The 230,686-nt window shown below is 50.4% G+C and carries 177 protein-coding genes (2 of these 177 only partly in view); 76 read left to right on the plus strand and 101 right to left on the minus strand.

The genetic code is table 11. From position 1 onward, the window contains the following. The 7 genes from pdxA to ACTJJJ_RS08350 all read left to right on the plus strand — a co-directional run. On the plus strand, positions 1-70 hold the 3' end of the coding sequence (pdxA, locus tag ACTJJJ_RS08320; RefSeq protein ID WP_188928683.1) for a 4-hydroxythreonine-4-phosphate dehydrogenase PdxA. 1,037 nt of this gene lie to the left of the window's left edge; the window shows 70 of its 1,107 coding nt (coding positions 1,038-1,107); its start codon lies off the left edge, out of view; the stop codon is at positions 68-70. 196 nt (positions 71-266) lie between these two features. Beyond that, positions 267-1,154, plus strand: a complete 888-nt coding sequence (locus ACTJJJ_RS08325; RefSeq protein WP_188928682.1) for a YicC/YloC family endoribonuclease — start codon at positions 267-269, stop codon at positions 1,152-1,154. Continuing rightward, positions 1,154-1,777 carry a DNA-3-methyladenine glycosylase gene (locus ACTJJJ_RS08330; RefSeq protein ID WP_426294140.1) on the plus strand — a complete coding sequence of 208 codons (624 nt, stop codon included), beginning with the start codon at positions 1,154-1,156 and terminating at the stop codon, positions 1,775-1,777. Before ACTJJJ_RS08325 ends, ACTJJJ_RS08330 begins: the two co-directional genes overlap by 1 nt. A gap of 69 nt (positions 1,778-1,846) precedes the next feature. After that, entirely contained in the window at positions 1,847-3,649 is a 1,803-nt protein-coding gene (locus ACTJJJ_RS08335; protein WP_426294139.1) for a tetratricopeptide repeat-containing sensor histidine kinase, read from the plus strand. Between the two features lie 71 nt (positions 3,650-3,720). Further along, complete coding sequence (locus tag ACTJJJ_RS08340; protein WP_426294138.1) at positions 3,721-4,905, plus strand: class I SAM-dependent methyltransferase; 1,185 nt, start codon at positions 3,721-3,723, stop codon at positions 4,903-4,905. A gap of 71 nt (positions 4,906-4,976) precedes the next feature. Then, positions 4,977-7,298, plus strand: a complete 2,322-nt coding sequence (locus ACTJJJ_RS08345) for an efflux RND transporter permease subunit (RefSeq protein WP_188928676.1) — start codon at positions 4,977-4,979, stop codon at positions 7,296-7,298. A gap of 37 nt (positions 7,299-7,335) precedes the next feature. Then, positions 7,336-8,718 carry a M28 family peptidase gene (locus ACTJJJ_RS08350; RefSeq protein WP_426294137.1) on the plus strand — a complete coding sequence of 461 codons (1,383 nt, stop codon included), beginning with the start codon at positions 7,336-7,338 and terminating at the stop codon, positions 8,716-8,718. Between the two features lie 81 nt (positions 8,719-8,799). Here the strand turns inward: ACTJJJ_RS08350 and ACTJJJ_RS08355 are convergent, their stop codons facing one another. After that, positions 8,800-9,528, minus strand: coding sequence for a peptidase (locus ACTJJJ_RS08355; RefSeq protein ID WP_188928672.1), 729 nt, complete (start codon positions 9,526-9,528; stop codon positions 8,800-8,802). 159 nt (positions 9,529-9,687) lie between these two features. Between ACTJJJ_RS08355 and ACTJJJ_RS08360 the strand changes: the two genes are divergently transcribed. Together ACTJJJ_RS08360 and ACTJJJ_RS08365 are read left to right on the plus strand one after the other, a co-directional pair. After that, positions 9,688-10,521: a maleylpyruvate isomerase N-terminal domain-containing protein gene (locus ACTJJJ_RS08360; protein WP_426294136.1), complete on the plus strand. Its 834-nt coding sequence runs from the start codon at positions 9,688-9,690 to the stop codon at positions 10,519-10,521. A 92-nt stretch (positions 10,522-10,613) separates the two neighbouring features. Beyond that, the gene (locus ACTJJJ_RS08365) at positions 10,614-11,306 is read left to right on the plus strand and encodes an SGNH/GDSL hydrolase family protein (protein WP_426294135.1); all 693 of its coding nucleotides are present in this window, start codon (positions 10,614-10,616) and stop codon (positions 11,304-11,306) included. Between the two features lie 73 nt (positions 11,307-11,379). Here ACTJJJ_RS08365 and ACTJJJ_RS08370 read toward each other — a convergent pair whose 3' ends face one another. The 3 genes from ACTJJJ_RS08370 to ACTJJJ_RS08380 all read right to left on the minus strand — a co-directional run bounded on the left by ACTJJJ_RS08370 (position 11,380) and on the right by ACTJJJ_RS08380 (position 13,723). Continuing rightward, entirely contained in the window at positions 11,380-11,703 is a 324-nt protein-coding gene (locus tag ACTJJJ_RS08370) for a 2Fe-2S iron-sulfur cluster-binding protein (RefSeq protein WP_188928666.1), read from the minus strand. A gap of 2 nt (positions 11,704-11,705) precedes the next feature. Beyond that, the gene (locus ACTJJJ_RS08375) at positions 11,706-12,710 is read right to left on the minus strand and encodes an NAD(P)/FAD-dependent oxidoreductase (RefSeq protein WP_426294134.1); all 1,005 of its coding nucleotides are present in this window, start codon (positions 12,708-12,710) and stop codon (positions 11,706-11,708) included. Between the two features lie 110 nt (positions 12,711-12,820). Beyond that, positions 12,821-13,723 (minus strand): diacylglycerol/lipid kinase family protein, encoded by a 903-nt coding sequence (locus tag ACTJJJ_RS08380; RefSeq protein WP_188928662.1) that lies wholly within the window; start codon positions 13,721-13,723, stop codon positions 12,821-12,823. 84 nt (positions 13,724-13,807) lie between these two features. Between ACTJJJ_RS08380 and surE the strand changes: the two genes are divergently transcribed. From surE to ACTJJJ_RS08420, 8 genes are all read left to right on the plus strand, one after another. Further along, positions 13,808-14,542, plus strand: a complete 735-nt coding sequence (gene surE / locus ACTJJJ_RS08385) for a 5'/3'-nucleotidase SurE (protein WP_188928660.1) — start codon at positions 13,808-13,810, stop codon at positions 14,540-14,542. 228 nt (positions 14,543-14,770) lie between these two features. Further along, positions 14,771-16,069 (plus strand): MFS transporter, encoded by a 1,299-nt coding sequence (locus ACTJJJ_RS08390; protein ID WP_188928654.1) that lies wholly within the window; start codon positions 14,771-14,773, stop codon positions 16,067-16,069. Between the two features lie 50 nt (positions 16,070-16,119). Further along, positions 16,120-18,441: a DUF7133 domain-containing protein gene (locus tag ACTJJJ_RS08395; protein ID WP_426294133.1), complete on the plus strand. Its 2,322-nt coding sequence runs from the start codon at positions 16,120-16,122 to the stop codon at positions 18,439-18,441. A 119-nt stretch (positions 18,442-18,560) separates the two neighbouring features. Then, positions 18,561-19,115, plus strand: coding sequence for a TetR/AcrR family transcriptional regulator (locus ACTJJJ_RS08400; protein WP_188928651.1), 555 nt, complete (start codon positions 18,561-18,563; stop codon positions 19,113-19,115). A 50-nt stretch (positions 19,116-19,165) separates the two neighbouring features. Continuing rightward, positions 19,166-20,074, plus strand: a complete 909-nt coding sequence (locus tag ACTJJJ_RS08405; protein ID WP_426294132.1) for an NAD(P)/FAD-dependent oxidoreductase — start codon at positions 19,166-19,168, stop codon at positions 20,072-20,074. A gap of 130 nt (positions 20,075-20,204) precedes the next feature. Continuing rightward, a complete protein-coding gene (locus tag ACTJJJ_RS08410; RefSeq protein WP_188928649.1) occupies positions 20,205-21,368 on the plus strand; it encodes a THUMP domain-containing class I SAM-dependent RNA methyltransferase in 1,164 nt (387 codons plus the stop codon). A gap of 100 nt (positions 21,369-21,468) precedes the next feature. After that, on the plus strand, positions 21,469-21,636 hold the full coding sequence (locus ACTJJJ_RS08415) for a hypothetical protein (protein ID WP_188932351.1): 168 nt from the start codon (positions 21,469-21,471) through the stop codon (positions 21,634-21,636). A gap of 236 nt (positions 21,637-21,872) precedes the next feature. Further along, the gene (locus ACTJJJ_RS08420; protein ID WP_188928648.1) at positions 21,873-22,445 is read left to right on the plus strand and encodes a hypothetical protein; all 573 of its coding nucleotides are present in this window, start codon (positions 21,873-21,875) and stop codon (positions 22,443-22,445) included. Here ACTJJJ_RS08420 and treZ read toward each other — a convergent pair. Then, a complete protein-coding gene (gene treZ / locus ACTJJJ_RS08425) occupies positions 22,432-24,279 on the minus strand; it encodes a malto-oligosyltrehalose trehalohydrolase (protein WP_426294131.1) in 1,848 nt (615 codons plus the stop codon). The two genes, ACTJJJ_RS08420 and treZ, sit on opposite strands and share 14 nt — an antisense overlap. Then, positions 24,276-26,456: a glycogen debranching protein GlgX gene (glgX, locus tag ACTJJJ_RS08430; protein ID WP_426294130.1), complete on the minus strand. Its 2,181-nt coding sequence runs from the start codon at positions 26,454-26,456 to the stop codon at positions 24,276-24,278. The genes treZ and glgX overlap by 4 nt, the downstream gene beginning before the upstream one ends. 444 nt (positions 26,457-26,900) lie before the next feature. On the opposite strand from glgX, the gene ACTJJJ_RS08435 reads away from it, so the two are divergent. From ACTJJJ_RS08435 to ACTJJJ_RS08460, 6 genes are all read left to right on the plus strand, one after another. Next, positions 26,901-28,496: a hybrid sensor histidine kinase/response regulator gene (locus ACTJJJ_RS08435; protein ID WP_426294129.1), complete on the plus strand. Its 1,596-nt coding sequence runs from the start codon at positions 26,901-26,903 to the stop codon at positions 28,494-28,496. A 12-nt stretch (positions 28,497-28,508) separates the two neighbouring features. Continuing rightward, positions 28,509-32,111, plus strand: a complete 3,603-nt coding sequence (locus ACTJJJ_RS08440) for a response regulator (RefSeq protein ID WP_426294128.1) — start codon at positions 28,509-28,511, stop codon at positions 32,109-32,111. Between the two features lie 8 nt (positions 32,112-32,119). After that, the gene (locus ACTJJJ_RS08445) at positions 32,120-32,479 is read left to right on the plus strand and encodes a response regulator (protein WP_188928640.1); all 360 of its coding nucleotides are present in this window, start codon (positions 32,120-32,122) and stop codon (positions 32,477-32,479) included. A gap of 4 nt (positions 32,480-32,483) precedes the next feature. Next, positions 32,484-33,293: a CheR family methyltransferase gene (locus ACTJJJ_RS08450; protein ID WP_188928638.1), complete on the plus strand. Its 810-nt coding sequence runs from the start codon at positions 32,484-32,486 to the stop codon at positions 33,291-33,293. After that, positions 33,275-33,856, plus strand: a complete 582-nt coding sequence (locus tag ACTJJJ_RS08455; RefSeq protein WP_188928635.1) for a chemotaxis protein CheB — start codon at positions 33,275-33,277, stop codon at positions 33,854-33,856. Before ACTJJJ_RS08450 ends, ACTJJJ_RS08455 begins: the two co-directional genes overlap by 19 nt. Before the next feature lie 102 nt (positions 33,857-33,958). Next, entirely contained in the window at positions 33,959-34,339 is a 381-nt protein-coding gene (locus ACTJJJ_RS08460; RefSeq protein WP_426294127.1) for a DUF983 domain-containing protein, read from the plus strand. A gap of 5 nt (positions 34,340-34,344) precedes the next feature. Here ACTJJJ_RS08460 and ACTJJJ_RS08465 read toward each other — a convergent pair whose 3' ends face one another. Beyond that, positions 34,345-35,217 carry an AraC family transcriptional regulator gene (locus ACTJJJ_RS08465; protein WP_426294126.1) on the minus strand — a complete coding sequence of 291 codons (873 nt, stop codon included), beginning with the start codon at positions 35,215-35,217 and terminating at the stop codon, positions 34,345-34,347. Between the two features lie 101 nt (positions 35,218-35,318). Between ACTJJJ_RS08465 and ACTJJJ_RS08470 the strand changes: the two genes are divergently transcribed. Both ACTJJJ_RS08470 and ACTJJJ_RS08475 read left to right on the plus strand, forming a co-directional pair. Then, positions 35,319-37,103: a cytochrome-c peroxidase gene (locus ACTJJJ_RS08470; protein ID WP_426294125.1), complete on the plus strand. Its 1,785-nt coding sequence runs from the start codon at positions 35,319-35,321 to the stop codon at positions 37,101-37,103. Next, positions 37,100-39,205: a metallophosphoesterase gene (locus ACTJJJ_RS08475; RefSeq protein WP_426294124.1), complete on the plus strand. Its 2,106-nt coding sequence runs from the start codon at positions 37,100-37,102 to the stop codon at positions 39,203-39,205. The genes ACTJJJ_RS08470 and ACTJJJ_RS08475 overlap by 4 nt, the downstream gene beginning before the upstream one ends. 4 nt (positions 39,206-39,209) lie before the next feature. Here ACTJJJ_RS08475 and ACTJJJ_RS08480 read toward each other — a convergent pair whose 3' ends face one another. From ACTJJJ_RS08480 to ACTJJJ_RS08495, 4 genes are all read right to left on the minus strand, one after another. After that, on the minus strand, positions 39,210-41,573 hold the full coding sequence (locus ACTJJJ_RS08480) for a T9SS type A sorting domain-containing protein (protein ID WP_426294123.1): 2,364 nt from the start codon (positions 41,571-41,573) through the stop codon (positions 39,210-39,212). A 95-nt stretch (positions 41,574-41,668) separates the two neighbouring features. Further along, positions 41,669-42,202 carry a DUF4199 domain-containing protein gene (locus ACTJJJ_RS08485; RefSeq protein WP_426294122.1) on the minus strand — a complete coding sequence of 178 codons (534 nt, stop codon included), beginning with the start codon at positions 42,200-42,202 and terminating at the stop codon, positions 41,669-41,671. A gap of 171 nt (positions 42,203-42,373) precedes the next feature. Continuing rightward, a complete protein-coding gene (locus ACTJJJ_RS08490) occupies positions 42,374-42,859 on the minus strand; it encodes a response regulator transcription factor (protein WP_426294121.1) in 486 nt (161 codons plus the stop codon). Positions 42,860-42,936: 77 nt separating this feature from the next. After that, on the minus strand, positions 42,937-43,308 hold the full coding sequence (locus ACTJJJ_RS08495) for a hypothetical protein (RefSeq protein ID WP_426294120.1): 372 nt from the start codon (positions 43,306-43,308) through the stop codon (positions 42,937-42,939). Positions 43,309-43,480: 172 nt separating this feature from the next. Here ACTJJJ_RS08495 and ACTJJJ_RS08500 point away from each other — a divergent pair, with 172 nt between their 5' ends. Further along, complete coding sequence (locus ACTJJJ_RS08500; protein WP_426294119.1) at positions 43,481-45,409, plus strand: CocE/NonD family hydrolase; 1,929 nt, start codon at positions 43,481-43,483, stop codon at positions 45,407-45,409. A gap of 6 nt (positions 45,410-45,415) precedes the next feature. Here the strand turns inward: ACTJJJ_RS08500 and ACTJJJ_RS08505 are convergent, their stop codons facing one another. From ACTJJJ_RS08505 to ACTJJJ_RS08540, 8 genes are all read right to left on the minus strand, one after another. Continuing rightward, the gene (locus ACTJJJ_RS08505; protein WP_426294118.1) at positions 45,416-47,149 is read right to left on the minus strand and encodes an ATP-binding protein; all 1,734 of its coding nucleotides are present in this window, start codon (positions 47,147-47,149) and stop codon (positions 45,416-45,418) included. A 1-nt stretch (position 47,150) separates the two neighbouring features. After that, positions 47,151-48,266 carry a universal stress protein gene (locus ACTJJJ_RS08510; protein WP_426294117.1) on the minus strand — a complete coding sequence of 372 codons (1,116 nt, stop codon included), beginning with the start codon at positions 48,264-48,266 and terminating at the stop codon, positions 47,151-47,153. 50 nt (positions 48,267-48,316) lie between these two features. Continuing rightward, entirely contained in the window at positions 48,317-49,417 is a 1,101-nt protein-coding gene (locus ACTJJJ_RS08515; protein WP_426294116.1) for a porin, read from the minus strand. A gap of 99 nt (positions 49,418-49,516) precedes the next feature. Further along, positions 49,517-50,077 carry a K(+)-transporting ATPase subunit C gene (locus ACTJJJ_RS08520; RefSeq protein ID WP_426294115.1) on the minus strand — a complete coding sequence of 187 codons (561 nt, stop codon included), beginning with the start codon at positions 50,075-50,077 and terminating at the stop codon, positions 49,517-49,519. Positions 50,078-50,114: 37 nt separating this feature from the next. Beyond that, on the minus strand, positions 50,115-52,154 hold the full coding sequence (kdpB, locus tag ACTJJJ_RS08525) for a potassium-transporting ATPase subunit KdpB (protein WP_426294114.1): 2,040 nt from the start codon (positions 52,152-52,154) through the stop codon (positions 50,115-50,117). Positions 52,155-52,171: 17 nt separating this feature from the next. Beyond that, positions 52,172-53,860 (minus strand): potassium-transporting ATPase subunit KdpA, encoded by a 1,689-nt coding sequence (kdpA, locus tag ACTJJJ_RS08530; protein WP_426294113.1) that lies wholly within the window; start codon positions 53,858-53,860, stop codon positions 52,172-52,174. 414 nt (positions 53,861-54,274) lie between these two features. After that, positions 54,275-55,612, minus strand: coding sequence for a sigma-54-dependent transcriptional regulator (locus ACTJJJ_RS08535; protein WP_426294112.1), 1,338 nt, complete (start codon positions 55,610-55,612; stop codon positions 54,275-54,277). Between the two features lie 29 nt (positions 55,613-55,641). Next, positions 55,642-56,067 carry a response regulator gene (locus ACTJJJ_RS08540; RefSeq protein ID WP_188928600.1) on the minus strand — a complete coding sequence of 142 codons (426 nt, stop codon included), beginning with the start codon at positions 56,065-56,067 and terminating at the stop codon, positions 55,642-55,644. 187 nt (positions 56,068-56,254) lie between these two features. On the opposite strand from ACTJJJ_RS08540, the gene ACTJJJ_RS08545 reads away from it, so the two are divergent. Then, positions 56,255-56,878: a YceI family protein gene (locus ACTJJJ_RS08545; RefSeq protein WP_229221274.1), complete on the plus strand. Its 624-nt coding sequence runs from the start codon at positions 56,255-56,257 to the stop codon at positions 56,876-56,878. 58 nt (positions 56,879-56,936) lie between these two features. On the opposite strand, the gene ACTJJJ_RS08550 is transcribed toward ACTJJJ_RS08545, so the two are convergent. From ACTJJJ_RS08550 to ACTJJJ_RS08575, 6 genes are all read right to left on the minus strand, one after another. Beyond that, positions 56,937-57,701, minus strand: a complete 765-nt coding sequence (locus ACTJJJ_RS08550) for an SDR family NAD(P)-dependent oxidoreductase (RefSeq protein ID WP_426294111.1) — start codon at positions 57,699-57,701, stop codon at positions 56,937-56,939. A gap of 92 nt (positions 57,702-57,793) precedes the next feature. After that, on the minus strand, positions 57,794-58,702 hold the full coding sequence (locus ACTJJJ_RS08555; protein WP_188928593.1) for a helix-turn-helix domain-containing protein: 909 nt from the start codon (positions 58,700-58,702) through the stop codon (positions 57,794-57,796). Positions 58,703-58,768: 66 nt separating this feature from the next. Next, the gene (locus ACTJJJ_RS08560) at positions 58,769-59,038 is read right to left on the minus strand and encodes a UBP-type zinc finger domain-containing protein (RefSeq protein ID WP_188928591.1); all 270 of its coding nucleotides are present in this window, start codon (positions 59,036-59,038) and stop codon (positions 58,769-58,771) included. Next, complete coding sequence (locus ACTJJJ_RS08565; protein ID WP_426294110.1) at positions 59,038-60,699, minus strand: FAD-dependent oxidoreductase; 1,662 nt, start codon at positions 60,697-60,699, stop codon at positions 59,038-59,040. The genes ACTJJJ_RS08560 and ACTJJJ_RS08565 overlap by 1 nt, the downstream gene beginning before the upstream one ends. Positions 60,700-60,734: 35 nt before the next feature. Then, complete coding sequence (locus tag ACTJJJ_RS08570; protein WP_188928587.1) at positions 60,735-62,135, minus strand: ATP-binding protein; 1,401 nt, start codon at positions 62,133-62,135, stop codon at positions 60,735-60,737. A 96-nt stretch (positions 62,136-62,231) separates the two neighbouring features. Next, positions 62,232-62,606: a hypothetical protein gene (locus tag ACTJJJ_RS08575; RefSeq protein WP_188928585.1), complete on the minus strand. Its 375-nt coding sequence runs from the start codon at positions 62,604-62,606 to the stop codon at positions 62,232-62,234. A 117-nt stretch (positions 62,607-62,723) separates the two neighbouring features. Here ACTJJJ_RS08575 and ACTJJJ_RS08580 point away from each other — a divergent pair, with 117 nt between their 5' ends. From ACTJJJ_RS08580 to ACTJJJ_RS08595, 4 genes are all read left to right on the plus strand, one after another. Continuing rightward, entirely contained in the window at positions 62,724-63,485 is a 762-nt protein-coding gene (locus ACTJJJ_RS08580; RefSeq protein WP_426294109.1) for a DUF72 domain-containing protein, read from the plus strand. A gap of 132 nt (positions 63,486-63,617) precedes the next feature. Further along, positions 63,618-66,350, plus strand: a complete 2,733-nt coding sequence (gene ligD / locus ACTJJJ_RS08585; protein WP_426294108.1) for a DNA ligase D — start codon at positions 63,618-63,620, stop codon at positions 66,348-66,350. A gap of 247 nt (positions 66,351-66,597) precedes the next feature. Then, positions 66,598-69,708: a SusC/RagA family TonB-linked outer membrane protein gene (locus ACTJJJ_RS08590; RefSeq protein WP_426294107.1), complete on the plus strand. Its 3,111-nt coding sequence runs from the start codon at positions 66,598-66,600 to the stop codon at positions 69,706-69,708. 18 nt (positions 69,709-69,726) lie between these two features. Then, positions 69,727-71,256, plus strand: a complete 1,530-nt coding sequence (locus tag ACTJJJ_RS08595) for a RagB/SusD family nutrient uptake outer membrane protein (protein ID WP_426294106.1) — start codon at positions 69,727-69,729, stop codon at positions 71,254-71,256. A 39-nt stretch (positions 71,257-71,295) separates the two neighbouring features. Here the strand turns inward: ACTJJJ_RS08595 and ACTJJJ_RS08600 are convergent, their stop codons facing one another. Further along, on the minus strand, positions 71,296-74,223 hold the full coding sequence (locus tag ACTJJJ_RS08600; RefSeq protein ID WP_426294105.1) for a triple tyrosine motif-containing protein: 2,928 nt from the start codon (positions 74,221-74,223) through the stop codon (positions 71,296-71,298). Positions 74,224-74,447: 224 nt separating this feature from the next. Here ACTJJJ_RS08600 and ACTJJJ_RS08605 point away from each other — a divergent pair, with 224 nt between their 5' ends. Then, positions 74,448-75,896 (plus strand): glycoside hydrolase family 30 protein, encoded by a 1,449-nt coding sequence (locus ACTJJJ_RS08605; RefSeq protein ID WP_426294104.1) that lies wholly within the window; start codon positions 74,448-74,450, stop codon positions 75,894-75,896. 83 nt (positions 75,897-75,979) lie between these two features. Here the strand turns inward: ACTJJJ_RS08605 and ACTJJJ_RS08610 are convergent, their stop codons facing one another. The 8 genes from ACTJJJ_RS08610 to ACTJJJ_RS08645 all read right to left on the minus strand — a co-directional run bounded on the left by ACTJJJ_RS08610 (position 75,980) and on the right by ACTJJJ_RS08645 (position 88,291). Beyond that, positions 75,980-79,525 (minus strand): VCBS repeat-containing protein, encoded by a 3,546-nt coding sequence (locus tag ACTJJJ_RS08610; protein WP_426294103.1) that lies wholly within the window; start codon positions 79,523-79,525, stop codon positions 75,980-75,982. Between the two features lie 12 nt (positions 79,526-79,537). After that, positions 79,538-79,984 (minus strand): hypothetical protein, encoded by a 447-nt coding sequence (locus ACTJJJ_RS08615; protein WP_188928570.1) that lies wholly within the window; start codon positions 79,982-79,984, stop codon positions 79,538-79,540. A 125-nt stretch (positions 79,985-80,109) separates the two neighbouring features. Next, positions 80,110-81,552, minus strand: coding sequence for a RagB/SusD family nutrient uptake outer membrane protein (locus tag ACTJJJ_RS08620; RefSeq protein WP_188928568.1), 1,443 nt, complete (start codon positions 81,550-81,552; stop codon positions 80,110-80,112). A 43-nt stretch (positions 81,553-81,595) separates the two neighbouring features. Beyond that, positions 81,596-85,042: a TonB-dependent receptor gene (locus tag ACTJJJ_RS08625; RefSeq protein WP_426294102.1), complete on the minus strand. Its 3,447-nt coding sequence runs from the start codon at positions 85,040-85,042 to the stop codon at positions 81,596-81,598. Between the two features lie 131 nt (positions 85,043-85,173). Continuing rightward, complete coding sequence (locus ACTJJJ_RS08630; RefSeq protein ID WP_426294101.1) at positions 85,174-86,163, minus strand: FecR family protein; 990 nt, start codon at positions 86,161-86,163, stop codon at positions 85,174-85,176. A gap of 21 nt (positions 86,164-86,184) precedes the next feature. Next, positions 86,185-86,739: an RNA polymerase sigma factor gene (locus ACTJJJ_RS08635; protein ID WP_188928562.1), complete on the minus strand. Its 555-nt coding sequence runs from the start codon at positions 86,737-86,739 to the stop codon at positions 86,185-86,187. An 86-nt stretch (positions 86,740-86,825) separates the two neighbouring features. Next, a complete protein-coding gene (locus ACTJJJ_RS08640; protein ID WP_426294100.1) occupies positions 86,826-87,626 on the minus strand; it encodes a glycerophosphodiester phosphodiesterase in 801 nt (266 codons plus the stop codon). A gap of 293 nt (positions 87,627-87,919) precedes the next feature. Then, complete coding sequence (locus ACTJJJ_RS08645) at positions 87,920-88,291, minus strand: hypothetical protein (RefSeq protein ID WP_188928560.1); 372 nt, start codon at positions 88,289-88,291, stop codon at positions 87,920-87,922. Between the two features lie 299 nt (positions 88,292-88,590). Between ACTJJJ_RS08645 and ACTJJJ_RS08650 the strand changes: the two genes are divergently transcribed. Both ACTJJJ_RS08650 and ACTJJJ_RS08655 read left to right on the plus strand, forming a co-directional pair. After that, the gene (locus ACTJJJ_RS08650; protein WP_188928558.1) at positions 88,591-88,983 is read left to right on the plus strand and encodes a hypothetical protein; all 393 of its coding nucleotides are present in this window, start codon (positions 88,591-88,593) and stop codon (positions 88,981-88,983) included. 56 nt (positions 88,984-89,039) lie between these two features. Continuing rightward, on the plus strand, positions 89,040-89,534 hold the full coding sequence (locus ACTJJJ_RS08655; protein ID WP_426294099.1) for a CinA family protein: 495 nt from the start codon (positions 89,040-89,042) through the stop codon (positions 89,532-89,534). 159 nt (positions 89,535-89,693) lie between these two features. On the opposite strand, the gene ACTJJJ_RS08660 is transcribed toward ACTJJJ_RS08655, so the two are convergent. The 7 genes from ACTJJJ_RS08660 to ACTJJJ_RS08690 all read right to left on the minus strand — a co-directional run bounded on the left by ACTJJJ_RS08660 (position 89,694) and on the right by ACTJJJ_RS08690 (position 94,190). Next, complete coding sequence (locus ACTJJJ_RS08660; protein ID WP_188928554.1) at positions 89,694-90,158, minus strand: PA2169 family four-helix-bundle protein; 465 nt, start codon at positions 90,156-90,158, stop codon at positions 89,694-89,696. A gap of 146 nt (positions 90,159-90,304) precedes the next feature. Beyond that, positions 90,305-90,883 carry a Crp/Fnr family transcriptional regulator gene (locus ACTJJJ_RS08665; protein ID WP_426294098.1) on the minus strand — a complete coding sequence of 193 codons (579 nt, stop codon included), beginning with the start codon at positions 90,881-90,883 and terminating at the stop codon, positions 90,305-90,307. 28 nt (positions 90,884-90,911) lie between these two features. Beyond that, positions 90,912-91,217, minus strand: a complete 306-nt coding sequence (locus tag ACTJJJ_RS08670; RefSeq protein WP_426294097.1) for a response regulator receiver protein — start codon at positions 91,215-91,217, stop codon at positions 90,912-90,914. Between the two features lie 37 nt (positions 91,218-91,254). Next, positions 91,255-91,971 carry a pirin family protein gene (locus ACTJJJ_RS08675; RefSeq protein ID WP_426294096.1) on the minus strand — a complete coding sequence of 239 codons (717 nt, stop codon included), beginning with the start codon at positions 91,969-91,971 and terminating at the stop codon, positions 91,255-91,257. Further along, a complete protein-coding gene (locus ACTJJJ_RS08680) occupies positions 91,968-92,597 on the minus strand; it encodes an alpha/beta hydrolase (protein ID WP_426294094.1) in 630 nt (209 codons plus the stop codon). Before ACTJJJ_RS08680 ends, ACTJJJ_RS08675 begins: the two co-directional genes overlap by 4 nt. Before the next feature lie 160 nt (positions 92,598-92,757). Then, positions 92,758-93,699, minus strand: coding sequence for a ring-cleaving dioxygenase (locus ACTJJJ_RS08685; RefSeq protein ID WP_188928544.1), 942 nt, complete (start codon positions 93,697-93,699; stop codon positions 92,758-92,760). 104 nt (positions 93,700-93,803) lie between these two features. Further along, positions 93,804-94,190: a DUF2958 domain-containing protein gene (locus ACTJJJ_RS08690; RefSeq protein ID WP_188928542.1), complete on the minus strand. Its 387-nt coding sequence runs from the start codon at positions 94,188-94,190 to the stop codon at positions 93,804-93,806. A gap of 231 nt (positions 94,191-94,421) precedes the next feature. On the opposite strand from ACTJJJ_RS08690, the gene ACTJJJ_RS08695 reads away from it, so the two are divergent. Then, positions 94,422-96,419, plus strand: coding sequence for a T9SS type A sorting domain-containing protein (locus tag ACTJJJ_RS08695; RefSeq protein WP_426294091.1), 1,998 nt, complete (start codon positions 94,422-94,424; stop codon positions 96,417-96,419). Here the strand turns inward: ACTJJJ_RS08695 and ACTJJJ_RS08700 are convergent, their stop codons facing one another. Next, positions 96,420-97,286 (minus strand): AraC family transcriptional regulator, encoded by an 867-nt coding sequence (locus tag ACTJJJ_RS08700; protein ID WP_188928538.1) that lies wholly within the window; start codon positions 97,284-97,286, stop codon positions 96,420-96,422. A gap of 96 nt (positions 97,287-97,382) precedes the next feature. Here ACTJJJ_RS08700 and ACTJJJ_RS08705 point away from each other — a divergent pair, with 96 nt between their 5' ends. From ACTJJJ_RS08705 to ACTJJJ_RS08720, 4 genes are all read left to right on the plus strand, one after another. Further along, positions 97,383-98,339 (plus strand): NADP-dependent oxidoreductase, encoded by a 957-nt coding sequence (locus ACTJJJ_RS08705; protein ID WP_426294088.1) that lies wholly within the window; start codon positions 97,383-97,385, stop codon positions 98,337-98,339. Positions 98,340-98,449: 110 nt separating this feature from the next. Beyond that, the gene (locus ACTJJJ_RS08710; RefSeq protein WP_229221268.1) at positions 98,450-99,376 is read left to right on the plus strand and encodes a S1C family serine protease; all 927 of its coding nucleotides are present in this window, start codon (positions 98,450-98,452) and stop codon (positions 99,374-99,376) included. Between the two features lie 211 nt (positions 99,377-99,587). Continuing rightward, positions 99,588-99,920: a bacillithiol system redox-active protein YtxJ gene (gene ytxJ, locus ACTJJJ_RS08715; protein ID WP_188928532.1), complete on the plus strand. Its 333-nt coding sequence runs from the start codon at positions 99,588-99,590 to the stop codon at positions 99,918-99,920. Positions 99,921-100,039: 119 nt separating this feature from the next. Then, on the plus strand, positions 100,040-100,237 hold the full coding sequence (locus ACTJJJ_RS08720) for a hypothetical protein (RefSeq protein ID WP_188928530.1): 198 nt from the start codon (positions 100,040-100,042) through the stop codon (positions 100,235-100,237). A gap of 113 nt (positions 100,238-100,350) precedes the next feature. On the opposite strand, the gene ACTJJJ_RS08725 is transcribed toward ACTJJJ_RS08720, so the two are convergent. Then, positions 100,351-104,103 (minus strand): two-component regulator propeller domain-containing protein, encoded by a 3,753-nt coding sequence (locus ACTJJJ_RS08725; protein WP_426294085.1) that lies wholly within the window; start codon positions 104,101-104,103, stop codon positions 100,351-100,353. A gap of 121 nt (positions 104,104-104,224) precedes the next feature. Between ACTJJJ_RS08725 and ACTJJJ_RS08730 the strand changes: the two genes are divergently transcribed. Beyond that, positions 104,225-106,642: a TonB-dependent receptor domain-containing protein gene (locus tag ACTJJJ_RS08730; protein WP_426294083.1), complete on the plus strand. Its 2,418-nt coding sequence runs from the start codon at positions 104,225-104,227 to the stop codon at positions 106,640-106,642. Positions 106,643-106,730: 88 nt separating this feature from the next. Further along, the gene (locus ACTJJJ_RS08735; protein ID WP_188928524.1) at positions 106,731-108,095 is read left to right on the plus strand and encodes a sensor histidine kinase; all 1,365 of its coding nucleotides are present in this window, start codon (positions 106,731-106,733) and stop codon (positions 108,093-108,095) included. On the opposite strand, the gene ACTJJJ_RS08740 is transcribed toward ACTJJJ_RS08735, so the two are convergent. After that, entirely contained in the window at positions 108,096-108,461 is a 366-nt protein-coding gene (locus tag ACTJJJ_RS08740) for a DUF4406 domain-containing protein (RefSeq protein WP_426294079.1), read from the minus strand. It abuts the gene before it with no gap. A 142-nt stretch (positions 108,462-108,603) separates the two neighbouring features. Here ACTJJJ_RS08740 and ACTJJJ_RS08745 point away from each other — a divergent pair, with 142 nt between their 5' ends. Next, entirely contained in the window at positions 108,604-109,362 is a 759-nt protein-coding gene (locus tag ACTJJJ_RS08745) for a DeoR/GlpR family DNA-binding transcription regulator (RefSeq protein ID WP_426294077.1), read from the plus strand. Here the strand turns inward: ACTJJJ_RS08745 and ACTJJJ_RS08750 are convergent, their stop codons facing one another. From ACTJJJ_RS08750 to ACTJJJ_RS08775, 6 genes are all read right to left on the minus strand, one after another. Then, positions 109,363-110,097 carry an SDR family oxidoreductase gene (locus tag ACTJJJ_RS08750; protein ID WP_426294075.1) on the minus strand — a complete coding sequence of 245 codons (735 nt, stop codon included), beginning with the start codon at positions 110,095-110,097 and terminating at the stop codon, positions 109,363-109,365. A 76-nt stretch (positions 110,098-110,173) separates the two neighbouring features. Continuing rightward, positions 110,174-110,746, minus strand: coding sequence for a Crp/Fnr family transcriptional regulator (locus ACTJJJ_RS08755; protein ID WP_188928518.1), 573 nt, complete (start codon positions 110,744-110,746; stop codon positions 110,174-110,176). 94 nt (positions 110,747-110,840) lie between these two features. Beyond that, positions 110,841-112,382, minus strand: coding sequence for a RagB/SusD family nutrient uptake outer membrane protein (locus ACTJJJ_RS08760; protein WP_440701698.1), 1,542 nt, complete (start codon positions 112,380-112,382; stop codon positions 110,841-110,843). 12 nt (positions 112,383-112,394) lie between these two features. Continuing rightward, positions 112,395-115,727: a SusC/RagA family TonB-linked outer membrane protein gene (locus ACTJJJ_RS08765; RefSeq protein ID WP_426294070.1), complete on the minus strand. Its 3,333-nt coding sequence runs from the start codon at positions 115,725-115,727 to the stop codon at positions 112,395-112,397. 297 nt (positions 115,728-116,024) lie between these two features. After that, positions 116,025-117,320, minus strand: a complete 1,296-nt coding sequence (locus tag ACTJJJ_RS08770) for an esterase-like activity of phytase family protein (protein ID WP_188928512.1) — start codon at positions 117,318-117,320, stop codon at positions 116,025-116,027. A 90-nt stretch (positions 117,321-117,410) separates the two neighbouring features. Beyond that, positions 117,411-118,247, minus strand: coding sequence for a hypothetical protein (locus tag ACTJJJ_RS08775; protein ID WP_426294067.1), 837 nt, complete (start codon positions 118,245-118,247; stop codon positions 117,411-117,413). Positions 118,248-118,693: 446 nt separating this feature from the next. Between ACTJJJ_RS08775 and ACTJJJ_RS08780 the strand changes: the two genes are divergently transcribed. Beyond that, a complete protein-coding gene (locus ACTJJJ_RS08780) occupies positions 118,694-119,734 on the plus strand; it encodes an NAD(P)-dependent alcohol dehydrogenase (RefSeq protein ID WP_426294065.1) in 1,041 nt (346 codons plus the stop codon). 150 nt (positions 119,735-119,884) lie between these two features. On the opposite strand, the gene ACTJJJ_RS08785 is transcribed toward ACTJJJ_RS08780, so the two are convergent. The 5 genes from ACTJJJ_RS08785 to ACTJJJ_RS08805 all read right to left on the minus strand — a co-directional run bounded on the left by ACTJJJ_RS08785 (position 119,885) and on the right by ACTJJJ_RS08805 (position 126,770). After that, positions 119,885-121,144, minus strand: coding sequence for a ComEC/Rec2 family competence protein (locus ACTJJJ_RS08785; protein ID WP_426294063.1), 1,260 nt, complete (start codon positions 121,142-121,144; stop codon positions 119,885-119,887). Positions 121,145-121,162: 18 nt separating this feature from the next. Further along, positions 121,163-121,465, minus strand: coding sequence for a hypothetical protein (locus ACTJJJ_RS08790; protein WP_188928506.1), 303 nt, complete (start codon positions 121,463-121,465; stop codon positions 121,163-121,165). A gap of 78 nt (positions 121,466-121,543) precedes the next feature. Then, entirely contained in the window at positions 121,544-122,986 is a 1,443-nt protein-coding gene (locus ACTJJJ_RS08795) for a SusD/RagB family nutrient-binding outer membrane lipoprotein (protein WP_426294061.1), read from the minus strand. Between the two features lie 21 nt (positions 122,987-123,007). Continuing rightward, on the minus strand, positions 123,008-126,271 hold the full coding sequence (locus ACTJJJ_RS08800; protein ID WP_188928501.1) for a SusC/RagA family TonB-linked outer membrane protein: 3,264 nt from the start codon (positions 126,269-126,271) through the stop codon (positions 123,008-123,010). A 118-nt stretch (positions 126,272-126,389) separates the two neighbouring features. Further along, positions 126,390-126,770 (minus strand): response regulator, encoded by a 381-nt coding sequence (locus tag ACTJJJ_RS08805; RefSeq protein WP_188928499.1) that lies wholly within the window; start codon positions 126,768-126,770, stop codon positions 126,390-126,392. 131 nt (positions 126,771-126,901) lie between these two features. Between ACTJJJ_RS08805 and ACTJJJ_RS08810 the strand changes: the two genes are divergently transcribed. Further along, the gene (locus ACTJJJ_RS08810) at positions 126,902-127,132 is read left to right on the plus strand and encodes a DUF4287 domain-containing protein (RefSeq protein ID WP_188928497.1); all 231 of its coding nucleotides are present in this window, start codon (positions 126,902-126,904) and stop codon (positions 127,130-127,132) included. Positions 127,133-127,148: 16 nt separating this feature from the next. Here the strand turns inward: ACTJJJ_RS08810 and ypfJ are convergent, their stop codons facing one another. Then, positions 127,149-127,994, minus strand: coding sequence for a KPN_02809 family neutral zinc metallopeptidase (ypfJ, locus tag ACTJJJ_RS08815; protein WP_188928495.1), 846 nt, complete (start codon positions 127,992-127,994; stop codon positions 127,149-127,151). A 309-nt stretch (positions 127,995-128,303) separates the two neighbouring features. On the opposite strand from ypfJ, the gene ACTJJJ_RS08820 reads away from it, so the two are divergent. The 5 genes from ACTJJJ_RS08820 (at position 128,304) to ACTJJJ_RS08840 (ending at position 136,846) form a co-directional block, all read left to right on the plus strand. Next, positions 128,304-128,531 (plus strand): hypothetical protein, encoded by a 228-nt coding sequence (locus ACTJJJ_RS08820; protein WP_188928493.1) that lies wholly within the window; start codon positions 128,304-128,306, stop codon positions 128,529-128,531. Positions 128,532-129,014: 483 nt separating this feature from the next. Then, positions 129,015-132,239 carry a DUF1553 domain-containing protein gene (locus ACTJJJ_RS08825; protein WP_188928491.1) on the plus strand — a complete coding sequence of 1,075 codons (3,225 nt, stop codon included), beginning with the start codon at positions 129,015-129,017 and terminating at the stop codon, positions 132,237-132,239. Between the two features lie 2 nt (positions 132,240-132,241). Continuing rightward, positions 132,242-133,777 carry a DUF1501 domain-containing protein gene (locus ACTJJJ_RS08830; protein WP_188928489.1) on the plus strand — a complete coding sequence of 512 codons (1,536 nt, stop codon included), beginning with the start codon at positions 132,242-132,244 and terminating at the stop codon, positions 133,775-133,777. A 158-nt stretch (positions 133,778-133,935) separates the two neighbouring features. Continuing rightward, on the plus strand, positions 133,936-135,111 hold the full coding sequence (locus ACTJJJ_RS08835; protein WP_426294057.1) for an alpha/beta hydrolase-fold protein: 1,176 nt from the start codon (positions 133,936-133,938) through the stop codon (positions 135,109-135,111). A 22-nt stretch (positions 135,112-135,133) separates the two neighbouring features. After that, positions 135,134-136,846: a GMC oxidoreductase gene (locus tag ACTJJJ_RS08840; RefSeq protein ID WP_188928485.1), complete on the plus strand. Its 1,713-nt coding sequence runs from the start codon at positions 135,134-135,136 to the stop codon at positions 136,844-136,846. Positions 136,847-136,881: 35 nt separating this feature from the next. Here ACTJJJ_RS08840 and ACTJJJ_RS08845 read toward each other — a convergent pair whose 3' ends face one another. The 3 genes from ACTJJJ_RS08845 to ACTJJJ_RS08855 form a co-directional block, all read right to left on the minus strand. Then, complete coding sequence (locus ACTJJJ_RS08845; protein WP_440701699.1) at positions 136,882-139,428, minus strand: TonB-dependent receptor; 2,547 nt, start codon at positions 139,426-139,428, stop codon at positions 136,882-136,884. Between the two features lie 106 nt (positions 139,429-139,534). Next, a complete protein-coding gene (locus tag ACTJJJ_RS08850) occupies positions 139,535-139,750 on the minus strand; it encodes a KTSC domain-containing protein (protein ID WP_188928481.1) in 216 nt (71 codons plus the stop codon). 9 nt (positions 139,751-139,759) lie between these two features. Further along, positions 139,760-140,413, minus strand: a complete 654-nt coding sequence (locus ACTJJJ_RS08855; protein ID WP_229221246.1) for a lipid-binding SYLF domain-containing protein — start codon at positions 140,411-140,413, stop codon at positions 139,760-139,762. Between the two features lie 233 nt (positions 140,414-140,646). Between ACTJJJ_RS08855 and ACTJJJ_RS08860 the strand changes: the two genes are divergently transcribed. The 3 genes from ACTJJJ_RS08860 to ACTJJJ_RS08870 all read left to right on the plus strand — a co-directional run bounded on the left by ACTJJJ_RS08860 (position 140,647) and on the right by ACTJJJ_RS08870 (position 144,200). After that, a complete protein-coding gene (locus tag ACTJJJ_RS08860) occupies positions 140,647-141,126 on the plus strand; it encodes a Dps family protein (protein WP_188928477.1) in 480 nt (159 codons plus the stop codon). A gap of 114 nt (positions 141,127-141,240) precedes the next feature. Beyond that, positions 141,241-142,566 (plus strand): cytochrome P450, encoded by a 1,326-nt coding sequence (locus ACTJJJ_RS08865; protein WP_188928475.1) that lies wholly within the window; start codon positions 141,241-141,243, stop codon positions 142,564-142,566. Positions 142,567-142,586: 20 nt separating this feature from the next. Next, positions 142,587-144,200 (plus strand): Na+/H+ antiporter, encoded by a 1,614-nt coding sequence (locus tag ACTJJJ_RS08870; RefSeq protein ID WP_426294053.1) that lies wholly within the window; start codon positions 142,587-142,589, stop codon positions 144,198-144,200. Positions 144,201-144,251: 51 nt separating this feature from the next. Here ACTJJJ_RS08870 and ACTJJJ_RS08875 read toward each other — a convergent pair whose 3' ends face one another. From ACTJJJ_RS08875 to ACTJJJ_RS08890, 4 genes are read right to left on the minus strand one after another with little or no spacing between them, the layout of a single operon-like run. Then, positions 144,252-145,190, minus strand: coding sequence for a metallophosphoesterase (locus tag ACTJJJ_RS08875; protein WP_188928472.1), 939 nt, complete (start codon positions 145,188-145,190; stop codon positions 144,252-144,254). Then, positions 145,165-145,923 (minus strand): 5'-nucleotidase C-terminal domain-containing protein, encoded by a 759-nt coding sequence (locus ACTJJJ_RS08880; RefSeq protein WP_188928470.1) that lies wholly within the window; start codon positions 145,921-145,923, stop codon positions 145,165-145,167. Before ACTJJJ_RS08880 ends, ACTJJJ_RS08875 begins: the two co-directional genes overlap by 26 nt. A gap of 46 nt (positions 145,924-145,969) precedes the next feature. Continuing rightward, positions 145,970-147,559, minus strand: coding sequence for a RagB/SusD family nutrient uptake outer membrane protein (locus ACTJJJ_RS08885; protein ID WP_188928468.1), 1,590 nt, complete (start codon positions 147,557-147,559; stop codon positions 145,970-145,972). A 24-nt stretch (positions 147,560-147,583) separates the two neighbouring features. After that, positions 147,584-151,180 carry a SusC/RagA family TonB-linked outer membrane protein gene (locus tag ACTJJJ_RS08890; RefSeq protein ID WP_188928466.1) on the minus strand — a complete coding sequence of 1,199 codons (3,597 nt, stop codon included), beginning with the start codon at positions 151,178-151,180 and terminating at the stop codon, positions 147,584-147,586. Between the two features lie 364 nt (positions 151,181-151,544). On the opposite strand from ACTJJJ_RS08890, the gene ACTJJJ_RS08895 reads away from it, so the two are divergent. Further along, the gene (locus ACTJJJ_RS08895; protein ID WP_188928462.1) at positions 151,545-151,940 is read left to right on the plus strand and encodes a hypothetical protein; all 396 of its coding nucleotides are present in this window, start codon (positions 151,545-151,547) and stop codon (positions 151,938-151,940) included. A 59-nt stretch (positions 151,941-151,999) separates the two neighbouring features. Here ACTJJJ_RS08895 and ACTJJJ_RS08900 read toward each other — a convergent pair whose 3' ends face one another. Then, entirely contained in the window at positions 152,000-154,093 is a 2,094-nt protein-coding gene (locus ACTJJJ_RS08900) for a M43 family zinc metalloprotease (protein WP_229221245.1), read from the minus strand. Positions 154,094-154,307: 214 nt separating this feature from the next. Here ACTJJJ_RS08900 and dinB point away from each other — a divergent pair, with 214 nt between their 5' ends. Then, positions 154,308-155,426 (plus strand): DNA polymerase IV, encoded by a 1,119-nt coding sequence (dinB, locus tag ACTJJJ_RS08905; RefSeq protein ID WP_188928459.1) that lies wholly within the window; start codon positions 154,308-154,310, stop codon positions 155,424-155,426. Here dinB and ACTJJJ_RS08910 read toward each other — a convergent pair. Continuing rightward, on the minus strand, positions 155,421-156,605 hold the full coding sequence (locus ACTJJJ_RS08910; RefSeq protein ID WP_440701700.1) for a putative sensor domain DACNV-containing protein: 1,185 nt from the start codon (positions 156,603-156,605) through the stop codon (positions 155,421-155,423). The two genes, dinB and ACTJJJ_RS08910, sit on opposite strands and share 6 nt — an antisense overlap. Before the next feature lie 262 nt (positions 156,606-156,867). On the opposite strand from ACTJJJ_RS08910, the gene ACTJJJ_RS08915 reads away from it, so the two are divergent. Genes ACTJJJ_RS08915 through ACTJJJ_RS08925 form a run of 3 tightly spaced genes read left to right on the plus strand, consistent with a single transcriptional unit; the run spans position 156,868 to position 160,670 of the window. After that, complete coding sequence (locus ACTJJJ_RS08915; RefSeq protein WP_188928450.1) at positions 156,868-158,691, plus strand: ABC transporter ATP-binding protein; 1,824 nt, start codon at positions 156,868-156,870, stop codon at positions 158,689-158,691. After that, positions 158,692-159,627 (plus strand): glycosyltransferase family 2 protein, encoded by a 936-nt coding sequence (locus ACTJJJ_RS08920; RefSeq protein WP_426294048.1) that lies wholly within the window; start codon positions 158,692-158,694, stop codon positions 159,625-159,627. After that, positions 159,624-160,670, plus strand: coding sequence for a glycosyltransferase family 2 protein (locus ACTJJJ_RS08925; protein WP_188928446.1), 1,047 nt, complete (start codon positions 159,624-159,626; stop codon positions 160,668-160,670). Before ACTJJJ_RS08920 ends, ACTJJJ_RS08925 begins: the two co-directional genes overlap by 4 nt. Here the strand turns inward: ACTJJJ_RS08925 and ACTJJJ_RS08930 are convergent. Next, entirely contained in the window at positions 160,600-161,514 is a 915-nt protein-coding gene (locus tag ACTJJJ_RS08930; RefSeq protein WP_229221243.1) for a glycosyltransferase, read from the minus strand. The genes ACTJJJ_RS08925 and ACTJJJ_RS08930 overlap by 71 nt on opposite strands. Before the next feature lie 128 nt (positions 161,515-161,642). On the opposite strand from ACTJJJ_RS08930, the gene ACTJJJ_RS08935 reads away from it, so the two are divergent. Together ACTJJJ_RS08935 and ACTJJJ_RS08940 are read left to right on the plus strand one after the other, a co-directional pair. Next, positions 161,643-163,598: a sialate O-acetylesterase gene (locus tag ACTJJJ_RS08935; protein WP_426294046.1), complete on the plus strand. Its 1,956-nt coding sequence runs from the start codon at positions 161,643-161,645 to the stop codon at positions 163,596-163,598. 29 nt (positions 163,599-163,627) lie between these two features. After that, positions 163,628-165,757 carry an outer membrane protein assembly factor BamB family protein gene (locus tag ACTJJJ_RS08940; RefSeq protein WP_426294044.1) on the plus strand — a complete coding sequence of 710 codons (2,130 nt, stop codon included), beginning with the start codon at positions 163,628-163,630 and terminating at the stop codon, positions 165,755-165,757. Here the strand turns inward: ACTJJJ_RS08940 and ACTJJJ_RS08945 are convergent, their stop codons facing one another. Both ACTJJJ_RS08945 and ACTJJJ_RS08950 read right to left on the minus strand, forming a co-directional pair. Continuing rightward, positions 165,758-166,690, minus strand: a complete 933-nt coding sequence (locus ACTJJJ_RS08945) for an aldo/keto reductase (RefSeq protein WP_426294042.1) — start codon at positions 166,688-166,690, stop codon at positions 165,758-165,760. 135 nt (positions 166,691-166,825) lie between these two features. Then, positions 166,826-167,248 carry a hypothetical protein gene (locus ACTJJJ_RS08950; RefSeq protein WP_188928436.1) on the minus strand — a complete coding sequence of 141 codons (423 nt, stop codon included), beginning with the start codon at positions 167,246-167,248 and terminating at the stop codon, positions 166,826-166,828. A gap of 231 nt (positions 167,249-167,479) precedes the next feature. Here ACTJJJ_RS08950 and ACTJJJ_RS08955 point away from each other — a divergent pair, with 231 nt between their 5' ends. Further along, entirely contained in the window at positions 167,480-168,097 is a 618-nt protein-coding gene (locus tag ACTJJJ_RS08955; protein ID WP_188928434.1) for a GDSL-type esterase/lipase family protein, read from the plus strand. A gap of 14 nt (positions 168,098-168,111) precedes the next feature. Beyond that, a complete protein-coding gene (locus ACTJJJ_RS08960) occupies positions 168,112-168,837 on the plus strand; it encodes an esterase family protein (RefSeq protein ID WP_188928432.1) in 726 nt (241 codons plus the stop codon). On the opposite strand, the gene ACTJJJ_RS08965 is transcribed toward ACTJJJ_RS08960, so the two are convergent. The 10 genes from ACTJJJ_RS08965 to ACTJJJ_RS09010 all read right to left on the minus strand — a co-directional run bounded on the left by ACTJJJ_RS08965 (position 168,838) and on the right by ACTJJJ_RS09010 (position 182,185). Beyond that, positions 168,838-169,746, minus strand: a complete 909-nt coding sequence (locus ACTJJJ_RS08965; protein WP_426294039.1) for a hypothetical protein — start codon at positions 169,744-169,746, stop codon at positions 168,838-168,840. It lies immediately after the preceding gene. A gap of 18 nt (positions 169,747-169,764) precedes the next feature. Continuing rightward, positions 169,765-170,469 (minus strand): hypothetical protein, encoded by a 705-nt coding sequence (locus tag ACTJJJ_RS08970; protein ID WP_188928430.1) that lies wholly within the window; start codon positions 170,467-170,469, stop codon positions 169,765-169,767. A 32-nt stretch (positions 170,470-170,501) separates the two neighbouring features. Further along, complete coding sequence (locus tag ACTJJJ_RS08975; RefSeq protein WP_188928429.1) at positions 170,502-170,864, minus strand: hypothetical protein; 363 nt, start codon at positions 170,862-170,864, stop codon at positions 170,502-170,504. Between the two features lie 106 nt (positions 170,865-170,970). Next, complete coding sequence (locus tag ACTJJJ_RS08980) at positions 170,971-172,692, minus strand: PQQ-dependent sugar dehydrogenase (RefSeq protein ID WP_188928427.1); 1,722 nt, start codon at positions 172,690-172,692, stop codon at positions 170,971-170,973. A 108-nt stretch (positions 172,693-172,800) separates the two neighbouring features. Continuing rightward, positions 172,801-173,136 carry a hypothetical protein gene (locus tag ACTJJJ_RS08985; protein WP_188928425.1) on the minus strand — a complete coding sequence of 112 codons (336 nt, stop codon included), beginning with the start codon at positions 173,134-173,136 and terminating at the stop codon, positions 172,801-172,803. 247 nt (positions 173,137-173,383) lie between these two features. Further along, complete coding sequence (locus tag ACTJJJ_RS08990; RefSeq protein WP_426294036.1) at positions 173,384-175,264, minus strand: RagB/SusD family nutrient uptake outer membrane protein; 1,881 nt, start codon at positions 175,262-175,264, stop codon at positions 173,384-173,386. Between the two features lie 10 nt (positions 175,265-175,274). Beyond that, positions 175,275-178,514 carry a SusC/RagA family TonB-linked outer membrane protein gene (locus ACTJJJ_RS08995; RefSeq protein ID WP_426294034.1) on the minus strand — a complete coding sequence of 1,080 codons (3,240 nt, stop codon included), beginning with the start codon at positions 178,512-178,514 and terminating at the stop codon, positions 175,275-175,277. Between the two features lie 563 nt (positions 178,515-179,077). After that, positions 179,078-179,863 (minus strand): SDR family NAD(P)-dependent oxidoreductase, encoded by a 786-nt coding sequence (locus ACTJJJ_RS09000; protein WP_188928421.1) that lies wholly within the window; start codon positions 179,861-179,863, stop codon positions 179,078-179,080. Between the two features lie 5 nt (positions 179,864-179,868). Further along, on the minus strand, positions 179,869-180,729 hold the full coding sequence (locus ACTJJJ_RS09005; protein WP_426294032.1) for an alpha/beta hydrolase: 861 nt from the start codon (positions 180,727-180,729) through the stop codon (positions 179,869-179,871). Positions 180,730-180,805: 76 nt separating this feature from the next. Beyond that, the gene (locus tag ACTJJJ_RS09010; RefSeq protein WP_426294030.1) at positions 180,806-182,185 is read right to left on the minus strand and encodes a Gfo/Idh/MocA family protein; all 1,380 of its coding nucleotides are present in this window, start codon (positions 182,183-182,185) and stop codon (positions 180,806-180,808) included. Positions 182,186-182,314: 129 nt separating this feature from the next. Between ACTJJJ_RS09010 and ACTJJJ_RS09015 the strand changes: the two genes are divergently transcribed. After that, positions 182,315-182,797 (plus strand): DinB family protein, encoded by a 483-nt coding sequence (locus ACTJJJ_RS09015; protein WP_188928415.1) that lies wholly within the window; start codon positions 182,315-182,317, stop codon positions 182,795-182,797. Positions 182,798-182,858: 61 nt separating this feature from the next. Here the strand turns inward: ACTJJJ_RS09015 and ACTJJJ_RS09020 are convergent, their stop codons facing one another. Continuing rightward, on the minus strand, positions 182,859-183,497 hold the full coding sequence (locus tag ACTJJJ_RS09020; protein WP_426294027.1) for a 3-keto-disaccharide hydrolase: 639 nt from the start codon (positions 183,495-183,497) through the stop codon (positions 182,859-182,861). A 180-nt stretch (positions 183,498-183,677) separates the two neighbouring features. On the opposite strand from ACTJJJ_RS09020, the gene ACTJJJ_RS09025 reads away from it, so the two are divergent. Next, positions 183,678-186,080 carry a PAS domain-containing sensor histidine kinase gene (locus tag ACTJJJ_RS09025; protein ID WP_188928410.1) on the plus strand — a complete coding sequence of 801 codons (2,403 nt, stop codon included), beginning with the start codon at positions 183,678-183,680 and terminating at the stop codon, positions 186,078-186,080. 10 nt (positions 186,081-186,090) lie between these two features. Here the strand turns inward: ACTJJJ_RS09025 and ACTJJJ_RS09030 are convergent, their stop codons facing one another. Next, positions 186,091-186,456 carry a GNAT family N-acetyltransferase gene (locus tag ACTJJJ_RS09030; protein ID WP_440701701.1) on the minus strand — a complete coding sequence of 122 codons (366 nt, stop codon included), beginning with the start codon at positions 186,454-186,456 and terminating at the stop codon, positions 186,091-186,093. Here ACTJJJ_RS09030 and ACTJJJ_RS09035 point away from each other — a divergent pair. After that, positions 186,455-187,456, plus strand: coding sequence for a phosphotransferase (locus ACTJJJ_RS09035; RefSeq protein ID WP_188928408.1), 1,002 nt, complete (start codon positions 186,455-186,457; stop codon positions 187,454-187,456). The genes ACTJJJ_RS09030 and ACTJJJ_RS09035 overlap by 2 nt on opposite strands. Positions 187,457-187,489: 33 nt before the next feature. Next, positions 187,490-188,008, plus strand: coding sequence for a hypothetical protein (locus tag ACTJJJ_RS09040; RefSeq protein WP_188928403.1), 519 nt, complete (start codon positions 187,490-187,492; stop codon positions 188,006-188,008). A 33-nt stretch (positions 188,009-188,041) separates the two neighbouring features. On the opposite strand, the gene ACTJJJ_RS09045 is transcribed toward ACTJJJ_RS09040, so the two are convergent. Further along, complete coding sequence (locus tag ACTJJJ_RS09045) at positions 188,042-188,959, minus strand: sugar phosphate isomerase/epimerase family protein (protein ID WP_188928401.1); 918 nt, start codon at positions 188,957-188,959, stop codon at positions 188,042-188,044. Positions 188,960-189,066: 107 nt separating this feature from the next. On the opposite strand from ACTJJJ_RS09045, the gene ACTJJJ_RS09050 reads away from it, so the two are divergent. Beyond that, positions 189,067-189,564, plus strand: a complete 498-nt coding sequence (locus ACTJJJ_RS09050) for a VOC family protein (RefSeq protein WP_188928399.1) — start codon at positions 189,067-189,069, stop codon at positions 189,562-189,564. Between the two features lies 1 nt (position 189,565). Here ACTJJJ_RS09050 and ACTJJJ_RS09055 read toward each other — a convergent pair whose 3' ends face one another. From ACTJJJ_RS09055 to ACTJJJ_RS09075, 5 genes are all read right to left on the minus strand, one after another. After that, positions 189,566-190,717, minus strand: coding sequence for a glycoside hydrolase family 5 protein (locus tag ACTJJJ_RS09055; protein ID WP_188928397.1), 1,152 nt, complete (start codon positions 190,715-190,717; stop codon positions 189,566-189,568). Positions 190,718-190,798: 81 nt separating this feature from the next. Next, positions 190,799-192,826, minus strand: coding sequence for a M56 family metallopeptidase (locus ACTJJJ_RS09060; protein WP_188928395.1), 2,028 nt, complete (start codon positions 192,824-192,826; stop codon positions 190,799-190,801). A gap of 30 nt (positions 192,827-192,856) precedes the next feature. Further along, positions 192,857-193,219 carry a BlaI/MecI/CopY family transcriptional regulator gene (locus ACTJJJ_RS09065; protein WP_188928393.1) on the minus strand — a complete coding sequence of 121 codons (363 nt, stop codon included), beginning with the start codon at positions 193,217-193,219 and terminating at the stop codon, positions 192,857-192,859. Positions 193,220-193,359: 140 nt separating this feature from the next. Next, a complete protein-coding gene (locus ACTJJJ_RS09070; RefSeq protein ID WP_188928391.1) occupies positions 193,360-194,367 on the minus strand; it encodes a sugar phosphate isomerase/epimerase family protein in 1,008 nt (335 codons plus the stop codon). 28 nt (positions 194,368-194,395) lie between these two features. Further along, a complete protein-coding gene (locus ACTJJJ_RS09075) occupies positions 194,396-195,520 on the minus strand; it encodes a redoxin domain-containing protein (RefSeq protein WP_188928389.1) in 1,125 nt (374 codons plus the stop codon). A gap of 234 nt (positions 195,521-195,754) precedes the next feature. Between ACTJJJ_RS09075 and ACTJJJ_RS09080 the strand changes: the two genes are divergently transcribed. The 3 genes from ACTJJJ_RS09080 to ACTJJJ_RS09090 all read left to right on the plus strand — a co-directional run bounded on the left by ACTJJJ_RS09080 (position 195,755) and on the right by ACTJJJ_RS09090 (position 197,125). Then, on the plus strand, positions 195,755-196,162 hold the full coding sequence (locus ACTJJJ_RS09080; RefSeq protein ID WP_188928387.1) for a VOC family protein: 408 nt from the start codon (positions 195,755-195,757) through the stop codon (positions 196,160-196,162). Continuing rightward, entirely contained in the window at positions 196,152-196,736 is a 585-nt protein-coding gene (locus tag ACTJJJ_RS09085; protein ID WP_426294021.1) for a YdeI/OmpD-associated family protein, read from the plus strand. The genes ACTJJJ_RS09080 and ACTJJJ_RS09085 overlap by 11 nt, the downstream gene beginning before the upstream one ends. A gap of 161 nt (positions 196,737-196,897) precedes the next feature. Continuing rightward, positions 196,898-197,125, plus strand: a complete 228-nt coding sequence (locus ACTJJJ_RS09090) for a hypothetical protein (protein ID WP_188928385.1) — start codon at positions 196,898-196,900, stop codon at positions 197,123-197,125. Positions 197,126-197,232: 107 nt separating this feature from the next. On the opposite strand, the gene ACTJJJ_RS09095 is transcribed toward ACTJJJ_RS09090, so the two are convergent. Then, entirely contained in the window at positions 197,233-201,078 is a 3,846-nt protein-coding gene (locus ACTJJJ_RS09095) for a PVC-type heme-binding CxxCH protein (protein WP_426294019.1), read from the minus strand. Positions 201,079-201,259: 181 nt separating this feature from the next. On the opposite strand from ACTJJJ_RS09095, the gene ACTJJJ_RS09100 reads away from it, so the two are divergent. Continuing rightward, positions 201,260-202,147, plus strand: a complete 888-nt coding sequence (locus ACTJJJ_RS09100; protein WP_229221238.1) for a hypothetical protein — start codon at positions 201,260-201,262, stop codon at positions 202,145-202,147. Positions 202,148-202,305: 158 nt separating this feature from the next. Here ACTJJJ_RS09100 and ACTJJJ_RS09105 read toward each other — a convergent pair whose 3' ends face one another. From ACTJJJ_RS09105 to ACTJJJ_RS09120, 4 genes are all read right to left on the minus strand, one after another. Further along, positions 202,306-203,214: a bestrophin family protein gene (locus tag ACTJJJ_RS09105; protein ID WP_188928383.1), complete on the minus strand. Its 909-nt coding sequence runs from the start codon at positions 203,212-203,214 to the stop codon at positions 202,306-202,308. Between the two features lie 50 nt (positions 203,215-203,264). Then, positions 203,265-203,717 (minus strand): hypothetical protein, encoded by a 453-nt coding sequence (locus ACTJJJ_RS09110; protein ID WP_188928381.1) that lies wholly within the window; start codon positions 203,715-203,717, stop codon positions 203,265-203,267. A gap of 153 nt (positions 203,718-203,870) precedes the next feature. Next, positions 203,871-205,232, minus strand: coding sequence for a HAMP domain-containing sensor histidine kinase (locus ACTJJJ_RS09115; RefSeq protein WP_188928379.1), 1,362 nt, complete (start codon positions 205,230-205,232; stop codon positions 203,871-203,873). Next, positions 205,216-205,914 (minus strand): response regulator transcription factor, encoded by a 699-nt coding sequence (locus ACTJJJ_RS09120; protein WP_188932091.1) that lies wholly within the window; start codon positions 205,912-205,914, stop codon positions 205,216-205,218. Before ACTJJJ_RS09120 ends, ACTJJJ_RS09115 begins: the two co-directional genes overlap by 17 nt. A 162-nt stretch (positions 205,915-206,076) precedes the next feature. Here ACTJJJ_RS09120 and ACTJJJ_RS09125 point away from each other — a divergent pair, with 162 nt between their 5' ends. Continuing rightward, positions 206,077-209,760 carry a BamA/TamA family outer membrane protein gene (locus ACTJJJ_RS09125; RefSeq protein WP_229221236.1) on the plus strand — a complete coding sequence of 1,228 codons (3,684 nt, stop codon included), beginning with the start codon at positions 206,077-206,079 and terminating at the stop codon, positions 209,758-209,760. A gap of 284 nt (positions 209,761-210,044) precedes the next feature. On the opposite strand, the gene ACTJJJ_RS09130 is transcribed toward ACTJJJ_RS09125, so the two are convergent. Beyond that, positions 210,045-210,302 carry a hypothetical protein gene (locus tag ACTJJJ_RS09130; protein ID WP_188928377.1) on the minus strand — a complete coding sequence of 86 codons (258 nt, stop codon included), beginning with the start codon at positions 210,300-210,302 and terminating at the stop codon, positions 210,045-210,047. A 590-nt stretch (positions 210,303-210,892) separates the two neighbouring features. Here ACTJJJ_RS09130 and ACTJJJ_RS09135 point away from each other — a divergent pair. Further along, positions 210,893-213,016 carry a type IA DNA topoisomerase gene (locus ACTJJJ_RS09135; RefSeq protein ID WP_188928375.1) on the plus strand — a complete coding sequence of 708 codons (2,124 nt, stop codon included), beginning with the start codon at positions 210,893-210,895 and terminating at the stop codon, positions 213,014-213,016. 3 nt (positions 213,017-213,019) lie between these two features. Here the strand turns inward: ACTJJJ_RS09135 and ACTJJJ_RS09140 are convergent, their stop codons facing one another. Beyond that, a complete protein-coding gene (locus ACTJJJ_RS09140; protein ID WP_188928373.1) occupies positions 213,020-213,262 on the minus strand; it encodes a transcriptional regulator in 243 nt (80 codons plus the stop codon). Between the two features lie 188 nt (positions 213,263-213,450). On the opposite strand from ACTJJJ_RS09140, the gene ACTJJJ_RS09145 reads away from it, so the two are divergent. After that, positions 213,451-214,296: an aldo/keto reductase gene (locus ACTJJJ_RS09145; RefSeq protein ID WP_188928371.1), complete on the plus strand. Its 846-nt coding sequence runs from the start codon at positions 213,451-213,453 to the stop codon at positions 214,294-214,296. Between the two features lie 2 nt (positions 214,297-214,298). Continuing rightward, complete coding sequence (locus tag ACTJJJ_RS09150; RefSeq protein ID WP_188928369.1) at positions 214,299-215,048, plus strand: SDR family NAD(P)-dependent oxidoreductase; 750 nt, start codon at positions 214,299-214,301, stop codon at positions 215,046-215,048. Here ACTJJJ_RS09150 and ACTJJJ_RS09155 read toward each other — a convergent pair whose 3' ends face one another. The 3 genes from ACTJJJ_RS09155 to ACTJJJ_RS09165 form a co-directional block, all read right to left on the minus strand. Beyond that, positions 215,049-216,404, minus strand: coding sequence for an amidohydrolase family protein (locus ACTJJJ_RS09155; protein WP_426294014.1), 1,356 nt, complete (start codon positions 216,402-216,404; stop codon positions 215,049-215,051). Between the two features lie 45 nt (positions 216,405-216,449). After that, positions 216,450-217,613 (minus strand): Gfo/Idh/MocA family protein, encoded by a 1,164-nt coding sequence (locus ACTJJJ_RS09160; protein WP_188928365.1) that lies wholly within the window; start codon positions 217,611-217,613, stop codon positions 216,450-216,452. A gap of 118 nt (positions 217,614-217,731) precedes the next feature. After that, positions 217,732-218,565: a DUF481 domain-containing protein gene (locus tag ACTJJJ_RS09165; RefSeq protein ID WP_188928363.1), complete on the minus strand. Its 834-nt coding sequence runs from the start codon at positions 218,563-218,565 to the stop codon at positions 217,732-217,734. 58 nt (positions 218,566-218,623) lie between these two features. On the opposite strand from ACTJJJ_RS09165, the gene ACTJJJ_RS09170 reads away from it, so the two are divergent. Further along, positions 218,624-222,013 carry a DEAD/DEAH box helicase gene (locus ACTJJJ_RS09170; RefSeq protein WP_426294012.1) on the plus strand — a complete coding sequence of 1,130 codons (3,390 nt, stop codon included), beginning with the start codon at positions 218,624-218,626 and terminating at the stop codon, positions 222,011-222,013. Here the strand turns inward: ACTJJJ_RS09170 and ACTJJJ_RS09175 are convergent. The 4 genes from ACTJJJ_RS09175 to ACTJJJ_RS09190 are packed head-to-tail and all read right to left on the minus strand — an operon-like array spanning position 222,010 to position 226,617. Then, positions 222,010-223,152: a glycoside hydrolase family 18 protein gene (locus tag ACTJJJ_RS09175; RefSeq protein ID WP_440701702.1), complete on the minus strand. Its 1,143-nt coding sequence runs from the start codon at positions 223,150-223,152 to the stop codon at positions 222,010-222,012. The two genes, ACTJJJ_RS09170 and ACTJJJ_RS09175, sit on opposite strands and share 4 nt — an antisense overlap. A gap of 30 nt (positions 223,153-223,182) precedes the next feature. Next, entirely contained in the window at positions 223,183-224,346 is a 1,164-nt protein-coding gene (locus ACTJJJ_RS09180) for a fibronectin type III domain-containing protein (RefSeq protein WP_426294010.1), read from the minus strand. Between the two features lie 56 nt (positions 224,347-224,402). Then, complete coding sequence (locus ACTJJJ_RS09185; protein WP_188928358.1) at positions 224,403-225,305, minus strand: magnesium transporter CorA family protein; 903 nt, start codon at positions 225,303-225,305, stop codon at positions 224,403-224,405. Between the two features lie 40 nt (positions 225,306-225,345). Further along, positions 225,346-226,617, minus strand: coding sequence for an NAD(P)/FAD-dependent oxidoreductase (locus ACTJJJ_RS09190; protein WP_426294009.1), 1,272 nt, complete (start codon positions 226,615-226,617; stop codon positions 225,346-225,348). Positions 226,618-226,851: 234 nt separating this feature from the next. On the opposite strand from ACTJJJ_RS09190, the gene ACTJJJ_RS09195 reads away from it, so the two are divergent. Next, entirely contained in the window at positions 226,852-227,709 is an 858-nt protein-coding gene (locus ACTJJJ_RS09195) for an SDR family oxidoreductase (protein WP_188928354.1), read from the plus strand. A gap of 29 nt (positions 227,710-227,738) precedes the next feature. On the opposite strand, the gene ACTJJJ_RS09200 is transcribed toward ACTJJJ_RS09195, so the two are convergent. Then, positions 227,739-230,686 carry the 3' portion of a PAS domain S-box protein gene (locus ACTJJJ_RS09200; RefSeq protein WP_426294007.1) on the minus strand. 922 nt of this gene lie beyond the right edge of the window, so the window shows 2,948 of its 3,870 coding nt (coding positions 923-3,870); the start codon falls outside the window, past its right edge — the gene reads right to left on this strand; its stop codon occupies positions 227,739-227,741.

Raw genomic sequence — 230,686 nt, forward strand, 5'->3', positions numbered from 1 at the left:
GATCTCCAAACCACAACCATCCGAAAGCCAGCACCCGGCCAAGTCGGGGGGGAAGCAGCGGTTCAATTAAGGCCAGACTTAGACCATGGATCGCCGACCATGGTCCAAGTCTGATACGCATTAACAAATGACAACGAAAACATGGCCTATCGTCCATCGTTCATGGCCAGTTGCCGAAAGGCAACCCAAATCCGCGGTCGGCGGTCGGTGGTCAAAATCAAAAAATTGCAACAACCCGTTCCTAACCAGAACCAAAGCACATCCTTATGTTAAAATCAATGACCGGGTACGGTGTATCCAACATCGAATCCGAATCGATCAATGTCACGGTGGAAATCAAGACATTGAACTCCAAATTCCTGGATATTTATTGCCGCATACCGCGCAACTTCTCCGAAAGGGAAATAGAAATCCGTAACCTCATTACCCAGTCGCTCGAACGCGGCAAGGTTGAATTTACCCTCTCAGTCCAGCCGGTAGGGAAGACGGTAGCATCGACGTCGGTGAACCGCGCACTTGTGAGTGCCTATTACCAGGATTTGACGGATACTGCCACCGGGTTGGGATTTGCACCCGACGGGACCGAACTGCTCCGCATCGCGCTGCAATTGCCCAATGCCTACAACAACGAGACGGTAGACGATACCAGCAAGGAAGACGACTGGTCGCAGATCAAGGTGGCAGTACTGGAAGCGCTCCGCAAATGTTCCGTTTTCCGTGAACAGGAAGGCCGCATGACCGCCGAAAAATTTGTCGAATACATCAATACGATTCAGGATCTGCTCGACCAGGTGGCCGAACAGGACAAAGCCCGGATTCCGGCCGTCCGCGAGCGACTCGAAAAACAGGTCAGGGAACTGCTAACCGACGATAATTTCGATCCTAACCGTTTTGAGCAAGAGCTGATCTACTATGTTGAGAAATTCGACATTTCGGAAGAAAAGATCCGTTTGGCCAACCACCTTACCTATTTTCTCGAAACGATGAAAGACTCGGAAAGCAACGGCAAGAAGCTCAATTTCATCGCTCAGGAAATCGGACGGGAGATCAACACCATCGGCTCGAAGGCCAACGACGCTACGATCCAGCATCTGGTTGTACGCATGAAGGACGAGCTCGAAAAGATTAAGGAGCAAACGATGAACATTATCTGATGCCCGGAGAGAAGCTTCCTCTTTCCTTCTTCTCCGTCTATGATACCCGCACCCTAGCGCAAAAATTGCTGGGCTGCGAATTCGTACACGAAAGCCCCGACGGCCTCACGAGCGGCATTATCGTTGAAACGGAAGCCTATCTACAAGACGACCCCGCCTGCCACGCATTCAACCGGCGTACCGTGCGGACAGAGCCGATGTACGCTATCGCGGGTACGGTGTATGTATACCTCATTTATGGCATGTACCAGTGTTTCAACATCGTCAGCAACGCGGAAGGCATCGGGGAAGCGGTGCTGATCCGCGCGTTGCAACCCACCGCAGGCATCGAATTGATGGAACTGCGACGGAGTGTCCGGCCCGGGAAGACACTGGATACCCTGTCGACGGCTAAAATTAAGCTCAAAGACCTTTGCAGCGGCCCCGGCAAACTCGTGCGTGCAATGGGTATCGAACGGGACTTGCATAATGCTACATTGCTTTCTGGCAACGTCCTATATCTGCGAGCACCAGTATCGGTCCCCGAGACCATTGTCGCCGGTCCGCGTGTGGGGATCAACGTCGGGCGCGAGCTTCCTTACAGATATTACATAAAAGACAATATTTTTGTAAGTAAAGGTTAATGGGGCACGTCTTATTAAACGAACCTTCGACAACCCACTACGCCCTAACTATCGATAGATCAGTACTATATGAATCAATTCTACAAACTAGTTCTTCTCTTTTCGTTAGGGTGTATTCTTTCAGCTACCCAGTGTACTCCGATCGGACAGGACGAGGGTGCCAACCGGAAGGTAGAGGTGGTCGAATCCAAACCGCAGGAAGACTTTGCCGAAGACACACTTCTGATCCTCAAATACCACAAACTTGCTTCCGAATATCTTTTCCAGGATGCGGAGAAGTCGATGTTTTATTCTAAAAATGTATTGAGGCTTTCTCAAAAACATCAGTGGGGAAAGGGTAAGCTGCTCGCTTATAACCTTCTGAGTACGTACTACTTGCTCGATGGCAGCTACGACGTACTGCGAGAGCTTTCGAACGAGACGATCACGCTGTCGAAGCAGCTTAACCTGCCGATGTTCACCGCCCACGGCAAACGTTTTCTGGGAGAAAGCTACTCCGAGTACCGACAATGGGACTCCTCACGGATCAACTACGAACATGCCGTACAGATTTTCACCCGCCTGAAAGCCGATAGTTCGCTGGCATTGAGCATCGAGAACCTGGGCAACTGCTACCGTGAAAAAAACATGAATGATGTAGCTGTTAAGCTCTATAACCAATCGTACAAGATGTTCGATAAAATGAACTCCGACTGGGGCCGGGCTACGGTGCTGCAAAGCAATGGCTATATGCACGTACGCTTGGGCAACTACGCAGAAGCGGAAACCTATTTTCTGAAAAGCATCGCATTGTTTCAGAAAATCGGCAACCGGTACGGAGAGCTCAACTGCCTCAACGATCTGAGCAATATCTACTATTATCAGAAAAAGTACGACGAATCTATTCAGGCAGGATTACGGGCATTAGCTTATGCAAAGATTTACCACTCGACCCAGCAGACCAACTGGGCCCTGGTAACGCTCTCGCGCTCCTACAAGGCGAAAGGAATGCACGATGTTGCACTGGATTACAGCCAGGCGGTCAACTATGTGCGCCGAATGGTTCACGACCAAACGATCAAGCGCCAGTACACCATGTACCAGCTCATGTACGACAACAAGCTGATGGACTCCGAAATCCAGCAAAAAATAATCAGCGAACAGCGCACTGTACAGCGTTTCCTCATCGGCTTTTCCTGCCTGGTCATCCTGTTCGCTATTTTCCTTTGGTTTAATAACAAAAAACTCCGCAGGAAAAACGCAGAGATACAGGCGGCGTTGATCGAGGGACAGACGATTGAAAGGAAGCGCGTTGCAGCCGAACTTCACGACCACCTGGGCGGAACATTGGCATCGCTGAACTGGTACCTGTATGGTATCGATAAGAAAGTGCTATCGGAAGAAGAGCAAAAGATTTACCAAAGCGTACATCAGATGGTGGGCGCCGCATACAAGGAGGTACGGAGCCTCTCGCACAATCTGATGCCCGCCGAACTGGAAGAACACGGCTTGATCACGGCCTTGCAGCGGCTGATCAGCAAGCTGAATGAAAACAAGAATATCGCATTCAATTTCAACCAGAAAGGAATGAATAGCCGGCTTAACAACAAGATCGAATTTGAGCTTTACAGCATTGTCCTGGAATTGACCAATAACATTATCAAACACTCGGGGGCCAACGAAGCATCGATTGACCTGACCGAAAACCTCAAAACGATCGTTCTTACGGTGAGCGACAATGGCACGGGAATGATCGAACCCGACCGTCAGGGCGTGGGGCTAAGAAACATCAAGAGCCGTGTAGAAAGTCTGCACGGTAAAATTCAAATCCACAGCGAGGAACAAAGCGGCACCCGTGTCGCGATTGAGATCCCGAAAGTGATCATCAAGTGATTTTCCCGCTCATCAAGACTGTAACGGCACATTGGCTCGTTACTTCTTATACAAAAGATTGAAGCACCCTCATGAATGTTACCGAAAAAGCTCAGGAATTTATCACCGAGAGCAAAAATAGCCTGCACAATGGCTCATTTGTCAAACTCTCGCTCGGAAACTACCACGGTACGGATGAAAGCCTGAAAAATGTCTACATCAAAAAAGTCCTGATCAGGAAAGAGCCACGACTAAGCCTTACCTACCGGCACAAAACGCGCGATATTACCAAAAACCACACATTTGAAGAGGTTATTGAAATGTTGAAGCAATGGCTCGGGAGCGACTTCCGTGTCGCGACGCTGCAAACGGTCGATTCGGATATTCTTTTTGAAACCCACCAAAGCGGGAAAACGACCCTCAAAAAAAAGACCATCGCCGGCCGGGGCGCGCCCTCTCTGAGCCACGATAAGAACAAAAACCGGCTGATTTCGCCCACAGATAAGGGTTACCTGTTCGACCTGAAAATCACCGATCAGCAAGGCAATGTCTTTCATAATGCGCAGGACAAGTTCCGGCAGATCAACCATTATATCGATATTCTCAGCAGCCTGATCCGAGAAATAGAGCCGGGTAATCGTGTGAAAGTCGCCGATATGGGTTCGGGGAAGGGTTACCTGACATTTGCCTTGTACGATTATCTCAAAAATGTATTAAAACTGGATCCGCAGGTGACAGGCATCGAGTTCCGCGATGATCTGGTCACATTATGCAACCAGATCTCCCAAACTGCGGGCTTCGGCGGCTTGTCGTTTCGCGAAGGCACGATCGACCAGTTCGACGCTTCGGGTACAAATATCCTCATTGCCCTGCACGCCTGCGATACCGCAACCGATGACGCCATTTTCAAAGGTATTGAGGCCGAATCCGACCTGATCGTGGTCGCGCCCTGCTGCCACAAACAAATCCGCCGGCAGATCGAGAAGCATAAGACTGAAAACGACGTCAGCTTCCTGACCCGGCATGGTATTTTCCTGGAAAGACAGGCGGAAATGGTGACCGATGGTATCCGCGCGCTGGTGCTTGAATATTTTGGCTACAAAACGAAGGTATTCGAATTTATTTCCGATGCCCATACCCCAAAAAACGTTCTTATAGTTGGAACCAGGGGCAAAAGGAGCGAAAAATCACAGGCTGCGGCGCTCGAAAAGATCCGGGAAGCGAAGCGGTTCTTTGGCATTGAGTACCATCACCTTGAAAGATTAGCGGGCATTTGAAGCCTCAAAAGTGCCCCTTTTCCCGTCTCCGTAGCTATATTTGCAACTTTTTGTGAACTCAATAACTAATTATGTGGAATAAAATAGCAACTTACATTATCCGCTACCGGCTTTTGTGGGTTGCACTCGTGTTAGTATCGACGGTCTTCATGGCCTACGAAGCAAGCAAAATTGAACTCTCCTACAATTTCGCACGCATCCTTCCCTCCAACGACCCCGTAGAGAAAGAATACCAGGACTTCCGCAAGCTTTTTGGCGAAGACGGGAGCGTAATGGTGATAGGCTGGCAGGACCCGCAGCTTTTTGAAATCAACAAATTCCGCGACTGGTGCAAACTTTCCCAGCAAATCAGGGAAACAGAGGGGATCAAAAATGTCCTTTCCCTTGCCAATGTCTATAAAATAGCACGTAACGACAGCCTCACCCGCTTCGATTTCGCGCCGGTTATCCGCGATATCCCCAATACGCAGGCGGAAGCCGACAGCATCAAAAAGGAGATAGCCAACCTTCCGATTTACGAAGGACTGGTGCTCAACAGCAAAACCAATGCGACGCTCATCGTCATTACCTTCAACGACAAGGAACTCAACTCGAAACGCCGCCTGACGATCGTCGACGACATCGAGAAAATGGCGGACACTTTCGCCGTCAAATACAATACCGATCTGCATTATTCCGGGATGCCATACATCCGGACGGTCAATATGAAGAAAATCTCCGGCGAGATGGAGCTTTTCATGGGACTGGCCGTATTTGTAACACTGCTCATTCTGTGGGCATTTTTCCGGTCATTGCGCCTCACGCTGCTGTCCATCATAGTGGTGTTGATCGGTGTAGTGTTTTCGGTAGGGATATTGCATTTATTCAACTACAAAATCACCGCATTAACCGGCCTGATTCCTCCTCTGCTGATCGTGATCGGGGTTCCCAACTGCGTGTTCCTGATCAACAAATACCAGACGGAGCTCGTATCGCACAGTAACAAGGACGAAGCATTGAGCGAAATGATCCGGCAGATCGGGCTGTCGACCTTCCTTGCAAACATGACCACGGCGATCGGTTTTGGTGTGTTTTACTTCACAAATAGTATCCTACTGGTCGAATTTGGCGTCGTGGCGGCCATTAGTGTAATGGTAACTTACGTGCTTTGTCTGGTATTGCTGCCCATCACGCTGCATTACATGAGCACACCCAAGCCGCGCCATTTGAAACACCTGGAAGGCAAGTGGGCGTACGGCTTTCTCCGGATGGTGAATAACCTGGTGCACAACCGACGGAAAGAGATTTACATTGCGATGGTGGTACTGATTGTCGTTTCGGCATTTGGAATGACTAAAATCCAGACCATCGGCTACGTCGTCGACGACCTGCCTAAAAAAGATGTGGTTTACACCGATCTCCGCTTTTTTGAAAAGAACTTCAATGGCGTGCTGCCGTTCGAGGTGATGATCAACACCCGGCAACCAAACGGGGTTTTCGCCGACCAAGCCAGGACGCTGTACAAGATCAAGGCATTCCAGAACGAGATGGCCAAGTTCCCCGAATTTTCGAAGCCAGTATCCATTGTGGAGGCATCCAAATTCCTCTACCAGGGTTACCGCGGCGGGGATGCCAAATATTACGCATTGCCCGGCGTGCTGGAACTGAACAAAATGGCCCCATACCTGCAAAGCCAGCAGGGCGCCGCAAAACAGCTTACCTCGTTCCTGAATGAGGATAAAAGCATCACCAGGGTTAGTTTCCAGATGGCCGACGTAGGTTCTGAACGCATCAAGGAGCTTACAAACCGCATCAGATCGAAGGTGGATTCGATTTTCAGTCCTGAAAAGTATAAAGTGAGTCTTACCGGCCACAGTCTGGTATTCCTGAAAAGCAACGATTACCTGCTGAGCAATTTGTATGAAAGCCTGCTCATCGCAATTGTGCTGATAGCCATTGTAGGAATGGTGCTTTTCCGCTCGATCCCGATTATCCTGCTATCCAAACTGCCCTGCCTGATCCCGCTTGCATTGACGGCCGGTATCATGGGTTACTTTGATATTTATTTCAAACCGACCACGATCCTGATTTTCAGCATTACGTTCGGTATCGCATCCGACGGGACGGTGTATTTTCTGACGCGCTACCGTGAAGAACTCTATAAGAATGGCCTTACGGCGTCCAAAGCGGTGACAGCCTCTATCTTCGGTACGGGTTTGAGTATGATCTACACGGCCGTGATCCTGTTCTGTGGCTTCTCCATTTTTTCCGCATCCAGCTTCGGCGGCACGGCGGCGATGGGCGTGATGGTGTCGATCACCTTGCTGGTTGCAATGTGTACGAATCTGATTCTGCTACCTGCATTATTGCTCTCGATTGCGAAGCGGCAGGGGAAAAATGTAAAACCGAGCTAGTATATTAGCCGTCGTTACATTTAACTCCTATCATCACATGAAAAAACTTATAACAGCGCTATCCCTTTCAATCACAGGGATAGCGCTGCCTGTTTCGGCCCAAACCGACTTCCAGTCCGATTCCGTCTTCATCCGTAAAATTTACGACACGGCGCTCGCCGAAGGCAAGGCCTATGAATGGCTTAGGCACCTTACCCAGCAGGTGGGCCCGAGGCTGAGCGGCTCGGAAGGGGCAGCCAAGGCTGTCGTTTATACCAAATCGGCGATGGAAGGAGCGCATTTTGACAATGTGTTTCTGCAAAATGTTCTGGTACCGCATTGGGTACGCGGTGCGAAGGAAAAGGCGCAGCTCATCAACGGCAAACAAAAAACAGAGGTACCCATTGCAGCCCTGGGCGGCTCGGTCGCCACACCGAAAGGCGGTGTAAAAGGGAAAATAATAGAAGTCAGGAGCTTCCAGCAGCTTCGTGACCTGGGTAGCGACAAGGTAAAAGGCAAAATCGTATTCTTCAACCGCCCGATGGATCCGACAAAAATCAATACATTCGAAGCCTACGCGGGTGCGGTAGAACAGCGCGCAGCAGGGGCCAGTGAAGCAGCCAAGCTGGGGGCGATTGGTTCTATTACCCGATCCATGACGACCCGCCTCGACGATTTCCCGCACACGGGCAGCATGCGCTATGCGAGCGGCGCGCCCATGATCCCCGCAGCGGCCATCAGTACCAATGGCGCAGAACTGCTTAGCAAAACGATAAAAGAAAATCCCGATACAGAATTCTACTTCGAACAATATTGTGAAACACTTCCCGATGCTGCTTCCCACAATGTAATCGGGGAATTAAAGGGACAAACAAATGCCGACAAATTCATCGCCGTAGGCGGTCACCTCGATTCGTGGGATTTTGCCCAGGGCGCGCACGACGATGGTTCTGGCTGCGTGCAATCCATCGAGGCCGTCCGTATTTTGAAAACATTGGGTTATCAACCCAACAACACGTTACGAGCGGTTATGTTTATGAACGAGGAGAATGGCATGAGAGGTGGTGTCACCTATGCGGATTCGGCTAAATCCAAACGGGAAACGCATATTGCGGCGATCGAGTCTGATCATGGGGGGTTTTCGCCTCGCGGGTTCGGGATCGTGGGTACGCCTGCACAAAAGGCCAAAATACAGCAGTGGACGAGGCTTTTTGCTGCTTATGGCATTCATGAGCTGGGCCCAGGCGGCGGTGGGGCGGATATTGGCCCGCTGGCGCAGCAGGGCACAGTCTTGTTGGGGCTTATGCCCGATACGCAGCGCTATTTTGATTATCACCATGCTGCCAACGACAAGTTTGAGACCGTAAGCAAGCGGGAGCTGGAACTCGGCGCGGCGGCTATGGCTTCAATGCTGTACCTGATCGACAAGTATGGACTCTAGATGATACGTCCCCCAACCCAAGGCTTAAGCCTCGGGTTGGGGGACGCCAGCGCTCCAGCATCTCTGCCCAGAGTCCAAGGCTTAATCCTTGGCCATCTTGCTAAAAGTAGTATCCATCCATTCCTCGGGGATGTCGTCGAGCGCTTGTTTTAGTTTTTCGGCCCAAATCCTCGATATCTCTTCCATATCTTTCTGCTCATAGCGATGTTCGGCGATGGCGAAGCTGTCCTTTTTGTACAATACCACGTCAATCGGGAAATCAACATCATTATTACTTACGCGCGTGGAATCGAATGAAAGGAATCCCGCTTTAAGCGCCTGTTTCATCGTCGAATTTTCATTTAATACCCGGTTCAATATGGCTTTTCCCTGGCCGGAGTTGCCTATGATCACGTAGGGAGAGCCTTCATCGAGCTCCACCCAATTGCCTTCCGAGTAAAGCAGGAATAGCTTATGATCCTTATCGTCTTTGAGCTGGCCGCCCACGATGGTGTTGAGGTTAAATTTGAGGCCAGCCCTTTCAAGGCTTGCCTTGTCTTCCTCGGCTACACGCTTAATCTGCTCGCCAAATGCGTTTACCGCCTTATAAAGCTTATTATAAACGACGCCTTCATTGATCAGTTCTTCAAAGTAATGTACCGCTTTGTCGCGCACAGACCTCAATCCGCTGGTCATAATGAACATCGAATAGTTGTCTTGCTGGGTTACATACATCTTCTTTTTTGTCGTTGTATTGGTGCCTGCCGTAATCCGTGTGTCGGCCAGGGCAACAAGGCCTTCTTTCACTTTTATTCCTAAACAATAAGTCATTTTCTCAATCTTTTTATCAGCCTGGGTACGGCCATTTGGGCGCGCAGGGCTTGACTACAATTACTTAAACAAGCCCCAAAAGTACCAAATCGCAGCCTGAACATCACGATAAATCGCTTTTTCAACGATATTTAGGACAAACAAATCCACGCCGCCGCCATGATTCACACCACTCACCTCTTCCCCGAGCTCGACGAATGCCTCATTACTTTGCTCAAATCACTCGCACCCGAAGAGTGGGAAAAGCCGACGGTAGCACGGCTCTGGAAAGTCCGCGACGTGGCGGCGCATTTGCTGGATGGCAATATCCGCGTCATTTCCATGTATCGTGACGGCTATTTCACTGCACCCGACCGGGAGATAAAGAGTTACGACGATCTGGTAGCGTACTTAAACCAGTTGAACGGAGACTGGGTAAAGGCCTCAAAACGAATGAGTCCCGCCCTGCTTACCGAACTTCTCGAAAGCACGGGCAAGCAATACTCGGAGATAATGCGGCAGCAAGACCTCGAAGCAGATGCCATTTTCTCCGTTTCCTGGGCCGGCGAGGCCACTTCCAAAAACTGGTTTCATATCGCCCGCGAATACACCGAAAAATGGCATCATCAGCAGCAAATCCGCGAAGCCGTGGATAAGCCCGATATTCAACGGGACATTATGACACCCCGGCTATTTCGCCCGCTGATCGAAACCTTTCTTCGCGGGCTCCCACATACGTATAGGCATACCCAGGCGCCCATAGGCACGGCCGTACGCATTGCAATCAAGCTCGACGAAGTTTTTGAATGGTTTCTGGTAAGAGCGGCAGACGGCTGGCTCATCACTGATACGGAAGAAGGCGAAACCGCAGCTTCCGTAGCCCTTGACGCCGATACGGCCTGGAAACTTTTCACCAAAGCCATTAAACCGGATGAAGCACTAGCCATGGCACATTTAACTGGAAATAAAGAACTTGCAGGCGTTACATTAAACTTGATTGCAGTGATGGCATAGGCCCCGAATATGTTTATAGAAAAAATACAGCTTTCCAGGTCCGATATTTTCTTTAGTTCAATCCAAACAGCCAGGAAACAAGTATATGAGGCATGAAACTGTATCAAATTCTGATCATACTATGCACATTGGCGTGCGGCGGCAACGAAAGCCCCGTCCCGTCGGTACCCGCCGGGTCTGAGGAAAGTGTCAGGCCGCAATACCTGGCCCTGGGTGACTCATACACCATCGGGCAGAGCGTCTCTACCGACGAACGCTGGCCTGTAATACTGGCGGAGGAACTGAAAAGAAACGGAAAACCCGTCGCTGCGCCGCAAATTATCGCCAGAACGGGCTGGACGACGCGCAACTTGCTCGATGCGCTCGAAGAAAGCCCGCCAGCGCAAACCTATGACCTGGTGTCGCTCCTGATTGGTGTCAACAACCAGTACCAGGGCAGAAACAAGGAGGAATACCGTATCGAATTTCGCCAGCTGCTTTTGAAATCGATTGTCTATGCTGACAACGACGCGGGAAATGTATTTGTCCTGTCAATCCCCGATTGGGGCGTTACAGCCATGGGCGAAGGCAACCGTGAGCATATTGCCGCAGAAATAAACGATTTCAATGCGATCGCAAAAGACGAATGTAGTAAGCTCAAAATCACTTTTATAGACATTACAGACATCTCACGGAAAGCGTTGAACGACCCCTCGATGATTGCCGGCGACCAGCTGCATTTCTCTGGCAAGATGTACCGTTTGTGGGTCAACGAAGCCCTTCCACAGGTAAAACAGCTTTTTTGATAAACTAAAAACCCCCGCTGTATGATCACCGGGGGTTTATGTACTATTATTCCAAAATTCTAATAACCTTATTTCAAACTTCCTGCAATGCTTTGAGGCGGATCACCAGCCCATCCATTTCATCCGACGGCCGGAGCTGGCAGGATAGCCTGCTGTTACTGTCCGAATTGGGCAATGCGTCGAGCGTGTCGAGTTCCTGATCGTTGGATTCCGGCAGGTTTTCCTTGCCTTCGAGGACTTCAATGTGGCAGGTCGCGCAGAGTGCCATTCCGCCGCAGGTTGCCTGGATATCGTATTCGTATGCTTTGAGGATCTCCATCAGATTGAAGCCCATGTCGGTAGGTACTTCAAGCGCCTGACGTTCACCTAAATCACTCTCTATGAATATATTGATCATGACTAAAATGGATTAACACCGTTAACTGTGGTGTACTTGAAACTTAATTTCTGATCGGGATAAACGTACTTGAATGCGCTCTGCATCATAATGGCCGCCTCGTGAAAACCGCATAAAATCAGTTTCAGCTTACCCGGATAAGTGTTGATGTCGCCGATGGCGTAGATCCGTTCGACGTTGGTAGCGTAATCGAAGGTGTCGACCACGACTGCCGACTTTTCCACGCCCAGCTTCCATTCGGCAATGGGGCCGAGTTTGGGGCTGAGGCCAAAAAGCGGAATAAAATCATCGGTAGGAATGGTGGTGACAGACTTGTCATTTCCCAAAATCGACACTTCTTTAAGTACGCCGTTTCCTCCCAGCTTATTCACTTGCGCTTGCAGAATAAGGTCAATTTTACCCTTTCCAGCCAATTCGTAGACTTTTTCGGCCGAGTCGGGCGCACCTCGGAAAGTATCCCCCCTATGCACGAGCGTAACACGGGAAGCGATATCGGCCAGGAAGATCGTCCAGTCGAGCGCGGAATCGCCACCGCCTGCCAGCACCACATTCCGTCCCCGGAACTGCTCCGGTTTCTTCACCATATAATGCACCCCTTTCCCTTCGAAATATTCCAGCTGCTCCACGGCAGGTTTGCGGGGCTCGAAGCTGCCAAGCCCCGCGGCGATCACCACTACCTGGCAATGCACGTCGGTGCCTTCGTTGGTACGGACGATGTAGCTGCCATCGTCCTGCTTTTCGAGCGCTTCTACTCTTTCACCCAATGTAAAGCCAGGCTTGAACTCCTCGATCTGCTTCATGAGGTTATTCACCAGGTCTTCCGCGATAATGGCCGGCGCACCGGGAATATCGTAAATCGGTTTTTGAGGATAAATTTCGGCAAGCTGCCCGCCTACCACCGGCAGGGCATCGATGAGGTGGCAACGCATTTTTAGCAGTCCTGCCTCGAAAACGGCGAAAAGTCCAACCGGCCCGGCACCGATAATGCAAATGTCTGTGCGAATCATAACGTAATGTGAATGAGAATCTTGGAACATTTTGATAGCTCAAAGGTAGTCGTCATTCACATCAGGTGCCAATCACAATAGGTTATCCGCTATAACTAAAAGTTATCAAGTCAGCGTTCGGTAACCATAAATTGAAGCATATCAGGCAGTATTTCGATCTCTACCTCGACGGGCTTTTCTATTTTCAGCCGCTCGTCGTCAGCGTGGACGTCCTTTCCGTCCCAAAATACCTTCACATTCCTGGCACGGATGGTCGAAAAACTAAATTCCTTGTCTTCATGATTGATGCGGCTGACCAGGAAGGATTCGAATTTGTTGCGGCTTTCTTCCGAGACCATTACCACATCGAGCATGCCGTCGCCGGGGTCGGCTTTACCCGCCAGCACCAGATTAGGGCCTATTGACCGAATATTCATGATCTCGACCATAATATAGTTACCCGAATGCTCCACGCCGTCGGCAACGATGGTGCAGGGCCTGGCTTCATAAGTTTGCACAATTTCGAGCAGCACCGCCCGGGCGGCTTTCAGTTTTTCCTCGGCCGTCTCGCCGATATCGTTCTCGATTTTGCCCATTACCTTCATCAGGCGCGGAAAAATGCCGTAACCGAATGCTTCCAGGAAGAAAAGGTCATCGCTCACACCGTGTACACGGCCGAGATCGAACGGTTGCAGCCGGTAATGGTGCCAATGCGGCGCTATGTCCTTCGGGTGCCCTTCAATCTGCAATGCGGTCGCGATGTTGTTGGCCGTTCCGTGTGGCAGCAAAGCCAGCGGGAATTGCTTATCGAGCCGCTTTCGCCTCATCAGCGCTTTTGCAGCGCGCCGGACGGTGCCGTCACCGCCTGCTATGATCAGGAAATCGGTCTCGTTATCGAAGTTATCCCAGCCTTCCTCCTTCACAGACGCATAGGCGCATTCGAAACCTTCTTTCGTGATGAGTTTGACCAGTTCCTTTTTGGAAAATTCGTTGTCTCCGGCTGTCGGGTTGTGTAAAAGGGTCGTTTTTTTCATATCAGGATGTGTAGCACACTTCGATTTCATAAAAAACATACCAGGCATAATTTTATTAATAATCACCTGAAAACGCTATACGTTATGAAAATCCTGGTAACGAACGACGACGGAATATACAGCCCGGGCCTTGCGGCGCTTGCCAAAATCGCTTCACGGTTCGGAGAAGTAAAAATTGTGGCCCCCGATGTGGAGCAATCCTCTATGGGCCACGCGATTACGGCATCCAGACCACTTTCCTACAAAAAATCTCCTATTGACTTTGCGGGCATCGATGCCTACCGTGTGAATGGCACGCCGGCAGATTGCGTGGCATTGGGGCAACACCTCTGGGATAAACCCGACGTGGTACTTTCGGGGATCAACCTGGGGCCGAACCTGGGGAATGCGATGTGGCATTCGGGCACACTCGCCGCAGCTAAGCAGGCAGTACTGTTCGGAATCAAAGGCATTGCGTTAAGCACGCCCACCGACATCGAACCTGATTTTGACGCGCTCGACCCGTTTGTAGAAAAGGCATTGGACCTTTTATTTAAAAACCCACATTTAAACCTGGTGAATGTCAATTTCCCGCACGACCCCAAAGGCGTGCGCTGGACTCGCCAATCGGTGCGGCTTTATGACAATAACATCGTCCCCGCCCTCGACCCCATGGGCCGCAAGCATTACTGGTTCACCGTCGTGCCGTTGGAACCCGCCGAGGAAGGCACCGACCGCTGGGCCATTGAAAACCATTTCGTTTCCATTACACCGCTTCGCCTTGACCTGACCAACGAAGCTGAGCTGATCAAGGCGCAGCTGGCGTATCCGATTACATAAGTAGGTTCCGCTGCGCCGAGACTTTTTAGCGTGGTTTGTTATGTTAAACTATTTACGAGACGTTCCCTATTATAATGCCCCAATCCCGCGCCATCCTGGTGCGGGATTCTTTTTGTTAAAGTCTTTTGCAAATACATTAAGGGGTAGAATGGCTAAAATGCCGTCTTATCCCCAAGACAGACGTATTTTCATTAATTCCTGAATCCAAGAAATCAGTTATTCCCCACCATGAAACAAACCAATATTGGCAATTATCGCTGGGTTATTTGCGCGTTACTCTTCTTTGCAACTACCATCAACTACATCGACAGACAAATTCTTGGATTACTAAAACCGACCCTCGAAACAGAATTCAACTGGACAGAAACCGACTATGCCAACATCGTCATGGTGTTTGCGGGCTGTTATGCGGCAGGTTATATTGTATTTGGAAACATCATCGATAAGATCGGCTCGAAACTTGGTTATGCCGTCTCTATCATTATATGGAGCGTGGCGGCCGTTGCGCACGCATTTGTAAAAAGCACCTTCGGCTTTGGTGCCGTCCGTGCAATTCTGGGGCTGGGCGAGGCGGGCAACTTCCCTGCGGCGGTAAAAGCAACGGCCGAATGGTTCCCAAAACGCGAACGCGCGCTGGCGACCGGTATCTTCAATTCCGGAACAAGTATCGGTGCCGTGGCTGCACCTATTCTAGTACCCTGGTTGTTAGCCACTTACAGCTGGCAAGGTGCGTTCCTGATCACCGGTGCGCTTGGCTTCATCTGGCTGATATTCTGGTGGTTGATGTACGAAATCCCGTCGCGCCACAAAAAGGTTCAGGCCGAAGAATATGCGTTCATCCACAGCGACAACGAAGCCGGCGACGGCGAGCACCAGCAGCCCATTCACTGGACCAAGCTCGTTACATTGCCTCAGACCTGGGTTTTTATTGTAGGTAAATTTCTGACAGACCCCGTGTGGTGGTTTTTCCTCTTCTGGCTACCCTCCTATTTTGCGACCACATTCGCATTGGATTTGAAGAAACCTAGTCTGCATCTGGCGATCGTTTACACCGCTACGACGTTCGGCAGCATCGGAGGAGGGTATTTGTCATCCTACCTGATCAAGAAAGGCTGGACACCTCTCAGAGCACGTAAAACGACATTGCTGGTGATGGCTTTCGCCGTAATGCCGATCATCCTGGCCCAATTCGCTACGGATATATGGACGGTGGTGGGTATTATCGCCATCGCTACCGCCGCCCACCAGGCATGGAGCGCCAATATTTTCACAATCGTATCCGATATTTTTCCAAAACGGGCAGTAAGCTCCGTCGTAGGCATCGGAGGGATGGCCGGTTCGCTTGGATCCACCTTCTTCCCGCTGCTGGTGGGCGCATTGCTGGACTATTACAAGGGCACGGGAAATATCGGCGCAGGTTACAATATCCTATTCATTATCTGCGGATTAGCCTACATTATTGCCTGGCTGATCATCCATTTCCTCACCAGCCGCATGAAACCGGTGGAAGAATCGTTAAAGAACTGATCTACCAAAAAATTACAAAAGCCGTTAACTATTGCCAGCATAGCATTCTGATGAAGAAGTACCGTTATCCCCTTTTTATCCTGGCGGTTTCGTCCTTATTGGTGTATTGTAAAACCAATAAACAAACCAGCCAGCAAACTGCATCCTCTGCCGCTACAAGCGTGGCCAAAGAAGAGAAGCCCGCCCGAACAACCGGCAAATCGCCATTTATACCGGCGTCTGAAACCATTGGCAAAATGGTTATCGAGGATGGTTTTGAAGTAAAACTAATTGCCGCCGAGCCGCTGGTGAGCGCACCGGTGGCCATGCAGTTCGACGACAAGGCCAGAATGTGGGTCGTGGAAATGGTAGGTTATATGCCCGACACGATCGGTACCGGTGAGGATATCCGCAATGGTAACATTGTGATCCTCGACGATAAAAATAAGGACGGTGTTTACGACGACCGTGAAGTCGTCATTGACTCACTCGTGCTTCCGCGCGCAATCTGTCTGATCGATAACGGTATCCTGGTAGCTGAGCCAACCAACCTTTGGTTTTATGAACTGAAAAATGATCAGGTCGTTAAAAAGACGCTCGTCGATCCTAAATACACCGAGGGCGGCAACGTGGAGCACCAGCCCAACGGCTTACTCCGCGCGATGGATAACTGGATATACAATGCCAAATCCGACAAGCGTTACCGCCGTGTGGGTGGTAAGTGGGTGATCGAGCATACCCATTTCCGCGGACAATGGGGGATTTGCCAGGACAATTATGGCCGCCTTTATTACAACAACAATTCCCAAAACCTGCTAGGCGACTATTTCCCGGCCGGTCTGGGAGCATGGAACAAGAACCAGAGAGGTGTGGCCGGCTACAACGAAAAGTCGGTGGCGAACAACAAGGTATACCCGCTGCACCCTACGCCGGGCGTCAACCGTGGTTATATGAAGAATGTTCTCGACGACAGCCTGCGCCTCAACGAATTTACCGCCGCTGCCGGCCCTGTCGTTTATCGTGGTGATTTGTTTGGCAAGAATTACGATTTCAATGCATTCGTACCGGAGCCTTCGGCGAACCTGATCAAACGCAACTTCCTGAATGAAAAAGGCTACGTTGTAAAAGGCGATATTGCTTATAAGGGTAAAGAGTTTCTGGCCAGCACCGACGAGCGTTTCCGCCCGGTAAGCCTCTACAACGCCCCCGACGGCAGTATGATCGTGCTCGACATGTACCGCGGCATTATCCAGCACAAAACTTATCTGACGCCCTATCTGAAAGACCAGATCGGCAAACGCGACCTTACCCAGCCCCTTTCGGCAGGCCGCATTTACAAGATCGTTCCAAAGGGTTCACAATCCAAACCGGTAACTATTCCGGACGGCCCGCAGGAATTGGTGAAACTGCTAGGCCACCCCAACGGCTGGGTACGCGACCGGGCGCAACAAAAACTGATCGACGGAAAATACAACCAAACCGTACCAGCCCTTAGAGAAGCTGTAAAACAAACAGCCGATCCATTGCTGGCGATCCACGCGTTGTGGACCCTTGAAGGCCTGAATTCCCTAAAACCCGAAGAGGCATTAAGCTGGATCCGGCAATCGGCCTGGACTTTCCGTGCGCAGGGACTTTACGCGTCTGCGGCGGTGATCACGCCTGGCACTTACCAGCAGTTTGCAACTGCATTTGACGGCATCGTCGATTCGGGAGATACGCTCGCTGCGCCTTACGTTGCACTGCTGTGCAAGAGCATCGAAAAATTTGACCAGAATGCATCCCGCGGGCTGCTGAACAAGCTGGCGATCAAATACCCCAACAACCGCTACGTCTCCGATGCGGTGATCAGCAACTTACAGGATCAGGAAGAGCTCTTCCAGGGCGCTATTTCGGCCTCGGTATCCGACCAGAATGCGGTAATCAATAAGCAGCTTAGCCGTGTGGTAACCGCTATCCGCAGCGCTCAGGGCAACCGCAACCCTGAAATGCTGAAAAAAGAGTTTCCCAAAGGCGAAGCACTATTCACTTCCGTATGCCAAACCTGCCATGGTGCCGACGGCGGTGGCGTGAAATCGCTCGCACCGCCATTGAACCAGTCGGAATGGGTAACGGGTAGCAAGGATAAACTCATTTCCATTGTCCTTTTCGGCCTCACTGGCCCGGTGAAGGTAAATGGCCACGTGTACCAGACCCCCGAAGTAAGCGGCGACATGCCCGGGATCGGCTACGACAAGGACATGCCCAACGAAGACATCGCCCAGCTATTAAGCTTCATCCGCCGCTCCTGGCGCAACAATGCCGACAAGGTTACCACCGAAGAAGTAACCAAAGTCCGCACCAAGCTCACCGGCCGCGAGAAGTCATTTACCGAAGCGGAGCTGAACGGCATTTGATGGTATGTTGTTGATTTTGAATGAAAGGCGCCTCGCAAGGGGCGTTTTTTTAGTTTCAAATAAAAATAACTGACCAATTATGTCACAAATCTGAGACACTACACTACCTTTGCAACATCATGAAAGATACCGAGCAAAGCATTATCGAAGCCGCGATCCTGATTTTCAACGAGGATTTGTCTGCCCCGCTGGAAAAAGTGGCGGATCGGGCGCAGGTGACGCGGCGGACTTTGCATAGGTATTTCAAAGACCGTAAGGAGCTGATGGACAAATGTCAGAAAGAGATCCGGAAGGCTTGCGCGATTGCGATGTCGGATGCTTACTATGCCTCGGCAAATCCAAGGGAGAGGCTGGAAACGATGTTTTATGCCGGACTCGATTGCGGTTCGAAAAACACCTTTTTGCATAAACTACACACGCTGCACGACCATAAACACCAGGTAGCCAACGAAGAATGCTCTGAATATGATCACACCTTCGAGCTCTGGAAAGGTAATCTGCAAGTGCTTCTGACAAAAGGCGTTATCAACCAAGGAATGACGGTCGACTGGATCCATAACTTCTTCCAGAGTGTAGTTGTGGTGTTCATTAACTCACAGCAAAATGGGGCGCTCGATCGTGCGGAGGCCCGGCAGCTTGCGTGGTTTTCTTTCAGTAAGGGAATTGGTATTTAAAAAATTTGCCCAATCATGTCTCATTTTTGAGACAAATATGTATTTCAACTATGACTGATCAACAAACCTTCGACGTCGCTATTATCGGCGGAAGCTATGCCGGGCTATCGGCTGCCATGACATTGGGCCGCGCCCGCCGGCATATCGTCGTTATCGACAGCGGCCAGCCCTGCAACCGCCAGACGCCCCATTCGCACAACCTGATCACACACGACGGCAAGACGCCCGCTGAAATCTCCGCCCTCGCGCGCAAGCAGGTGCTCGCCTACCCAACCGTGCATATGCATGAGGGACTCGCCAAGCACATATCGGGAAGCGATGGCGCGTTTACCGTCGCCACCGGTGATGGACAGATATTGCAAGCTAAAAAGCTGATTTTCAGCACTGGTATCCGCGACATTATGCCCGATATATCCGGCTTTGCCGAAAGCTGGGGCATCAGCGCCATCCACTGCCCCTACTGCCACGGCTACGAATACAGCGACGCCCGCACAGGCGTGCTCATGAATGGCGATATGGCATTGGAATACTTGAAAATGATCCGCAACTGGACGGCCGACCTTACCCTCTATACCAACGGCCCTGCGACATTCGACGAGGCGGCGCGGTCAAAAATGCTCGCATTCGGCGCGGAAATCGTGGAAGAGCCCATTGCCTCGCTCGAACATGAAAACGGCTACCTCAAAACGCTCCGCCTGGCTGACGGCATCACCCGTGACATCACGGCGCTCTACCACCGCCCGGCGTTCGTGCAGCATTCGCTACTGCCCGAAGCATTGGGTTGTGAGCTCAATCCGCAGGGTTTTATCAAAGTCGATGACGCCCAAAAAACAACGGTCGCCGGCATCTACGCGGCGGGTGATAACAGCGGCGCATTCAGGGGGTTAACCGGTGCCATGGCCGCTGGCACCATCGCCGGAGCGAGGCTCAATCATGAATTAATCAATGAAGAGTACTGATTGGCGTGTTGCAATATGGTAGCTTTGCAGCTTTCGGCTGGCGGCCATCGGCTGGCGGCTATCGAACTGTTATTCTGTACTATTTAATAAAAGAGCCTACGGCCGAAAGCCGAAAGCCGAAAGCCAGACAATGTCCCTATTCAAAACAACCGCCCCTATTACTATTACCTGCTACAAACGTCTAGTGCCATTTCTTGAAAAGGAAGTGACAGAGCTTGGTTACCAGGTTGAAGAAACTTTTGCGACGGGTGTGCGGCTGAACGGCACGGTGAATGACTGCATTAAATTGAATTTGAACCTGTATTGCGCCAGTCAGGTACTTTACAGCCTCGGCACATTCAGTGCACAGCATCCCGATGATGTTTACAGGTTTTTGTTGAAAATGCAATGGGAGAATATTCTTGCCGACGATGCGTACTTCTCGGTCACCAGCAATGTAATGACGGCGACGGTCAACAATACCATGTTCGCGAACCTGCGCGTGAAAGATGCCATTGTGGACAGGTTGCGTGATAAAAAGGGCGCGAGGCCATCGACCGGTTCGGAGCTGAAAGGCGCGGTAGTGCATTTATTCTGGAAGGACGACCGGGCAGAGATCTTCATCGACACCTCTGGCGAAACAGTGGCCCGCCACGGTTACCGTAAGATTCCCGGCCAGGCTCCCATGCTTGAATCGCTTGCCTCGGCGACGATCCTTGCCAGCCAGTGGAACCGCCACTCGGCATTTGTCAATCCGATGTGTGGCTCAGGCACGCTTGCAATCGAGGCCGCATTGATCGCCACTAACAGCCGCCCAGGGCTTTTCAGGGATAACTATTCGTTCATGCATTTGCTGGGGTACGACGAGGAAGTGTATTTCGGGGCGCAGGAGCAGCTCGAGGCACAGATCATCGAGGCGCCAAAAGCGAGGATTATCGCTACCGACTACGACCAGAATGCCATTACCAATGCTAAAAAGAACGCCATCGCGGCAGGTGTGGCCGACATGATCGAGTTTAGCCTCTGCGATTTTGCGGACACCGAAATACCGGTCGACAACAAGGGTGTCTTCTTCGTAAATCCGGAGTACGGCGAACGGCTCGGGGAAATCAGCCAACTTGAAGAAACATATGGACGGATTGGTGATTTTATGAAACAGAAGTGTGGAGGATATTTCGGATATGTCTTCACCGGAAACCTGGACCTGGCCAAAAAAATAGGCCTCAAAGCAAAGCGCAGAATCGAGTTTTATTCGGGAAGAATCGATTGCAGGCTGCTGGAATATGAACTTTACGAAGGTACGAGAAGGATCTAAAGCTTACTTGACGGGAGAGAACGATAACTTTGGCATTACTTCTCAGTTACTTTGGCATAATATTTAGATAATATAATACATAACCATTTAGAAAATTGTCATGAAACATTCACAAAGTTCAGGAACCATGCCGCAAGGCCAGGACCGGAACCGGCCTGAAAACAAAGACAATCTGGATAGCAGACGTCGTGAAGAAGAAATGGTGAAAGGTAACCATATTACCAGCAACCAAAAAGAACGTCACAGTCTGGGAAAACAGCAAAGGTAGCATTCAAAGCACCTTATTAAATGGCTCCTAAGTTGAGACGAAGTCCGCATGTACGAACATCCGGACTTCGTTTTTTTTGTGCTTAACCCGTCTTGCAACGCCAGCTCTGGCTGCTCTCCAAAGACTCTGTAAAAAAATCCGGGACAAGCCGCATGCATCCAATTTTCAGGAGAATTGAGCGTTCCTATGCTGGGTTCTCGCCTTTCGGCGGGCATTCACATAAAAAAACAGAACCAATGAAGCGATATCTGATAGCGCTCACCCTCCTGATCGGCGCCGTTTCCTGCGAATGGATTGGCAATACGCCCAGTTTTGGCGATGATTTCATTACCTACAATATCAAGGCGGGCAACCACGAGGTGGACCATAACCTGAATACGCCGTTCACTTCATCGTCCATGCGTTTCCAGGCGATGTTTGATAGCAGTTGTGTGTACAAAACTTCGGTACCCGAAAACCAGAACGATATCAACAAACTGTACGGATTTTCAGATTGCAGCTCGCAACACCAGAACAACAGTGCGCGCTTCGGCTGGAACTGGCGCGAAGGCGCGTTGCGCATATACGCGTACATATATGTGAACGGCGTGCGACAGGAGCGCGAGCTAGGCACCGCCGAATTGAACGAAACCACCAGCTTCCGGATCGATATCCGCGACAATTCGTATGTATTTACTTACCGAGGTATCGAAACCGTCATGCCGCGGCATTGCTCCGGCGGTGTAGGCGTGGCCTACAAGCTTCTCCCCTATTTCGGCGGCGACGAAACTGCGCCCCATAATATGCAGATCAAAATCAGGAATTTATAGTATTGGTGTAGACCGTAATCGATTCCGGGGCGACAGTCAGTGCACTTGCACCGGCCTGTTGGGGCATCTCCTGCACCCCACCCCATATTGGATCGGAGGAGGCGATCAGCTTATGCCATGACAAATGCCCCGGCGGCAGAGATACCTCGTGCGGGGATTTCGAAAAGTTGAGAAAACCAACCAAATACTGCCGGCCCCAAACCCGCTGGATACAGATCAGCTCTTTTTCTTCCAAAACCTCTGCCGACAGTCCGTTGCGGTCGCATTCCCGGAATAACGGCAGTTCTTTTCGCAGGGCGATCCATTTCCGGTAGTATTGCAACATCGTCCGGTGCGGTGGGTTGTGGATGAGGTCCCATTGCAATTTTGAGTTCTCGAATGTCGAAACAGCGACGGGATCGGGTGCTTCTCCTTCGAGGTGAAATGCGGCAAATTCGCTCTTTCTACCTTTCCGCACGGCTTCGGCCAGTTCTTCGTCGGTATGGCTCACAAAGTACTGGAAAGGATTCGGCTCAGACCATTCTTCCCCCATGAAAAGCAGGGGCACGAAAGGGCTGACGAATACGGCTCCGGCCAGGAGCTTCTGCATTTCGAAACTCACCAACCGGCTCGTCCGCTCGCCGAGCATGCGATTGCCGACGTGGTCGTGATTTTGTGAAAAGACAATGAATTGCTGCCCCGGAATACCATCGGCTTTCATGCCAAACTTCCGCTTCCGGTGATCTGAATAAACCCCGTCGAACACATAAGCGTCTGCAAAAGACTTCCCAAGCGACACAACGCCTTTAAAATCAGAATAATAACCACTCCGCTCCTGCCCTGAGCTCACACGCAATGCATGGTGAAATTCGTCAACCCATTGCGCATGCATTCCATAACCGCCTGCATCGATAGGTTTGACGAAACGTGTATCATTCAAGTCCATTTCGACGATCAGATAGTGCTGCCGACCAGTGTTCCGCGACAGTTCTTCCACTTTTTGCCTGATTTCCTGCAAAATGTGAACAGGGCCGAAATCTTTGATCGCATGAACCGCATCAAGGCGCAGACCATCGATATGAAAATGCCGGAACCACATCAATGCATTTTGTACAAAGTAATGCCGCACCGCATCTGACCACGCATCGTCAAAGTTGATCGCATCTCCCCAGGGCGTGTGGTATTTTCCGGTAAAATAATGACCAAAATCACCCAGGACATTGCCCTCCGGCCCCAGGTGGTTGTATACCATATCCAGTATCACGGCCATGCCTCTTTCATGGCATGCATTTACCAGATGCTGCAAAGCACCAGGCCCGCCATAAGAATCCTGAACACTGTATGGGAAAACGCCATCGTAACCCCAGTTCCTATCGCCGGCGAACTGCGAAACGGGCATGATCTCGATTGCATTGACGCCCAATTCAACCAGGTGATCGAGCTTCTCCTCCATGGCCGCGAAGGTACCATCGGGCGTAAACGTACCCGTGTGAATCTCATAAATAATGTAATCCTTCATGACAGGATTCTGCCAGTTGCGGTCAGTCCATTCAATTTTTTGAACATCGAAGGTCTCCGACAGCCCGTGCACGCCTTCCGGCTGGTAAAGAGTCGCCGGATCGGGATAGGGGCCTTTGCCATCCAGCAGGAAACCGTAGCGATCGCCAGGCCAAAGCGCCCGGGTCTGCAATGTCCAGAAACCATAGTCCCTTTGTTCCAAATCCAGTATGTTGGTCTCCTCGCCAAACAGCAATTGCACTTGCTCGGCCTTTGGCGCCCACACGAGCACCTGCGCCTCACCCTGTTCGTTAAATGTGACACCCGGCCGAATGGCCATCAAATCTTCATAACTCATATTTTCTGTTCCTTCAATGCATGTCTGAATACTACTATCGAACGGCTCTCCACGGAAAAACTATCGCCGGGTTTCAGCACCTGGCCGTCGCCGGTCACACAGGCCTCGACGGTATCGATCACCTTCCTCCATTCACTGCCGTATTTCCCCGGCGGCAGCGTATATTCGACCGGCTCGTAATGCGCATTGAAAATGATGTAAAAACTGTCGTCGTAAATAGGCTTGCCTTTCGGGTCCATGTGTCTGATCCCCTTTCCGTTTAGAAAAATGCCCAGAGACTTCGCATAATCGTGGTTCCAGTTTTCGTCGGGCATTTCCTCACCGCTAGGCAAAAACCAGGCGATGTCTTCGAGACCAACACCTTTGATGGGCACTCCACGGAACCAGTGCTTGCGGCGGAATGTGGGGTGGGCTTTACAAAATGCAATCAGCTTTTGCGTGAACGTCAGCAATTTCTCGTCCATTTGATCCCAATTCAGCCAGGAAATCTCATTATCCTGACAGTAGGCATTGTTGTTCCCGTTCTGCGAGCGGCCCCATTCGTCGCCGGCTACGAGCATTGGTACGCCCTGGGAGAGAAAAAGGGTGGTCAGAAAATTGCGTTTCTGCTTGTTGCGGACTTCTATCACCTCCTCGTCCTCGGTAGGTCCTTCGGCACCGCAGTTCCAGGAACGGTTATGGCTTTCGCCGTCGCGGTTTTCTTCGCCATTTTCATCATTACGCTTCTCATTATACGAAACCAGATCGTTCAGTGTAAAACCGTCGTGTGCCGTTACAAAATTGATGCTTGCAGTAGGGAACCGTTCTTCGCCCTTGTACAGATCGGAACTGCCCGTGAAGCGCTCGGCGAATTCGGCGAGCATACTGTCGGCACCGCGCCAGTAATCGCGCATGCAATCGCGGTAACGGCCGTTCCATTCGGCCCAGCCAATGGGAAACTTGCCGACCTGGTAGCCATCGTCACCAATGTCCCATGGCTCAGCGATCAGTTTTACCTGCGATATCACAGGGTCCTGATGAATAATATCAAAGAACGCGCTTAGCCTGTCGACCTCATGCAGTTCACGCGCGAGCGTCGAGGCCAGATCGAACCGGAAGCCGTCGACATGCATTTCGGTGATCCAGTATCTCAGGCTGTCCATAATAAGTCGGAGCACGTTCGGGAGCCTGGCATTCAACGTATTGCCTGTACCGGTATAATCCATATAATAGCGACCGTCCATCAGGCGGTAATAGGCCATATTGTCGATTCCGCGGAACGAAAGCGTTGGCCCCAGGTGGCTTCCCTCGCCGGTGTGGTTGTAGACGACGTCCAGAATTACCTCGATGCCGGCTTTGTGCAGTTCTTTCACCATATTTTTGAATTCCTTCACCTGCTCCCCATGCGTTCCAGAGCTGCTATAACGGACGTCCGGTGCAAAAAAACCAATGGAGTTATAGCCCCAGTAATTGGTTAACCCGCGCTCCTGAAGGTGCCTGTCCGAAATAAAATGATGCACAGGCATGAGCTCCACGGCATTGATCCCCAGCTTTTTCAAGTAGGCGATGCTGCTGGGGTGGCCAAGCCCGGCGTAGGTACCGCGAATTTCCTCCGGGATGTCGGGATGCAGGTTGGTAAAACCTTTCACATGCAGTTCGTAGATGATCGTGTCGTGGTAAGGGATTTCCGGCGCCTGCTCACCTTCCCAGTCAAAAAAATGGTCTGCAACTACCGATTTGGGAATGTATGGTGCACTGTCGAGCTCGCTGAAACTCAAATCTTCCTCGGGGTCGCCGATGTTGTAGCCAAACAGCGCGTCGTGCCATTGCACGGTGCCTGAAATGGCTTTGGCGTAGGGGTCGATGAGTAGCTTATTTGGATTGAAGCGTAATCCGACGCTCGGTTCGTAGGGTCCGTGAACCCGGTAACCGTACAGCTGACCGGGTTTCAAGCCGGGAACATAGGCATGCCAAACGTGGTGTGACACTTCCCTTACCTGTATTTTAATATGTTCACTTTTAGCCTCAGGACTATCAAACAGGCACAATTCCACACCTGTGGCATGTTCGGAATACAGCGCAAAATTCACCCCTTCCCCATCCCATGTCGCCCCGAGCGGGTACGGTTCGCCCGGGTAAACGGTCACATTACTTTCAACAGATTGATCTACTAGTGTTTTATTGGCAATCTTCTTCATATCAGTTTGTTTGAGTTCGGATACACCTTTTTCCACAGCGTCTGCACGGGTTTGCCTAAGTAACCTCAGCAGCGTTTTTAATGAAAAAAATGGTGACAGCTCACGTATTAATACAAAATTGTGCCAACAAGCGCTGAACAGTTCCGGCAATAAATTCCCCAACAGCCAGTGCGGTGGCATACCTTTGTGCGACGGGCAGGAAGTCGATCCCGGTATACTTCACGCTTTCACAGAGCCTATTATCAGTTACGGGCCCGCATAAGTAGTCACTGGTACAATTTTTTTACTAAAAAATGCGCCTACACACGCACAGCAGCACTTTTACGCACACTTAAAATTACTGTGTTGAAAGTAATCTAACCGGAAGTCCCTGCCGATCCACCGGTTAGCCGACATCGGAATGATTCGCCGAGTCGAAAAACAGTGCCCATTTTACCCGAAACCATGATCCTTATTGTCGACGACAGGCCGGAAAACATTTTACCGCTTAAAAAAATCCTGGAACTCCACAATTTCAAGACCGATACCGCAGAATCGGGTGAAGAGGCATTGAAAAAAGTGCTTAATACAACTTACTCAGTCATTATCCTCGATGTACAAATGCCGGGGATGGACGGTTTCGAGGTTGCCGAGGCGATAGCGGGTTTTGGAAAAGCGAGAGACACGCCTATTATCTTCCTTTCGGCGGTTAATACAGAGAAAAAGTTTATTACAAAAGGCTATTCGTCAGGCGGTATCGACTATCTTACCAAGCCTGTCGATCCCGATATTCTGCTGCTGAAAGTCAAGACATTCTACCGGCTTTTTGAGCAGCAACAGGAGCTCAAAGCCATTCAGGAGTCACTCCGCCACGAGATCGATATCCGCAAACATGCACAGGAAGAACTCGCCACCCGGATGGACGAGCTTCGCTTTATCCTCGAATCGCTGCCGCAAATCGCATTCACGATCCGGCCCGACGGTAAGATCGAATACGTGAACAAGCATTGGTTCCAGTATTCGACCGACGCCGAGGCTTTTCCGGAGATGCATCCCGAGGACCAAACCTGCAAACGTTGGGAGCAGCATTTCAAAAATGGCCTGGAATTCTCCTGCGAGACGCGCCTAAGGCACCTGACTACCCGCGATTACAAGTATTTTCTGCTCAAAATCATCCCTGTACTTCAAAACGGGACCATTGTGCGCTGGGTAGGCACATTTACCGATATACATCCGCAAAAGATGGCGAACGAACTGCTCGAACACAAAGTGGAATTGCGGACTAAGGAGCTTGTCGATAAAAATTCACAGCTCGAAACGACCAACCACGAGTTACAGCAATTTGCATGGGTAGTTTCGCATGATCTGAAAGAGCCACTTCGCAAAATTCAGACATTCAACCATTTAATTAAAGACAAATACCTCACCGGTAACGACGAGGCAATCTCCTATCTCAACAGATCGATCAGTTCCTCGGCCCGGATGTCGCGGCTTATCAGTGATTTGCTCGATTACTCACGGCTTTCGGTGACTGCCTATTTCCAGCCAACCGACCTGAATGCGCTTGCGGACGAATTGCTCGCCGATTTCGATGAGACGATACGGGAGAAGAAAGCCAGCATTCGGAAAGACCGGCTTCCCGTCCTCGAAACGATTCCAAGCCAGATTCGGCAGGTATTCCAGAACCTGATCAGTAATGCACTGAAATTTTCCAGACCTGATACGGCGCCGGTCATCGATATTCGCTACGAAGTCATCGATAGCAAGGAACTTTCCGGGGCAGTCTCACAGGACGGCCCGTATTGCAGGATCACCATTGCCGACAACGGCATCGGGTTCGACGAGAGGTTCCTCGACCGGATCTTCGTCATTTTTCAGCGGCTCAACAATATCAATGCTTACGAAGGCACGGGCATCGGGCTGGCGATCGCGAAAAAGATTATGGATAAACATAACGGCCTGATCTCAGCCAGGAGCACCGAAAACGAAGGTTCCGAATTCATTTTGATACTTCCGTTTGTTCAGGAACAGACGCTGACAACCATTAAAACCGACCATTAGCAGACGCCCTTTATGAAGAAAGTTTCCAATTCGATCATCCAACAATTACAGATCGTCTTTTCCTTCTCCATCCTGCTCCTTTTTTTCAGCCTTCTGGCGTCCTATTACAGTACGCAGAAACTGATCAATAACTCGGAGCTCGTCAACCACACCAATGCAGTGCTCATTGAGGCGGAGGCTATTATTTCGCATATGAAAGATGCGGAAACCGGCCAGCGCGGGTTTCTGATAACAAGCGAGCCCCAATTCCTGGAACCTTATGAGGGCGCTTACGAAAAAACCACCAACAGCTACAACAACCTGGTGGAGCTAACCGCAGATAACCCGCTACAACAAAAGAACCTGCGGGAGATAAAGGCGCTCTACGAAGCTAAATTCGGCCAGATGCAGAATATCATCGATATGGCCAAAAAGAACTCCAATTTCGTGGACGACACCGATGCACGACTGCGGGAAATGGTGAGGGGCAAAAAAATAATGGACGATCTGCGACTCGCTTCCGAACGGATCAAGGAAGAAGAAAGTAACAAACTGGCCGAACGCCTCGAGCAGCAGCAGGTTTATATTAAGTATACCCCTATTCTGCTGATAGCCGCCGCACTGATATCGATCCTGATCACGATATCCTCCTACTTGCGCATCCGCGCGGATATCGGCAAGCGGATCGCACAACAGAGACTGGACGAAGAAAAGTACGCCGAAACCAGCCGCCGCATCGGCCACATAGAGCAGGTTACACGGCAGGTGTCCGATGGCGACTATTCGGCCCGCAGCACCGACGAAACCGACGATGAACTCGGCCGGATTTCCACGGCGCTGAATATCATGGCCGGCTCGCTCGAACAGACATTCCACGATTTGAGTATTCAGAACTGGTTGCAGGCCGGAGATGTGCAGATCAACGATGCGATCCGAGGTGAGCGCGTGCTCAAAAAGCTCTCCTCAAAGTTGATCAACACCCTCACCGCATACTCCGGCGCACATCTAGGGACGATGTATATTCTCGACACCGACTGGAATTTCCGCCTGACGGGCAGCTTTGCGGCTCAAAATGCACCGGAAACCGTCGTGGCCGGGCAGGGATTGTGCGGTCAGGTGATCAATTCAAAGAAACCCCTGCTCGTCCGTGACGTTCCTGACCATTACCTTAAAATAACATCCAGTCTTGGGGAAACCAGTCCGGTAGCACTGGCGATTCTCCCACTCGTGTACTCCTATGAGTGCATAGGCGTGATTGAACTGGGCTTCCTGAAAACCCCGGAGGAACTTACCATGCGTTTCCTGGAAGAAAACCTGGAAACAATGGCTAGCGGGGTCAATTCAGCATTGGATTATGTCAAACTTCAAAATTTTCTGGAAGAAACCCAGGCACAGGCAGAAGAACTTCAGACGCAGCACAACGAACTGGAAAACCTGAATGCGGAGCTGGAAGCGCAATCGCAGAAATTGCAGGCTTCCGAGGAAGAGCTGAGAGTACAGCAGGAGGAACTGCAACAGACCAACGAGGAGCTCGAAGAGCGGAGCGGGTTACTGGAAGAAAAGAATATTGAAATACAAAAAAAGGCTGAGGAACTGGAACTGACCACCCGGTACAAATCGGAATTCCTGGCCAATATGTCGCATGAATTGCGCACGCCCCTGAACTCTATCCTGCTTTTGAGCCGGCTGCTTGCCGAAAACGACGATAAGAACCTTACCGGCGAACAAATCGAATATGCGACGGTCATTCAATCCTCGGGCAACGGTCTGCTCGGCCTGATCGACGAAATCCTTGACCTCTCCAAGATTGAAGCAGGAAAAATGGAGCTGGATTACGTCAACGTTTCTGTCAGAGAAATTTGTGACGATATGAAGGCCCTGTTTACACCGGTCGCACGGGAAAAAGATCTCGACTTCTCGGTAACTGTCGCGGATGGGGTTCCTCCGGTGATCGAGACAGACAAAATGCGGCTGGAACAAATCCTGAAAAACCTGATATCCAATGCGTTGAAATTCACAGCACAGGGCTCGGTGGACATTGTCGCCAAACCCAATGATGGCAATGATGAAATGTTGTGTTTCGTAGTCCGTGATACCGGCATCGGTGTCGCGCCCGAAAAGCAGCATCATATTTTTGAAGCCTTCCAGCAGGCCGATGGTTCTACCAAACGCAAGTACGGCGGTACCGGGCTGGGGTTATCCATTAGCCGCGAACTGGCCAAGCTGTTGGGCGGGGAAATATCGCTCACCAGCGTTGTCGGCCAGGGAAGTGAATTTACACTCTTCGTTCCGGTCAGGGCTTCGTATGGCAGTCCCGAACCGGAAACGGTCAATTTCTTCGGGAATTATCAGGAGGAAACGGCTCCAAGCGAGGTAGCGGCAACCCAGAACCGCTTCATCAGCACGGTTATCCCCGAAAGCATTCCCGACGACCGCTCGACAGTGGATGAAGCTTCAAAAACGATCCTGATCATCGAGGATGACACCTTTTTTGCCAAATCATTGCTCGATTATACCCGTAAACAGGGGTACAAAGGCATTGTAGCAGTACGGGGAGACGAAGGGCTGGAACTCGCGCGGACATTCAGGCCGATGGGCATCCTGCTCGATATCCAACTGCCGGTCGTCAGTGGGTGGGAAGTAATGGACCAGTTGAAAAACGATCCGGAAACCCGTCCCATTCCGGTACACATTATGTCGTCGCACCGTATGAAAAACGAGAGCCTACAAAAGGGCGCGGTCGACTTTATCGACAAGCCGGTGGCAATCGAGAAAATGGACGAGGTATTCCGCAAAATCGAATATGTGATCAGCAAGAAATCGAAGAAGGTGCTGATCGTCGAGGACAATTCCATGCATGCAAAAGCATTAGCCTACTACCTGGGCACCTTCGACATCCATTCCGAACTGAAAAGCGATATCAACGACGGTATTAAGGCGCTTTCCGGCAATGAGGTCGACTGCGTGATCCTCGACATGGGTATTCCCGACAAAAAGGCTTACGAAATCCTGGAAGAGGCCAAAAAGAATCCTGGTTTGGAGCATCTTCCTATTATTATTTTTACTGGAAAAAGCCTTTCAATGACCGAAGAACTGCGAATCAGGCAGTATGCGGACTCGATCATCGTCAAAACAGCGCATTCCTACCAACGCATGCTCGATGAGGTTTCCCTATTCCTGCATGTGGTGGAAGAAAATAAGAAAAATGCCCGCAAGGGAACCGAAGGTCGAAGGCTGGGCGGACTGAGCGAGATTTTGAACAATAAAACAGTGCTGATCGCAGATGACGACGTCCGGAACATTTTCTCGCTTTCCAAGTCATTGGAAACTTATAAAATGAATGTCCTGACTGCGCTCGACGGCAAAGAAGCACTGCAAAAATTGCAGGAAAACCCGGAGGTGGACGTGGTGTTGCTCGATATGATGATGCCGCAAATGGACGGCTATGAAACAGCCAGGCGCATTCGCGAAAACCCGCAGTGGCGCAACCTGCCCGTGATCGCCGTTACAGCCAAAGCCATGACAGGCGACCGCGAAAAATGCATTAATGCAGGCGCTTCTGACTATATTACAAAGCCTGTGGACATCGACCAGCTGATGTCGTTGCTGCGGGTATGGTTATATGAAAAATCGTGACCCTCATAATGGAAAAGAAAAAGATCATGATCGTCGACGACGATGCACGGAACATCTTCGCACTTAAAGCTACGCTAAAATCAAAGGGATTCGACTGCATTGCCTGCACCGGGGCGACCGAAGCATTGGACATTCTGCGGCGCGAGAATCCTGTGGATGCCGTACTGATTGACATGATGATGCCGGAAATGGACGGCTACGAGGCCATTCCGCTGATGAAAAAACTCGACGGCAGGCTACCGGTAATTGCCGTAACCGCGCAGGCTATGGTGGGCGACCGCGAAAAATGCCTGGCAGCCGGCGCGGACGATTATATTTCCAAACCGATCGATGTCGATAAACTATTGAAAGTACTTAGCAGCATCTGACTCCATGATTGAAGAGGAAGATATCGATCTTTTGCTGAATGACCTGTTCGATCTTTACGGATACGATTTCACGCGGTATTCACGCGCTTCGTTGAAACGCAGAATCATCCGGCTGTGCTCGCTCGATAAGTTCCCCAGTTTTGCAGAACTGCGCTACCGTGTTCGCAGCGACCCTTCGTATCTCAAACGGTTTGTAGAGGAAGTGACGGTGAATGTAACCGAAATGTTCCGGGACCCTGGTTTCTACAAATCACTGCGCGAGGATGTACTTCCCGTGTTGGGTACGAAACCATTTATCAGGATCTGGCACGCGGGTTGTTCTACGGGCGAAGAGGTGTATTCGATGGCGATACTGCTCAAAGAAGCCAACCTGCTGCGGCGCTCGCTACTTTATGCAACCGACCTTAACCCGAGCGTGCTGGAAAAAGTAAGGAAAGGCATATTTCCCCTGGCGCTGATGAAGCAGTATTCCGAAAGCTACATGAACGCGGGAGGTACCAGGGATTTTTCAAGCTATTACACGGCACAATATGGCCAGGCTAAATTTGATAATGAACTTTCGGAAAAGATCATCATTTCGACTCATAACCTGGTCTCGGATAGCTCTTTCAATGAATTTGATCTGATCCTGTGCCGTAACGTGCTCATATACTTTGACAAGGAATTGCAGGACAGGGTGCTCAAACTGTTCGATGCAAGCCTTGGAACGCTCGGTCACCTGGCATTGGGAACGAAAGAGACATTGAAATTCTCGGCTGTACAAAATAAGTTCAAGCAACTGAACCGGGAAAAAATATGGAAGAAGATCATTTGAACCATACTTGTGCGTTCCTTCTGATCGGAGGTTCGGCGGGTAGCCTGGAAGTTCTCTTCAAGCTGCTTCCATTGTTGCGCGCGGACCTGCCGTTTCCTATCGCCCTGGTGTTGCACCGGCGCAGTTCGGCCGACTCTTCGCTGTCGGAGTTATTGGCTTCCAAAACTTTGAACCCTACCCAGGAAGTGGAAGACAAGGAGCCCATTACTTCCGGCACGATCTACCTTGCACCCGCCGATTACCATTTGCTCATCGAACATGACCACACTTTTTCGCTGGATTACTCGGAAAAAATCAACTTCAGCAGGCCCAGTATCGACGTCACCTTCGAATCGGCCGCGGAGGTCTACGGGCCGCGACTCGTGGGCATACTGCTTTCGGGTGCCAATGAAGATGGTACCAGGGGCCTCACAGCCGTGAAACGCGCCGGAGGCATAGCAGCAGTGCAAAATCCTGATACTGCGCAAATGCCTTTCATGCCGCACTATGCCCTTACCCACCTGCCTGTCGACTACGTCTTTGATACCATACAAATGGCCGCATTCATTAACTCACTGGCATAATTTTTATTAGCGACCGTTGATTTCTACCATAAAAGCGAGATTCAGTCTTTCTTTTTAAAAGAGTTAATGAGGAGATTTGTGCAGAGTTAAACCAGTAAGATCATGGCAAAGCCCAGTAAAATATATAGCATCTTATTCAACAAATGCCCGCAATGCGGTGAAGGTGATTTTTTCATAACCAAAAGCGCCTATAACCTCCGGAATTTCGACAAAATGAACCGGCATTGCCCTAACTGCGGCGCCGATTTCGTGCCAGAGCCAGGTTTCTACCAAGGCGCATTATACGTCAGCTACGCGTTGTACGTGGCATTTATGGTGATTTACTTTCTGATATTCGTGAACCTTTTCAGAGAATATCTCGATTATTTCCTGATAAGCATTATACCGATTCTGGTGATCTTGACACCGCTCTTTTACCGCATGGCGCGCCGGACTTGGCTTGCATTGTTCATCAAGCCGGCTTCGTCCAAAGAACGGGCATAATGCATTTACGCTGCCGGACTCTTCCGGAAATCTTCCGGTGTCATGCCGGTTTCTTTCCGGAAGAACTTGGTAAAGTAGGAGTTATCATTGAAATTGAGCTTGTAGGCGATTTCCGATACGGTCAGGTCGAGGTTGATCAGCAGTCTTTTTGCCTCTAAAACGATCCGGTTGCGGATCAGCTCACCCGCCTGTATCCCCAGATGTTCTTTGCACAACGCGTTCAGGTGGTTGGGCGTCACATTCAACATGTCGGCATATTGCCCGGGCAGTCGCACGCGGTCGTAATGTTTATCAATCAGACGGATGAAATTCCGCACCGTCGCATTTTTCCCTTTCCCTCCATTGCTTTTTCTGTCGACCGAATCGCTCTGTTCGATCAGCAGGAAGATTTGCAGCAGTAGCACCCGCACCATATCGTCGCGCCAGGCAATCGCCTGCGTATTTTGACTGAGTAATTCTTCAAATAATTCGCAAATACGCCCCCGGATGCCCTCGGACAGCATCAGGACATTGTTGCTGCTGTCCTGGTCGAGAAATGAAAACGAATCCAGGTATTCCGGTTGCAACAGGAAGGATTGAAAGAAAGAGTCCGAAAAGTTGACGACGTAACCCTCCATTTGTTCATTAAAATCCCACGTATGCACTTGGCCGGGAATCATGAAATAGATCTGAAAAGGTGAAGCCTGAAAATGGTGAAAATCAATAGTGTGCCGGCCACTGCCTTCGGTGAAAAGTACCAAATGATAAAAGCTATGGCGGTGAGGAAAAACAAGGCTCTGATGTTCGTGCACATAATCCGAGAAGCGTGCGATCATGATATGATCTTCGCGGTATTCGGAAAGCGGGCCGATATCGAGCCGGGGAAATGAACCGTGCATGACAAATAGTGAAATTGGGTCAGGGCCGGTAAGTTAACGTTTATTCATGATTTGACACCTGTTCGTTATCTTGCGAATGTTTCCTAAACTTCGTTCCCGCCATGTGGAAGGCCCTTGCACTGTGTTTTGCGCTGGTACTGCTCGTAGCTGCATCGCGGCAGGAGGATATAGGCGTACAAAACTGCACCGAGCTGTTCCGGACCGATGCCAGGGAGTTTGCGGCGCAAGTGAAGGAATTAAGGCTTGCCATTGAAAAAATCGATTCCACGAATGCCCTCAGCTTGGCGAATGCAGAACAGAAACTGAAAGACACCCGATTGTCCTACAAGCGGATCGCATTTTTTTTAGAATACTTCTTTTTCACTTCCTCGCGCATTTACAACCGCCCGCCAAAGACGGAGATCGAAGAGCCACACCTCGAATATTCGGCCCCCTCCGGATTCCAGTACATAGAAGCGCTGCTATTTGACGATCCGGGCGGGCACAAAGCTGAAATGATCCACCAATGCCGGTTTCTTGAAGCGGCAGCGGAAGACTTGCCCGCATTGCTTCACAATTTCAAAGCTACTGATGCCCAGATCCTGGAAAGCGTACGCATTGAACTGATCCGAATTATGAGCCTGAGTATCACCGGCTATGACGCCCCATTACTGAAAAGCGGCTTGGACGAAGCGGTAGTGTCTTTTCAAGTAATGGACAAGGTGCTGGAACCCTACATGAAGCGGTCTAACGACAACAAGGTTTGGAAGTTCATCGTCTCCTGTCAAATCGATCTGGTCAAAACAAAGGATTTCGACAGTTTTGACCGACTTTATTTCCTGACGCATTATGCATTACCGTTGCAGGAACACCTCGGCGGGATGATCAACGGAATGGGTTTAGAGATCAATGAGAAGGGTATTTTAAATTACAATGCCAAAAACATCTTCAGTCCCGATGCTTTTAACCGGCCTGCTTTCGGCGACTCTGCGAACAACCACCCCGCCTTGGTTGAATTAGGTAAAAAATTGTTTTCCGAAACGCGGTTATCCTCCAACGGAACACGCAGCTGCGCCTCCTGCCATAACCCCGCCCTGCATTTTACCGACGGCCTGCCTAAAAGCATCGGCATCCACTCCGGCCAGGCGGTGAGGCGTAATGCGCCTTCGTTATTATACGGCTCATTTCAACACGCGCAATTCTGGGACGGGCGCGCCAGAACGCTCGAAGAACAGATCCGCACCGTAATCCACGATACCCTTGAAATGAACGGCAAGCCTGCCGAAACCATCCGAAAGTTAGCCAGGGAACGACAGTACCGGCGGTTGATCAGAAAAGTGGCCCCCAACCGCAAATCACTGAACGACACGATCATATATAAAGCCATCGCCGCTTTCGTGCGCACATTACAGCCCTTCAATTCAGATTTCGACCACTATATAGCAGGCGACAAAACGGCTTTGACGGATAGCCAGGTCAATGGTTTCAACCTGTTTATGGGCAAAGCGCAATGCGGCACCTGCCATTTTGCGCCGCTTTTCAATGGACTGATTCCGCCTACGTATGCGCTCACGGAGTTCGAAATACTGGGCACTACCGCCTCGGACGATTGGTTGCATGCAAGGGCCGACCCCGATGAGGGCCGTTTCGAAGTCCGCCCTACCCCCTATTTCCGTGGTGCATTCAAAACACCTACTGTCCGCAATGCAGCCGTAACGGCGCCCTATATGCACAACGGAGCATTCGCCACGCTCGAAAAAGTGATGGAGTTTTACGACAAAGGAGGTGGCGCAGGCCTCGGTCTGGAAATACCTGATCAAACGCTTTCCCCAATACCGTTAAATATGACAGACCAGGAGAAATCCGATATTATCGCCTTTTTAAAAGCACTTACCGACCGCATATGAAACAATATTTACTCACCTTCCTGCTATCCATTTTCTTTATCGTCGCCCACGGGCAGGGTACGCTTCTGCGCGGGCCGTACCTGCAGGTAGCGACCCCAACCAGTATGGTGATCCGGTGGCGTACCGATAAGCCGTCCAGTTCGGTGGTAAAAATCGGAGGCGGCCCGCAGTCGCTCGACCTGGCTTTCACCGACAATGCCGAAACGACCGAACATGAAGTGAAGGTCACCGGCCTGCAAGCAGAAACCCGCTACTACTACTCGATCGGCTCGCAAACTACGGTGTTGCAGGTTGGGGACGACAACTATTTCCAGACCACCGCCGTGGCCGGCAAGCCGGGCAAATACCGTTTTGGCGTGCTGGGCGATTGTGGCACCCATTCCATTATACAGGACGAAGTAAGAGCGCGGATAGGCGAATACCTGGGAGCGAATTACATGAATGCGTGGCTTTTGCTGGGCGATAATGCCTATTCATTTGGCCGCGATGCCGAATTCCAATCCAATTTCTTTGCCCATTACAAAGACAATTTCCTCAAAAAGAATCCGCTCTTCCCAAGCCCGGGAAACCACGATTACGACAACGATAATCCGGCCCGGCAAAATGACCACAAGATTCCTTATTACGATATTTTTACGATGCCTACCAAGGGCGAAGCCGGCGGAGAACCATCCGGCACCGAGGCATTTTACTCCTTCGATTATGGCAACGTCCATTTCCTCTCGCTGGATTCCTATGGCCGCGAAGACAATTCCACCCGGCTTTACGACACGCTGGGCAGGCAGGTGCAATGGATCAAAAAGGACCTTGCAGCCAACAAAAACAAAGATTGGGTGGTGGCATACTGGCACCATCCACCCTATTCGAAAGGCTCCCGCGAATCGGATGGCGATCCTGAAATGACGGCCATTCGCCAGAACTTCATACGCATTCTCGAACGGCTCGGCGTGGACCTGATCCTTTGCGGGCATAGCCACGTGTACGAGCGCTCGCGCCTGATGGGCGGACATTACGGATACGCCAACACTTTCGATGCTGCAAAACACGTCATTGACGGCTCCTCTGCACGGTACGACGGATCGGACAATTCGTGCCCGTATATCAAAAACACCCCGCAGAGCCGCGGTACAGTCTACGTAGTGGCGGGTTCAAGCGGTCACCTGGGTAGTCCTAAGCCCGATTTCCCGCATAAAGCCATGTACCACTCCGACGCCCAGCATGGCGGGGGACTCATGCTCGAAGTGGAAGGCAACCGCCTCGATTTGAAATGGATAGGAAACGACGGCGTAATACGCGACCGGTTTACAATGGAAAAAGGTGTAAACAAGGAAACAACCCACGAAATAGCCCGCGATCAATCGGTGGAGCTGAAAGCCTCGTTCGTGGGTGATTATGTGTGGAGCAATGGTTCAAAGACACAGACGATCACGGTGCAGCCCAAGGAGAGTACGGATTATACTGTAAGGGACGAGCAAAACTGCATTCAGGACGTTTTTCACGTAAAAGTCCCTAAGCCTGATCCTGCAAAACTGGTCAGTTTCTCTGCGAAAAAAGACGCCAAAAATGTAGTAACACTCGACTGGGCTTCCGAAACAGAAACCGAATTGGCACATTATGCCGTCCAGCGCTCCGACGACGCGCGGAATTTTACGGAAATAGGCAAAGTCTCAGGCGGGCCGAACTCGCAGCAAAAGCGGGAATATTCGTTTACAGACACACAGGCCCAGACGTTGCCGGTTAATCAGACCTACTATTACCGTCTGGCTATGAATGCGTTGGATGGCCGGATTATCTACTCCCGGATCGTCGCCCAAATGCTGATCGATCCGATCCTCGCCGGAGAACCGGACATTTCGCTTCAGATCGAGATCATTCCAAACCCCTCATCGGCAAGCCAAATGCAGATCCGGACGACCGCGCAAACGACGCAGATAGCTGAACTGATACTCTCCGACGTTTCAGGAAGGACGTTAGATACGCGGAAAATGACGATCAGCCAGACGCCCGTCCCATTTCTGCCGAGCCAGCTCACGACCGGCATTTATTTTCTGAAAGTGAGTATCAATGGTCGGACCGCCGTCAAAAAACTCGCGATCCGGTAACGACTTATTTCTTAACAAACCTTCCGGTATGCACTGCGCCATCGGCGTACGCGACTTTTGCCACGTACATCCCGCCCGGCAAATGACTCGTATCGATCGTCTCCGACTGCGGTAAAGAAATTGTACTCAGCGATTTGACTACGACACATTTGCCGGCTGCATTGTATAATGTTATCTCCCGGATAGTAGCACCATTCACCGGACGAACGATCAGGCTGGCGGCGACGGGATTGGGATAGATTTCAAGCACTGGCAGATCATCGAACCTTACCGCCTGAATGCTGCTGAAAGCGAAATCCGGAGTGCGACCCGAGGCCCGATCAACCATTTTCAGACGATACAGATTGATGTCTGGCAGCGGGTTAGGATGTACAAATTTGTAAGTTGTAATGGCGGCGCTCTCCCCGGCGGCCATTTTTTTACCCACCGCTATCCACGCCTTGCCACTCCCATTGCTTTGTTGTATTTCAAAATAATCACTGTTCGACTCGGCGCTCGTTGACCATTCGAGTACTGCCGTTCGTCCTTCTTTCTTTGCCGTAAAGGTTATTAATGTGACCGGCAACTGTATACAAGCGAGATCCACCATTTCCCGCGTCTCGCAATCTCCCAGGTTATTCTCGATCAGCACCTCATCGACGGATTTGGTTTTCAATATCGCGCAGAATTTCGTTGTAGCGCAAGTTTCGAGCGCGGCATTGTCGGCAATCGTAATCGTACCGCCAATCACATCGAGACTGCTCAAACCGTCCAGGCTCGTCAGCAGCGAGTCTTCGGCTAGCAGGAAGCCGCCGCCGATACTTTGCAATGCCGCCAGGCCATTGAGATTGGCCAGACTATCATTAGAGGTTATTGACAAAGAGTCGGTTATCGAGGTGAGGTTATCCAGACCCGCCAGTGATTTGAGGCTTGGATTCGCCTCGATGAAAACGCGGTCGGCCGTCGTCAGGCTGTTGAGCCCCTGCAAATCTGGTAGTAATAAGTTCGCGGCGACCACCAGGGTTCCGTCCGGTGCGAGTGATTGCAGGCTACTCAGGCCGGCAAGGCTTGTCAGCGAAAAATTATAAATCACTATCAAATCGCCGTCGATGGACGTCAGCGAAGCTAACCCGTCCACATTTTGCAATGCAAAGTTGAGTGCGATTTGTATACCCAAATATCCGACAGAAGTCAGCCCATTCAGCCCGTCCAGGTTTTCCAGCACGGGATTGAGTGTGATTACTATTTCGCTGCCGAAAGACGGCACGTTCTGCAAGCCGTCCAGGGTTTTAAGCGACGAATTTATGAACAAATAAAACCCACCACCCACGAAAGAAAGGTTGGCCAATGCAGAAAGGCTTGTCAGGCTATCGGTGTCGGCGATGGTGAGATGGCTGCCAATGGAGGCTAACTGATTGAGCCCGTCCAGGTTTTGAAGAAACACGTTGTATTCCAGAAAAAGCTCGCCGCCGATCGAGGTCAGTTGGTTAAGGCCTTGCAGATTGAGAAGACTGTCATTAAAATCAATATAAACACTCCCTCCTACCGACGCCAGCCCGTTCAGACCATTCAGATCTTTGATCGAGTAATTATTCGTGATTTCCAGAAGGCCATTGAGTTGCGTAATGCTTTCCAGCCCCGCGAGCGAGGTAAGGTTGGCATTGAAACCAATGCGGAGCGAATTGTCGACGGATGCAATCGTGAGATCATCGAGCGTCGTCAGCGAATCCGTCGTACCGATGATCAGCGACCCGCCTACCGCGCCGATATTCCCGATTCCCACCAGGTTTTTCAACGCGAGGTTGCCGTCGATGATCAGATCGCCGGGCACAATGTTCAGGCCTTCGAGCCCCGCCAGGCTTTCCAATACCGGGTTATCATATATTGCCACCACGGATCCCACCGAAGTAATCGTAAGGTCGCCGATCGATTTCAGGGAATCACTCAGCGCGATCACAAGCGAATCCCCTACCGAAACAATATTTCCGATACCGGCAAGGTCTTTCAGCACGGCGTTGGTATCGATTACCAGGCTGCCGGTCACCGCGGTAAGGCCTTCGAGGCCGTCGAGGCTTTCCAGTGACGGATTACTATATATTTTCACGGAAGAACCGGCCGAAAGGATATTTCCGAGGCCGGTCAGGGTTGTAAGCGCCGGATTGTTCCGGATCGTGATACTACCTCCCACGCTTGCAAGCGTGTTCAGCGCACTAAGATCCACAATATCAGACCCTTCCACGATGAGATTCCCCGGCAGGTTAATGCAACCCGGGTTGTTCGTAACAAAATTATCCAGCGTGGCCTGATCGTTGACGACGAGGTCGGTGGGACATTGTGCCAGTACGGCAAGCGGCAGCAGCACTACCAGCAGGAGGTAGAATTTTTTCACGAAAATGAAGGGTTTGTGTTTACTGAAAGATTTTCAGGCGATTATAGCTAAAAACCTTCGTATCACAAACCCTTTTCGTAGTATTAGTTCCAATATCAGACCGCCCGCACCTCTTTGCCCGGCTTTTTGAGGATTAATGCCGATATGAGCGTGACAATCAGCCCTACTGGCAGAATTTCGGCATACGTCCAAAGGATAACCATGACCGGGTTCTGGTACATTTCCTTGTAGCCAGCGAGCTCGGTTACCTTCGCTTCAAGCTCGGCCGCCGTGGGCCCTTCGGCCTGGAACTGTTTCAGCAAATGCGCCGTGTATTTGTCCATGAAATCGGGGATAAAAAGATAATAGTCGACCAGCCAGACGATCACATATACCGTCGACGCGACCAATGTAATGTAGAGCCCGATTTTAAATGCTTTTCCAAAAGAGACCGAGCCGCTGTTGTACTTGTCGCGGTAGTTTTTAATCCCCACAAAAACCATAGAAAACGACAGCAGCATGGCCGCATAGCCAAGCAGCATATTGCCTTCAAAACTTTCCTTCTGATAGCAAACCGCTATGGAAGAAACCATAAAAGTCGACACCACCACGCCCGAAATCAACCCGCAGATAACGATGATCCTGTTCATATCATTTTGATTTAAGTATCCTGTAATACTGCGAAATTGAAGCGTTATGGCCGTTTTACAGTCATACTTTCAGGTGATTTTTTACCAGTGAGGTGTATTTGTCGTCCATTCTTTGACCACGCCTGATAAACATTGCCACATCTGACCAGGCCAACGCAACAGATACCCGCATCACCCAATAAGCCCGAGCCGCCTTGCGCGCTCCACAGCCTGCGTGCGATTGCGGACTTCCAATTTCTCGAAAATCCGGGAGGAGTGCGTCTTCACCGTGTTCAGCGAAACGAACAATCGCTCGGCGATCTGTTGGTTGCTCAACCCTTCGGCCACCAGCTGCAACACTTCCAGTTCGCGTTGACTGATACCCAGCCGCAGCCGCTCCGGCTCGTTGAGAATGAATTCTTCGCCCGCCGTGACGTACACCTCGCGCTCCACGATCCGCGTCTCGACTCTGGGCGCAGTAAGTTTGTGGGCCAGCCATATGCCCAGCCCGGTAAACATCAGCGCAATGGCCCCTACATAAATTTCAATGAGATGGTCGATGATCAGAAACCGCAATTCGAGCCATCTGAGCACAAAAAGCAACAAGGCAAGCGATACTCCGTAGAGTAGCTCCTGCCTGTGTCTGCGGTAAAAATCGCTAATTGCCTTGGAAGCCATTTGTAACCAGTCCGTTGGTTTACCAAAAATAAAAATTTTCGGTCAGCGGTCTAGTTTGCCCGGCATTTTCCAGACTCCTATTTATTGTGTTTCAGGATCACGTCCTTGACTCCTTCGCAAAGGTTTTTAACGCGGTGGTAGGAATCGCGGCTATTCTCGTCCTTGTCCAGGTAAACCATCAGCTCACCCGGCGACGATTCGACCGTCAGTTTGGTATGATCCGAGAGAACGGTGACGATCTTGGATTCCCGTTCGGGATCGATCCGAATAGGCGAAATGCGGTCACTGAGAAACTCGGCTACCATCGGGGACAGATTGTCATCGAAGTGGGCCTTGAACCGATAGGAATCGTCTTCATCCTTAACGGCAATGCTCACGTCCCCGTTGTTGCATGAGATCAGCATCACAAGCGCCACAATTTGAGAGATCAGTAATGATTTAATTTTCATAGCTAACAATTGTTTACAAGGTACTATGCAATATACAGTACTGGTTTTGAAATTGCAATAGCCATGTGATGAATGGCAATGGTTTGTGGAAGGAGACGGTGCATTAATGCCGTTAACTGCGATTTCAAAAGGTTTTGTATTAAATTGGCTTAAAACTAATCCTGCTACCGACTTGAAAACAGCGTTACTTCACTCCTTGATCCGCAGATTGATAGCCCTGCACGTATTCGTGCTGTTTACACTGGGAACCTCCCAAATCATTCGCGCACAAACCCCGCCCAAAGAAGACTCCCTCTACATCCGCGAGCATTACACCAAAATAGAACGTCAGATCGCAATGCGTGACGGCGTCAAACTCTTCACATCCATTTATTTACCAAAAGACAAAACAAAAACCTACCCTATCCTGCTTAACCGCACGCCTTACAGCGTCGCGCCTTACGGGGAAGATTTGTACAAGACTTCACTCGGGCCGAGCATGCTCTTTGCAAGGGAAGGCTATATCATTGTGTATCAAGACGTAAGAGGCAAACTTATGTCAGAAGGCGATTTCGAAGCTTACCGCCCGTTTATACCGGTTAAAAAAGCAAAAACCGATACTGACGAAAGCTCCGACACTTACGATACGATCGAATGGCTCATTAAGAATATCGAAGGGAATAATGGCAAAGTAGGCACCTGGGGCATTTCGGCACCGGGTTACTACACTACCATGACGGCCGTAGAAGCACATCCGGCATTGAAAATCGCTTCGCCACAGGCACCGGTTACCGACTGGTTCATGGGCGACGACCGGCATCATAACGGAGCGTTTTTTCTGATGGGTACATTTGCGTTCCTGTCGTCGTATGGCGCACCGCGGCCTGTTCCCACCACTAAGCCTTCGCCCCAGTTTTCGGCCTGGGGAACGCCTGATTCCTATGAGTTTTACAAGAAAATGGGGCCATTGAAAAACTTCGACGAGCAGATCTTCAAAGGACAGAACCGCATCTGGAACCAGATGATGGAGAACGAAACCTACAACGATTTCTGGAAAGCCCGCACGCCGGTACCGCATTTGAAGAACGTCAAACCTGCGGTAATGGTAGTAGGCGGCTGGTTCGATCAGGAGGATTTGTACGGGCCATTGAAAACGTATCAGGCTGTTTCCAGTCAAAACCCGCAAACGCCCAACTGGCTCATTATGGGCCCCTGGATACATGGCGGCTGGGCGCGCGGCACAGGAGAATCGCTTGGAAATATCCGGTTTGGTGCTAAAACAAGCTCGTTTTATCAAAAGGAAATCGAATTACCCATTTTTAACCATTACCTGAAAGACCAGCTGGACCCGAAACTGCCCAAAGCCTACATTTTCGAAACCGGATCGAACGAATGGCGCAAATACGACCAATGGCCTCCCAAAAATACAGTCGAGAAAAAGCTCTACCTGCATCCGGACGGCACATTGTCCTTTTCGCCGACTATGACCACCATGCAGGTGGGCGCCAAACCGTCGTTCCACGAATACCTCAGCGACCCCGCCAAGCCGGTGCCATACACTTCCGAAATCCGCATTATCCGCGGCAGTGATTTTATGTATGAAGACCAGCGCTTCGCGGCCAGCCGCCCGGACGTGCTCGTCTATGAGTCCGAAGTTTTGAAAGAAGATGTGACCATTTCAGGGAATGTCTTTGCCGACCTTTTCGTCTCCACCACCGGCACGGACGCGGATTTCGTCGTCAAACTGATCGACATTTACCCCGGCGACGCACCAAATGACAGCCCTATCAACCCCAACATGAAAATGGGTGGATTCCAGTTGCTGGTCCGAGGCGAGGTCATGCGGTCCAAATTCCGCAAAAGCTTTTCCAAACCCGAGCCCATGAGGCCCGGTAAGATCGAAAATGTGAAATTCGATATGCAGGATGCGGCCCATCGCTTTAAAAAGGGCCACAAGATTATGGTGCAGGTGCAAAGTTCGTGGTTTCCGCTCGTGGACCGCAACCCTCAGAAGTTTGTGAACATTTACAAAGCTACCGAGGCGGATTTCCAAAAGGCCACGCACCGCGTCTACCTTTCGGGCGAGGCGTCCTCGTACGTAGGCGTGCGTGTAGTCGAGTAGCGGCGGTCAGGCGGGCTTTTTTAATGCAATGGTGAAAGTACTTCCTGCTCCCAGCTCGCTTTCGACGGTGAGCGTTCCGTCCTGGGCTTCCATAAACTCTCGGCTAATGGCGAGGCCCAGGCCAGTACCTTCTTTGGTAGAACCGGGGACGCGGAAATAACGGTCGAAGATCTTGTCCTTATACTCCTGCGAAATGCCTTGCCCACTGTCTGTTACGGCAATGCGCACCGACTCGCTGTCTTCGTCCAGCTGAATGCGAATGCTGGAATGGTCGTAGGAATAGCGGATCGCATTGGAAACCAGGTTGGTAACCACCCAGGCTGTTTTCTCCGAATCGGCCAAAACACTTGAACGTACACCCCGATCCTCGATTTGAAGGCTGATATCCCGGCTTCCTGCCTGGGTCTCATTGGCTGCAATGGCATACTGAACGATCTCCTGGGGCGATGTCGCTGCGATGCTCAGCTGGATCTTGCCGCTCTCGACCTGCGTGATATTGAGCAGTTCGCCAGTGATCTTCAAAAGCCGGTCGGCATCTTCCCGGATGCTGTCGAGCAGGCTGCGCTGTTCCTCGTTGGTGTCGCCCACGCGTTCGTTTTGAAGCAGGTCGAGGGTTATTTTAATGGATGAAATAGGCGTTTTGAGCTCATGCGAGACGTTGGCGATGAAATTGGTCTTGGCAAAATCCAGCTCTTTGTAAGGCGTCACATTGCGCAGAATGATCACATGGCCAATCGACCGGGGCTGCTGCTCGCCGGTAGGTACGATTGAAATATCGACGTATTCCTTTTCAAAATAGCTCTCTTTGTTGTCGGCGTAGATTTTCATCGCTGTCCCCTGCCCGTTGTCCCTTGCCTGCGGGTCGGAAATATCTTTGACCAGCGAACGGACCAGGTCGTTATGCAACGCAATGTCCGTTGCATTGCGGCCTACTAGCTCGGATACTTGTAAACCGGTCACTTTTCTGGCCACTTCATTGGCAAAAATCACCTTGCGGTTTTCGTCCAGGCCTATTACCGGGTCGTGCATATTGTCGATCAGCGTCTCCACCCGCTTTTTCTCGATCATGAGCCTGGCCAGGTTACTGCTATTGTACTCTTCCAGCTTCTCAGCCATGGTGTTAAACGACTGCGCGAGCTGACCGTATTCGTCACTGCTGCCAAAATGTACACGTTCGGTATAATTCTCGTTAGCGATCTGGCGGATACTTTCAGTGAGCTCGCGGATCGGATTGGCGATGTTACCCGGCAAGTTTACAAACAACGTAAATGCAATAAGGAAGCACAATGTTCCCGTAATCCCGATCCAGACCATCGAGCTTTTAGCCGTCTGGCCGGCAATAAGGCTTTTCCGGTTGATCGCATCCAGGTTAATACTCATGATTTCCAGGGCATCGTTGCGGATCAGTTCCACCGCTTCCTTGTCACGTACGTTCGTTTTCAGCTTTTCAAAATGGCCTGCCAGCTGCTCCGTAAGTTCCTTTTCTCCTATTTCGGTGATGTTCTGCTGCTGGGCTTCGAGGTTCTTTTTAAAAGTATCCAATGCACCTGCGTGCATTTCCAGCTCGTCGAGCGCGCGGAGCATCTGGCGGCTGTACTCGAGGGAATTATGATTGGCAATGAGAATATTGCGCGAGTCGGCCGAAAGCAAGCTCACCTGCCTGATACCCACCACCGCAAGCACGGTGATCATGGCGAAAAGCAGGCCTATACCCAGCCTCAGTTTGGTTTTGATCTTCATTTCAGGAAAGTATTACGAGGTCAATGTCGGAAGAAGACATTTTATTTAAAAGTCCGTTGAAGACATTCGTGGCCAGAATGACCTTGAAAAGGTTCAAATGCGGCTTTCCGATGCATATGGTCGTGATCTTATTCTTTTCGGCCACTTCTACGATCGTTTTGGCGATACTACCGCTCTCGGTTTTGATCACATTCCCGCCCAGTTCGGTGGCCAGTTTAAAGTTGTTGATCAAATGACGCTGTTTCGCCAATCCGATGCGGCTTGCCGATTCGGCGGGTGTTTGCACATACAGCAAAAACCAGCTGCTATGGTAGTAATTGGCCAGCCGGGCGGTTTTACGGATCACATTGCGGGCAGTCTTTTCATTACTGCTAATGCATGCCAGGAAACGCTCGTGTTTGAGCGCCATTCCCGGCTGTATTTCGCTTTCCACCTTCCGCTCCACCTGCGAGGCGACCTCTTTCAAAGCCAGTTCACGCAGTTGAAGAATGTGCTGCGGCTTGAAGAAGTTCTGCAATGCGGCCTGTATCTTCTCCTCTTTATAAATTTTACCTTCTTTCAAACGGGTAATCAGCTCGTCGGCGGTGAGGTCGATATTCACCACTTCATCGGCCAGGCCGAGCACCTTGTCGGGAATACGCTCGGCCACTTCCACGCCCGTAATACTGCGCACTTCCTGATTCAGGCTTTCGATATGCTGGATATTTACGGCGGAGATCACATTGATCCCCGCTTCGAGAATATCCAGCACATCCTGCCAGCGTTTGGCATTTTTGCTGCCCTCGATATTGGAATGCGCCAGCTCATCCACGATCACAACTTCCGGCCGCAGGGTAATTACCGCCTGCACGTCGAACTCTTCCAACTCCTTACCTTTATAAAACAACCTGCGCCGCGGGATTACCGGCAGGCCTTCGAGCAATTCGTGCGTTTCCTTCCGGTTATGCGTCTCGATGTACCCGATCTTCACGTCGATACCCGTTCGCATCAGCGCGTGGGCCTCCTGCAACATCCGGTAGGTCTTACCCACCCCGGCGCTCATTCCGATGTAGATTTTGAATTTGCCTCTTCTCGACTTCTTGATCAGTTCAAGAAAATGTTCGGCGCTGGTTTCCATTGTTTTTCGAAGTTTAGAGCGGTCGGCCGCCACGGTTCAGGGTCTGGGTGTTAGTTGAGCGCGAAAGTGAGTGCAGTGGTGAGATACGTCTTACTCTTGGAAAGTTCGGGACTCCTGTCACTAAATATCGCATCGCGGCTGCTAAGATTACGCGCCTCGATCCGCCAAATTACCTGCGGGGTGATCTGATAGTCGAAATTCAGTGACGTGCCGAAAGTCTGGAAGCCATTATCGGTTCCTGTGGCGATGATCATGCCGTTTTGATCATGATAATATTCCCCTCTGGCTGCGATATTGATTTTGGAAGAAGGTGAAAATCGCAGGATCATGACCGGCACGTAAACGATATTGTAGGCGCTGCTGTGCTTGGCTTTCTGCTCGCTGCCGATATCAAAACCGGTGGTCAGGCCCCATTTGCCGCCCAATTGGAATACACCGTAAATATTGTGGTAATACCGCATTTGTCGCGTGCTGTCGGCCTTGTCGCTGCCGATAAATGTGCTGTAATTCAAAGTTACGGCCGCATTAGGCTTAAAGGTAACCTGTGTCCCGAATGCGGGCGTCGAATTGCCATCCAGCCGTTGAATGCGTTGCCATCCATTGAGGTACATCGCCGAGAGGTACCATTTGGTATCTTGTGTGGTGTATCCCAATTTCAACCCGGTTTCAAAATAGGGCGTGTTCTCTGCCACTAAGCTACGCGTCAAAGCCCAGTTATCTTTCCCGATTGCGCTCTCGAAGCCGATATGCGACGGCATAATGCCAGCGTCGAGCCATAGGTTGTGTTTTTTGGAAATCTTCACCCCGGCATTTGCCTCGAATACATTTTTCAATACGCCCGGCTCGGCGGCATAGTTCGCATTCATGTAAGTACCTGCTGCCAAGGCCAGGTTCGCACGCACGCGGTCGCCGGTGTAACTGCCTTTAAGGAAAGCCAGGTTCAGGTTCACCTCGCCGGTCCTGCTATGGTTGTAAATGAAACCGGGCATGGTATGGCTATCGGTTTTGCGGAAATCCTGCAAGTAATACGACTCCACATAGGCGCTCACTGCGAACGGTGGCGCATTGCCGGCCACAGCGACGGTAGAATCCTGGGCATTCGCTTGTAAAATGCAGGCAATGGCAAGCGCACTTAAAATCAAGGTTTTCATAAAAAAGGTAATCTGTTCAATCATAGCCGCGCGGTAAGACGAAACGCAGCCCGCTGCGACGGCACTGGAAACGGGCTGTGTGCAATGATACTTATCTGGTCAGCGCAGGTTTTCCAGCGCCAGGTTCAGTTTCAAGACATTGATCTTCGTCGGGCCGAACAATCCCAGCAGGGGACCCTCGATATGCTCTTTCACAAGCTGTTGGAGCTTCTGCTCCGGCAGGTTACGAAGCTTTGCAATCCGCTTCAGCTGCACCAACGCCGCTTTTTCGGAAATATCCGGGTCCAATCCGCTGCCGCTCGCCGTCACCAGTTCTACCGGAATATCGGCCTTTTGCACGCCCGGGTTATGCAACAGAAATGTATCGATACGCGCCTGCACAACACCCAAATACTCCTCATTAGAAGGCCCCTTGTTGCTACCACCGCTACCGGCCGCATTATACCCCACCGCCGAAGGCCGTGAATTGAAGTACTTATCATCCGTAAACGATTGCCCGATATTGGTATAATACCGTTTACCATTTTGCTCGACAATCTCTCCTTTGCCGTGGTTAGGAAAGAGCCGGGCAATGCCCAAAATCACCAGCGTATACACGCCTGAGAAGAATATCAGCGTCACGATTGTCAACCGGATCGCTGGGAGAATATGTTGTTTCATGGTTTCTGTATTTTAAATCCTCGAATGTGCATTTACCTTAGAACCAAATACTTACTAGTAAATCAATCGCCTTTATCCCCACAAAAGGCACCAGTACACCCCCTAATCCATAAATCAGCAAATTGCGTCTGAGCAATGCGCTCGCGCCGATTGGCTTATAGGCTACGCCCTTCAAGGCCAGCGGAATCAGCAGCGGGATAATGACCGCATTGAAAATGATCGCCGACAAAATCGCGCTTTCAGGCGTGTGGAGGCGCATAATGTTGAGGCCTTGCAGGGCCGGGATGGATGCGATGAACAATGCGGGCACAATGGCGAAGTATTTGGCGACGTCGTTGGCGATGCTGAATGTCGTGAGCGTACCACGGGTCATGAGCAACTGCTTGCCGATTTCTACGATTTCGATCAGTTTGGTCGGGTCGTTGTCGAGGTCGACCATATTACCGGCTTCCTTGGCGGCCTGGGTACCGCTGTTCATGGCCACGCCTACATCTGCCTGCGCGAGGGCCGGCGCGTCGTTGGTGCCGTCGCCCATCATAGCTACGAGTTTGCCTTTCTGCTGCTCGGCTTTAATGTAATTCATTTTATCCTCGGGCCGGGCTTCGGCGATATAGTCGTCTACCCCGGCTTTCTCGGCGATAAATTTGGCTGTCAGCGGGTTGTCGCCGGTCACCATCACGGTCTTGACGCCCATTTTACGCAACCGCTCGAAACGCTCCTGAATGCCCGGTTTAATAATATCCTGCAACTCGATCACGCCTATGACGGCCTCATTTTCAGCCACTACCAGCGGCGTACCGCCATTGCTGGAAATGTCCCTTACTTTCTCCGCGGTATCGGCCGGAAATGCGTTGCCTGCTTTCTCGGCCAGCTTACGAATGGCATCGGACGCCCCTTTTCGGATGCGGGTGTCCAGGAAATTGACACCCGAGCTTCTTGTTTCAGCGGTGAACTCGATAAAAGTCGGGTTCTCGACGCGCAGCTGATCTGGCTGTAAATCAGCGAGTTCTATAATTGATTTTCCCTCAGGCGTTTCGTCGGCGATGGAGCTCAATGCCGCCACTTTGATGAAATAGCCCTTGTCAACACCTTCGGCTGGCCAAAAATGGGTGGCTTTACGGTTCCCGATGGTGATGGTACCCGTCTTATCGAGCAGTAGTGTGTCGATATCCCCGGCGGTTTCCACGGCTTTACCACTTTTGGTGATCACATTGGCGCGTAATGCGCGGTCCATTCCCGCAATACCGATAGCAGAAAGCAACCCGCCGATCGTGGTAGGGATCAGGCAGACGAACAGCGAAATGAATGCGGCGATGGTAATCGGCGTGTTTGCGAAATCGCCGAATGGCTTCAATGTGATGCACACGATGATAAATACCAATGTAAAACCGGCCAGAAGGATCGTCAATGCGATCTCGTTCGGTGTTTTCTGGCGGCTGGCACCCTCTACGAGTGCAATCATTTTGTCCAGAAAACTTTCCCCCGGCTCGGTAGTGACCCTCACTTTAATACGATCGGAAAGCACTTTGGTACCGCCGGTGACGCTGCTTTTGTCGCCCCCTGCTTCACGGATTACCGGTGCGGACTCTCCGGTGATTGCACTTTCGTCGATAGTAGCCAGCCCTTCGATGATTTCTCCGTCGGTAGGGATAATGTCGCCCGTTTCACAAAGGAAGATGTGCCCTTTGCGCAGCTGGGATGATGGCACCACTTTGATTTCATTCACGTACATATCACCCACAACCTGGATCCATTTGGCGGGCGTCTCTTCGCGGGTTTTGCGCAAGCTGTTGGCCTGGGCTTTACCGCGTGCCTCAGCAATGGCCTCCGCGAAGTTGGCGAACAGCAGCGTAAGAAACAGAATCAGGAAAATGACCAGGTTGTAAACCAGACTCCCCTGCGTTTTTTCACCTGAAATTACCCAGATATTGACGATCAGCATGACAAACGTGCCGATCCAGACGGTGAACATCACCGGGTTACGGAACATAATGCGGGGATTGAGCTTCACAAAGGATTGCGCCAGCGCCTCCCGTACGAGGTCTCCCTGAAAAAGGGATGTATTTTGAGCTTTCATTTCTGCTATTCAGTTGATTATTGCATTGAAAAGTATTCGGCAATAGGCCCGAGGGTCAATGCGGGAAAGAATGATAATGCAGTGATAATGACAATTACCGCAAACACCATGATACCGAAGGTACCTGTGTCTGTTTTAAGCGTTCCTGCACTCTCCGGAACGTGTTTTTTGGATGCGAGAATGCCCGCAATGGCCACCGGACCGATGATCGGGATGAACCGCGAGAGGACGAGTACGATGCCGCAGCTAATGTTCCACCAGAGCGTGTTGTCGCCTAACCCTTCAAAACCGCTGCCATTGTTGGCCGCCGAGGAAGTGTATTCGTAGAGCATTTCACTGAAACCGTGGAAGCCTGGGTTGTTCAATGTGCTGGCTGTCAGTTCGGGCATTGCAACACCTAATGCGGTGGCGGCCAGGATCAGTAGCGGATGCAGCAAAGCAACGATCATGGCGATCTTCATTTCCCTGGCTTCGATCTTTTTACCCATAAACTCCGGCGTACGGCCGACCATCAAACCGCTGATAAACACTGCGAGGATGATAAATATGTAAAAATTAAGAATTCCCGCGCCCGCGCCGCCATAAAATGCATTCGTCATCATCGACAGCATTTGTGTAAGGCCGGAGACCGGCATAAAGCTATCGTGCATGGAATTGATCGAGCCCGTGGAGATAACGGTAGTGGCTATACTCCAAAATGCAGAGGCGGTAGTACCGAACCTTGTCTCCTTCCCTTCCATGGCGCCGGACGACATATCCACATGCATTTGCGCGATCTTCGGGTTGCCGTGCAGCTCGGTGGTAATCGTAGGAATGGTAAGCAGCAGGAAGCCAAGCGTCATGACGCCGAAAATCATCCAGGACAGCCTTTTTCTTTTAACATAATAACCCAGTGCAAAGATCATCGCCAGTGGAATGATCATCTGCGAGAACATTTCGACCATGTTGGTGGCATAGTTCGGGTTTTCGAACGGATGAGCGGAGTTAGCGCCGAAGAACCCGCCTCCGTTGGTACCCACGTGCTTGATAGGCACGAACGCAGCCACCGGACCGGTTGAAACCCGGATCGTATCGCCTTGCATTGAATAAACGGTATCCTTGCCTTCGAAAGTCATTGGCGTTCCGTTGGCAAGCAATATGAGGGCGACCAGAAACGAAACCGGCAGCAATATCCGCGTGCACGATTTCACCATCAGATCATAGAAATTACCCAGTTTCTCGGTCGTACGCTCCTTTAATGCGATGATCACCACGGCTGCCGCGGCCATACCGGTGCCTGCGCTGACAAACTGAAGGAACATCAGGAAAAGTTGTCCGAGGTAACTCATGCCGCTTTCGCCGGAGTAGTGCTGCAGGTTACAGTTGACGACGAACGAAATAGTGGTATTGAATGCCAGGTCAGGCGATTGCGACGGGTTGCCATCGGGGTTAAGCGGAAGCCACCCCTGGTTCATCAATACAAACATGCCCAGGAAAAACCAGACCATATTGATCGTCAGCAATGCAAACAAATGCTGTTTCCAGTTCATTTCCACGTTTGGGCGAATGCCGCTCAAACGATAGAACCCTTTTTCCAAAGGGCCAAAAACAGGGTCGAGAAGTGTTTTTTCTCCTCCATATACTTTCGCAATGTACTTGCCGAACGGTACCGCCAATGCGACCGTAGCGATGAACAATGCGATGATGCCAAATAATTCGGTGTTCATTGGATTGGGTGTTTTAAAATTTTTCAGGCTTCACAAGCACATAGCACATGTACACGAAGACCAGGATCGAGATGATGAATAGCGCAAGCATGATTTCAGATCTTTTCGAAATAGTGAACAGTTTTGTAAAACAGCCCGAAGCTTAAAGCGCCGACTGCCAGGAGAAGGAGTGTTGTCATTGTCTTTTTAAATTTTTTATAACAAAATCATTACAGCATATAGCAACTCTTGTTCCGTCGACTTAAATAGACAACAAGGCATTGATTTACAGCCAGATGATTTAATTATGATTTTTTGGGCATAAAAAAAGCCTATCAAAATGATAAGCTTTTTTATCAGAATGGAAATGCCGGTACTGGTGTGTGGGTTGCTCCCGACGCTGTATTGGCGAGCCCTGTCGGGCGAGCCGCTTTGTTATAGTTTATACTCGTCGATCTTGCGGTAGAGCGTCGCAATACCTATTTCCAGAAGCCTTGCGGCCTCGGCCTTGTTGCCGTTGGTGTAGTTCAGGACTTTTTGCAAATGCAGCTTTTCGGAGCTCGCCAGCGAGAATGCGGACATGTTTTGACCGCCCTCCTGCCGCGGGTGCTGCATTTCGAACGGAAGACTTTCCGTATCCAGCACAGGGCCGTCGGTAAGGATCACGCTGCGTTCGATCACATTTTTAAGCTCGCGGATGTTGCCGTTCCAGGGATTTTTTTTCAATGCATTGATAAAATCCGGTGAAAGCGACGCGATCTTCTTGTTGGTTTTCAATGCAAACTGGGCCGCAAAACTTTCCGCCAGCGCGCCAATGTCGGCCGTGCGTTCACGCAATGCGGGCAGTGTGATCTGGAATACGGAAAGCCTGTAGAACAAGTCGCTGCGGAACTCGCCTGCCGCTATTTGTTTGGGTAAATCCCGGTGCGTGGCGGCGATCACCCGCACATTTACCCTGGTAGGATGCGTTTCCCCAATTTTGATAAACTCCCCGGATTCGAGCACGCGTAATAGCTTCGCCTGCAACTCCGGCGCGAGTTCTCCTATTTCGTCAAGGAAAATAGTACCGTTACTGGCTTCTTCGAAAAGGCCTTTTTTGTCACGTATGGCTCCGGTAAATGCACCGGCTTTGTGCCCGAACATCTCGCTTTCGAGCAAATCTTTGCCAAATGCGGAGCAATTGATAGCCACAAACGATTTCTTGGCCCGGTTGCTCGCCTGGTGGATCGATTGGGCGAAAACCTCCTTTCCCGTGCCGGTCTCACCCAGTAACAGCACCGTCGTGTCCGTAGGCGCTACGCGGCGAGCGAGGTCGATGCAGGCCTGCAAGTTTCTGGACTTACCTATAATCGTGTCAAACGACCGTCTTTCACCGAGTTGTTTTTCCAGGCTAGTCACCCGGCGGTTCAGCTCGGCTTTTTCAATGGCTTTATACAAAAGCGGGATGATCCTGTTGTTATCGTCGCCCTTGGTAATGTAATCGAACGCGCCGTTCTTGATGGCCTGCACGCCATCAGGAATATTGCCGTATGCGGTAAGCAGGATCACTTCCAGCAACGGATACTTCTCCCTCAATGCTTTCGAAAAATCCACGCCGTTGCCATCGGGCAGTTTCACATCGCAAAGCACCACATCGATATCCGACTGGTCCAGCTTTTTCCAGGCGGTTTTAATGTCACCTGCTTCGATCACTTCAAAGCCTTCTAGCCTGATCACACGGCCCATCAGCCCGCGCAGTTTCTCTTCATCATCGACGATCAGTACTTTCTTCATGCGCAATTGCCGGGGGTTTAAACCCCTGGTTATAGATAATGGTTGGGATGCAGGCAGTATGCCCAGTAATCGTAAATGACCCTGATCCTGGTTTTAAGGTCGCCGAAGCTGTTTTCTTTCTTGAAAAAACCCTGAATGGTCGAGTCGTACGCCGCTTCGATTATCAGGGGGTTGTCGGCCGTGCTCAAAAACACAAACGGAATCGATTTTTTCCGCAGATACTCGTTCTTATCGATCCGCTCACGGAGTTCCAGGCCGTTCATAATCGGCATATTAATATCGCAAATGATCAGAAAAGGCTGGTCACGCGTGGTTTCGAGGTAAAGCAGCGCTTCAACGCCGTTATTGAAAAACAAAAGCTCGTTGGGTATGTCAAGCTCCTCCATGACGCTCTTGATTAGAAACTGATCATCGGCGTCGTCCTCGATTGAAATAATGGGTCCTTTAATTGACATTGCCCGGGGATTAATAACTGAAATCTGGTCACAAATAACGCAATTATTGGTCCCAATACCAATCCGCGCCGGAATCTCACAAAATCCGCCGCGCGTAGTTTTCGATCCGTCCCGCGTAGGCTCCGGTAGCAGATACGCCATTAGCTTTGTATCGAAATCACAGTCAGCCATGAAAACAATTCAAACCATGAAAAAGCAATTTCTAACACTGTTAACACTTGCCACACTATTTACAAGCTGCACCGACCACGACGCGCCGATTAGCACATCCAACTACCACCTTGACGAAACATCCGTAGCGGAATGGAAAGGGTATCTCAAAACAGGATACTTTAATGAAGGCGCGATGGATGTCGAGAGCAACAGCCTTGTGATCGAGAACGGGAAAGTGAAGAGCGGATCGTTCTCCCTCCCGCTCTCGTCGATCGTCAATTTCAACCTGCCTACTGACGAGTTGAAACACCAGCTTGTGCACCACCTGCAAAGCGCCGATTTCTTTAATATGGCGCTTCATCCAAACGTAACCTTCGAAATTATGAGCGTAGCGCCATTTTCGGGCACCGGGCCAGGCGTGGTTTCAGGTGCCAATTTTGAGGTGACAGGTCATTTAACACTGTTAGGAAAGAGTAATCCGGTCACTTTCCCTGCCCGGATCGATTTGAACGGCGATTCGTTCAAATTGGAAGCGATTACCCAGTTCGACCGCACATTGTGGGGTATGAACTATGCCACAGAACCCGGTCTGCCGGACGATGCGTCCATTAAGCCGGGTATCGAGGTGCATTTGAAACTTGCGGGGAAGAAAATGTAGCCGAAGGGAGGTCAAAACACAAAGCGGTTGTATTATCAAATACAACCGCTTCATTATTTCAGAGGAACATTCCGCCCGAAACTTCGATCCGCTGACCGGTAATCCACCGCGCATCATCCGAACACAAGAACGCCACTACGCCGCCAATGTCGTTGGGCTCTCCTACGCGCCCCAGGGCGGTAATGCTGCTGATGAAGTCGGTCAGACCTGGGTGGCTGTCGAACGAGTCGCTATTGAAATCGGTGTAGATCGCCCCCGGCGCCAATGCATTCACGGTAATGCCCCTGCTTCCCAGTTCTTTGGCCATATAGCGTGTTAAAGTATCGATCGCCCCTTTCATGGATGCGTACGCCGCATACCCGGGCGAAGAGAAGCGCGCGAGGCCTGTGGACAGGTTCACGATCCGCCCACCGTCCGCAAGCAGCGGCAAGGCCTTTTGCGAAAGGAAATAAACGCCTTTGAAATGCACATTCATCAGGTCGTCGAAATCCTGCTCACTGGTTTCAGAGAATGCCGAAGGACGGCTGATTCCTGCATTATTTACCAGAATATCAAAAGACGTACGGTTCCATTTATCTTTCAAAATACCTGAAAGTCTGGAAAAGAAGCCGTCGAAAGATTTTACTTCCGCGGTATCCAATTGAAGGGCAGCCGCTTTCTGCCCGAGCGCCTCGATGGCCGCAACCACTTCTCCGGCCTCTTGTTCCTTGCTGCGATAAACAACGATTACATCGTTCCCTTTCTCTGCCAGGCGGAGCGCCATGTTTTTTCCTAAACCGCGGCTGCCGCCGGTAACCAATGCTATTTTACTTGCTGATTCCATCTTTTTTGTTGGTAAAAATTGATGGAACAAAGGTACCAGGCGCTACGTAGCCGGATTTGCGAGCTTCAAATCAAAACTTACGAAATTCAAATCTAAGCCCGAAATGTGCGCGGGCTTAGCGCAGTATGCTTCTTGAAGAGGTTGTTGAAATGTGAAGCCTCCTCAAAACCAAGGCTGTATGCGATTTCGGACACATTCCAGTCGGTGTGTTTTAAAAGGATTTTGGATTCCTTGATAATGCGCTCACTAATAAGCTCGGTGGTGGTTTTGCCCGTTATTTCCTTTAATACCTTGTTGAGGTAATTGACGTGGATAGAAAGCTGGTCGGCATAATCCTTGGCCGAACGAAGATTCAGCTTCTGGTGCGGCGGCTCTACCGGGAACTGACGTTCGAGCAACTCAATGAAGAGCGACGAAACGCGCTTGTAAGCGTTGGTTTCTTTAAAAAGCGAGGTCGCCGGCTGCAACTTCTGCCCGAAATGGATCAGTTCGATGACATAATTTCGAAGCAAATCATATTTATAGGCGTAATCCGATTCGATTTCCCGGAACATCTTGCTGAAAATGTACCGGATATCCTCTATTTGCTGGTCGTTCAGAAAGAATATCGGGTTACCGCCCGGCTTAAACACCGGCAGCTCGCGCAGGCGGACGCCGCTATTGTCCTGCGTAAGGAAGTCTTCGGAGAAAATACAGAAAAAGCCCGCCTGGTTCTCGTCCTGCGGCACATAGTGGTAGGGAATCAGGGGCGTAGCAAAAAGCAACGCATTGTGCTCGATATCGATCACCTTATCGGCGTATTCGGCCCTGTTCCGCCCGAGGATCAGGCTTATTTTATAATATGCCCGTCTATTGTACGGCATTACCCTGTTCTTCGCAGCCACGCGATACAACTCGTCCGTCCTGAAAATATTAAAATGCCCCACCTCCTTCTGAACCTGCTCGGGAATCAGCATGGAAGTGTCCCTATAAAACTGTTCGATCGTCGCTGATTTCGTCATGTGGTAAAGTTACGAAATTCAAAACAGGGAAGAAAGCATGACATCTCCCCTTTCCTCCCAAACTAACTACTGATATTCAACAAACACTTCATCTGCGTAGCACCACAACCACTTCTCCCCTGGCTCAGCAGACGAGGCTACGGGGTGTCCGGTGTGATGGAAATGCTTAGTCATGTGCTTGGCGGGCGAGCTGTCGCAGCAAAGGGTGGCGCCGCAGGTCTGGCAGGTACGTAAATGCACCCACCATCCGTCTACTTTTTTACATTCTTCGCAAACCAGCTCGCCGGCGACCTTAATCTGCTGAATATCTTCGATATGCTTACAAATCTGAGCCATTACACTTCGCTTAAATATTGGTGAACAAAACTGATGGACATCGATCCCTCGCCCACTGCCGACGTAACGCGGTTCATCGCGCCTGCACGCACGTCACCCGCAGCAAAAATACCCGGCGAGCTTGTTTCAAGCAGATACGGATCCCGATCGGCCTTCCATACTTCTTTGAAATTCTCGTAATTTTTCATTTCACGCCCCGTCTCGATGAAACCTTTCTTATTCTTAATGATTTCAAGGCCTACCCATTCGGTGTAAGGCTTCGCACCAATGAAAATAAACAGCGCGTCAGCCGGAACGATTCGTTCCTCATTAGTATTCAAATCGACCAATTTTAGGTTTTCAAGATGCCCGTCGCCCTGCGCCTCCACAATCTCTGTACAACCCAAAACGGCTATATTGTCCGTGCCTGCGATCTGATCGATCAGATATGACGACATCGACGACGTGAGATCGTTTCGCCTGACCAAAATGTAGACATTGCGGGCAAATTTAGACAGGTACATTGCCGCCTGCCCGGCGGAATTCCCTCCACCAAGCACATACACATCCTTATTGCCGCATGAACTGGCTTCTGTGCTTGCCGCACCATAGTAGATACCCTTTCCGGTAAAATCCTCTATGCCTTTCGTTTCAAGCTTGCGGTAATCGACGCCCGTCGTAATCACTACTGCCTTAGCATTTATCTCGCTACCATCGCCGAGAACCACCGTTTTATATTTATCCTTTAATTTAATCTCCTTTACAAACTGCGGCGAAAGGAACTCGGTTCCGAAACGCGTCGCCTGCGTGATCGCCCGGCGGGTGAGCTCCGCCCCGCTCAGGCCCGTTGGAAAGCCAAGGTAATTCTCGATCCTCGAACTGGTACCAGCCTGGCCCCCAGGCGCTTTCCGTTCAATTAATAAAGTACTTAAACCTTCCGAAGCGCCATATACCGACGCCGCTAAACCGGCTGGTCCCGCCCCGATGATCACTACATCGTAGATCTGTTGTTTTGTCTTGGGATTCAGGCCTATGCGCCCCGCAATATCAATCAGCGAAGGTGTTTTCAGCAAAGAGCCATCCTCGAAGATTACCACCGGAAAATCCACCGGGCAGAGGCTATTGCTTTTTGAAATCTGCCTGCCGGTCTCATTCGATTCGGCATCGAGCCATAGGTATGGCACCAGATTACCGGCCAGAAAGTCCTTGATTTCGTGCGCTTTGGGCGAGAATTGATAACCTATCACTTTAATACCCTTGAACTCGGGACGGTAATTGCCCTGCCAGTCCCGGAGCAGCTCGTCGATAGCCGGATAAAGCTTTTCTTCCGGCGGGTCCCAGGGTTTCATCAGGTAATAATCGAGCTGCACGTCGTTGATGGCCTTAATAGCCGCCTCGGTATCCGAATAGGCCGTCAGCAGCACCCTCTTGGCAAAAGGAAACATTTTCATGACCTTTTGAAGGAAATCCACACCCTGCATTTCAGGCATACGCTGGTCGGAAATAAACATGGCTACCTCGTCGCCACGATTCTGCAGTTCCAGCAGGCTCTCCATCGCTTCGGCCACGGAAGTTGTGCTCAAAATCTTGTATTTTTCTCGGTAATGGGATTTCAGGTCACGGCTAATTGCACGGAGCACCTGCGGATCATCGTCAATCGAAAATATAATGGGCAAAGCCATAGGAGCTTCTATTAAGAGTTGGTTGAGAATTAAAATTAGCCATTAAACGGGAAACAAACCTCAAACTCGGTACGCCCGGGTTGAGAATGCAACGTCACCGTCCCGCGGTGCTGGCGTACAATCCGGTTCACTACGTCGAGACCAAGGCCCGTGCCTTTTCCAACCGATTTGGTCGTAAAAAACGGGTCGAAAATCTTGGAACGTATCTCTGCCGGTACGCCGGGGCCATTATCGCAAATCGTTACCTTCACAAAGTCCTTGTCACGGCGTGTGATAACGGTCAGCTCCGGATCAGCCTGATTTTCAAGCGCGTCTACGGCATTGTCGATCAGGTTTGTCCATACCTGGTTCAGCTCGCCCACCATCGCTTTGACAGGCGGCAGCGTCAGATCAAAATCCTCTACCACCTTGATATTACCTTTTTTTAACTTGTAATTCAGCATAATGAGCGTGTTGCGAATACCCACATGAATGTCTACGAACTCACGCTCGCCCCCCCGATCCATATGTGTAAAGGTTTTGACAGAACCTACGAGTTCAGCAATGCGTTTGGACGCCTCCTGGATATCCGCTACCATGCGCTCGGTCGTCAGGCTGTTATTGATCCAGGTCAGCACGGGCGAAAGATCGTCGTGATTGATCTTCCCTTTCAGGTCTTCCAGGTCGTCCTCCCCTACTCCGAACTCCACCAGGTTATCGGCGATATCTTCGCAGCCGTCGATATTGTTCTGATCGAGCCAGTCGAGTATTTCATCCTCTTTTTCGGAGCGCTTCATCATCGACAACACCGGGCGCGCGGTGTTGTTCAGCAGGCTTACCATTTTATCATTGAGTAGATCGATCTCCTGGTGCGACAAATGGATCGAAAGCAGCGATTTGAACGAATCGGGCTGCATCAGCAAATGCTCCTTCAACGAAGCCGAACTCCGCACGATAGCCGCTGCGGGGTTGTTCAGCTCATGCGCCAGCCCTGCCGACAGCTTTCCAAGGGCCATCATCTTCTCATTCTGCTGTTCGAGCTCGGTAAACTCCCGCACGCGTGACGTCATCACGATTACCAGCGCCTGTGTAAGTTCATAATGCGACGTCACTAGCTCCCGCAACAACTCTTTGGGAAAGGTCATCAACTGAGCGGTTTCCAAGCAAACCCCGTAAGCAATGGCCATTTTTCCCCGCGAAAACGGCAGAATGCCTGTCACGGTACCTGGCAGCAGTTCGGCGATGATCTGTTTGGTATTGTTTTGAAGCCGGTACAGCTCTATCCGGCCCGAAAAAATGACGTGCGTGCCCACCAGCGGCTCTCCCGGCCTGATCATCATATCGCCCTCCTGCAATTCATAATGCTGGCTGCGATCGATCATCCATTCCAGCTGGCTTTCAGGGACATCCTTGAAAACCTCGATGGCGAGCAAATCCTGAACACTGATATCCTTCATGAGCGAACGCGGTAAGGTGTGAGTTAACAGGCCAATTTCGAAATAAACGCGGACTTTTTCGCGCGAACCTTCCGAATGCACAACGAAATCCCTCCTTTATACGATTCCGCCTGTCACCACCCGCGTGTAAATCTTGTACTCCGGCAGCGCACCGGTGAGCTCCGCCAGGCTTACCTCCACCCAATCGCGGTTGTGCGGATGCACGAATGCACCGTTGCAGGCAGGGAATAACTTCCGCAAGCGGTCGAATGACTCCGCTTCGAGATTGATCTCCTCATGCCCTAGCTCCGACGACAGATAATGCCCTGTACACAGGCCAAGCGAGGTTTCAAATTCGATTTTTACCATGCTGCCTACAATTTCATACTGCATCGTGTCGAGCACTACCTCTTCACGAAGGTCCTCGGCTGTGCCCAGCGTTTCTTCCTGGTCGCCAAGGATATCGATCCCTGGAATATCGCTAACTGCCATTGGTTTCTGTTTTGATTGGGTATCTAAAATTCAAAAACCATTCCCGTTATCATACGGGCGCCACTGTTTATTCTTCGGTACGATTATTGCTCTTTATCGCTCCACAACGAACTGATAATGAAAGTGGAGCAAAAGATACACATCGGCACATCCGGGTGGAGTTACAAACACTGGAAAGGCATTTTCTATCCCGGGAATGTAAAACCTGCGGAATACCTTTCGTTTTATGCCCGACATTTCCCCGTTTCAGAGATCAACAACAGCTTTTATAAGTTGCCAACGAAGGAAATAGTGGCGAAATGGACCGATATGGTGCCGGCAGATTTTGTCTTTTGCCCCAAAATGAGCCGGTATCTCAGCCATTTGAAGAAGCTACGTGACGCGCAGGAACCATTGGAGCGGTTTTTCAATATTTTTAGTCCGTTTAAAGAGCATCTCGGCCCGATCCTCATTCAACTGCCCGCAAACTCCCGGTTTCATACGGAAGTGGCCGAGATGTTTTATGAAGAGACGGACCGGTACGAAGGTTTCCGCTTTGCACTCGAAGTGCGGCATCCGTCTTGGTTTTCCGAAGAAAGTATTAGTTTAATGAAGAAACACGGCATTACCCTTGTTTTCTCACAAGCCGACCAGTTCCCCTACCACGAAGAAATCACCGCCAGGGATATTTACCTGCGCTTCCACGGCCCGGAGTCGTTATACAGCTCATCCTATTCCGACGACGTCCTGGAAGATTACGCCGAAAAGTTTGCCGCTTGGGCTGACAACGGGCATGAAGTCTGGGCATTCTTTAATAACGACGTCGGCGGGCACGCCCTGACTAACGCCAAAAAATTGCAAGGACTGATAGATGCGAAAATCCACGAAATGGCGACTTGAAATGTAATGAATGACCGAATGAATGAATAGTTACGCGGATCTGCTGCGGCCTTGCTCACCCATCCCCGTTCCACGGCAGCTCATTCGGTCATTCAATCATTCACTCATTTACTCACTCACACTTTCAAAATCATGAGCCTTACCAAATACAACGAGAAACGCACCTTCGACAAAACTCCGGAGCCCAAAGGCGGCAAAGCGGACAATAGCGAGCTTATTTTCGTAATCCAGAAACATGATGCGTCCCGTCTGCATTACGATTTCAGACTGGAAATGGGCGGCGTGCTCAAAAGCTGGGCGGTGCCCAAAGGACCTTCTACCGATCCGTCGGTGAAACGGCTGGCGATGATGGTCGAAGATCATCCATATGACTACAAGGATTTTGAAGGCATCATTCCAGAAGGGAATTATGGCGCCGGAACAGTAATGGTCTGGGATTTTGGCACTTATGAGCCGTTGGAAGAAGTAGATGGCAAGCTGAGAGCAGTCGAAGGCAAAAAAGCCAGGGAGAAACTTGCGCTTAAAGAACTGCATTCAGGCTCTCTGAAGGTGCGGCTCAATGGCAAGAAGGTTAAGGGAGAATATGCATTGGTGAAAACCAAAGGCATGGAAGAAAACGCGTGGCTTCTCATTAAGCACCGCGATAAATTCGCCTCCGAAGATGATATTACCCAAAAGGACCGGTCGGCCGTGACGCGAAGGACCTTGCAGGGTATTGAAAAGGATGGCGATGCCGTTTGGGAAAGCAATCACGAAGAGAAGAAATCTGCCGAGACAAAAGGTTCAGCCAAGTCCAAAGCGCCCAAAACCGAGGCCAAAGATCCGGCAGAAGAAGCCGCGGCAGAAAAAAAAAGCCCGGACTTCGACGTAGCGGCGATTCTGAAAAAGGGAAAAAAGCAAAGCTTCCCCGATGACCTGCAACCGATGCTCGCTACACTGGTCGACAGGCCGTTTGATGATCCAGGCTGGGAATATGAGGTGAAATGGGACGGTTACCGCGCCTTGGCTTACCTCAATCAAGGACAGGCCAACTTGCGGTCGCGGAACAAAAAATCCTTTAATGACAAGTTTTACCCCATTTACCAGCAATTGCAGGATTGGAAAATCAATGGCGTGATAGACGGAGAAATTGTCGTGATCAACGAGAAAGGATTATCGGATTTCAATGCATTACAAAACTGGCGGAGCGAGGCCGATGGCGAACTGGTCTACTATGCATTCGATATTCTCTGGCTGGAAGGCAAGAGCCTCATTCATTTGCCGTTAACGGAACGGAAAGCCATTTTGCAAAGCATTGTGGACGAAAATAGCCCGGTACAACTTGGTTACAGCGTGTCGTCAGAGGGTAACGCATTCTTCGAGGCAGCCCAAAAAATGGGCCTGGAAGGCGTTATTGCTAAAAAATCAGACAGCGAATACTACCCTGGCATCCGCACGCGCGACTGGCTGAAAATCAAGATCAACAAGCGGCAGGAGGTCATTATCGCAGGCTATACACTCAACGAAGGCTCCTCCAAGCTTTTCAGCGCCTTGCTGCTAGCGGCTTACGAACACGGCGAGCTGCATTATGTGGGTAAGGTCGGTACCGGGTTCAAAGAGAAGCAGCAAAAGGAGATGATGGCGCTTTTTAAGCCGTTGGTTACCAAGAAGAGCCCGTTTAAAGAAACGCCCGACTATAACAAACCCTCGCGTTTTCGCCCAAACCCGCCGCACGCGAATGCGACCTGGCTTAAACCTGAATTGGTTTGCGAGATCAGCTTTGCCGAAATCACAGCCGACGGAGTGTTCAGGCATCCGTCGTTCGAGGGAATGCGGGAGGACAAGTCGGCGAAAGACGTGGTGCGGGAAGTAGAAAAATCAACCGATGAAGTTGTCGACGAAGCAGATCACGACACGGAGAAAATTATTAAAAAACCCGCCAAAGCGAAAAGAAAGACACTTTTAAACCCGAAAGAAGAAACCCAGGTACGGAAAATTAATGGGCATGAGGTCAAATTTTCAAATTTGAAGAAACTCTACTGGCCCGATGATAAGATTCACAAAAGTGAGCTGATCAACTATTACTACCAGGTCGCACCATTCATTTTGCCCTATCTCGAAAACCGGCCGCTTTCGCTCAACCGTTTTCCCAACGGCATCCAGGGTAAAAGCTTTTACCAGAAAGACTTTACCGGAAAGGTACCCGACTGGATCAAAACCACACCTTACATATCCCAAGGCGAGAACAAGAACTTCATGCTCTGCAACGATGAGGCCACGCTGCTCTACATGGCTAACCTCGGCGCCATAGACGTAAATCCCTGGAACAGCCGCATCGAAACCCCCGACAATCCCGATTGGTGCCTGCTCGACCTCGACCCGGACGCGACCAACACCTTCGAACAGGTGATCGAAACCGCGCAGGCAATCAAAGGCTTGCTGGATTCTTTAAATGTTCCCTCCTACTGCAAAACCTCCGGCTCCACGGGTCTGCATATTTACATTCCACTCGGTGCCCGATACAGCTACGATCAATGCCAGCTCTTCGCCGAATGGGTGGCCGGGCAGATACAGCACCAACTCCCGGATTTCACCAGCGTGGAGCGACTCACAAAAAACCGCAAAGGCAAGCTTTACATCGACTACCTGCAAAACAGGCCCAAAGCGACGCTCGCCGCTCCCTACTCGGTCCGCCCGAAACCCGGCGCGACTGTTTCGATGCCCCTGCATTGGGATGAGGTGAAGAAAGGACTTCAACTGAAAGACTTTACAATTTACAATGCGATAGAGCGGATCCAGCTTGAAGGCGACCTCTTTAAACCCGTTTTGGGCGAGGGAATCGACCTGGAAGAAGTGATTGGAAGAACGGATGGCGACACTGGCTAAATCAAAATCCTCCTACTTCTTGCTAATAAATAACCAGCCAGACCCTCATTGTAGTAGTAATGTAGGGGTGATTTTTCCGTGAATACATTTGACTTGTGCAATATGAGGTAGTAATGTAGTAATGCATTGCTACCCCGCTGCCTCTTTGCGCCTATACCTTTGTCGGCAGTACGCGAGTATTACTTTTTCAATAATTAATTGGGCAAAGTTCATTTGCCAGATCTACTAAATTTTAATACTAATATTTATGAGCAAAAAATTTGTACTATTATGTAGTGTGCTGATGCTATATGGCCTTGTACAGACCGCCGTTGCCCAAAGCCGGGTCGTCAAGGGCAAGGTGTCGGTCAAAACGAAGGGGGAAGAGCTGGTAGGCGCTACGGTGGTAGTAGAAGGCACCAACTATGCGACGATCACCGATGCAACCGGTAATTACTCGATCGAGGTGCAGCCCAACTCCGTCCTTGTAGCGAGTTTCATCGGAATGATCACCCGGAAAGTCACCGTGGGCAACCAATCCGAAATCAATTTCGAACTCGAAGAATCGATCGATAATCTTAACGAAGTCGTGGTAGTGGGTTACGGCGCGCAGAAGAAAAGCGTGGTAACCGGAGCTATTTCGAGCGTAAAAGCTTCCGACTTACAATCAATGCCGATTAACCGACTGGAAGAAGCGTTGCAAGGCCGGACATCCGGCCTTACAATCGCTTCGAACTCCGGACAACCCGGCTCGGCCGCGACCGTGCGCGTGCGGGGCATCACAACGCTCAACAACAACGATCCTCTCTATGTGGTGGATGGGGTTGTAGTCGACAATGGCGGGATTGGTTATTTGAACCAGTCCGACATTGAGTCGATCGAAGTATTGAAAGATGCTGCTTCCCAGGCTATTTACGGTGCACGGGCTGCTGCCGGTGTAATTTTGGTTACCACTAAAAAAGGGAAAGCAGGCGGCATTCGCGTGAATTACAATGGCTTCATCGGTGTACAGGGCCCGGCCCGGAAACTTGACCTGCTGGACGCGACCCAATATGCCACAATCCGCAACGAAGCGGCTGTCAATGCCGGTCAGACGGCGCCATATGCTAATCCGGCGTCGTTCGGCAAGGGCACCGACTGGCAATCTCTGATCTTCAACAAGAGTGCCAAACGCCAGAACCACGAACTGAGCGTCAGTGGCGGATCGGAGAAATCAACCTTCTATCTTTCATTGGGTTACCTCAACCAGGAAGGAATTGTTGCGACCGATATTTCCAAATACAATAGAACGAGCATTCGTCTCAACTCAGAGCATAAACTGGCAAAATGGCTCACATTCGGCCAGAATCTGGGTTACGCACATGATAAATCGGTGGGATTGGGCAATACCAACAGTGAATTCGGTGGCCCGCTGAGCTCTGCCATTAACCTTGACCCTATCACACCGGCTGTGATCACCGATCCGGCGGTAGCTAATGCGGCTCCTTATACCAACAAGGGCATCCGCCGCGATGCGAATGGCAATCCATACGGTATTTCTCAGGCCGTCGGCCAGGAGATGAGCAATCCGCTCGCGTATATACAAACCCGTTTGGGAAATTACAGCTGGTCGGATAATATCGTAGGCAACGCTTACCTGATGGCCGAGCCGGTTAAGGGCCTTCAATTGAAATCGACCCTGGGCAGCAAGCTGGCGTTTTGGGGCAACGAGAGCTTCAACCCAGTTTCGTGGCTCAATGCAGCTTCGGTGACCTCGCAGACGAGCTTCAACCGCACCAACAACCGTCGTTTGGACTACAACCTGGAAAACACGATCTCCTACACCCGCCCGTTCGGCCTGCATAATGTAAATGTGTTACTTGGGCAAGGCGCTTACCTGGACAACAACACCCGCATGACCAGCGTCACGTTTTTCAACGTGCCGGCCGATAACTTCGACGACGCCTCCCTGAACTTTAAAGTACCCGCCGACCAGCGTAATTCCGACGGTTCCGAAGGCGCGAAACACACAGTAAGCTCGCTTTTCGCCCGCGTGAACTATGATTATGACGAGAAATACCTCTTACAGGCCCTGGTACGCCGCGATGGCTCTTCGCGCTTTGGTTCGAACCATAAGTACGGTGTGTTCCCGTCATTTTCGCTGGGCTGGGTGCTTTCGCGCGAGGCTTTCTTCCCGACCAACAATGCGGTCAACTTCCTGAAATTCCGTGGAGGCTACGGCGTGGTGGGTAACGACGGTATCGGCGATTTCGCTTACCTGTCCACCATTGGCAGTGGACGTAACTATACCATTGGTACCTCCGGCAGCTACATTATCGGTTACAGTCCCAATGCACCTGCCAACCCGGATTTGAAATGGGAACAGACCAGCCAGACCAACATCGGTTTCGACGCGACGATCTTCAATAATGTGAGTGTGACCTTTGAATGGTTTAAGAAAGCCACCAAGGATATTTTGCAAAATCCGCGCATTCCGGGCTACGTTGGCGCTATCTCAAACCCGGCAGCCAACATTGCCGACATGGAAAATACGGGTGTAGAATTGGAGCTGGGTTTCCGCAAGCGCCTTGGAGAGGTTGATTTCTCCGTCAACGGAAACGTTTCTTATATCAAGAACCAAGTAACAAACCTAGGTAATGGTGTGCAGTATTTGTCGGGCGGCGCAAGCTTTCAGGGAGCGCCCCCGATTACGCGCACCCAAGTTGGACAGCCGATCGGTTCTTTCTTTGGTTATGTAAATCAGGGCATTTTCCAGACGCAGGAAGAAGTGGATGCACATGTTTCTGCAGAAGGAAAGAAAATCCAGCCCAATGCCAAGCCAGGCGATTTCAAATGGCAGGACTTGAACGGCGACGGTACGATTACTGAAACCGACCGCACATTCATCGGCAATCCTACGCCGAAATGGAATTATGGCTTGACTTTGAATGCTGCCTACAAGGGCTTCGACATTGTGGTATTCGGGCAAGGCGTCGCCGGTAACCAGATTTTCCAGGGCCTACGCCGCCTGGATATCGCCAATGCGAACTGGCAAACCGACGCCCTCGACCGCTGGACAGGCCCGGGTACTTCCACCACTTTTCCCCGCATCGTGAACGGTGATCCGAACAAGAATTTCCAGAACCCGTCAAGTTTCTACCTGGAAAAAGGCGACTTCTTCCGACTGAAGACGCTGCAAATTGGCTACTCGCTGCCGCCAGCGCTGATCAGCAAGGTAGCGATGAAAAAGGCACGTGTGTATATAATGAGCCAGAACCTGTTTACCCTCACCAAATACACCGGCTATGACCCGGAGATCGGCGGAAGTGTACTGAGCATCGACAAGGGCATTTATCCCCAGGCGCGCTCCTTCATGGTAGGTTTGAACATTGGTTTTTAATTGATTAATACGAATAAGATGAAATTGAGATATAACAAATTCGTGACTGCCCTGGCATTTACCGCCGGTTTGCAGCTCATGTCCTGCTCGGACAGCTTCCTCGACGTGAAACCCAAGGGGCTGAACCTCGAGGCGAACTATTACCGCAATCAGGAAGAGGCATTCAATGGCCTTGTGGCAGCGTATGATGTGGTTGGCTGGCAGGGTAACGGCTACGTTTCCACCATCGCTACGATGAATGCGGCTTCCGATGACCATTTCGCAGGCGGCGGCGGCCCGAGCGACATCATGGATTTCCAGGTCATTTCCAACTATACCCTGAACCCAACCACCGGACCACAGGGAGAACTTTGGAGAAAAGGCTTCTCGGGCGTTTTCCGCGCGAATGCCATTCTCGAAAAACTCCCTGGGGTGCCGATGGATGAAACGCTCAAAAAGCGCTACACAGCCGAAGCGAAGTTCCTGCGCGGGTATTTCTATTTTGAGCTGGTGAGGCTGTTCAAAAACGTTCCGCTATTTACGCGCACCATTTCCACGCAGGAGATGTACGAGGTGCTGCAAGCAGCGCCGGCGGAAGTTTACGCGCAGATCGAGAAAGATTTATCGGAGTCAGTCGCTGATCTTCCGGTAACTATCAATGTAGCCACGGAAGCTGGCCGTGCAGGACAAGGAGCGGCGCATGCTATTTTGGGTAAAGTGTATTTGTATCAAAACAAATTCGCCCAGGCAGCGCAGGAACTGGCAAAAGTGAATGGAACACCGGGCGGCAATAACACCTATGGCTACAAGCTGCTAGACAATTTCGACGACCTTTTCAAAACGAAGAACAAGTTCAACAGCGAATCTATTTTTGAACTTTCCTATACCAACACTTCTGCCGGAGGATGGAGCTGCGTATCGTGTACCGAGGGGAATGTGATGAACATCATCACCGGCCCGCGTGGCTATAATCGCAAGTCGGACGCCGCGCCCGACTATGTTTCGGGATGGAGCTTCCTGCCGGTTACGCCCTCGCTGTTCGAAGCGATTCACTTCGATCCGCGTTACAAAGCGACCATAGCTAACCTCGATAGCCTCGAAAAGGCAGGGGCGGTGGCCTATGAGAAAGGTTATATGAACACGGGCTATTTCCTGGAAAAATTCGCAGGTCGCCAGTCCGACCGCTGGACAGGCGCCGGTGCACCTGAGCTGAACTTCCCGCAAAACATGTACGATACGCGCCTGGCCGACACTTATTTGCTGGAAGCCGAAGCCCTCGTACGCGGGTCGGGCGACCTCACCCGCGCAGCAGCGCTCCTGAACGCGGTGCGCGCCCGTGTAGGTCTGAAGCCGGTGGCAGCGACATTTGAAAACATCAAAAAAGAGCGCCGTCTTGAACTCGCAGGCGAAGGCCACCGCTGGATGGACCTCGTACGCTGGGGCGATGCGGCTGCCGTGCTCGGACCGAAAGGGTTCGTAGCGGGCAAGCATGAAATTCTTCCTATTCCTTTGCTGGAACTAGAAAACACGAAAATCGAGCAGAGTAAAGAATGGGGCGGGACAAGGTAGCTGTTCCGTACCCAGATCAGAAAGGCTTGGAGCTTTGCTCTAAGCCTTTTCTTTTGACTCGTCCACATGAAACCCGAGGAAAAAATTGAACATATTCACCTCAGTGGGGAGCTGCAACTTCTTGCGCAGCCGGTAGCGGCTCACCTCCACGCCCCTGAGCGAAATGTTCATAAGCTGCGCTATTTCCTTACTCGACAGGTTCATGCGTAAATAGGCACTCATTTTCAACTCATTGGCTGTAAGGTTGGGGTACTTTTCCTTCAATACGATTAGGAAATTACTGTGTACACTATCGAAATGCTTGGAGAATTGGCCCCAGTCTTTATCGACTTTATTCTCATCGCCCACGACCTTGATCATCTTTTTGAGATCATCGTTAATCTTGTCATCTTCTGCACTTTTGGTGATTTTGACCAGATCCGTTTTGAGCTTGGAAAGTAATTCAGCTTTTTGTACCAAATGCATAGCTGAGGTTGCCAGGTCAGTGTTTTTGTGCAAGATTTCGGCTTCCAGCTTCTCGTTTTTAAGTTTGATGATCTCCTTTTCGCTCTTTTCAAGTTCAAGCTGATGCAGGTATTGCAGTCTTTTTTGTTCTTCCAAATGTTTTTGCTGCTGCTGCAAAAAACGTTTTTCCTGCCACTTGTAGGATAGCCAGACCAATCCGAGAATCAGCAGTCCATAACCCAGGTATGCCCAGATCGTCTGGTACCATGGCGGGAGGATCATGAATGAATAGCCCGCTATTTCCGATTCGCTACCGAAATTATTACGTGCTTTCACTTTGAAGGTGTAATGGCCTGGTGGCAAATGCGTGTATTCTTTCGAGCTTCGTGCCGACCAACTCGACCAGTTACTATCAAAACCTTCCAGAAAGTAGGCGTATTCGATGCTGGATTGCTGGCTGAACAGCGTCGATGAAAACTCAAACCCCACTGAATTCAAGCGGTTTGCAATGCGCGGCACCTGATCGTCGGATTGTTTTTGCAATTCATTGATCTCTCCGAAATACCCGCCGAAAAGCAGCGAATCGGTGCCAAAAGAGCGCATTGCGCTAATCTGCACATTGATATGGCTCTTGTTCTGCTTGTATTTTTTGTAATTGATATGGTAAATGCCCTTTTCGCCGCCTATCAGGATGTTTTCTTCATTTAACGGGTGAATGTATTCAAAGCCCGAGACCATTTTCTGGTTGATTTCAGGAAGGAAAATGATCTTCGGATTACCGCTGCTCATATCCACTACCCCCAGCTCCTTTCCCCGTACAAACCAGACGTTACCTGACTGATCTTCTTTCAGATAGCGCACGCCCGGATTCTTAAATATGGTATTATAATACCCCGATGACAGAAACCGGTCGGCCGCCGCATTGTACTCGTAGATACCTTTTTCGGTGGCTACCAGGATCTTATTTTTAACTTTATATATATAATTGTTATTCAGCGAAAGCGGCAGGCCGTCCTTGTGCGTATACAAACGCGCCCGAGACCTTCCATTATCTGAGATCGTGACCTTGTATACCCCGCGATAAGGATGCGATGTCCAGATCACGTTCTCCTCGCGCACGTCCGCACACAGGAAGCGCGAGGCCACGTCGAATCCCGCAACCGCGCCGGAAGGCCGGAAAGAATGCCCGTCGTATTCCAGGAAATTGACCCCGTTGTAGTTCCCTACTGCGACCTTTTTGACCGGATAGATCCGCGAAAGCGGTAAAAAGCCCCAGAAGCCGTTCCGCTTTTCGATGGGCCGAGCCTGGTTACCCTCCACCTCAAAAATGCCCTCGTGGTGCGCCATCAGCAATTTCCCATTAATTTCGGACAACCCCCACACCTGCCCGCGCGAGTGCTCCACAAAACTGAATGTGCCTTTCACATAACTCAGATCATCAAAATGCTCCACTGCCACCGAATACAGGCCGTTGGAAGTACCCAGATACAGGTGGCCTTTGTGAATCACCGATGCGTAGCCCGCTTCATCTTTGGTTACGGCCGGGTACATGGTTTTGATGGCATTGTCGTAAGCGATAAAGTCGATGCCGTTATCGAGTCCCAACCAAAGATTTTTGTCCTGATCACGGAAAACACTGAGTACGTTGTTGTTCTGCAAACCATCGGCGCGGGCGAAGCGGTGTACGAACTCCCCTTCATTGGTGACGATATAGCATCCTCCAAGGCTCGTTGCCAGGGCGATCAGCTTGTCGTTCACCCGTGTTGCCGCATAGACCCGTTCGCTTTTAACCCGATCGATGAATGCGGATTGCAGGCGTGTAGCACGCTCACCCGAGAGCCGAAAGATTCCCGCGTCCATCGTAACGAGCAGGGAGGTTTCCTTATCCAACGGCAGCAGGCCTGTTGTAAGGTATTCGGCCGGCAGCTCCCCCGCCGTAATCCAGGGAATCCACCGGCCGTTATCGTAACGCAGCAGGCCGCTCGCCGCGTCCTGCGCCACCGCAATGCCATTGCAAACGCCCATAAAGCGCCAATGCGAACCGCCGTTGAACACACTCACAGCATTGTCTTCATACACGAAAATGCGGTTACTGGCCCTGAAAAAGACGCTGCCGTTCAACACGGCCACATTCCAGATATCGGCAAAACCGCGGTCGCGCTCGTGTACGAGATTGCGCAGGGATACATAATGCAAAACCCCGCGCTGGTCGGGCGTGAAATAGCCGAATTCGTTCTCACCTCCAATGTAAATGCGGTTATCCGCCCCTATTTCCAGCGAGCGGACCTTCGTTTTATTGGGTAATGGATAAGTGCGCCAGTAAATGCCGTCGAAAGTGAGCAGCCCCTCATTGTTGGCAAAATACATCATACCATTCCGGCCCTGGCGGATTGCCCAGTTCTGGGTTCCGGCATGGTAGGTTTGCTTGGAATAGTTCACAACCTCGGGCAAACCGATCGTATTCTGGGCACGCAATTGCCGGGCCAACAGGATCAGAAACAGGACAGCGACAATTCGTATCATATTCCAGCATTGCAGTACACCGATGAGAGGATTGACGTAGTTCCGAACTACGCCTGGGCATTTATTTAGCAATTTTTGTCGGGTTGTTGTAGTAATGTAGTAGCCCGGTATGCACATTGTTGTGCAGGTTACCCTACATTTGAACTCGCAATATATTACATTATTATCAGTGTATTTCAATAGAAGTTTAGAAAGCAAACTATGAACTCACGAACTCTGAACTCATGAACATTTTATATCCTAAACCTGCCCTGTTGCTGGGTATTTATCTGTTGACCTGCTCGATGGCGTCGGCCCAGTCGAAGAAAGTCACCGCGGATTTCTGGCTCACCAATTCGGATAAGTCCGTCCTTTTTCAGAGGCAGCCCAAATTGACTTTTTGGAAAACATCGAAAGTTGCACCCCCCGTAGAGCCGCCAGTTATCCATGTTAATACCAAAAGAAGGTATCAGGAAATCGACGGGTTCGGTTTTACGCTCACCGGCGGCAGCGCCTCACACCTGATGGGGATGAGCAAACCTGCCCGCACCGCTTTGCTGAAAGAGCTTTTTTCAACGGCAGGCAATGGAATTGGCATGGCTTACCTGCGCGTAAGCATAGGCGCCTCCGATCTTAATGAAAAAGTATTTTCCTATGACGATATTCCACAAGGCCAGACCGACCCCGAAATGCAGCACTTCGACCTCGGTCCCGACCGCAATGATGTGATCCCGATCCTGAAAGAGATTCTTGCCATCAATCCCAAACTGAAAATCCTGGGCTCGCCCTGGTCCCCGCCGGTGTGGATGAAAGACAATGGCGACACCCGCGGCGGAAGTCTGAAACCGCAGTGGTATGATGCTTACGCCAGCTATTTCGTGCGCTACATTCAGGATATGCAAAAGGAGGGCATCCGCATCGACGCGGTTACGGTTCAGAACGAACCATTGCACCCCGGCAACAACCCGAGTTTGCTGATGCCGGCAAAAGACCAGGCCGTTTTTATCAAAAACCATTTGGGTCCCGCATTTGAAAAGGCTAAAATCGATACCAAAATCATTGTTTACGACCACAATGCCGACAAACCGGAGTACCCGATTTCGGTCCTCGACGACCCGGACGCGAAGAAATATATAGACGGTTCCGCATTTCACCTGTACGGCGGAACAATTGACGCCCTATCGAAAGTCCACGACGCGCATCCCGACAAGAATCTCTATTTCACCGAGCAATGGATGGGCGCACCCGACAATTTTGCCAAAGATTTCCCCGATCATATCAAAAACCTCACCATCGGCGCGACCCGGAACTGGGCCCGTACCGTGCTGGAATGGAACCTGACGAGCAACCCGCAAAACCGCCCCTTCACCGACCGCGGAGGCTGCGACCGCTGTCTGGGCGGCGTCACCATCGACGGCGATAAGGTCACGCGCAATGCAGCGTATTACGTGGTCGCGCACGCGTCGAAGTTCGTGCGGCCGGGTTCGACACGGATCGCATCCGGTAATAATATCACCGTCGGCAGGGCTGCCGACGTAAAAATTCTCGATGTAGCGTTCATCACGCCTGAGGGAAAAAAGGTTTTAATTGTTTTGAATGATTCGGATGCCGAAAGGAAGTTTACGATTCAGGATGAGGGGAATGTTACGGTGGTTAGTCTGAAAGCAGGTTCTGTCGGGACGTTTGTTTGGTGATGGTTGTCCAGCAACGTTCTCACACGTCGTATTTGTTGTTACATGCCCTAGGGCATTTTTGCGATTAGGTATGGCTAAAACAACTAAAACGCAACTTCCCGCGTGCGTCCGCGAAAATCGATTAATACAACTTTCTTTAATCCTTCACGCAGCAAAGCAATATTCCGGCCCGATTGTGATAAGTAGCCGGAGCCATAACCTAATTCAAATCGCTTCGAACGGCCGTTGGCATAGGTTGCTTGCAGCACCGCATCCTGTGGCATGGGTTTGATATAAACCATTTTATCTCCAAGACCACCAGCGAACGCCAGCAACGGGGCATTATTTTGAGCAGCCAAAACCAACGACCGGCCGTTACCTAACCGCAAATGCGCCATTCCCTTGGCGTCGCCGGGCACAAAAATCCCGCTCTGAGCAGAACTGAGCGGCTTGAACCCGCCTTTGCCGTCACCGGACATTAACAATCCATTCAAACCATCCAAGCGACCACTAATTGATTCCGTTGCATAGCTATTGCCGGAAAGTAAGAGATCCAGGTGACCATCCTGGTTGAAATCTTCGGCTAACAAGCCATAAACCGGGCTCATTTGGGCGGCAGAAGGAAGGAATTTTAATGCAAACTTCCCACTACCCTTGTTTTCCAGCAGGACTGATTGCATGGTTTCGCAAATCAGTTTCCTGGCGCCTTCGAGTTCTTCGGGTTTGAAAATGTCAGTGATTTTCGCTTTGGAATAATCGGCGTAATAAATAAATCGTTTTTTGAGAAAATTCATCTGGCTGGTCATTTCGTCGCGCGGGTGTACCGGATAGAGATCCTCTCCGATGTAGCGGGCCATTACCGGGTCCATTGTCCCGCTTTTATCAAAATCCTTGGCGAACAATGTCAGCGGTTTGTCGTTGGAAGGCTTCCCTTCACTATTCAGTCCGACGTTGCCCAACACATAATCGGTATCACCGTCCTCGTCGAAATCTCCGGAAGCAATGCTGTTCCACCAGCCTGTTGTGTTTTTCAAAGTGGTCTGCGCACTCACATTAACCAGCTTTCCCTGCTTATTTTTGTAAAAAACTACGGGCATCCATTCCCCTGCCACGATCAGATCCACCCAGCCATCCTGATCGAAATCAGTCCATAAGGCGGTTGTAACCATACCGATGTTTTTGATTTCAGGACACACCGTTTGCGTTACTTCTACGAACCTGCCGCCTTCATTTCTAAGAACATAACTTTCGCCGGGCATCGGGTAGGCGCCGGGAGCGAGCCGGCCTCCGACGAACAGATCGAGGTCTCCGTCGCGGTCAAAATCGGCGGCGTTTACAGTTGAGCCACTGGCTGCAAGGGACGGTAATGCATTGGTATTCATGCTAAAATTACCTTTTCCGTCATTTGTATAGAGCCTGTCCTGATAATATCTGGAGCCCGTCTCAAATTCATTGCTGCCGCTCACAACGTACAAATCCTGGTCACCATCGCCGTCGGCATCGAAAAACAGCGTGCCCATATCCTCCTCATACTTCTGCCCCGCCACCAGGGCTTTTGAATTGAAGCGCTGCTGGTTGTCCTGCACAAAAACGCGGCCCGACTGGTTAAATGCGCCACCGACGTAAAAATCATCCAGTCCATCGCCATTTACGTCCGCGACGGCAATGCCCGGACCATTTTGGGATAACAAATGCGGTAATAACGGCTGTATTTTGAAATCAATATACAAATCATCTTTGTGCTGAAAATCAATGCCGTCGCTGTTTGATGCTACCAATAAAGGTGCATTAACTGCGTCGTTACCAGTCTTGAGATAGTTTGCGGGCGCATTGCCCGACGCCTTTGCGTGATCCAGTTCGAGCATTTGCCCGGCTTTAATACTCTTCAAAACCTGCATCCGTGAATCGGGCCAGATGATCGTCAGGCTATCGATTTGAGCCGCATTACAAAGCCCGAAATGCTCGCGGTTGGGTTCCGTCGTCGATTGGTAACCGCGATAGGGCGAATGCTCGGCATATTGGTTGCCCTTAGCCGTCCAGAGCCAAATTTTGGCGCCGAAACCGTCGCGGTTCAACGCAGGGCCTTTTAGTTTGACTGTCAGCCAATGCCGGTCCTGTTTACGCTCGGAGTGGTTTTCGTACAAAAATGCCTCGCGATCGATGTTGTTCATCGCCACATCGAGGTCGCCGTCATTGTCAAAGTCGGCGTACACCGCGCCATTGGAAAATGAAGGGATGTCAAAGCCCCATTCGGCGGATTTGTTGGCGAAAGTGAGGTCGTGGTTGTTGGAAAAAAGGTAATTAGGCACGTGGGCTCCTTCTACTTTCTTCAATGCCTCCGCAAGCCTGCGGTTGTCGCCTCCACCCGAGCGCATTTGCATCTCGTATTCGGCCATACGATAAATCACAAAATCCCGGTTGGTAATGTCCTTGGGATAGCCATTGGTGATCATCAGGTCGCGGAAACCGTCGTTGTCGTAGTCGGCAAACAATGCGCCCCAGCTCCAATCCGTGGCTTCCACACCCGAGTAACGTCCAATTTCGCTGAAAACCGGGTGATTACCGCCCGGCATATTTCCTTCATTGTGCTGCAATGTGTTCCGCATGAACTGCGGCTCATAACCCATCCGCAATTCCGACAAATGCCGGTCATAATTCATCAGTCCGAACATATTCTTGCGGCGGACCGGGTCCTGAGGCAGCATATCCACGGTGATGAAGTCAATCAAGCCATCATTATCGATATCGGCGGCGTCATTGCCCATTGCGGAATAGCTTTGATGCTTGAAATAGGAAGCTATTTCATTTTTGAAGGTGCCGTTTTGCTGGTTAATATAAAGCAGGTCATTCGAGACATAATCATTTGAAACATAGACATCCGGCCAGCCGTCATTATTCACATCGGTAACCGCAATACCCAGGCCGTAACCTTCTTCCAGGATGCCGGATTCCTTCGAAACATCGGTGAATGTACCGTTTCCATTGTTGCGGAAAACGCGATCGGCATTGGGCGAAGAGCCATCGCTGATCTTTGGCCGGATATTGTTCGGCCCGCGCATATTCATCACGTTCGTAACGAGATAGGCATCCAGGTCGCCGTCGTGGTCGTAATCGAAGAATGCCGCCTGCGTGGTGTTTCCGCTGTAATCCAGTCCGTAGGCCTTCGCTTCTTCTTTGAATGTGTTGTTTTTCTGATTAATGAAGAGCAGGTTCGGCAGCGTGCCAGCCTGTGCGGGGCCTGCCCGGCAAACATAAATGTCGAGAAAGCCGTCGGCATTGATATCCACCATAGCCACACCCCTTGCCCAGCCTTCGGGTATCTGAATGCCCGATTGGGCGGTTATATCCTCAAACTGAATCCGTTGTTCTTTGCTTTTATTGATATACAACTTACTCTCGGTCATGTTTCCGGTAAAAAACAGGTCCGTGAGGCCATCGTTGTTGATGTCGCCGGCCCCTACCCCGCCGCCATTATAGAAGTACTCATAGGTGAGTATGTTGAGCTGGTCGTCCTCCTGCAACCGGTTATTGAAATCGATGCCCGTTTCATTGGCAGACAGCAGTTCAAACAGCTTTTGATCGTCTTTCTTTGATGTGCATGCTCCGATCAGCGAGGCTATGCAAAGAAACAGGGATAACGGGCGGGTCATCGGCATATGCAATTATTGCGGCCCTGCGGCAGGCGACCCTGCGGCAGGGATTTTGGTAAAAAACCTGACTTCGTACAGTTCCTGGTTCTTCCCGGGAAGGTAAGGCTTCTGGGCCTTTTTCAATATCAGGTGCTCGTCCGAAAGCTTCACGATCTGAAAACCGCTCAGCCGGTGGCCTGTCGAATCGGTATAAACCAGCGAATCGGCGGTTGGAAGCTGGTAACGGTAGGTTTTGAACTTCTCTTTTTTCCGTTCGGTCATCACGCCGTCAGCGCCATACTCGAACGTAGACCAATGCTCGTCGAACGTATTGTTGGTAAAACTAAACCCATTGACAAAGTTGCTGATCGAGTCCGTGCGCCACACGCCTGTAAGCTCCCGCTCACGCGTGTTGCAGGCAGTGAGGTTAGCGAACGCAACGGCGATTATGATAAATGGCAGTTTGGAAAACAGAGTCATTGGGTCAACGAGTCATTTGGGGTAAATCGACAAATGTCACGCTGAGCGCAGTCGAAGCACTCGGGTTATCGCTACTATCCTTCGACTGCGCTCAGGATGACATGAACATCCTTCACAATCCTTTATTAATAATTACTATTCTGCTTCAAAACCCCATTACTCAAATCCACCTCACGTTGCGGAAGCGGGAAGTAGTAATGTTTGGGTTTGATAAAATTGCGGCTAGGCTTGAATGGGCCACGGGCGATTTTGTAATGGGCGGCGATGTCGATCAGCCCGGCTTTGTCCCAACGCATCAGGTCCTGGTGACGTTCGTTTTCGCCGGCCAGCTCCACGCGGCGTTCATGCATAATGTCGGCCATTTTCGCGCCTGTTTTAGCAGCAAGTCCGGCACGTTTCCGTACGGCATTCAGTTCGGTATCACCACTCTGGCTTGAACGGATTTTTGCCTCGGCCACCAGCAGGTACACGTCCGCCGAACGCAGGAAAGGTGCGTTCAGGCTCTGGCTCATATCCCCGGCATCGGTAAAACTGGTGTATTTACGGAACGAGTAGCCGGTCACCCGGGTCATGTTGGCAGCGAACGTAGTGGTGCCCGCAGACCCGCGATTTACCTTGTCACCAGGACTATAAATCGAGTACGAACGGCGCGGATCGCCTTTTTCAAACTCCTGCACCAGGTCTTCGATCGGTTCATGGAAACCCCAGCCTCCAAATACCTGCGGTGTGTGGTAAAAGGTAGGTGAATTGTCGGTAGTCCAGCCGGTTTCGTATTGCAGCGAAAACAGGATTTCAGGATTATTCTCGGTCGTGAGCTGGAAGTTTTCGTCGTAGTTACCAGACAGCTTGTAGGCTGCATTACCGATCACTTTTTGCCCCGCTTCAATTGCCTTTGCCCAATTTTCCTGGTATACATACAATTTAGTCAGAAAGCCGTTCGCAGAACCCTGTGTTACCCTGCCTGCTTCGCCATCGGCGTAGCTCACCGGCAGCAGACTTGCGGCCTTCTGGAAATCCGATTCCGCTTGCGCGCGTACTTCGGCGAGTGTTGCCTTGGGTTTGTTATAATTGTTGTTTAGGGCATCCTCTTCCAGGATAATGGGCACTTCGCCGTAAATCAACGAAAGACGCCAGTAGACAAATCCGCGAAGGAAATATGCCTCACCCATGGTGCGGTTCCTCAATGCGTCGTCCATGGCCACTTTCGGGGCGTTGATCAGCACTGCATTGGCGCGAGAGATTACCTCGTATTTGGTGGACCAGGTAGCCAGAATGTGCGAATTGGCGGCATCGAACGTGAACATTTCGAGCGAAGTTTCATCAGAATGGTCGCCTGCGCGGTTCATGTCGTCGGAACAGTTGTCGAACGTGTATTCGGTATGCGCGAAACCGTCTTCGTTCAGTAGCGGGGCGTAAATGGCATTGGTGGCGGCTACCACGTCATCGCCGTTGCGCCAAAACTGCTGGGAAGTAACCTGCCCGTACGGTGTGCTTTCGAGCAGATCGTCGTTACAACTGGTTGCGGCCATCAGAAAAACCCATCCGGCCAGTACATATATCTTTTTCATGTCGGTTATATCTTGATATCAATTAGGGTTGTTCCCGTCCTGGTTAGAATGACAATGTTGCGCCGATGGTCCATGTCCGTGCTTGCGGGTATTGCGCGTAATCTACATTCAGCTGGCTGTAAAGGCCGGCAGCTTTAGAACTCGCATCATTGCCTACATAACCTAACTCGGGGTTCAAGCCGGTGTATTTCGTGATCGTAAAAATGTTCTGCCCGGTAACGTAAATCCGCACCTGTGACAGTTTTACCTTTTCAATCACCGTTTTTGGAATGCTGTAACCCAAAGTGAAGTTTTTCAGGCGGAAGAAATCCCCTTTCTCTATAAACAGGTCGGAAGGACGGAAGTTGCGGTTCGGGTTGTCGATGCTCAAACGTGGTACGGTATTGCTGGTACCCGCGCCATTCCAGCGTTCGCTTGCTTCTTTATACAAATTAAAAGAATAGCTCGCGTCGAGACCCTGCATACGGTCCGCATTGAAAATAGAAACCCCGCCTACGCCTACGAAGAACAGGTTGAAATCAAATCCTTTGTAGTTCAAGCCTGCATTCAAACCATAATTGATCTTCGGTTGCGGGCTTCCTATGATCGTCCTGTCTTTGTCGTCCACAATGCCGTCGCCGTTCAGATCCATGAAACGAACATCGCCTGGATGGATCTGTCCATTGGTTTTACGTGAATCGTTGGCAATGTTCGGGTCGGAGTCGATTTCCGCCTGACTTTGGTATAGACCATCTGCTTTATACCCGTAGAATGTGCCATAGGGATTGTTCTCATACGTGCGGACGATCTCCTGCTGCCCACGGCCGTACAGCTGCGATGCGAGGAAGCCGCCCGGCGTGGCCAGTTGGGTAATACGGTTTTTGATCAAAGTCGCATTTCCACTAACATTCAGGGTCAGATCGCCGAACGAGTGGCGGTAGGACGCCTCGATCTCCACACCCTTGTTACGCAATTGACCGATATTCTGATCAGGAATAACAGAAGTACCGATGGTTCCGACAGAAGGCGGCGCCAGCAGCATTTTTTTAGTATTCTTTACAAAATAGTTAACCGAGACATACAATGCATTCTTCCAAAGTCCTGCTTCTACCCCAAAGTTGGCCATTTCCGCCGTCTCCCAGCCAATTTGCAGGTTTGCCAGCCGGCTTTGCGCAGCGCCTGAAATAGGGCTTTGCGTGCCGCCCGCCCCCAAAGCATAGCGGTAAGACGAATTGATCAGTGCCAGATATTGCAGCGAGTTCACGTTCTGGTTACCCAGCTGGCCCCAACCGCCTGTTAGCTTGAAGTTGCTGAATACCGGCAATGCGCTTTTGAAAAAATCCTCTTCCGAAAGACGCCATCCCAGCGAGAATGCCGGAAAGTAACCCCAGCGGTTGCCGGGCGCGAACTTGGATGAGCCATCGGAACGAAATGTGGCCGTAAGCAGGTAGCGGTCCATGAAAGAGTAGTTCGCACGGCCAAACCACGAAGCGAGCGCATCGTAGCTGCGGTTACCATCCTCGCCTGCCACAGACACGATCGTTCCGGCATATTGCAGGTAGCGCAGCGTAGGGTCCTCACTTGCGAAATCGCGGCCGCGTTGTTTGGAAGAAATACTGTTGAATGTCTGTGAAGTATAACCTCCGACGAGGTTCAGGCTGTGCGCGCCGAATTTCTTGTCATAAGAAAGAAAATACTCCTGCAAGAACGACCAGTATTTACCATGTGTCAGATCGAGCTGGTTGTAGGAATTCGTACGGAACTGATCATTGACCTTGACCTCGAAATTTGTGCTCTCTGAAAAAGTCGCATCCATGGCAAGGTTTGCGCGCAGTTTCAGGCCTTTCAAGAGTTCCAGCTCGCCGGTGAGGCTCCCCAGGATGCGGTTGCGGATATTATTCTGGTCCTGGTTATCGACGGTAAAAATCGGGTTATTGATGTCCCCGAATGCGCCGATACCTTTTGTTGAACTATAAGAACCATCGGCATTACGGATCGGCAAGCCCGGATGGAAGCGGATAGCGCTCCAAAGCAAACCAGTCTGCGACGAAGTCGTATTCGGCGAGGTGTTGTGTGTATTGGTGAATTGCAGGTTCTGCCCTATTTTCAGCCTCGATCCGATCTTATGATCCGAATTGACACGGAATGTATACCGCTTATAATACGATTTCCCGATAATCCCCTTTTCATTATAATAGCCGCCCGAAATCGAAAATGACGAGTACTTGCCGCCCCCGCGGATCGCCGCGTCGTAATTCTGGGTAACGCCTTGTTTGAGTAATGCGTCCTGCCAGTTGGTTTTCTGGGTCTGGTATTGTGTATCCTCCCAGATCGGCGGAACAGGCAGGCCATCATTTTTATATGCCTCCCGTTTTAATGCGGCCAAATCAGGTGCTTCCAGCATATCGAGTATCTTGATACGGTTGCTGATACCGGCATATCCATTGACAGTTACGGCAATTGGATTATCGAAAGTACCACGTTTGGTGGTGATGATCACCACCCCGTTCGCCGCACGCGTTCCGTAAATAGCGGATGCCGAAGCGTCTTTCAGGATCTCGATGGATTCGATATCATTCGGGTTCACGTCGTTCATCGAACCGGCAGGAACGCCGTCGATCACCACCAGCGGATCGGCATTGTTCACCGTTCCGAAACCGCGGATCTGGATTGTGCCAGCGTCGCCCGGCGCGCCGCCGTTACGGATCACGTTCACGCCCGCAGCCCGGCCTTGCAATGCCTGCTGGGCACCTCCCGACGGAAGGTTCTGAAAGTCAGAACCTTTTACAGAGGACACTGCACCTGTCACATCCTTTTTTTCCTGGGTTCCATAACCTACAACCACCACTTCTTTCAACGCGTTCTCATCGGGCGCCATCGTGATATTAATCACTGAATTGTTGCCCACAGCTGCATCCTGGCTGGTGTAGCCAATAAAGGAGAACCGCAGCGTGGCGCCGTTATCCGGCACATTAAGCTGAAACTGGCCATTCTGGTCGGAAGTCGTGCCTTGCTGACTGCCCACGATGAGGATATTCACCCCCGGAAGACCAACGCCCTTCTCGTCGATAACCTTTCCCGTAACTGTCCGGTCGGCTATGGTACCCGCCGTTGTGGCCTGAAAGGGGGCTGCACTTTGCGGGTCGCCCTTTTTTCTGAGAAGAATACGTGAATTTCCTACGACTTCGTAGGAAACGTTCAGGGGAGTAAGCAGTTGGTCGAGCACACGGTTCAGCGAACCCTGAAGCTGTTTGGCAGCAACGGTGCTCCGGCCCTGGATGCTGCCTGAGCTGTATACAAACTTGACGTCGGCCTGTTTCTCGATCTGACGTAATACCTGCCTGATTTCGAGTGACTCGACTTTCAGCGAAATTTCCTTGTTTAGCAACTCCTGGCTATAAACGCCGTGCGCCATGGAAATTCCGCAGCATATCAAAGCAAGCAAAAGTTGTTTAGCGGTAGCACTCATGACTTTGTAAACAACCCTTTTGTAGGGTATTTTTTTATGCATAATTTTAAAGGTTTTTGTGAACTGAACAACTCAAAAACAAATGGTATCCTTCTGCCAGGAAGGGTATTCAAACGGCCGGACATGTTAGCGCATGGCCGGCATTTTATTTAAGCTTACCTACTATTTTCCAATCAATTACTACAACCTTCACCGAATATGAACAGCGAAGCCCCACGGCGTTCGTATTCGACATTCACTGCCTTGCAGATCAGATCGAGCTGATCAAACATCGGCAGCTCGTTGAGATCGCCTGTGAAAAGGCAATTCCGCAGCACATCGCCCTCCACGACAATATCAAGACCATAGGTCTTTTCCAGCAATGCCAGCACATCGACGGCAGGCGTTTCAGCGAATTCAAACCTTGCCGCGGACTCGGCCTTCTTGACGGCCACGGGGTTTCTGACAATGCCCAGTTCCATTTTCCGCGACTCCTTGTCAAATACGACTTTCTGGTTGGGCGTCAGGATAAAACCGTTCTTGCCAGATGTCTTGCTGGTCTCGTAAACGGAAACCCGTCCGGAAGCCACCTGTACCTCGATAGAGCCTGCGCCATCATAGGATTTTACATTAAAGCTCGTCCCTAGAACCTGTGTAGCCAGGTTTTCCGTGGACACTATGAACGGTTTTGTTACATCCCTTTTTACCTGGAAAAAGGCCTCCCCATGCAAATAGACCATTCTTTTGCGCTCCCCAAAATGATCTGGATAGCTGATCCGGCTGTTGGGTTGCAAGATCACCACGCTTCCATCTTCCAACGTCAGCCGCTGAGGCTTGTGCGAAGTGTTGCTAACTGCAAAACCTTCGTCATCGCCGTTCCAGATCGAGCTCAATGCTGGAAAATAAGGGACCTGCCCGGGCGCATTATACCAGATAACCCCCGCCAGCAACGACAACGAGGCGGCTACTGCGGCCCACCAGCCAATTTTTACCGGTTTTCGCGTTGTAGCTGCCAAAAGTTTCTGCCGGATACGCTGGCCGATCTCCGTTTTTTCAGACAGCAGCACTTCCGAATCATCCGCCGGATTGTCTCTCAGGTATTGTTCCACATGCAAATCCTCCTCTGCTGTGGTTTCCCCGGCGATATATTTCTCAATTAATTTTTCGTAGCTATCAGGTGTCATTTGCGGAGGCGTGTATAGGTTTTAGTTGGCGGAATAATACATCCATAAGTTTTCTCTTAATGCTTTCAATGATTTGGTAATATGGTATTCCACTGCTTTTTCGGAAATATTCAGTTCCTCGGCAATATCCTTCACAGGACGGTTTTCGAAGCGGCTTAGCTGAAATACCCGGCTGGTCTTTTCAGGCAGCTTGCGCATTACCTCGTCCACGGCACGCGACAAATCCGAAAACTGCACGATTTCGTCGGTCGAGTAGGTTTCCTGTATTTTGTTAAGGATCAGATATTCCTGATACCTCCGCCAAGTGATCTGTGACTTAATGAAATTGGTCACCCGATATTTCATCGCAATTACCAGGTAGACGCCCAGGTTCCGGATCTCGGTATCAAGCCGTTTGTTCCAAAGGCTCTCGAATATGTCATGCACCAGCTCTTCCGATTCCTCCCGCGATCCTACCTGGTGATAGGAAATGCAGAACAGCTTGTACCAGTAACGGTCGTAGATCTCCTCGAAAGCACGTTTATTGCCTTCGCGGAGCTGCGTCACCAGCTGTTCATCGGTAAGAAATTTAGTCATGAGGTGGTTCATTACCCGGGTCTGTATGTATAGTCAAACAACTTTCACAAACCCCTAAACGGTATGCGAGATTTTTTTTTGCTATGCTATTCCCGGACGAACTGCCGGAACTCCGAATCGACCTGAAACTCAGCCACACCGTATTGCAGCATACGTTCACAGTCCTTTTTTGCATCGGCCATCATATCTGCTGATTTGCGGTAGTGAAACTTGTTGATCGCCGCCACGACGCGAATGTTGTTCTTCCCCGCCCACGCCACGTCCTCCCGCGTGAGGCTGGCCGGTCTTTCGAACAGGTAATAATGCCCGGGACGGTAGCCAGGCTTCTGCATATTCTTCTCCAACTGTTTCCGCGAGCAGCTCAGCCGAACTTTACCCGTAAAGAATGCAGTGGATTCGTCGGTACCGATCATCAGGGCCGAATCTTTGAGGCGATATTTATCCAGCATCCCCATCAATTTATAAAAAAGAGTGGAATCCAGCCCGGCGATCTTGTTATCGAGCATGACGGCCATGTTATTTTCGGCACAAAACCTGAACACATCTTCGAGAAGCATCGGGTGGTTACCGTCCAGCTTGCTGGTCAGCTTGCGCGCCTCCGCCCAATTCGTCTCCGTTACTTTGCGCGGATCGCCATAGAACCGGTTAAAATCTGCATCATGGTTGGCGATCAAAACACCGTCGGCCGTCACGCGCATATCCGTTTCGACCATTTTGTAATCTTGCCGGGCAGCCTCCCGCAGCGCAGGCAGACCATTTTCCGTGAAAGTGCTATTCACTACCCCTCCCCGGTGCGCGATCAGGGCTACCGTCTTACCCTGTCCATATACGCTGGTAAGGTACATTAACGGAACAAAGGCGAGAATTAAGGAGAGAAGTTGCTTCATGAACGATCTTTTTAAGATGGCAAAGTTATTAATGGAAGTGCTTCCGAAGGCGGCCTTAACAATAACATAAAGTAAGCAAAAACAGACCATTCAGGTGCCCGAAAGCCGATCGCTGATTGAGCCATGCCTATCATTCAACAACTTTGGGAAGATCGTTTTTAGGTGTTTGATTTGTAACAGTCAGCCTGACGAGATCGCACACACTTACAGCAAGCACTATCACACACTTTACTTTTTCTTCAAATAAAAAAGGGCCTTTCGGGCCCTTATGAAGAAAAAATGAAGATCGAAATTTAGATCAGCGTCTCTGCCATTTGCAGAAAGATCGCTCTTTTGTAGTATTCCGGATCGTATTTAACGAGTACCTGAGTGCCTTTGCGGAGGGAATCATACTTTGCAAAAGGAAGCACCTCCCGCATTTCTGACACAAAATCGTTACCCGCTTTCGCTTTCACCTGAACCTGCACCTGAAATTCGGGCAGATTGTTAAGGTATTCACCCGTCGGGCGAATGGCCAGAACGGTAGCGTTCGCCTGAACGCCTTGTCTGAGAATCTTCTTCTTTCTTTCCTCTGCGATCCGCTTCCGAATAGACGATAAAGTCCAAAAAGCTACCATGCAGACCAGAATAAGTGTAGCGCCGATTTCCCTGTTATTAATTTCCACAGCTAGATTTTAGTTAAGAGTGTGATGCCCAAAAATAATGGATTAATTCTAGAAAAAGTCCCATTTCATTTATCCAACGGTCGATCTTCTGATCAAATGGCAAAAGTCATTCGTTTGAGCCAAGTATTTCATGGTAAAAAGCAATTCATAAGGAAAGAAACGGCTCTGGGCTTATACAGGCAAAGAGTTGCTATAACAGGATTTTTTTATAAAATTTATTAAAAAAATTATTAATATCATAATGGCATGATTTTCCTGCGTTGCAAAATCTATTGATCAACCCTTTATCCACCATGTCAATGGAAATTAAATCCAACCACTCGACCGGCAATCGTCCGGAGGGAGACCGTATCCTGGATGCGCCGTACGTTTTCACTGATATTCCCATGTACCTCGAACAGCTCAGGTCAGAAAAATCATGGGCAAAAAACGACCGTAATGCGATTACCGTCTACAAATCGGACAAAATCACCATTGTGATCGCCATCCTGAAATCCGGCGCGACGGTCAACGACCACTCAATCGACGAATGTCTCACATTCCAGGTGTTGTCGGGGGAACTGAAAGTGGAAACAGAAGGGCGGGTATTTTACACCACAAGTGGCCAGATGATGTCCTTCCACGCGCAACTTGCCCATTCAATAAGCGCACTCACGGATTCGGAAATACTCATTACTACTTACAAGGGATAGCGTGGGCTATCTGGCAGAGTTTTTGATCGTGCAAGCCAAAAACTGACAAGCCGACTATGCCATCAACGATTGTAATGCAATGCAGCAAGGCACTCGCCGAGCGCCAACTTACGATTGCGTTTGTAGAAAGTGCCACCGCCGGCAGGCTTTCCGCCGAATTTTCCATGTGCCCCGAGTCAGGAAGTATCCTGAAAGGAGGTCTGGTGTGTTACGACGCCTCATTAAAGGAAAGCATACTACATGTACCCAAAGACATGCTCCGCCATTTCACGCCGGAGAGCGCGGAAGTCACCCGCGAATTAGCCGAGCGGCTGCAAACCTTCATTCCTGCCGACATTCACATAGCCGTAACCGGCCTTACCTGCCCTGGCGGCAGTGAAACGCCAGAAAAACCTGTCGGTACCATGTTCGCCCACCTCTGCACCCACAGAAAATCGGTGGCCATCCGTGAAATTTTTTCAGGCCAACCCGAGGAAGTTGTGCTTCAATGTATTGACAGGATTGCTGAACTGATACTGTCCGAAATGCCGGTTACTGGCAACCAACTTTGAAATCGGAGTAAGGTAATTTAAGGCCGCAGGATGGGAAAGGCCGCCCCCTGTCAAAAACTAAAAGGCCGTATGCCGGCAAGCATGACAAAAGCAACTGGAAAACAAAAAGGGGCCGGTGTAACGCCGCCCCTTTTTGCTGTTGATGAAATGTAAGCTTTATCAGTGGTATGCTTTCTCCGAATCGCGGAGCCGCTTGATCGTATCGTGCCCACTTTTCAACGTCGCTTTCTGGCGTGTTACCAGTGCGCGAAGTTCAGGGGTCAGCTCATCTGATTCAAGTGCTGAATCGTAGGCTTTTTGCGCGGCGTCTTCACCAAATTCTGAGTTCTCCAGCGAGGTTTTTCGGCCATCGCTGCTGAATGCTGCGCGTACATCCATCCAAATGCGATACAACTTGCCCGATACCATTGTGCCGGTCGCAGGTTCGCCGCCCAAAGCGGTAACCTCGCCAGTCAATTCGAGCACATTGTCACGGCTATGGTTTGCAAGGCTGGTGTAAAGCGAACGAAGATCGGTGTCGCTGCTATCCGTTTCGTCGTAAGCCTTTTCATAGCCGACAATACGATCATTGTTGATCAGGATCAGGTCATTCAAAGCTTCTATGATTGCTGCATTTTGTGCCATGATTGTTCATGATTAGTGATGCGGCATTCCTAAAAACTATTGTTCCATGCCACCCAGACGCAGTATGACGTCGTCGGGCCGGTGATTTGTGGAGGTTTTTGCTCCGTATATGCGGGTGATGAGCCGCTTAATGGAACCATTAAACGCTACTTTTCGCTCAACTTTCTTCTGACTTTGCTGAGAAATTCTGGTGAAAAACCCAGGTATGAGGCAATGTAGTGCTGTGCAACACGCTGTGGGATAGCAGGATATCGATTAAGAAAATCCAGGTACTTTTCGACCGCACTGGTAGATATCGTCCTGAACAGCCGCTCCTGCGTCTGCGCGAGGTTACGTTGCACCATCAGGCGAAACATCCGCTCGAAACCAGGGACGGTTGACAGCAACTTTTCTTTGGTTTCCGGTGTCAGGATCAGCACTTCACAGTCTTCGAGCGTTTCGATGTATACGTGGCTCGGCGTCTGGTTATGAAAGCTTGTAATATCACTAACCCACCAATCCTCGACGGCAAATTGCAGCGTAACCTCCGCGCCGGCGCTGTCGATATAATAGGTACGGATACAGCCTTTGAGAATGTAAGCCTCAAACTGGCAAACTTCCCCCTGCTGCAACAGGAATGTTTTTTTGGGATATGTTTTGAATTGAAGTAATGAGTCGAACAAGTCGAGATCTTCCGGAGTGAACGGCAAACACCTCAGCGCATAGTTGTTAATCTTTTCAAACATATTCAGGTAATAGGTTAGCCACCGGCGGTTAGCCGCCGGCAAGTGCGTGCCGGATCTCGGAATAAAGCAGCCCGCTGCCGCCTCCGAAATGGCGTAAACAGACGATCCGCGGGTCGATGGACTGGCACAACGAAGATATACGCTCGCCTGCCTCCTCATCTACGCCGACGCCCAAAAGTACTAAATCGATGGAATTTAGACGAAGCAACTCTTCCGCTTCTTCCAAAGAACCGGCCGGTAACCCACACCAGGATTCGTTCTGGTTGATTAACCGGATGATAGTTTCCAGGATTTCGGGGTGATTGGCAATCGCCAATATGTTGATTTGCGACATGTTACTGATCGTTGTGCCGGGCCGGCAGGTTAACAATCTACCATTTTTCGGGAACCTCCATCACAAGTAAAGAGCTTTTTTCCAAAGATTTGAACGAAACTACCGACTCAGGCCAGAACCCGTAACCGTCCCGTACCGATAGCGGTTGGCCTTCCACCTCTACATTCCCTCCAACAACAAAAACATACACGCCATTTCCTTCTTTTTTAAGCTGATAACCAATTTCAAAACCTTTATCGAGCTCAGCCAGGTGAAACCAGGCATCCTGGTTGATCCAGACGCCGTCGTCGCCGGGATCGGGCGAGAGGATTTGCTGGAAGCGGTTGTGCCTGTCGCCAGAGGCATATTCCATCTGGTCGTAGCGCGGTGCCACATTCAGTTTATTGGGATATAACCATATTTGAAGAAAAGTAACGGGCTCATCCTGGTCTTTATTGAATTCAGTATGATAAACGCCTGTACCGGCGCTCATTACCTGAATCTCTCCCCGCCGGATCAAAGCCACGTTTCCCAGGCTGTCCTGATGCTCGAGAGTACCTTCCAGCGGGATCGAAATGATCTCCATATTATCGTGCGGGTGCCGGCCAAAGCCTTTGCCGCCGTTGACCGTATCATCATTCAACACCCTCAACGCACCGAACTGGATGCGCTGAGGATCGTAATTTCCATGAAAACTGAAAGTCTGTGCACTTTTGAGCCATCCATGGTCGGCAAAAAAGCGCGACGCTGCCGGATGCAGTACGTTTTTTTTCATGATTTCTTTAAAATGGTATTGTTCACCAATTGGATTTCTTCACCAGAAATTGTGTGCGGCCGGCCAGGATAAATCGCCTGGTTTACTACCGCATTCATGTCTTCCAGGATCGTGATGCTCTCCTGCACGCGCGAGACGGGCACATGAGGGTCGGGATTACCGGTAGAAACAAATACGGGCGTTAGTTTAAAATCGCCCTTATAATTTCCGATTGCCAGCCCCTGGCCGATCAAACCTCCCGTAAAAGCAATAATCCCTCCATATCTCCGGGCATTGCGCGCAGTATATTCCAGCGTCAGACAAGCTCCTTGCGAGAAGCCGGCGAAATAGATTTGATCGGTTGGGATTCCTGCGGCTTCAATTTCTGCGACAACTTCGCCGACCAGCGCCAGTGCAGAGTCCAGCGCTGGCTGGTTTTGTGCAACTGGGGCCATAAAACTGTAAGGATACCAGCTGTTATCAGTCGCTTGCGGCGCGTAAATCGCCATATCTTCCAGTTTCAAAACCTTCTGCAAGGAAATGATATCGGCAGCAGTCCCTCCCCGGCCATGCAACATTACAATTGCCTTTTTAGCCTGCTGAACAGGTAATCCGCTGGTGATGATTTGTTTACTATGGGTGTACATGAGTCAATTTTGAATGATTGAATGACTGAATGAACGTTGAATTTGAATGACTGACCGAGTCGCCGGAGCGATGATTGAATGACCGAATAAAGGGACCTCTGTAACTATTCAAAAGTTGAATCATTAACCCCAAAAGACATTCGGTCATTCAACCTTTCAATCATTGATTCAGCACCGGCAATACTTTGACAATCTGCTCTCTGCGAGGTTCGTATTGAGGGGGCAGCATTAAGCCTGAACCTAATTGTTCCACCGTTTCGTCGGTTGCAAAGCCTGGATTATCGCTTGCGATTTCGAACAGGACGCCACCGGGTTCGCGGAAATAGAGCGAATAGAAGTAGTTTCTGTCGATTTTATCGGTAATCTGCAAACCTGCATCCAATACTTTTTGACGGAATTCCATCAGAATATCGTCATTCGCAACGCGGAACGCAATGTGGTGAACCGAGCCTTTGGCCACATGACCCGCTCTTTCACCGGGAGCTTCCACCAGGTCGACAATATTGGCATTTTCAACGGCGTCGGTCACGAAACGGAAGCGGTTCACATGTTGTTCGGCCAGACGGTACCCGAATATATCGGTCAGTACTTTGGCAGTCTCTTCGATATTGTTCGTGGTGATCGTTATATTGTGAAAACCGCGCGTCGCATAATCGGCAGTCACCTCCGAAGTCGTCCATGGAATCCGGTTATCGCTGATTTTAGGGACTGTTAGTTCAAACTTCAAACCGTCAGGATCAAGGAAAGTCAGGTATTGCTCCCCGAATTTCTCGGCAGGTTTGTTATAAGTTATTTTATTGGCTTCCAATCTTTTCAACCAAAAATCCAGGCTTCCTTCTGGCACCGAGTAACCGATCTCGGTAGCCTGACGGGTTCCGCGGCGGCCTGCCGGAATCTGATTACCCCAGGGGAAGAAAGTCAGGATTGAACCGGGGGTACCGTTTTCATCGCCATAGTAAAAGTGGTATGTATTGGGATCGTCAAAATTGACGGTTTTTTTCACCATTCTAAGACCTAATACCCTGGTATAAAAATCGTAGTTGGTTTTAGCGTCACCAGCGATAGCTGTAATGTGGTGGATGCCGTTGATTGTATTTTCCATTGTCTTGTCCAGTTAAGATGTTTCTTTGTTTTTGATGATACAAAGGTACATCCCCGGGCAGGGGCAGGGCATTGAACTAGGACAAGAAAAACACATATGGGAAATTATTCCAGGGGACTTATAAGGCTCAGCACTGCCTCCTCCTCCACTACCCTGCCGGCAGCCTTCGCCGCTTTCAGATACACGCTCATCGGATATTTCCCATCGAATGCCGGGTCAGTTTCAACCATGGGCACTTTAAGGCGGGCATGTTTGAGGCTTGCCAGGTCGGAAAGGGAGACGTAGCTAAGTTCCGGATTACCCTGGCCCAGGTCGCAAAGGCCGAAAGCAATATTGTTGACAGCATCCAGCTCAGAGAGCAGCCAGATAGCCTTACCATATTGGGAATATAATTTCACAACAGGCGCGTGATCCTTCGCAAGCTGGTTTTGTACCTCTTGCGCATTGTGGATCATAATTTCGATCAGATTTTGCGGGATCATTTTTGACATGCGGCAAATTTAGAGCTTTTGTCCGGAGCGCCCGTACGCCATAAAATAAATGTATGCTGTATTCAGCGCGTTTTGGAACACTTATTTATCTAACTTTCCGTAGCTATTACCATTCCACAACTTGCTGAGAAATCACGTATACGCTCATTGTGAGACCGTAGGGGTGGTTTTTGCCATTTTCAACCGAGTTAAAGACCAAATTAATTCTACTCATTCTCTAAAAAGTCACATATGAAAGGAAATCTACCACTTCTCATTTTACTGCTCATTCTATCAAGCTCACACAAAATCTTATCCCAGGTTGTAGTAACGTTTCCGGCCGAGCGGGCCGTTTTTCAGCGAAATAACGCAAATGAAGCCGACGTATATATAGGTGGGTACGTTACACAACCCTTTCAGAAGATCGAGGTGCGCCTCACACCCCGCGTACCAGGCGAGGGTGAGCCATTTCCGGCCGACGGCAACTGGGCTACCTTGGATGATCAGATTTCAGCGGGCCAGTTCATGGGGTCTGTCCATATAAAGGGCGGCTGGTATCAACTGGAAGCACGCGGTGTCTCATCTGGCAGTACTTCGGCCGTTACGACGCTGTCGCGCGTGGGCGTAGGCGAAGTATTTGTAGTTGCCGGGCAGTCTAACGCGACCGGCGGCGACTCGAACCCCAACGGACCGGGCGCGGCGTACGACCAGGTCAATAGCGTCAATTTTCAGAATTTCGATCCCTCCACATCAACGGTTACCCCCTATTTAAGCGTGCAGCTGCCCTGCCCCGAGTTTGTTCACCTCGATGCTAATGTCAAGACAGCACCTTTCGGTAACTATGCCTGGTGCTGGGGATCTTTTGGAGACAAAATCTATGAAAAGCTTCGGGTACCCGTGATGATATTTAACGGTGGCTGGTCGAGCACCGGCGTTGATAACTGGAAACAGACTATTGATCCAAACGGGGTAACTACCAGCCCATTTGGCTATACGTTCCCAGTGGGACTGCCGTTCGGGCATTTACGGCTTGCTTTGAACAACTACATTGCGCAGTTGGGCCTGAGGGCAGTTTTGTGGCACCAGGGCGAAACAGACAATTTCATGGAACAACCTGGTGACAATACCTACAACCGGTATTTATCGGCTCTCTGGGACGTTGTGAGTGCCAGCCGCAATCTCACCGGCAAGCCTAACCTTGACTGGGTTGTTGCGCGCGCTTCCCGTTTTACCGTCAACGGTGCCACGCGCGTTTCTGCTAACGTAGTGAACGCACAGAACGAGCTGATCAATAACGATGGGCTCTATCCACACGTGTTCCAAGGCCCCGAAACAGACCCCTATTACACCATTGAATACCGCCATGATGAGACGCATTTCCGCGGCGACGGCGTAACACCCTCACCGGACGGGCAAATCTATTCCGGACTGATTTTCCTTGCTGGACTGTGGGCGGACAAGATTACACCCGATTTTCTAAGCCAGTCAAACCCTTACGCAGCTACGCCGCCGCCAGCTGTGGATGCCGCCTACGTATCGGGCAGTTCGCAAATTACATTTACGGGTCCCGGACTACCTGGTGGTTACCAGTACAACTGGCTCAACAACGGCGATTGTAATCAGGTACAAAATACGGCCCAACAATGGACGGTCGGAGCTGGTCAGTATAAATTGAAAGTCATCGACCCAAATCGAAACACCGTTTTCTCTCCTGCATTGAATGTGTCTTCTACCCCGTTACCGGTAAGCTGGCAATCTTTCAGCGCGCGCATGGGCAACAATGGACGCGTCACGCTCGACTGGGCAACGGCTTCCGAGGTTAATGCCTCCTATTTTGAAATTCAGCGGAGCAATGATTCACGCGTTTTTACAACGGTTAAAAGTGTAAATGCGATGGGTAATTCCGTCAATAGCTCTTTTTATCACTATCAAGACGAATTTCTTCCCAGGGGAATTTACTATTACCGCCTGAAAGAAGTGGACGGCGATGGTAAGTCTGATATGACCCGCATTGTGAGTGTCCGGGTTGAAGGAAATGAAACGGTGCGCGTTTTCCCTAATCCCGCCTCCGATCTGATCACCGTGGAATCGGCGCAGGCTTTGAAGCGCATTGACATCTTTAACAGCACAGGTAAGCTGGTACGAAGCGTTCAGACGGGAGAAAAACTTATTCGTTTGAATATTGCCAACCTTCCCAAGGGCCTCTATGTTGTATCTGTGGATGGCCGGGAGCTAAAAATTGCGAAATGATTAAACCTCCGTCATTGCAAAGGTTTCCCGCCTGTATTCAAGCGGGCTCATGCCGCGGTGCTTCCTGAAAGTCTTGATGAGATGGCTGTCGTCTGTGAAACCCAGTTCGGCAGCTATTTCATTGATGCGCATATCGCTGTGTTTCAACCGAATATCAACCAAGGCAATTTTGTAGTTGATTATGTATTGCTGCAATGTTTCATGCGTGTGCTTTTTGAAGTATTCGCTGAGGTAATTGAGCGATAGATTAAAGTGCGCGGCAATGCGCTCGGCACGCAGCATTTCAGGGTTGTAAATATTTTGGTGGATGTAGTGAATAATGTCCAGGGAAGTATTCTGAGTAAGCTTGGTTTTTTCCGGAATGTGTGTGGTGATATTCCTTGCAACGACTGTCAGCAAGGTATTAAGCAGCTGTTGAACGAGCTCCTTATGCAGCGTTTGCCGGTTGGCATATTCCTGTCTGATCGCCTCCATCAATGCCCTCACCAGCGGCTTGTCATGCGGATTGCGAAGGATACATCCTTGCAAATGATTATTGTTATGGAAGATATATTCCAATTTATGAATCCAGTCACCTAAGTTACTATACTCATCACGGGTCTTCTGCGCATTCAGATAGATATTATTGAAGCGGATAAACATAAATGCTGTCGTCTCCGTCACCTTAGTATAATGCAAATCCATAGGCATTGCCAGAAACAGGTTCTCCTTACCATACCTGAACTGGTTCTGGTTGATATGATAAGTCCCTGTCCCGTCGAACATGTACACCAACTCGATAAAGGTATTCTTATGCTCCTTGATAGGGCATTCGTCGACTGTTACCAGTAGAACATCGAAAGGCTCGTGGATATGATGTATGCGCATACCGGCAAAGGTACCGATTTAACCCAAAATTTTACAACCTGAAAATACACCTGGCGTTTGAAATTTGCAGCCATCAAACCAAAACCATTGCAAATTATGAGAGCCATCACCTTAGCTAACAACGGAGGGACAGAAAACCTGATATTAACCCAAATCCCCACGCCGAAAATCAATGAAAATGAAGTACTTGTCCGCGTGAAAGCGATAGGCATCAACCCGGTCGATGCCTTTGTTAGGAACCATCAATTTGCCCTGGAAATGTTCATCAAGCCTCAACCCGGCGAAACAGTCATTATTGGTTGGGACATTTCAGGCGTGGTCGAGGCAGTTGGCAGGCAAGTCACTCTATGGAAACCGGGCGATGAGGTCTTTGGTATGGTCAACTTTCGGGGGCACGGTAAAGCCTACGCCGAATATGTAGCCGCTCCGGCAGATCAGCTCGCATTAAAGCCAGAGAACGTCTCGCACGAAGAAGCCGCCGCAGCTACCCTGGCCGCATTGACCGCCTGGCAGGCGCTGGTTACCTATGGAAAAGTAAAGGCCGGAGAAAAAGTATTGATCCACGGCGCCGGCGGGGGGGTGGGGCATTATGCAGTCCAGATTGCGAAGCATTTGGGCGCCTACGTCATCGGTACCGGCTCCGCCTCCAAAAGAGACTTCATTCTTGGTCTCGGGGCAGATCGTTTCATCGACCACGCATCCGAGCAATTCGAAACGATCGTTAACGACGCCGATGTCGTAATCGACTCCCTCTTTGGCGACCACATATTCCGGTCGTTGGAAGCTGTGAGGGAAGGCGGGCGGATCATAGCGCTCCTCGTGCCATTTACCGATGAAAAACTGGCCGGCAAAGTGCAGGAAAAGAAGCTATATGCGCATACGTTGAATGTTACTTCGAATGGTGAACATATGCAACAACTCGCCGCGCTGCTCAAATCCGGGGAAGTGCGGTCGCACGTGTCTGCGAGCTATCCTTTTGAGGAGATAGCTCAGGCACACAACGCAATAGAGATCGGGAAAACGCTTGGAAAAATTGTAGTAACTCTGCCCTGATCTAACCTATGCCCTTTTGGCGTGTTGCACATCCGCGGCGCGCCACTTTGGCATTCATGGTCCGTTGGTTAGCTTTTTGAATGAGCATTGCAAAACAATACCCAGCAGCTATGGACACCTTTTCAAGCATGATCATCGGCGCGGTTGATCAGATTAAAAATGCGGTTGTAAAAATCGATACATTTAAAACAATCAATGGAAAAATCCGTCCGGCAGGGTCCGGATCGGGGTTTATCTTTTCCTCAGACGGGCTTATCTTCACCAACAGCCATGTGGTCGACGGTGCGGAGAAAATCATGGTGAGCCTGCTGAATGAGAACGAGATCGAGGCGACGCTTGTGGGGAAAGACCCGGATACCGACCTGGCGATCCTGAAAATTTACACACAAGGCTATTCCGTCGCCAGACTCGGCGACTCGGGTGCATTGCAGATCGGACAGTTCGTGATTGCGATCGGAAATCCCTATGGCTACCAGCACACGGTTACCACCGGCGTAGTAAGTGCGCTAGGACGGACCTTGCAAACGCAATCGGGCCGATTTGTCGATAATGTAATCCAGTCAGACGCGGCGCTGAACCCGGGCAATTCCGGCGGCCCGATGATCAATACTGATGGAGAAGTGATCGGTGTGAACACTGCCGTGATTCAAGGGGCTCAGGGGCTTAGCTTTTCGGTGGATATCAATACCGCAAAAGAGATCGCACGGCAACTTATTCGCGACGGCAGGGTATTCAAAGCCTACCTGGGCTTGCAGTTACAGGATGTTCCGATCAACGAGCGGGTTCGGCAGCATCACAAACTCCCCAACCACCAGGGAATTTTCATCACGCACATCGAGCCGGACACACCTGCATCGCGCTCGCAACTTTTGGAGGGCGACATTATCGTCTCTTTCAACGGAAAGCCGGTAAGTAATTCCAATGAATTGTTCAAAGCGCTCACCAACCGCGACATTTTAAGCATTACAGGCATTTCGGTTGTCCGCCACACCGAACTACTCAATTTTATTATTGTTCCGGTGGAGAAGAAGGCCTAGCCTCACGCAAATGAGCATAAGGTGTTTCAATCAATTTGATTTGAAGCACCTTTTCCATTTTGCAGATTATCTCCAAATCCAGGTTTTTCGAATGGATATTTATCCGTCGTGACTAAGCAAGGAGCCTTTTTCGATTTTAATGGAATGAAAAGCCACACTTTGTGTGTTGTGTAACCTGTTGCAAATAGTTTGACGAAATTTCTGACAGGTTATGAACTGGATTACCATTAGTAGTGAACAAGAAGTAGATAGCATTTATCAATCGGCCGATTACTCCATTATCTATAAACACAGCCCCCGTTGCGCGACCAGCCTGATGGCTTACCGTCAACTTAAATCCGAAGTGAACGCCGCTTCGGACATTGAGATTCCTATTTACATCGTGGACGTGATCCAGAACCGGAAAGAATCTATGGCCATTGCGGACAGCTTCGGCATCGAGCACGAATCTCCCCAGATTTTAGTCGTAAAGAACGGATCATGCATTTACGATGCGTCGCATGAGGATGTTTCCCTACGCAACTCGCTGGCTTCCCTGAATTGATTTACAGACGGTTATTGTGCCTTACGGCGACATTAAAATCGATTTAAAAAATATCTTATGGAATATATCCATTCAAATGGATATATTCCATATATTTGCATCATCAACAAACAGAAACTATGACGAGCCTGCATTACTCGATCATCTCCGAAAAAATGGTATGGATTTGGTACTACGATAGCTTCGGTGGTAAGCACCTCAAGGAGTTGCTTGCGGATGATGCCGTTGCCTTTGTCAGACGTGCCGAAGCGGGAAAAGAACCGGGGCCGGGAGTGATTGGAACGGATTTTTTAGGACATCATAAAATTACAAATTGAAACCAAAGCTTTATTAACACTTCATCATAAACGAACGCAAAAGAGCAGCCCCCAAAGCTGCTCTTTTTGTTTCATGCCCTGGTTATGGCTCGCTGGGGCCTATCGGAAGATTGTTAAATATCGCCCGAAGCGCGGGTCTCAAGGCGGGTAGCCCATTTTTGGAGCAGCACCACCAGATCGTCGAGGATCACCGGTTTGCTGAGATAATCGTCCATCCCGGCCTCAAAACATTTCTCCCTGTCCTGCTGCAATGCATTGGCCGTCATGGCGATGATAAAAGGATGTGCGGTATTATCCGTCCTGATCCGCCGGGTAGCTTCCAGCCCGTCCATTTGCGGCATTTGCATATCCATCAGAATCACGTCATAATCGATTTTTTGTACCTGTTCAAGCACTTCCAGACCATTTTGCGCCAAGTCGGCGTGGTAACCGAGCTTACTGAGGGTATTCATGATCACGATCTGATTCACCTTGTTATCCTCTGCGACAAGGATCGTCATCGGATACCGGTCGGCAAAATCCGAATGCAGTTTTTTTTGTGAGTCGTCATGGTTCTGGGTAGTGGTTTTCGGTTCGTGCATATCCGGAGCGACCTTCGCGACAATACTAAACCGAAAAGTACTTCCCTTGCCCGGCTCGCTTTTTACCTCGATCGCCCCGCCCATGAGCGCAGTCAATTTTTCGCAGATCACCAATCCGAGGCCTGTGCCGCCGTATTGCCTGGTTGTCGACGAATCAACCTGTGAAAAAGGTTTAAAAAGTTTGTCGAGCTTGTCCCCTGCAATGCCGATACCCGTATCGCTCACTTCGAATCCAAGCTTGGCATCCCTACCCTCCTGGCCGATCACATACACATGCACGCGCACCTCACCCCGGGGCGTGAATTTCACCGCATTACCTACCAGATTGGTCACAATCTGCCCGAGCCTCAGCCGGTCCCCGACGATATACGAGGGCACATTGTCGTCGATCTTCAAAGTAAGGTTCAATGGTTTGGTAGCTGTTTTCGCACTGAAAAGGTCCATCACTTCACCAATACAGCTCTTCAAGCCGAACTCCTTTTCTTCGAGCTCCATATTCCCGGATTCTATTTTGGAAATATCAAGAATATCGTTGATCACGTTCAGCAAATCCTTTCCGGAAGTCTGAATCGATTTGGTAAAATTGCGCTGTTCCTCAGTAAGTTCCGTTTCCGCCAACAGAGACGCCAGGCCGATCACCCCATTCATTGGCGTCCGGATCTCGTGGCTCATCGTGGCCAGGAAGGCGCTTTTAGCCCGATTTGCCAATTCCGCCCTTTCCACGGCCATTTGCTGTTCATCTATCGCCCGTTCGAGCTGCCTTGTCCTTTCCTGGATCTGCTGCTCCAATGCCCACTTTTGCTTGCGAATCCTGTAAGTCCTGATCTGGTATAATGCAATGATCAATGCCACAACCAATATGACGCTCACCAAACGGAACCACCACGTCAGCCAGAAAGGTGGCGTGATGATCAATTCAACGGCAACACCCGTTTCATTCCACAAACCATCGTTGTTGGAACCCTTAACTTTGAATGTATAAGTACCGGGATCAAGGTTGGTGTAGGTAGCCGTGCGCTTGTTTCCGATATAGTTCCAACGCGTGTCGAAACCTTCCAGCATATAGGCATACTGGTTCTTTTCAGCCATGGTGTAGCTCAATGCCGCGAACTCAAAGGTGATCACCGACTGGTCATGATGGATGGTAATGGTTTTCTCCTCGCTGATCTGCTTGCTAAGAATATGGTCGTCGGCACCGGTGACGACATGGTGGTTAAAGATCAGGAAGTCGGTAATGTAAACAGGCGGAACGTAGTCATTGTACCGCAGGTTGTCTGGGTAAAAACTGGCGAAACCGTTGATACCCCCGAAATACATTTGCCCGTCGGCGGTCTGGAAACGGGAATTGTCACGAAACTCGTTACCGGGAAGACCATCGTAAACCCCGAAATTCCGGAACACGCCGGTGTGAGGATTGAATTTGGAGATACCTTTATTCGTACTAAGCCACAAATTACCCTTACTGTCCCGTTGAATGGCAAATACTACATTACTTGCCAGCCCGTCCTTTTCGCTGAACGACCTGAATGCCCGTTTTTTCTGATCGAAATAGCAAAGCCCACCGCCCACCGTTCCTATCCAAAGATCGCCGTTCTCCGCTTCCAGGATGGATTGTACCTTGTTGTGAGAAATACTAGACGGATCTTTCGGGTCGTTGCGAAAATGTTTGAAACCCCTGCGGTCGGGGGAAAGCAGGTCGAGGCCGTTGAACGTTCCTACCCAGATATTTCCTTTTTTATCCTGAAAAATGGTCGCTACGATATCGCCGCTAATACTTGTCGGATCGTCGGGACTGTGGCGGTAATGCGTATACTCCTTCGTTTTGACATTGAAAAAGTTGAGTCCGCCCTTCCACGTGCCAATCCATAGGTTGCCATCCCGGTCCCGGGTCATATTGTTAACGTCCGAAATCGAAAGGCTGTTAGGGTTATTTTCTTCCGAAATATGATGCTCGACCTCGCCGGTTTTTACATTGAAAAAATCAAACCCTCCATTGTGAAAACCCAGGCCTAGCACATCCCGTGCAACCCAGATCACCGAGATCACATAATCATTGGAAATCGAACGGGAATCGCCCTCCCGATGCCGGTAGAAAGTAAAATTCTTGGTCTTGCGATTGAACCGGTTCAGCCCGCCGCCGTCAGTACCTATCCAGATATCGTCGCTCGTGCTATCCCCACAGATAGCCAATACCGTATTGTTACTCAGACTGTTAGGATTATTTATTTTCTGTCGGTAAGAATCGAATTTGGGACCGAACTTGGGTAAAAATGATACGCCACCTGCATAGGTCCCGATCCACATGTTCTCTGCATTATCGTGGTAAATCGTGTAGACGGAGTTGTTGCTGAGAGAGTAGCGATCATCGGGGTTATTTCGCACTGAGGCAAAACGGTCCATCGACGGATCATAAATGCTAATGCCCCCATTCTCGGTACCGATCCAGAGCTTTCCTGAGCCGTCTCCGGCCATCGAAAGAATATCGTTGTGCGCCAGGCTCCATGGGTTTGCCGGATCGTGAGCAAAATGCCGGACAATTTTGCCCGACTGATCGAGCACCGAAATCCCCCCGCCGTGCGTCCCTACCCAGAGATTTCCCTTCGGGCTGTGATGTAGCACCTTGATCCAATCCGATTGCAGCCCGTCGCTTGTGCGGGCGCCATGCTCATAAGCCGTAAGACTGCCCGATCTGACATCGAGTTTAAACAAACCTTTCTCCGTGCCAACCCAAAGCATATAATCCTTTCCTTCGGCAATGCTCGTAACAAACTGGCTTCCGGCACTTCCATCAGTGCCCGCGTACCTGTAAAGCTGGTAGGTGGCGCGGCTACGGTCGAACAGGTAAAGGCCCTGATCGGTACCCAACCACAGGCGGTTATGGCTATCCCGAAAAATGGTATTGATCGCAAGGCTGCGTCGCGGATGCGGATAATGCACGAAGCTATCGGTGTTCCGATCGTACCGATCGAGGCCCGTGGAGGTTCCTACCCACATCTGACTTGTTTCGTCCTCAAGGAGCGACAATACAAAACTGTCATGAATGGAAGCCGGGTTCGCCGGATCGTGTTTATAGTGGGTGTATTTATAGCCATCAAACCGGTTGAGGCCATCTTCCGTAGCGAACCACATGAAGCCCCTGCTTCCTTTCAGGATCGCACTCACATGGCTTTGCGATAGCCCCTGTTCGGTGGTGAGCCTCCTGAACCGTGGTGTAAACTCCTGTGCGACAACATTCTGAAGGCATAGGATGCATAGCAACACTACCTTATAAAAGATCGCTTTCATGGCACTTCTTTCATTCTGGATAGAGGAACGTCAATTATCAGTTTAAAAGTAGAAAAATTATGTCCTAATGCAACATTCCAACTAATTCTTGCTCCTTACGCTATACGAATATTAGCCATTTATGAAAAAAACATTACTCAGCCTGCTAATTCATGGACTTTCCTTCGCCAGCTTTGCACAGACATCCGCGGTAAGCGGCCTTGTAAAAACCCAGCAAAATGAAGCTGTCGGATTCGCCGCAGTTTCCATCAATCAGTCCAAAGACTCCACCCTGGTCAAAGCCGACGTTGCCGACGAGCACGGCACATTCAAAATTGGCGGCATCCCCGACGGCAGGTATTTCGTCCGTGTTTCGGCGGTAGGCCAGCAAATGTATTCTTCTGCCGTGTTCGACGTAGCCGGCCGGGATGTGACGCTGCCTACGATTTCGATGTTAGCCGAAGCGAAGCAGCTGAATGAGGTGAAAGTATCCGGCTCAAAGCCCCTCATCGAGGTCAAGAACGATCGGATGATTTTCAATGTGGAAGCGAGCATCAACGCCACCGGCTCCAATGCCCTCGATCTCTTGCAACGCTCACCGGGCGTACAGGTCGACAGGGACGAAAACATTCTGGTGCGGGGCAAAACAGGTGTCCGGATCTATATCGACGGCCGCCCTTCGCCCCTGGCGGGAAAAGATCTTGCATCCACCTTAAAAAGCATGAATTCTGCAGACATCGAGGCTATTGAGATTATCACCAATCCATCCGCCAAATTCGACGCGGCAGGCGACCTGGGTATCATCAATATCCGTTTGAAAAAGAATGCCAAGCTGGGCACCAATGGTAATATCAGCCTCGGAGGCATGTTTGGTATAACCCCAAAATACAACGCCTCGGTGAACCTGAACCACCGCGATAAGAAGCTGAATATCTTTGGGAATTACGGTTTCAACCAGGGTGCGTGGCATAATACCACCTATGACGACCAGATCCTTAACAAAGTGGCCTACAACAAACTATGGCAGGGCATCTGGCGCGATACCACGCACAGCGCCAAAATCGGGGCCGATTATTTCATCAATTCTAAAAACACTCTTGGTTTCAGCGCGAACGGCCGTATCAGCAACCACAATGGCGGCGGGGAAAGTGAGACGTTTATCAGCAAACGCAATAACCTGACTGCCGACTCGCTCATCCTGTCGTCGCGGACATCGAACCCGGAGAAAAACAAGAACCTGAACCTAAATGTCAACTACCGTTATGCCGACACCACGGGCCACGAGCTGAATATCGACGCCGATTATGGCCGGTTTTCTTCGCGCGGGATCAGCTACCAACCCAATAAATACCATTTCCAGACGAGCAGCGACGAGCCGATCGAGCGAAATTATGTCTCGAAAACGCCCGTGGATATTACCATTAAGTCATTTAAAGTCGATTATGAACAGCCGTTCAAAAAAGGGAAGCTCGGCTATGGCATCAAACTTTCCGACGTAAAATCCGACAATACATTTAATTTTTACAATGTTTTGCAAAATGTAGAGGTGATCGATACCAACCGGAGCAACCGTTTCAAGTACCTCGAACGCGTGTATGCGGCTTATATCAATTACAATGTTTCGCTCGGTAAAAAATGGGATCTGCAAGCCGGGCTACGTGCCGAACATACCAAATCGCTGGGTGACCTGACCAGCTACAAGCATAACGACCTCAACAAAGTCGACACGACCTATCTGAGCTTCTTCCCAAGTGGCGCCATTTCATTCCGTGCCTCTAAAAATCACACCTGGAACCTCAATTACAGCCGTCGTATCAACCGCCCGAGCTATCAGAACCTGAACCCGTTCGAATACCGCGTCGACGAGCTGGTGTATTCCAAAGGGAATCCTTTCCTGAAACCCGAATATGCCAATAGTTTTAAACTTTCGCATGTGTACAAGGGCATACTCACGACCTCTTTTGGCTACCGGCGCACCAGGTTTCCGGTAGTGGGCCTCCGTATTCCCTACGACAGCAGCCGCACCTACTTTATCACTGAAAACCTCGATTATTCGCAGGGTTTCAGCCTCGACGTGAGCCTTACCACCCCGATCACCAAATGGTGGGAATTAAACTTCAATATCAGCGGATACCACAATCTCTGGAAAGCGGCGCTCGACAACGGCATCGTTGTCAACAACCGGACGACCGCATTCAATCTCAACGGGCAGAACACCTTCAAGCTTAAAAACAGCTGGACAATCGAGCTCTCGGGCTGGTACAATTCGCCCTATCGCCGGATCGACTACAACTGGCAAATGGGTATGGTGGATGTGGGTGTCCAGAAAAAATTCTGGAAGGACAATGCAAGCCTGAAAGCCACGTTCAGCGACGTTTTCCATACCGCTAGGGGCGGCTACACTTCCTCATACGCGGGAATTGAAACACGCCTGCGGTTCCGCTTCGAAGGTCAAATGCTGCGTATCAACTTCAATTACCGCTTCGGAAGCAAAGAGATCAAAGCGGCACGTAGCCGGAGGTCAGGGTCGGAAGATGAGTTGAACCGTATCAAAGGATAGGGATATCCACAGGCCAATTAATATTAATTCTACTTATGTTTAATGGAATCACGTACGTTATATTTGCAGGAACGAAACCCTAAACGTCTTGCCTCTCAAAGATTCAATCTATCGAACATGGATTAATTTATCCGGTGATCCGTCGGTCTTCCCCCTGAATGCACGGATATTCCATTCGGTATGCCTGATATCGACTTTTGCACTAACCTATAATGTACCTTTCAACTATGCGATAGGACTGCCCAAAATAGCATTGGCCAGTCTTATCGTGATGTTGATCACAGTAGCCTTGTACTATGCGTCACGATTTAAAAATATGGTCAGTATCAGTACTTTACTGGCCAATATTGTCGGACTCACGTTGTTTATCGTTAATTATTTCCTGAATTCGGGTCTTCGCGGGCCTACCGACCTGTTTTTTCTGCTTTTCCTGCTGCTCAGCATTGCGATCTCCCCTGCCGAGCAATACAAAGTGTGGATTCCTATCAACGTCACGATTCTGATCATTCTCAATCTCGTCGAATTTTACTATCCTCACCTGGTTCCGGACACCTATACCACGCGCTCCAACCGCTTTGTCGACCATATGTCGGCCTACGCGGTGGTTGCCGCGATCACCTATTTCTGCATCGATTATATCCGGGGAAGTTATGAAAGTGAAAAAATATCGGCGCGCGAAAAATCAAAGGCGATAGAGCTGCAAAATTCCCAGATCGTCAAGCAAAACGAAGAGCTCGAAAAATTGAACGCGGAGAAAAACAAGCTGATGTCCATTGTGGCGCACGACCTCCGCTCACCGCTGGCCAGTATTCAGAATTTCCTCGAACTTCTCACACAGCACGAGCTCGATGAAGAACAAAAGCTCGATATCGAAAATGACCTTCTCAATTCGACCAAGAACACGATGGCAATGCTATCCAAGCTGCTCGACTGGTCTAAATCGCAACTGCACGGCGTCTCGGTGAATATGGAATACCTCGATGTCCAAACGCTTTTCGAACCGACCCTGAATCTCGAACGCGACATCGCAGCCCGCAAGAACATCAGCCTGGACTACTATTTCGACCCTTCAGCGGGTATTTACGCCGATAGTGACATGATGCAGCTGATCCTGCGGAACATCGTTGGTAATGCGATCAAATTCACCGGCATAGGCGGGCATATTGTCGTGAAGACGGAAGGCCGTGGCAGCAATTGCCTGATTTCCATACAGGACGACGGAATTGGAATGTCGGAAGAAAAACAGCAGTCGATTTTTTCTCTCAACGTCGAATCCACTTTCGGGACCAACAACGAGAAAGGGGTTGGCCTGGGCCTGATGATCTGCATGGAATTCATCAAGGCCCAGAACGGCAAGATCTGGCTGGAAAGCACGCCCGGAGAAGGTACCTGCTTCTACATTCTGGTACCAATGTTCGAAAAAAACACAGTACCCCAGGCCAATTTGCGCTGATCAAGCACAACCGGGCACTTCGGCAATATTGAAGTAAATCTGCAACCCACGCTCGCGGCCGATCCTGACGTCTTCATCGGCCCCTTTTGATTCTCCTTCCAGCCTGAGGATCGCATCGCATTTCTGCAACATCCGACTCGCCACCGGATACAGGATCTCCTCATAGGGGGCATCCCCTGGCACTTTCGAGCCTGCCAGTTTCAACAGCGGCAACGCCACCCATTCCCCGATCACCGGCAAATGCCCGGCCCGGAAGAGCTGCAAGGTGACCGATTCGAGCTTATCGAGGTTTTTACGCATTAATAAAGGGTCGTCATTGGTACCCGACCGGTAAGGGCCGGCGACCAGGATCATCAATCCATTCATGGCTAATCGTGATTTAAATGAAAAGTTTTTATTAAAAATGATCATATGCTACTTTTGGCAAGCATCAGGGCCATTCAAGGCTAATAGAATTGATTATTTTTAATCAATTTTGATTATTTTTGATCAAAAATAAATAATTAGGATGAACTTTCAAGAACGAAAGAAAAAAATTCTCGCCGCACTCGACGAAGTCGAGAGCCTGAGCGTGTTCGAACTGGCCGAAATACTAGAATCGTCGCCGGCAACAATCCGCCGCGACCTGGGCGATATTGCCGAAGAAGGGTTGCTCATACGCACGCATGGGGGCGCCATGAAAATGGAAAACCCGGTATTGACCGGGTTTTCGGAGAAATCGGGCATCAACAGCCCAACCAAGGAGCAGATTGCCGAAAAAGCGGCCTCCCATGTTCAAGACGGCGATATTATCTTTCTGGATTGCGGCAGCACGGTATTTCAGATGTGTCGGTTTTTGAAAAAGAAAAGCATTCGCGTCATTACCAATTCGCTGCCTATCCTGGCCGAGCTGATCGATGTCCCTTCCATCCAGATCAACCTCATCGGCGGAGAGCTGAACAAGGCCCGAAAGGCGGTGCATGGCGACAAGGCAGTCCAGCACATCAATGGCTATCATGCCCATAAAGCCTTTATCGGCGTAGATGGTATTTCGGCAGAAAACGGCCTTACTGCGCATAGCGAGCACGAATCGACCATTACCACGGCATTTATCCGCAATGCGAGCCAGGTAATACTGCTGTGCGACGCTTCCAAGATCGGCAAGGATAGCTATGTGAAATTTGCCGAGTTTTCGGCTATCGATACCCTCATCACCGATTCCAGCGCCAGCGCTTCCAAGACCACAGCTTTGCAACAAAGCGGCTTGAATGTGGAAATCGCCGGTTGATCAGGCCAATGCCGCGCCGCCGTCGGTAACCAGGATCTGGCCTGTAACGAAGGGTTGCTTCATCAAGTACATATAGGTTTGTGCGATATGCTCCGCCTCGCCCACATAACCTACGGGCAATGCAGCCGCGACCTGATCATAGAAGGCATCGCGCTCCGTCTCTGCCATCGACGACCACAAGTTGGTACGGACCACGCCGGGCGAGACAAGGTTTACACGCAACGGGGCCAGCTCCACCGCCATGGCACGTGTAAAGCCATCCATGGCCGCACATATGCTCGCACCTATGGACCATCCCACGCTCGGACGCGCACTCACAATCCCGCCCGTAAGCGCAATCGAACCGCCCGCATTCATCCGCGGCGCCGCATATTTGACCGCCATGAATGCACCCCAGTAACGGAGATCGAAAAACGAACGGGCCGTAACCAGCTCTGTTTTAGCAATTTCACTCAACAGAAGGCTTTCACCCGCCGTAAAAACGAGGTGATCTAACGCCCCTATTTCCTCGAAAAGCCGCATTACCGAGGTCTCATCCGAAAGATCGGCCAGCATCCCGCAACAGCTGCCAGATAATTCCGACACCGCACGCTGCACCCGCGCCGCATTGCTCGATACCACGACCACGTTTGCCTCTTCTGCGGCTGCGGCTTTTGCGGTGGCCAGCCCTAGTCCCGAACTGCCGCCCAGTATCACTACTTTTTTACCTTTTAGAGAGAAATCTAAAGTTTCCATTTGTTCTGATTGTTTTGACAGCACAAATCTCCCCCGCCGGACAGCCAAAGCACTTAACAAATGGTAAAAACGGTTTTCAGCGCAGGTTTCTCCGGATGCGACTGAGCGATTGCGGCGTAATGCCAAGATAGGAGGCGACATCTGAAAGCGGGACGCGGGTAGCAATATCCGTCTGCCTGATCAGAAATTGGTGATACCGGGTGGCCGAATCCTGACCAAGATAGGCGTTCCGGATCTGGATCTTTTCCAGCAATGTTTGGTTGGTAATCGTGTCGATCAACGCCTTCAGATAGGGCACGCGGGAGTAAAGCGTCCACAATTCGGTCTTGGAAATGCTCAGCACCTGCACGTGACAGGCCGCGCAAATGCTTTCGTGCGCCGTCACATTGTTATTGAAGCTGTTCAGGATCGTGCAGAACTGGTTTTCTTTTAAAAAGTAATGCGTTACCTCGTTGCCTTTCTCATTGGTGACCATGATGCGCAAAACGCCATTCAGCACAAAAAACATTTCCTGGCAAATCTTCCCACCCTTGAATAGCACATCACCCTCCCGGAACTCCCGCATTGTAAAGGCATTCAGAATCATTTCCTGATCTGCGGACGGGATAGCTTTGGTGAGTTGCAGGATCGAAATTAGTCTTTGAGGCATAATACTTTTTTAGAATATCAATTCAAATATACTATGCTCCAAAACAAAACCCTGCGCTTGGGAAGCGCAGGGTTAGCAATAGCCGGTTTAGGTTTTAGTAGCCTTCGTTCTGGTACATTTTCTCCGGGTTCAGTTTGGTTTCATCAAACGGAATCGGATAGTAACGGTCCTTTTTACCAAAGTTGCTGAGTTTGGCTATACCGAAATTCTCCTGTTTTTTGCTTTTGACATAAGCCACAAGTTCGTCGGTCGTAAAGTAACGCAGCAGGTCGAACCAGCGGTGATTTTCAAACGCTAGCTCTACACGTCGTTCATGAAGGATAGCGAGTTTCAAAGTCGGATATTTGGCAGCATAATCCGCGCTCGCTTTGGCAGCTGCATATTTCGGTAAGCCTGCACGCTCGCGGACCTGGTCGAGAAAGGCGATGGCGGCGGGGTCGTCGCCCAGTTGCATATTTACTTCGGCGAGCATCAAGAGCACGTCGGCATAGCGGATCAGTATCCAGTCATTGCCGCCGTAGCCGTTGGTAGTCGCTGCCGAACTGGCGTCGCGGTATTTGGTGATAAAATAGTCCTTCACAATCGGGTCATTGGCATATTTGATCGAAAATTCCTTTCTGATATCGCCTTCTTCATAGTCCTGCACAAGGTCCGGCGTGACATTACCGCCCGAGCCTGACGATGCGAACAATGAATTAATCGTCTCGCCTTTCGCCTGGTTATTACGGGCGATAGAAGATGAGAAGTTGATATCACCCTGCTTGTTCACAACCTGGAAAATGATCTCCGCATTCGTCGATTTTTTAGCCACATCAAAAACGTCTGCATACGGCACTTCCTTCAACTCCCCGAAAGAGCGCAGGTTGTACGAAGCCGTCAGGTATTTTTTAGCCTCGTTCAGGTTTACAGCGCGGTTCGCGGCATCCAATGTGGTCGCCATGGTCAGGTATACCTGGCCCAGCAATGCATTGGCGGCATTTTTGGTCACCTTACCTTTGGTATTGGCAGTCTGCTTATCCGGCAGGGTCGAAGCTACCGCATCTTTCAGGTCCTGCACGATCTGGTTGTATACCACATCCTGCTTTTCGCGGAAGGTCGCCGCAGTTACTTCCTCGGTGCTGAGCAGCTCCCTGGTTACCAGAGGCACGTCGCCCCATTTGCGCACGAGATGGAAGTAGGTCAATGCGCGGATGAATTTCGCTTCGGCTTTGTATTGCTCTTTCAGATTGTTGTCTGCAAAAGTTACGCGCTCAATTCCCGCCAGCACCTGGTTGCAGCGCGTCACCATTTGGAACAGTGTCAGCCAGTGCGATTTCAGGTAGGTATTACTCGGCAAAAGCGAAAAATCATTGAACTGGAACGGTTCACCGGCATTCGACTGGTTATCGTTTCTGCCGGTATTGTCGGAACGCTCCTCACTGAACAAACCGCTATTCTCGCCGATGCCGTTACCATCGCGGAGCGAGTTGTAGATACCGTTCACGGCCAGTGCCACGTCGTCGGGCGACCTGTAAAAAGTGGGCGCCGACACCGCATTGGGATTTTCCTGGTCCAAAAAGTCGTTTGAACAACCCGCCAGCACTACCAGCCCGAATGCAGAAAATAATGTATTGAAAATGTATTTACGCTTGATCATCTCTTCTGCTGCTTAAAATGTGATACGGGCACCGATGTTGTAGGCACGCACGAGCGGGTATTTTCCGTAGTCGACACCCGGCGTCAGGTTAGCCCCGTTGTTATAATCTACCTCCGGGTTGTAACCCAGGTACTTGGTCAAAGTGAAAGCATTGTCTACACCCACGTACACGCGCAACGCGCTGATGGCGTTGTTGGTCAGGCTGCCGATGCTGCTCATGTTGTAGCCTAATGTCAGGTTGGTACATCTCAGGAATGAACCGTCCTGCAAATAGAAGGTTGACAGACGCGTGCTGTTGCTTTGCGTTCCCCCACGTGAGGCGCGGTACACATGGCCGTCACCCGGTTGAGATTCGGAGCGGTAGCGGTTTGCCACCTTCGCATACTGGTTACCCGATCCTTCCATGTTATAGAGGTAATAATCCTGACCATCGAGCACCTTATTCCCATAGGTCCCGTTGAAAGAAGAGCTGAAATCGAAGTTCTTGTAGCTGGCAGTGATCGCAAAGCCATAGGTGAATTTGGCATGCGGCGAGCCGATCACACGTTTGTCTGCATCGTTTACCACACCGTCGTTATTCACGTCTTCGAAATACAGGTCTCCCGGGCGAAGCGGATTGGTAGAAGCCGATGAGCGGGCAAGACCTTTAAGCTGATAACCAGCCGGATACGACTGCGTCGACGAATTATAGACCGCATTATCTGCGGCAATATTCTCCATATCCGACTCCCGAACCATTCCTTTCACTTTAAAACCATAAAACATACCGATCGGCTGGCCTTCCTGTGTAATGTGGGTCAGGTAAGAGCGCTCGGCACCGTTGGTAATGATCGTGCTGGCGCCGCCCATATCGAGTACTTTATTGCGGTTTACCGAAACATTACCACTTACATTCAGGTCAAAATCGTGGGTCGAGATCACCCGGGCATCCACTTGAAGGTCGATACCCTTGTTCTGCACTTTCGAGTTTCTGAGGTTGGTCAAAATCGTAGAAGCACCGGAAATTGCCGACAATGGCTGATTGAACAACAGGTTGTACGAGCGGCTGATATAATAGTTCGCCATGATCGACAAACGGTCGTTAAAAAGGCCCAGGTCGGCACCAAAATTATACTGCGAGGTCGACTCCCAGCCCAGGTTCAGGTCCTTGATGCCTGTTGCCCATAGGGCGGTATTCACGGTTCCGTTTCCATACACTACCCCACCCGGCGCAGCCATGGTCTGCAGGAAGTTATAGTTACCGATATTGTTGTTACCGCTCAACCCCCAGCTTGCACGCAGTTTCAAAGTCGAGTTGTTGCCTAACGCATCTTTATAGAACTGCTCGTTGGAGATATTCCATCCGGCAGATACCGACGGGAAGTTACCCCAGCGGTTATTCGGGCCGAAACGCGACGAACCATCGGTACGGAATGTAGCCGTCAGGTAATACTTGCCATCGTAGTTATAGGCAGCGCGTGCCAGGTACGAAAGCAATGTCCAGTTCACTTTGCCGGTCTGGTCAGTTCCTGTGTTAAGAGAGAAAAGCGTCGCATCGGCACCTTTTCCGGTAATTTCCTCGATGCGGTCGTTGGAAAACCCGCGAGCAGTTACCGAAACAATGTCGCGGTTGTTTTCCTGCGCGGTATACCCCACTAAACCATCAATGCTATGCTTGCCGATTTGTTTTTTGTAGTTCAATGTAAACTCTGCCAGCTTGTCCATTTGGGTCGTCATTGTCGACACGGCATTTGCCGCCGCAATGGCTTGTGGTGATCCCGGCGGGTTCGCGCCGCTGCTCAGACTGGTTGGCGCATAAAATTCGTATTTCTCGTTGTAGGTCTGTAAACCGAGGTTAACCTTAAAAGTCAGGTCTGGAATGATCTCATAGGTAGCAAAACCATTAAACGTCCCACGCTGGCCTTTGCGATTGATATGCGTTTCGGTTGCCAATGCGACCGGATTCTCAATGGACTGGTACCCATACCCCGAGCTTAATGCTGCTGCTTCGTTTTTCGAAAGGCTACCATCCTCATTGTACGCCTTGAAAATCGGCATGTAAATCAATGCGCCAAGGATCGGGCCTTTGTCGAAACGTCCTTCCTGCACCTCACGGTTAGTATTATAGGTAAATGCGAGGTTGGCGCCTACTTTCAGCTTTTTGTTAATGTCCGCATCCAGGTTCGTCCGGAAATTCGTCCGGTGCTGGCCGGTGCTCAGAATAATCCCCTGCTGGTTGAGCTGCCCGCCGCTGATCGCATAACGCAAGCCATTTTTCCCGCCCGAAAACGAAATGTTATGACGGTGCACCGGCGCGTTCCGGTAGAGCTCGTTCTGCCAGTCGGTATTGTATTTCGGAGTAATCAGCTTCTGGTTCGCAAAATCGTATAAATCAGTCGGAATACTTACCGAACCCGCATTACCCACATTTTTGATACGGGTGGCATTATCGTCGGAATACATCCCGTCGTTCCAGGTTTTGCCCGCATTCACCATCAGGTCGCGATAGCTCGCATTCCGGCCATCGATCATCAGCTGACCGAACTCGGAGGAGTTCAAAAGGTCAACTTTTTTACTGAGCTGGTGCATGCCAAACTGATACTCGTACTCCAACCGGCCCTTTCCTTCTTTCCCTCTCTTGGTGGTAATCAGCACGACCCCACCCGCAGCACGCGAACCGTAAATGGCCGCCGACGCGGCATCTTTGAGGATATCGATCGATTCAATATCATTAGGGTTAATGAAAACATCGTTGCCAGCCGGATAGCCGTCTATCACATACAAGGGATCCGAGCTCGCATTTACCGATCCTACGCCACGCACGCGAATCTTCGTACCCACGTAAGGCGCGCCGCTCACCTGCGAGATCTGCACACCTGCCACTTTACCCACCAGCGCCTGTCCGACAGTCGGGGTACTGAGATTCAATTCCTTTGCCTTTACGCTGGAAATTGCGCCGGTGAGGTCGCTTTTCCGCATCGTCGAATAACCCACCGCTACAAACTCGTTCAGCATCATCGCATTCTCTTTCAAAGTAACGGCCAGGGGTGCATTGCCCGAAACCACCACTTCCTGCGCGATGAAGCCAACAAAAGAAAACACAAGCGTAGAACCAGCTCCGGCTTCAAGCGAAAAACTACCCGCAGCGTCGGTTACCGTACCTTTGTGAGTACCTTTTTCCAAAACCGTAACGCCGAGCAGCGGCTGACCGGTCTCATCCACCACCTTACCCGTCACGGTCAATGCGCGGGTTGGCATCTCAAAGATCATCCGGCCCTTACCAGAAGCCACTGCACACCTACCCGGACTGAAAACCAGGATACCTGTGATGACCAACGGAACAATTGGTAGTATCAGTTTCTTCATAATAGTCTTAAAAAATTTAACAAAAACAAGAAAACACATTTCGATTCGCTTTACAACCTTTCTGCGTTGTGTTTAAAAATCGAGCGCAAAAGTATTTTTTACCTATTAAGCGAATCAAACCTGTTTATTATGAAAATGTAAAGTTTTAAAGAACCAGAAAAAACCGATCACCAACGCACGCGCAGCTCATATACGTTGCTTTTGCGCGACTACTTCACTGCAATGCCTTTCGAAGAAGTGCCAATAAAAATTACGGGTGCAGCGCAAAGCCCCGCACCCGCTTGAAAATTGGGATTATTACCAAAGTGGCTGTTTGAGTTTTACGAAGTAGATCGTGTTGCGGTCCACAGCGCCGGTAGCCGGCAGAAGTTTCTGCGCATAAACACCGCCCGCCCCAACTACGCCGAAATCGTCGTCGTTTGAAATAGCGATGGTCGTCGAGTTGATGATCGTGATGCCTTCGGCCTTGTCGTGCGGATAAAGCGCCGGAATATCGGCCATCAGGTCAGCGACAAGCGTCTTTGTTACAGGTTTGATACCATTGGCAGTCAGGTTAGCCGCAGTTTTCAGCTGCTCCACCGTAAGCCCGCCAAATAACTTGCCGTTGGCACCGTTGGCCGGATCGGAGATGTCGGTAGCATTACTCAGGTCTACTTTGTACACTTTTTTGATCACTGACGCGCGATTGGCATTGGTTGCGTATTCACCATCCCGTTCGAGCACGAGGAAAGATGTGTTGTCAATCGCTACGATCTCGCTGTTCGCCTGCAAATTGGCGCGGTCGATCAGGTACACATACTCCTTGCTGAGGCCAGTGGCGATGTCGAAGCTAAGAATACGCGTTACCAGCGAGCCGGACACGTCGCTGGCCGAAGGGTTGTAGAGCGGGAATTGCATAATGCCTACGAGGGTTTTGCCGTCGGGAGTAATTGTAAGCCCCTCCATTCCGCGGTTTGGGCGCCTTTTAGCCAGTACCAAAGGTATTTTCCGACCTCCTGTCCCATTGCCGAATGGATTAATCCGTTCGATCGTCTTGCCGTTCGCATCAAAATGGACGATATGAGGACCATATTCATCGCTCACCCAGAAGGTCCCGTCAGGTGCGAGCGCCAGACCTTCCGAATCCAGCCCATCGACGCTCTTAGGGAGCGTATTATTGTTTACATCCAGCGCCAGCTCTCCGCTGTACCCAAATCCGGGAGGGTTTGGGAGGCCGTTGAGTTTTGCTCCGCTCTCATTTTTAAGGTCGATGGTCTTTTCCAGAACCAGCTGGTCTCCGATCAGCCTGAACTTGCCGATTTGCGGCGCAAAGCCAGGATCTGCGAATACCTTCGAATCGGCAACCGTGCCGTCGATATTAGAACCGCGATCGGTAAGCAGGTAAAAAACCATATGGTCGTTCGGGTCCTGCACCACAGCCGATCCGAAGCCACCGTTGTATACTTTTACATTACCGACTTGCGTGATGATCGCCGGGTTTTGTGCTTCTGCCCTATCGGGATAATTTTCTGTGGGAACGCTATGGTCTGCGCAGCTATTTAATATCGCAACGGCAGCAGCTGTCGAAATCAGGGAAAGTAAAAAGGGCTTCATCTGTATCCAGGTTAGTTTGCGTAAAACTACACCGGCCGATTTTACCCGAAAGTTAATTCGTACCCTCTCAAATCAACATATTGTGAAGCGTTATTTCCGGGCTTTTCCCCTGAAACTGGGCGGCTGAATGTAGAATTCGACGGTCGCAGCAAGCCCGGAAGCGCGCACCGGCACCGCATCCTGTACCATTTTATTGGATATATTCTTGCGGTAACCGCCAAAGACCTCCACGCCCGCGAAATTCCCGAACCTGCGGTTGTAGGAGATTCCCATGTCGACGTCTATCCGGCGGCACACATCGGGGGTACCTTCGGCGACCTGGTTAAGGTAATACGTCCGCGTGACTGCCTCGGCTTTGAAATACAGCCGGTCGTAGGGGGAAAGATTATGGCGCCATGCCATTTTCTTAGGGAGCATGATTTCCACGCCCTCTTTTTCTGAGAAGTTGTAGTTAAAGACAAAAACCGGCAGGAAGGTCAGCTTATAGCTTTTATTAAAAATAATCCCTGCGCCGATTTCCTTGTTAGGTGATTGTCTTTTCAAATAGGATGCGGAAACGGTGTAGTTCAGCGGAATTTGCTCGGCGGAAAGCATGGCAAAATTGCCCGTTTTATTGATGTGGGAAGTCAACAAAAGCCATGAAGTACTGTCGAGACGTACAAATGAATTGAGGTCCAGCGCGAATGTCCGCAAGTTCCACCCCTCGAACTTTTTCGCGGGGTTTTCGCCACTGCTCTTGAATTCCAGCTGTTCAGCACGGTAATTAGGCCCAAGAACCAAGGCGAAGTTCTTTTTATGAATCACCGGAATCCACGCCCGGACGTACATTTCCTCGTTCGTGAAAGTCTTGGTACCGCTGTTGGCGAAACGGTACACCTTTCCGGGTGCATGCGTCGTACGAAATGTGATCCATTTGGACGGAGCCATTCCAGCCAAACCGGGCTTCTGGGCACAACAAACCATGCTTATGCCCCACAAGGATAAGAAAATTGCAAACGCCTCCGGCTTCCGAAACTGCATACTTTGCCTGTAAATGGTTGTAATAGTTCTAATTTGCACTAAATTCTTCGCTATGAGCCGGTAACGTATCAACATATCCATTAAGTTCCTGATGAAATCCGGTGTAAGAACGCACCACTGATATACGTCAAGCCCACATGCATTAATAAACGCTCCGCACGCGCCTTTCGGATGCACAGGGCTGTTTTTTTTTATCGTCGCAGTATCCGATCTCCCACTCACGAAAAAGAAAGGGCTCGAAAATGGCCTGTTAAGGGCATTGTTTGAAAACTATAAGTAATGATTTGAAAGTATTAATCCTGATCGAAAGGAGGCTGCTATTTTTGTAGCTGCATTCAACCTCATATTCTGACATGATACAAGCAAAAGCATACGCAGCTCAAACACCCGAAACCGACCTGGCTCCCTGGGAATTTGAAAGAAGGGACGTCGGCCCCCATGACGTTCAGATCGAGATCCACTTTTGCGGCGTCTGCCACTCCGATCTTCACCAGATCAGGGACGAATGGTTCCCGGGCGTTTTCCCGATGGTGCCAGGCCATGAAATCGTTGGAAAAATTACGCAGGTGGGCGCGCACGTAAAGAAATTCAAAACCGGGGACCTTGCCGGTGTGGGCTGTATGGTAGATTCCTGCCAGGTCTGCGAAAATTGTAAGGATGGCCTGGAGCAGTACTGCCTCGAGGGAAATACGCAGACTTACAACAATCTCGACCGCAGCGGTCTACCCACATACGGCGGCTATTCCAACACGATTGTGGTACGCGAGGAGTTTGTACTTTCGGTTTCGGACAAACTGTCTTTGGCAGCCACCGCGCCCCTTCTTTGTGCGGGAATCACGACTTACTCCCCTCTCCGCCACTGGAAGGTCGGAAAAGGCCATAAACTGGCTGTACTCGGTTTAGGCGGCCTGGGCCATATGGGCGTAAAGTTCGGCGTCGCATTCGGTGCCGAAGTGACCGTTCTAAGCACTTCCGCTTCAAAAGAACAAGCAGCAAAAGACCTTGGTGCGCACCATTTCGTGGTAACTTCTGATCCTGAGCAGGTAAATGCCGTAAAAGGCAGTTTCGATTTCATTCTCGACACTGTTTCGGCGGTGCACGATATGGATATGTACCTGTCGTTACTCCGCACGAACGGAACGCTGATCAATGTAGGAGTGCCGACGGAGCCTTATTCTGTTCACCCGTTTTCATTGCTGACAGGTCGTCGCAGCATGGCAGGCTCCGGTATCGGGGGCATTGCCGAAACACAGGAAATGCTCGATTTCTGTGCCGAACACAACATTGTGTCCGACATTGAACTGATCGATATCAAAGACATTACCCCATCCTACGAGCGTATGCTCAAAGGTGATGTCCGGTACCGGTTCGTGATTGATATGGCTACGCTATAATCTTCGTTCCCCGGTGCCGGAAAGGGTGCCGGGGAATTACACCGTTTATCCTGCGGGCACCTAAGCACCTGTCTATGAACAAAAGCTCCGCCCAGGGAATGTCCGAACGGCACTTGACAACGAATTGAGGCCTTTTACCTCCCGATCGTTTTACCGGGAAGCATAGGGCCCGTGTATCGCCTTGATTGTCAGCTGCTCATCACGATCATCGAGCACAAAAACCTTGTAACTATCTCCCCCATTCGCTACCCGTATCACCACATGCCCGCTGTCGCTCTTCAAACGGTTCAGCATTTCTCCGATCACCAGCTTATTCGCTTCAAGCATACCCGTAGCAAATACGTCTCGTTCACCCTGGTAGATGCGTTGGGAATAAATACGGTCTAGCACGTCGTGGCCGGGGTGATCCGATGACCACACCGGGATTACCAGCACGCGCGGCCGCAATGCTCCGAGCAGAAAGTCATTTTGTGAATCGCGGTTGCCGTGGTGATCGAGAATGTGTACATCCACCGGGCCAACGGCCTTTGCCACAGGCGTTTCCACATCATACCAGGCCGGAACACCAGGTTGAAGAACACCTGGCGTGTCGCCGCCGGTAAAGTAGTCGAACTTCCCGTAGCTGATCCTTGTGGCAATGCTGCACATGTTTTCGCTCGGATACTGCTCTGGTTTCAGGTCTTTCAAATCGGGAAAATGCTTGCGGGTTAGGTTGCCCACGCCCGTCCATATTTCACCATTGGCAGAAATATTCCTAACTTCGAACAGGTCCTTATATTTCTGGGGATCATAGAGTAAAACGATCTGGTCACTGCGGCCCGGAACGCTTGTCTCTACACGTAATGCCTTGTTCTTTACCTGCCAGTCGAGAAACCTGCGGTAATTAAGCATCATACTGTCATTGACCGGTCGCGGATAGGCATAAGCTGGCCATCCGCGGTCGATGATCTTTTTCACCGGCACAAACTCCGCCACCTCGGTAATGCCTGCCAATGCATATTTACCCTGTTCCGATCTCTCGGAAATCGAAGTCGGTGTACCCATATGGTCATCATGAAAATGGGTAATCAGGGCGTAATCTACCACCGGTGTTTTAGCAACTTTGCGAACATACCGGGCGATCCATTCGCCTGGCTGCCGCTCCTTGCCCGGCATTGCTTTTGTGTTGCGGGGGCTTTGCGTGCGCGCCTCCGTGGGATCAAGCGCACCGGCGTCCACAAGAAATGTCGTACCGTCCGGCAGGATCATGAAGGTGGCATTACCCATTCCTGTGCTGATATGGTGAATGTCCAGCTCACCCTCCTGCCAGGCCGGTAGCGGTTGGCCCGGGGCTTGCGCGCAGGCAACCGGCACATTAAAGCCCAGCCAAAGCAGAGCCAGGCCCATTTTAACAATAGCGGTGTATTTCATGCGATAATTTGAAAAGGGTTAGTCTTGTATTTCCAATGCATGCAATTTATCAAACTCCCGGATAGTCTTTCTGATTTGCTTCGGATGCACGCCGCTGTATTGTATCTGCAGCAGACTGGCTTTCTCCGGATCCAGATTTTTTAGTTTCCAATACTTAGGATGAGTCAGCCCGATGGGTGGCCTGAACTCCTCCTCTTTCCCGTCTTTAATCAAAACACCGACCTGGATACTTACTTTCGAGAGGTCGTCGGCCAATACGCCCTCCACTTTTACTTTCACGGCTCTTCCGGTTTCTAAGACAAATATTTTTTCGTGCGTCATCTCACATCCAAACTTAATTCGGCGCCAAAGGTAAGGAGCCGAATCAAGATACGGGATGCTTTAACAATATCTTAATTTTCATTGGACGTCCCACCAGTTCCTCACTGCCTGAGTATCACCGCCTATCCGCTTGGCAGCACTTTCGCTGTTTAGTGCGTTGCTGGCGCGTGTGGTACTGGGGTATTTCAACCGTTTGGGCACATCCGTAACGTCGGGATCGAGGCTACCCGATGCCGGGGGGATAAACAGCACGCTGCCATCCGGCTTCTTCGGATCGAGTCGCAGGCGTTCCAGCCACGATTGCAGCCCCTGCATATACAATGCGATCCATTTCTGCGTACCGATCACATTTTTCCACGCTCCTGCCTTGTAAGGCACACTTTTCAGATAAGTTTCGACCGTCTTCGCATCCGTAATGCCCCATTGTGCCATCGATGCCTTCACAGCCTCGTTATAAAGTATTTCAGCTGCATCATTCCCTACATTCATGCCGCGCGCGGCAGCCTCCGCTTTGATGAACGCTATTTCCGCGAAGGTGATCACATAACCTTTGGCCGAACCACTGTAAGCGATTACGCCCGGTTTGGAAAGGCCGATCATTGTAGGCGAATTAGCTTCGGTGCCATAAACCTTCCCAATATATTTGCCATTGGTGTCATCAGGCCGCGCAAAAACGGGCAGACGTGGATCGTCGACCGATTGCAGGTAATCCACCAGCGTAGAAGTCACCGCAAATTCGACCAACGGCCTTTCTACGTCATTATAGGGAAAACGGTTGGTTGTAGTTGCCACATTGTAAGGAAAATACACATCCTGGACAGTACCGGTCAATGTATTCTTGACAGCGTCTTCAATAACAGCCTTCGCTTCCGCAGGCGCAGCGTCCACCATGCGCATCGCAATCCGCATGCGCAATGCGTTCGCGATCCTGATCCACTGTTGCACGTCGCCTTTGGCAATTATATCCCCGCGGACCACGCTGGAAGAAGTGCCAGAAAGTACATCGATCTGCGTTTTCAGTGAGGTCAGCAACGCCATGTAAACGTCCTTACCCTGGTCGAATACGGGTTGGGGAATGCGCTCTCCCTGCGACGCCTGTGTGTAAGGGATATCGATGTATACATCAGTAAGTACATGGAAAATCCAGGCTTTCAATATTTCGGCCACAGCCAGGGTATGCGGGCTTTTTTCAGCCGGATGCCGGTCGTAGTAGTTGCTGATCTCTTTCAGGTCCATCAGCGGGCCGGCATAGAGCCCTGCCCAGAGACCGTCGTTGGTGAATAGGAAACGCCCGTCGGAGGTCTTGTCTGTACCCATCCAGTATTGCGAAAGCTCCATGCCGATCCGCCCGTTGAAATAGGTATCGTACATCAGATCGCTGGCGCGCTTTTCGGCATTGGAAAGCAGGAATTCAGGCTGTGTTTCGCTCGACCGCGCCGGGTCGGTATTCAGCGAATCAAAATTGTCGCATCCCGTGAATGTCACGAGTATGACTATCAGTATTAATAGCTTGTTTCTCATATCAATCGATTTTAAACCGGATCAGAAAGTAACATTCAGGTTCACACCATAGCTTCGCACCGCTGGCAGTGCGCCACCCTCAAAGCCGATCTGGTTGCTGATGGAATTGGTAATATTGGCCGGGTCGACGTTGGGTGCATTGCTCTTGATAAGCCAGAGATTCCGCCCGGTAAGTGTCACGCGCAGCGCCTGCATGCGGACCTTCTTCGCCCAGCTATCGGGCAGGTACCATCCCAGCCGCACCTCGCGCAGGTAAACGAAGCTGCCGTCGTAGAGATTGGCCCTGCTGATCCGGTTACCGCCGTCGGCATTGAAATGCGTCCGCGCCGGTACTGCAATATCGTTCGGCGAGCCGTCCGCCTTCACGCCCGGATTGATCACGCCATTCTCACGGATACCATTTTCAGCCGTTTCTTTCAGCATCCCCGATTTGTTTCCGTACAAATTGGTATATGAAAAGAAATCTCCACCCTTTTGAAAATCGACCAGCGCCGAGAGATAAAAATTCTTGTAGCTCAGCATATTGGACACGCCTCCTATAAAATCCGGGTTGGCATCGCCGATGATCACCGGCGTGGCGGTAACATTGTAAGTACCGTTATCGGCCACGGTCTTGTTGCCTTTGGAATCATACACATAGTCCGTCCCCAGCATCGTGCCGAGCGACTTCCCTTTCTGCGCCACCATTGACACTTTGTTGGTTCGGCGCTCGGTACCGATAATGAACCGTTCGATACCCGCGATATTATCGCCGGTACTGTTCAGGTCGACGACAGTGTTATTGTTTTTAGAAAAATTGAGCCCTACCCGCCAGCTGAAATTGGTAGTCATCACAGGCGTAGCCGAAAGTGTCAGCTCGATCCCCTTATTCTGCACCGTACCGCCATTGACGACCTTCGTCGTAAAACCGCTCTCGGATGGGATCTGCACATTCCATATCTGGTTTTTGGTCTTGCGGTTGTAATAGGTAAAGTTTGCCCCAAGCCGGTCGTTGAAGAATTTAAAATCTACGCCAGCTTCCGTTTCCGACGACAACTCCGGCTTCAAGCCGCTATTGAAAAGCTTATCGGAAGTGCTCTGCAAAGGATAGGTATCAAATGGCGCCACGTAATCGTAATATCTCGACACGGCGTACGGATCGGCATCGTTGCCCACGCGTGCATACGAAAGGCGCGCCTTCCCGAGCGTAAGCCATTTCGCGTCGGTGATCAGGTCGGAAAAAATGAATGAACCCGACACCGACGGATAGAAATAAGAATAGTTGCCGGTTTGTTTCAATGTGGAAGCCCAGTCGTTCCGGCCTGTTGCAGTGAGGTAGAGGAATTTGTTATACCCCAATGTCACAGAGCCAAAAAACGAGTTGATCTGTTTGTTGCCGTAAGAATTTGAAACAGTCGCCGGTGTTACCGAGTTTTGCAGCACGTATACCATCGGGTTTTGCAGCCCGCCGTTGGTATTGCCGGCATCGATGCTGGATTTAATCCTCAATATATTACCCCCTGCCACGGCTTCAAGCGTCAGTTTCGAGTCTTCGAAAGCTTTGTTGACATTCAGCGTTCCCTGGTAGTTATTCTCGTTATTAATCACCGCCCGCTTGGCATATGACCCTACAAAAAAGCCTTTCGCGCTCCTGACCTCGTCGAGGTGGTTCAGGTAATCGGAGAAGACGCGTACGTCGGCCGAGAGCCAGTCGGTGATTTTGTAGGTAAGGCCCGCATTGCCGAAATAGCGGTTATTTTGGTCGGTATTATAGTTTTCGTACTGGTTCCAGTAGGGATTTTGCGTAAATGCGGGTTTTTGGATATTCCATGCCGTGCGGTTCCACGACTGCTCGGTACCGTCGGCGTATTTATAGTTACGCAGGTAAGCATCGTCGATCTGCCGCTGGCCGAACATCACATAAAACAACATCGGATTATTGCCGAAGAAACCCGTTCCCGGCCGGCCTTTGGAATGGTCATTTATATAATTGATCCCGCCGCTGAAAGTAAACTTCTCTGTGAATTTATAAACCGTATTAAGGCTGATAAAAAAGCGGCTCAGGCTGCTGCCTGGATAAATAAAGTTCTGTTTAGTCTGCCCCGCAGAAAAACGGATCGAACCATTATCGCCGCTACTTGCAACCGAAAGGTTATTCGAGAAGGTTACGCCGGTTTTGAAAAAATTCTTCGCATTGTCAGGATGCGGGCTCCAGGGGGCCGTCTTACCGAAATTCGGGTTGTTACGGTCCTGGTCCCACGACCAGTAATGCCGCACCAGCTGCCCCTCCATCTTCGGCCCCCACGATTCGTCGGTACCGTAGTCGGGAATCAGATCGTAGCGGCCTTTGCCATCGCCATCGTCGTACGTACCGCCGCCCGGCAGGAATCCCGACGGGTTCTGGCCGACATACAACTTCGTAAAGTTCGGACTTCCCCCGCCACCATACAGGTTCTGGAATTTGGGGAGCAGCGAAACCTGGTCGGTCTGGATATTAAGGTCATAATTTAACGAAAGCTTGCCGGAGCCTTTGCCTGTTTTGGTAGTAATATAAATCACCCCATTCTGCCCGCGGCTGCCATAAAGCGCAGTTGCGGCGGCACCTTTCAGTACCGATATATTCTCCACGTCGTTGGGATTGAGAAGCTGTGCAGGGTTGCCGTAGTCGTACCCGCCGCCACCTGTCCCTTGCCCGCCGGTAACGCCGTATGAATTGAGGTTCATATTGGCCATCGGCACGCCGTCGACGATAAACAATGCATTGTTGTTGCCGGAAATGGATTTCAAACCGCGAATCGTCACGCGCGACGAGCCGCCCATAGAGCCGCTGTTTCCTCCAATCTGCACGCCGGCGAGTTTTCCCTGCAATGAATTGATATAGTTCACTTCCCGCGCTTCCTGAATGCCCCCGCCATCGATCTGCTGCACGGCGTAGCCTACATTCCTTGTGCTGCGCTGCACGCCAAGTGCCGTCACCACTACTTCTCCCAGACTCTTTACATCCGCTTTGAGCTTGACGGTAATCTCGGTCGAACTCGCGGTAACGTTAACGTCCTGGGTCACATGACCAATGGACGACACGGTAAGCACATGGCTACCCGCAGGAAGCATGATGCTGAAATTGCCGTCTGCATCTGTATTGGTACCATTGTTGGTGCCCTTAACGAGCACGCTCACACCGGGTATACCGGCGCTGGCTTCGTCTGTAACCTTTCCTTTCACACGCCTGTCCTGCCCCACTGCCTCATAGGCACAAAACAGCACGGCCAGTAAGACCGATAAACAACTTCGTATCGATTGCGCCATATTTGCAAAATTTAAAGATTAAATATTCTTTAAAGGCGAAATCTAAATACGTATACTGATGGGTACTTGCAGACTCGAAGGAAATAGACGAAAACCTTCTGCTTTTAATGAATGGAGGTTACTCCAAAACTTTTTCCAGGATTGCAACCAGGTCCTCAAAACGGCCCGGCTTTGTAAAAAACTGACGTGCGCCTAATTGTTTCATCTGAGCTATGGTGGCGTCATTGGAAGAGGTGGAAAGGATCACCACTGGGATTTTACGGAGCTTTTCATCTTTTTTGATCTCTGCCAGGAATTGCTGCCCGTTCATCAGGGGCATATTGAGGTCGAGAAAAATAAGGTCGGTTTCGAGTTCTCCTTTTGATATCTGGTTCAATGCCTTCCTGGCACTATCCAGGACAGTGCAACGGACGGCCTTTCGTGTACATTCCAACGCGGTCAGGAAAATTTCCTGATCATCTTCATCATCATCGATGAGGAGGATATTCTGATAGAGCATTAACTGAGAGTATAAAGAAATCCATTTGCAAATTATATTACAAAAGAGCCCAAATCAAGTAAAATTTTGCCACAAGCATTAATATGCGCTATATTTTGCAGTTTTAAATTCTTAACCTCTTACCAGACAATATGTCATTCCAGGGATACCTTAAAACCATTCTTGCCAAAACCGGCAAAGGACCTGCCGATTTCCGCAAGCTGGCCGAAGAAAAAGGCTTCACTGCCAACGGACAATTACTGGCCAGCACGAAGGCCGGTGATATTGTACAATGGCTTAAAGCAGACTACGACCTTGGCCAGGGACACGCCATGGCCATCTACGCATTATTGAAAGGTATTAAGGACGAAAACAGCGACTAGGTGGCCAGCCAGCCGCTTATTGGATGTCCTGGTAACGTCCCTGATTCAGGTCGCCGGTTTCAAAACCCTTCTTGAACCAGTACATCCGTTGCTTTGAGGTGCCATGGGTAAATGCGTCGGGAACTACCCGCCCCTGCGATTCCTGTTGAAGCTTGTCGTCACCAATGGCATTGGCCGCGGTCAGGGCAGCCTCCAGATCGCCTGGTTCAAGGATCTTGTCCATCTGGTTGGCGTGATTGGCCCACACGCCTGCTAGGAAATCTGCCTGCAATTCCAACTTCACCGACAGCTTGTTATACTCGGCCTCGCTCAGCCTGCTACGTTGCTCCTGCACTTGCTGGGAAATGCCCATCAGGTTCTGTACGTGATGCCCTACCTCGTGCGCCACCACATAAGCGACCGCGAACTCACCCGGTGCATTGAACCGGTCACGAAGCTCGTCGCAGAAAGTGAGGTCGATATAAACTTTATGATCGGCAGGGCAATAGAATGGCCCCATGGCCGATGACGCCCCGCCGCAAGCACTTTGCGTCTCGTTTGAAAACATTTGCAACACCGGCTTTTCGTACTCTGCGTTGTTCTGCGCATAAATCTGCGTCCATACATCCTCGGTACTCCCCAATACGGCAGAAACGAATTCCGCTGTCTTGTCGTCGGGACGCGGCCCGGCCGGCCGGTTTTCAGTCTGTTCGGTTTGCGCGCCTTGTATATTGGAAAGGATCTCCTGCGGGTCCTGACCGGTAAGCAACCCGATGGCGACCACGATGATCACCCCGATACCACCTAGTGCAACTTTTCCCCCGCCCGACATTCCGCGGCGGTCTTCGACGTTGCTACTTCTGCGTAAATCCTGCCAACGCATGTTGTTGATGTATTTTAGGTTAACAATAAATCTAATACGGTGTGGTTTCCCAAACCCGTCTTATTCAAATATAGAAATAATGCCAGCTATGAAAAGAGCCGTACCGCGATAATTTTACAATATGCGTGCTGGTGTACAAATATTGCCATTTACCGCTACAATTTGTAGATTCTGTAACGCAAATAACCCATACAATAACTTTTAAAGCCGTTAAATAAGTAATTCCAAAACATAGCTCAATAAATTCTTCGACGGAAGTGCGATGTACTTAAATTTCGGCAACTGAAGTTAATTTAATTAAATCAGCTTATGTCGTTCACTAAACCTTATTTTGCGGGATTTGAATATCACTCCCATGAAGTCTGTAAATTCTTGCAGACGTACAGCACATTTACACTAATGCTGACAAATGGGGCAATTATTCACCACCAGCCTGAACAGGCACTGGATTTTCAGCGCTGGCTTAACCATCACAAGATCGAGGACATCCGCGTATCCATCCGAAACAACGACACGACCCTCGTTAACCAGCCGTAGTGCGTTCGCGGCCGTAATCACTCTAAGCTTAACGTTCCCTCCTTTTTTCTTCTCCTTCGGCCGCTCCGGCCAACCATCGACGCCTACCGCGGGTCAACACCCGGCGCACTCCCATTGCTCAAAGCTGAGGTACTACGCAAACTTAGTACCACAACAAATCAATCCGCAATCAACTTACAGTACTTATTGCCTATATTTTTGCATAAAATCGATACCACTTCTGGCAACAAAAAAAATCACTTTCAGCTTTCCTAAACCCTTTACAACCACATCCAAAACAAAACACGGATCGAAAGGCGTAAAAAAGTACTACGACCGGCTTTTGCTATGTCTATCAACCGCTAAATCCGACAGAGGCTAAACCCGTATCATGTTGACATTTGACTGGTTGGTCCCGGTCGTCTTGAAGAAGGTTCAGGGGAAAGATACTTACGTCATTAAAAAGCAGCGCTCAAACCACGATATGGGTTTAATTTGGATGGCATGAAACATATTAAAGTTTTCTTTCTGTGGATGTTGCTGACCGGGCATTTTTACGCATGTGCGCCCGAGTTGCCCGAGGATGTGGAGGTTGCCATGAAGGAGCTGCCCGATAAGCTGGATTACAACCAGCATGTAAAACCCGTACTTTCCGACAAATGTTTTGCATGCCACGGGCCCGACAAGGCCAAACAAAAAGGCGGCCTGCGCCTGGACATGGCCGAATCTGCATTCCATAAAGTCTCCAAAAATTCAGGGCGGACGGCGATCGATCCCGGCGACCTGACCGATAGCGAATTCTTCCATCGTATCGTATCCGCCGACCCGGATTATGTTATGCCCACACCTGCATCGCACCTGATCCTTTCTGCGCGTGAAAAAGCGATTCTGATCAAATGGATCGACGAAGGTGCCGAGTATAAACCGCACTGGGCATTTGTAAAACCTGAAATGCCCGAAATCCCAGAAACGCAGCACGACAATCTGGCGGTTAACCCGATCGATCATTTTGTATTTAAAAAACTGGAAGAAGAAAAACTGCAACCTTCGGCGCAGGCTGAAAAGGAAATATTGCTCCGCCGGGTTTCCCTTGACCTGACCGGCCTGCCACCGACAATGGCCGAAACGGATGCATTTTTAAAAGATAATTCGGCAAATGCTTATGAAAAACAGGTAGACAGACTGTTGGCTTCGCCGCATTATGGTGAGAAAATGGCGGTCGATTGGCTCGATCTGGCACGTTTCGCCGATTCGCACGGATATACAGTCGACAGGCTACGGGACATGTCGCCTTACCGCGACTGGGTGATCAAAGCATTCAATAAAAACATGCATTACGACCAGTTCATACAATGGCAGCTGGCCGGTGACCTTATGCCGAATCCAACGAAAGAAATGCGGATTGCAACCGCCTTCAATCGCAACCACCAGCAGAATATGGAAGGCGGTATTATCGAGGAAGAGTTCCAGACCGAATACGTGGTCGACCGCACCAACACCTTTGGCGACGCATTTCTGGGTCTTTCGGTAGGCTGCGCCAAATGCCATGATCATAAATACGACCCTATTTCGCAAAAGAACTATTACGAACTGTTCAGCTTCTTCAATAATGTAAAAGAAGCAGGTCAGATATCCTGGGACGATGCGCTACCGACGCCGACCATGCTCCTGCCGACCGCCACACAGGAACAGACGCTGCGATTTATTCAAACCACGATCAAAACCAGGGAACAGCAGCTCGCAACCAGCAAGCGCAATGCAGAGGCCGGGTTTCAACAATGGCTCAATACGGGTGGATACCGCAATTTGGCCAAAGAACAGCTCCCAAACGCAGGTTTGCAAGCTTATTATTCGTTTGAAAACGGCACCCTGCGCAATGCGGCCCATACCAAAGAGAGCGGCGTTATGAAACGGGAGGCCGGATCTCCTGGCGGTGATCCCGTATTTACCGCTAAATCTGACGGCAAAGCGCTGCGGCTCGACGGCGACGTTTACCTCGACCTGGGGCAAAACGGCGTGTTCCGCAAATCGGAACCGTTCAGCGTCGGGATTTGGGTAAACATTCCCAAAGAACTGAAAGAAGGTGTGATCCTGCACAAAAGCCAGGCTGAGCGACTTTACAATTTCCGCGGCTATCATTTATACCTCAAAAACGACCGCCTCGAACTGAACATGGCGCACACCGCGCCGTCCGACGCATTGACAAGGATCAGCAAACAGCCAATTCCGAAAGATCAATGGGTGCAGCTGACCATTACCTATGACGGTTCTTCCAAAGCGGCGGGTTTCAGATTGTATCTCAATGGACAGGAGGCCGCAATGGAAACGACAATGGATCAACTAACCAGGGATATTTTGTTCAGATCGGCGGTACAGCCAGGCTTGCAAATCGGTGCGTGGTGGAGGGGATTTGGGTTAAAAAACGCGCAAGTCGATGACATTACCGTCTACAACCGCGAACTAACGCCCTTTGAAACGCGTATTCTCGCCCGTAAATCGGCATGGTCGGCAGTCGCCTCTAAAAACGCGGCGGCAATGAGTGCAGCCGAGATGTTGGCATTGAAGGACTACTACATCTCCGCAGTCGATCCGGCTATGACAAAAGCGCGTACGACCCTGCGTGACGCACGCACGCAGCTTTCGGATTCTACCGAACCTGTCCGCGAGCTGATGGTGATGCAGGAAATGCCCAAACCCAAGCAGGCGCACATATTACTACGTGGGAATTATGATGCGCCGGGCGAAAAAGTGTTTCCGTCCACACCTGCTTCGATCTTGGAATATCCAAAAAATTTCCCCAAAAACCGTTATGGGCTGGCACAATGGCTCACCCACGCCAACAACCCCCTGACGGCACGAGTGGCCGTGAACCGCTACTGGCAGAATTTCTTCGGAACAGGCCTTGTCAAAACTACCGAGGACTTCGGTAACCAGGGTGAGATGCCGACTCACCCGGAACTACTCGACTGGCTGGCGGTTACCTTCCGCGATTCGGGCTGGGATATCAAAAAACTCAACAAGCTGATCGTTATGTCGGCCACCTATCGTCAGGATTCGCGCACAAGCAGAGACATACGCGAGCGCGACCCCGAGAACCGCTTGTACGCGCGCGGGCCTGCGAACAGAATGTCGGCCGAGATGATCCGCGACAATGCATTGATGGCGAGCGGATTGATAAATGCCAAAATCGGCGGGGAGAGCGTAAAGCCTTATCAACCGGAGGGATTATGGTCGATCAACAACACTACTTACACCCCCGATTCCGGCAATGCCGTTTACCGCCGCAGCTTGTATGTGATCGTAAAACGCTCGGTCCCTAACCCCACATTGGCCACGTTCGATGCCACCTCGCGGAGCTTTTGCGTCGTGCGCCGGCAAAAAACGAATACTCCATTGCAAGCGCTGGTAACGCTCAACGACCCGACATTCGTGGAAGCGATGCGGGTAATGGGCGAGCAAATGGCACGTATTTCCGACGCACGCCAATCCATCACAACCGCCTATCGCAAGCTCACCGGCCGTAAACCGCCCGTGAAGGAAGTCGACCTGCTGCTCGCACTGCGAAAAGTGGAGGAAGATAAATTCAGGAAAGACCCGAAAAAGGCAGCTGGCTGGTTGCATTCGGGTCAGCATGTCACCGACAAAACGCTCGACCCGGCATTGCTCGCCGCAAACAGCGTGGTTGCCAGCACCATTCTCAATTCCGACGCCTGCTTAACCAAAAGATAACCATGCAGCACCATCATCACGACGAAGAATTTCGCCTGCATACACCCGAGTTCAACGAACTGCACCGTAAACTGGACCGCCGCCGCTTCCTGACCCAGACATCGCTCGGGCTGGGCGCATTGGCCGTGGGATCTCTTTTCGGGCTTGACAAGCTTTATGGCTCGGCCGCACGCCAGGCTACGTCGCAATCGGCCGGTGCAATGTCCGCCGGGGACCTGGAATCCGAGATTCTGAAAGCATTGCCGCATATCGCACCCAAAGCCAAGCGCGTGGTGTATTTGTTTATGGCCGGTGGACCTTCTCAGTTCGAAACATTTGATTATAAACCAAAACTGGTTCAAATGGCGGGGCAAAACCTGCCTGACTCTGTGCGCAAGGGCCAACGGCTCACGGGTATGAGCGCCAGCCAGAGCGTACTGCCCATGGCGCCTTCTGTTTACGGCTTCAACCAGCATGGCAAAACCCAAACCTGGGTAAGCGAGCTGCTACCCTACACGGCCAAGGTGGTCGACGACCTTTGCATTGTCAGATCCATTTATTCAGAGGCCATCAACCACGATCCGGCTATCACTTTCTTCCAAACCGGCAACCAGCTTCCCGGCAGGCCCTCGATTGGCTCTTGGGTAAGTTACGGGCTTGGTACCGACAATAATAACCTGCCGACATTCATTGTTTTGGTTTCTAAAAATGCGCCGAAAGACCAGCCGCTTTACGCGCGTTTGTGGGGAAACGGGTTTCTGGAATCGCGGCACCAGGGCGTACAGTTCCGTTCCGGCAAAGATCCGGTGCTTTTTTTGAACAATCCAGAGGGTTACGACGGCCATGACCGAAAGGAAATGCTCGACTACCTTTCCAGGCTCAACCAGCTGCAAAACGATGCTTATGGTGATCCGGAGATCAATAACCGCATTGCACAATATGAAATGGCGTTCCGGATGCAGACGTCCGTGCCGGATGTAATGGATACTTCTGAGGAGCCCGATGAGGTTTTCGAACTCTACGGCCCCGACAGCCGCGACCCGGGCACCTATGCAGCCAACTGCCTCCTGGCCCGTAAGTTGCTGGAAAAGGATGTCAAATTCGTACAACTTTACCACCAGGGCTGGGACCAGCATGGCGGGCTCCCGAAAGCCATCGCCCAGCAGTGCAAAGCGACCGACCAGGCTACCGGCGCATTGATCATGGACCTGAAACGCCGCGGCCTGCTCGATGACACGCTGGTGATATGGGGCGGAGAGTTCGGCCGCACCGTGTATTCACAAGGCAAGCTCAGCGCCACCGACTACGGCCGCGACCATCACCCGCGCTGCTTCACGATGTGGATGGCCGGTGCGGGAGTCAAATCCGGGATCAGTTACGGCGAAACCGACGATTTTAGCTACAATATCATCAAAGACCCTGTTCACGTCCACGACTTCCACGCCACCCTGATGCATCTGATGGGCGTCGACCATGAGCGCCTGACCTACAAATTCCAGGGAAGGCGCTTCCGGCTGACAGATGTTCATGGCAAACTGGTGAAAGACATTCTGGCGTGAGGAGTAGCCTGCTCTCAGGCATATTACATCCATCGCAACCGCTCTGCTATATACGATGCTCAATCGGTACTTTTGAATAGACAACCGGAAAATCATCCCCCTTCCGGTAGAGTATCCAACCCATTTCCTCGTCTTTGTTCTCGAAATGCATTTTACCGATGAAGCCCTTAAAACAATACATTATCACATCCCTGCTGCTGACGCCCATGCTCGTAACAGCCCAGCAGGCCAACGTCAACCTCGACTGGGCGCCGCAGAAAAACACTGAGCAGCTTGTGCCTTATGGCGGTAATGTGATCTCGCCTGAGGTGAGGGATGACCACACGGTCACCTTCCGCATCAAAGCGCCGGACGCACAGAAGGTGGAACTGACGGGCGGACCAATCCTGCTGGCATTGAAAAGCAAAGCCAATATCCCTTTCACAAAAGACAGCGAAGGGCTTTGGACGCTGACTGTCGCACCGGTGACGCCCAATATTTATGTGTACCGTTTCCTGGTCGACGGGGTGGCGGTGGCCGACCCAAATAACACACTCACAGGCGCTTCCAACCAGCCAGGGTACAGCAACCTCGTTGTACACGGAAGCGGGCCCGCGTATTACAACGCACGCAATGTGCCTCATGGCAGCATTGCAAGGCACATTTACCATTCCGGTGTACTGAATGGCGAACGAGAAATGTTTGTGTACACGCCGCCGGGTTATGACCCGAAGAAAAAATATCCGGTACTGTACCTGCTGGGCGGCAGCGGCGAGCTGGCTTCGGGCTGGACGCTCGACGGACGGGCCAATTTCATCGCGGACAACCTCTTGGCAGAGGGAAAAATCGTGCCCATGATCATCGCAATGCCCAACAACCAGGTCATTCACCGCAGTGACCCAAAACATTTGGATAAGACCTATAAACTGTTTGAAGAAGAACTTCGCAAACAGATCGTACCGTTTGTGGATGCCCATTATAGCACTATCAAAGACCGCAAAGGCCGGGCTATTTCGGGGCTTTCCATGGGCGGCAGACACGCGGAAGCGGTGGGTTTCAATGCGATAGACTTGTTCAGTTCATTCGGCATATTGAGTGCGGGTGATCTTGAACCCGAAAAATTGAACCCTGCTTTTTTCAATGATCCTAAAATCAAAGACAAGATAGATTACCTACTCGTCGGGCTAGGCAGCGGTGAGCTTGATTTCGTAGGAAAAAGATCCGCCGCAACACACGCAGCTTTGGAAAAGGCCGGCATTAAACACGACTATTTCATCGGCGGCGAAGGCGCACACGACTGGGGCACCTGGCGATTGCTGCTGCACGACAAGCTACTTCCGGGGCTGTTTCGGTAAATCTATCATTAAAATATCACTCATGAGCTATTTCAATATTGACGCTGCCAAGGCACAGACATACGATGCGATTGTCGTGGGAACCGGGATCAGCGGCGGCTGGGCAGCGAAGGAATTAACCGAAAAAGGTCTGAAAACCCTCGTGCTTGAACGCGGGCGCGATGTGAAGCATATTGTAGATTACCCCACCACGAATATGATGCCTTGGGAATTTGAGCACCGGGGTTTGCCACCGCTAGCGGTCCGCGAAGCAAGCCCTATGGCCAGCAAGCATTACATTTTCAGGGAGGATGCCATGCATTTCGTGGTGAAGGATTACGAGCATCCTTATGTGCAGGAACAGCCATTCAGCTGGATGCGCGGCTACCAGGTAGGAGGCCGGTCGCTCTTGTGGGCACGGCAAACGCAACGGTGGTCGGATTACGATTTCGAAGGCCCTGAGCGCGACGGTTTCGCCACCGACTGGCCGATCCGTTACAAGGATATTGCCCCATGGTACAGCTACGTGGAGAAGTTCGCGGGTATTTCGGGGAACAAAGACGGCTTGCCGCAATTGCCCGACGGTGAGTTTCTGCCTCCCCACGAAATGAGCTGTGTGGAAAAACATTTCAGCGACCAGACCGCGAAAAATTACAAAGGCACGCGTCCTGTGATCATCGGTCGTGCCGCGCATATTACCGATCCGCAGCCGATCCATACCCAGCAGGGCCGCGCCAAATGCCAGCACCGGAACATGTGCCAGCGTGGTTGCCCATTCGGCGGGTATTTCAGTACCAACGCGGCCACATTACCCTGGGCCGAAAAGACGGGTAATCTCACCTTGCGGCCGCATTCAGTGGTGCATTCAGTGATTTACGATGAAAAGAAAAAGCGCGCCACTGGTGTGCGCGTGGTGGATGCTCAGACGAAGGAAATGACAGAGTTTTATGCCAAAATCATATTCATCAATGCCTCAGCCATTAATTCAAATCTAATTTTGCTCAATTCCAAATCGAGCCGTTTCCCGAATGGGCTGGGTAACGACAGTGGAGTGCTGGGCAAGTTCATTGGTTTTCACAACTACCGTGGCAGGGTGCAGGCAGATTTCGACGGCTACCACGACAGCACCACTGACGGCCGCCGACCCAATGGCGCTTACATTCCGCGCTTCCGCAATGTTTTCAAGCAGGAAACCGACTTTCTGCGCGGGTATGCTACGTCTTTTTCGGCTTCCAAAGTCGGGAATGCCAACGACGGACTCGGGGAATCGCTGAAAGCCAGCCTGTTTGCACCTGATGAAAGCGGCTGGTCGCTTGGTGCGCAAATGATGGGCGAGGTGGTGACCAAAGAAACCAATTTCGTGGCGCTGCACGAAAGCCTGAAAGATGACTGGGGCATTCCGCAGCTACGCATGAATGTCTCGTTCGACGACAACGACATGAAAATGGTGAAGGATTTTTACACCGAACTCAGCGAAATGCTTGATAAAGCCGGTTTTAAAAACATCAAAACCTCGGATACCCACCGGAACCCTGGCAGCGAAAACCACGAAATGGGCGGAGCAAGAATGGGTAAGGATCCTAAAACCTCCATGCTAAACAAATGGAACCAGATGCACCACGTCCCGAACGTATTCGTTACCGACGGCGCATGTATGACGTCCACCGCCACACAAAACCCATCGCTGACCTACATGGCGCTGACCGCACGGGCAGCGGATTATGCGGTTGGCCAAATGCGGAAGGGTAATATTTGATCGCCGTTGTCACCCTGAGCGCACGGGGTGACATGTCATTGCACATTAACCGCCAACGTCACATAATACATCCCCCCAACCGACGGCCCGCCGAGGAAGGATACGTAATACTTATTGAGCAAGTTACTCGCGCCGACTTTGACCAGGCTTTTTAACGCCGGAACGCGGTAGGTTACCTGTGCGTCGAGGCTGCTGTATGATGGCACGTTGCCGGTTACGAGGAATGTCTGCGAATAGTATCCGGATTGCCATTTATAAGACACCGTCGCATCCAGATTACCGGCGATATTGGTACGGGATACCGAGCCGTTCCAGATCCATTTCGGTGTGTTGAAACCATCTTCCAACCCGTCCTGATTTTCAGCATTTTTCAGTTTCGCAAAGGTAGTATTGGCGCCGAATACCCATTTTTTCTCCAATTGATAGTTCAAACCTACACTGAAACCGTAGTTGTTAATCACCGAGCGCGAATTGGTGTACATCCGGTATTGCGCCTGCCGGGCTTTGTCGTAGAGGTCGTGCGGAATAGCGGCTGCATCGGTCGATAACGGTACATTCATGTTGGTCTGTGCGATGAAATTACTGTACCGGTTGAAATACAGATCTGCACTCACAAACAGTGCCCTATCGATGAAAAGACCCTTGTAGCCAGCTTCCCAGGTCTTGGTGTGCTCGGGTTTCAAGTAGGTGTAGGAGTTTTTTTTGAGCAAACCTTTATTTTTCTCGATCGCGGCGTTCTGCGTGAGGCCATTCTGGTTGATATCATTCAAAACAGCCTGCTGGAAGCTCGTAATGGAATTGGCCAGCCACGCATTCTCAAAAATGCCATGCGACATCACCGGCAGCCCCCCTACCCGCTTCACCCCTCCACTGTTGACATTGCTGTAAGCCTCAAAAATACTCGGAAAGCGGTAGCCCGTCTGGAACGAAACGCGGATATTATGGTCATGTACCGGACTGTAAACAACCGATAACCTCGGGTTGAACGTCGTTTTGAAATAGTCGTTCTTATCTGCCCGCAGGATCATACCCAACCGCAGTTTTTTCTGAAACAGGTCTTTATTCAGCGAAATGAATCCGCCGGTTTTGCCATAGGTAATGTTCTTGCCTTCTTTTCCAGGTTCCGGGTTCACGAAGTAATTGCCGTCCGGAACGATGATGTAGGTCCGGTGGTCGGCCCCCAGAAGAATGTCCAGTTCGTATTTGTCTTTCCAGGCTTTGAGGTACTTTTCGGTAAGGCTTACCTGCGCTTCGGCATGTACAAAATCTGCTTTTACGCGCAATGCGGCGCCCACGTCCCAGTTATTGATGTCCTGCAATTTCTGTAACTGGGCATTAAAAGCACTGGTGCCTGGCAGGTAACGGCCAGCATCGGCGGCTGTGCGGGCTTGCCGCATCGCATCGGCCACCGCGACCCCGCCAGTGATGGCGCTGTTGAAGCCTTTGGTAAAATCGGCGTACCAGTCGTTGTCGGACTTGTAGCTGCGGTCCATGTTCTCGGCCATCGAGCGCAGGTTGTAGGAACGGCCTGTATTTTCGGAATTGACATATAATCTGGCCTGCACCGAAGCCGATTGGTACTGAATGCCGTGCTGCTGCACGAAGTAATTTTCGAGGCGGAACCGGTTGGCGCGCTGGTATACATTGTCCAGCAGGCCAAAATGATAAGTATAGGTCAGCACGGCGCCAGGCGCCACTTTATAGTAAAGGCCCACATCGCCTTTGATATTCTGTAAGTTATAGTCCACCACCTCAGCCTCCTGGTAACCAGTGCGGCTCACCACATAACGTTTGCCTCCCAGCGTAATCGTTTTCCGATTGGAACTCTCATTGCCATATTTATTTACGGGATCGCTGGCCGGATTATCCGTACCGAAAAGCTGTGTGCTGCTGTTGGCATTACCATTCAGCTCGGTCTGATCGGAGGCGATCCAGTCGTAGCCTTTTGTGAATGCGCCGTTTACTTTAAATGCAAATTTTGGGGCGATGATTTTGGCAAAACCGATTGTCGTTTCTGTAAACGGCTTTGCCTTGTGATGGCTGTCGTTCAAGTGGTTGACGGCCGTTTTCTGCTGCACCGAAAGTCCTTCGGAATTGAAGGGATTTTTGGTAAAAAAATTCGCGACGCCGTTCACGGTATTCATGCCATACAATGCCGAAGCGGTGCCTGGAAGTATCTCAACACTGGCAATGTCAAGATCAGTCGGCCCAAGCGAGTTCCCGATAGCCCCGCCGATGTGCGGCGACTGTACGTCCATCCCGTCGGTCAATTGCGCGAAACGCACGTTGGTCGTATTCGAAAATCCTCTCGCATTCAGCACCTTGAAACCCAGCGAAGGTGTAATCATATGCACACCCTGCACATTTTCCAGCCCGTCAAAAAACGACAATGCCGGGGATAATGCAGTTGCTTTCGCACTCACCTTCTGCACGCTCACCGGCGATACCAGAATGCTTTCGATTACCCGCGAGGCGGTTACCACCACTTCATCGAGCGCACGCGCTTTGAGTGTGTCGGGCTGATTTTGAGCCAGGCCCATTACCGGCAATATAAACATGATGGCAGTAAGAATTCTCTGCATATTTTCGATATACCGTTATATCCAATCGGAAATATCGCAAAGTAATGCAAAATCAAACACACCTTCAATGCGTGCAGCACTCATTTTTTGTAAAGTCGGGAATCATTCAATCTTCACTCATTTGATCACCGACTTTTTCAAACTCAAAATTCCCCTTAATATGTTTATTCAAAAACGTCCCCTTCGAGCCCGAGGTCTTCATGGCCTGGTACACTTCCCAGGGGACGTTTTTGTAGTCATATACCATCCCCGAAACATACACGATGCGCAATGTTTCTGTCTCCTCGTTGTAGATCATTTTGGAAACGACGCTGGATGGCATGACCAATTTTTAATTGAAATCATCCAACGCCTCGCGCAGTTGATCCACGGCTTTGGATGAAATGTTTGACTCCGTAAAAATCGATTGGACGTTGGCTTTACTGCCGTACAGACCGGTATTCGCCCGCACATCGACATCGAGCATTGCCCCGTTTACGGTCACGCCGGCGAACAGGCCTTTGGCACGTGAGTAGGAATAAACCTCTGCTTCCAGTTTATAGTCGGTGGTGGCCGAGGCGTTTTTGCTTACCGGCCCGGCCGCTACCGACACGTCGCCGCCAAGGGTATAGTCGCCTTTTTCGATGTTCATCAGTGATTTCTCACTTTTAAATACCAGAACCAGGTCCACCGCCTGCACGCCTATCTGCGCACCTACGCTTCCGCCTGTGATGGTCACAAATACCGGGTCACTCCATTGGCCATTCTCCCGTTTAATCATGGCAAGACCCTTGCCATGCTTTCCGCCCACGATCAGACCGCCGTTGATCATTCTCGGGATGATGATGATGCCCTTGGAGGCTTCCAGCAATTGTACGGGAATCTGCATTCCGTTAAAATCGCTCAGTACCGCAGTGGCGGCGTTTATCTTTTCTTCTTCTTTGTTCTGCGCGAAAGAAGGCAACGAAACAGCCAGTCCGATTATCAGGAGGGCTTGCATTTTCATGGTTTTCAAATTGTTGAGGAACATAAATTGCTGTAATTAATGGGTATAAAAAGGTACTTCAAGGATCATGCCCGCAAGCGTTCAAAACCGTATTCCGACAACAAGAACCAGCCTTCGGACATCAATTGGGCATTATCCGCAACTTTAAACGCAGTACTTGACCGTTTCTGATCCGTTGGTATGATTTTGATGACATTTTTACATGAAAGAATGTCAACCCAATCTTATTTATTATGGATGCCAAAGCAATTAGTCTGAGCGAAACCGACGTGAAACCCGTTGTGGATCTGCTGAATGACTACCTCGCCAACTATCACATTCATTACCAAAAACTGAGAGGCTGCCACTGGAACATCAAAGGGCAAAACTTTTTTACCCTGCACGTGAAGTTTGAGGAATTGTATACCAATGCTCAGGAAACGATCGACGAGATTGCAGAACGTGTATTGACCCTGGGCAAGCCGCCGCACAGCCGGTTTGCAGACTATATCAACGAATCGGAGATCAAAGAGATCAACACGATCGGTATGAAAGACCTCGACATGGTAGATGCCGTCCTCGACGATTTCAGCAAGCTGATCAGCCTCGAACGAGAGCTTCTTACGGCCACCGAAGAGGCAAGCGACGACGGCACCAACGACATGGTGAACCGTTTCATGCAGTTCAAAGAAAAAAATACCTGGATGCTGCGTTCGTTCGCCGGAAAAAAATAAATGAAACCTATGCACACCCCGGGCCGCGTTTTCGAATGAAGCGCGGCTTTTTTTATGCATTGCATTTTGCGAGGGATTGGTTTATTTGCGGTCATTCTCAATATTTGCTACACAATGCGTCCCATTCCCGAATTCAAAATCGGCCCTATTCCCTTGCTATCCGCGATCCGCTTTGCACGCGACCCGCTCCGTTTTCTCCGGCAGGGCTTCGACCAATGTGGCGATACCTTCAAAATCCGCCTGTTCAGAGAATTTATTGTAACGCGCGACCCGGCCTTTTTCCGGCACGTGCTGCAACAGCACCATAAGAATTTCAAGAAAGGCAATTCAGTAAAACTGCTGCGGCCGGTGCTGGGTAACGGGCTCGTGATCAGCGACGGGGACTTCTGGTTAAGACAAAGGCGGCTGGTACAGCCCGCATTCCATCGTGAGCGCCTGCACGAGCTGTTTGCCACAATGGGCGAGCTAACGGCTGCTTTTCTGGAAGAACTGGAACAATTTCGCGGGAAGCCGGCCGTAGATATCGATGCTAAAATGATGGGTATTACCTCCGATATCGCCCTGAAAACGCTGTTCGGAAATATGAATACCGAGGATAAGGAGCAGATTTACCAGCAGGTAAGCCGCACGCAGACCTACCTCGTTACGCGCGTACGCAAGCCCTACCGCCTGCCGCTGATGGCGATCAACGGCGAGGACCGGCGGTTCAAATCCGACCTGGCCTATTTCAATAGCCTTGTTTATGATTTTATAGGTAAACGCAGGCTTTCCGGCGAGACACCCAACGACCTGCTTCAACTCCTGCTCGACAGCAAGGACGAGGAAACAGGCGAGCAAATGAACGACGAGCAAATCCGTGACGAGGCCATTACCATGTTTGCGGCAGGCCACGAAACCTCCGCAACCGGCCTGAGCTGGCTGCTTTGGGAACTCGCGGCGCAACCGGATATCGTGGCGCGGATCCGGAAAGAAAGTGAAATATTTGACAATGTTCCCGGTTTTGAACAACTCATTCAAATGCCCTATACCCGGCAGGTTATTGAGGAAGGCCTTCGTCTGTATCCACCCGCATGGACGATGACGCGCGAAAGCACCGTAGACCAGGAGATTGAAGGTTATGGTATTCCAAAAGGGAGTTCGGTATTCATGTCGATTTTCGAGCTGCACCGAAACCCGAACCTCTGGAACAACCCCGGCGCGTTCAATCCCGAAAATTTTCAGGCGGAAACCGTTAAAAACCGGGCAAAATTCAACTATTTGCCATTTGGCGCCGGGCCGCGTATCTGCATCGGACAGCAGTTTGCATTGATGGAAATGCAGCTCGTGCTGGCCGCCTTGGTAAAACGTTTCGACTTCGTGCGCGAGCCGGGGGCTACCGTGGGAATGCATCCGCAGATTGTATTAAAATCGACGAACGGTATTAAATTGTACGTTCGATAAGCCGACACTGAACGAATTTTATGCACGAATCCATAATTCTTTACCTCTCACTGGTAGTGGTGATCATGTTCCTGGTCATGCTGGCGCAAAGGATCAAAATCGCCTACCCGATCGTGCTCGTACTGGGCGGGCTCGCATTGAGCCTGGTTCCCGGCCTGCCGTCGGTAGAAATCGATCCCCAGCTGATATTCCTGATATTCCTGCCGCCGCTATTGTACGAGGCCGCCTGGCAAACATCCTGGAAAGATTTCTGGAAATGGCGGCGCGTGATCGGGTCATTCGCATTCATTATCGTGATATTCACCTCTTGCGTGATCGCTTACGTATCGCAGGCAATCATACCCGGGTTTACGCTCGCGCTGGGCTTTCTGCTGGGAGGTATCATCTCGCCGCCCGATGCGGTGGCCACCACTTCCATTTTGCAAAATGTAAAAGTGCCCAAACGTCTCATTGCCATCGCCGAAGGTGAAAGCCTGCTGAACGACGCCTCGTCTCTGATCGTCTTCCGTTTCGCATTGGTAGCGGTCGCCTCCGGCAGATTCGTGCTGACCGATGCGGTCGGCAGCTTTTTTCTGGTGATCGGCATGGGCTTTGCCGTGGGCCTGGGCATCGCGCTCATTTTTTACGCCATCCTCCGCTGGCTCCCTACTACGCCGAGCATCGACACGATCATGACATTCGTTGCGCCATATGCCATGTATATCGCAGCGGAAGAATTTCATTTTTCTGGGGTTATCGCCGTGGTTACCGGCGGGCTGTTCCTTTCACGCAACCAGCACAGCATTCTCAGCCATTTGAGCCGCATTCAGGGCATTAATGTGTGGTCGACCGTGGGATTTGTACTCAACGGCATTGTATTTATGCTCATCGGCCTCGAACTGCCGGTAATCATCCAGGGCTTCGGGGAAGCTTCGCTGGGCGAGGCGATCAAATACGGGCTCATCATTTCGGCTGTCGTGATCATCACCCGCATTGCCAGTACGCTGGGCGCATCCATTTTTACGGTATTTATAAGCCGTTTCATCACGACCGCAGATAGCAGCCCGGGGTACCGGATGCCGCTGATTTTCGGCTGGGCCGGCATGCGCGGGGTGGTTTCGCTGGCATCCGCCTTGTCGATACCGATCTTGCTCGATAGTGGCCAGCCCTTTCCGCAGCGGAACATAATTCTTTTTATAACATTCATCGTCATCCTGGTAACGCTTGTTTTCCAAGGCCTTACACTTCCCGCATTAGTGAGGTTGTTAAAAGTGGAGGAACGGGATTACGAAGTGTCCGCGCAGGAGCAAGACGTGATTATCCGTCGGAAACTCGCCAAGGCTTCGCTGGATCTGATCAATACCAAATATCTTAGGGAAGTAGACGAGAACGAACTATTGCAGAGCCTGAAATTTAAGCTGGAAAGCGACATCGGTTTTCTTGACCACGTCCGGGATTCGGAAGTCAGCGAGGCCGGGCACCCTTACATTGGCCGTTACCAGGAAATAACCAAAGAACTTCTCGAACATAAACGGCATATTCTGCACCAGTTCAACAAGAAAGAGGCTTACGAAGAAGAGATCATCCGCCAGCACCTTGCCCAGCTCGACCTGGAAGAGGAAAAGGTACGGCAGCAATTCCTGCATATCGAATGAGTTCTAATTTTGAATGAGTGGCCGGTCACTCATTCAAAATCACTCACGCAGTCACACACAGTCACGCACCGGCAGCACGGCCGATACCATTTTCTGTTTTCCGCTGTCGCGGTCGAAGAAATAGTCGAGACGGCCGAGGTTAATGCCCGCGAAGCCTACCTGGTTGATGGTCGTAACCTTGCCATCCAGGTTCAAAATTGGCTCCGGCTCCTTCATGAATGTATGTGTGTGTCCGCCGATAATCAGGTCGATATTTCGTGTCGATTTAGCCAAAATCTGGTCTGAGACCTTATTTTCTTTGTATTTGTATCCTAAATGCGAGAGGCAAATGACAAAATCGCAATGCTGATCATTTCTGAGCGACGAGGCGATTTCGTTGGCTTTGGCTATCGGGTCGAGGTAAACCGTTTCCAGGTAATTCTTTTTATTGACCAAGCCTTCCAGCTCGATGCATACCCCGAACACACCGATTTTCAGACCCTGTTTTTTGAAGATCTTATAAGGCAGCGTCTTACCTTTCAGCCCTGTATTGTTAAAATCATAATTACTGACTAAAAACGGAAAGTTGGCATGCGGGAGCTGCTTTACAAAACCGGCAATGCCATTATCGAAATCATGGTTACCCATCGTGCAAGCATCGTAACCCATCTGGCTCATGATCGTAAATTCGAGCTCGCCGCCATAAAGGTTGAAATAGGGCGTACCTTGAAAAACGTCGCCTGCATCCAGCAAAAGCACATTGGGCTGCTCGGAGCGGATCTTCTTCACCAACGCAGCACGACGCGCCACGCCCCCTAACCCCTGGTTACGCGATCCGTCCATCGGAAAAGGATCAATGCGGCTATGAACATCATTGGTATGCAAAATCGTCAGTTGAACGACCGAGTCACGTTTGGCGAAGGCGGATACCGTGCCAAAGCCCAATGCAACGGCAGCCAGACCGCTCTTTTTGAGGAAATCTCTCCTATTTATCTGAAATAATTCTTCCATCGAGTTGAGCGGTTATTTTCTTGCCCTGCCGGGTCAGGTCACTAATATTTTCAAACAATGCTTCCCTTACTTTCTGGTTGATCTCCCGGCGTTCGAGCGGGTTGCGGAGGCATTCGAGGTCGTCACCGCCGTCGGCAAGGTAGTCGTAGGTGAGCAGGTTATAAGTTTTGCTGATATCGAACGGCTCCCCACCGATCGTGACATCGTAGGCCTTGTTGTCCCTGATCTTCATACGGATGCCGGCAACGGGCTCGCCGTCTTTTCTGGCTATGAAATCGATGACCTGCTGCACATTCTGTCCCGACAGTTTAAGCACAACCATTTCATTTTCAAACGGCATAAGTTCGAAAACATGAGACACGGTGATATTGCCTTTCGGGAATGTGGTACGCAGGCCGCCCTTGGTGGCCAGCGTGAATTGTATGGTGGGGTCTTTCTTCAAGCCTTCTTTAAGCATTGCGTTGGCAAAGAAATTACCCATGAGTGTTTCAGGGTTGGAGGGCTTTGTGAGCGCCTCCTCAGTCTGACCCACGACGCGGTTCATTTCAGCCTGCATCTTGTCCTTGAAAGGCTGGTAGTACCGGATTATAGCAGAATCGGCACCGACCTGCTGGTCGATGCCGTACTGTTTGTATTCGCTTTTGGAAACGGCCAGGTGCTTCTGGCATGAGGCCAGCAGGCCGAGGCCCGTCAGAAGTACCGCACCGTAAACCGGTCTGAAAGAAGTTTTCATAGTGTAATTTAAAACCTGAAATTACATCTGAAACTCCGGATTTCCGCTACCAGCCCTCATTCTGCGTCAGATTCGGGTTGGCATCGATCTGCGATTGCGGGATTGGATACAGTTCGAGGCGCGGCGTGTATGGGATCAGCACATTGTCGACGATCTGGTCGTCTGACATAGCAGCTATCTCATCCTTTAAAATCCCCCAGCGGCGGATATCGAACACCGTATTGAATTCCCCGCTTAGTTCCAGCCGGCGTTCGGTGCGGATAGCGGCACGCAATGCGGGCACACCAGCGGCTTTCGAAGGCGCCGCTTTTGCACGGGCGCGGACGCGGTTGAGCAACGGAAGCGCTTCGGCAGGTTTGCCAGTTTCTACCAATGCTTCGGCCAGCATGAGCAACACATCCGAAAATCGCATTTCGATCAGATCCGAGCTGTAACCTTGCACGGGGGCTCCCGCAGGTCGCGCCTCGCGCGCAAGTTTCCCAAATGCGATCCCGTATTTGAAATCGTCGTGTGAAAACGGCTGCTTGGTCCGCTGGTTGAGGTAATGCGACGTTTTCGGGTCGTAAATAATGCTATCACCCGGCTCGGCTCCCGCACGAGCGCCGCCCGTGAAAGCGTACCTGGATACCAGCGTATAGTCGCGGCGCGTATCTGTTTTGTCGAACAGCTTGTAATAATCGTAAGTCAAACCATAATTGGTCTGCTCATCGCCGTTCACCAAACCCGAGGGAAACAAATGGAAAGGCAAAATATTCCCGTTCTGATTCGAAGGATTGACAAAATAGCCGAACGAAAGGACAATTTCACGATTGCGCTCATTGGCCAATGCGAAAACATCGGCAAAGTCCGGCAGCAGCTCCATATCGTACTTTTCCTCATTCACCGGCCCCACAAGCTCGCTCAGCTTTTCGATGGATTTCTGGTAGTTTTCTGTCCTGTTCAAAGGCTTGCCGGCCATTGTCAGGTAAACTTTACCCATTAATGCCTTGACAGTACCAGCTGATACCCGCCCCAGCTCCGCACCGCCGCGCGAATCGGGAAGAACCGTTTCAGCAAAAGCCAGATCGGCCAGGATGGCTTCGTACACTTGTGCGTCCGTAGCGCGAGGCGCAAAAATCAGGTCCTTTTCCTCGAACGATTTGATTTCTTTCAAAATCAGCGGCACCCCGCCAAACAACCTTACCAGGTTAAAATAGGCGTAAGCCCGCAGCACACGCGCTTCGGCGATATAGGGGTCGGCTTCTTCTTCCTCGCCCGGAACAGCCAATTTAGCATTGTCGATCACCGTATTGGCGCGGTAGATAATCTTGTAAAACCGCGACCACACCGATTCGAACGCGCCCGAGACGGCCGTATGCGCAAAACGGTAGTAAGGATCGGCGCCAGAACCCAGAATGCCGGCAGTCGCATACCGGTGACCCGACTCGGCGAGAATAAACCGGTTGTAAATATCGGAATGATCGGTGGTGGTCCAGGCCTGGTACACGCCAATGGTCGCCTGGTTCAGGCCTTCCTCGTCTTTGAAGGCCACATCTTTGCCCAGCGAGGAATAGGGCGACTCTTCCAGATTATCCTTACAGGATGTAATGCCCAGCAGAGCGAGCAGCATTACGGATATCTTGATATGTATTTTCATGTTTTTCAAATGCGTTGGTCAACACTAGAAATTGCAGGAGAACCCGATGGTGTACGAGCGCTGAGCCGGATAGGCACCATAGTCGATACCCTGTTGCAGCAGCGACTGCGCATAGGAGCTCACTTCGGGATCGAAACCGGAATAGTTGGTCCAGGTCCAGAGGTTGGTGCCAGTTACAAATAACCGCGGGTTCTGGATCGGGCCGAGTTTAGGGAACGTGTAAGAAACCGTAAGCATTTTCAAGCGGGCAAAACTGCCGTCTTCCAGCATCACCGAGTTGATATCTCCTGAGGCGATGCCGCGCTGCACACCCGGATATTTGGGGTTATTGTGTGGTTTGGCTTCAGTATAACGGTTCTCAAACCACTCCTCAGATTGGTTGAACCCTACTCCGCCGTAATCGACGACACCATTGCTGATATAGAAGCGGGTCAGGTTCAGCACATCGTTTCCGACCGAACCTGTAAACAATGCATTGACCGCGAAATTCTTCCACGTTAGGTCATGGCTCCATCCGAATGTAAAATCGGGTGTAGACTTGCCGAGCACCACGCGGTCGTCGGCGGTAATGATGCCATCGCCATTTACATCCGAATACTTCCATGCGCCGTAAAGCGGGCTGCCCTTCGAGCCGGGCGGCCGCGGGCCTTCAAAAGTGGCGAATTTAGGATTGCCGTCGGCGTCGAAGTCATCTTTCTGGCTCAAACCGTCCACGCGGTAACCGAAAAAGCGGCCGATCTCCTGCCCGGGAACCAGTATACCAGAAACGCCTCCCAGCAGGTTACCATTGATATTCACATAATCGGGTTGGGTGCGGTCACCAAGGTCGACCAGCGTATTTACGTTCCTCGAAATATTCAGGCGCGTCGAGTAGGTCACATTCTTTTTCTGAATGATGTTTCCCTGAATGCTCAATTCCACACCACGGTTACGCATGGTACCGTAGTTGTCGATGATCGTGCTCACGCCCGATTGCGTCGGTACTTTACGCTGTTGAAGCAAATCCGAAGTGACTTTATTGTAATAATCGAAGCTCAGCACGACCCTGTCTTTAACGGCATTGAAATCTACCCCGACATTGAACTGCCTTGTCCGCTCCCATGAAAGGTTCGGATTGGCAATCGTGTTGGGAAAAACACCTGTATTGATCACCGCCCCATCGCCGCCGGGCCCCATTTCATAAAACCCGGGGCTATAAAGCGATAGCGACGAGTAAGGTCCGATAGCCTGACTGCCAGTTTCGCCATAGGAAGCTCGGAACTTGGTATTCGAAATGAACGTAACCCCCTTCATGAATTCCTCCTGATCCAGGTTCCATGCAAGCGCCACCGCCGGAAAAACCCCGTACTTTTTATTGGCCGCAAATGCCGAAGCACCGTCTGCACGGATAGAGGCGTTCAATACATACTTTCCTTTGAAAGAGTAGTTCGCTCGCAGGAAACCGGACTGCAGAATCCGCTTTTCCTTATATGAAGCGATTACCTGCGATGACGCGCTGCCGATATTGTCGACCCCGAAAAACGGTACCGCGAAACCCGACGAGTTGGTGTTGACGAATTCAACAGTCTGGTCGTTATATTCCACACCCAGCGTCGCATTGAGGTAATGATTCTTCTTAAACGTCCTTTCGTATTGCAGATACGAATTGAAGTTATAGCTATACGTATTAGCCGTGTTGTTACTGCCTTTTCCTTTCACCTGGTTCCCCTCGGCCGTGGAAGGCGGCAGGAATACTTTTCGCCGTGTAAGGTTCTGGTTGCCCGCCAGGCTCACGACCAGCTGCAGTCCACTGGCGATTTTAAAGTAGTTTTCAATATTCAAAATCGAGTAATCGCTCTGCGTGACATCGGTTTTTGCCATCAGCTCATTATATGGATTGGAAAAATAATACCCCTGGTAGTTCGGAATACCCAGACTGTTATTGCCCAGATAATCGATTTCCAGCGTAGGCGCAGCGCGCAGCCCGTCCATTAGCCCACCCGAGCTTGGCCACGCGCGCGAGGCTGTTACAGCGCGGTTGGTTTTCTGGCGGCTAAATGAAACCTGGCCTTTGACCGTATACCAGTCGTTGATCTCATTGTTCAGATTGACGCGCAAGCTCGCCCGATCATTGTTCGAATTGATGATAGTCCCCTTGTCTTTGAGGTAATTGCCGGAAATGTAATAGGACGATTTGGGACTGCCTCCCGAAAGGCTCAACGTAATATCCTGCCTGAAACTGGGCTGTGTAATGGCATCCACCCAGTCGGTGTTGGTCATGCTACTGTCCAGGTTTTCAAACGGCGGATTCCGGTTGGACACGCGGAAGCTTTCGTTGATCACCTCCGCATATTGGCGGGAGTTCATCATACGGATCGGGTTCGCTACCCGTCCGAAGGAGGTCTTGTTGACAAGCTCCACACGACCTTCTCCCCGCTTGCCCGATTTTGTAGTGATCAAAATCACCCCATTTGCACCGCGCGAACCGTAAATGGCCGTTGCAGAAGCATCTTTGAGGATTTCCATGCTTTCGATGTCGTTCGGATTGATCCCATACAAACCGTTTTGTGTATAGGAACCATAGAAATTGGTCCCCGCTTCACGGTGAGGCGGCATCGGAAAACCGTCAATCACGTAGAGCGGCTCGTTATTCCCGCTCAGCGAGTTGTTACCGCGTATCCTGACCACCGCAGAAGCTCCCGGCTCACCCGAGCTTTCGACCACCTGCACGCCGGTAGCGCGTCCCTGAATAGCCTGGTCGATCGTATTGATAACCGCCGACTTATAATCCTGGGATGCAACCCGGGATGTCGAACTGGCCAGGTCGCGTTTGCTTTGAGCGCCATACCCTACCACTACCACTTCTTTCAAAGCCCTGGCCTCAGGGGTAAGCTGGGCATTGTATGTTGTAAGATCGGTAATGGGCATTTCTTTGGTCGTAAAACCCACAAAGCTGTACACCAGTATCCCGCCCTTCGCAGGCACCTTCATCTGGAAAGAGCCATCAGGTTCGGTAATAGCCTGTATCTGAGTACCTTTTACCAAAACTGCCACACCGGGCATTCCAGCACCCTTTTCGTCTTTTACCACCCCTTTTATGTCACGCGCATCAGGACCCGCTTCGGTCGGACCGCCGGGAGAAGGTTTCTGCGCGGTGGCTGAATCGGGTGTTTGCGCTGCATGCTGTGCAGGTTGCGCGGCGTTCGTATTCCCCGTCTGTGCAGGCGTTAGGGCACTGTCGGGTTTGACTACGGCCGGCGTCCCGGCGGCCGGAACCCCGGCAGCCGGAGTGCTGGCTTTGTTTAATGTATCTTTTTGAGGGGCTGGCTTAACCAGGGGATCGAAGTTCTGCGTGGGTTTCACCAGTGGTGAAGTGGAGGATTTGGAAGCAGAATCGGTGGTATTTTGAGGCTTGGGGAGGGTATCGGGGGCGGGGCGGGCTGTTGCAGGATTCGTTTTCAGTACCGGTGCCGGATTTGCGAGTGTATCAGGCTTTGTTTTTCGGGTTGAATCCGGCCCGGCCTGCTGTGCGTTGCTTCGGGATATCGGACCGGAAAACAGTAGCAAAAAGAAGCCGATCCTCAGGAAAATGAGCGGGACCGGACACGGCACAGGCTCATTGGCTCGTTGAGTTTTTCTCATATCATTCTTGGCTAAGTGACGGGACGGCGTCCCGAAAAGTAATTTGTTTAGCCTTTACCGACAAAAACCATACCGCTATGTTTCCCGAGGTGATAAAACAGGCACTTCGCCGCAACAAAAGAGTTCTACAAATAACATTAGAAATACATTTACACAACTAACCTATGCAACTATATGTGCAGGACCATCCCAACCGCTCTTAGCATTGCAAATGTCCCTTTGATCGTAATTTTTCAAATATCTATGAAACGCGTCCTATTATTTTTGGAAACATCGTGCTTACGATTACATTTGTCAAAAGCGCCCATAAAGGGGCGGTTTGGATTTGCTAAGTATTAAGGAGTGTAAAAAACCAACTTCGACCATGCACCAGGAACAATTACTAACTGCCGACTACATTGAGTCTCAGATCGGAAACGTAATAGAATACTATATCCGTTGGGAATTTGAAGAAGACCCTTTTTACGGGAAAGCCCGGATTAAAGGTCTGGTAGAAGACGATTCAGGCAGTTTGAAGATTATCTGTGACGTAATAGAAGGTAGCGACCTCGAACAGGCTTTCGAACAGGAAGAAGTGTTTATGTACTCCGACCATCACCCGATCTACACCGGGCAGCTTCCGGACCTCTATTCAGCGAACTGGGTGAATACCGACGGCAAGAAAAAAAGACAGATTTTTATCGCGCCACCCAACGAGAACGCAAAGGAGTTTGCCATTTCGCAAACCAACAGCAAGGTGATCGTTAAGAGGATATATTGATGACTGAGTGACCGGGTCGCCGGTCACTCAGTCAAAATTCACCATTCGACGGCGGTCCATTAATTCTTCACAATCTTCTTCGTCAGTACGCGGTCTTCGAACTCCGCTTTCACTATGTACAGGCCTGAGGGAAAGGTAGTCAGGTCAAAATTATACACGTTGGAAGCTACTTCTCCCGTAATGACGGTTTCGGCTATTTTTTGCCCGGCTACATTATAAATCGAAACAGATTTCAGCTTTTCAGGATGCGGATAGAACTGCACCGAAACCTGCCCGCTCGTCGGGTTGGGCGTTACCAGGAATCCCGCTTCTTTCAGGTTCGGATTCACCGTAACGGTCCTGATATTGATATCGTCAAGATAAATATCGTTTTCGTTGCCATTGGTATTCAGGAACGCCACGAGTATTTCGCCCTGGCCAATGAAACTGCCGATATTAATCTCCTCACGCCGCCATTCATTTATGCCGGGCGTAAATGCAGTCCGCGTGGCCGCGTTGCGTGTAATCAGGCTCGATCCCCATTTTTTGTAGAGACTTGTGTAAGTCTGTCCGCAATCTGTACTAATAAGCACCTGCAAGGTATCCCACACATTGTTCTGGGTGGAAGTGCTGGTATATGTCGCAGCTGCCACCTGGAAGGAGACGAATGCGGAGTCTGCCCCTGCGGTATTGACCGTCGGCGAGCGGAGGTAATCGCGCTGGCCAACTACCTGGTTGCCGAAGTTCCCGATCTTCACCGACGCATTGCCAGTTTTAGAGGCCGAAGTTGTTTTTTCCCACGTAGAACCGTTGTCTTCGTTTACAATATCCCAGCCCTGCGGCGGGAAAAGTCCTTCAAAACCCTCCTTGACAGGCGTGGCAAAAGGTTCGTAATAGATAAAATCGAGGCTTAGTGCATCATTCGAAGTGTCCTCGTCGGCAGCCCCGTTCGGGTTCGAGGTGGAAATACTCAGAATGTGATTGCCCTCCACTGTTGCAAGGGTCGGCAAAGTCACGGTTGTTTCCGCATAAGTAGCCAGGGAACCCGTCCAATTATAATTCTGCACGGTTCCATTATCAATCACGGCGTGGATTATCAGTGAAGTGAGTGTCTCGCTACCCCTGTTAACCAAAGTGATCTGCGGTGTGAGTGTATTGGTACAAATGCGCTGTGCCGGCTGACGAATTGTTTTCAGGGACGCATCTTTTTTCTTGACATCGACCGGCGTGCAGGCGTTGGAAAGTAAAAGGGATGAACGATATTTTTCAAAGATCTCCTCCATATGCGCTACCTGCATTTGGGTGAACATGAAAAGGGTGGCATCCGGGGAATAGTCCATAAAATTCTGGTACATAATTCCCGGCGCCGTAGAAGTACAGCGATCGGTCACCATGCCGGTCTGAAAGGTTGTGGTGCTGTTGCTTTGATTGGGGGTATCGTCGATATTGTCGGTTCCCGTGCAAGCCCCGTTGTCGTCACCCCAGATGTGGTATAAATCAAAATAATGCCCTATTTCGTGTGTCAGTGTTTTTCCCTGATTGAATCCGGTAGCGGCTCCGCCCGGCAGCGAGGCATAGTCGACAGCCACGCCCTGCTCGTCCTTTACGCCGTCGTCGGGGAAAGTGGCATAACCCAATGTGCTTCCCGAAAGGTCGCAGATCCAAACATTTAAGTATTTATCGGTATCCCAGGCATCGGCCCCGCCCGATTCGGCGTGCTTCACCTGATTATTGGTGTAGTCAAATGAGTTGCGCGTAGTGGTGTAGCGCTCGATACCTGTCGACGGGGCATCATTGGGTGTGCGCTGCGCAAGGCAGAACTGAATGCCCGACTGCCCGAAAAGCGATTTGAAATACGAAGGAATTTTTGCGGCTCCGCCATTGGTTCCGGCGTAGTCTTTGTTAATCGTGTCCAGCTGGGCCATGATCTGGGCATCGGTCACCATCGACTGCCGGCTGAGCACAACGTGGAATACTACCGGGATCGTGATGGGGCCGGTTGTGCGGAGCATCTTGCCCGAGGCTATTCTTTCATTGACCAATTGTTGAATCCGTACCTGCCGCTGATCGAACATCAGTTTAAGAGCGGGCTTATCGGTGAACCGTTTTTGAAGCAACTCCATCGAACCGCAACGATCCTGCGCCTCCGCCGTGCCAAGGCTGATGAAGAGCATAAAAAGGGTGGCAAAAAAGCAATTGAACAGAGGTATAGTGTATCGCATCGAAATATTCTAAGGAATTGAGTAAATGAATAACCGGCTAGTTACAGACAGGTTGCGGATTTATTCACCTACTACGAAAAAAAAGTGCCTTGTGATGCGAATGCAATGTTATTTAATTTGTTTTTAATTGCAGAAACCTCTTTAACCCGAAAACTTGCCTTTTTCAATGCAGGAAACGCCAAATACTTCACCGGTTCGCAAGATCATCCATATCGATATGGATGCATTTTACGCGTCGGTCGAGCAACGCGACTTCCCTGAATACCGGGGCAAACCACTCGCGGTGGGCGGCTCTCCTACTGGCCGTGGTGTAGTGGCAACGGCTAGCTACGAGGCGCGTAAATTCGGGGTAAGGTCGGCGATGCCCTCGCGGCAGGCCATTCAGCTTTGCCCGCAGATCATATTTGTGCATCCGAGATTTGAGATTTACAAATCTGTTTCCAGAAGCATCCGGGAGATTTTCTCCCGCTATACAGATCTAATTGAACCGCTTTCTCTGGACGAGGCGTATCTGGACGTTACCGAGGACAAAATGGGCATCGGTTCGGCGATGGAAATTGCCAGGCAGATCAAACAATCCATTAAAGAAGAACTTAGCCTCACCGCTTCGGCGGGCGTGTCTGTCAATAAGTTTGTCGCAAAAATCGCTTCGGATATCAACAAGCCCGATGGGCTGACATTTATTGGTCCATCCAAAATTGAAAGCTTCATGGACCAGTTGCCGGTCGAGAAGTTTCACGGGGTAGGGAAAGTCACCGCCGATAAAATGAAGGGAATGCAACTTTTTAATGGTTCGGACCTCAAAAAGCTCTCGGAGGACGAGTTGGTGAACCATTTCGGCAAAACCGGCCACTTCTATTTCAAAATCGTGCGCGGGATCGATGACCGGCAGGTGCAAACGCACCGTGAAACGAAATCACTCGGGGCCGAGGACACATTCACCTACGACCTTACCACGCCGGACGAAATGAACAAAGAACTTGACCGCATTGGCGTAACAGTTGCTAATCGTCTCGAAAAAAACCAGCTGAAAGGCCGGACGGTCACATTAAAAGTCAAATTCAGCGATTTTACACAGATCACCCGCAACTATTCTTTCGCCCACCCCATCGGGGACCTCGATACCATTACCGACACGGCCAAACAGTTGCTCGAAAAGCTTGACCTGGAAGGGAAGGCGGTGCGATTGCTCGGTATCTCATTGTCCAACTTCCATGAACCAGAGGTCAAATCGCGGAAATACAAAGACCCTGAGCAGCTGGAACTCTTCCCTTTCGGATCATAGCAGCAGGGCGTCTACCCGGTGGGCCTGCACCATATTCTCGCATTTCGACCATGAGAATATCGTAAAGCGGCCGTCCTGAGATGCAACGAGCGCAATCGCATCGCGCTGATCGTGGACAAATTGAGCCGCCGACAAATGCCGCGTACCGCCATTCTGCACTGGGTGCACAACTAAGGCGGTATTGCCGATCAACGGTTCGGTTGTTAGTATTTCCTCCACCGGCTTCGCACCCTGCGCACGGCCGATTTTCGCGCCGAATGCGAGCAATTCGTAACGGTCGTTGATGATCGTCGCCCCATCCACGGCCGTCAAGCCTGCCATATTATGCACGGCCGAACTGAACTGGTTCTGCCAGGTGATCGGATTAGGATCTTCCACGTACTTACGGTGCAGGTCGGCCAGCTCGGAGAATGGCGGTTGAACGTCGTAGGTGATCGGATGGATGATCGAGTCGCGCCAGCGGTCCTTGCCCTTGGGAACCACCAGCAATATTCCACCACGCTCATGGCTGCGCATGGATGCGGCAAGCTGTACGAGCAGGTTCGGGTAATCGCTCCATAAGGTAGTGGAAGAAAAACCCATTAAAGAGTTGATCAGCGAGGGGCAGTCTTTCACTTTACGGCTTTCTTCGTTGACGATCTTCACCTGATCGCCTTTCAGCACAGCCATATTGACGAACTTGCCAAAGCCTTCCACCCTTCGGTGTTTCACCACCAGCATTCCCGGCTCGATCACTTCAAGTACGAAGCACAGTCCCGGAATGACGCGCGTCGTGCCCCAAATCCGCAGTTCGCCGTCTTCCAGCCACACGCCCAGGTGTATACCTGAGCGCTCCACGGCGGGTGCGAGCTTGGTAAGAGTGTTGGCAGTCAATGCGAGTTTCTCGGTGAAAATAAGAGGATGTTCGGCAGCTTCGGGCGGCAGATAGGCAATCGAAACCTTGGGAGAACGGCCTTCTTCCCGGCGAAGGCTCGCCCAGAACGTCGTATCGATGATCGTCTCTACGATCCGGGCATCGGGAATAGGGGCCAGTTCCTGCTCGTAATATTTGGAAACCGCCTGGTGGTGCCGCTCGAAATGGCTGGCGACAAGCCCGGCAACCGAGCGGGCTGCCTTATAGGTGGTTACAGGCATGGAGTCGCCTGTTTCAATCGGAAATATATCGGAATTAGTAATCATTGTCTGGCGGTTTACTTTTGAACAACGACTTGTTTTAAAAAGTTGGGTTCGGCGTCGATTGTCCGCTTTTTTCCTATTTCTGCTCATTCGTTCCAACCTTTCGTCCTACCCGGGTATCGTATTAACCAACAGCCTGTCGGGAATTAATTGCTTTCACCGACAGTTGTTTTCGCCAGATAAGCATTAATTTGCGCGTTAATCTCAAAACCCGGTTTCGGTGTTTTTTACTTCCGGCACACAGCGAGTGTGCCATTATCTAAGAATGAAAACGTACCTCAGATTATTATCTTTTGCTCAACCGATTGCCCGTTTTGCTGTCCCATACATTATTTGTACCCTGCTGGGAGTCGTATTCAATACATTGAACCTGGCCCTTCTGGCGCCGCTCCTGAATACGCTTTTTCTTAACCAGGGCGGGCAGTTGGATCCCAGGCCGGAAAACGGCTGGCTCGATCCTACGGGCATGCTCAACTATTACGCGCAGCAGGCCAACCTTACTTTCGGCCCGCATGGCGCATTGCAGATCGTGTGTGCGGTGATCGTAGGCTCGGTACTACTTTCGAATATTTTCAGATATTTCTCGCAACGGATCATGGAAAACCTCCGGATCCATACGCTGCTGAACCTGCGCAGGCAAGTGTTTGACAACGTGATGGACCTGCACGTAGGCTATTTCAGCAACCAGCGGAAAGGGGACATTATCTCAAAGATCGCATCCGACGTCGGGGTCGTACAGTTTTCGGTTACCAGTACTTTACAGGTAGTTTTCAAGGAACCGATGCAATTACTTGCTTACGTGTTTATGCTTTTTGCCACTTCCGCCAAGCTGACTTTTTTTGCCATCCTGGTTATTCCCGTTTCGGCATTCCTCATTTCGAAGATCGTAAAAAGGCTGAAAGAACAAGCCGCGCTGGCACAGCATTACTTCGGGCTGATGATCAGCTACCTCGACGAGGCGCTCACTGGCATCAAGATCATCAAGGCATTCAATGCAACCGAGGCTATTAAGGACAAATTCCACTCGGAAAACATCCGCTATTCTGACCTCGGGCGCAAGATGGCCAAACGCCAGCAACTCAGCTCGCCGGTATCGGAATTTTTGGGGGTTACCATGGTAGCGATCATCGTCCTGTACGGAGGCTCGCTCATTATCGATAACAATTCGGACCTCGACGTGTCCAAATTTGTAGCCTACATCGGTATTTTTTCCCAGGTAATGCGCCCCGCGAAAGCATTGACCGACTCTTTTAGCACCATCCACGCGGGGATCGCCGCAGGCGAGCGTGTGCTCGAACTGATCGACGAAAAGCCGGAGATCCGCGATGCTTCGGACGCTGTCGATATGCGCAACTTCAAAGAATCGATCCGGTTAGAAAACGTTTCGTTCTCCTACCCTTCCCGGCCGGTCCTTAAGTCCATCAATGTCACTATTCCAAAAGGGAAAACGGTCGCCCTGGTCGGGCCTTCCGGCGGCGGTAAATCGACCCTGATGGATCTGCTGCCCCGGTTTATCGATACAGCAGAAGGCCGGGTGCTGATAGACGGCGTGGATGTGCGGCAGATCAGACAGGAATCGCTGTGGTCGATGTTCGGGCTCGTGAACCAGGAATCGATGCTCTTCAATGATAATATCTTTCAGAATATCGCTTTCGGAAGTCCGGATGCTACCATGGAGCAGGTAGAGGCCGCCGCCCGTATTGCCAATGCGCATGAGTTTATCATAGGAACCGAGAACGGCTATTACAGCAATATCGGCGACCGGGGAATGAAGCTCTCAGGCGGACAAAAACAGCGTATCTGCATTGCCAGGGCTGTTTTAAAAAACCCACCGATCATGTTGCTCGACGAGGCTACCTCCGCATTGGATACCGAATCGGAAAAACTGGTGCAGGAAGCATTAAACAACCTGATGAAAAACCGGACCTCGCTTGTGATCGCACACCGCCTGAGCACGATCCAGAGCGCGGACACGATTCTGGTGCTGGAAGAGGGTAAAATAATCGAACAAGGTAACCACGCCGAGCTCATCGCGCGCGATGGGCTCTACAAGCGCCTGATCGATATGCAGCAATTCACCGACGTTTAAATGGAAAACAAGCCGCTGATATCCATTGCCCTATGTACTTACAATGGCAGCGCATTTCTTGCAGAACAGCTGGATTCGATCCTCGGGCAACGGTATACCAACTGGGAGCTGGTAGTTGTGGACGATTGCTCCACTGATTCCACACCTGCTATTTTAGAGGAGTATGCTGGAAGCGATGCACGCATTGGTCTGCATTATAACGAGCAGAACCTGGGTTACAACAAGAATTTCGAAAAGGCATTAGGCCTTTGCCGAAGTGAGCTCATTGCCATCTGCGACCAGGACGATATCTGGCATCCCGAAAAGCTTGAAAAGCAGGTAAAGCTGATCGGTGACCATGCATTGGTTTACCACGATTCCGAGTTTGTGAATGCTGAAGGACAATCTATGAACCGTCGCATTTCGGACAAGCTGAATTTTTACCGAGGCGACGCCCCCGAGGTGTTTCTTTTTTTGAACTGCGTATCTGGCCATAGTATTTTATTAAAGAAGCAGGTATTGCAAAAATCGCTGCCGTTCCCTGATGACTTCCACTACGACCAGTGGCTTGCATTCAACGCCACCTGCCTCGGTACCATCGATTTCGTGCCGGAAGCACTGGTGAAATACCGCCAGCATTCGGGCAACAATACCGATATTCTTGCATTGAAAACGGCGGAGAAAAGTGTTGATCAGAAGGTAGCCGCACTGCAAATGGAAAGCCATTGGCTCTTGCTTTGCGCACGCCAATGTACCGGAAAAGCGCAGGGGCTGATCTATGCATTATACAAGCATAGCCTCCGCCGAAACAACAGCTATTTCGTCGCAGCATTCGGGATACTCCTCTGGAAGCGCCGCGACACATTGCTCCGGCTTTTGAAAAAGCCGGACACCAGCAAGTTTTTTTATGCGCTCCGAAAAGCCTGGGGCGCGAAAGCTAAAACGACAGGAAAGTGAACAACCGACCCGATTCTGATATTCATAATGCCCCCTACCCGCTCGTTTCGATTGCATTGTGTGTTTACAACGGTGAAAAATACCTTGAAGAACAGCTCGATTCACTCGTAAACCAGACTTATCCGAACATCGAGATCGTGGTCGTGGACGACGGCAGCAGGGACCGTTCGCTTGATATCCTGCGGGCCTACCAGGAGAAGTATCCGTTTTTCAGGATTTTTGAAAATGAGGTAAACCTGGGTTATGTAAAGAATTTCGAAAAGGCAATCGGCTTGTGCGCAGGCGAATACATTGCATTGTGTGACCAGGACGATATCTGGGATCTTGAAAAAATCAGTAAACAGGTGGCGGGAATTGGCGACAACCTGCTGATTTACCACGATTCGGCATTTATGGACGAGCAGGGCCGGCAAATGACCTGGAAGCGAAAGATGTCGGATATTATCCACCTTTACCGTGGCGACGACCCCAAGGTTTTTTTGTATTTCAATTGCGTCTCAGGCCATAGTATCCTCTTCAAACGTGACCTGCGCGACGAATTCCTGCCATTCAATCCCAATCATTTCCACGACCATTGGATTGCCTATGTGGCCGTTAACCTCGGCAGCATAGAAGTGATCGCGGAAACGCTGGTCAGATACCGCCAGCATACGACCACTTCTACCGATATTCTCAACAAGCGCAAGAAGATCCGGAAGAATTACCACGAAAACCGCGATATCAAGAAGCTGAAAAGAGACCTGGCATGGGTACAGCAATGCGCGTCGTTCAAAAAGAACCGCGACCAGCCGTTTCTGGATCGGCTGCGTTCGCTGTTCGAAGAGCGGCTCGAATCATTCTTTTCATTTGAATATGCGGGAATCATCCAGGACAACTATGAGCAGCTCTACTACATTCCTGTTTATAAAAAGTCGAATAAACTGAGCTTCGTTTATCGGCAAATCTGGGGTTTGCGCTCCAAATTGATCTGGGCTAGGTTCTTTGCTCGTCCGGAAACGGAAGAATATGTAGATGTAGTTTCAAAAGGTGAAGAAAACCCTTGAAAACCACACGGGTAGACATCTGCTTTGTTTTGGCGCTGTGCCAGAGCATCGTCTGAATTTGCCAGTAGCTGTACTTCCAGCGCATCATTTGCTCTACGAGCTTTTTGAATGACCGCTTTTCGATATCGTACATCTCATTTCCCCTCATAACGGATGTCGTCAGCGGCAGTGCGAAACTCCATTTTTTGTGCAGTCTGAGGATATGGTCCAGCCATTGTCTGTTGAAATTCCCTTCCGAGGCGTGCTTCATCAGCACGTCGTAGGTCACCATGATTTTGTAATGCGGAAATACGCTCAGGCAGAAGTCGAGATCATATCCGTGAAAGCCGGTAAGCACTTTGCCGTCGAATGGAAACCGGAGGGCTACAACCCGTCGGGTACAAAACCAAAGGCCATCCACGCAGACAACCCGGCTAAGCCGCTCATTGCGCGGATTATGATAAGCATGGATTTCCTCCTTCTCGTTGAACTTATAACCTTGAAGGACATTCTGGTAGGACCTTTCTTCCGAATGAAATTCCAATTGGTACCAACCGGCGGGTGCAAGCGACTTGTAACCGCCACCAGCCACACCCACAATGCCGATGTCTGGGTCCCGCTCAAAGATTTGCGAGACGACGACGCCCCAATTTTCGGTCCTGATTTCAATGTCCTCGTGCATGAAACACACCAGATCGAACCTGGCCATCTTTGCCGCCTCATTATAAACGTCGCAAATCCCGCGACGCGCTTGGCGGTTGTCAATGGCGATTATTTCATGAGGAATACCAACTGTACTGCTGATATTTTCGGAAACTTTGGACAACTCGGTCTGATCGGCCGAGCAAATAATGATGGAGATCATGGCTGATACTTGAATTCTGGCCAAAAATAATGGCAAATTCCATAATCCGGGCTCGGGCAACCTATTATTCCAGTAGAATATGACCACTTCCGGCATTTATAGGTAACCATAAAACATTTCTGCTCTTCATGAAACGCGTACTACTACTGCTGCTGCTTGCCTGCACAACCTCTTCGTTTGCCCAAGTCAAATTCGCCCGGTTGTTCTCCGATCACGTTGTGTTGCAACGTCAGAAACCTATTCCGGTGTGGGGATGGGCCAAGCCTGGCGAAAAAGTAAAAGTGGCATTGGCCGGGCAAACGATGGATGTGAAAGCAGACGCTTCTGGAAAATGGCAGGTGAGCTTCAAACCCCTGGAAGCCGGCGGGCCGCATTCGTTACAGGTAAGCGCCAAATCTGGGAATGCCGCAGTGAACGATGTGCTTATCGGCGAAGTGTGGCTTTGCTCCGGACAATCCAATATGGAATGGCCCGTTTCGGCAGCTAAAAACTTTGAAGAAGAGCGCAAAAATGCCGAATTCCCGCAAATACGACATTTTCGCGTAGATCATGAGGTGACACTCCAACCCGAGCAGGACCTGAAAGCCGGCGAATGGAAGATTGCCAGCCAGGAGACGGTAGGCGGCTTTACCGCGGTTGGCTTCTTTTTTGCCCGGGAGCTCTATCAAAAACTGAATATACCCATCGGCATCCTGCATTCCTCGTGGGGCGGTTCCCAGATCGAAGGCTGGATTAGTAAGGAAGCCATGCTGGGCAATGATGAACTGCACTCTTATGCCCAGAATCTGCCCAAAACCTGGGAAGAAGCGGATGTGATTATGGACAAAAAACTCAAAAAACAGCTTTTCAAAAATGCAGTTTACGATCCGACCTGGGAAGATGAGAAGAAATACCTTTCGCCGGATGTAGATTTTGCAAGCTGGCAAAAAACAGCCGACGGCGTCGGGCAATGGGACTGGAAGGGTCTGATGGGCTTCCGGGGCAAAGGATATATGGCGAAAGAAGTAACGATCGCATCGGATTGGGCATCGAAGCAGACAACGCTGTCGCTTGCTGAAAACGATGGGCCTGTCGAGGTTTATGTCAATGGCAAACCGGTCTATGAAGGCACAGCCAAAGGCTCGCGTAAAATCCAGATTCCTGCGAATACCTGGAAAGAAGGAAAGAATGTCCTGACCATCAAAACCGGGAATATGGTGAGCGCAGCATGGTTTGGACCCGGACTGATGGGTTCGGCCAACGACCTTTATCTGGAAGACGGAAACCGCAAAACGAGCCTTGCCAAGGATTGGTACCTAATGCCCGCATTTGCCGAAAAACACGAATACGCGCATTTGATGAACAATGTAGGTACCACTATTTACAACGCGATGATCGCGCCTTTGCTTCCTTTCGCGATCCGTGGTACGCTTTGGTATCAGGGCGAAAGCAATGCGGGGCGTGCTTACCAGTACCGTCAGTCGTTCCCTTTGATGATCAACGACTGGCGCAAGCGCTGGAATGACGAATTTTCGTTTTACTGGGTACAGTTATCAAGCTTCGGCACCGACCGCGATAGCAACAAGGGAAGCGGCTGGGCCGAGCTCCGAGAGGCGCAAAACCTGACATTGAGCCTCCCCAAAACAGGTATGGCCGTCACTACCGACGTAGGTAATCCCAACGACATTCACCCGACCAACAAACAGGACGTGGCGCACCGCTTGGCTACCAATGCATTAAAAAACGATTACGCCCAGAATATCCCGTACGCCTCTCCGGTTTATGATCAAATGCAGGTTGATGGCAGCAAGGCTGTTATTTCATTCAAAAATGCGGAAAACGGACTAATCATCAAGGACCGCTACGGTTATTTGAAGGGCTTCGAAATTGCGGGCGACGATAAGGTATTTTATTATGCCAAAGCGGAAATTCAGGGCAATAAGGTCGTAGTATCAAGCCCGAAAGTGAGTAAACCCGCAGCGGTGCGCTACGCATGGTCGGATGCGCCCGAAGAGGCCAACCTGTACAATGCCGACGGCTTTCCTGCCAGCGCATTCCGTACCGATGCCTGGCCGGGCATCACCGTAAATGCCCGTTTTGAATAGCTCTTTACCTAATCTGATTTTAAGTTTTTATGTTGAAACCCTTATCGTGGTATATCGGCGGCCTGGCGTTGCTACTGGCTGGCGCACAAACCTTGCCTGACCCAGATGACGACAAACGTGAATGGCGCGAATACCTCGGCGGCCCCGACCGCAACCATTACTCGGCATTAACACAAATCAATAAGGATAATGTCAAGAACCTGAAAGTAGCCTGGACCTGGTCCATGCCTGATTCGGGGCAAACGCAGGTGAACCCTATCGTGGTGAATGGCGTGCTGTATGGCGTAACCGCGGGGGTGCAGGCATTTGCACTCGATGCGGCAACCGGCAAGCAACTTTGGATTTTTGGAGACAAATCCAAAAACGGCTCGAATACCAGCCGCGGGCTTACCTATTGGGAAGATGGCAACGACAAACGCATCCTGCACGCAATGGGCTCTCATCTGTACGCGCTCGACGCAGGCACGGGCAAAGTCATCGAGAGCTTTGGCGATAACGGACGCATTGACCTGCACACAGGCCTTCCCGAAACCGCCAAAAACAAATACATGGTTTCCAACACGCCCGGGACGATCTTTGAAGATCTGATCGTGATGCCATTGCGGCTCTCGGAAGATTCCGACGCGGCTCCCGGCGACCTGCGGGCATTTAACGTACGGACGGGCAAGCTCGTCTGGACTTTTCACACCATCCCCTATCTCGGTGAATTCGGTTACGAGACCTTCCCGCCGGATGCTTACAAGAACACATTCACCGGCGCAGCTAATAACTGGGCAGGTACTGCAATCGATCGGAAACGAGGCATTTTATATGTACCAACAGGTTCGGCAGGTTACGATTTTTATGGCGGCAAACGCAAAGGTGCTAATCTGTTTGCGAACTGCCTTCTCGCACTCGATGCACGTACGGGAAAGCGCCTCTGGCATTACCAGACCATGCATCACGATCTGTGGGACCGCGACCTTCCTGCGCCGCCCAACCTGATTACTGTAACACAAACCGGCCCTGATGGCAAGCCCCGCAAAATCGACGCCGTGGCGCAGGTCAGTAAGCAGGGGTATATCTTCATTTTCGACCGCGTAACAGGCAAGCCTCTATTTCCGATCAAGGAAGTCGCCGCTCCTAAAACGGCATTACCCGGCGAATATCCTTGGCCAACCCAACCAGTTCCGAGCAAGCCTGCACCGTATGCGCGGCAAGCCTATACCTTGACCGAGAACGATATCAGCATTCACGCACCCGACCGCGATTCTTTGAAGATTAAATTCAAAGGCTACAAAAAAGCACTTTTCACGGCGCCCAGCAAAGAAGGTACGGTGATACTGCCTGGCTTCGATGGCGGCGCGGAATGGGGCGGGGCGGCGGCCGATCCGAACGAGGGTATTCTGTATGTAAACAGCAATGAAATGGCGTGGATTCTGACAATGAAAGAGACGCCGAAAGAAAGCGAGCTGTCCAACCTGAGTCCCGGCGAAAAGGTTTACACCACCTATTGCGTGACCTGCCATGGGCCTCAACGCAAAGGCAATGCAAAAAGCGGTTATCCCTCACTGGTCGACATTGGCGCGCGCCGCGATAAGGCATTTGTGAACCAGTTGCTCACAACCGGCAAAGGTATGATGCCCGGCTTCACCATGCTGACTGCCGGGGAAAAACAGGCGCTGGTTTCATTCCTGTTTGGCGATGAAAAGGTGGAAGCGGTTTCTGAAACACCGGTTTCGAAAAAAGTATACTTGCCATATCAAAGCACTGGCTACAACAAGTTTCTCGATGCTAACGGCCTGCCAGCCATCTCGCCACCGTGGGGTACGCTGAACGCAATCGATTTGAACACAGGCAAATTTCTTTGGAAAATACCATTCGGAGAAGTAGAATTACTCAAAGCAAAAGGCGTACCGACTACCGGTACGGAGAACTACGGAGGCCCGGTGGTCACCGCCAGCGGACTGCTTTTTATCGCTGCTACGAAGGACGGGAAGTTCAGGGCATTTGATAAAAAAACCGGCAAATTGCTTTGGGAAACACAATTGCCGGCTGCCGGGTTTGCTACACCCGCTACTTATGAAGTAAATGGAAAACAATATGTGGTGATTGCCTGCGGCGGAACCAAGTTGGGAACAAAAAAAGGCAACCAGTATGTAGCCTTTGCATTGGAATAATTAAATTCCCGCAATCCATTCGCGCATCTTCTTGCGGCCAGCTTCGTCGGGCAGGCGCCCTTCACCGGCGGCGAGATTGTCGACCAGGTGCTTCCCATCCGAAGTGCCTGGTATCACACACGTGACGGCGTCGTTGCTGACAATGTATTTCAGGAAAAACTGCGCCCAGCTTTTGATATCATAGTCGCCGGCCCAGGCTGGCAGCTCCTTGCCTTTCACTGCACGGAACAATGCACCCTGCTCGAAAGGCTCGTTGATAATCACGGCTACACCTTTGTCCTTTGCTGCTTTGAGAAGGCTCTTTTCTGCATTCCGGGAACGTATGGAGTAGTTGAACTGTACGAAGTCGATATCTTCCGATTTCAGAATCTGTTCCAGGCGCGCGTGGGAAGCATCGGTATAATGCGTGATTCCGGTGTACCGGATTTTCCCTGCTGCTTTCCAGTCTTTCAGCGTTTTGAGGTGGGTCTCCCAATCCTGCAAGTTGTGTACCTGCATCAAGTCGATTTTTTTGCGCTTCATTTTCTGCAACGAGGCATTCATCTGGTCGATCCCCTCCTGTTTTCCGGTTGTCCAGACTTTGGTGGCGAAAAAAAACCGGTCATTCAGTTTCAAATCCGTGGTCAGATCGCCGAGTACCTGCTCCGCGCGCCCGTACATAGGCGAGGCGTCGATGAGCTTGCCACCCATTTCCTGCATTTTTTGCAAAACTTCCTTCAATGGTGCACGCTCGGCAGTGCCCGCTCCAACGTCGAACTGCTGCCATGAGCCCAAGCCTACCACCGGCAGGTGCTCGCCGGTAGACGGGATCTTTCTTTCCAGTATCATTTTCAGATCGTTTTTTGCCGAGGAAGAAAACGGGTTCAATGCCAGTCCAGCACCAGCTGCGGCCAGTCCGGCCAGTGCCTCCCGCCTTGAAAAAATATGCTTCATTGAATGGTTAATGGGTTTTGAAGTCTTCAAGTTACAAACAAATTGCATTGGGAGCACTTGTGGGATCAAAAATGAGAAAAGGAGCCAGGACAGTCCTGGCTCCTTTTGCTGCACTTCACACCAAATCTGAATCTATTACTTTTTTTCGATGGATACTGCGATTTTGTAATCTTCAAGCTTGGGCGATTTTGGAAGTTCGGGGTAAGGAAGAACCTCCGAGACGGTCAGCACATACTCTGTTCCGCCCAGCCTGAACACCTGTTCATTTTTGGAACCGCCCTTGAATTCTAAATTCACATTCACCTGATTCGAAGCGTCGGAGATTGCGAACACCAACTTTGCACTTCCAGCCGAAACGCAATCGGCATTGATGGGACAGCGACTGTCGTTCACCTCTTTGAGCTCAACTTTCAAATCACTTCCGGAAGTGCGGACCGTTGCTGCCTTTTGATAGGAAAGGCTGACCGGATTCAGGTCAGGCTGCGGTGCAGCATCGTCCTTCTTGTCGCAGGAAATGGCTGCGATACAGATTAATGCGAGTAAAATCGTCTTTTTCATGCCAATAGTAGTTTTTAATATAATGCAGAGAAACAGAAGGCGGACCGATGGTTGTAACCGATTTATAAAAAATTACATTCCTTGTAGTCAGCAGACGAATTCCCAACCGATTTGCCTGAAATTTTGATATTTTTCATTCCGTTGACCATTATTTAACCATATGTTAATTTGGCACGCTTATTTTTACAATTTAGCACCCACAATCAGTGCGCTACCGAAAATCAGGAAAATATGGTCTGGTACGAAGAGGAAGTACAAAGAGTAGAAAAAGAACGATACACGTTAAATTACGAGCCTGACACGATCTTTTATGGGAGTTCTAGTTTTACATTATGGACGGGTTTGTATCAAGATTTTGCGGAATTGAAGCCGGTCAATCTGGGATTTGGCGGCTCGACGCTCGCTGCATGCGTTTGGTTCTTCGAACGTATTATGGCCACCGTGAACGATCCGACACGCATCATTATTTACGCCGGCGATAACGATCTGGGCGACGGGCGTCACCCGACAGAGGTATTATTGTTCTACCGGCAGCTCATCGTATTGATACGCGGACGTTACGGGAACATTCCATGCTTTTTTGTATCCATAAAACCCAGCTTGCAGCGTTGGGACATCATCGATTCCATTAAGGGCGCCAATGAACTGATCCGGGAGGAAATCGGCAGGGACCCCAACCAGCATTATATCGATATTTTTCCCTTAATGGTGAATTACCAGGGTTATCCGCGCAAATCGCTATTTGAAGCGGACGGACTGCATTTGAGCTCGGATGGCTATGCAATCTGGAAGAAAGTGATTATTGAAAATATCTATGCCGTAAACGGAACACTTCAAAAAACTTCTTAAACAAGCCTCTTTTCATGGAAAGGACTTATCACAAATGGTTTAGCCCGACTTTGGACAGATTTATGGAAATGCTCGTCTTTGGTCGCGGGGGTATTCCGGTGATATTTTTCCCGACCCGGTCGGCACATTTCTATGATTTTGAAAACTGGCGCGTGATCGAGGCCATGAAGGAAAAGATTGAGGCTGGGAGCATCCAGGTCTATTGTGTCGACAGCATCGACAGCGAAAGCTTTTACTCCGACGCTCCCCCGCCATTGCGCATTGTCCGCCATATTCAATATGAAAAATACATCCTCGATGAGGTGATCCCTTTTATTCGTATTCAAAACAAACACCAGGAACTGGTGGCAGCTGGTTGCAGTCTGGGCGGGTACCATGCTGTAAATATTGCACTGAAACACCCCGCGCTTTTCACCAAAGTCGTCGGTATGAGCGCCCGCTACGACCTCACGCAGCCCCTCCCCTTTTTCGCCGATCTGTTCGACGGCTATTTCGATGAAAACATCTATTTCAATATGCCGAACCATTTCGTGCCGGGCATTTCGGATCCGGGGTTGCTCCGACAACTGCGAGAAATGGAGATCACCCTCGTGATCGGCCGGGAGGATACTTTCCTGGACAACAACCGCCATTTGAGCGATTCGTTGCATCAGATCAGCGTGCCCCACCAGTTTTACATTTGGGATGACGAGGCGCACCGGCCGAGGTATTGGCGGGAGATGGTGAAGATTTATTTATGATCAGGTTGTCCAGTTGAGCAATGCCCACTCATTCGTCGTACCAGAAGTTAGCAAAAAGACTTTTTGTGACGCGAGATAAAACATTTTGTCGATCGAAAATGGTAAATCCAGTGAAGCCACTCGTTGCAGTTTATCTGTGGCCTGAATGACATCGATGCCGTGCATTCCCTTGTTGAGCACAAGAAAGTCTTCGACGAGCTCGAAAGATCTGAGTGCAGAAGAGATGGATGCATTTTCGGTAAAAACCTTACCATCGTAATCAAACACTTTAAGGTAGCCCAAGCCGCCAACAAACATTTTTTTACCGTCCGCAGTGAAGGTAATCTGATAACACGTATTTGGAAGCTGGTCAATTTTGATAGTTTTCCCAAATTCGGCCTGATCAAATGGCTGAGCAAATAATTCGCCGTGGTTGGTACCATAAGCAATCAAATTTTGCCGGGGATGCAAAGCGTGGCAAATCAGGTCCCTGCCTTTCGTTTTTGTGTTAGTCTGCTCGCTGACATTTCCTTCTTCCACGTTCAAAATCGAAATTTTCTTTCCTGCAAAAACAACAATTATTCCATCGCGCCCTTCATATATTGTTGGCGTAACTCTGGCGGCTTTATAAATGTCAGATGCCTCAATTCGCAGGTAGTTTTGCTTTGACAGCCATTGGAAGCCGTTCGGCAATTGCCTGATCTCGTCGTAAAGCGAATCGTCGAGCCTGTTATCGAAGAAGCCTCTCCATTGATACGCAACGCTTTCGTCGGTAGTCTGCCATATCACTTCCAAGGTTCCGCTTGGGTGAAGAAGCAATATCTCCCAACGGTCGGCGAGCAGAAAAGCACCTCTTTTTTCAAGCGTGCGCGCCAACTGCAAATGCAGGTCGAGCGGAGAAGGTATTACTTTCGATAAAGTTAATTGCATGGGATTTTAATTGGAATTTCAGAACACACCATTCTTGTAAAGACTATCTGTTTTCAACCTTCTCACCTCCGCCCGAAACGCCTCCGAATTCTTTTCACCGTCAATGGCAATCAAAAAGTCGCTCACCTGGAAAGCCTCGGTCGCGACGTCACGGTATTGCATACACGGCTGGATTTCACGGACGTAGGAATAACCATCGCCAGATTCCTGCAAACATTCGAAGAAAACAATCCGGACAAATGCTGATTTGGACGAAAGCAGTTGCGCGTCGTAATCGGACAATAAGTGTTGATTAACGGCCAGCGGTTTTGAGGTAAATTCAAGTGTTTTGTATAAAGATTGCTGCTCACCCTCCTTTTTTCCAAACCAGCATTCAAGCTTCACATTTACAAGCGCTTGCGTGTTATTCGCAATATGTAATGTCAGCTGCGTACTGCGCGGGGACGGGAGCCAGGCATAGAGATCGCGCACGCGGCTTTTCAATGCAGGTAGCAGTAAAAACAACAGCGGGATACAAAGGATGATCAGGCCCACAGTCTTGTTTTTCCAGAAAAGCAATGCTAAAAGCAGTATGCCGAACAAGCCGGCCAAATAAAAGATCCCGATCGCCCACCCAACCGAGCTATCGCCGGTCGGGGTGGGTTTGAAGAGATAGTATACTATGGCTGCCAGCACAATAAGTGAGAAGATGCCCAGCAGGCCGAGGTAGGTAAACTTGATCATTTCAGTTTCGGTGTGTGTTTGTGTATTCCGGATCAGACGTCAAATGGAAGTTCATATTCCTTCGTGTTCGGTTTGGAGCTACGCGTTTTGACCGTAATACGCGCCTTCAATGGACTACCCAGCACCAGAAAGTATTTGACGTACTGGTCCTCATGGTAAGTCCACGATTTGTCTTCCAATAAATAGTCCGAAATTCCCTGCTTACTGGCTTTGTAAGCCCATTGTTCTACAATATTGGGTTCGTAGGTAACGTATTGGCCCATGCAAATAATCTGCACGCCCGGCTGCGCGTTGTTCCCAAGCTCGGTACAGCCTTCTACGAGTACATTAATGCTTGAATTGTCTTCGAGGTCTTTTACAGACCACTGGTCGAGTACTGTTTTTACATTGGCCATAAGAATTGTCCTGATTTCGTTTTAATGAGGGCTGCAAAGAAACAAAGCTCATTGAGAATCAAGACAATTCAATTATTTAGCGGCCGCTGCCAGCTATTTAGCGACCTCAGGGCTGAGTTAACGTATATGCCTTCACAACACGCCGGATTTTGCCATCGCTTTTAGTCATGATATACAGCTCTTTTGTAAAACGGTCGTAGTCAATCCTGATATCTACCCGCTTCGAGCCAGACATTTCGACCAGGTTGGTTTCTTTGCCGCCCCGGACAATCATTAGCTCATATACCGATTGATCGCTTAATTTCGGATCGATGTTGGCGTAAAAAATACGGCCATTGACGATGTCCCCGAAAATGTATTTGTCTTTTAATGCCGCGATCGGGCCTTCGTAAACATATCCGCCACTGATTGCATTGCCATCGACATGATCGTACTGCACAAAGGGTTTCTGGAACTTTCCTGTTTCATTTTCGGGCAGTGGATACACGTTTTTAAGGTCTTTGGAAGATATCCCGAAATTTCCTTCCCGCACATTCCAGCCATAATCGCCGCCCTTAACGATCACATTCACCTCTTCAAAATTAGACTCGCCCACCTCTGCGCTGAACAGCTTGCCACTGTGCCACGACAACCGGTGCGGATTACGGAAACCGTATGCATATATTTCTTTGTAAGTAGCGGCCTTATCTTCGACAAACGGATTGTCAGACGGAATACCATAATGCCCGTTCTTACTATTATTCCCGAACGGATCGATACGGATGATCGTCCCGAGCAGAGAATGCAGGTTATGACAAAGTTCGGGATGCTTACTGATCGTGGAGCCGCCATCGCCGGTACCAATATAGAGCAAGCCATAATCCTTATCCCCTTTGGCGGCCTCCGGGTTGAAGCCAATATCCTGCGTGCCATGGACAACATTAGGCACATTGATCCGCAGCAATTCCCTTCGTTTTCCTTTAAAAACGGGGCTTTGCACATCATCCATTTTCCATTCCGACACCACCCATTGCAATGCTACTTTAATCGTGTCATTGTAGGAATAGTCAGCGGGTTTTCCTTTGAATGGCTCCGTGTGGGTAATGTATATCAAGCCGTTACTGAGATAATCCGGATGGAATGCAAAGCTGCCCAGGCCGGTTCCCAAGCCAGGTTCGTTGACAAAATTTTCTACGTCTTGTCTCAGATCGGCGAAAGTCGTTACCTCTTTCCCTTTGATCCGGTAAATAAGACCGCGCTGGTCGCTCACATACAGCGTACCGTCTTGCGACGGGTGCGGGCGCATGTTCGCTATACGCGTGCGGGGCATCTTTTCGCTGGATGGCGGGATTGTCACAAAGTCTTCCAGTTCGATTCTCAGACCGGTTTTAATGACCGGCTGGCCCAACCGGGCATTGGAAGCACCCGTGTCGATTTTTACTTCCATCGGCGCAAGATGATGCAGGCTGGTCTCTGATGCAATGTACCCCAGGATCGAGCGAATTTCCTCGTCCTTTAAAAAGTCGAACGGAGGCATAATCATCTTATACCGCTTCGAAAGGCTCACCGCCCGTACGTTGCCCGATTCTATGGCATGGATAGGATTTTTGATAAATGCAATGAGCTCTTTTTCCGATAGCAGGCTTGTGATTCCGCCCAGTCGAGGGCCAATCTCCTCCTGGTCCATATTGTGGCAGGCAACACAGTGCGTTGTGAATAGCTCTTTACCCTGGGAATCGGCACTGGTGAGCTGGCTGCCGGCGGGCGTAGACTGCTTTCTGCCCACGCAGTTGAGCAGCAGGAACGAGGCCAGGGCAACGCAGCAAAAAGAACGTAGAGTTAAGGTCATTGAACGATGGTTAGGAATTAATAAAAGCGGGGTCAAAGTTAGCAACTGGAACACAAAAAAAGCCGGATCGCTCCGGCTTACTCACTGAATAATGAAGGAATACTATGGTTATCCTACGTTTCTTCCGTCTTTATCAAGTTTCACTCTGGCATTTTGGCTGCCATTGGCGACTTGCAATTCATAATATTGCGGTTTGTCCGGCTCGGTCACCAAAAATGCTTTTTTAACAGTCCACCCGCTAAATTCGTCACTCTTGATGGTTTTTTTGATGGCCTCCGGCAGATCCTCCGGTTTTACAGCTACCTTTTCTTCCTTAGCTGCTTTCTGAGTCGTCGCTTCCTTATGTGCTGAATGGTCAGCGGTTGTCTGGTTGGCCGTCTGGGCCTGAGCGGAAGCAAATGAGATGAGTGTCAGGGCCAATGCCGATACTATTAGCTTTTTCATAATCCTTGTTTTTTAGACAACTATTAATGTTTCTGATCTCGTGCATTTGCACTGTTGCATCTCATTCAACAGGATTATGCCAAAACAACCAAATGACTAGCTTTCAGGAAGTTAAATTTATCCTACTAATTTAATAGTGTTTACCAAACTCCACGTTTTGTGGGAATTTGTCTTCAAAACCCACCATAACGATAACTGCCCGTACTGAAAGAGCACGGGCAGTTGCATTCCTATCTTGCTGGACCTGTTACTTGTCGTAGCCAGGGTTCTGAACCAGCTTCGCATTACGGTTTATCTCATCACGGCTGAACGGACGGAAATACATCTTGTCAACCCAAGTGCGGTTTTCGTGCGATTTGTCCTCCGTCGGCGTGTAGGTATAGTCGTAAACGGTCGGATCGTAGTGGTACGGTTCCTTCATCGACTTGCCTGCCTTGAACTTACCGATCACGGTAATGAACTGCAATGAGCGGCCCAAGGTCGTAGGCGCGACCATCCAGCGGCGTGCGTCGTGGTAACGCTGCTCTTCGTAAGCCATTTCAATGCGTTTTTCGTGGCGGTAGGCCTCTTTCAAAGCCGCTCCCGAAACTTTCAATGCAGGCATACCGGCGCGGAAACGGATCTTGTTCAGCAGATCAAGCGCTACCGCGTCCTGGCCAAGTTCAATGCTCGCCTCGATGTAGTTGAATGCAACCTCGGTTACGCGGATGAACGGCCATGGGATATTTTGACGGTCGGTGTTATCGTACAATGCAGGGTTCGGATCGATGAACTTGCGCATGTAATAACCGGTGCGGCTACCGTTCCAGTCTTCAATGGTACTGCTACGGGTATCCAGTCCTTTGCGGTTGAACAATGCGCCTTTTTCGTCGAGCAGGTCATAAGCACCTGTCTGGATCTGGTTAGCAGGATCTTTCGCATCCGAAGGGCGTGGTTTCCAGGTAGCGCCGTCATACATGATAGTTGCGTAGAAACGTGGATCGCGGTTCACGTAAGGACTAGCCTTGTGAGTAGGATTTGTCCATGAGAATGGCGTACCATCCATCATTTCATAATCATCTACCAGCAAACCGATCGGTGTGTTACCGGCCCAGTTGTGGTAACCGTTCGGACCGTTGTTCAAGCCTGTCTGGCGCGCACCGTCAGAAGTCTGGCTGGCTGTGAAATAGCGACCGAAGATAATGTCGTCGCCACCGGAAGCATCCAGTGTTTTATCAGCGCTATATCCGGCCATAGCCATCGAAATGTAGTTAATCTTGCCTTGGGCACCTGTTACAGGAGCGGTGAGGTTCAGCTTGTAACCTGCTTTCGCATCCAAGGCAGCTTTTGCAGCAGCCTGTGCGGCCGTCCAACGAGCCTTACGGTCGCCGGAAGTGTAGCCCAGAAACTCAGGATTCGGATAAGCAGCGATCACCGCCGATTTCGCTTTGGCAGTAGGTACATCGTGCAAATCGCTCGCAGCGTACAGCAATACGCGTGATTTCAATGCCAAAGCTGCCACTTCCGACGCACGGCCTTTCTGATCCGCTTTGCCTTTCAACAATGCAGCAGCGCTGTCGCAATCTGCTACAATAAACTTCACGCATTCCTCGAAGGTATTCCTTGCTACGGAGTAATCTTCGTTCAACGCATACACTTTCGTGATCAAAGGCACAGAACCGTAGTAGCGAACCAGCTGCTGGTAGTAATAAGCACGTAGGAAGTGCGCTTCACCTTTCAAACGGTCTTTCAAAGTCTGATCTGTGAAAGTAGAGGTAGGCAGCTCCTGGATCGCCTGGTTGCTGGCGCGGATGCGGGTGTACATAGGGCCCCATCCGTAAGTATCGTCCACCCAGCCAAGGTTGGATGGGCTCAAACTACCCTCATTGATGGTATTGATGTTACGGCCTGTGTGGGTAAATACCGCTTCGTCGGTCAGCGATGCCAGCATTTGCTCGCTGAAACCGCCTTGTTGTAATCCCTGATAAATGCCTGTTACAAATCCCTCAGCCAATGCACCGTCTTTCCAGACCTCCTCGGTAGGGATTTCGGTGGGCGGCGTTACATCCAGAAAGTCAGTGTCGCACGACACCAGCCCGGTTGTGGCCAGCGCCGCCAGAAAAATCCAATTTTTATAACTCAGTTTCATTTTTTTAATCTTAGAAAGTTACACGTACACCTGCATTAAGAACTCGTGACTGTGGATAGTATTGTCCGTTGGTAGAAGTCGCTTCCGGGTCCCAGATCTTGATTTTGTCGAACGTGATCAGGTTCAATCCATTCACATACACGCGCAGGTTGCCCACACCGATCTTCGAACCGATTTCGGATGGCAGGTTATAGCCAAGTTCGATGTTTTTCAAACGCAGGTAATTATTGCTTTTCAGGTAATAAGTGTTCGCTCCTGGTGAATCTGCGTTCGTGAGGTTGGTATAGTAAGTGTTGTTACGGTTAGCCAGGCGCGGGTCTGTCGAGCTTGGGTTGTCGATCGTCCAGCGGTGGTCGTAAGCGTATTTCAGATAGTTACCAATGTCGCCCGATTCTGTCTGGCCCACGTATTGCAAACCACCCGCAGCACCCTGGAACAGGATAGACAGATCGAATGCTTTGTAGCCGAGGTTGATGTTCACACCACCGGTGAATTGCGGACGGTTGGTTTTTTCCGAACGCATCATGTCATCCTTGGTGATTTTACCATCGCCGCTCACATCCTTGAACTTCATGTCGCCCGGACGAAGCGTACCTGTGATACCACTGTAATCGATCTTGTTGGCATCAATATCAGCCTGATCGCGGAAAACGCCGTCATATTGGTAGGCGAGAAATGCCTGGTAGGGACGGCCGGTTGTTGTCTGGTAAGAAGGAATTCCCGGCGTTTCGTTCCAGTATTTGATGGTGTTTTTGGCATAACCACCATTCACACCCACCGAGTAGGTAAAGTTGTCGACAGAACCATCGTAGCTCACCTTGAATTCAAAACCTTTGTTTTGCAGCTTACCCAGGTTTACAGGAGGAAGCTTGCCATCGATACCGGCCGTAGAAGGAGTTGAACCCGTCATCGGGATCAGGATTTTCGAACGGTTATTGATAAAGTAGTCGATTTCGAATGCGATACGGTCTTTCCACAAGGTACCCTCAATACCGAAGTTGGTATTGTTGGCAACTTCCCAGGTGAAGTTGTTGTTGGCCACACGCGATTCAAGCAGCGTTTTAACAACCTGGTCGTTCACGATATAGGTACCAAAGCCCATGGTGTTCAAATATTGGTATTCAGCCAATGTTTCAGTACCAAGCAAATACGGCTCAGCACCCATTTGTCCCCACGATGCACGGAGTTTCACGTTGTTGACGAAACGGATATTGTTTTTCCAGAACCCTTCTTCGGAAATACGCCAACCGGCTGATACCCCCGGGAAGAAACCCGAGCGGCCGTTTTTCGGGAACACCCATGAATAATCATTACGCCAAAGGAATTCGGCGAGATATTTCTCTTTGAAGTTGTAACCTACACGACCGAAATAGCTCAAACGTGCACGTTTGTACAAATCACCATTGTTGGTACCCGAGTTACCGATGTTCTGCTCAGGCGTACCACCAGCGAAAAGCTGGTCGACAACCGGAGAGATGAAGTAACGGCGATATGCGAAGAAACCATCGGCGTCTACGGTTTCGCGCTGCACACCCACCATGGCATTGAAGTTGTGCGAGCCGAACGACTTCTCGTAAGAAGCCTGGCCCATCAGCTGGATCGAAAGCTCTTGTGAAGAAGTTTCCGTCAAACGCGGATCGTTGAACGTCGAACGTACCGTTCCCGTCAACAGGGGCGTTGTTCCATCCGCCTCGTAAGTCTTTTTATCCCAGTAATAAAGCGTCCACGGCTTTTGGAATGACTTCTGGCGGCGCAATTGCTTATCAACAGCGGCCATTGCGGTTACTTTCAGACCTGGTACGCCAGGGATATCGATGTCCAGTTGGCCGTTGGTCTGGATGTAATCACGTTTGTCGTTGTTGTACCCAGTTGTATTGGTTGTAATTACCGCAGGGTTCTGTCCGTTCTCGATGTCGGGACCGGGACGACCGTCCGGCCAGATGGCGATTTCGGTAGGTTTACCGCGCATCAGCATACGGAAGATATCGCCCGCGCCACCGCCATTTGGGAAACGACGGAATTCTTCACGTAATACTACGCCCAGTTTGGCGGTCACGTATTTGTTGATTTTCGTATCGAGGTTCACACGCATGTCGTACTGCTTGTAACCCGTTGCCGAATTCACATAGTTACCATCCTGATTGATATAACCCAATGAAGCAAGGTATTTGATATTTTCGCTACCGCCGGTCAATTGAAGATTGTGGCGCTGCTGCGGCGACCAGTTGCGGATCACCGAGCCGTACCAGTCGGTATTCGGGTGGGTCAGCGGGTCGGAACCGTCGCGGAATTTTTGAAGGTCGTTTGGCGTAAACACGGCGCTTAGCACATTGCCATTGTCAGTGCGGGTGTACGAGCCATTGGTATTGAAGCCCTGCAACGCACCCTGCCACTGTCCTACCGGAAGGTTGTCGTAGATCTGCAACTCGTTACGGATAGTCGCGTATTCGGCTGCATTCGACATCTGCGGTGTGCGCGTAGGCTGTGCGATACCCAGGTTCAAGTCGTAAGAAAGCTGTGGCTTGCCGCTCTTTCCGCGTTTTGTCGTGATGAGGATAACCCCATTACCCGCGCGTGAGCCGTAAATCGCCGCAGCCGCATCTTTCAGTACCGAAATACTCTCGATGTCGGCAGGGTTCAGACGGTCGAGACCACCCGAACGATTGGGCACTCCATCCACAACGATCAGCGCATTGCTGTTACCGAGGGAGTTGGTACCGCGGATACGGATCGCCGAGCCATCGTAACCAGGTTCCCCGCTCGATTGTACCGCAGAAACACCCGGCAAACGCCCTCCCAATGTATTCGAAAGGTTCGTCGAAGGTGCTTTTTGCAATTCAGCACCTTTCACGGCCGTTACCGAGCCGGTCAGGGTAGCTTTCTTGGCAGTACCATAACCCACTACCACAACTTCGTCGAGTGCTTTGGTATCCGTTGCCATTTTCACATCCAGGCTGGTTTTGCTCCCTACCGGAATTTCCTGCGTAATGTAGCCGATGAAAGAAAATACGAGCGTTGCCGTACCCGGCGCATTCACCGTGTAGTTACCTTCGACGTCTGTGACCGTACCCGCCGACGTCCCTTTTACCAGGACACTCACGCCGGGCAGTCCCTGCCCCTGCTCATCATTCACTTTTCCCTTCACCGTTACATCCTGAGCGTATGCACCGGTCATGACCAACAGGGTCAGAAGAAGGGAGTAAAAATACCGTGTTAGGCTCCGGTACTTTTCCCGTTCAGAAATCCTCATAGATTAAGTAGATAGATAGTAAATAGTTAAAAAATTATAAAAAAATGAAAAGATATTACAACCACGATTAGTATATAAGTCCTTGTTTTTCAACAAGTCAGAGAAGTGTCGGCCTTACACAATTTGTCTTACTATTACTCATTAAAATCCAATTTCCAATCCATCGCTCGTAACCGGTACGGGTGTTTGTTATACTAGAAAAAAGGGCTTAACTCGAAAATGTTATATTTTCTAATCCGGCAGTACCGAATGGAACGATGTGAGTAACCGGATGTACAAAAAGATATGAAATTATTCACATAAACAAGGATTCCTGCTTTCTGACTATGTTTTCTTGGAAAATAACCAGTAGTTACTTAACGTATATTACTAACCGGTCTCTATACGCAGCAACTAGTTACATAGGCAACAAAAAACCGCTTCCATTACATGGAAACGGCGATTGTCGGAATATCAATAGCAATTTTGCAGAAACTTACCTGATTTTTGCAGCTACGTCAGCACCGGTAGGATCGACAACGAATAGATCTTTTAAAAATTATATTTTACAGATTAAAAAGTGATTAACGTGCCGTCCATCCGCCATCGACCGCAAGGATCGAGCCGACCATGTAGCTGGCTGCCTCGCTGGCCAGAAATATGGCAGCACCCTGAATTTCATGCAGATGCCCCCAGCGGCGCAGCGCCGTGGCGCCAAGGATGATATCGCGGGCGTCGTCGCTTTCGGCAATCGGAATATTCATTTCGGTCAGGAATGGGCCGGGGCATATAGCGTTTACCATGATGTCGAATGGGGCAAGTTCCAGCGCCAGCGCACGGGTCATTTGCACAATGGCACCCTTGCTTGCCGTGTAGGGTGTACGGTTCGCCAGTCCGACGAGGCCCAGCGTGCTGGCCAGGTTGATAATGCGGCCCTTGTGCCGCGCTTTCATATGCGGTGCAACAGCCCGGCATGCCAGCCAGGTACCGGTCACATTCACATCCATCACATGTTTGAAATCCGAAGACGTTAATTCGTCGATAGGCCCGCGGATATTGATACCAGCGCTGTTGATGAGAATATCGATCTTGCCGAAACTATCCAATGCAAATGCTACCATCGCATTTACCTGCTCTTCGCTGGTAATGTCGGCCGCATAGGAAAGCACGCGCGTACCGAAAGAGATGCACAGTTCGGCAGCGCTACGCTCGCCGTCCACTGCGCTTCTGTTGACCAGCAAAATATCACATCCCGCAGAGGCCAGGCCGGCCGCCATGGCCAACCCGAGCCCTTTGGAGCCTCCCGTGACAATGGCGACCTTCCCGGTGAGGTCAAATTGTTTGATACCGGGTAAAACGTCCTGCACCATGGCGATCAGTACTGATGAAATGCTTTGGAAACAAACGCAAGCACCTCCGGCAGCGATTCGCGCCAGTAGGTCCACGTGTGCCCGCCCTCGCGTACACGGAACTCGTGCGGCACTTCTTTTTTTCGCAATGCGATATGAACAAGACTGTTGCCTTCGTACAGGAAGTCATCATCGCCGCAATCGATATACCAGCGGACAGCTTTCTTCTGGTCCTCGGCAATGTTGTTGATCAATGCCAATGCACTATGGCGGTTGTAGTATCGTTCTACGGTAGAATCGGCGATACTGGGGTTATTTCTGATCAGATTCTTCTTGGCATCGTCCAGGGTAATCGGGCCGGTAGATGCGCTGAGCGGACATGCCGAGGAAAACAATTCGGGGTGATGCAACGCGTACATAAAACTGCCCCCGCCGCCCATCGACAACCCGGCAATGGCCCTGAACCGCTTTTCTCCTTTTATACGGAACTTCTTTTCGACATACGGCATCAGCTCGGTGAAGAAGAAGTCCTCGTAGTTCCAGTCGCCCTTCACATCATTGAAATACCCTCTCCTGCCCGTGTTTGCATCGGGCATCACGATAATCATCGGAGTGGCGTCGCCTTCATTAATGGCCTTGTCGGCGATGTGCAGCACCTCTCCGAACTGCACCCAGCCGGTGTGATCATCGCCCGCGCCGTGGAGCAGGTACATCACGGGATAGCTCCGCTCGGAAGTGGCGTAGTCGGGCGGCAGGTATACGGCAAATTTCCTTTCGGATTTGAGCAGCTTGGATGGCACCGACAGATTGTCGAGCACTTTACCCGTCTGGGCAAGCGCAGGAATGGCTAGCAACGCGGCCAGCGCGATCGTAGATATGATCTTCATACCAGGAACAGTTGGATTAGGGTTGGAAACAAGAAAAGCGGGAGACGTTGTGCATCTCCCGCTCTGTATGAAGGTTTTATTTCTTCTTCATCTTCATGGCCACCGGGTCCCAGTGAACGATCTTCTTGCTGAAATAACTCTCATTACAGGCCAGCACCGGAGCCGCCGCGCGAAAGCCGAACACCGGATCTTCAACGGTACCTACGCTGCCCTTTTTCACATTTTCGAAGAAGTCCCTGAAATGGTTGGCATGTGCATCATCTTCTTTCGGAGCCTCGAACCGCACTTCCTTTACCGGCTCTGCTTTCCGGGTATCTTCGGGATATTGGGCATCATATTGCTTTTTAAATTCCTTCTGCTGCGCTTCCGAGAAGGTATTGAAGCTATCGTACCCTCCCATACCAGGCGCTTTCGGTAATTTCTTTTTCGTTAGTACAAGGTTGTTTTCCGTGAATTCGATTTGCCCTTCTGTTCCGATAATTCGGGTATTGTTGGCAATAGCGCCTGCATTGGCGAAATTCACACGGAGTACCATCTGGAAATTGGCGTGAATATCGGTTTTTGGATAATCCAGGATCGACACGAGTACGTCGGGCACATCGCGGCCATCTTTCCAATAGCTGAGCTCTCCCGATGACATCACGCGCTCGGGGCCCAGCGAATTGGTCACGAAATGCACGCCGGTGATAAGGTGCACAAAAAGATCACCGCCCACGCCTGTACCATAATCCTGGTAGTTTCTCCACCGGAAAAACCGTTTCGCATCGAATGCTCGCTTGGGCGCGTCGCCCAGATAGGTATCCCAGTCAACAGTGCTGGGCGAAGCATCGGTTGGGATAGAGTAGTTCCATGCGCCGATGGCATTAAAACGGTCGTTATTGGATTCTACATAATTAATTTCTCCGATCTCCCCTGCCTGAAAAAGGCGCTTGGCTTCCTTAAAAGACGCCGAGCTGATTCGCTGGCTGCCTACCTGCATGGTTTTACCCGACTTTTTCCAGGCGTCAATCACCGATAATCCTTCATTAATATGATGTACCATCGGCTTTTCGCAATACACATTCTTTCCCGCCTGCAATGCAGCTTTGGTAATGTGGTCGTGCCAATGATCGGGCGTTACGATAAGCACCGCATCGATATCCTTCCTTTCAAGGATCTGGCGATAGTCGCGGGTCGTGAAAATGTCCTTTCCGTAAAGCTCTTTCACGCGGGTAAGACGGCCGTCGTACAAGTCGGCAGCGGCGACGAACTCGACATCCTGAGAGCTGCGCAACGCCGCTTTTGTATCGCTGTGCCCCTGGATACCCATCCCGATCGTCGCGAAACGAATTTTGTCATTAGGACTGATCTTTTTGAGGTCCTTAATAATGTGAAATGGCTTGGCAATACTTTCCGTGGCTAACAGTGCAGACGCTGCTGTTACATTTTTGAGAAAACTACGGCGGTTAGGCTTCATTTGAAGAATTTCAAAGGTTTAAGAAGATGATCCCCTAATTTAAACAATTCAGGATTTGTTGCGCCGGTAAATCAAAAATATGTACATTTTGCTACCTTATTCCCCACCCTACTAATTAACTAACGTTCCATGCACGCCGACCAGCGAAAAAAACTGATTAATGAATTGACCGACCTCATCAAGGGCGGAAACGCGCACGTTACGCTTGGAGAAGCCCTTGCCGGCATTCCCGCCCACCTGCGGACGACGATACCCGACAACCTGCCATACAGCATCTGGCAACTCGTTGAACACATCCGGATCGCTCAGAAGGATATTGTCGATTTTTCACTATCGAGAGATTATAAAACGCTCATCTGGCCCGACGAATACTGGCCGGAGCCGACCGACGATGTAAGCGACGAGCAATGGGAAAACAGTGTAAAGGAGATCGGGGACGATCAGCAACGTTTTTTTCGACTGTTACAAGATGAAGAAAAGGACCTTTTCAGTCCTTTGCCGTGGGGTAGCGGGCAGAATATCGTCCGAGAAGCCATGCTGATTGCCGACCACAATTCCTATCACATTGCAGAGATTGTCGTAGCCCGGCGTTTACTGGGAATCTGGAAGTAAGGCATTTCAAAGAGGTTGTATCAAATGTGATTAAGCTCATTTTGATACAACTTCTCTGCTATTAAAGCTCTTCAATAATAATATCCTTGTAAAACACCTTCGCCTTTCCGCCGCCGTGGATTTGCAGGCCAATAAGCCCTTTTTGCGGGATAGATTTGTCGGGCTCGGTGTAATCGACCGTTTTTGTACCGTTCAAAAACAGCTGAATGTGGCCGTTGCGGCTGTGCACTTCGTAATTATTCCAGTCATTTCGCTTCACGATTTTCTCGATCAACGCAGAATCGGGTGCGATCAGGGTCTTATTCCGCCTCGATTCGTCGTAAAGGCTTGCCCAGTATTTATCACCCAGGTCGGCCTGGTAGCCAGTCATTTCATAGGCCGGGTTTTGCAATCGAATACTGTGAAACTGAACACCTGTATTGATAAAGCCTTCGTGACCCGTCAGTTTAAACTTAACCTTCAATATGAAATTGGAATACTGCTTCCGCGTACACAGGAATTCGTTATGCGGCACGTTCTCTTCCAGCGAGCCTCCGGCAATGCTGCCATTTTCAATTTTCCAGGTTTTGACGGTATCTCCTTCCCACCCACGGAATGTTTTCCCATCGAAAAGAGCCACCGGTTTTTGGGGTTGGATCATAATGCAGCCGGCAAATGCCACGGCAACAGGGAAGGAAAAATAGAACAGGAGTTTCCTCATGGCACGGTAGGTTTGATGCTAGTACACTTTTTTCTTATGATGGTTAAAGAGATTTAAGGGAGGTTTTTACTGAATGGTCCCTATAAGTAACTCGCCATTGCATTTAGCTTAATATCTGTATTTTCACAACGTGTGACGGCCAATAATTGGCGCAAACGTAAACCTGAGGAAGTTTTACCAATGACCGATATTACCCTTAATGAGCGTAAAAATGACCTGCTGCTGGCGATAGAGCGGTTTAAACTTGTGGCAAAAGCTACCCATGATGTAATCTGGGACTGGGATCTGGCAAGGGGCACCGTCTGGTGGAACGAGGGCATGCAGGAAATTTTCGGGTACCGCCCCGAAGATATTGAAGCCGGCCCCAATTCCTGGTTCGACCGCATTCACCCTGACGATCAGGAGCAGGTGGTAAAAAAGATGCACGCACTCATCGAAAAAGGGGAAAGCAACTGGTCCGATTTCTACCGTTTCAGGCGGGCCGACGGTTCGTATGCCCACGTGCATGACCGTGGCTACACAATCCAGAGCGGAGGAAAGCCCGTGCGAATGGTAGGTTCCATGATGGATATTTCCCAGCAACTGCGCTCCGATAAAGCCCGGCAGGAAAGCGAGGAAAATCTGACATTCGCGATCCAGGCGGCTCAACTTGGCACCTGGAACCTGAATCCCGCTGATCAAACGGTGCTATTCAACGACCGCTGCCGGGAGCTCTACGGTTATCCGGCCGATACAGACATGCATTACGAACGCCTGATACAGTTCGTCCACCCCGATGACCGCACCAGGGTAATGGAAGCTGTCGGGCGCACGCTAGACCCGTCGCTGAGGGTGCCATACGATATTCGTTACCGGGTTATTGGCGCCAGCGACCGGAAACTTCGCTGGCTACATTGCACTGGCCAGGCGTACTTCAACCCATCGGGGAAACCTATCCGCTTTTCAGGAATTTCCCGCGAGATTACCTCAGAGATTACCAGCCAGGAGAAAATCGCCTGGGCTGACCAACAAGCCGCTATGACGATCGAAGGGTCGGGAGCGGGATCTTTCATGGTGACGCTGGCTAACAACGAGATAATATACTCTCCGACGATGGCACGGATTATTACTGGCAGCGAGTCGGCCAACATGACCAGGAACATTCTCCTGGCAAGCCTTCATCCCGACGACATACACATCCGAAACCAGGCTTATGCCGAGGCGGAGGACAACGGAGAGCTGCGCTACGAGGCACGGTTTATCTGGAACGACACTTCCGTGCACTGGGTGCGCGTATTAGGGCGCTATTTGTACGACAGCTTGGGCAAGGCAGTTTCGCTGTCGGGAATTGTGATGGACATTACCGACCGTATCGAGTCGGAACAGCGGCTGAAAGTAAATGAAGAACATTTGCGGACATTGATCGAACAGGCACCAGTCGCTACCGCGTTATTTGTCGGGGAAGAGATGGTGATCGATATTCCCAACGAGGCTATGCTGAAATTCTGGGGTAAAGGAAGGTCGATCATAGGCAAACCGCTTCGCGAAGCGTTACCGGAGCTGGAAGGCCAGCCGTTCCTCAGCATCCTGGACCGTATTTACAAAACCGGCGAAGCACATTCCGAGCAAGGCGCAAGGGCTGACCTGGTGGTGGACGGCCAGCTACAAACATTTTACTACGACTACACCTACAAACCCCTGAAAAACGCAAAGGGCGAGGTATACGCGATCCTGGATATGGCCGTCGACGTGACCGAGCAGGTCATCTCACGCCAGGAGCTCGAACAAAGTGAAGAACGGTACCGGCAACTTGCCGCCGAGTTGGAGCGGCGTGTAGGGCAGCGCACCGACGAGCTGCATCAGGCCAATATCGAACTGATGAATTCTAACAATAACCTGCAACAATTTGCTTACGCCGCCAGCCACGACATGCAGGAACCGCTGCGAAAGATCCAGTCGTTTGGCTCGCGCCTGCTTTTGACCTATTCAGACAAGCTCGACGAAAATGGCAAGTACATGCTCAACCGCATCCAGGATGCCTCCAAAAGAATGTCGGCAATGATCGACGATCTACTGGCCTATTCCCGGCTTACCACGCGCGAAGGCGAATTTGAAAAAGTTGCACTGGATGATGTTGTCGATTCGGTGCTAGCGGATCTTGAAATATCAATTCAGGAGCAGAAGACCGATATTATTGTCGAGGGCCTGCCCGTTGTCTGGGGAAATCGTTCACAGCTTACGCAGCTGGTGCAAAACCTGATTAGTAATGCGGTTAAATACCGGCTGCCAGATCAGGAATCGGTTATCAGACTCTCATATCGGACTTTGGACGGAGCCGAAAAGGAAACATTGCCAAAGTTGCTACCGGATCACAAATACATTCGGCTGGAAGTGAGCGATAACGGCATTGGTTTCGATGAAATTTACCTCGACCGCATTTTCCAGATGTTCCAACGACTACACGGGCGCAGTGAATTCTCGGGCTCGGGCATTGGACTGGCTTTGTGCAAAAAAGTAGTTCAGAACCACCAAGGTTATATTACCGCACGGAGTCAACCCGGAAAAGGAGCCACATTCATCGTATACCTGCCGGTACCGCGCTAATGCGGCAGGGCTACTTTTGCCAGATATCTGAAAATTCTTCCGGGTGGCGGCGGAATTGTCCGTGCACATATTCGCATAGCGGTAGCACCTGCAAGCCGTGTTCGCGCGCATAGGCGACCATCGCGTCGAGCATTTTCCGCGCCAGACCGCGACCTTCCATGGCCGGATCGACTTCGGTATGATACACTGTCAATACGGTTTCACTCAACCCAATCACCATTTCGCCTACCTGTTTTCCGTCTTCTTCGACATAAAAAGCCCCACGACGACGGTTATCCAAGTTGAATTTGATCTCAGCCATAAATTTTTGTTTAAAGTGCGTTACGTCGGGGGCAAATATATCCATAATTTTGCGGCCCCAATCGCTGTGCGCCATGAACGTCTTTCCTGTCACCAATTCCAACCTCTCCCCTTTTCACCTGGGTCGTTTTGTTCAAAAACATTATTTACCTGGCCAACAGGTTGAATGCCGGATATTGAAAACGGGAATCAGCGATACCTACCTGATCAGCACACCCACCAAACGCTATATTTTTCGAATTTACAGCTTCCAATGGCGCACTCCGGCCGAAATTTCGGAAGAACTGCGCCTGTTGGAGCACCTGCGGGGAAATGGTATTTCGGTTTCATATGCAATTCCTGACCTGGAAAATACATTGATACACTCATTCGCTGCGCCCGAAGGCGAACGTTTTGGTGTACTATTCACTTTTGCCGAGGGAACCAAAGTGCTCAATTTCGACGCAGAGACGCATTACCGTGCCGGGAAGCTAATGGCCGAAATGCATTTGCTGACAAAAGACTTCGCATTGCAACGCGTTACCTATACGGAAAAAGAGCTTTTGGTAGACTCGCTTGCGGAGCTGGGCAAATTCCTGCCAGCCGAGACCGAGGAAATGCAATACATGAAAACAGTGCAGGAATATCTCATGGCCGAGCTTCAAAACTCGGATCAAAGCCAACTGCGAAAAGGCGCTGTCCACCTGGACCTCTGGTTCGACAACATGAACATCACACCCGAGGGCGACATTACTTTCTTTGATTTCGACTTTTGCGGGAATGGTTGGCTTTGTATGGATATGGCCTATTATATGCTGCAAATATATTCCACAGAAAAGGACGACGATGAACGCGAGGGCAAAACCGCCCGGTTTTTGCAAGGCTACGAATCGATTTCGCCCGTAAGTGCGGAAGAAAAACGGCTTATCCCGATGCTGGGAATTTGCCTGTATTTCTTTTACCTGGGCATTCAGTCGCGGCGGTATGACAATTGGTCAAATGTGTTTTTGAATGAAATATACCTGAAAAGGTTCATTAACCTTTTACTCAAAAAATACTTTGATTATCACAAGCTTGATCAGAAGTTGACTTCATAATTGCTTACTTTCAGTGCATTATAAGCAATGGTTATGATGCTGAAAATCCTTTTCCCGTTACTGTTTATTGCCGGGCTATGGTTCCTTATCCGCAGTGTTGGCAGGATCATTGAAATTTACGGAGGTAAAAAAATCATGTTGCCGCTGGACAAACCGCTTCCCGAATTCCAGCTTACCGAACCCGGAGAATATGAGATCGCCTATCGCCGCCCGGCGCTCCTGGGCATCATACCTACCCAAGTCCTGTATAAGTTGATTTCCCTGTCAGACGGAAGGCATTTTGATGTAACCAATGTGACCAACCACCTCGGTTCACGAAAAGATATGACCGGTAGCCGCATTGTGCCGGTTGCAGAATTCAATATTGATGCGCAGGGCACTTACCGGTTAACGATCGGGCAACTTCCGGAAATCAAAAAGGGGGATGGTCTGGTTATCATGAAAAAGACCGGCTCGAAAGGGTTTCTGATGATTTTTGCGATCATCGTTTCAGCCATGGCCACTATTGCCGGGCTAGTATTGAGCGTACTGACGTTTTTGGATAAAATATAAAAAGAGCCGGTATTACTACCGGCCCATGATGTGCTAGACTGCTGCCTCGACAATCTTCTTCATCTTGGTGAGGCTCGTTTTTGCTACCTCCAATGCATCCTGCGCCCAGTAGTCCTTGTTGAACACTTCAAACGACAGAATGATAGGCTTATCAGGGTTTTTAAGACTTTGTATTACGTTTTTCCATGGGGCAATACCATCGCCCACGTACACGCGGTCCGCATCTGTGATCGACTCGCGCGGAGGGGTTTTAGGATAATCGTTCACATGGAAAATCTCGATCAATGGCTTGCCCACATCCCGGATGGCCTCCATCCCCGAGCCGCCTTTATGCAAATGGTAGACATCCATCAGCAAGCGTGCCGACGGATGGCCCGATTCGACGGCGACATACAATATCTCTCCTACCCGGCTGAGGTTTTTGGAAAAACCCCAGAGTTCCAGATGTGGTACCACGCCGGTTTTATCTCCCAATTCAAGAATAGCCCGGTAGCGCTCGGCTACGCGCGCCAGATCCAGTGATGCACCCGTGGTGGCGCCCATGGGCGGTGCGGCAACGCGCGGGCAGCCGATGGCTGCCAGTTGCTCCATTTCACCTTTCAACTGGTCCAATGCTTTGGCACGAGCCGTTTCATCGTCGACGATCCAGGTTGCAAAACCGATCGCATCTTCAACTTTCAATCCGAGGTCGCCGATAATGCGCTTGGCTTCCTGCAAGGTACCACCGCCTTTGAGATAATCCTGCAAAGTGCTGATCCAGATTTCCACCGAGCCGTAACCAGCCTTTGCCGCTACTTCCAGCTCCTTGCGAAAGCCCAGCTTTTGACCGCGCAAAGTGCTCATGTTGAGGGAATAAATAAATGGCTGAACTTTGGCTTTGGCAGCTTCGGCGGGAACTATGCCTGCTGCACTTACGGCAGCGATCGAGGATAATGCTTCTCGGCGGTTCATTAATGTGTTCTGAATGGTTAACTGATTTAACTGTAAAGCCGCTTTCCGGAATTTTTTACCGCAAATCCATGTAAATTGATTGTTATACCAAATCGATTACACCTCCCATGGAAACAGATAACTATATCATACCAGCCCAGACAAAGATAGGTCACGTACACCTCAAAGTAGCCGACCTGGACCGCGCCATCGATTTCTATTGTGGTCTGCTAGGCTTTGAAATCACGACTCGCTACGGCACCCAGGCCGTCTTTATCTCCGCCGGCGGCTACCACCACCATATTGGCCTAAACACCTGGTATAGCAAAGGCGCACCTCCCGCATCCCCCCACGGTGTCGGCTTGTTTCACACGGCCATCCTCTACCCCACCCGAAAGGATTTGGCGGTTGCATTAAACCGTCTTGTAAAGGCCAATTACCCGCTGACCGGCGCCAGTGATCACGGTGTTTCCGAAGCACTATATCTTAACGATCCCGACGGCAACGGCGTCGAGCTCTACTGGGACCGCCCAAAGGATCAATGGGAATACTTGCCCGACGGCTCTATCGAGATGTATACCAGGAGTTTGAATTTACCCGGGTTATTGGCAGAGTTGAATAAGTAGGTCAATACTTCATCAACAACGTCAGCAACTTCCTATCCAGCTTGTGCCCGTGCCAATCTTCATAAACGACATCCTCGCGGCGGGAATCGAGCACGCCGAAGTCTCCGGCGAATTCCCATAGCGAGAAGCCGATGCCGTTGGACGAAAGAATATCAAGCACGTCGTTGAACCAGGCCAGGAAAACGTCGTGGGGCGTCTTGTTCCAGCAGCCGCATTCACCACAATGTACACCTACTCCTTTTCCGACCAGTTCGATCCAGGGTTTGTAGAACTTTTCGAGCATTGCCCGGCTCAGGTACTGGTCGCCCACTTGCCCCGGCCATTTCGGTTCAGGGGCATTATCGGGGTCTTTCATGGCCCACGGGGCCTTATAATGCGAGATAATACCCGGATGGTAACCGCGGCAGCTTTGCGCGATGTCCAGGTCGGCCAGCTCGGGGATCACGGAGGTGCCTACGTCGTTGCCATCGGCTATGATCAAATGCCCGGCGTTTTCCCTTCTGATCGCTTCCGAAGCGGCAATGGCCATTTTGCGGTAAACACCACCGGGAACTGACGACCGTCTCGAATGCTGGTCGTTCATATCGGCGCGCATGCTCGGCTCGTTAAGCAAATCGAAGCTGATGCGCCTCGACGAAGAGTTCTTATATCTTTTGGCCCACATATTCCAGTGAAAACAAAATGCGTCTAGCGCTTTCTGGTCGGTCCAGAGATTGTAGGGCTCGTTGAAACCCGCATTGACGCAGTAACCCGGCGCACGGTGCAGGTTCAGGCTTACGTGGATGTTATGCTTATGGGCAGCTGCCACCAGCTGATCGATACGGTCAACGGCCTGCTCGTCAATCTGATAAACCTCTTCCGGGGTGATGTTCCGGCTTCGGTCGAATTTCAGGTAAGCGGGGTAAGCGATAGGAATACGCACGAAATCGAAGCCCCAGTTGACCATCCATTTGAACTGCTCCTCCGTGGTGGCTTTACGGCCCTTAGCAGGGTCGGGCGAAAAGAAATCAAGAAGATTGAAACCCTTCCATTTAGGTAGTTTGTTCTGGGCGACCTGACCCGGGGCCGTTGCCGGTGGAACAGCAAAACCGGGAGCTAATGCGGCCCCGGCTACTGCTATGGATGTATTTTTAATGAATGTCCTGCGATACATGCCGTTCGAAAGTTATTCGTGGTAACTTCCTACAAAACGCAGACGGACCGTAGTTTTACTGATGGATGCCCGATGGCAAGTCTAGCGGGCTTTGGTCGAATAACCCGTTCTGCCGTTATAGTTGTAATACATTTCGGATTTCTCGCCTGCTTCGCCATGCAGGTATTTGGCTTTCAACTTTTGGTGCAGCTCGGCGGATTGTTTCACACCGTCGACGATCAGTTCGTCATCCCCAAGTTTGAATGACAGGTTATCCTTATCTTTCACCAATCCTGCGCTGGCCAGATCATCAATGACCGCGGCCTGTTTTTTCATGTAAACTTCCCGCTGCTTTTCGGCTAACTTACGCATTTCCTCAGCCTGTTTACGTTGTACTTCGGCCTGTGCCCGCTGCTGGCCGGCATGCTCACGCTGCTTTTCCGCATCCAGGCGCATTACCTCGGCCTGTTTGCGTATCCCCTCGGCGGCTTCACGTATTTTTTCTGCCTCCACCCGCATCTTGGCTGCCTCATCACGATTTGAATTGCTGTTAAGCCGCATTTGACTGGCATATTCGCGCTGCTTTTCTGCTTCCAGCCGCATCTGGCCGGCGTGCTCCCGCTGTTTCTCCGCATCCTGCCTTATTATGTCAGCCTGTTCACGTTGCTCGTCAGCGATTTTGCGCATTCGCTCTGCTTCTTCACGATGCTTCTCGGCCAGTTCGTGCTGGGCTCTCACCTCCTCCATGATCTTGTCGATTTCAGGCTGGTATTTCGCATAATCGCCCTCGGCAATCTCCTGATCGTCCACAAAGAGCGAGATGATCTTCCCGTTACGCTTGACAATTTCGTATTGCTTGTTGTTACGTGTGACATTATACGTACTGATTCCCTGCCGTGCCGAGTACAGGTTGGCAGAATGTATCTCCGTTTCGCCCGATCGCAGTTTCTTTTTCGGAAGTGTATCCGGCATCGGGATTACGAGATGGCGTTGTTCCCGTAAGGACAAGTTTCCGCTTTTTTCCGGCAAAGAAACGGCGGCTTCAGGGCGGTATTCCCTCATAGCGGGAATTTTCACATGTTTAACAGCCGTTTCCGGCGCTGTGGCTGCTGAAAGTGCGATTGCCGCCGCCAGGCTGAATGTTACAAATAGTTTTTCCATGGCATCAAGTGGTTTATTATTGTTATTGACAATGCGTTTGATTCTGTCGAGCAGATGGTTACGCTTTTTGGAAAAAGCCACTTCAAATGCCGGCCGCGACAAGTTGAACTCCTGAAAAGAGACGAGGGCGTGAATGAATGAGGTCTTACTCTGCATGACACTGATAGCCAGGTCATCGCAGCAATGCTCACGTTCTTCGCGGATCAGTTTGCAGATCCACCAGACCGCCGGGTTAAAGAAGAAGACATTTTCACAGAATATCTGCACAAGGTTAATTAGGTAATCGCGCCGGCGGATATGAGCCAGTTCGTGCAATAAAATGGCCTCCACCTGCGCTGCGGGAAGATTGGCCAGCATCCCGAGCGGTACTAGTACGACCGGTTTCAAAAAACCGATCACCATCGGCACAGCCACCTGCACCGATTCGCGTAATTCGACTTCCTGTCCGATCCGCATCCGTTCCGCGAGCTCGTAAAAGCGGACAATCCATTTCATTTCCGGTGTCGAAACCTGCTGCGCGACCCTTCGCAGGTATAGTAACCCGCTGGCCGCCAATAGGGATTTTACCGCAAAAATGACGAACCAAACAGCTACGATCAGCTGAGCATGTTCGCTGAAAAATGCCATTATCTGCATCATCCAATCACTTTCCGCAGCGGCGATAGCGGCGTTCTCTGTGTTTTGGAAAGCAGCGTGCATCACCCAATCTCTGGAAAGAACAACTGCCGACCCAGCACCTATATCCCGCATCATCAAATTGAATGTCAGCACCGTCCCCACGACAAAAAGCAACATTACCGATGCAAGCATATTGTACCTGAGTGCAGGCTTGCTCTTGCGGGTGCAAAGCAGAATGCCGCCGGCCACGATAGCGGCAACAAGACCCTGCCAGAGCGAGTGCATCAATGTGAGGCAAAGTGCGCGGACCCATTCATGGGCTGTGGGCTGATCGATGATATTCCAATTCATGGCTAACGGATATGAGCAGTTTGATAATTACTAATCCAGTTTTTTAAGAAAATCCCTGATCTCGCTAAGCTCCTCGGCGGAGGTATTCTTATTGCCGAAAAGCTGCATCACCAGGCTCGATGCCGAACCTTTGTACATCGAATCCACGAAACGTTCCAGCAATGCCGATTTCGTTTTGTCCTCCGGCTCGGCAGGGCTGTAAATATGCTTCATACTGCGCTCATCGCGAATCACAATGCCTTTTTCGGCCATGATTTGCATCAGTTTCAGCGTCGATGAGTATTGCACTGCGCGCTTCTCTTCATTGAGCTTGTCATTCACAAACCGCACCGTCGACGGGCCATGTTCCCATAGCACTTGCAGTATTTCCAGTTCTGATTTTGTAGGTTCCATCGGTAGTTTTTCAATCAACTCTTCAAAGGTAGGAAAAATTTCGTACGAAAAAATATTTATGTAAAATTTTCCTTGATTTAAAAATAAAACGGGTCGTGAAGCACAGCGCTACACGACCCGTTTTATTTGACTTATAAATACTATGCGCCCAACGCTTTCCGGGCAAACTCCACACATTTTGCGGTTTCCTTCAAGGCGTCCGAGCCCGCCGGAATCTCATATTCGAGCTCTATTGTGGCCGGGAACTTATATTTTTTCGCGCGCATCATTTCGAGTACCGCAACTATCGGCGTATCGCCCTGGCCCCATACCACGTTGGCCCCCCCGTGCTCCTTGTTCTTGCGGTCCTTCACGTGCATACTTACAATATGATCATGTTTCGCTTCAAGTAACGGGAACGGATCAAAGCCGGCCGCTACATAATGGCCCATATCGAAGTTCATCGCATTGTATTTCGACTGACTTAATGCAGTATCCCACCAGGTAGGCGTCTGTTGCGTGTGGCCATGGTAGCCGCAATAGACTTTGTTTTTAGCGGCAATCTCGCCAAGGCGCTTCGTCTGTGCCGGATCGTTGGGCAGCTCCACATTTGCCTGGTTAGCGCCCAGGGCTTTGGCCGCGCGGAATGCATAATCCACTTCGGCGTCGGTGCTGTTCGCATTCAATGCATTTGGTTTGAAACCGTAAATGCTCACACCAGCATCGTTGTACATTTTACGAAGCTGTACAAATTTGTCCATCGACACTTTCGCGCGCCATTCGGCCATTTTAGTTGCATACTCTTTCTGAACGGCCTTTTGCTCGTCCGTCATTTCCGGGCGCTTGCCATCCGGGCCTGGTGCCAGGTTCGGGCGCGGCGGCGCTTCGGGTGCACCGGCGAACGATTCGCCTGTGGGTCCCATAAGTTCGATTGCGCTGATATTGGTTTCAATACAGTATTTCAAAATATCCTCCGCGCTACCGGGCAGGCTCCGCCACGAATAGGTAATGGCCCCCACCTGCACCCCATTGAAAAGCGAATTGGGTTTGCCGAGCCTTTTGATATAAGCCGGCGCGCCGAAAATAGGTGTATGCGCCATCACAAAACCCGCCGCCGCAAGGGCCGATGCGCCCATAAATCGGCGTCTTGAAATGTCCAGGTCTTCCATAATGTCAGGTTAGTTGTTTGAATATGGGTTAGTAGTACCGTCCGATATACTTGTTCTCTACGATGAGCTTCTTCATTTTCGCGGGGTCGATCGGCCCTTGCTGCGAATAGACGATTTTGCCGCCCGGTTCCACAAGTATGGTATAGGGTAAAGCGCCCTGCCATTTCGAATCTACCGCTTCAATGAGCTTGTATTTGTCCTCGATATTGAAAATATAGTTTTTGTTGGAAGCAAACTTGCCTTGCAGGAATTTCAGCGCCTTGTCCTTCTTGTCGGGGTTATCCGCACTGATCGAAATAAATTCAAAATCACGGCGACGGTACATGTGGTGCATCACCATAAAATCGGGAAACTCCGTCACACACGGCCCGCACCAAGTCGCCCACACATTAATGAGCCGCAATTTGTCGGTTTTATTCTGGATCAGTTCTTTCAAACCCGCCTCATCGATCGTTTCCAATGTCACCGGCTCCTTTGCCCAGGCAGTTTGTTCTTTTTTCACATTATCCTCTTTCGCCGCCCACTTCATCGAGCAGCCGAAGGTTTTAGTGGCAGGTGCCGGCACCGGGTTTCCAGCCAGCAATGCTTCAATGGCATTTTTCGCGTCCAGGTTTTTCGGCGTACCCGTCGGCTTTTCTACGTCGTCGATGCGGCCGTTGTATTGCAGCTTCCTCGCTTTATCAAAAATAAAAATGTGTGGTGTAGCCACCGGTCCGTAAGCCAGAGCGATCTTTTGATCATCACCATCGTACAGATATGGGAAATTGTAAGCCATATCTTTTGCTCGAATCTTCATTTCATCATAAGTGTCGCTCATGTCGGTATAACCCAATTCGTCAAGCAGAATCGCTTTGGGATCATTGGATGAAATAGCGACAACCGCGACCTTTTTCGCCTTATAGTCTGAGGTCAGTTTTTTGATGCGCTCCTCATAGGCCTGGGCCGTGGGGCAATGGTTGCAGGTGAAGACAATCGCGAGGATGTCGGCATTAGCAAAGCTCTTTAAAGAATACCGCTTGCCGTCTACGCCCAGCAAATTAAAGTCAGGCGCCTGCGCTCCAATTTTCAAAGTCTCCGGCTGATCGGCAGCCAACGACCCGATTACGTTGGCACAGAAGACAATAACAAATATCAATTTACCAAATGCGCGCATAGTCCTGGTTTTTGGTTGAGTTATGAATTTAAACCAAAAGCAGGCACATTGCAATAAAATACTTTTTTTGTACTATTGAAATTTGGGCTCACTATTAAGGGAGTAAGGAGGATGGAGAAAAGAGAAGAGGATAAACTGGCAAGCTTTTTTCAACACCTCAAAACCTCCTGACATAAGGTTGTCACAACTTGCATCTAGCTTTGTATCAACTTCAAACCAAAAACCTTCACAAATATGGCCACGGCAACATCACTGAGAGGATTCGCAACCGTCAATTTTTATGCCACCGACCTGGATGCCGCCAAGAAATGGTACTCCGAAGTATTTGAAATACCTCCCTATTTCGAAAAACCGGGTTACATTGAATTCCGCGTAGGCGACTACGAGCATGAAATGGGCATTATCGACGCCAAATGGGCGCCTCCCGGGGCTACCGGCACCCCAGCAGGCGCGATCATTTACTGGCATGTCGACGATGTGGAAGGAGCTTACAAAAGGTTGCTGGATCTTGGCGCTACGGGTTATCAGCCGGTCATAACGCGGGGTGAGGGATTTGTGACAGCCTCAGTGGTGGATCCTTTCGGTAATATTTTGGGTGTGATGTACAATAAGCATTATCTGTCGATCATCAATGGAAACTAAAAACGGCATCGAGGCCATCCCAGCACCGAGCAATAAGGAATGGCGCGCGTGGCTGGCAAAAAACGGCACGAAGAAGGACGCCGTTTTTCTCATTATTTACCATAAGGATAGCCCCACACCGAGCATCGGATACAAGGAATCAATCGAGCACGCTTTATGCTATGGCTGGATCGACAGCAAGGCCATCAAGCGGGACGAGGAGAGTTTTTACCTCACTTTCACGAAGCGCAATCCCAAAAGCAAATGGAGCACCGTTAATAAGGAGCGCGCCGCACGGATGATAGCAGCGGGTCTCATGCGGCCCCAAGGCCAGGCAATGATTGACCTTGCGAGGGAAACGGGCGCCTGGGATTCGCTTGAAACGGCAGGCAATGCCGTGGTGCCCGACGATTTGCAAAAGGCATTTGATGCCAATCCTGCTGCATTTGAAAACTTCGGTAAATTCGCGCCTTCGTCTAAACGGCTGATCCTGGAATGGATTTTGAATGCCAAAAGGCCGGAAACGCGTCAGAGACGCATTACCCAATCCGTAGAAATGGCATCACGCAACGAACGCGCCAACCACCCGCGCTGAGCGCATGCATACATCCTAAGACCTGGCTCAGAGGGTTCGCGGCGGCACGCGATGGTTTCTGATCTTTGAAAGTTCGCCCTTTTGCGGAAACTTTTCACGGCGTCGATACCTTTGTTAGCAAGAATGCCCGCATTCTCTGACTAAACAACCCGATACCAACCATGTCTGCCCCGCAACTCACCGGCCTGCAAAAACGCGCCTCGAAATATGTTAACAAGGCTATTTCCTACCAGATACGGCCCGGGGAGGTTATTGAAGGGTATTTTTCAGGATTCGACCCTAATTCAATTGACCGGGCGGTGATACAAATGTCAAACGCCGCGGATAAGACAACGCTGCCGCTGATGACAGTTTTGAATTATTTTGAGGGGGTTGAGGACGAGGAGTAAATTCCCTGCCTCATGTATCGGCCTCCGTCCGATCCGAGAATTTCCGTCTTCGTTCCGGCCGGAGGCGTGCGAATAGCCGGCACGAAGCCGGAGCTTCGCGCCATAAGTTACTTCTTCGTCAACGGCACCTGTGCCGTAGTCCGCAAATACGCAATAAGCTCCGTCACCTCCTTCTCTGAGAGATTTTCCAGCAAGCCTGTCGGCATCATCGACGACGGCGTTACTTCGCGCGTTTGAATGTCCGATTTGTTAATCGAAACTGCATCCTGCCCTACAATCCGCAACGTCACTTGCCTGTCAGTTTCCTTGGTAACATTACCTACATAGGTACGCCCGTCGCGGGTGGTGATGACGACCATCTTGTAGTCGTCCTGAATTTCGCCGCTGGGGTCGAGGATGTTGCCAAGAAGGTAGTCGAGGTTGGCACGGTTGGAGCCGGTGAGTTCGGGGCCAATGATCCCACCTTCACCGTAGAGTTTGTGACATGGGGCGCATGTGCGCTGGAAAACGAGTCGGCCCTGGGTTTTACTGGCGTCGGCAACGGCCTTGTCCGTGAGTAGTGTACGGTATTTTCTATAAGTTTTTTCATCGAATGCGACGTGGTCGATCGGCCCCCACACTTCCACAAAGCCGCTGCCAACGACCCGGCGAAGCTGACGGGCGACGTATGTCGGGACATCTTTTTTAGGAATTACATTCTTCGAAATAGCCTGCGTAAGTAACCAGCCCGATTTCGGACGGGATGCCAGCGTTTGCACGGCTTCGGATTTTTCCGTGGCGCTGAATTTCGGATAGGCATCGATGAGCTGCTTTGCCAATGGCTCGCTGTCGTAACCGGCTACGGCACGAATCGCGTCGAGGCGCAATGCATTGTCGTTCAGCAATGCGGGGAGTTCTGTTGCAAGTTCAGGCCGCTGGCGGGCGGCGAGGGATTGCAGGGCCTTTTTACGCTCTGCCAATGCCGCAGATTTGTTTTTTAATGTCGCTAAGGCAGTTTTCGCGGATTCGGTGTCGCCGAAGTGGCGGCCCAGATCGGCGGCAAGCTGGACAGTGGGCTTATCGGCTTGTTTGAGTTTGGCGTAAACGACATTCCAATTTTCGGGTGTTTTGATGTCGGTACGACCTTCGAGGCCGTCGCGCATGCCTGTGAGAATATCAACGCGATTGGCTGTCGATTTGCCAAGGGTTGCTATCAGCGTATTGATTTGATCTGCATCCACCAATCTTCTCGCGATGAACTGGGTTACCATTGGTATTTTACTCCCCGCGGCCAGTTCCAACGCTTTGGAAGGATTATCTTTCACCAAAGGCTCAATGCCGAACCAGGCCATTTTGGGCAGATTATGGTCCTGTGCGTCCTCCGCGTGTGTGAGCAAGCCCTTTGAAATATTCCATGTTGCACTGGCGTCGAGGCGTTGCAGGGCCGAGGCCAGGTACAAACGTACGACGGGCGAAGGGTCATTGACCGCCATTTTTGCAAATTGATTGATTACGTCCGCGGCGGGCTGCGCATCTTCGCACAGGAACTGGATCGCCCAGGCGCGTACGTGAGCGTCCTGGTCAGATAAGGCCAGCTTCAATATCGTATCATCAAGATTATCGGTCACTTTAAGCGCCCACATGGCGCGGAGGCGGTTGTCGGAATTGTCTTTGGACTGATATAATGCGTTCAGTTTTTGCACCGCAACTGGCGATATTTTACCCGTGGAAGCCCGACTTTGCAAAATCACCCGGGCGCGGCGGGCATGCCACTCGCTCTTGCTGGTTTGCAATGCAGCGAGGTCTGCGTCAGGGAGTTTGTTCAGATCCTCGTAGCGGCCTTTCCAGTTTTCAGCCAGGGAGTTTTTGGGCATTACCCTGAAAATCCTGCCGGTCTCGGCGTTCAATACGTCCGAGCCGCAGATGTCGGCATCGTGCCAGTCGAGTATGTACATGCCTCCCTCCGGCCCTATTTCCATACTGAACCCAACCCATTGGGCGTTGTTGGCCATCAGAAAATCGTCGCCGTGCTTACCAGAGAAGCCTGAGCCCTTCGGTATTAGCTGGTCGGATAGAATGCCGTGCTCATGAATGTTGGCCATGAAAATTTTGCCGCGCTCAGAGACAGGGAACGCGTCCGAAAGATAAATGCGTGCGCCTCCATGCGCCGAGCGGTGGCTGTGATCGGCAATGGTTTTGATGTCGTTATACACATACGGATTGAAATGCTGCCCGCCCTGCCGGTGGTAAATACCGCCCGGTACCACGTGCCACAAATGCGGGATCACGCACGCAGTGATAAATAGCTGGCCTTTAGCGTCGTAATCAATACCCCAGGGATTACTAAAACCATGTGCGACTACTTCAAATTTGCGCTTCGTAGGATGGTATCGCCACACTCCACCATTAATATCGACGCCGTCTTCTACCTCGACATTCTCAGGAAATGCGTCGTTATGCCTGTACAGCTTACCTTTCCCAACCGGTTTTCCGACTTTGGAAGGCGTAGCAAAGCCCTGCAAGCCGTAAAGCCAACCGTCCGGCCCCCAATGGAAGCTGTTAAGTGTCTCATGCCGGTCACGGATGCCCCAGCCGGTAAGGCGGACTTCGATATCGTCTACATCGGCCTTGTCGTCGCCATTTTTATCAGGCACAAAAAGCAAATTAGGCGGTGCCCCAACGAACACCCCGCCAAAACCAACCGCCAGCGCAGCCGGAAATGCAATGCCTTCCATAAATACCTTCTTGCTATCGGCCACACCGTCATGATCGGTATCTTCGAGGATCAGAATGCGGCTGGTACCAGCGTTGGAAAAGCCTTTTCCACGTGATTCATAGTCCTTGTTCTCGGCGATCCACATCCGGCCCCGGTCGTCCCAGCAGAATGCCATTGGCTGGGTCATCATGGGCTCGGATGCAAATGCATTTACCTGATATCCATCCTTAACTGTCATGGCAGCAACAGCCTCCTGCGCACTCAGGAACTTGGCCTCCCTACCCTCCTTCTGCGCCAATGCCCACAGCGCCGTAGTATTATACTGGCCGGTGTTCCCAATGAACTCCCCAAATGTTTTATTTAACTCAACATCCTTAAAGTCGCCTGTGTAAACAACCAGTTCATGCTTAATGGTCTCGGTTTCTCCCTTTTTGATGTGCCAGTCTCCCTTGCGTGCACGCGCAGGTCCGGCGCCCAGCTGACCATCCACGCGCCAGGTTTGCGGGTAACCTTTGTTGGATGGGTGATCGAGAATGGCAATATGCGCAAGGTCATCTCGGTCTGCTACCTGCATACCAATATCTACCCACATAGCAGCCTGCCCTTCTGCCTTTTCATTCTTTTGGCGCGCAGCATTCACGACATCACCTTTAATGCCTTCTTTCCAAGGCATACGTACAAAAAGGCCGCCGTAATCATACTTGCCGATGGTTACGTCCGTTCTCGCCTCCCCGCTCCATTCCAGATCCAGGAGATATTTACCGTCTTTCACGCGCATCGACCAATTTTGTGTTTCGGTTAATACCGCTTTACCCGTTGAATCGAGCAGGTCGTAGACGGTCTGCCATTTTACTTCCTTGCCTTTCGCTTCAATCACGCTGGCGGACACTTTTTTCCAGTAGCCGTCACTCGGGTGGTGAAAGTAGTCGCGGCCATTGACGCGGGTATAACCCCAATAAATGCCTGTCTGGTGCTTGTGATGGCCCGGGCTGTACTCGGTAAGCACGCCTTTGCCATCCGGGGCGACGATCGGGTGCAAATAGGGACGAAAATCCGGTTTGGCATTTTGCGTCAAAATCGGCTTGACTTCGTTACCTCTAAAAATACTGATGGTTTCGCCTTGGGCATCCTGGACGGCGCGTAAGGGCGTATCAGCAGAATGGAGCGCTGCATATTCAGATTCAGGCTGTTTCAAATCATCTTCCAATCCAAACAAGACAAAAACAAATAGCAGCGGTAGCAACCTGAGCAAGTTCATGGGCAGAAGTCCTTGGTTTTAGGATTAAATGCGGATGCAGTATGACCATCCCGATATGCGGAGATAAGTAAAAAGTGTCCGTGAATTACTCAAAATTTCATGTTCCTATCTGTTTACTTCTTTTTGATTGAAAGAAAATAGCTAACTTTAGGCTATTGCTACCTCCATCAATAGCCGCGCCATGACTTTCTTAAAACTCTTCATCCTCTTCGTGATGATCACCATGATGCAGCATCACGGGATCATTTACCGCACCGGCTCCAAGCGCACCGCGCGCCAACCACGCGAGGTCAGGGAAGACCGCATAAAACCAAAGCCCGTGAATATGCTGGGCACGTGGCGAATCTCCGGCGTGAGCACGACCAACCCCGGAGTCGTTGAGCCCGACGGCCGACCGGTGAGGCAATATGAGCCAGGCGGCAAGCATAATATGCTGATCTCATTCTTTCCCGACAGTACTTTCACCAGAGTAGGAACAGAGGGTGAATACGCAACAGGCAAATGGGATTTCGATACTTCGGCCCATACCATTTTCCTCACCTCAAACCGGAAAACCGAAGAAATCGGCGTGTTTTTCTCCTATGCCGACAATGGAATGCGGCTGATCAATTTCGAGTTTTCGCCGAATGAAAGCGTTTCACTGATCGAGTATGGTCACAAACTGTTGCGTTTTCAGGATGATCCCTATTTTGGAAAAAACAACTGGTGGCGTGTCAAGCCCGCGCGATCGGAAAGTGAGGCCCAAATCCGTGCCAGGTTGCTCAACTATCTGGCACATACCGCATCGATCCTCAGCAGTGCGCAGGTCAGGGAGCAGGATTATATCTCCATGGAATTTTCGCAGGGAATCGTGAAGCTTTACAATGTGGGTGTTGGAGTTGTCAAGAAAGAAAAAATACCGGTAACCTGGCTGAGTTCCTTCTACTCTACTGCGGAAGCACACAAGGCCTACCACATGTTTGAGGACTACCTCTTCACCGCGAAGCATAAGCAATACAAAACCGGCAACTGGGTGCGGGATGATCACCATATTCTGGTTGATATTCACAACGGCATGAAGCGAAAATAGCAGCGGTGCAAAAAGCGCCGCTGGCGCGAAGCTCCTGCTTCATGTATACGACTCGCAGGCCTCCGGCCGGTCGATACCGGGATAGCGATTATCCTGCGGTACCGGCCGGCCGGAGGCCTGCGAATAATGGGTGCGAAGCCCGAGCTTCGCACCAGCGTTTACAAAATATAAAACTTCTCGGGCTGAAAAGCCTGTGGCACATGCTGATCCCGCATCATCTGCTTTAAATCACGCTCGATATTCCGCGAGATCGACAGCACCGGCGTGTCGGTCGGCTTGTTTTCGAACGGGTCCTGCAAATGGATCGCCATTTTTTCGATCAGGAAGAAACATGCTGTAATCACCACGAGCACTGGCACCATCAGGAAACCAAAAAGCTGAACAAGCCCAAATGGCAGCAACAGGATGAAGAAATGTAATGCTAAATGAATGTAAAGGCTGTAAGTCGACGGAAAAACCGTGTTCTTAATCCGCTCCGACTTACCCATATGGTCGCAAAGGCGGGTTAGAGTTTGATCAAGCTCCACTTGCTGATAAGGGTTTAACCAGCCTTGTTTCAGCGCATTGTTCAGATCACGGGCATGTAACTGGATCAGGCCAACGTGTTTGTTATCATAGTCTTTCAGATATTCCAGTTCTTCCTCGGAAACAAACTTGCTGATCATTGGCATCGGATCGTCCCTGCGAAGGCCTTTACCCAACCCGTAACACCATGCGATTTGCCGCTTGATCATCCGTTTCTTAAAGCCATCAATGCGTCCCGGATCGAGTGGATCCTCCATCAATGAGAGAATCTGACGCGCAAAGGTGCGGGAGTCATTCACAATAGCGCCCCAGACGATCCGGGCTTCCCACCAGCGGTCGTAAGCCTGGTTGGAGCGAAACGCGAGAAGCAGCGAAATGATCGTCCCCAGCACGCTGTGCACTGTCATCGGGATTGAAATATTGGTAATATGAAAATTCTGATAGATGACCTCAATAGCGATACCATAGATCGTCACGAACAGGATTTCATATTTGATTTTGCCAAAAATATAGCGGATCGGGATATTCTTTTTGAGAAGCATAGTTCACTGATATTTACCTTTTTCACAATCTCATCGTTAATCAAAGTGCCTTACCGGTAGCTATCCGCCAGCGACGATGCACGGACCATATCGGCGTTGATCATCGTGTAACCTGTCTTTTTCAGCACCGGCAGGGCGTCCAGACTGCTCCTGGTCAGTTTGGGAATGCCGTATTGTTCGGAGTAGGCGATGAAATCGGTTTCATAGTATTCCAGGAAATTTTTCAGAAGCGCCAGCTTGTTACCATAGAAGAAGTCGATCTTGATGCTGGATATTTCAAGATAGGTTTCTTTCAGCATCTGACATTCCTGCCAGAATTCTTCCGGAATAAGCTCATATTCCTTCTCGCGGTAGGTCGAAAAGAGCAAATCCTGTATGTCGTCCGCCACGTGGAAAAGGTGTGTAAAAATCACGCGTACCTCATCGCGAATGTCTCTCACAATACCTTCGGCAATCTGGATGCCTTCATTTGTAAAGTCGGTAGGTATCACCACTGTCTTCATATAAATGCCGTCTTTTTAAGTTAACAAAGCGTTGATAATCAATTGACAATGCAATGTTACAGCCGAGACATTAGCCCTGTTTAAGAGCTGCATTATAATGTTGTGAGAGACTTATTAGAATGAAATAAGAATATTAAAATGAGGTAAGAGCTTCTAAAAATACTTGAAAGGCAGATAGGTTGTGAAGCGCGTTCCCTCACCCACACGGCTCTGTACGTCGGCCTTCCCCTGGTGCATGCGTATGATATTGTGAGTCAGTGGCAAACCAATGCCGTAACCTTTATATCTGGCCGTGTTGGAAGCCCTGAAAAACGGCACGAATATCTGCCCTATCTCACGGTCTGGGATGCCGATGCCCTGGTCGGTGATCTCGACAATCACATATTTGTTGTCGGCGCTGATCTTGACTTTCACTGGCTTGTTGTCTGAATACTTACAACTATTGAGCACAATATTGGAAAAGGCGGCTTTCAGCAGTGCAAGGTTCCCATTTACGGTGAGCTTGCATTCGTCTTCGGGCAGGTTATCAAAATCAATAGCCACCTGGTTATCGGGGATAATGCGGTCGGCAGCCTCTTTCACCGAAAGGATCAGCTCATCGATGCGGACCTCCTCCCATTGCTCTTTTTTACCGTCAAACCCAGTCTGCGCCAGGCTGAGCATACTGTTGGTCAGGTGTTCGAGTTTTTCGACTTCCTTATAAATGTTCATAAATGAATCGCGCGCCCCAGCCGGCAAGCCTTGCATAGACATCCCCAGCTCTGCTTCGCCGCTTACGATCGTCAGGGGGGTTCTAAACTCGTGGGAAGCATTGCTGACGAAATTATTCTGCATTTCAAAAGTCACTTCCAGCCTGTCCAGCATATCATTGAAAGTCCTTGAAAGTGCCTCCACATCGTCGTCCGTAGGCTCAACCACCAACCGCTGGTGCAGATTATGCGCGTTGATCCCCTTCACATTACGGATAATGCGACGAATCGGCTTGAAGATCTCGTTGGAAAACAATTTCCCAAATGTGAATACAAAAACCATCGCGATGAAAAATCCTACGAGCAACAGGTTTTTCAGATTACCCATTTCCTGCATTCCATACGTGTCCAGTGCCGACGACACGACCATCACTTTCTGGTTGTCACGCGCAATGCGGAGTACCACGTACGAGGTATCATGATTGAAAAACCTTACCGGGATATTGTTCCGGGCTGTTTCATAGAATGACGAAGGCAACGAAAGCCGTTTTCTGGTGGCTTCATCGGGTGGGTCGGGTAGGATGCGGTGTTTCTCGTGGGGAAGGCTCCCGAGGTGACGCTCTTTAATGTCGTAATAAATAGATGTGAGCGACTTATTCTTCTGCAAAGCCGCGTGCCCGACAATATCCGAACGCACTTCAAGGCGGTGAAAAAAACTCACAGATATGCTCTCCGACGCAAAAAAGTACACGAATACACTCAATGCCAGGATAATACCCGCACACAATGCAGTGAAAATCAGGGCAATCTTACTTTGTATCTTCATACGACTGACGGATCACGTACCCCATCCCGAAAACAGTGTGTATCAGCTTGATATCATGATTTTTATCGATCTTCTTACGGAGGTAATTGATGTAGACGTCCACCACGTTTGTGCCCAGATTAAAATTAATATCCCATACATTTTCAAGGATTTCCATTCTGTTTAACACGCGGTTGGTGTTGGAAAGCAGGTATTCTAAAAGGCGGAATTCAGTAGCTGTCAGCTCGATTGGCTGCCCTCCGCGTTTAACGGTCTTCGTTACCTTGTCGAGTATGAGGTCGCCCAGCGTCAGTACTTTATCGTTTTTCTCCTTTTCGGGCTCCTTGCCCCGGCGGATCAGCGACCGAAGCCGTGCTTCCAGTTCTGCCAGTTTGAATGGCTTGGTCATATAATCGTCGGCACCCGCATCCAGACCCGACACGATGTTTTCGGTCGTTCCGAGCGCGGTGAGCATCAGGATCGGCGTCGTAACCTGCGCTTGCCGGGCTCTTCGGCAAACCTCCATGCCATTAATGATAGGGATCATCAGATCGAGGATAATCACGTCAAATTCATGTTGCAAAACCATTTGCAGGCCCGATTGGCCGTCCATAGCAACCGTAATTTCATGGCCATTGGCTGTAAGGCTGCGCTGAATCAGTGATATTACGTTCGGCTCATCTTCAATGAGCAAGAGCTTCATGGGTAGCTTGGAAAACGGCATTGCAATAGAGATTTTAACCCGTAAGGTATAAAAAAACCGCATGGCAAGATATTTTTCCGCCATTTCCGTTGGTAGGGGCATTTCAATCTGTCGGGATTCCTGTTAAATTGTCGGTGTTTTCACACGCAACGTTCCCGAACCTTGGCTACACTTCTACTACGCCCCATTAACAGACTAATAGGCTGCGCACAACGCCAGGCATTATCCGTCATATTTGTCCTTTTGGTTGCTTGCAACCTTTTTGCCGGCGACTTTAAGGTAATACTCACAGGCAATACCGCAGACTTCAAAAACCCCGCAGACATTTTTCCTATTATGGAAAACTACCTCGCCACCAAACCCGGGCCGCTGCTTTGGGTTTTCAATGGTGACGTCTTTCCCGAGCAAATGACCATCGAGCAGGTAGCCCACTGGAAAAGGAAAGCCAATGCGTTGCTCGACCGTAATCCTGAACTGCATATGCTAATGAACCAGGGCGACCGTGAGTGGCTCAGTTCGGGAAAAGCAGGCTGGCAGCGGGTAGTCGCATTGGAAAAAGCGCTGGATCGGGAAAAGCATCCGCGTTTTCAAGTCTTCTTGGGTCACGGCTGCCCCGGCCCGTGGACGGTTTCCTTCCCGATGTTGGAAGTGGTGGTGATCAATTCGCAGTGGTGGAACCACCCGCACGAAAAACCCAAACCTTCTTCGGACGCATGCACCATTGCCGACACGGATAACTTCGTGGAAGAACTGGAAGGCATCCTCGACGAAACTACCGATAAAAATATCCTGCTGCTCTCTCATTTCCCGGTTGAATCGCTGGGGAATTATGGCGGAAGGTTTTCAGCAGCTTCCTACTTCTCCCCACCCCTGGTTGGAAACGCGTTGGTGGGTTTCCGGCAAAACATCGGTACCACGCGCGATATTTCGAATACCCGCTTGGGACCGTTGTTATACAAATTGAATGATGTATTAAAGGACTACGGCTCGGTAATCCTCGCTTCGGGGCAGGAGCGGAACCAGTCCGTGGTACAGAAAGACAACAATTTTTACATCAATAGCGGCGGAATTGCCGGTGGCGCCTTTACTGCGCACAGTAGCAAAGCCGCATTAGCCTCATCGGCAGCCGGTTTTGTGGAAGTAAGTTACTCCGACAATGGGCAGGTAAGCTATCGGCATTGGGCGGTTGATGGCAGTCAGGTTTCCAAAACGGAAACCGGCCAGCTCTTCGCATCGGCCTGTGAAGCTGCCGGTAGTGGCATTAAAAATACACTCTTTCAACCCTGCAATCCTGTGATCAGGCCCTCGGACAGAATGGACACGCCACGCCCTGAGCTGGTAACCGTTGCAGCCGGCAGCGAATACGCAAGCAAGCGTTTCAAGGAAAAATGGCTGGGAAAACATTACCGCGATTCGTGGACTGTACCTGTTAAAGTTCCCTATCTCGATATGGACACAACCTTTGGCGGTCTGGTAATTGCAGGAAAAGGCGGTGGCCGGCAGACTACCTCGCTTAAACTCGTTGCGGGCAATGGAAAAGAATATGTTTTCCGTTCGGTAGACAAGGACCCTTTCCGTGCGCTCGCATATGAGCTGCGCGGGACCATCGTTTCGCAGGTGCTCAAAGATCAGACCTCTACCCAGCAACCCTACGGCGCCATGGCCGTAGCCCCATTGCTCGACAAGATTGGTATTCTGCATGCGAATCCCCGTTTGTTTGTGTTGCCCAAAGATGCTAAGCTCGGGGCATTCAGGGATCAGTACGGTAACCTTTTCGGTATGCTCGAAGAGCGGCCTACCGACAAGATCGAAAAAACCAAAGTGTTTGCAGGCGCCAAAGACATCGAGAAGAGTTTTAAATTGTTTAATAAACTATACCACGACCACGACAACCGAGTAGACAAACACGAATTCGCGCGGGCACGCATGTTCGACCTCTGGATCGGTGATTGGAGCAAACACGAAGACAACTGGAAGTGGGCAGGATACAAAACAGCGGAAGGGGAGCTGTACCGCCCTATCCCGCGCGATCGCGACCATGCATTTTCGCGCTGGGACGGCATTATCCCGTGGCTCGCCGACCGGGAATGGGGTATGCCAAACGGGGAAAACTTCGCAGAACGCATCAGAGGCCTCCGCAGCCTCATGTGGCAAGCGCGCCACCTTGATCGCTTCGTAGGCAGTGAGCTAAGCAAGACTGATTGGCTGAATGCCGCCAAAGAGATCCAGGACGCCATTAAAGAACAGGACATTACCGCCGCTGTGCATAATATGCCTTCGGAAATCTATGAAAAGGATGGCCGTGAAATCGAGCAAAAGCTAAAAGCCCGCATCGGAGACCTTCAAAAATATGCTGCCGGATATTACACGCTGCTTGCCAGGGAAGTTGACGTTGTAGGCTCCAACAAAGCGGAATATTTTAAAGTAATGCGCGAAAATAATGGGCAGGTAAAGGTGTCTGTCTATGATGTTTCGAAACAAAGCCGGCAGGCCGACACTTCTAAAATCTATTACCAGCGCATTTTCGACCCTGCCGAAACCCGGGAGATCAGGCTGAATGGTCTGGGCGGCGATGATATTTTCGATATTCAGGGAAAATCGGAGCGATCGATTCTGATCCGGATCATCAGCGGCGGCGGCGATGATTACATTTCCGACCAATCCGATGTCCGAAGAGGCGGCAAACGGACGCTTGTTTATGAAAAAGACCCAAACCCAAGCCATGTGCTCGGTGCCGAGGCGCAGGAAATGAAACCGGTCGACGAGCGCTATTATGAATATGACCGCAATGCATTTAAATACAACACTTACCTGCCAGTGGCATTGCTTACTTACAACCCATTTACAGGGTTTGCCGTCCATGGCGGCATTACATTCACTCGCCAGCGCTTTGGTAAGCCCGATTTTGCCTCGAAACACTCGCTCAGCGCGTCGGTGAGTGTGAAAGGAAATTATGAGTTCGCCTACAACAATCAGTTCCGGCAATTACTGGGCAAATGGGACGGAATTTCTCAAATTGCGCTCTCACGACCGCTCAACTACAACTTCTTTTTCGGAGTAGGTAACAACACACCCAAAAACAACGATTTGCCGTCTAACTACTATCGCGCCCAATACAACTCGTTTGGCGTTTCTGCCGGCCTGCTCCGCCAGTTCTGGAAGCAAAGCAAAATTGAAGTGACGGCCAGCTACGAGCTCGATGAAGGCATTCAAAGGAGCAACAGCTACCTCTCCGACCACTCCGAAATTTTCGGCACCGAACAGTTGCATTTACTATTCGCGAAAGGCATTCTTAACCTCGATTTCCGCGACCGCACCGCATTACCCGAGCGTGGCTTCCGCATTCAACTGACCCAGCAGGCCGGCCACGTTTCACAATCCAGGAACGATCTGGCATCCATTTCAGAGGTTGAAATGGAGCAATACCTTTCGACACACAGCAAAAACCCGCTCACATTAGGCCTGCGCTTGGGAGGCGGCATAGCGAAAGGACAGCTGCCATTCTACAAACTATTCTCGCTCGGGCAGCTCAACGACCTGCGCGGATTCAAACGTAACCGCTTCACCGGCGAATCAAAAGGCTTTCTCAACACCGAACTACGTTGGCAGCTCACCGAAACCCGGAATACTTTCATCCCACTCAAAATGGGCGTGCGGGCATTTTATGACGTAGGAAGAGTTTGGGCCAAAAACGACCAGGACAGCGCAAACTACTGGCATCAGGGCTACGGCGGCGGGTTATACATCACCCCCTTCCGCGAGCAATTCGCATTCAACATCAGCGCGGGAACATCCAAAGAAGAATCCTTACTGCTGATGATCTCCATCGGAAGCTTTTTCAGATAGGATGGTGCAAAGCTCCGGCTTCGTCCCCGCTATTACTAGGCCTCCGGCCGACTAACGCTTCCGCTTCCGATTCTCCACATAATCCTTCACCGCCTCCCGTATAGTATACCCAAACATTCCCCTCCTTGTAAGCATCAATCTTCCCCTGCCGCGCCAACAGGCTCACATACGTATTTCTAATTTTTGATCCTATCCGATATTAAGCACCACAAAAAAAGGGAGAAAATTTTCCCCCTTTTTAAAACCATCAATCAATCTTAACCGAACCTATGAGGTTCAATCACTTACTTCGTAGTTACACTTTTCAATTGGAGGCCTACGATAGCGGCTTTCTGCGCTGCGCTATGGTTATTGGTGTCAGGCGTATTTTTCACTTTTTGCGGTGCCGGGCTGTCCAATACTGGTGCCGAAGCAGGCAATGTGTTGTTAACAACAGCTACTTTGATTTTCTCTTCAACTGTATATGTAGAATTGTTGTTGGCATAAGCTGCGCTAGTTAATGCTATCAAAGCAACGGCTAGCAGATTTTTTGCATTTTTCATTGGTAATAGTGTTTTGTGTTTTTACTTGTGTTCGTCATCGTATTTCGAGTACAAATATAATACAATATTCTGAAAACAAACTTTCAAGGCACTCTACAACAAAATAATACAATACAAAAATGGGCCACAAATCTACCTTTACTGCATTTTAATTATATAATTATTTAAAGATTTCAAATCCAAAAAACACCAAATTTTCATTTTTTCACCCTGATAAGATTTTGTCCCGGTGAGCGCTTATATTACCTTATTGTTAAGCGATATTAAACACCTCGATTTTATTCTAAGCCAAACACGAAAAACCAAATTATCTTTGGAGTGGATTCTACCAACACACAAAATCACCGTAGAATTGCCCCATAGAAACCAGAAACCGCGAAATTTTTTTTATTTTTTTTTGAAATTTTTTCCCGGGGATTGATTATTCGGTCAAAATCCTTGCGCCAGGGACTGCGAGACGTTTGGCAAATGGGCAAATCGCTGGTCTGCGGGCGGGAAGTTCGGACAAAAATAACCATCTTTGCACCCCTCATAAAGTAACGGGAACAGACACACCGGTCGGGCGAAAAGACGGCCGCGGAGAGAGAACTATGAAAGTTTGCATTGCGGAAAAACCCAGCGTAGCCAAAGATATTGCAGCAGTAATCGGCGCAAGCCAGCGTCGCGATGGCTATTATGAGGGCAATGGCTATCAGGTGACCTGGACTTTCGGCCATTTCTGCACATTGAAAGAACCGCACGACTATACCGAGCGCTGGAAATCATGGCGACTGGAAGATTTGCCGATGATCCCGTCCAGCTTCGGAATCAAGCTCATAGATAACGAAGGCGCAATGCGGCAGTTCGGTGTGATCGAAAAGCTGGTGCGCGAATGCGAAGAGGTGATCAACTGCGGTGATGCGGGCCAGGAAGGCGAGCTGATCCAGCGCTGGGTTTTGCTTAAAGCGAAATGCACCGTGCCCGTCAAACGGCTATGGATCTCATCGCTCACCGAGCAGGCTATCCGCGAGGGCTTCGATAAACTCCGCGAAGGCAGCCAGTACGACAACCTGTATGCAGCCGGCAGCGCCCGTGCCATCGGCGATTGGCTGCTGGGAATGAACGCGACGCGCCTTTTTACCAAAAAATTTGGCGGAGGAAAGGCCGTACTCTCCATCGGTCGTGTGCAAACCCCTACCCTGGCATTGATCGTGCAACGGCAGAAGGAAATCGACGCGTTTATTTCAGAGGAATATTGGGAGCTAAAAACCATTTACCGGGAAACCGAATTTACCGCGACAATCGACCGCATTAAAAACGTAGAAAAAGCCAACAAGGGTCTTGCCTACCTGCAACAGCATGATTTTGAAATAACAGCATTTGAAAAAAAGGAGGGAAAAGAAGGCAATCCAAGGCTTTTTGACCTTACTTCATTGCAGGTGGAAGCCAACAAAAAGTACGGCTACTCCGCGGAGGACACTTTGAAACACATTCAAAACCTCTACGAAAAGAAATTCGTCACTTACCCACGGGTTGACACCACCTATCTTTCGGAAGATTTACACCCGAAAGTAGAAGGCATACTGCGCGAACTAACCTATTACGCCCAGTTTACCGCTCCGCTCCTTGCCAACCTGCCAATACCGAAATCAAAGAACGTTTTCGATGACAAGAAGGTAACCGACCACCACGCCATTATTCCGACCGGCGTACTGCCTGCACATATCAGTATAGATGAAAAGCGCATTTACGATTTGATTGCAAGGCGCTTTATAGCTGTTTTCTATCCCGAATGCAAGGTTTCAAATACCACAGTACTCGGAATGGTCGGCCAGGTGGAATTTAAGGCTACGGGCAAGCAAATCCTCGAACTGGGCTGGCGGGAATTGTATGTGAACGATCATGCAGCGAAAAAAGAGGCCGAAGAAGAAAAAGTAATGCCAATTTTCGAAGTAGGCGAACGCGGCCCGCACGAGCCGCGCGTTCACCAGGGCAAGACCTCCCCGCCAAAAGCCTACACCGAAGCGACCTTGCTGCGCGCAATGGAAACCGCCGGTAAACAGGTCGAAGATGAGGAGATGCGCGAATTAATGAAGGACAATGGCATCGGCCGCCCTTCTACGCGCGCCAATATCATCGAGACGCTCTTTAAGCGTAAATACATAGAGAAAAAGAAAAAGAATGTCTTTGCGACCCAAACCGGCATCGATCTGATCGACACCATTCAGAACGAGTTGCTTAAAAGTGCCGAGCTCACCGGCAACTGGGAGCGTAAGCTCCGCCTGATCGAAAAGGGTGAATATGCGATGGACACTTTCAAACAGGAGTTGATCGAGATGGTAGTAAAGCTCACCCACGAAGTCAAGAATGAACGTGCACGATCGATTACCATTATTGAAGAAACACCGGTTGCCGAGACGGAAGATAAGCCCAAAAAAGAGCGCAAACCACGTGAGCCGAAAGAAGAAGTTTCGATTGAAGCACTCAATTGCCCCAAATGCAGGGAACATTTGCTAAAGAAAGGCAAGACAGCCTACGGATGCAGCAACTTCCAAGTGTGCGGTTTTAAAATACCCTTCGAATTTCTTGGCAAAAAACTGACTGACAAACACGTCTTCGATCTGCTAAGCAAAGGCAAAACGGCCAAAATCAAAGGCCTTCAAATCCCCGGGAACCCCGATCCTACCGACGCGCGGCTGGTTATGAACGGAGATTTCAATTTTGAAGTAGGATAAGGTCTACATCGGGTTGTTGCTCGTCTCTACGTAAGGTAAATGGAAAGTAATGCCCGAAATCTGGCATAGTGCCAAAAACTCTGACAAGTTTGGCATTACGCCCCGATTAAGGATCCTCTCGGAGGATTTTCGGGAAATACCCACCTCTTCCAACGCGTCTGCCAGATCGATCCCCTTCACCTTAACAATTTCCTGAATGTCGGCTACCAATTCCTTTGCCCGCGTTTCAAATACTGTCGTTTCCATTTTGTTGATGATAGTTGGTTTTGTTATGAAAAGAATAAAACCATGCCAAACATTTGTGCTAACGGTCTTTTCAAACTTATGGCCCGACATTTGCTTTGTGAAAAATGAGTAAGATATATATTCACCTTTCCTTGAATGAAAACCTCATTCGACAGTTCTTGCGAAGTGACCTTTAACTAAAAATCAATATGCGTAATGATCATCGATATGCCGGCAAATTCAGGATCGGTAGAGAAATAGAAGTCAACAGGCTGGGTTACGGCGGCATGCAACTCACCGGCAAGGGAGTTTGGGGAGATGCGCCCGACCGCGAAAATGCAAAGAACGTACTTCGTGCCGCGCTCGATGCCGGCGTTAATTTCATCGACACCGCCGATTCTTACGGCCCTCACACCAACGAAACACTGATCGCCGACGCGCTTTTCCCCTATCCGCAAGATCTGCTGATCGCCACGAAAGGCGGGTTCGAACGCACCGGACCCAACCAGTGGCGTGTCAACGGAAATCCCGAACATATCAGGCAGGCCATCGAAGGAAGCCTCAAAAGGTTGAAAAGGGACGTGATCGATCTGTGGCAACTACACCGGATCGATTCGCGTTTCCCGGTCGAGGAAACGCTCGGGCCTGTGGTGGATGCCGTGAAAGCGGGCAAGATCCGGTATGTAGGATTGTCGGAAGTGGATGTGGAGCAGATCAAACTTGCGGAAAAGACCGTGCCGATTGTGTCGATTCAAAACCTGTATAATCTGGGTAACCGGCAGTGGGAAAACGTACTCGATTACACTATTGAGCGCGGAATGGCATTCATCCCCTGGTACCCGCTCGCATCCGGGCCCGAAAAGTTGAAGACTAAAATCTCCGGCATTGCCGGTAGGCACAACGCCACAACCGCTCAAATTGCATTGGCATGGCTATTGAAACGCGCCCCGAATATCCTGCTGATCCCGGGCACAAGCTCGCTGCAACATTTGGAAGAGAACATGCAGGGAGGAAATATTCAGCTGTCTGACGAAGATTTCAAAGCATTGTCCTGATCATGAACGACTACCAAAATAAAGTGGTAATCGTGACCGGCGCCGGAAACGGAATCGGCAGCGTTGTTGCCACACATTATGCTCGGCGAGGCGCTGCGGTCGCGCTATGGGACCGTGACCCGAAAGGACTGCAGACTGTGCAGGAAGCATTGGAAAAGGAAGGTATCAAAACGCTTTCCCACGCCATCGATCTGACTAATCCCGATGAAATCGTCACCGGTATACGAAAGATAAAAGAATCGCTGGGAAGGATCGATGTGCTGATCAACAATGCAGGTTTGGGGCGTACAAAGTCGCCTTATGAGCTTGCCGTCGACGATTGGGATTACGTGCTGAATACCAATTTGCGGGGCGCATTTCTGTGCTCGCGGGAAGCAGCCGGCATCATGCGCGCGCAAGGCAAGGGCGCGATCGTGAACATTGCGTCCACGCGCGCGCTCATGTCCGAGCCCAACACGGAGGCGTATGCGGCTTCAAAGGGCGGGATTCTGGCATTAACACACGCTCTGGCGATCTCCCTCGGCCCCGACCGCATTACCGTGAATGCGATCAGCCCCGGATGGATCGAAACCGGCGATTACAGCCAGCTAAAAACCTCGGACCACGCGCAACATCCGGCAGGCCGCGTTGGCAGGCCCGATGACATTGCGCGAGCCTGTATTTACCTCACCGACCCAGACAATGATTTCATCACCGGCGCCAATCTGATCGTCGACGGCGGTATGACGCGCAAAATGATTTACGAAGAATAGCTACTTTTCAATCTTTTTTAGCTCGCTGTCCAGGAAGCTTTTAGGCAGCCATTTGGTGCCGATCATGACGCCTTCGATCGTTTTGGTATTGCCAATATTTTCAAGTGGGTTTGCGGCAAGCAGCACCAGGTCCGACACATTACCGGCTTTGATAGAGCCTGAATTCGTTTTGTTTAAATAACTGGCGACGTTCACTGTCCCTGTTTTCAATGCCTCGTAGGGTGTCAGTCCGGCGTCGACCAGGTATTTCAATTCATGGTGAGTCGCAAAACCCGGCACATTCAGTACCTGAGGGGCGTCGCAGCCGAGCATCAGCTGTACTCCTCCCTTCTGGCAGGCCAGGATCAGTTTGCGGCGGATGGCTACAAATGCCTCTGCCCGTTCTTTATTGAATTTGGGATTGTTCACATAACTGCTTTTCGCATTCAGCCAATTTTTCTTTTCGTCGGACGTCATATACTTCCATTCCGGAGCGTTTTCGTAGGCTGATGCTGGCTGCGGCGAAAGCCAGCGTTCGGCAATGGCTTGCGTAGGCACCACGCGGATGTTTTTGTCCTTCAAGCCTTTGATCAGCTTCGGAATGCGGGTGGTATCGGCCGCATAGGCTATCCAGGTGCCAAAAAGACCCGTTTCCTGTTCAGCCAGCGTGTCTGTACCGGGCACGATGGCTTCCACAAATCCATCGAGGTGATCAATAGAGGAATAGCCCGCATCGATTGCGGCCCAAACTCCAACAGCGAATGAAACGTGTCCAACCATGCCGATACCCAGCTCTTTGGATGTTCTGGCAATGCCGGGGAAAGTTTCTTTGGTAAGTCCCGGAAGCAATTTCAGGTAGTCGTAACCGGCCGCTTTTTCTTCTTTCACCATTTCAATTCCCCGCGCGGCCGTTTTGACGGTCTGCCCGGAGAATGCCGGGCCGGTAGTGTAGAAATTGGGTCCCAGCACTTCCCCGCTCCGCACTTTTTCCCGTAGTTCGAGATGTTTCGCATTACCCAGCATTCCGCGGATCGTCGTAATGCCATTGGCCAGGTAAAGCGTCAGCACATCCTTCATCGGTCCAAAATCGTCGATAGCAGGCACGTGGGCATGCATTTCCGACCAGCCAGGCACGAGATATTTGCCTTTGGCGTCCACTACTAATGCATTTGCGCTCGTTTTTGTACTACTGCCGATGGAAACAATCTTTCCGTTCCTGACCACCACGGTTTGACCTTTCAAAACCGTCTCGCGGTCCATCGGGATCACATTCACCGACTTGAAAACAATATCGCGGTCGACATTGCTGACGGGTCCCTGCGCAAACGCAGCCTGAGTACCCATTAACCCGAAGATGAAGATTAGTCTGCGTACCATAGTTTGTGAAGTGTTTATAAAATGGTCAGGAACGGGATAGTTGCATTAGCTCACCACCGAAACGTTCTGGGCGTTTTTCTGCGCTTTCAGGCACAACTCCGTCGCCAGAAAACAATGCTCCTGCGACATAGCCGTTTCGGTACGGTTCAGCACATCGTCCACAAGTTGGCGGCCGTAAGGCAGTTCCACCTTGCTGCAATCGACGTAGGTCGTTTCTTTGTTGTTCACCACAAAGAGGTGGTTTCCGCCTTCCCGACCACCGATATCGATATTCTTGCGAATCTCGATAAATCCTTCCGTTCCGAGCACGGTAAGACGTCCGTCGCCCCAGGTTTTAAGGCCATCAGGGGTGAACCAGTCAACGCGGATGTAGCCCGAGCCTCCATTACCGCGCAGCATCGCATCACCAAAATCCTCAAATTTAGGATACTGCGGGTGATTTACATTACCTACTTGCGAGGCTACTACCTGCGCTTTGGTGGAATTGGTAAAAAACAAATACTGGTCAAACTGGTGCGAGGCAATGTCGCATATGATACCGCCGAAGCGCTTTTTGTCAAAAAACCACTCAGGGCGCGTGTTGGCATTCATCCGGTGCGGGCCGAGGCCGATCGTTTGGACGACTTTACCGATGATACCCTCTTTGATAAGCTCGCCAGCTTTCACCGTCGCGCGGTTTTCGAGCCGCTCGCTGTACATGATTGAGTAAATGCGCTTGGTTTCCTTCTGCACTTTGCGCACTTCTGCGAGCTGTTCGAGGGTGGTAAGGCCTGGTTTGTCTACCATATAATCCTTACCCGCCTTCATCACGCGCACGCCCAGGGGTCCGCGCTCGTCGGGTATTCCCGAGCTAAGCACGAGCTGAATCGATTTATCGTCCAGGATTTCCGCTTCCGACTTGGCTTGTTTTGCGTCCGGGTAGCGTTTGGCAAACGCCGCTGTGAGATCGGCTTCTTTGGCAAAAAACGAAACCAGCTCTCCGCCGCCCCGCGTTACGGCTTCCACTTGCCCGTAAATATGCCCGTGGTTCATGCCAATCACCGCAAATTTGATACGCGGAGGCATTGCCAGCGCAAAAGGCTGGTCGGCTAAGACGGTCTTGATCGACCCGTAGGCATTAGGGGTCAGTTGCGGAAACATCGCCAGGCCGGCGGCTGAATAAAGCGAATTGCGCAGGAAGTCACGGCGATTGTCCTGTTGGTCTCTCATTGCTCGATTTGGAATGTAGTGAATACTTAGTAAAGCACATTTTTGGCAGATATAATGTGCTACTCCTATGGACAGTATTCTAGGCCTCTTTCCCTGACAACTTCAATATCGGAATCGTCTATTTATTTCCCATGGAAATCCCAAATGTAATGCGTGAATCGTTCCGCTTGCGACCGGCTTCTACCACGCTTTCAAACGAATTTTCAAAACTCGTCCGGAGTGTCACCCATTTGTTGAGCGGCAGTTCTGCCGAAAGAATCGTATTCCATCGCAAGTTCGACAGGTCATTCAACGCGGGCTGGATGAATGTAAGGTGATTCAAACGGAATTTGTCCGATAAAAAGGAATGCTTCCCCTTGATACGAAAGGAATTCCGGATGGTGGATACCGTCGCTTTTTCAAAAAAGTTGGTCGATTCGTAGAGTAGCGCGTCGGTAAGGCTGAGGTCGTGCGACTTGGACTTGACCACCCGGTACCCGATTCCCGCCCCGGCCATTTGCCGTAAATCGATGCGACGTAGATTGCTGGTTTCCAACGCTGCAAGGCCGAAAACGTAAGTTTTTCGTTTTTTGAAAACATCCACAAAAAGATCCACGTAAGTATCCCGCTCAGCGAGGATGCCGTTCTGCTTTCCGTAGGTAAACCGCGGATTGGTGGCGATGTTGATCATCGGCCCGCTAAAAACCAGCTCGGCCCGCAGGACCATCAGGCTCCGGTTGACATTTCCTTTGGTAAAGTTGCCGTCGCCAATGAACCGGTAGCGGACAGTGTCAATCAGCAAGCGGGGCAGAATAATGGCCGTATCGAGCCTGGCGCTTGTAGCGGAGTCGGCTGGCAGCAATTTCAGAACCGTCGTGTCCGGTTTAGCGTCCTGTGCCAGTGTGGGGACGGATATTAGAAGAAAAAGAAACGCGGCAAGCGGGAAGAAACGGAAGCAGATCAGATTTTTCATTAACGCAAATTTTGCAAAATAATGGTGCCAAACGTACCCGCAGTTGTTAATTTGCCTTATGAACCAGAATGACCCCGCGGGAATGCCGGTACCCGGACAGCATAATTTCATTTTTCTCGATTTCAATATTTCCGAATTGTCTGTTTCGCATATTCTGAACAACAGTTCTGAAATGCCTCAGACCGAAAAAAGAGGCTATTTCGACATTCAGCCTCATGAAATCGATGTCGATTATGCTGCATTCCGTGTAGCCGTCAACCTTACGGAGACATTCAAGGTGGTGGTCAAACAGGACCATAAATCGGTGAACCTTTACTGCGAATGCATCCGCCCGAAGCGGAAGCTGTGCGAACACCAGAGCCAGGTTTTGTATAACCTGCTCAATCGAAGGGACCTGCGTGCGTTCTTCGATAAAAAGCTTCGACGCGAGAAAATCAAGGAGGTGGCATTTATTTACGGCATGCAGGATGAGCCTGAGCTCGACCGGTATTTCCAGCTGGAATACGGAGCCCGCGAATTGCAGGTCAAACCGAAGTTGAAGGAGCTGATCCCGGTCGATACATTGTCGGTGGAGGCTTTGCAGGAACAGCTTCTACCCAAAACGGCGCGCGATTTCCCCGGCCCCAAACCACAGGCCGTCGATACAAGAACGATCGTCGCCATTGGCCTGAACAAATACTACGACCATTTTTACATGGAAATGTACGAGGCTCCGGTAACGCGGCAGGGAAAGCTAAAAAATCCTTTTGTTCTGCTCAATCCGCTCGAAATGATCTGGAAAACGCAGGAAACCGATTCAATCAAATTTCACACGGCTATTGCTTCCTTTCAGAACAATTTTAGGAAAAAGAACCCGGAAACCGACCTACCGGGACTGCATTCGATTGTTCAGAACCCGCTGAAACTCGATTTTTACTACCATAACCCTTCGGTTTCCGAAAATCTTAATGCCGCCTCGCTTGTACCGGTAAAGCTCGCTGCGACCCCGGCCGACCTGCAATTGACGATCGACAAGAAGGACCCGTTTTTCCAGATCAAGGGCGAGCTGATACTCAATAATGTCCACCTTGACATCGAAGACGTACAGTTCCGCTACGATTACTTTGTGCTCTACAAAGATTCGCTCCACCTGATCGAAAGCCAGGACATTCTCAGGACGCTGCAATTTTTCAGGCAGCATAACCAGCGCATTTACATTCACGAATCCAAATTCGAAGCATTCAGGGTCAATTTGCTCTCGAAGTTGGGCAATGCGATCCGGATCAACTATACCTATGTGAAGGCGGCCACACCTGCGCAACGTGAAGAGCAGGGATTTGATCAGGGCATTGAAAAGATTATTTATCTCGAAGACGTCGGTAACTACGTGATGATCACACCCGTGCTTAAATATGGTAAGATAGAAGTGCCGCTTTTCTCCAAAAACGACATTTACGCGGTCGATAACCACGGTAATCCGTTCATGGTGCGGCGCGACGAGGAAGCCGAACTTCGGTTTGGCAGCGCGGTAATGCGCCAACACCCCGATTTTGAAGAGCAGTTGGGCAGGGAGTTCTTTTACCTACACCGCGCGCGATTCCTGAGCGAAGATTGGTTTCCCGACGCATTCGAGGAATGGCAAAACCAGGGTGTCACCATCCTCGGATTTAACAAACTGACCAAAAACCGTTTGAACCAGCACAAAGCCAAAATTTCCGTACACATGGCCAGCGGCATCAACTGGTTCAATACGACGGCCAATGTGGAATTTGGCAAACAAAAAGTTACGCTCAAACATTTGCACAAGGCTGTAAAGAACCGCAGCAAATATGTAGAGCTCGGCGACGGCACAATCGGTATCCTGCCCGACAAATGGGTCGAAAAATTTGCTAAGTTTTTCGAAGCGGGCGACATTGCAGGCGAGGTGATCCAAACGCCCAAAATCCGTTTCGCGTCGGTAGAAGAAATGTACGAAGGCGAAATGCTCGACCGCGAGGTGAAGGAGCAGATCGCCTTCTACCAGTCGCGAGTCGAGGATTTCCGGTCCATTCAGGCAGTACCCGTGCCGAGGACATTGAAAGCGAGCCTGCGCAACTACCAGAAACAAGGTTTGAATTGGCTCAATTTTCTCGACGAATACAATTTCGGCGGCTGCCTGGCCGACGATATGGGGTTAGGCAAAACCTTACAAATCATTGCATTCATATTATTACAGAGAAAAAAACAGGTAAAAAACACCAACCTGATCATCGTGCCTACTTCGCTGATTTTCAACTGGCAGGCCGAGGTCGAAAAGTTTGCCCCCAGCATTAAAATACTTACCATTTACGGTTCCGACCGGGTGAAGGAAGCAACCGACTTCGATCGGTACGAGATCGTGCTAACCTCATACGGCACGCTGCTTTCAGATGTGAATTTTTTAAAAACATACCATTTCAACTACATTATCCTCGACGAATCGCAGGCCATCAAAAACCCCGAATCGCAACGCTATAAAGCAGCGAGGCTGTTGCAATCGCGCAACAAGCTGGTGATGACCGGAACGCCGGTCGAAAACAACACTTTCGATCTTTACGGCCAGCTTTCGTTTGCCTGCCCCGGGCTACTGGGCAACAAAACGCAGTTCCGCAACCATTTCTCGATCCCGATCGACCGGTTCAAGGACAATGAGCGGGCGGTAGAACTTCAACAAAGGATCAACCCGTTCATCTTGCGCCGTACCAAGCAGCAGGTAGCTTCGGAGCTACCCGAAAAGACGGAAATGGTCATCTACTGCGAAATGGGTGAAGAGCAACGCAAGGTTTACAATGCCTACGAATTGGAATTTTACAATTTCCTGAATACTAAAAATGACGGCGACATCGAACGCAGCAGACTGCACGTTTTGCAGGGCCTCACCAAGCTCCGGCAGATTTGCAACTCGCCGGCGTTGCTGCGCGACGACCTGTATTATGGCGATTCTTCGGCGAAGATCGATGTGCTAATGGAACAAATAGAAGACACGGCGCCCTGGCATAAGATCCTGATTTTCTCGCAGTTCACCTCCATGCTAGACCTGATCCGGCCCCAACTGGAAGAACGTGGAATAGGCTACGAGTACCTGACCGGCCAGACGCGCGACCGCGGAGCCCGCGTGGATAATTTTCAGACGAATGAGCAGGTACGCGTGTTTCTGATCAGCCTGAAAGCCGGCGGAACGGGGCTGAACCTTACCGAAGCCGATTACGTATACCTGATCGACCCGTGGTGGAACCCGGCCGTCGAAAATCAGGCCATCGACCGCAGCCACCGTATTGGCCAACAGAAAAACGTGATCGCGGTGCGGCTGATCTGTCCCGGAACGATCGAAGAGAAAGTGATGGAATTGCAGGAAGCAAAAAAAGACCTGGCCAACGACCTCGTGAAAACCGATACGGATATCCTCAAATCATTGACCAGGAGTGATTTAATGGCGCTGATCTCGCGTTAGTCGAGGTTTTTATGGATTTCGTTAACCAGGTATTCTTTGGGATCATTGAAATACTCCCAAAAGAAAATGCCAGCTAAGTTATTCTTTTTCACATACTTGCATTTCTCTTTGATCGACTTCTCGTCTTCATAGGTAATGAGTATTTTGGTAGAATCGTTGAACAGATAAGGCGCTTTGGCCTTTTTATCATAGTACTTTTTATAGCCGTTTTGGTCAATGACCGTATCTTTCAGTTTGGTGTAGCCGCCTCCCTGCACCGATTTCGCCCGCTTAGCACCCATGCCGTGATGATCGGCCGTCTCAGCCTCCCAGCCTTTGCCATAGAAAGCGGCGCCCAGCCCTATCTTGCTCGCAGGCACACCCGCGGCGATGAAATTCTTCACAGAACGGTCGGCCGACGAGCCTTCGCCCGAGGGGTCGTAATCGTAAAGGTTGGTATGGTGCCCTACGGTACCGTTTCGGCCGCCGTAATCGTAGGTCATGATCAGCACGTAATCCAGGTAAGCCTGGGCGAGGCCCATTTCGGTGTGTTCGATAAAAGATTTCGAACCTCCCACAGCTGTGGTGAGCAGGTATTTCTTTCCTTTTTCCTTTTCAAGTAAATTTAATTCATCGCGCAATGCCTTGAACATCAGCGTAAAGTTCTGCTTGTCTTCCGGGCGAAAGATATTGCCTTCTTCTCCGCGCATACCAGGATATTCCCAATCAATATCCACCCCGTCGAGGTCGAACTGGCGCACAATGTCAACGCTCGATCTCGCGAATTTCAGACGGGACGATTCGGTCAGCACCGCATCGGAGAAGTTCTCACTCCAAGCCCAGCCGCCGATCGAGATGACGATTTTCAGGTCCGGGTTTATCTTTTTGAGCACATTCAGTTTCCTGAAATTGGTGGAATCGGTCGCCAGGTTAGTAAGCACGGCCATGCTGTCGTGTACATTCACAAATGCATAATTGATGTGCGTCAGCTTCTCAGCATCGATTTCTTCCACATTCGCCAGCCCGCGAAACCCGCCCACGTAAGCATTCACAATGTATTTCTTCTTCTTTTGGGCCGAAACGGCGCTGGACACGAGCAGGCACAAGGCAAGCGCCAGGAAAGAGAAGCCTGGAAATGGCTTCGGAGGACAGCATCTCATAAAGGTCAGTAAATTTAGGTTCAGGATATATCAATAAAGCAGTATCCGCTTCGATATTACTTCCTTACCATTATCGGTTACAACCACATACACCCCTGCTGGCAGCAAGCTCAGATCCACGCGCTCCTCCCGCTTGATTCGCTTTGCCTTATGTGGCCGGCCAGTAAGGTCATATACCGACAATTTTGCCTCCGCTGCGCCGTTAAGGTTCACCACAAGGGTCCTACCTGCCATATATACCAAATACCGGTTGCCTGGCGTGTCTACACTGGTAATAATGGAAGCCGCGCGAACGATCCCTAGCAAACTGTAAGGCGATTCCCCGCCTGCATTGATGGCTTTAATACGGTAAAAGTAGTCGGCCGCTTCAAGCTCCGATTTGTCTTCATATTGAAGTACGGTCGCCGCGACCTTGCCTATTTGCGCAAAGTTACCGTCGCCTTTCGCGCGCTCAATTACGACTTCGGTCGCATTGCCCGTCGGCTTCGACCAACGTAGCTGGACCAGGTCCGGCGCGGTGGGTACTGCCGTGAAGTTTTCCGGCGCATCCGGCACCTGAACGTTCTGCGTTTTGACCGGGCCCGTATTGATATATGCCGATGCCCCAACTGCATTCACAGCCCGAACACGATAATAGTACGCAGTCGCCGCAGCCAGGCCGGTGCTTTGGTATGCAGTCGCGTTAGCGGCAAGGTCGGCGATTTTAGTAAAAGTGGTCCCATTCGGCGAGCGTTCCACCTGGTAACCGGTTTCATTACTTGCATGATCGGTCCATTTCAGGTCTATTTGTGAAGTCGAAACAGCTGTGGCGATCAGGTTAGAAGGTGCATTAGGCGCTGCCTGCAACGTGGAAGCGTTAGCGGTATTGGAATAGGCGGATGCCCCGGATGCATTTTTGGCGCGCACCCGGTACCAGTATTTGCTGGCGGATTTGAGCCCCTTATCCTGATAAGTGATACTATTGGCGGGCAGATCGGCTACTTTTACAAATTTCGTCCCGTCCGTCGACTGTTCTACCTCAAAACCCGATTCGTCGCTCGCCAGATCCAGCCATGTGAGATTAATCTGGCTTGCCGACGCGGGCAGGGCAGCCAGCGTCGTGGGCGCTTTTGGAATGACGGCCAAAGTCCTAAATGGAAGTAAGAGGGCAATGAGAAAGGTTACTAAAAGCGAAAATGCGCGGGCTTGGTTCATGGATTCGGGATAAATAGGGAAGCAAAAATAGGGGTTAAAAGCATTTATGCCACCCGTTAGAGCCATCCGCGCCTTTTAAACCAGACATAAATCCCGAAAGTGATTGCGCCCATCAGGATCATTACGCCCGGGTACCCCCATTTAAGCCGTAGTTCAGGCATGAAATCGAAATTCATCCCATAGATGCCGACAATAAATGTGAGCGGCATGAAAAAGACCGAAAATACGGTAAGTACCCGCACAATCTCATTGGTCCGCTGGGAGGAAATCGAGAAATAAACCATCACCAGATGATTCATGTTTTCGAACAGGGTATCATAGATGTTGTGCAACTTCACATACAGGTCACGCGTGTCGCGCGTATAGGTATTGGAATGCCCGGGAACATCCATTTTATCGACAATCTCGTGCGAAAGCATCAGTATGCGCCGTGTAACCTCCACCCTTCTCCTCAGATAATACAAGCCCTTTAGAAGTGACGCTTTGCGGGTTTTGAGGAACATATTCTCCTCATAAAACTCGATATCCTTGGTCAGCTTCAAAGATGGAGCCTCGTAGGTGGCAATGCAGCTTTTAATGATCTCATTCACCAGCTGAATCGTGTCCTCGCAAGAATGCTGGTCTACCTGCTGCTCCAAAATGACTTCCGGTGCGCCCCACTCTTTTTTATGCATGGTGATCACGAACTCTTTCGTCATAAAGATCGCCAGTTTGTTGGTCAGTTCTGCGACGGTATCGGCCTCGGTGCCCACTTTATCGCTGTGTATCCTGAAAATAATGAATACGTAAGAGCCTACATCTTCATATTTGGGCAAATGGTCGGGTTGCAGCCAATCTTTAATCGAGGATTCGTGCAATCCATGTTTTTCCCTGATCTGTTTTAATTCTTCATCATCCGGGTCTGTGACGTCAATCCATTCGAATGGATATTGGGATGAATCTGCAATAGTCTGGATCATAATGGATTACAACTTACACTGTTAAATAAAATGCTCATGACTAGCGGGCCGGTTTTTCAGGCTTCGCATCAAGGATAAAACGGAGTGACTGGTCCCTCGTAAAAAAGGCTACCATCCAGTTATAGAAAGTTTTGATCTGGTTGCGGTAACGGATCAGCGAAAACAAATGCACGACCATCCACAGAAAATAAGCGATAAGGCCCTTGAAATGCAAGCCCGGCAGATCGGCCACAGCCTTATTAACGCCAATAATTGCCATTGTACCTTTATCGACGTATCGGAATTCCCTTGGCGGCTTTCCTTCCTGCCACAACCGCAGGTTATGTGCCAGGTTTCTGCCTTGCTGAATTGCTACCTGGGCTAGCTGCGGATGTCCGTTCGGGTACTTTTTGTCCGCGTCCATCAAGCAAATATCGCCTATGGCAAATATATTATCCGACCCCTTCACGCGATTGTAAGCATCCACCATTACCCGTTTGCCTTTGCCGAGCACTTCCTCCGGCAAACCAGGCAATGCAGTTGCGGTCACACCCGAGGTCCATATCAGTGTTTCGGTTTCGATTGTCTTACCATTGGCAAATGTGACAGTCCCATTCGCATAATCCTTCACCGCGTGATCCAGCAGCACTTCTATCCCCAGCCCCCGCAGCTCGGCAAGCGTCTCCTCCTGCGATTTTTTGCTCATCGGGTTTAAAACCACCGGCAATGCATCGACGAGATAGATTTGCACATCTTCCTTTCTTAATTCAGGATAGTCTTTTTTGAAAATGGACTTGTGCATTTCCGCCAGCATTCCCGAAATTTCGACGCCGGTCGGCCCAGCGCCTGCAACTACGATGGATAGCAGCCTTCTGCGGGCAGCGGAGTCTGTTTCTTTGGCCGCCACCTCTTTCAGTCGCAGGATGTGGTTCCGTAAGGCAAGCGCATCCTGTACAGTTTTCATCGGTACCGCATTCGCCCGCACGTTTTCCATCCCGAAATAATTGCTCTCGGTGCCGGTTGCGAATATGAGGTAGTCATAATAGATATCGCCACTTTCGGTCGCCACCCTTCCTTCATCGGGAAAAATCCTCTCAAAGGCTCCGAGACTAAACCTGAGATTACTTTTGTCCTGAAAAAACTTGCGGAACGGATAGCTGATATTCGAAGCCTCGAGAAAGCCTGTCGCTACCTGGTAAAGCAATGGCGGGAAGAAATTGTAGTTGTTCTTGTCCACCAGCACGATTTGAAACAATTTATTGCGGGAAAGCTTCTGGGCGAGGTTGATCCCGCCGAAGCCTCCGCCTACTATTACTACCTTTTTTACATCCATAATTTACCTGTTTACTAGCCGGTCTTTTCAGCCGTATGGCGTGACAGCATTAATAACTATGCCGAACGCTTCCAGAGGTGCAACAGCCCTTTTTTGGGGTTTTAATGCATACAGTGAACTGTGAAAATCTTTACTCATCTCCCGCTGTTACGCCGCTCCCAGGGCTTGACGGGCTTCGGTTTGCTATTGGCATGTGCTTTTTGACAATGCCGCATCCACAAACATTCAAATACTATGAGCTTCGAGATCGATACCCGCGGGCAGACGCAAAGCACCCGCCCTGGCATAGAAGAAATTATGGACCCGGCACCGGTCGTAATCCGGGAGAACTACCGCGGTAGCGGCAAGCTACAAGGTAAAACAGCCCTTATAACCGGTGGCGACAGCGGCATAGGTCGTTCGGTGGCAGTTCATTTCGCCCGGGAGGGTGCCGATGTTGCCATCGTCTATCTGGACGAGTCCCAGGACGCTTCCGATACCAAAGCAATGGTCGAGGCCGAAGGTAAAAATTGCCTGCTGCTCCGGGGCGACATCCGTAGCGAGGTATTCTGCAAAGAAGCGGTGAGCCGTGCAGTGAACGAGTTCGGAAAATTAAACATACTCGTTAACAATGCCGCCGAGCAACATCCTAAGGAGAATGTGACCGAGATTTCACCCGATCAGTTGAATGACACATTTGCCACCAACATTTTCTCCTTTTTCTATTTCACCCAGGCCGTTTTGCCGTATCTGGACGAAGGGGATTCGATTATTAATACAACCTCGGTGACGGCATATCATGGTAGTCCGTCACTGCTCGATTATTCTTCTACCAAAGGGGCAATTGTTGCTTACACCCGGTCGCTGGCCGATAACCTAGCCGAAAAAGGCATAAGGGTGAATGCAGTAGCACCAGGGCCGATCTGGACGCCGCTTATTCCGTCGACCTTTGATTCGGAGCGGGTAAAGCAGTTCGGCAAAGACACACCCTTCAAACGGCCCGGACAACCCTGCGAAGTTGCGACATGTTACGTGTTTCTGGCCAGCGAGGACGCCTCCTATATGAGCGGGCAGGTACTTCACCCGAATGGCGGGCAGGTTGTGAACGGATAGTGGCAGACGGCTAGTCGCGGACGAATATCTTATTTAAGCAGCCATTTTCGGACCGCAGCTTCGAGCGTATCTTTCAGAACCGGCTTGGTGAGATAATCGTCCATTCCGGCTTCGATACATTTTTCACGCTCGCCCACGACCGTACCGGCTGTGAGTGCGATGATCGGCACGTGGGTGAGCCCCGCCCCCTGCCTGATCTCGCGCGTAGCTTCGTACCCGTTCATCTCAGGCATTTGAATATCCATAAAAACGATATCAGGGCTTGTCCTGCGGAATGCCTCGATGGCTTCCTTGCCGTTGGTCGCCTCGATCAGCTCGCTGCCAGGTAATATTTTGTTAAGCATCGATTTAACCAGCAACATATTGATCTTGTGATCTTCTGCGATGAGTATTTTCACTTCGCCTGTTTCGTAAATTGCTTTCGGAATTTCTTCATTTGCAGATATTTTCTCTGGCTGCTGAGAGATTTTCGATTTGAGCCCGAGATCGGAGAGCGCGTGAAACAGCTGTTGGATTTTCACCGGTTTCACTAAAAAATGTTTGACATCCAACTCATTGCCGAAAGCACTGAGAGCCTCATCGTCAAGCGAGTCATTTAGTAATATTACAGGTTGTCCTGCACCCCTGTCTCCCAGTTTCCTGATCATCCGAATCGTTTCGATCCCGTCCCATCCCGGCATCTGGCAATCTATCAGTATCACATCATATCTTTTGCCCGAAGACAATATTTCATAAGCCTTTTCACCGCTACGAATATAGTCCGATGCTATGCACTTGTTGGTGAGCATGTCCTGCAAAATCTGACCATTACGCACGTTATCATCCACGATCAGCACCTGCCCGATCTGTTCGACATTCTCCCAGTCAAACCGGTCCTCGCCTTCAATGGCGCGGAATGTCACATCGAAAAAGAAGGTACTGCCCTTCTCAAGAGTGCTCGAAAGTTGTAAGCGGCTGTCCATCAAACCAAGCAGGCTATTAGAAATGGTCAGTCCAAGCCCTGTGCCACCAAACCGCTTCGTGGTGGAGGAGTCTTCCTGCGAAAATGCCTCGAAAATTCGTCGCTGGTTCTGAGGATCGATACCAATGCCTGTGTCGCGGACAGAGAAGCGGAACGTATTTTCCAATCCGCTTACCTTATGCAGTAATTCTATTTTCAATTCAATTTCGCCCCGAATCGTGAATTTGACCGCATTACTGAGCAGGTTCACCAGAATCTGCCGCAGCCTCACTGAGTCGCACCATACAAACTGCGGAATGTCCCCTGGGATATTCAGCAGCATTTCCAGGTGCTTCTGCTGCGCCTGGTAGGTTACCATATCAGCGACCTGGCCACAAACTTCGAGCAGATCGGTCTTTTCAGGCGTTAGTTCGAGCTTGCCGGCTTCTATTTTGGAGAAATCAAGGATATCGTTGATGATGTCCATCAGTGAATTGGCCGACTGAAATACCATCGACATATACTGTTGCTGGGTTTCGTCCAGATTGGTCTTCATCAGCAAGTCCGTAAACCCGACCACACCGTTGAGTGGCGTTCTGATTTCGTGGCTCATATTAGCCAGAAACTGCGACTTTAATTTGCTGGCTGCCTCGGCATGTTCACGGGCTTCGAGCAATTCGAGTTCTGCGCGTTTCCGCATCGTAATGTCGCGAATCACCGCCTGGATGATCTCGGTGTCATTGACTTTCATCAGATTAAGCAAGACTTCGGCAACGAACGATTCTTTTGATTCGCCGAAACGCCTGTATTTCCATTCGAAGCTATGTGTACCTTTTTCATAAACTGCCTTCACATGCCTGTTGCCCTCGCTTTTGTTATTCTCCATACCTACCTCGTTCAAGCCCGACAAGTCGCCCATCGGCATATTCACAAAGCGATCAACTGAATCGATCCCGAACATCTTCAATGCGGCATTATTGCAATCCAGATAGCCGGTATGATCAAAAAGAATTACAGCATCGCTCGTGGAATCGTATAGGCTCCGGAATTTGGCTTCCGAGCTCTTAATATCCACCTCCGCCTGCTTTCTGGAGGTAATGTCCTGAAAGGCGCCATAAATGCGCACACATATACCATCGATCACCTCTGACTTCCCGATCGTCCTTACCCACAACTCATTGCCTTTGGCCGTTACAACTTGCAGCTCACTGTCCCAGGGAGTTCCATTTGCCAGGCATTCGTTTACCACCCGCCCTATCTCCTCCCTGCTATGTCCTTCTTTGTAAAAATGAATAGCTGTTTCGAGGCTGGGAACGTAGTCCTCAGGTACTTCATGCATTTCCTTGGTCGTCGAAGACCAATAAAGCTCGCCGGTGCGCACATAGTATTCCCAGCCACCCACATGCGCCACGCTGTGGGTCTGTTCCTGGATATCCTTGATCCTTTTTAGCTCCATATCCGCCTTTTTGCGGTCGGTTATATCCCTTTCTACCGCGATAAAGTTGATGCAGTTGCCGTAATCGTCGAATACAGGAGTAACTTTGAGGTCCACCCAATAACCCACACCCGTTTTGGTATAGCAGAGCACTTCCTCCCTGACGACCTTCTTCTCCTTGCAATACAGCGCGATTCTGTCAAGGGTGTCAGGGTCGGTCTCAGGTCCACGGAGTAAATGAAGCGGGTTCTTGCCCCTGACCTCCTTTCGGTCATAACCGGTGTGCGTCTCATAGGCTTTATTGACCCAGGTAATATATCCCTTGCTGTTGGTGATCACAATATAGTCCGTCGTGTTCGAGGCTACAATGGCCAGCTCTTTGAGCCGCTCGCGGGAATTTCGCAGTTCGGTAATGTCATGGCTGGTAAGGATGATGTCCCTGCTGACCGGATCTATATTGGCGCTGGTATTGCTCCACGACCACGATCCGTCACTATGCCTGATCCGATGTTCGACACCCCCGGGCACGGGTACGCCGGTTTCTGAGGTGATCCGCAATGCCTCAAAACAGATATGAAAATCGTCGGGGTGTATGAATTCGG

This window comes from Dyadobacter sp. 22481 (assembly GCF_052044875.1).
Classification (GTDB): Bacteria; Bacteroidota; Bacteroidia; order Cytophagales; family Spirosomataceae; genus Dyadobacter; species Dyadobacter endophyticus.

Excerpts from the sequence above, each read along its gene's own strand:
- ACTJJJ_RS08325 (WP_188928682.1), top strand. The coding sequence starts at position 267 with ATGTTAAAATCAATGACCGGGTACGGTGTATCCAACATCGAATCCGAA.
- ACTJJJ_RS08330 (WP_426294140.1), top strand. The coding sequence starts at position 1,154 with ATGCCCGGAGAGAAGCTTCCTCTTTCCTTCTTCTCCGTCTATGATACC.
- ACTJJJ_RS08335 (WP_426294139.1), top strand. The coding sequence starts at position 1,847 with ATGAATCAATTCTACAAACTAGTTCTTCTCTTTTCGTTAGGGTGTATT.
- ACTJJJ_RS08340 (WP_426294138.1), top strand. The coding sequence starts at position 3,721 with ATGAATGTTACCGAAAAAGCTCAGGAATTTATCACCGAGAGCAAAAAT.
- ACTJJJ_RS08345 (WP_188928676.1), top strand. The coding sequence starts at position 4,977 with ATGTGGAATAAAATAGCAACTTACATTATCCGCTACCGGCTTTTGTGG.
- ACTJJJ_RS08350 (WP_426294137.1), top strand. The coding sequence starts at position 7,336 with ATGAAAAAACTTATAACAGCGCTATCCCTTTCAATCACAGGGATAGCG.
- ACTJJJ_RS08355 (WP_188928672.1), bottom strand. The coding sequence starts at position 9,528 with ATGACTTATTGTTTAGGAATAAAAGTGAAAGAAGGCCTTGTTGCCCTG.
- ACTJJJ_RS08360 (WP_426294136.1), top strand. The coding sequence starts at position 9,688 with ATGATTCACACCACTCACCTCTTCCCCGAGCTCGACGAATGCCTCATT.
- ACTJJJ_RS08365 (WP_426294135.1), top strand. The coding sequence starts at position 10,614 with ATGAAACTGTATCAAATTCTGATCATACTATGCACATTGGCGTGCGGC.
- ACTJJJ_RS08370 (WP_188928666.1), bottom strand. The coding sequence starts at position 11,703 with ATGATCAATATATTCATAGAGAGTGATTTAGGTGAACGTCAGGCGCTT.
- ACTJJJ_RS08375 (WP_426294134.1), bottom strand. The coding sequence starts at position 12,710 with ATGATTCGCACAGACATTTGCATTATCGGTGCCGGGCCGGTTGGACTT.
- ACTJJJ_RS08380 (WP_188928662.1), bottom strand. The coding sequence starts at position 13,723 with ATGAAAAAAACGACCCTTTTACACAACCCGACAGCCGGAGACAACGAA.
- surE (WP_188928660.1), top strand. The coding sequence starts at position 13,808 with ATGAAAATCCTGGTAACGAACGACGACGGAATATACAGCCCGGGCCTT.
- ACTJJJ_RS08390 (WP_188928654.1), top strand. The coding sequence starts at position 14,771 with ATGAAACAAACCAATATTGGCAATTATCGCTGGGTTATTTGCGCGTTA.
- ACTJJJ_RS08395 (WP_426294133.1), top strand. The coding sequence starts at position 16,120 with ATGAAGAAGTACCGTTATCCCCTTTTTATCCTGGCGGTTTCGTCCTTA.
- ACTJJJ_RS08400 (WP_188928651.1), top strand. The coding sequence starts at position 18,561 with ATGAAAGATACCGAGCAAAGCATTATCGAAGCCGCGATCCTGATTTTC.
- ACTJJJ_RS08405 (WP_426294132.1), top strand. The coding sequence starts at position 19,166 with ATGACTGATCAACAAACCTTCGACGTCGCTATTATCGGCGGAAGCTAT.
- ACTJJJ_RS08410 (WP_188928649.1), top strand. The coding sequence starts at position 20,205 with ATGTCCCTATTCAAAACAACCGCCCCTATTACTATTACCTGCTACAAA.
- ACTJJJ_RS08415 (WP_188932351.1), top strand. The coding sequence starts at position 21,469 with ATGAAACATTCACAAAGTTCAGGAACCATGCCGCAAGGCCAGGACCGG.
- ACTJJJ_RS08420 (WP_188928648.1), top strand. The coding sequence starts at position 21,873 with ATGAAGCGATATCTGATAGCGCTCACCCTCCTGATCGGCGCCGTTTCC.
- treZ (WP_426294131.1), bottom strand. The coding sequence starts at position 24,279 with ATGAGTTATGAAGATTTGATGGCCATTCGGCCGGGTGTCACATTTAAC.
- glgX (WP_426294130.1), bottom strand. The coding sequence starts at position 26,456 with ATGAAGAAGATTGCCAATAAAACACTAGTAGATCAATCTGTTGAAAGT.
- ACTJJJ_RS08435 (WP_426294129.1), top strand. The coding sequence starts at position 26,901 with ATGATCCTTATTGTCGACGACAGGCCGGAAAACATTTTACCGCTTAAA.
- ACTJJJ_RS08440 (WP_426294128.1), top strand. The coding sequence starts at position 28,509 with ATGAAGAAAGTTTCCAATTCGATCATCCAACAATTACAGATCGTCTTT.
- ACTJJJ_RS08445 (WP_188928640.1), top strand. The coding sequence starts at position 32,120 with ATGGAAAAGAAAAAGATCATGATCGTCGACGACGATGCACGGAACATC.
- ACTJJJ_RS08450 (WP_188928638.1), top strand. The coding sequence starts at position 32,484 with ATGATTGAAGAGGAAGATATCGATCTTTTGCTGAATGACCTGTTCGAT.
- ACTJJJ_RS08455 (WP_188928635.1), top strand. The coding sequence starts at position 33,275 with ATGGAAGAAGATCATTTGAACCATACTTGTGCGTTCCTTCTGATCGGA.
- ACTJJJ_RS08460 (WP_426294127.1), top strand. The coding sequence starts at position 33,959 with ATGGCAAAGCCCAGTAAAATATATAGCATCTTATTCAACAAATGCCCG.
- ACTJJJ_RS08465 (WP_426294126.1), bottom strand. The coding sequence starts at position 35,217 with ATGCACGGTTCATTTCCCCGGCTCGATATCGGCCCGCTTTCCGAATAC.
- ACTJJJ_RS08470 (WP_426294125.1), top strand. The coding sequence starts at position 35,319 with ATGTGGAAGGCCCTTGCACTGTGTTTTGCGCTGGTACTGCTCGTAGCT.
- ACTJJJ_RS08475 (WP_426294124.1), top strand. The coding sequence starts at position 37,100 with ATGAAACAATATTTACTCACCTTCCTGCTATCCATTTTCTTTATCGTC.
- ACTJJJ_RS08485 (WP_426294122.1), bottom strand. The coding sequence starts at position 42,202 with ATGAACAGGATCATCGTTATCTGCGGGTTGATTTCGGGCGTGGTGGTG.
- ACTJJJ_RS08490 (WP_426294121.1), bottom strand. The coding sequence starts at position 42,859 with ATGGCTTCCAAGGCAATTAGCGATTTTTACCGCAGACACAGGCAGGAG.
- ACTJJJ_RS08495 (WP_426294120.1), bottom strand. The coding sequence starts at position 43,308 with ATGAAAATTAAATCATTACTGATCTCTCAAATTGTGGCGCTTGTGATG.
- ACTJJJ_RS08505 (WP_426294118.1), bottom strand. The coding sequence starts at position 47,149 with ATGAAGATCAAAACCAAACTGAGGCTGGGTATAGGCCTGCTTTTCGCC.
- ACTJJJ_RS08510 (WP_426294117.1), bottom strand. The coding sequence starts at position 48,266 with ATGGAAACCAGCGCCGAACATTTTCTTGAACTGATCAAGAAGTCGAGA.
- ACTJJJ_RS08515 (WP_426294116.1), bottom strand. The coding sequence starts at position 49,417 with ATGAAAACCTTGATTTTAAGTGCGCTTGCCATTGCCTGCATTTTACAA.
- ACTJJJ_RS08520 (WP_426294115.1), bottom strand. The coding sequence starts at position 50,077 with ATGAAACAACATATTCTCCCAGCGATCCGGTTGACAATCGTGACGCTG.
- kdpB (WP_426294114.1), bottom strand. The coding sequence starts at position 52,154 with ATGAAAGCTCAAAATACATCCCTTTTTCAGGGAGACCTCGTACGGGAG.
- kdpA (WP_426294113.1), bottom strand. The coding sequence starts at position 53,860 with ATGAACACCGAATTATTTGGCATCATCGCATTGTTCATCGCTACGGTC.
- ACTJJJ_RS08535 (WP_426294112.1), bottom strand. The coding sequence starts at position 55,612 with ATGAAGAAAGTACTGATCGTCGATGATGAAGAGAAACTGCGCGGGCTG.
- ACTJJJ_RS08540 (WP_188928600.1), bottom strand. The coding sequence starts at position 56,067 with ATGTCAATTAAAGGACCCATTATTTCAATCGAGGACGACGCCGATGAT.
- ACTJJJ_RS08545 (WP_229221274.1), top strand. The coding sequence starts at position 56,255 with ATGAAAAAGCAATTTCTAACACTGTTAACACTTGCCACACTATTTACA.
- ACTJJJ_RS08550 (WP_426294111.1), bottom strand. The coding sequence starts at position 57,701 with ATGGAATCAGCAAGTAAAATAGCATTGGTTACCGGCGGCAGCCGCGGT.
- ACTJJJ_RS08555 (WP_188928593.1), bottom strand. The coding sequence starts at position 58,702 with ATGACGAAATCAGCGACGATCGAACAGTTTTATAGGGACACTTCCATG.
- ACTJJJ_RS08560 (WP_188928591.1), bottom strand. The coding sequence starts at position 59,038 with ATGGCTCAGATTTGTAAGCATATCGAAGATATTCAGCAGATTAAGGTC.
- ACTJJJ_RS08565 (WP_426294110.1), bottom strand. The coding sequence starts at position 60,699 with ATGGCTTTGCCCATTATATTTTCGATTGACGATGATCCGCAGGTGCTC.
- ACTJJJ_RS08570 (WP_188928587.1), bottom strand. The coding sequence starts at position 62,135 with ATGAAGGATATCAGTGTTCAGGATTTGCTCGCCATCGAGGTTTTCAAG.
- ACTJJJ_RS08575 (WP_188928585.1), bottom strand. The coding sequence starts at position 62,606 with ATGGCAGTTAGCGATATTCCAGGGATCGATATCCTTGGCGACCAGGAA.
- ACTJJJ_RS08580 (WP_426294109.1), top strand. The coding sequence starts at position 62,724 with ATGAAAGTGGAGCAAAAGATACACATCGGCACATCCGGGTGGAGTTAC.
- ligD (WP_426294108.1), top strand. The coding sequence starts at position 63,618 with ATGAGCCTTACCAAATACAACGAGAAACGCACCTTCGACAAAACTCCG.
- ACTJJJ_RS08590 (WP_426294107.1), top strand. The coding sequence starts at position 66,598 with ATGAGCAAAAAATTTGTACTATTATGTAGTGTGCTGATGCTATATGGC.
- ACTJJJ_RS08595 (WP_426294106.1), top strand. The coding sequence starts at position 69,727 with ATGAAATTGAGATATAACAAATTCGTGACTGCCCTGGCATTTACCGCC.
- ACTJJJ_RS08600 (WP_426294105.1), bottom strand. The coding sequence starts at position 74,223 with ATGATACGAATTGTCGCTGTCCTGTTTCTGATCCTGTTGGCCCGGCAA.
- ACTJJJ_RS08605 (WP_426294104.1), top strand. The coding sequence starts at position 74,448 with ATGAACATTTTATATCCTAAACCTGCCCTGTTGCTGGGTATTTATCTG.
- ACTJJJ_RS08610 (WP_426294103.1), bottom strand. The coding sequence starts at position 79,525 with ATGACCCGCCCGTTATCCCTGTTTCTTTGCATAGCCTCGCTGATCGGA.
- ACTJJJ_RS08615 (WP_188928570.1), bottom strand. The coding sequence starts at position 79,984 with ATGACTCTGTTTTCCAAACTGCCATTTATCATAATCGCCGTTGCGTTC.
- ACTJJJ_RS08620 (WP_188928568.1), bottom strand. The coding sequence starts at position 81,552 with ATGAAAAAGATATATGTACTGGCCGGATGGGTTTTTCTGATGGCCGCA.
- ACTJJJ_RS08625 (WP_426294102.1), bottom strand. The coding sequence starts at position 85,042 with ATGCATAAAAAAATACCCTACAAAAGGGTTGTTTACAAAGTCATGAGT.
- ACTJJJ_RS08630 (WP_426294101.1), bottom strand. The coding sequence starts at position 86,163 with ATGACACCTGATAGCTACGAAAAATTAATTGAGAAATATATCGCCGGG.
- ACTJJJ_RS08635 (WP_188928562.1), bottom strand. The coding sequence starts at position 86,739 with ATGACTAAATTTCTTACCGATGAACAGCTGGTGACGCAGCTCCGCGAA.
- ACTJJJ_RS08640 (WP_426294100.1), bottom strand. The coding sequence starts at position 87,626 with ATGAAGCAACTTCTCTCCTTAATTCTCGCCTTTGTTCCGTTAATGTAC.
- ACTJJJ_RS08650 (WP_188928558.1), top strand. The coding sequence starts at position 88,591 with ATGGAAATTAAATCCAACCACTCGACCGGCAATCGTCCGGAGGGAGAC.
- ACTJJJ_RS08655 (WP_426294099.1), top strand. The coding sequence starts at position 89,040 with ATGCCATCAACGATTGTAATGCAATGCAGCAAGGCACTCGCCGAGCGC.
- ACTJJJ_RS08660 (WP_188928554.1), bottom strand. The coding sequence starts at position 90,158 with ATGGCACAAAATGCAGCAATCATAGAAGCTTTGAATGACCTGATCCTG.
- ACTJJJ_RS08665 (WP_426294098.1), bottom strand. The coding sequence starts at position 90,883 with ATGTTTGAAAAGATTAACAACTATGCGCTGAGGTGTTTGCCGTTCACT.
- ACTJJJ_RS08670 (WP_426294097.1), bottom strand. The coding sequence starts at position 91,217 with ATGTCGCAAATCAACATATTGGCGATTGCCAATCACCCCGAAATCCTG.
- ACTJJJ_RS08675 (WP_426294096.1), bottom strand. The coding sequence starts at position 91,971 with ATGAAAAAAAACGTACTGCATCCGGCAGCGTCGCGCTTTTTTGCCGAC.
- ACTJJJ_RS08680 (WP_426294094.1), bottom strand. The coding sequence starts at position 92,597 with ATGTACACCCATAGTAAACAAATCATCACCAGCGGATTACCTGTTCAG.
- ACTJJJ_RS08685 (WP_188928544.1), bottom strand. The coding sequence starts at position 93,699 with ATGGAAAATACAATCAACGGCATCCACCACATTACAGCTATCGCTGGT.
- ACTJJJ_RS08690 (WP_188928542.1), bottom strand. The coding sequence starts at position 94,190 with ATGTCAAAAATGATCCCGCAAAATCTGATCGAAATTATGATCCACAAT.
- ACTJJJ_RS08695 (WP_426294091.1), top strand. The coding sequence starts at position 94,422 with ATGAAAGGAAATCTACCACTTCTCATTTTACTGCTCATTCTATCAAGC.
- ACTJJJ_RS08700 (WP_188928538.1), bottom strand. The coding sequence starts at position 97,286 with ATGCGCATACATCATATCCACGAGCCTTTCGATGTTCTACTGGTAACA.
- ACTJJJ_RS08705 (WP_426294088.1), top strand. The coding sequence starts at position 97,383 with ATGAGAGCCATCACCTTAGCTAACAACGGAGGGACAGAAAACCTGATA.
- ACTJJJ_RS08710 (WP_229221268.1), top strand. The coding sequence starts at position 98,450 with ATGGACACCTTTTCAAGCATGATCATCGGCGCGGTTGATCAGATTAAA.
- ytxJ (WP_188928532.1), top strand. The coding sequence starts at position 99,588 with ATGAACTGGATTACCATTAGTAGTGAACAAGAAGTAGATAGCATTTAT.
- ACTJJJ_RS08720 (WP_188928530.1), top strand. The coding sequence starts at position 100,040 with ATGACGAGCCTGCATTACTCGATCATCTCCGAAAAAATGGTATGGATT.
- ACTJJJ_RS08725 (WP_426294085.1), bottom strand. The coding sequence starts at position 104,103 with ATGAAAGCGATCTTTTATAAGGTAGTGTTGCTATGCATCCTATGCCTT.
- ACTJJJ_RS08730 (WP_426294083.1), top strand. The coding sequence starts at position 104,225 with ATGAAAAAAACATTACTCAGCCTGCTAATTCATGGACTTTCCTTCGCC.
- ACTJJJ_RS08740 (WP_426294079.1), bottom strand. The coding sequence starts at position 108,461 with ATGAATGGATTGATGATCCTGGTCGCCGGCCCTTACCGGTCGGGTACC.
- ACTJJJ_RS08745 (WP_426294077.1), top strand. The coding sequence starts at position 108,604 with ATGAACTTTCAAGAACGAAAGAAAAAAATTCTCGCCGCACTCGACGAA.
- ACTJJJ_RS08750 (WP_426294075.1), bottom strand. The coding sequence starts at position 110,097 with ATGGAAACTTTAGATTTCTCTCTAAAAGGTAAAAAAGTAGTGATACTG.
- ACTJJJ_RS08755 (WP_188928518.1), bottom strand. The coding sequence starts at position 110,746 with ATGCCTCAAAGACTAATTTCGATCCTGCAACTCACCAAAGCTATCCCG.
- ACTJJJ_RS08760 (WP_440701698.1), bottom strand. The coding sequence starts at position 112,382 with ATGATCAAGCGTAAATACATTTTCAATACATTATTTTCTGCATTCGGG.
- ACTJJJ_RS08765 (WP_426294070.1), bottom strand. The coding sequence starts at position 115,727 with ATGAAGAAACTGATACTACCAATTGTTCCGTTGGTCATCACAGGTATC.
- ACTJJJ_RS08770 (WP_188928512.1), bottom strand. The coding sequence starts at position 117,320 with ATGAAGCCCTTTTTACTTTCCCTGATTTCGACAGCTGCTGCCGTTGCG.
- ACTJJJ_RS08775 (WP_426294067.1), bottom strand. The coding sequence starts at position 118,247 with ATGGCTCCGTCCAAATGGATCACATTTCGTACGACGCATGCACCCGGA.
- ACTJJJ_RS08780 (WP_426294065.1), top strand. The coding sequence starts at position 118,694 with ATGATACAAGCAAAAGCATACGCAGCTCAAACACCCGAAACCGACCTG.
- ACTJJJ_RS08785 (WP_426294063.1), bottom strand. The coding sequence starts at position 121,144 with ATGAAATACACCGCTATTGTTAAAATGGGCCTGGCTCTGCTTTGGCTG.
- ACTJJJ_RS08790 (WP_188928506.1), bottom strand. The coding sequence starts at position 121,465 with ATGACGCACGAAAAAATATTTGTCTTAGAAACCGGAAGAGCCGTGAAA.
- ACTJJJ_RS08795 (WP_426294061.1), bottom strand. The coding sequence starts at position 122,986 with ATGAGAAACAAGCTATTAATACTGATAGTCATACTCGTGACATTCACG.
- ACTJJJ_RS08800 (WP_188928501.1), bottom strand. The coding sequence starts at position 126,271 with ATGGCGCAATCGATACGAAGTTGTTTATCGGTCTTACTGGCCGTGCTG.
- ACTJJJ_RS08805 (WP_188928499.1), bottom strand. The coding sequence starts at position 126,770 with ATGCTCTATCAGAATATCCTCCTCATCGATGATGATGAAGATGATCAG.
- ACTJJJ_RS08810 (WP_188928497.1), top strand. The coding sequence starts at position 126,902 with ATGTCATTCCAGGGATACCTTAAAACCATTCTTGCCAAAACCGGCAAA.
- ypfJ (WP_188928495.1), bottom strand. The coding sequence starts at position 127,994 with ATGCGTTGGCAGGATTTACGCAGAAGTAGCAACGTCGAAGACCGCCGC.
- ACTJJJ_RS08820 (WP_188928493.1), top strand. The coding sequence starts at position 128,304 with ATGTCGTTCACTAAACCTTATTTTGCGGGATTTGAATATCACTCCCAT.
- ACTJJJ_RS08825 (WP_188928491.1), top strand. The coding sequence starts at position 129,015 with ATGAAACATATTAAAGTTTTCTTTCTGTGGATGTTGCTGACCGGGCAT.
- ACTJJJ_RS08830 (WP_188928489.1), top strand. The coding sequence starts at position 132,242 with ATGCAGCACCATCATCACGACGAAGAATTTCGCCTGCATACACCCGAG.
- ACTJJJ_RS08835 (WP_426294057.1), top strand. The coding sequence starts at position 133,936 with ATGAAGCCCTTAAAACAATACATTATCACATCCCTGCTGCTGACGCCC.
- ACTJJJ_RS08840 (WP_188928485.1), top strand. The coding sequence starts at position 135,134 with ATGAGCTATTTCAATATTGACGCTGCCAAGGCACAGACATACGATGCG.
- ACTJJJ_RS08845 (WP_440701699.1), bottom strand. The coding sequence starts at position 139,428 with ATGCAGAGAATTCTTACTGCCATCATGTTTATATTGCCGGTAATGGGC.
- ACTJJJ_RS08850 (WP_188928481.1), bottom strand. The coding sequence starts at position 139,750 with ATGCCATCCAGCGTCGTTTCCAAAATGATCTACAACGAGGAGACAGAA.
- ACTJJJ_RS08855 (WP_229221246.1), bottom strand. The coding sequence starts at position 140,413 with ATGAAAATGCAAGCCCTCCTGATAATCGGACTGGCTGTTTCGTTGCCT.
- ACTJJJ_RS08860 (WP_188928477.1), top strand. The coding sequence starts at position 140,647 with ATGGATGCCAAAGCAATTAGTCTGAGCGAAACCGACGTGAAACCCGTT.
- ACTJJJ_RS08865 (WP_188928475.1), top strand. The coding sequence starts at position 141,241 with ATGCGTCCCATTCCCGAATTCAAAATCGGCCCTATTCCCTTGCTATCC.
- ACTJJJ_RS08870 (WP_426294053.1), top strand. The coding sequence starts at position 142,587 with ATGCACGAATCCATAATTCTTTACCTCTCACTGGTAGTGGTGATCATG.
- ACTJJJ_RS08875 (WP_188928472.1), bottom strand. The coding sequence starts at position 145,190 with ATGGAAGAATTATTTCAGATAAATAGGAGAGATTTCCTCAAAAAGAGC.
- ACTJJJ_RS08880 (WP_188928470.1), bottom strand. The coding sequence starts at position 145,923 with ATGAAAACTTCTTTCAGACCGGTTTACGGTGCGGTACTTCTGACGGGC.
- ACTJJJ_RS08885 (WP_188928468.1), bottom strand. The coding sequence starts at position 147,559 with ATGAAAATACATATCAAGATATCCGTAATGCTGCTCGCTCTGCTGGGC.
- ACTJJJ_RS08890 (WP_188928466.1), bottom strand. The coding sequence starts at position 151,180 with ATGAGAAAAACTCAACGAGCCAATGAGCCTGTGCCGTGTCCGGTCCCG.
- ACTJJJ_RS08895 (WP_188928462.1), top strand. The coding sequence starts at position 151,545 with ATGCACCAGGAACAATTACTAACTGCCGACTACATTGAGTCTCAGATC.
- ACTJJJ_RS08900 (WP_229221245.1), bottom strand. The coding sequence starts at position 154,093 with ATGCTCTTCATCAGCCTTGGCACGGCGGAGGCGCAGGATCGTTGCGGT.
- dinB (WP_188928459.1), top strand. The coding sequence starts at position 154,308 with ATGCAGGAAACGCCAAATACTTCACCGGTTCGCAAGATCATCCATATC.
- ACTJJJ_RS08910 (WP_440701700.1), bottom strand. The coding sequence starts at position 156,605 with ATGATTACTAATTCCGATATATTTCCGATTGAAACAGGCGACTCCATG.
- ACTJJJ_RS08915 (WP_188928450.1), top strand. The coding sequence starts at position 156,868 with ATGAAAACGTACCTCAGATTATTATCTTTTGCTCAACCGATTGCCCGT.
- ACTJJJ_RS08920 (WP_426294048.1), top strand. The coding sequence starts at position 158,692 with ATGGAAAACAAGCCGCTGATATCCATTGCCCTATGTACTTACAATGGC.
- ACTJJJ_RS08930 (WP_229221243.1), bottom strand. The coding sequence starts at position 161,514 with ATGATCTCCATCATTATTTGCTCGGCCGATCAGACCGAGTTGTCCAAA.
- ACTJJJ_RS08935 (WP_426294046.1), top strand. The coding sequence starts at position 161,643 with ATGAAACGCGTACTACTACTGCTGCTGCTTGCCTGCACAACCTCTTCG.
- ACTJJJ_RS08940 (WP_426294044.1), top strand. The coding sequence starts at position 163,628 with ATGTTGAAACCCTTATCGTGGTATATCGGCGGCCTGGCGTTGCTACTG.
- ACTJJJ_RS08945 (WP_426294042.1), bottom strand. The coding sequence starts at position 166,690 with ATGAAGCATATTTTTTCAAGGCGGGAGGCACTGGCCGGACTGGCCGCA.
- ACTJJJ_RS08950 (WP_188928436.1), bottom strand. The coding sequence starts at position 167,248 with ATGAAAAAGACGATTTTACTCGCATTAATCTGTATCGCAGCCATTTCC.
- ACTJJJ_RS08955 (WP_188928434.1), top strand. The coding sequence starts at position 167,480 with ATGGTCTGGTACGAAGAGGAAGTACAAAGAGTAGAAAAAGAACGATAC.
- ACTJJJ_RS08960 (WP_188928432.1), top strand. The coding sequence starts at position 168,112 with ATGGAAAGGACTTATCACAAATGGTTTAGCCCGACTTTGGACAGATTT.
- ACTJJJ_RS08965 (WP_426294039.1), bottom strand. The coding sequence starts at position 169,746 with ATGCAATTAACTTTATCGAAAGTAATACCTTCTCCGCTCGACCTGCAT.
- ACTJJJ_RS08970 (WP_188928430.1), bottom strand. The coding sequence starts at position 170,469 with ATGATCAAGTTTACCTACCTCGGCCTGCTGGGCATCTTCTCACTTATT.
- ACTJJJ_RS08975 (WP_188928429.1), bottom strand. The coding sequence starts at position 170,864 with ATGGCCAATGTAAAAACAGTACTCGACCAGTGGTCTGTAAAAGACCTC.
- ACTJJJ_RS08980 (WP_188928427.1), bottom strand. The coding sequence starts at position 172,692 with ATGACCTTAACTCTACGTTCTTTTTGCTGCGTTGCCCTGGCCTCGTTC.
- ACTJJJ_RS08985 (WP_188928425.1), bottom strand. The coding sequence starts at position 173,136 with ATGAAAAAGCTAATAGTATCGGCATTGGCCCTGACACTCATCTCATTT.
- ACTJJJ_RS08990 (WP_426294036.1), bottom strand. The coding sequence starts at position 175,264 with ATGAAACTGAGTTATAAAAATTGGATTTTTCTGGCGGCGCTGGCCACA.
- ACTJJJ_RS08995 (WP_426294034.1), bottom strand. The coding sequence starts at position 178,514 with ATGAGGATTTCTGAACGGGAAAAGTACCGGAGCCTAACACGGTATTTT.
- ACTJJJ_RS09000 (WP_188928421.1), bottom strand. The coding sequence starts at position 179,863 with ATGGTGCAGGACGTTTTACCCGGTATCAAACAATTTGACCTCACCGGG.
- ACTJJJ_RS09005 (WP_426294032.1), bottom strand. The coding sequence starts at position 180,729 with ATGAAGATCATATCTACGATCGCGCTGGCCGCGTTGCTAGCCATTCCT.
- ACTJJJ_RS09010 (WP_426294030.1), bottom strand. The coding sequence starts at position 182,185 with ATGAAGCCTAACCGCCGTAGTTTTCTCAAAAATGTAACAGCAGCGTCT.
- ACTJJJ_RS09015 (WP_188928415.1), top strand. The coding sequence starts at position 182,315 with ATGCACGCCGACCAGCGAAAAAAACTGATTAATGAATTGACCGACCTC.
- ACTJJJ_RS09020 (WP_426294027.1), bottom strand. The coding sequence starts at position 183,497 with ATGAGGAAACTCCTGTTCTATTTTTCCTTCCCTGTTGCCGTGGCATTT.
- ACTJJJ_RS09025 (WP_188928410.1), top strand. The coding sequence starts at position 183,678 with ATGACCGATATTACCCTTAATGAGCGTAAAAATGACCTGCTGCTGGCG.
- ACTJJJ_RS09035 (WP_188928408.1), top strand. The coding sequence starts at position 186,455 with ATGAACGTCTTTCCTGTCACCAATTCCAACCTCTCCCCTTTTCACCTG.
- ACTJJJ_RS09030 (WP_440701701.1), bottom strand. The coding sequence starts at position 186,456 with ATGGCGCACAGCGATTGGGGCCGCAAAATTATGGATATATTTGCCCCC.
- ACTJJJ_RS09040 (WP_188928403.1), top strand. The coding sequence starts at position 187,490 with ATGATGCTGAAAATCCTTTTCCCGTTACTGTTTATTGCCGGGCTATGG.
- ACTJJJ_RS09045 (WP_188928401.1), bottom strand. The coding sequence starts at position 188,959 with ATGAACCGCCGAGAAGCATTATCCTCGATCGCTGCCGTAAGTGCAGCA.
- ACTJJJ_RS09050 (WP_188928399.1), top strand. The coding sequence starts at position 189,067 with ATGGAAACAGATAACTATATCATACCAGCCCAGACAAAGATAGGTCAC.
- ACTJJJ_RS09055 (WP_188928397.1), bottom strand. The coding sequence starts at position 190,717 with ATGTATCGCAGGACATTCATTAAAAATACATCCATAGCAGTAGCCGGG.
- ACTJJJ_RS09060 (WP_188928395.1), bottom strand. The coding sequence starts at position 192,826 with ATGAATTGGAATATCATCGATCAGCCCACAGCCCATGAATGGGTCCGC.
- ACTJJJ_RS09065 (WP_188928393.1), bottom strand. The coding sequence starts at position 193,219 with ATGGAACCTACAAAATCAGAACTGGAAATACTGCAAGTGCTATGGGAA.
- ACTJJJ_RS09070 (WP_188928391.1), bottom strand. The coding sequence starts at position 194,367 with ATGGAAGACCTGGACATTTCAAGACGCCGATTTATGGGCGCATCGGCC.
- ACTJJJ_RS09075 (WP_188928389.1), bottom strand. The coding sequence starts at position 195,520 with ATGCGCGCATTTGGTAAATTGATATTTGTTATTGTCTTCTGTGCCAAC.
- ACTJJJ_RS09080 (WP_188928387.1), top strand. The coding sequence starts at position 195,755 with ATGGCCACGGCAACATCACTGAGAGGATTCGCAACCGTCAATTTTTAT.
- ACTJJJ_RS09085 (WP_426294021.1), top strand. The coding sequence starts at position 196,152 with ATGGAAACTAAAAACGGCATCGAGGCCATCCCAGCACCGAGCAATAAG.
- ACTJJJ_RS09090 (WP_188928385.1), top strand. The coding sequence starts at position 196,898 with ATGTCTGCCCCGCAACTCACCGGCCTGCAAAAACGCGCCTCGAAATAT.
- ACTJJJ_RS09095 (WP_426294019.1), bottom strand. The coding sequence starts at position 201,078 with ATGAACTTGCTCAGGTTGCTACCGCTGCTATTTGTTTTTGTCTTGTTT.
- ACTJJJ_RS09100 (WP_229221238.1), top strand. The coding sequence starts at position 201,260 with ATGACTTTCTTAAAACTCTTCATCCTCTTCGTGATGATCACCATGATG.
- ACTJJJ_RS09105 (WP_188928383.1), bottom strand. The coding sequence starts at position 203,214 with ATGCTTCTCAAAAAGAATATCCCGATCCGCTATATTTTTGGCAAAATC.
- ACTJJJ_RS09110 (WP_188928381.1), bottom strand. The coding sequence starts at position 203,717 with ATGAAGACAGTGGTGATACCTACCGACTTTACAAATGAAGGCATCCAG.
- ACTJJJ_RS09115 (WP_188928379.1), bottom strand. The coding sequence starts at position 205,232 with ATGAAGATACAAAGTAAGATTGCCCTGATTTTCACTGCATTGTGTGCG.
- ACTJJJ_RS09120 (WP_188932091.1), bottom strand. The coding sequence starts at position 205,914 with ATGAAGCTCTTGCTCATTGAAGATGAGCCGAACGTAATATCACTGATT.
- ACTJJJ_RS09130 (WP_188928377.1), bottom strand. The coding sequence starts at position 210,302 with ATGAAAAATGCAAAAAATCTGCTAGCCGTTGCTTTGATAGCATTAACT.
- ACTJJJ_RS09135 (WP_188928375.1), top strand. The coding sequence starts at position 210,893 with ATGAAAGTTTGCATTGCGGAAAAACCCAGCGTAGCCAAAGATATTGCA.
- ACTJJJ_RS09140 (WP_188928373.1), bottom strand. The coding sequence starts at position 213,262 with ATGGAAACGACAGTATTTGAAACGCGGGCAAAGGAATTGGTAGCCGAC.
- ACTJJJ_RS09145 (WP_188928371.1), top strand. The coding sequence starts at position 213,451 with ATGCGTAATGATCATCGATATGCCGGCAAATTCAGGATCGGTAGAGAA.
- ACTJJJ_RS09150 (WP_188928369.1), top strand. The coding sequence starts at position 214,299 with ATGAACGACTACCAAAATAAAGTGGTAATCGTGACCGGCGCCGGAAAC.
- ACTJJJ_RS09155 (WP_426294014.1), bottom strand. The coding sequence starts at position 216,404 with ATGGTACGCAGACTAATCTTCATCTTCGGGTTAATGGGTACTCAGGCT.
- ACTJJJ_RS09160 (WP_188928365.1), bottom strand. The coding sequence starts at position 217,613 with ATGAGAGACCAACAGGACAATCGCCGTGACTTCCTGCGCAATTCGCTT.
- ACTJJJ_RS09165 (WP_188928363.1), bottom strand. The coding sequence starts at position 218,565 with ATGAAAAATCTGATCTGCTTCCGTTTCTTCCCGCTTGCCGCGTTTCTT.
- ACTJJJ_RS09170 (WP_426294012.1), top strand. The coding sequence starts at position 218,624 with ATGAACCAGAATGACCCCGCGGGAATGCCGGTACCCGGACAGCATAAT.
- ACTJJJ_RS09175 (WP_440701702.1), bottom strand. The coding sequence starts at position 223,152 with ATGAGATGCTGTCCTCCGAAGCCATTTCCAGGCTTCTCTTTCCTGGCG.
- ACTJJJ_RS09180 (WP_426294010.1), bottom strand. The coding sequence starts at position 224,346 with ATGAACCAAGCCCGCGCATTTTCGCTTTTAGTAACCTTTCTCATTGCC.
- ACTJJJ_RS09185 (WP_188928358.1), bottom strand. The coding sequence starts at position 225,305 with ATGATCCAGACTATTGCAGATTCATCCCAATATCCATTCGAATGGATT.
- ACTJJJ_RS09190 (WP_426294009.1), bottom strand. The coding sequence starts at position 226,617 with ATGGATGTAAAAAAGGTAGTAATAGTAGGCGGAGGCTTCGGCGGGATC.
- ACTJJJ_RS09195 (WP_188928354.1), top strand. The coding sequence starts at position 226,852 with ATGAGCTTCGAGATCGATACCCGCGGGCAGACGCAAAGCACCCGCCCT.